183 protein-coding genes, 5 tRNA genes and 13 pseudogenes (1 of these 201 cut by a window edge) are annotated in these 230,686 nt (G+C 70.3%); 70 read left to right on the top strand and 131 right to left on the bottom strand.

Annotated elements, in window-relative coordinates; all coding sequences use genetic code 11:
- Positions 1-63: 63 nt before the first annotated feature.
- Positions 64-1,422, top strand: coding sequence for an MFS transporter (locus tag ACGFSA_RS03750; protein WP_393299153.1), 1,359 nt, complete (start codon positions 64-66; stop codon positions 1,420-1,422).
- On the opposite strand, the gene ACGFSA_RS03745 is transcribed toward ACGFSA_RS03750, so the two are convergent.
- From ACGFSA_RS03745 to hrcA, 9 genes are all read right to left on the bottom strand, one after another.
- On the bottom strand, positions 1,386-2,378 hold the full coding sequence (locus ACGFSA_RS03745; protein ID WP_393299472.1) for an adenosine deaminase: 993 nt from the start codon (positions 2,376-2,378) through the stop codon (positions 1,386-1,388). The genes ACGFSA_RS03750 and ACGFSA_RS03745 overlap by 37 nt on opposite strands.
- 49 nt (positions 2,379-2,427) lie before the next feature.
- Positions 2,428-3,345, bottom strand: coding sequence for a ribonuclease Z (locus tag ACGFSA_RS03740; RefSeq protein ID WP_393299150.1), 918 nt, complete (start codon positions 3,343-3,345; stop codon positions 2,428-2,430).
- 34 nt (positions 3,346-3,379) lie between these two features.
- Positions 3,380-3,739 (bottom strand): histidine triad nucleotide-binding protein, encoded by a 360-nt coding sequence (locus ACGFSA_RS03735; protein WP_358859004.1) that lies wholly within the window; start codon positions 3,737-3,739, stop codon positions 3,380-3,382.
- A 219-nt stretch (positions 3,740-3,958) separates the two neighbouring features.
- Entirely contained in the window at positions 3,959-7,207 is a 3,249-nt protein-coding gene (locus ACGFSA_RS03730) for a S41 family peptidase (RefSeq protein WP_393299147.1), read from the bottom strand.
- Between the two features lie 79 nt (positions 7,208-7,286).
- Positions 7,287-7,826 (bottom strand): hypothetical protein, encoded by a 540-nt coding sequence (locus ACGFSA_RS03725; RefSeq protein ID WP_393299144.1) that lies wholly within the window; start codon positions 7,824-7,826, stop codon positions 7,287-7,289.
- Positions 7,827-7,920: 94 nt separating this feature from the next.
- Positions 7,921-8,667: a 16S rRNA (uracil(1498)-N(3))-methyltransferase gene (locus ACGFSA_RS03720; protein WP_393299141.1), complete on the bottom strand. Its 747-nt coding sequence runs from the start codon at positions 8,665-8,667 to the stop codon at positions 7,921-7,923.
- Positions 8,664-9,737, bottom strand: coding sequence for a nitronate monooxygenase (locus ACGFSA_RS03715; protein ID WP_393299138.1), 1,074 nt, complete (start codon positions 9,735-9,737; stop codon positions 8,664-8,666). Before ACGFSA_RS03715 ends, ACGFSA_RS03720 begins: the two co-directional genes overlap by 4 nt.
- Positions 9,738-9,880: 143 nt before the next feature.
- Positions 9,881-11,017 carry a molecular chaperone DnaJ gene (dnaJ, locus tag ACGFSA_RS03710; RefSeq protein ID WP_393299135.1) on the bottom strand — a complete coding sequence of 379 codons (1,137 nt, stop codon included), beginning with the start codon at positions 11,015-11,017 and terminating at the stop codon, positions 9,881-9,883.
- Entirely contained in the window at positions 11,018-12,034 is a 1,017-nt protein-coding gene (hrcA, locus tag ACGFSA_RS03705) for a heat-inducible transcriptional repressor HrcA (RefSeq protein ID WP_393299132.1), read from the bottom strand.
- Between the two features lie 182 nt (positions 12,035-12,216).
- Here hrcA and ACGFSA_RS03700 point away from each other — a divergent pair, with 182 nt between their 5' ends.
- Together ACGFSA_RS03700 and ACGFSA_RS03695 are read left to right on the top strand one after the other, a co-directional pair.
- A complete protein-coding gene (locus tag ACGFSA_RS03700; RefSeq protein WP_393299129.1) occupies positions 12,217-12,939 on the top strand; it encodes an MBL fold metallo-hydrolase in 723 nt (240 codons plus the stop codon).
- Between the two features lie 25 nt (positions 12,940-12,964).
- A complete protein-coding gene (locus ACGFSA_RS03695) occupies positions 12,965-13,783 on the top strand; it encodes a DUF3097 domain-containing protein (RefSeq protein ID WP_393299126.1) in 819 nt (272 codons plus the stop codon).
- 389 nt (positions 13,784-14,172) lie between these two features.
- Here the strand turns inward: ACGFSA_RS03695 and hemW are convergent, their stop codons facing one another.
- From hemW to lepA, 4 genes are all read right to left on the bottom strand, one after another.
- The gene (gene hemW, locus ACGFSA_RS03690) at positions 14,173-15,405 is read right to left on the bottom strand and encodes a radical SAM family heme chaperone HemW (protein ID WP_393299123.1); all 1,233 of its coding nucleotides are present in this window, start codon (positions 15,403-15,405) and stop codon (positions 14,173-14,175) included.
- Between the two features lie 28 nt (positions 15,406-15,433).
- A complete protein-coding gene (locus tag ACGFSA_RS03685) occupies positions 15,434-17,371 on the bottom strand; it encodes a SpoIIE family protein phosphatase (protein WP_393299120.1) in 1,938 nt (645 codons plus the stop codon).
- A 217-nt stretch (positions 17,372-17,588) separates the two neighbouring features.
- Positions 17,589-19,478 (bottom strand): AMP-dependent synthetase/ligase, encoded by a 1,890-nt coding sequence (locus tag ACGFSA_RS03680; protein ID WP_393299117.1) that lies wholly within the window; start codon positions 19,476-19,478, stop codon positions 17,589-17,591.
- Between the two features lie 328 nt (positions 19,479-19,806).
- Complete coding sequence (gene lepA / locus ACGFSA_RS03675; protein WP_393299114.1) at positions 19,807-21,681, bottom strand: translation elongation factor 4; 1,875 nt, start codon at positions 21,679-21,681, stop codon at positions 19,807-19,809.
- A gap of 215 nt (positions 21,682-21,896) precedes the next feature.
- Between lepA and rpsT the strand changes: the two genes are divergently transcribed.
- On the top strand, positions 21,897-22,163 hold the full coding sequence (rpsT, locus tag ACGFSA_RS03670) for a 30S ribosomal protein S20 (protein WP_030921110.1): 267 nt from the start codon (positions 21,897-21,899) through the stop codon (positions 22,161-22,163).
- Positions 22,164-22,445: 282 nt separating this feature from the next.
- On the opposite strand, the gene holA is transcribed toward rpsT, so the two are convergent.
- The gene (gene holA / locus ACGFSA_RS03665) at positions 22,446-23,435 is read right to left on the bottom strand and encodes a DNA polymerase III subunit delta (protein WP_393299109.1); all 990 of its coding nucleotides are present in this window, start codon (positions 23,433-23,435) and stop codon (positions 22,446-22,448) included.
- Positions 23,436-23,518: 83 nt separating this feature from the next.
- On the opposite strand from holA, the gene ACGFSA_RS03660 reads away from it, so the two are divergent.
- Positions 23,519-23,764 (top strand): hypothetical protein, encoded by a 246-nt coding sequence (locus ACGFSA_RS03660; protein ID WP_393299106.1) that lies wholly within the window; start codon positions 23,519-23,521, stop codon positions 23,762-23,764.
- A gap of 63 nt (positions 23,765-23,827) precedes the next feature.
- Here the strand turns inward: ACGFSA_RS03660 and ACGFSA_RS03655 are convergent, their stop codons facing one another.
- The 6 genes from ACGFSA_RS03655 to leuS form a co-directional block, all read right to left on the bottom strand.
- The gene (locus tag ACGFSA_RS03655) at positions 23,828-24,712 is read right to left on the bottom strand and encodes a YceI family protein (RefSeq protein ID WP_393299469.1); all 885 of its coding nucleotides are present in this window, start codon (positions 24,710-24,712) and stop codon (positions 23,828-23,830) included.
- Between the two features lie 364 nt (positions 24,713-25,076).
- Positions 25,077-27,629 carry a ComEC/Rec2 family competence protein gene (locus ACGFSA_RS03650; protein ID WP_393299103.1) on the bottom strand — a complete coding sequence of 851 codons (2,553 nt, stop codon included), beginning with the start codon at positions 27,627-27,629 and terminating at the stop codon, positions 25,077-25,079.
- Positions 27,626-28,330 (bottom strand): helix-hairpin-helix domain-containing protein, encoded by a 705-nt coding sequence (locus ACGFSA_RS03645; protein WP_393299100.1) that lies wholly within the window; start codon positions 28,328-28,330, stop codon positions 27,626-27,628. The genes ACGFSA_RS03650 and ACGFSA_RS03645 overlap by 4 nt, the downstream gene beginning before the upstream one ends.
- Before the next feature lie 474 nt (positions 28,331-28,804).
- Positions 28,805-29,650 (bottom strand): DegV family protein, encoded by an 846-nt coding sequence (locus ACGFSA_RS03640; protein WP_393299097.1) that lies wholly within the window; start codon positions 29,648-29,650, stop codon positions 28,805-28,807.
- Positions 29,651-29,860: 210 nt separating this feature from the next.
- On the bottom strand, positions 29,861-30,610 hold the full coding sequence (locus ACGFSA_RS03635; RefSeq protein WP_393299094.1) for a hypothetical protein: 750 nt from the start codon (positions 30,608-30,610) through the stop codon (positions 29,861-29,863).
- Positions 30,611-30,767: 157 nt separating this feature from the next.
- Complete coding sequence (gene leuS / locus ACGFSA_RS03630; protein WP_393299091.1) at positions 30,768-33,641, bottom strand: leucine--tRNA ligase; 2,874 nt, start codon at positions 33,639-33,641, stop codon at positions 30,768-30,770.
- A 308-nt stretch (positions 33,642-33,949) separates the two neighbouring features.
- Between leuS and ACGFSA_RS03625 the strand changes: the two are divergent.
- Positions 33,950-34,357: pseudogene (locus ACGFSA_RS03625) on the top strand (oxidoreductase); the annotation flags it as partial.
- A 68-nt stretch (positions 34,358-34,425) separates the two neighbouring features.
- Here the strand turns inward: ACGFSA_RS03625 and ACGFSA_RS03620 are convergent.
- From ACGFSA_RS03620 to ACGFSA_RS03575, 10 genes are all read right to left on the bottom strand, one after another.
- A tRNA-Ala gene (locus ACGFSA_RS03620) sits at positions 34,426-34,498 on the bottom strand.
- 126 nt (positions 34,499-34,624) lie between these two features.
- The gene (locus ACGFSA_RS03615) at positions 34,625-34,858 is read right to left on the bottom strand and encodes a hypothetical protein (RefSeq protein ID WP_018487125.1); all 234 of its coding nucleotides are present in this window, start codon (positions 34,856-34,858) and stop codon (positions 34,625-34,627) included.
- Positions 34,859-35,069: 211 nt separating this feature from the next.
- Complete coding sequence (locus tag ACGFSA_RS03610) at positions 35,070-35,354, bottom strand: hypothetical protein (protein WP_393299088.1); 285 nt, start codon at positions 35,352-35,354, stop codon at positions 35,070-35,072.
- Positions 35,355-35,860: 506 nt separating this feature from the next.
- Positions 35,861-35,933 (bottom strand) — tRNA-Ala (locus tag ACGFSA_RS03605).
- A gap of 105 nt (positions 35,934-36,038) precedes the next feature.
- Positions 36,039-36,692: a histidine phosphatase family protein gene (locus ACGFSA_RS03600; protein ID WP_393299466.1), complete on the bottom strand. Its 654-nt coding sequence runs from the start codon at positions 36,690-36,692 to the stop codon at positions 36,039-36,041.
- The gene (rsfS, locus tag ACGFSA_RS03595; RefSeq protein ID WP_393299085.1) at positions 36,689-37,120 is read right to left on the bottom strand and encodes a ribosome silencing factor; all 432 of its coding nucleotides are present in this window, start codon (positions 37,118-37,120) and stop codon (positions 36,689-36,691) included. Before rsfS ends, ACGFSA_RS03600 begins: the two co-directional genes overlap by 4 nt.
- Before the next feature lie 115 nt (positions 37,121-37,235).
- Entirely contained in the window at positions 37,236-38,930 is a 1,695-nt protein-coding gene (locus ACGFSA_RS03590; protein ID WP_393299082.1) for an LCP family protein, read from the bottom strand.
- Between the two features lie 19 nt (positions 38,931-38,949).
- Positions 38,950-39,567 (bottom strand): nicotinate-nucleotide adenylyltransferase, encoded by a 618-nt coding sequence (gene nadD, locus ACGFSA_RS03585; protein ID WP_393299079.1) that lies wholly within the window; start codon positions 39,565-39,567, stop codon positions 38,950-38,952.
- 38 nt (positions 39,568-39,605) lie between these two features.
- On the bottom strand, positions 39,606-39,770 hold the full coding sequence (locus ACGFSA_RS03580) for a hypothetical protein (RefSeq protein ID WP_358859065.1): 165 nt from the start codon (positions 39,768-39,770) through the stop codon (positions 39,606-39,608).
- 84 nt (positions 39,771-39,854) lie between these two features.
- On the bottom strand, positions 39,855-40,007 hold the full coding sequence (locus ACGFSA_RS03575) for a hypothetical protein (RefSeq protein ID WP_393299075.1): 153 nt from the start codon (positions 40,005-40,007) through the stop codon (positions 39,855-39,857).
- 109 nt (positions 40,008-40,116) lie between these two features.
- On the opposite strand from ACGFSA_RS03575, the gene ACGFSA_RS03570 reads away from it, so the two are divergent.
- Positions 40,117-41,226: a M48 family metallopeptidase gene (locus ACGFSA_RS03570; protein WP_393299072.1), complete on the top strand. Its 1,110-nt coding sequence runs from the start codon at positions 40,117-40,119 to the stop codon at positions 41,224-41,226.
- On the opposite strand, the gene ACGFSA_RS03565 is transcribed toward ACGFSA_RS03570, so the two are convergent.
- The 5 genes from ACGFSA_RS03565 to proB form a co-directional block, all read right to left on the bottom strand.
- Positions 41,171-42,310, bottom strand: a complete 1,140-nt coding sequence (locus ACGFSA_RS03565; RefSeq protein ID WP_393299069.1) for a hypothetical protein — start codon at positions 42,308-42,310, stop codon at positions 41,171-41,173. The genes ACGFSA_RS03570 and ACGFSA_RS03565 overlap by 56 nt on opposite strands.
- 228 nt (positions 42,311-42,538) lie before the next feature.
- Positions 42,539-43,138, bottom strand: coding sequence for a hypothetical protein (locus tag ACGFSA_RS03560; RefSeq protein ID WP_393299066.1), 600 nt, complete (start codon positions 43,136-43,138; stop codon positions 42,539-42,541).
- Positions 43,139-43,203: 65 nt separating this feature from the next.
- The gene (locus ACGFSA_RS03555; RefSeq protein WP_393299063.1) at positions 43,204-44,487 is read right to left on the bottom strand and encodes a glutamate-5-semialdehyde dehydrogenase; all 1,284 of its coding nucleotides are present in this window, start codon (positions 44,485-44,487) and stop codon (positions 43,204-43,206) included.
- Between the two features lie 79 nt (positions 44,488-44,566).
- Positions 44,567-45,079: a hypothetical protein gene (locus tag ACGFSA_RS03550; protein WP_393299060.1), complete on the bottom strand. Its 513-nt coding sequence runs from the start codon at positions 45,077-45,079 to the stop codon at positions 44,567-44,569.
- Positions 45,080-45,222: 143 nt separating this feature from the next.
- Positions 45,223-46,329: a glutamate 5-kinase gene (gene proB / locus ACGFSA_RS03545; protein WP_393299463.1), complete on the bottom strand. Its 1,107-nt coding sequence runs from the start codon at positions 46,327-46,329 to the stop codon at positions 45,223-45,225.
- A 371-nt stretch (positions 46,330-46,700) separates the two neighbouring features.
- Here proB and ACGFSA_RS03540 point away from each other — a divergent pair, with 371 nt between their 5' ends.
- A complete protein-coding gene (locus ACGFSA_RS03540; RefSeq protein WP_393299057.1) occupies positions 46,701-47,300 on the top strand; it encodes a dTDP-4-dehydrorhamnose 3,5-epimerase family protein in 600 nt (199 codons plus the stop codon).
- 68 nt (positions 47,301-47,368) lie between these two features.
- Here ACGFSA_RS03540 and rfbD read toward each other — a convergent pair whose 3' ends face one another.
- The 4 genes from rfbD to galE form a co-directional block, all read right to left on the bottom strand.
- Positions 47,369-48,265 (bottom strand): dTDP-4-dehydrorhamnose reductase, encoded by an 897-nt coding sequence (gene rfbD / locus ACGFSA_RS03535; RefSeq protein WP_393299054.1) that lies wholly within the window; start codon positions 48,263-48,265, stop codon positions 47,369-47,371.
- Positions 48,262-49,248: a dTDP-glucose 4,6-dehydratase gene (gene rfbB / locus ACGFSA_RS03530; protein WP_393299051.1), complete on the bottom strand. Its 987-nt coding sequence runs from the start codon at positions 49,246-49,248 to the stop codon at positions 48,262-48,264. Before rfbB ends, rfbD begins: the two co-directional genes overlap by 4 nt.
- On the bottom strand, positions 49,245-50,315 hold the full coding sequence (locus ACGFSA_RS03525; protein WP_393299048.1) for a glucose-1-phosphate thymidylyltransferase: 1,071 nt from the start codon (positions 50,313-50,315) through the stop codon (positions 49,245-49,247). Before ACGFSA_RS03525 ends, rfbB begins: the two co-directional genes overlap by 4 nt.
- Positions 50,316-50,599: 284 nt before the next feature.
- Complete coding sequence (gene galE, locus ACGFSA_RS03520; RefSeq protein ID WP_393299045.1) at positions 50,600-51,571, bottom strand: UDP-glucose 4-epimerase GalE; 972 nt, start codon at positions 51,569-51,571, stop codon at positions 50,600-50,602.
- 282 nt (positions 51,572-51,853) lie between these two features.
- Here galE and ACGFSA_RS03515 point away from each other — a divergent pair, with 282 nt between their 5' ends.
- Together ACGFSA_RS03515 and ACGFSA_RS03510 are read left to right on the top strand one after the other, a co-directional pair.
- Positions 51,854-54,085 carry a CDP-glycerol glycerophosphotransferase family protein gene (locus tag ACGFSA_RS03515; RefSeq protein WP_393299042.1) on the top strand — a complete coding sequence of 744 codons (2,232 nt, stop codon included), beginning with the start codon at positions 51,854-51,856 and terminating at the stop codon, positions 54,083-54,085.
- Positions 54,086-54,107: 22 nt separating this feature from the next.
- Positions 54,108-57,683, top strand: a complete 3,576-nt coding sequence (locus ACGFSA_RS03510) for a CDP-glycerol glycerophosphotransferase family protein (RefSeq protein WP_393299039.1) — start codon at positions 54,108-54,110, stop codon at positions 57,681-57,683.
- An 81-nt stretch (positions 57,684-57,764) separates the two neighbouring features.
- On the opposite strand, the gene ACGFSA_RS03505 is transcribed toward ACGFSA_RS03510, so the two are convergent.
- From ACGFSA_RS03505 to ACGFSA_RS03410, 20 genes are all read right to left on the bottom strand, one after another.
- A complete protein-coding gene (locus ACGFSA_RS03505) occupies positions 57,765-59,747 on the bottom strand; it encodes a glycosyltransferase (protein ID WP_393299036.1) in 1,983 nt (660 codons plus the stop codon).
- 408 nt (positions 59,748-60,155) lie between these two features.
- Complete coding sequence (gene obgE, locus ACGFSA_RS03500) at positions 60,156-61,595, bottom strand: GTPase ObgE (RefSeq protein ID WP_393299033.1); 1,440 nt, start codon at positions 61,593-61,595, stop codon at positions 60,156-60,158.
- 142 nt (positions 61,596-61,737) lie between these two features.
- Positions 61,738-61,995 (bottom strand): 50S ribosomal protein L27, encoded by a 258-nt coding sequence (rpmA, locus tag ACGFSA_RS03495; protein ID WP_028813462.1) that lies wholly within the window; start codon positions 61,993-61,995, stop codon positions 61,738-61,740.
- 14 nt (positions 61,996-62,009) lie between these two features.
- Positions 62,010-62,330, bottom strand: coding sequence for a 50S ribosomal protein L21 (rplU, locus tag ACGFSA_RS03490; RefSeq protein WP_030921216.1), 321 nt, complete (start codon positions 62,328-62,330; stop codon positions 62,010-62,012).
- Between the two features lie 195 nt (positions 62,331-62,525).
- On the bottom strand, positions 62,526-63,587 hold the full coding sequence (locus ACGFSA_RS03485) for an iron-containing alcohol dehydrogenase family protein (RefSeq protein WP_393299028.1): 1,062 nt from the start codon (positions 63,585-63,587) through the stop codon (positions 62,526-62,528).
- Positions 63,575-64,327 (bottom strand): sugar phosphate nucleotidyltransferase, encoded by a 753-nt coding sequence (locus tag ACGFSA_RS03480; protein WP_393299025.1) that lies wholly within the window; start codon positions 64,325-64,327, stop codon positions 63,575-63,577. Before ACGFSA_RS03480 ends, ACGFSA_RS03485 begins: the two co-directional genes overlap by 13 nt.
- Before the next feature lie 264 nt (positions 64,328-64,591).
- Positions 64,592-68,635 (bottom strand): Rne/Rng family ribonuclease, encoded by a 4,044-nt coding sequence (locus tag ACGFSA_RS03475; RefSeq protein WP_393299022.1) that lies wholly within the window; start codon positions 68,633-68,635, stop codon positions 64,592-64,594.
- 232 nt (positions 68,636-68,867) lie between these two features.
- On the bottom strand, positions 68,868-69,650 hold the full coding sequence (locus ACGFSA_RS03470; RefSeq protein ID WP_393299019.1) for a TIGR03936 family radical SAM-associated protein: 783 nt from the start codon (positions 69,648-69,650) through the stop codon (positions 68,868-68,870).
- Positions 69,651-69,773: 123 nt separating this feature from the next.
- The gene (locus ACGFSA_RS03465; protein WP_393299016.1) at positions 69,774-71,003 is read right to left on the bottom strand and encodes a hypothetical protein; all 1,230 of its coding nucleotides are present in this window, start codon (positions 71,001-71,003) and stop codon (positions 69,774-69,776) included.
- 104 nt (positions 71,004-71,107) lie between these two features.
- A complete protein-coding gene (locus ACGFSA_RS03460; protein WP_393299013.1) occupies positions 71,108-73,033 on the bottom strand; it encodes a TIGR03960 family B12-binding radical SAM protein in 1,926 nt (641 codons plus the stop codon).
- A gap of 50 nt (positions 73,034-73,083) precedes the next feature.
- Positions 73,084-74,610: a CHAD domain-containing protein gene (locus ACGFSA_RS03455; RefSeq protein ID WP_393299010.1), complete on the bottom strand. Its 1,527-nt coding sequence runs from the start codon at positions 74,608-74,610 to the stop codon at positions 73,084-73,086.
- A 60-nt stretch (positions 74,611-74,670) separates the two neighbouring features.
- A complete protein-coding gene (rodA, locus tag ACGFSA_RS03450) occupies positions 74,671-75,861 on the bottom strand; it encodes a rod shape-determining protein RodA (protein WP_393299007.1) in 1,191 nt (396 codons plus the stop codon).
- Positions 75,861-78,035: a penicillin-binding protein 2 gene (gene mrdA, locus ACGFSA_RS03445; protein WP_393299004.1), complete on the bottom strand. Its 2,175-nt coding sequence runs from the start codon at positions 78,033-78,035 to the stop codon at positions 75,861-75,863. The genes rodA and mrdA overlap by 1 nt, the downstream gene beginning before the upstream one ends.
- A 58-nt stretch (positions 78,036-78,093) precedes the next feature.
- Positions 78,094-78,753 carry a rod shape-determining protein MreD gene (mreD, locus tag ACGFSA_RS03440; protein WP_393299001.1) on the bottom strand — a complete coding sequence of 220 codons (660 nt, stop codon included), beginning with the start codon at positions 78,751-78,753 and terminating at the stop codon, positions 78,094-78,096.
- Positions 78,754-78,764: 11 nt separating this feature from the next.
- On the bottom strand, positions 78,765-79,802 hold the full coding sequence (mreC, locus tag ACGFSA_RS03435; protein ID WP_393298998.1) for a rod shape-determining protein MreC: 1,038 nt from the start codon (positions 79,800-79,802) through the stop codon (positions 78,765-78,767).
- Positions 79,803-79,912: 110 nt separating this feature from the next.
- Positions 79,913-80,932 carry a rod shape-determining protein gene (locus ACGFSA_RS03430; protein ID WP_266361529.1) on the bottom strand — a complete coding sequence of 340 codons (1,020 nt, stop codon included), beginning with the start codon at positions 80,930-80,932 and terminating at the stop codon, positions 79,913-79,915.
- A gap of 290 nt (positions 80,933-81,222) precedes the next feature.
- A complete protein-coding gene (gene ndk / locus ACGFSA_RS03425) occupies positions 81,223-81,636 on the bottom strand; it encodes a nucleoside-diphosphate kinase (RefSeq protein ID WP_366690539.1) in 414 nt (137 codons plus the stop codon).
- A gap of 100 nt (positions 81,637-81,736) precedes the next feature.
- On the bottom strand, positions 81,737-82,093 hold the full coding sequence (locus ACGFSA_RS03420) for a DUF4233 domain-containing protein (protein WP_393298994.1): 357 nt from the start codon (positions 82,091-82,093) through the stop codon (positions 81,737-81,739).
- Positions 82,094-82,098: 5 nt separating this feature from the next.
- A complete protein-coding gene (locus ACGFSA_RS03415; RefSeq protein WP_393298991.1) occupies positions 82,099-83,622 on the bottom strand; it encodes a bifunctional folylpolyglutamate synthase/dihydrofolate synthase in 1,524 nt (507 codons plus the stop codon).
- A 307-nt stretch (positions 83,623-83,929) separates the two neighbouring features.
- Entirely contained in the window at positions 83,930-86,551 is a 2,622-nt protein-coding gene (locus tag ACGFSA_RS03410) for a valine--tRNA ligase (RefSeq protein ID WP_393298988.1), read from the bottom strand.
- Positions 86,552-86,691: 140 nt separating this feature from the next.
- On the opposite strand from ACGFSA_RS03410, the gene ACGFSA_RS03405 reads away from it, so the two are divergent.
- On the top strand, positions 86,692-87,726 hold the full coding sequence (locus ACGFSA_RS03405; protein WP_393298985.1) for a hypothetical protein: 1,035 nt from the start codon (positions 86,692-86,694) through the stop codon (positions 87,724-87,726).
- Between the two features lie 78 nt (positions 87,727-87,804).
- Here the strand turns inward: ACGFSA_RS03405 and clpX are convergent, their stop codons facing one another.
- The 5 genes from clpX to ACGFSA_RS03380 form a co-directional block, all read right to left on the bottom strand.
- Positions 87,805-89,103, bottom strand: a complete 1,299-nt coding sequence (gene clpX / locus ACGFSA_RS03400) for an ATP-dependent Clp protease ATP-binding subunit ClpX (protein ID WP_393298982.1) — start codon at positions 89,101-89,103, stop codon at positions 87,805-87,807.
- 157 nt (positions 89,104-89,260) lie between these two features.
- Positions 89,261-89,953, bottom strand: a complete 693-nt coding sequence (locus ACGFSA_RS03395; RefSeq protein ID WP_266985683.1) for an ATP-dependent Clp protease proteolytic subunit — start codon at positions 89,951-89,953, stop codon at positions 89,261-89,263.
- 51 nt (positions 89,954-90,004) lie between these two features.
- Positions 90,005-90,610 (bottom strand): ATP-dependent Clp protease proteolytic subunit, encoded by a 606-nt coding sequence (locus ACGFSA_RS03390; protein WP_393299460.1) that lies wholly within the window; start codon positions 90,608-90,610, stop codon positions 90,005-90,007.
- A 298-nt stretch (positions 90,611-90,908) separates the two neighbouring features.
- Positions 90,909-92,303, bottom strand: a complete 1,395-nt coding sequence (gene tig / locus ACGFSA_RS03385; protein WP_366694943.1) for a trigger factor — start codon at positions 92,301-92,303, stop codon at positions 90,909-90,911.
- Between the two features lie 150 nt (positions 92,304-92,453).
- Positions 92,454-92,530 (bottom strand) — tRNA-Pro (locus tag ACGFSA_RS03380).
- 165 nt (positions 92,531-92,695) lie between these two features.
- Between ACGFSA_RS03380 and ACGFSA_RS03375 the strand changes: the two genes are divergently transcribed.
- Positions 92,696-92,769, top strand: a tRNA-Gly gene (locus tag ACGFSA_RS03375).
- 87 nt (positions 92,770-92,856) lie between these two features.
- On the opposite strand, the gene ACGFSA_RS03370 is transcribed toward ACGFSA_RS03375, so the two are convergent.
- From ACGFSA_RS03370 to ACGFSA_RS03355, 4 genes are all read right to left on the bottom strand, one after another.
- The gene (locus ACGFSA_RS03370) at positions 92,857-93,051 is read right to left on the bottom strand and encodes a hypothetical protein (protein WP_037698756.1); all 195 of its coding nucleotides are present in this window, start codon (positions 93,049-93,051) and stop codon (positions 92,857-92,859) included.
- A 738-nt stretch (positions 93,052-93,789) separates the two neighbouring features.
- On the bottom strand, positions 93,790-94,296 hold the full coding sequence (locus ACGFSA_RS03365) for an HD domain-containing protein (RefSeq protein WP_393298978.1): 507 nt from the start codon (positions 94,294-94,296) through the stop codon (positions 93,790-93,792).
- 9 nt (positions 94,297-94,305) lie between these two features.
- Positions 94,306-96,786: an ABC transporter permease gene (locus ACGFSA_RS03360; protein WP_393298975.1), complete on the bottom strand. Its 2,481-nt coding sequence runs from the start codon at positions 96,784-96,786 to the stop codon at positions 94,306-94,308.
- The gene (locus ACGFSA_RS03355) at positions 96,786-97,622 is read right to left on the bottom strand and encodes an ABC transporter ATP-binding protein (protein ID WP_393298972.1); all 837 of its coding nucleotides are present in this window, start codon (positions 97,620-97,622) and stop codon (positions 96,786-96,788) included. The genes ACGFSA_RS03360 and ACGFSA_RS03355 overlap by 1 nt, the downstream gene beginning before the upstream one ends.
- 135 nt (positions 97,623-97,757) lie before the next feature.
- Here ACGFSA_RS03355 and ACGFSA_RS03350 point away from each other — a divergent pair.
- Positions 97,758-97,964: pseudogene (locus ACGFSA_RS03350) on the top strand (cation/H(+) antiporter); the annotation flags it as partial.
- A gap of 27 nt (positions 97,965-97,991) precedes the next feature.
- Here the strand turns inward: ACGFSA_RS03350 and ACGFSA_RS03345 are convergent.
- Positions 97,992-99,137 (bottom strand): PP2C family protein-serine/threonine phosphatase, encoded by a 1,146-nt coding sequence (locus ACGFSA_RS03345; RefSeq protein ID WP_393298968.1) that lies wholly within the window; start codon positions 99,135-99,137, stop codon positions 97,992-97,994.
- A gap of 105 nt (positions 99,138-99,242) precedes the next feature.
- Between ACGFSA_RS03345 and ACGFSA_RS03340 the strand changes: the two genes are divergently transcribed.
- Entirely contained in the window at positions 99,243-100,475 is a 1,233-nt protein-coding gene (locus tag ACGFSA_RS03340) for a GNAT family N-acetyltransferase (RefSeq protein WP_393298965.1), read from the top strand.
- A 108-nt stretch (positions 100,476-100,583) separates the two neighbouring features.
- On the opposite strand, the gene ACGFSA_RS03335 is transcribed toward ACGFSA_RS03340, so the two are convergent.
- Positions 100,584-101,393 (bottom strand): Fpg/Nei family DNA glycosylase, encoded by an 810-nt coding sequence (locus tag ACGFSA_RS03335; protein ID WP_393298962.1) that lies wholly within the window; start codon positions 101,391-101,393, stop codon positions 100,584-100,586.
- A gap of 78 nt (positions 101,394-101,471) precedes the next feature.
- A complete protein-coding gene (locus ACGFSA_RS03330; protein WP_366692298.1) occupies positions 101,472-101,960 on the bottom strand; it encodes a ribose-5-phosphate isomerase in 489 nt (162 codons plus the stop codon).
- 248 nt (positions 101,961-102,208) lie between these two features.
- Between ACGFSA_RS03330 and ACGFSA_RS03325 the strand changes: the two genes are divergently transcribed.
- Positions 102,209-103,672, top strand: a complete 1,464-nt coding sequence (locus ACGFSA_RS03325) for an amino acid permease (protein WP_393298958.1) — start codon at positions 102,209-102,211, stop codon at positions 103,670-103,672.
- A gap of 109 nt (positions 103,673-103,781) precedes the next feature.
- Positions 103,782-104,149: pseudogene (locus tag ACGFSA_RS03320) on the top strand (FAD-binding protein); the annotation flags it as partial.
- A 103-nt stretch (positions 104,150-104,252) separates the two neighbouring features.
- Here ACGFSA_RS03320 and ACGFSA_RS03315 read toward each other — a convergent pair.
- Positions 104,253-104,849 carry a biotin transporter BioY gene (locus ACGFSA_RS03315; RefSeq protein ID WP_366132476.1) on the bottom strand — a complete coding sequence of 199 codons (597 nt, stop codon included), beginning with the start codon at positions 104,847-104,849 and terminating at the stop codon, positions 104,253-104,255.
- A 296-nt stretch (positions 104,850-105,145) separates the two neighbouring features.
- Here ACGFSA_RS03315 and ACGFSA_RS03310 point away from each other — a divergent pair, with 296 nt between their 5' ends.
- The gene (locus ACGFSA_RS03310) at positions 105,146-106,555 is read left to right on the top strand and encodes an amino acid permease (RefSeq protein WP_393298954.1); all 1,410 of its coding nucleotides are present in this window, start codon (positions 105,146-105,148) and stop codon (positions 106,553-106,555) included.
- A gap of 63 nt (positions 106,556-106,618) precedes the next feature.
- A pseudogene (locus tag ACGFSA_RS03305) lies at positions 106,619-106,894 on the top strand (amino acid transporter); the annotation flags it as partial.
- Here the strand turns inward: ACGFSA_RS03305 and ACGFSA_RS03300 are convergent.
- The gene (locus tag ACGFSA_RS03300; RefSeq protein WP_393298951.1) at positions 106,884-107,516 is read right to left on the bottom strand and encodes a histidine phosphatase family protein; all 633 of its coding nucleotides are present in this window, start codon (positions 107,514-107,516) and stop codon (positions 106,884-106,886) included. The pseudogene ACGFSA_RS03305 and the gene ACGFSA_RS03300 overlap by 11 nt on opposite strands.
- Positions 107,517-107,772: 256 nt before the next feature.
- Here ACGFSA_RS03300 and ACGFSA_RS03295 point away from each other — a divergent pair, with 256 nt between their 5' ends.
- Entirely contained in the window at positions 107,773-108,414 is a 642-nt protein-coding gene (locus ACGFSA_RS03295; RefSeq protein WP_393298948.1) for a superoxide dismutase, read from the top strand.
- A 131-nt stretch (positions 108,415-108,545) separates the two neighbouring features.
- Here the strand turns inward: ACGFSA_RS03295 and ACGFSA_RS03290 are convergent, their stop codons facing one another.
- Together ACGFSA_RS03290 and ACGFSA_RS03285 are read right to left on the bottom strand one after the other, a co-directional pair.
- A complete protein-coding gene (locus tag ACGFSA_RS03290; protein ID WP_393298945.1) occupies positions 108,546-109,418 on the bottom strand; it encodes an alpha/beta fold hydrolase in 873 nt (290 codons plus the stop codon).
- 59 nt (positions 109,419-109,477) lie between these two features.
- Positions 109,478-109,708 (bottom strand): annotated as a pseudogene (locus ACGFSA_RS03285) (methyltransferase); the annotation flags it as partial.
- Positions 109,709-109,764: 56 nt separating this feature from the next.
- On the opposite strand from ACGFSA_RS03285, the gene ACGFSA_RS03280 reads away from it, so the two are divergent.
- The 5 genes from ACGFSA_RS03280 (at position 109,765) to ACGFSA_RS03260 (ending at position 112,815) form a co-directional block, all read left to right on the top strand.
- Positions 109,765-110,415 (top strand): CatB-related O-acetyltransferase, encoded by a 651-nt coding sequence (locus ACGFSA_RS03280; protein ID WP_393298942.1) that lies wholly within the window; start codon positions 109,765-109,767, stop codon positions 110,413-110,415.
- The gene (locus ACGFSA_RS03275; protein WP_393298939.1) at positions 110,412-111,251 is read left to right on the top strand and encodes an MOSC domain-containing protein; all 840 of its coding nucleotides are present in this window, start codon (positions 110,412-110,414) and stop codon (positions 111,249-111,251) included. The genes ACGFSA_RS03280 and ACGFSA_RS03275 overlap by 4 nt, the downstream gene beginning before the upstream one ends.
- 26 nt (positions 111,252-111,277) lie before the next feature.
- A complete protein-coding gene (locus tag ACGFSA_RS03270; RefSeq protein ID WP_393298936.1) occupies positions 111,278-111,487 on the top strand; it encodes a hypothetical protein in 210 nt (69 codons plus the stop codon).
- A gap of 249 nt (positions 111,488-111,736) precedes the next feature.
- The gene (locus ACGFSA_RS03265) at positions 111,737-111,973 is read left to right on the top strand and encodes a tectonin domain-containing protein (protein ID WP_393298934.1); all 237 of its coding nucleotides are present in this window, start codon (positions 111,737-111,739) and stop codon (positions 111,971-111,973) included.
- Between the two features lie 188 nt (positions 111,974-112,161).
- Positions 112,162-112,815, top strand: a complete 654-nt coding sequence (locus tag ACGFSA_RS03260; RefSeq protein ID WP_393298931.1) for a TOPRIM nucleotidyl transferase/hydrolase domain-containing protein — start codon at positions 112,162-112,164, stop codon at positions 112,813-112,815.
- A gap of 28 nt (positions 112,816-112,843) precedes the next feature.
- Here the strand turns inward: ACGFSA_RS03260 and ACGFSA_RS03255 are convergent, their stop codons facing one another.
- Both ACGFSA_RS03255 and ACGFSA_RS03250 read right to left on the bottom strand, forming a co-directional pair.
- Positions 112,844-113,053, bottom strand: coding sequence for a DUF397 domain-containing protein (locus ACGFSA_RS03255; protein WP_393298929.1), 210 nt, complete (start codon positions 113,051-113,053; stop codon positions 112,844-112,846).
- Positions 113,050-113,907, bottom strand: coding sequence for a helix-turn-helix domain-containing protein (locus ACGFSA_RS03250; RefSeq protein ID WP_393298926.1), 858 nt, complete (start codon positions 113,905-113,907; stop codon positions 113,050-113,052). Before ACGFSA_RS03250 ends, ACGFSA_RS03255 begins: the two co-directional genes overlap by 4 nt.
- A 235-nt stretch (positions 113,908-114,142) precedes the next feature.
- Between ACGFSA_RS03250 and ACGFSA_RS03245 the strand changes: the two genes are divergently transcribed.
- Both ACGFSA_RS03245 and ACGFSA_RS03240 read left to right on the top strand, forming a co-directional pair.
- Positions 114,143-114,547, top strand: a complete 405-nt coding sequence (locus tag ACGFSA_RS03245) for an ATP-binding protein (RefSeq protein ID WP_393298923.1) — start codon at positions 114,143-114,145, stop codon at positions 114,545-114,547.
- The gene (locus tag ACGFSA_RS03240; RefSeq protein WP_393298920.1) at positions 114,544-114,888 is read left to right on the top strand and encodes a hypothetical protein; all 345 of its coding nucleotides are present in this window, start codon (positions 114,544-114,546) and stop codon (positions 114,886-114,888) included. The genes ACGFSA_RS03245 and ACGFSA_RS03240 overlap by 4 nt, the downstream gene beginning before the upstream one ends.
- 30 nt (positions 114,889-114,918) lie before the next feature.
- On the opposite strand, the gene ACGFSA_RS03235 is transcribed toward ACGFSA_RS03240, so the two are convergent.
- On the bottom strand, positions 114,919-115,230 hold the full coding sequence (locus ACGFSA_RS03235; RefSeq protein WP_393298917.1) for a hypothetical protein: 312 nt from the start codon (positions 115,228-115,230) through the stop codon (positions 114,919-114,921).
- An 83-nt stretch (positions 115,231-115,313) separates the two neighbouring features.
- Positions 115,314-115,406: pseudogene (locus ACGFSA_RS03230) on the bottom strand (dehydrogenase); the annotation flags it as partial.
- 139 nt (positions 115,407-115,545) lie between these two features.
- Between ACGFSA_RS03230 and ACGFSA_RS03225 the strand changes: the two are divergent.
- Positions 115,546-116,973, top strand: a complete 1,428-nt coding sequence (locus ACGFSA_RS03225; RefSeq protein WP_393298914.1) for an erythromycin esterase family protein — start codon at positions 115,546-115,548, stop codon at positions 116,971-116,973.
- Positions 116,974-117,026: 53 nt separating this feature from the next.
- Here ACGFSA_RS03225 and ACGFSA_RS03220 read toward each other — a convergent pair whose 3' ends face one another.
- On the bottom strand, positions 117,027-117,155 hold the full coding sequence (locus tag ACGFSA_RS03220; RefSeq protein WP_393298911.1) for a hypothetical protein: 129 nt from the start codon (positions 117,153-117,155) through the stop codon (positions 117,027-117,029).
- A gap of 12 nt (positions 117,156-117,167) precedes the next feature.
- The gene (locus ACGFSA_RS03215; protein ID WP_393298908.1) at positions 117,168-118,145 is read right to left on the bottom strand and encodes an ArsR/SmtB family transcription factor; all 978 of its coding nucleotides are present in this window, start codon (positions 118,143-118,145) and stop codon (positions 117,168-117,170) included.
- A 61-nt stretch (positions 118,146-118,206) separates the two neighbouring features.
- Here ACGFSA_RS03215 and ACGFSA_RS03210 point away from each other — a divergent pair, with 61 nt between their 5' ends.
- The gene (locus ACGFSA_RS03210) at positions 118,207-119,466 is read left to right on the top strand and encodes an MFS transporter (protein ID WP_393298905.1); all 1,260 of its coding nucleotides are present in this window, start codon (positions 118,207-118,209) and stop codon (positions 119,464-119,466) included.
- On the opposite strand, the gene ACGFSA_RS03205 is transcribed toward ACGFSA_RS03210, so the two are convergent.
- Positions 119,429-120,076, bottom strand: coding sequence for a DsbA family protein (locus ACGFSA_RS03205; RefSeq protein WP_393298902.1), 648 nt, complete (start codon positions 120,074-120,076; stop codon positions 119,429-119,431). The genes ACGFSA_RS03210 and ACGFSA_RS03205 overlap by 38 nt on opposite strands.
- A 131-nt stretch (positions 120,077-120,207) precedes the next feature.
- Here ACGFSA_RS03205 and pepN (ACGFSA_RS03200) point away from each other — a divergent pair, with 131 nt between their 5' ends.
- The 3 genes from pepN (ACGFSA_RS03200) (at position 120,208) to ACGFSA_RS03190 (ending at position 127,856) form a co-directional block, all read left to right on the top strand.
- Positions 120,208-122,817: an aminopeptidase N gene (gene pepN / locus ACGFSA_RS03200; protein WP_393298899.1), complete on the top strand. Its 2,610-nt coding sequence runs from the start codon at positions 120,208-120,210 to the stop codon at positions 122,815-122,817.
- A gap of 493 nt (positions 122,818-123,310) precedes the next feature.
- Positions 123,311-126,610 (top strand): S8 family serine peptidase, encoded by a 3,300-nt coding sequence (locus ACGFSA_RS03195; protein WP_393298896.1) that lies wholly within the window; start codon positions 123,311-123,313, stop codon positions 126,608-126,610.
- A 217-nt stretch (positions 126,611-126,827) separates the two neighbouring features.
- Positions 126,828-127,856 (top strand): aspartate-semialdehyde dehydrogenase, encoded by a 1,029-nt coding sequence (locus tag ACGFSA_RS03190; RefSeq protein WP_393298893.1) that lies wholly within the window; start codon positions 126,828-126,830, stop codon positions 127,854-127,856.
- A gap of 82 nt (positions 127,857-127,938) precedes the next feature.
- Here the strand turns inward: ACGFSA_RS03190 and ACGFSA_RS03185 are convergent, their stop codons facing one another.
- On the bottom strand, positions 127,939-128,445 hold the full coding sequence (locus ACGFSA_RS03185; RefSeq protein WP_393298890.1) for a DUF1203 domain-containing protein: 507 nt from the start codon (positions 128,443-128,445) through the stop codon (positions 127,939-127,941).
- Positions 128,446-128,560: 115 nt separating this feature from the next.
- Here ACGFSA_RS03185 and pepN (ACGFSA_RS03180) point away from each other — a divergent pair, with 115 nt between their 5' ends.
- Complete coding sequence (gene pepN / locus ACGFSA_RS03180; RefSeq protein ID WP_393298887.1) at positions 128,561-131,137, top strand: aminopeptidase N; 2,577 nt, start codon at positions 128,561-128,563, stop codon at positions 131,135-131,137.
- Positions 131,138-131,256: 119 nt separating this feature from the next.
- On the opposite strand, the gene alc is transcribed toward pepN (ACGFSA_RS03180), so the two are convergent.
- The 5 genes from alc to ACGFSA_RS03155 all read right to left on the bottom strand — a co-directional run bounded on the left by alc (position 131,257) and on the right by ACGFSA_RS03155 (position 136,222).
- Complete coding sequence (gene alc, locus ACGFSA_RS03175; RefSeq protein WP_393298884.1) at positions 131,257-132,402, bottom strand: allantoicase; 1,146 nt, start codon at positions 132,400-132,402, stop codon at positions 131,257-131,259.
- Between the two features lie 65 nt (positions 132,403-132,467).
- The gene (locus ACGFSA_RS03170; RefSeq protein ID WP_393298881.1) at positions 132,468-133,388 is read right to left on the bottom strand and encodes a LysR substrate-binding domain-containing protein; all 921 of its coding nucleotides are present in this window, start codon (positions 133,386-133,388) and stop codon (positions 132,468-132,470) included.
- A gap of 195 nt (positions 133,389-133,583) precedes the next feature.
- Entirely contained in the window at positions 133,584-133,814 is a 231-nt protein-coding gene (locus ACGFSA_RS03165; RefSeq protein WP_393298878.1) for a hypothetical protein, read from the bottom strand.
- Positions 133,815-133,834: 20 nt separating this feature from the next.
- Positions 133,835-135,991 carry a 4-alpha-glucanotransferase gene (gene malQ, locus ACGFSA_RS03160; protein WP_393298875.1) on the bottom strand — a complete coding sequence of 719 codons (2,157 nt, stop codon included), beginning with the start codon at positions 135,989-135,991 and terminating at the stop codon, positions 133,835-133,837.
- A complete protein-coding gene (locus ACGFSA_RS03155) occupies positions 135,992-136,222 on the bottom strand; it encodes a hypothetical protein (RefSeq protein WP_393298872.1) in 231 nt (76 codons plus the stop codon).
- A gap of 321 nt (positions 136,223-136,543) precedes the next feature.
- On the opposite strand from ACGFSA_RS03155, the gene ACGFSA_RS03150 reads away from it, so the two are divergent.
- The 3 genes from ACGFSA_RS03150 to ACGFSA_RS03140 are packed head-to-tail and all read left to right on the top strand — an operon-like array spanning position 136,544 to position 141,490.
- Positions 136,544-139,531 (top strand): beta-N-acetylglucosaminidase domain-containing protein, encoded by a 2,988-nt coding sequence (locus ACGFSA_RS03150; protein WP_393298869.1) that lies wholly within the window; start codon positions 136,544-136,546, stop codon positions 139,529-139,531.
- Positions 139,498-140,157 carry an ABC transporter ATP-binding protein gene (locus tag ACGFSA_RS03145; RefSeq protein WP_393299457.1) on the top strand — a complete coding sequence of 220 codons (660 nt, stop codon included), beginning with the start codon at positions 139,498-139,500 and terminating at the stop codon, positions 140,155-140,157. Before ACGFSA_RS03150 ends, ACGFSA_RS03145 begins: the two co-directional genes overlap by 34 nt.
- Positions 140,147-141,490: an FtsX-like permease family protein gene (locus ACGFSA_RS03140; RefSeq protein ID WP_393298866.1), complete on the top strand. Its 1,344-nt coding sequence runs from the start codon at positions 140,147-140,149 to the stop codon at positions 141,488-141,490. Before ACGFSA_RS03145 ends, ACGFSA_RS03140 begins: the two co-directional genes overlap by 11 nt.
- A gap of 53 nt (positions 141,491-141,543) precedes the next feature.
- Here the strand turns inward: ACGFSA_RS03140 and ACGFSA_RS03135 are convergent, their stop codons facing one another.
- On the bottom strand, positions 141,544-142,080 hold the full coding sequence (locus tag ACGFSA_RS03135; RefSeq protein WP_393298863.1) for an HNH endonuclease: 537 nt from the start codon (positions 142,078-142,080) through the stop codon (positions 141,544-141,546).
- 362 nt (positions 142,081-142,442) lie between these two features.
- Here ACGFSA_RS03135 and ACGFSA_RS03130 point away from each other — a divergent pair, with 362 nt between their 5' ends.
- The 14 genes from ACGFSA_RS03130 to ACGFSA_RS03065 all read left to right on the top strand — a co-directional run bounded on the left by ACGFSA_RS03130 (position 142,443) and on the right by ACGFSA_RS03065 (position 161,491).
- Positions 142,443-143,507, top strand: coding sequence for a mechanosensitive ion channel family protein (locus ACGFSA_RS03130; protein ID WP_393298860.1), 1,065 nt, complete (start codon positions 142,443-142,445; stop codon positions 143,505-143,507).
- A gap of 221 nt (positions 143,508-143,728) precedes the next feature.
- Positions 143,729-144,952 carry an ROK family protein gene (locus ACGFSA_RS03125; protein WP_393298857.1) on the top strand — a complete coding sequence of 408 codons (1,224 nt, stop codon included), beginning with the start codon at positions 143,729-143,731 and terminating at the stop codon, positions 144,950-144,952.
- 62 nt (positions 144,953-145,014) lie between these two features.
- Positions 145,015-146,352, top strand: a complete 1,338-nt coding sequence (locus ACGFSA_RS03120) for an ABC transporter substrate-binding protein (protein ID WP_393298854.1) — start codon at positions 145,015-145,017, stop codon at positions 146,350-146,352.
- A 7-nt stretch (positions 146,353-146,359) separates the two neighbouring features.
- Positions 146,360-147,313 carry a carbohydrate ABC transporter permease gene (locus ACGFSA_RS03115; protein ID WP_393298851.1) on the top strand — a complete coding sequence of 318 codons (954 nt, stop codon included), beginning with the start codon at positions 146,360-146,362 and terminating at the stop codon, positions 147,311-147,313.
- Between the two features lies 1 nt (position 147,314).
- Positions 147,315-148,217, top strand: coding sequence for a carbohydrate ABC transporter permease (locus ACGFSA_RS03110; RefSeq protein ID WP_393298848.1), 903 nt, complete (start codon positions 147,315-147,317; stop codon positions 148,215-148,217).
- A gap of 2 nt (positions 148,218-148,219) precedes the next feature.
- Positions 148,220-149,506 carry a 6-phospho-beta-glucosidase gene (locus ACGFSA_RS03105; RefSeq protein WP_393298845.1) on the top strand — a complete coding sequence of 429 codons (1,287 nt, stop codon included), beginning with the start codon at positions 148,220-148,222 and terminating at the stop codon, positions 149,504-149,506.
- Positions 149,497-150,480: an N-acetylglucosamine kinase gene (locus ACGFSA_RS03100; RefSeq protein WP_393298842.1), complete on the top strand. Its 984-nt coding sequence runs from the start codon at positions 149,497-149,499 to the stop codon at positions 150,478-150,480. The genes ACGFSA_RS03105 and ACGFSA_RS03100 overlap by 10 nt, the downstream gene beginning before the upstream one ends.
- 313 nt (positions 150,481-150,793) lie before the next feature.
- Positions 150,794-152,182, top strand: coding sequence for a hypothetical protein (locus ACGFSA_RS03095; RefSeq protein ID WP_393298839.1), 1,389 nt, complete (start codon positions 150,794-150,796; stop codon positions 152,180-152,182).
- 11 nt (positions 152,183-152,193) lie between these two features.
- The gene (locus tag ACGFSA_RS03090; RefSeq protein WP_393298836.1) at positions 152,194-153,225 is read left to right on the top strand and encodes a glutamate ABC transporter substrate-binding protein; all 1,032 of its coding nucleotides are present in this window, start codon (positions 152,194-152,196) and stop codon (positions 153,223-153,225) included.
- A 49-nt stretch (positions 153,226-153,274) separates the two neighbouring features.
- Complete coding sequence (locus tag ACGFSA_RS03085) at positions 153,275-154,600, top strand: hypothetical protein (RefSeq protein ID WP_393298834.1); 1,326 nt, start codon at positions 153,275-153,277, stop codon at positions 154,598-154,600.
- Between the two features lie 67 nt (positions 154,601-154,667).
- A complete protein-coding gene (locus tag ACGFSA_RS03080; RefSeq protein ID WP_393298832.1) occupies positions 154,668-157,448 on the top strand; it encodes a tetratricopeptide repeat protein in 2,781 nt (926 codons plus the stop codon).
- Positions 157,449-157,450: 2 nt separating this feature from the next.
- Positions 157,451-158,800: a PP2C family serine/threonine-protein phosphatase gene (locus ACGFSA_RS03075; RefSeq protein ID WP_393298829.1), complete on the top strand. Its 1,350-nt coding sequence runs from the start codon at positions 157,451-157,453 to the stop codon at positions 158,798-158,800.
- Between the two features lie 81 nt (positions 158,801-158,881).
- On the top strand, positions 158,882-160,243 hold the full coding sequence (locus tag ACGFSA_RS03070; RefSeq protein ID WP_393298826.1) for a VWA domain-containing protein: 1,362 nt from the start codon (positions 158,882-158,884) through the stop codon (positions 160,241-160,243).
- 87 nt (positions 160,244-160,330) lie between these two features.
- Positions 160,331-161,491, top strand: coding sequence for an FHA domain-containing protein (locus tag ACGFSA_RS03065; protein ID WP_393298823.1), 1,161 nt, complete (start codon positions 160,331-160,333; stop codon positions 161,489-161,491).
- Positions 161,492-161,501: 10 nt separating this feature from the next.
- Here ACGFSA_RS03065 and ACGFSA_RS03060 read toward each other — a convergent pair whose 3' ends face one another.
- Entirely contained in the window at positions 161,502-162,488 is a 987-nt protein-coding gene (locus tag ACGFSA_RS03060; RefSeq protein ID WP_393298820.1) for a methyltransferase domain-containing protein, read from the bottom strand.
- 265 nt (positions 162,489-162,753) lie between these two features.
- On the opposite strand from ACGFSA_RS03060, the gene ACGFSA_RS03055 reads away from it, so the two are divergent.
- The gene (locus ACGFSA_RS03055) at positions 162,754-163,158 is read left to right on the top strand and encodes a globin (protein WP_393298817.1); all 405 of its coding nucleotides are present in this window, start codon (positions 162,754-162,756) and stop codon (positions 163,156-163,158) included.
- A pseudogene (locus ACGFSA_RS03050) lies at positions 163,159-163,317 on the top strand (ABC transporter ATP-binding protein); the annotation flags it as partial. It lies immediately after the preceding gene.
- Between the two features lie 29 nt (positions 163,318-163,346).
- Here the strand turns inward: ACGFSA_RS03050 and ACGFSA_RS03045 are convergent.
- From ACGFSA_RS03045 to ACGFSA_RS03015, 7 genes are all read right to left on the bottom strand, one after another.
- Complete coding sequence (locus ACGFSA_RS03045; RefSeq protein ID WP_393298814.1) at positions 163,347-164,033, bottom strand: hypothetical protein; 687 nt, start codon at positions 164,031-164,033, stop codon at positions 163,347-163,349.
- Positions 164,030-164,452: an acyl-CoA thioesterase gene (locus tag ACGFSA_RS03040; RefSeq protein ID WP_393298811.1), complete on the bottom strand. Its 423-nt coding sequence runs from the start codon at positions 164,450-164,452 to the stop codon at positions 164,030-164,032. The genes ACGFSA_RS03045 and ACGFSA_RS03040 overlap by 4 nt, the downstream gene beginning before the upstream one ends.
- Before the next feature lie 5 nt (positions 164,453-164,457).
- The gene (gene ettA / locus ACGFSA_RS03035) at positions 164,458-166,122 is read right to left on the bottom strand and encodes an energy-dependent translational throttle protein EttA (RefSeq protein WP_393298808.1); all 1,665 of its coding nucleotides are present in this window, start codon (positions 166,120-166,122) and stop codon (positions 164,458-164,460) included.
- A gap of 193 nt (positions 166,123-166,315) precedes the next feature.
- Entirely contained in the window at positions 166,316-167,764 is a 1,449-nt protein-coding gene (locus tag ACGFSA_RS03030) for an LAETG motif-containing sortase-dependent surface protein (protein WP_393298805.1), read from the bottom strand.
- A 216-nt stretch (positions 167,765-167,980) separates the two neighbouring features.
- The gene (locus ACGFSA_RS03025; RefSeq protein ID WP_393298802.1) at positions 167,981-168,541 is read right to left on the bottom strand and encodes a single-stranded DNA-binding protein; all 561 of its coding nucleotides are present in this window, start codon (positions 168,539-168,541) and stop codon (positions 167,981-167,983) included.
- A 92-nt stretch (positions 168,542-168,633) separates the two neighbouring features.
- Complete coding sequence (locus tag ACGFSA_RS03020; RefSeq protein WP_393298799.1) at positions 168,634-170,568, bottom strand: GTP-binding protein; 1,935 nt, start codon at positions 170,566-170,568, stop codon at positions 168,634-168,636.
- Entirely contained in the window at positions 170,565-172,202 is a 1,638-nt protein-coding gene (locus ACGFSA_RS03015) for an ATP-binding protein (protein WP_393298796.1), read from the bottom strand. Before ACGFSA_RS03015 ends, ACGFSA_RS03020 begins: the two co-directional genes overlap by 4 nt.
- Before the next feature lie 318 nt (positions 172,203-172,520).
- On the opposite strand from ACGFSA_RS03015, the gene ACGFSA_RS03010 reads away from it, so the two are divergent.
- Positions 172,521-172,593: transfer RNA gene (locus ACGFSA_RS03010), tRNA-Arg, on the top strand.
- A 565-nt stretch (positions 172,594-173,158) separates the two neighbouring features.
- Here ACGFSA_RS03010 and ACGFSA_RS03005 read toward each other — a convergent pair.
- From ACGFSA_RS03005 to ACGFSA_RS02985, 5 genes are all read right to left on the bottom strand, one after another.
- On the bottom strand, positions 173,159-174,412 hold the full coding sequence (locus ACGFSA_RS03005) for an alpha/beta fold hydrolase (RefSeq protein ID WP_393298793.1): 1,254 nt from the start codon (positions 174,410-174,412) through the stop codon (positions 173,159-173,161).
- A gap of 150 nt (positions 174,413-174,562) precedes the next feature.
- Positions 174,563-175,219 carry a response regulator gene (locus tag ACGFSA_RS03000; protein WP_393299454.1) on the bottom strand — a complete coding sequence of 219 codons (657 nt, stop codon included), beginning with the start codon at positions 175,217-175,219 and terminating at the stop codon, positions 174,563-174,565.
- Positions 175,204-177,312, bottom strand: a complete 2,109-nt coding sequence (locus ACGFSA_RS02995) for a histidine kinase (RefSeq protein WP_393298790.1) — start codon at positions 177,310-177,312, stop codon at positions 175,204-175,206. Before ACGFSA_RS02995 ends, ACGFSA_RS03000 begins: the two co-directional genes overlap by 16 nt.
- 166 nt (positions 177,313-177,478) lie before the next feature.
- Entirely contained in the window at positions 177,479-178,429 is a 951-nt protein-coding gene (locus ACGFSA_RS02990) for an NAD-dependent epimerase/dehydratase family protein (protein WP_393298787.1), read from the bottom strand.
- Positions 178,426-179,412, bottom strand: a complete 987-nt coding sequence (locus ACGFSA_RS02985) for a ScbA/BarX family gamma-butyrolactone biosynthesis protein (protein WP_393298784.1) — start codon at positions 179,410-179,412, stop codon at positions 178,426-178,428. Before ACGFSA_RS02985 ends, ACGFSA_RS02990 begins: the two co-directional genes overlap by 4 nt.
- Positions 179,413-179,545: 133 nt before the next feature.
- On the opposite strand from ACGFSA_RS02985, the gene ACGFSA_RS02980 reads away from it, so the two are divergent.
- Complete coding sequence (locus tag ACGFSA_RS02980) at positions 179,546-180,214, top strand: ScbR family autoregulator-binding transcription factor (protein ID WP_393298781.1); 669 nt, start codon at positions 179,546-179,548, stop codon at positions 180,212-180,214.
- Between the two features lie 189 nt (positions 180,215-180,403).
- Here ACGFSA_RS02980 and ACGFSA_RS02975 read toward each other — a convergent pair whose 3' ends face one another.
- From ACGFSA_RS02975 to ACGFSA_RS02945, 7 genes and pseudogenes are all read right to left on the bottom strand, one after another.
- Positions 180,404-183,436, bottom strand: a complete 3,033-nt coding sequence (locus tag ACGFSA_RS02975) for a SpoIIE family protein phosphatase (RefSeq protein ID WP_393298778.1) — start codon at positions 183,434-183,436, stop codon at positions 180,404-180,406.
- A 121-nt stretch (positions 183,437-183,557) separates the two neighbouring features.
- Positions 183,558-183,956 (bottom strand): annotated as a pseudogene (locus ACGFSA_RS02970) (phospholipase); the annotation flags it as partial.
- A gap of 31 nt (positions 183,957-183,987) precedes the next feature.
- Positions 183,988-184,407 (bottom strand): annotated as a pseudogene (locus tag ACGFSA_RS02965) (response regulator transcription factor); the annotation flags it as partial.
- Between the two features lie 61 nt (positions 184,408-184,468).
- Positions 184,469-184,927, bottom strand: a complete 459-nt coding sequence (locus ACGFSA_RS02960; RefSeq protein ID WP_393298775.1) for a DUF1772 domain-containing protein — start codon at positions 184,925-184,927, stop codon at positions 184,469-184,471.
- Between the two features lie 124 nt (positions 184,928-185,051).
- A pseudogene (locus ACGFSA_RS02955) lies at positions 185,052-185,741 on the bottom strand (YfbK domain-containing protein); the annotation flags it as partial.
- Positions 185,742-185,752: 11 nt separating this feature from the next.
- Complete coding sequence (locus ACGFSA_RS02950; protein ID WP_393298772.1) at positions 185,753-186,628, bottom strand: ABC transporter permease; 876 nt, start codon at positions 186,626-186,628, stop codon at positions 185,753-185,755.
- Positions 186,625-189,393: an alpha/beta fold hydrolase gene (locus ACGFSA_RS02945; protein ID WP_393298769.1), complete on the bottom strand. Its 2,769-nt coding sequence runs from the start codon at positions 189,391-189,393 to the stop codon at positions 186,625-186,627. Before ACGFSA_RS02945 ends, ACGFSA_RS02950 begins: the two co-directional genes overlap by 4 nt.
- Positions 189,394-189,943: 550 nt before the next feature.
- Here ACGFSA_RS02945 and ACGFSA_RS02940 point away from each other — a divergent pair.
- Complete coding sequence (locus ACGFSA_RS02940) at positions 189,944-191,329, top strand: sporulation protein (protein WP_393298766.1); 1,386 nt, start codon at positions 189,944-189,946, stop codon at positions 191,327-191,329.
- Between the two features lie 5 nt (positions 191,330-191,334).
- Here ACGFSA_RS02940 and ACGFSA_RS02935 read toward each other — a convergent pair.
- The 4 genes and pseudogenes from ACGFSA_RS02935 to ACGFSA_RS02920 all read right to left on the bottom strand — a co-directional run.
- Positions 191,335-191,953: pseudogene (locus ACGFSA_RS02935) on the bottom strand (DUF4291 domain-containing protein).
- A 51-nt stretch (positions 191,954-192,004) separates the two neighbouring features.
- Entirely contained in the window at positions 192,005-192,823 is an 819-nt protein-coding gene (locus ACGFSA_RS02930) for a maleylpyruvate isomerase family mycothiol-dependent enzyme (protein ID WP_393298763.1), read from the bottom strand.
- 412 nt (positions 192,824-193,235) lie between these two features.
- Positions 193,236-193,670 carry a hypothetical protein gene (locus ACGFSA_RS02925; protein ID WP_037694139.1) on the bottom strand — a complete coding sequence of 145 codons (435 nt, stop codon included), beginning with the start codon at positions 193,668-193,670 and terminating at the stop codon, positions 193,236-193,238.
- A gap of 325 nt (positions 193,671-193,995) precedes the next feature.
- Positions 193,996-194,268: pseudogene (locus ACGFSA_RS02920) on the bottom strand (DUF4291 family protein); the annotation flags it as partial.
- A gap of 472 nt (positions 194,269-194,740) precedes the next feature.
- On the opposite strand from ACGFSA_RS02920, the gene ACGFSA_RS02915 reads away from it, so the two are divergent.
- Positions 194,741-196,522: a TerD family protein gene (locus tag ACGFSA_RS02915; protein ID WP_393299451.1), complete on the top strand. Its 1,782-nt coding sequence runs from the start codon at positions 194,741-194,743 to the stop codon at positions 196,520-196,522.
- 138 nt (positions 196,523-196,660) lie between these two features.
- On the opposite strand, the gene ACGFSA_RS02910 is transcribed toward ACGFSA_RS02915, so the two are convergent.
- Positions 196,661-196,954, bottom strand: a complete 294-nt coding sequence (locus tag ACGFSA_RS02910; RefSeq protein WP_393298760.1) for a hypothetical protein — start codon at positions 196,952-196,954, stop codon at positions 196,661-196,663.
- Positions 196,955-197,384: 430 nt separating this feature from the next.
- Here ACGFSA_RS02910 and ACGFSA_RS02905 point away from each other — a divergent pair, with 430 nt between their 5' ends.
- Positions 197,385-197,807 carry a hypothetical protein gene (locus ACGFSA_RS02905; RefSeq protein WP_393298757.1) on the top strand — a complete coding sequence of 141 codons (423 nt, stop codon included), beginning with the start codon at positions 197,385-197,387 and terminating at the stop codon, positions 197,805-197,807.
- 115 nt (positions 197,808-197,922) lie between these two features.
- Here ACGFSA_RS02905 and mmsA read toward each other — a convergent pair whose 3' ends face one another.
- The 5 genes from mmsA to iolC are packed head-to-tail and all read right to left on the bottom strand — an operon-like array spanning position 197,923 to position 204,249.
- The gene (mmsA, locus tag ACGFSA_RS02900) at positions 197,923-199,422 is read right to left on the bottom strand and encodes a CoA-acylating methylmalonate-semialdehyde dehydrogenase (protein ID WP_393298754.1); all 1,500 of its coding nucleotides are present in this window, start codon (positions 199,420-199,422) and stop codon (positions 197,923-197,925) included.
- 20 nt (positions 199,423-199,442) lie between these two features.
- Positions 199,443-201,323, bottom strand: coding sequence for a 3D-(3,5/4)-trihydroxycyclohexane-1,2-dione acylhydrolase (decyclizing) (gene iolD / locus ACGFSA_RS02895; RefSeq protein ID WP_393298751.1), 1,881 nt, complete (start codon positions 201,321-201,323; stop codon positions 199,443-199,445).
- Positions 201,320-202,264, bottom strand: coding sequence for a 5-deoxy-glucuronate isomerase (gene iolB, locus ACGFSA_RS02890; protein ID WP_393298748.1), 945 nt, complete (start codon positions 202,262-202,264; stop codon positions 201,320-201,322). The genes iolD and iolB overlap by 4 nt, the downstream gene beginning before the upstream one ends.
- A gap of 30 nt (positions 202,265-202,294) precedes the next feature.
- Entirely contained in the window at positions 202,295-203,182 is an 888-nt protein-coding gene (locus tag ACGFSA_RS02885) for a deoxyribose-phosphate aldolase (protein WP_393298745.1), read from the bottom strand.
- Complete coding sequence (gene iolC / locus ACGFSA_RS02880; protein ID WP_393298742.1) at positions 203,179-204,249, bottom strand: 5-dehydro-2-deoxygluconokinase; 1,071 nt, start codon at positions 204,247-204,249, stop codon at positions 203,179-203,181. The genes ACGFSA_RS02885 and iolC overlap by 4 nt, the downstream gene beginning before the upstream one ends.
- Positions 204,250-204,382: 133 nt before the next feature.
- Between iolC and ACGFSA_RS02875 the strand changes: the two genes are divergently transcribed.
- From ACGFSA_RS02875 to ACGFSA_RS02865, 3 genes are all read left to right on the top strand, one after another.
- Positions 204,383-205,345: a sugar phosphate isomerase/epimerase family protein gene (locus ACGFSA_RS02875; RefSeq protein ID WP_393298739.1), complete on the top strand. Its 963-nt coding sequence runs from the start codon at positions 204,383-204,385 to the stop codon at positions 205,343-205,345.
- An 86-nt stretch (positions 205,346-205,431) separates the two neighbouring features.
- Entirely contained in the window at positions 205,432-205,809 is a 378-nt protein-coding gene (locus tag ACGFSA_RS02870) for a peptidoglycan-binding protein (RefSeq protein WP_393298736.1), read from the top strand.
- 237 nt (positions 205,810-206,046) lie between these two features.
- Positions 206,047-206,244 carry an AlpA family transcriptional regulator gene (locus ACGFSA_RS02865; RefSeq protein WP_037694159.1) on the top strand — a complete coding sequence of 66 codons (198 nt, stop codon included), beginning with the start codon at positions 206,047-206,049 and terminating at the stop codon, positions 206,242-206,244.
- 142 nt (positions 206,245-206,386) lie between these two features.
- Here the strand turns inward: ACGFSA_RS02865 and ACGFSA_RS02860 are convergent, their stop codons facing one another.
- Positions 206,387-207,496: a sulfite oxidase gene (locus tag ACGFSA_RS02860; RefSeq protein ID WP_393298732.1), complete on the bottom strand. Its 1,110-nt coding sequence runs from the start codon at positions 207,494-207,496 to the stop codon at positions 206,387-206,389.
- A gap of 294 nt (positions 207,497-207,790) precedes the next feature.
- Between ACGFSA_RS02860 and ACGFSA_RS02855 the strand changes: the two genes are divergently transcribed.
- Together ACGFSA_RS02855 and ACGFSA_RS02850 are read left to right on the top strand one after the other, a co-directional pair.
- Entirely contained in the window at positions 207,791-208,099 is a 309-nt protein-coding gene (locus tag ACGFSA_RS02855; RefSeq protein ID WP_393298729.1) for a heavy-metal-associated domain-containing protein, read from the top strand.
- Between the two features lie 146 nt (positions 208,100-208,245).
- Positions 208,246-210,672 (top strand): heavy metal translocating P-type ATPase, encoded by a 2,427-nt coding sequence (locus ACGFSA_RS02850; RefSeq protein ID WP_393298726.1) that lies wholly within the window; start codon positions 208,246-208,248, stop codon positions 210,670-210,672.
- A gap of 484 nt (positions 210,673-211,156) precedes the next feature.
- Here the strand turns inward: ACGFSA_RS02850 and ACGFSA_RS02845 are convergent, their stop codons facing one another.
- Both ACGFSA_RS02845 and ACGFSA_RS02840 read right to left on the bottom strand, forming a co-directional pair.
- Positions 211,157-212,446 carry a citrate synthase gene (locus ACGFSA_RS02845; protein WP_327246261.1) on the bottom strand — a complete coding sequence of 430 codons (1,290 nt, stop codon included), beginning with the start codon at positions 212,444-212,446 and terminating at the stop codon, positions 211,157-211,159.
- Between the two features lie 102 nt (positions 212,447-212,548).
- Positions 212,549-214,876: an ATP-dependent RecD-like DNA helicase gene (locus ACGFSA_RS02840; protein WP_393298722.1), complete on the bottom strand. Its 2,328-nt coding sequence runs from the start codon at positions 214,874-214,876 to the stop codon at positions 212,549-212,551.
- 199 nt (positions 214,877-215,075) lie between these two features.
- Here ACGFSA_RS02840 and ACGFSA_RS02835 point away from each other — a divergent pair, with 199 nt between their 5' ends.
- A complete protein-coding gene (locus tag ACGFSA_RS02835; protein WP_393298719.1) occupies positions 215,076-215,582 on the top strand; it encodes a DUF6584 family protein in 507 nt (168 codons plus the stop codon).
- Between the two features lie 35 nt (positions 215,583-215,617).
- Here the strand turns inward: ACGFSA_RS02835 and ACGFSA_RS02830 are convergent, their stop codons facing one another.
- The gene (locus ACGFSA_RS02830; RefSeq protein WP_393298716.1) at positions 215,618-215,947 is read right to left on the bottom strand and encodes a hypothetical protein; all 330 of its coding nucleotides are present in this window, start codon (positions 215,945-215,947) and stop codon (positions 215,618-215,620) included.
- A gap of 21 nt (positions 215,948-215,968) precedes the next feature.
- On the opposite strand from ACGFSA_RS02830, the gene ACGFSA_RS02825 reads away from it, so the two are divergent.
- Positions 215,969-216,109 (top strand): DUF397 domain-containing protein, encoded by a 141-nt coding sequence (locus ACGFSA_RS02825; protein ID WP_393298713.1) that lies wholly within the window; start codon positions 215,969-215,971, stop codon positions 216,107-216,109.
- Between the two features lie 501 nt (positions 216,110-216,610).
- Here the strand turns inward: ACGFSA_RS02825 and ACGFSA_RS02820 are convergent.
- Positions 216,611-217,486, bottom strand: a complete 876-nt coding sequence (locus ACGFSA_RS02820) for a hypothetical protein (protein ID WP_393298710.1) — start codon at positions 217,484-217,486, stop codon at positions 216,611-216,613.
- A 391-nt stretch (positions 217,487-217,877) separates the two neighbouring features.
- On the opposite strand from ACGFSA_RS02820, the gene ACGFSA_RS02815 reads away from it, so the two are divergent.
- On the top strand, positions 217,878-218,345 hold the full coding sequence (locus ACGFSA_RS02815; protein ID WP_393298707.1) for a transglycosylase SLT domain-containing protein: 468 nt from the start codon (positions 217,878-217,880) through the stop codon (positions 218,343-218,345).
- A 150-nt stretch (positions 218,346-218,495) separates the two neighbouring features.
- On the opposite strand, the pseudogene ACGFSA_RS02810 reads toward ACGFSA_RS02815, so the two are convergent.
- From ACGFSA_RS02810 to ACGFSA_RS02800, 3 genes and pseudogenes are all read right to left on the bottom strand, one after another.
- Positions 218,496-218,939 (bottom strand): annotated as a pseudogene (locus tag ACGFSA_RS02810) (IS630 family transposase); the annotation flags it as partial.
- Between the two features lie 2 nt (positions 218,940-218,941).
- Positions 218,942-219,736 (bottom strand): SDR family NAD(P)-dependent oxidoreductase, encoded by a 795-nt coding sequence (locus ACGFSA_RS02805; protein WP_393298704.1) that lies wholly within the window; start codon positions 219,734-219,736, stop codon positions 218,942-218,944.
- An 89-nt stretch (positions 219,737-219,825) separates the two neighbouring features.
- Positions 219,826-220,443, bottom strand: a complete 618-nt coding sequence (locus ACGFSA_RS02800; protein WP_393298701.1) for a TetR family transcriptional regulator — start codon at positions 220,441-220,443, stop codon at positions 219,826-219,828.
- Between the two features lie 177 nt (positions 220,444-220,620).
- Here ACGFSA_RS02800 and ACGFSA_RS02795 point away from each other — a divergent pair, with 177 nt between their 5' ends.
- Positions 220,621-220,752, top strand: coding sequence for a hypothetical protein (locus ACGFSA_RS02795; RefSeq protein WP_393298699.1), 132 nt, complete (start codon positions 220,621-220,623; stop codon positions 220,750-220,752).
- Positions 220,753-221,139: 387 nt separating this feature from the next.
- Here ACGFSA_RS02795 and ACGFSA_RS02790 read toward each other — a convergent pair whose 3' ends face one another.
- Genes ACGFSA_RS02790 through ACGFSA_RS02780 form a run of 3 tightly spaced genes read right to left on the bottom strand, consistent with a single transcriptional unit; the run spans position 221,140 to position 224,260 of the window.
- On the bottom strand, positions 221,140-221,970 hold the full coding sequence (locus ACGFSA_RS02790; protein ID WP_393298696.1) for a sugar phosphate isomerase/epimerase family protein: 831 nt from the start codon (positions 221,968-221,970) through the stop codon (positions 221,140-221,142).
- The gene (locus ACGFSA_RS02785; RefSeq protein ID WP_393298693.1) at positions 221,967-223,112 is read right to left on the bottom strand and encodes a dihydrodipicolinate synthase family protein; all 1,146 of its coding nucleotides are present in this window, start codon (positions 223,110-223,112) and stop codon (positions 221,967-221,969) included. The genes ACGFSA_RS02790 and ACGFSA_RS02785 overlap by 4 nt, the downstream gene beginning before the upstream one ends.
- A complete protein-coding gene (locus tag ACGFSA_RS02780) occupies positions 223,109-224,260 on the bottom strand; it encodes a Gfo/Idh/MocA family protein (protein ID WP_393298690.1) in 1,152 nt (383 codons plus the stop codon). Before ACGFSA_RS02780 ends, ACGFSA_RS02785 begins: the two co-directional genes overlap by 4 nt.
- Before the next feature lie 108 nt (positions 224,261-224,368).
- Here ACGFSA_RS02780 and ACGFSA_RS02775 point away from each other — a divergent pair, with 108 nt between their 5' ends.
- From ACGFSA_RS02775 to ACGFSA_RS02765, 3 genes are all read left to right on the top strand, one after another.
- On the top strand, positions 224,369-225,472 hold the full coding sequence (locus ACGFSA_RS02775; protein WP_393298687.1) for a LacI family DNA-binding transcriptional regulator: 1,104 nt from the start codon (positions 224,369-224,371) through the stop codon (positions 225,470-225,472).
- 42 nt (positions 225,473-225,514) lie between these two features.
- Positions 225,515-226,084, top strand: a complete 570-nt coding sequence (locus ACGFSA_RS02770) for a Uma2 family endonuclease (protein ID WP_393298684.1) — start codon at positions 225,515-225,517, stop codon at positions 226,082-226,084.
- A 111-nt stretch (positions 226,085-226,195) separates the two neighbouring features.
- The gene (locus ACGFSA_RS02765) at positions 226,196-226,984 is read left to right on the top strand and encodes a sugar phosphate isomerase/epimerase family protein (RefSeq protein WP_393298681.1); all 789 of its coding nucleotides are present in this window, start codon (positions 226,196-226,198) and stop codon (positions 226,982-226,984) included.
- A 33-nt stretch (positions 226,985-227,017) separates the two neighbouring features.
- Here the strand turns inward: ACGFSA_RS02765 and ACGFSA_RS02760 are convergent, their stop codons facing one another.
- Positions 227,018-227,926, bottom strand: a complete 909-nt coding sequence (locus tag ACGFSA_RS02760; protein WP_393298678.1) for an EamA family transporter — start codon at positions 227,924-227,926, stop codon at positions 227,018-227,020.
- A 100-nt stretch (positions 227,927-228,026) separates the two neighbouring features.
- On the opposite strand from ACGFSA_RS02760, the gene ACGFSA_RS02755 reads away from it, so the two are divergent.
- Positions 228,027-228,935, top strand: coding sequence for a LysR family transcriptional regulator (locus ACGFSA_RS02755; RefSeq protein ID WP_393298675.1), 909 nt, complete (start codon positions 228,027-228,029; stop codon positions 228,933-228,935).
- Positions 228,936-229,123: 188 nt separating this feature from the next.
- Positions 229,124-230,686: the 5' portion of a glycoside hydrolase family 3 protein gene (locus tag ACGFSA_RS02750; protein WP_393298672.1), read on the top strand. The gene runs 264 nt beyond the window's last position; the window shows 1,563 of its 1,827 coding nt (coding positions 1-1,563); its start codon is at positions 229,124-229,126; the stop codon falls past the right edge of the window.

Here is a 230,686-nt window from a genome sequence, read left to right as displayed (position 1 = left end):
TGTCCCCCCGCTGCACCCCTCCCCGCCTTCCCTGCCTCCTCCGGCATGTCTTCAGGAACGCCCATGTCCCCGCGCCCTCGCGCCGCGTGGCCCCTGGTCGCCGTGTTCACCGCCGGTTACCTCGCCGCCTATCTGCTCCCCACCATCGTCGGCCGGCTCTCCACCCATCTGGGCCTCAGCGCGGCCCAGGCGGGTCTGGTCGGCAGCGCGCTCCTGCTGAGTTCGGCCACCGCCGGGTTCACACTGGCGGGCCGGGTCGAGCGGTACGGGTCGCGGAGACCGGCCCGGGCCGGACTGGCGCTGGCCGTGGTGGGCTACGGCTGCGCCGCGCTGGCCGGTTCCGTGCCCCTCGTGGTCATGGGCGCGGTGATCGGCGGGCTCGGCTCGGGTACGGCGACGGCAGTGGCCGCGGCCGGTATCGCCGCGCAGCGCGACCCGCACCGGACCTCGTCCCTGGGCCTGCTGAGCGTCTCCGCGACCGCGGGCGCCCTCTATCTGACGATCCCTCACCTGGGTGGCGGCCACCGGGTGCCGTTCGCCTCGATCGCCCTGGTCGCCCTGCTCGTCTGGCCCGCCACCGCGCGGCTCGGCGGCTCGGCGCCCACCGGTTCGACGGCACCGGTGGGCGGGCGGCTGCCGCACCGCCGCTCCGGTCTGGTGCTGGCGGGCGGCATGCTCGTCTGGTCGATGGCGCAGAACGCCCTGTGGGGGGTCAGCAGCCGGATCGGAGTGTCCCAGGCCGGACTCTCCGAGGTCACCATCGGCGCGGTGTTCGCCGCCGCGCTCGGCGCCGGCCTGCTCGGCGTGATGGGCGCCGGAGTGCTGGGCGCCAGACTCGGCCGGGCCGTCCCGATCGGTCTCGGCACCGTGGTCATCGCGGGCAGCATCGTGCTCAGCTCGTCGGCCGCCGGGCTCGGCTCGTTCGCCACCGGTGAGATCACGTGGAACACCGTCTATCCGGTGGTCCTGTCGTACCTGATCGGTCTGGCCGCGTCACTGGATGTACGGGGCCGCTGGGCGGTCCTCGCGGGCTCCGCGTCGTCCGTCGGCGTGGCCTGCGGCCCGGTCCTCGGCAGTGTGCTGTCCGAGACGGCGGGCTACCCGGTGATGGGCCTGATCCTGGGCGCCGTGACCCTGGTGGTCGCCGCCCCGGTCACGGCCGTCGCGCTGCACACCGGGGGCCGTCCGCTGGTGCCCGGCTCCGTCCGCCGCCGGGGCGGCGCCCCCGCGGCGCTGCTCGCCGCGACCACCGGCACGCTGTCCGGCGCGGTGCCCAGGATGGGCGCGCCGGAACAGGCCGTCACGGAGATCAGCATGCCCGCGCTGCGCCGCAGGCGCCTCGGCAGGAACGCGTTCCGGACGGCCGGTCCGTCGGGCGCGGACGGTCAGTCGAACGCGTACGCCTCGACCTCCGACAGGTAGCGCGACCTGCGCTCCTCGTCGTGGTCGAGGAAGGCCGCCTCGAAGGAGTGCCGGGCCAGGGTGCGCAGCTGCTCACGCTCGAGCCCGAGCGCCTCCTGGACGGCTTGGAAGGTGTCTCCGACGTATCCGCCGAAGTACGCGGGGTCGTCGGAGTTCACCGTGCAGAGCAGCCCGGCGTCCAGCATCGCCCGCAGCGGGTGCTGCTCCAGGGTGTCGATGGCGCGCAGCCGTACGTTGGACAGCGGGCAGAGGGTGAGCGGCACCCGGTCGGCTGCGAGCCGCTTCACCAGGTCCGGGTCCTCCATGCAGCGCAGCCCGTGGTCGATGCGCTCGACCCCGAGGACGTCGAGCGCCTCCCGGATGTACTCCGGCGGACCTTCCTCCCCGGCGTGTGCGACCTTCCGCAGCCCGAGCGCCCCGGCCGCCTCGTACACCTCACGGAACTTCGCGGGCGGATGCCCCACCTCCGCCGAGTCCAGACCGACGGCGCTGATCCGGTGCAGGTACGGCTTCGCGGCGTCGAGGGTCTCCAGGGCCGATTCGGCGGACTGGTCGCGCAGGAAACACATGATCAGCTGGGTGGAGATGCCATGGGTCTCCTCGCTGCGGTCGAGCGCCCGGCCGAGTCCTTCGACGACGGTGCCGATCGGGACGCCACGGGCGGTGTGCGCCTGCGGGTCGAAGAAGATCTCCGCGTGGCGGACGCCCTGGGCGGCCGCGCGCGTGAGGTAGGCGTCGGCGAGCTGCTCGAAGTCCTCCTCGGTGCGCAGGACGGCCATCAGCGCGTAATAGAGGTCCAGGAAGGACTGCAGGTCGTCGAAGAGGTAGGCGGTGCGCAGCTCTTCGGTGTTCGCGTAGGGCAGCTCCACGCCACCCCGTTCGGCGAGGGCGAAGGCCAGCTCGGGTTCGAGGGTTCCTTCGATGTGGAGGTGGAGTTCTGCCTTGGGGAGATGCACGGGTTGCTCGCTCATTCTTGCTGCTGCCGGTTACCGCTGCTGCTGCTGGTTACCGCTGCTGTTGATGCCGGCTCGGGACGGGAACGCTGATCAGGTCCTGGGCGATGGTCAGTTCGCCCTCGAACCCGGCGGCGCGGGCCTGGGTGGCGAAGACACCCGGATCTCCGTACCGCTGCGAGAAGTGCGTCAGCACGAGATGCCGTACGCCCGCCTCCCGGGCCACCCGGGCCGCCTGTCCGGCGGTGAGATGACCGTGGTCGGCGGCGAGCCGTTCGTCCTCGTCGAGGAAGGTCGACTCGATGACCAGCAGGTCGCACCCCTCGGCGAGCGTGTACACGCCGTCGCAGAGCCTCGTGTCCATGATGAACGCGAAGCGCTGGCCGCGCCTGCGCTCGGAGACCTCGTCGAGGCCGACGCCGCCCAGCGAGCCCTCGCGCTGGATCCGTCCGACGTCCGGTCCCCTGATCCCGTGCTCGGCGAGCCGGTCGGGCAGCATGCGCAGCCGGTCGGGCTCGACGAGGCGGTAGCCGTACGACTCGACGGGGTGGGAGAGCCGGTGGGCGTGCAGGGTGTACGCGGCGGTCTCGGCGAGGACCCCGTCGGCCGTGACCGGGGCCTCGGTCAGCTCGACGGATTCGTGGTAGGCGGTCGCGTACCGCAGCCGCTCGAAGAAGCGCTGCCCGCTCGCCGGGTAGTGCGCGCTCACAGGGTGCGGGACCTGGTCGAGATTGATGCGCTGGATCACCCCGGCAAGGCCGAGGGAGTGGTCCCCGTGGAAGTGCGTGACGCAGATCCGGTTGATGTCGTGCGCGGCGACACCGGCGCGCAGCATCTGGCGCTGGGTGCCCTCACCGGGGTCGAAGAGGATGCCCTCGCCGTCCCAGCGCAGCAGATAGCCGTTGTGGTTGCGGTGCCGGGTGGGAACCTGGCTGGCGGTGCCGAGAACGACGAGTTCGCGTACGGACATAGGTGCGGCGGCCTGCGATTCGGGTGGTTCGGCGTTATCCGGGCGGCCACTGCATTCCGCGGCCACCCAGGACGTGGGCGTGCGCGTGGAAGACGGTCTGCCCGGCACCGGTGCCGGTGTTGAAGACGACCCGGTAACCGGTGTCGGTGATCTTCTCGTCGGCGGCGACGTTCGCGGCCTCGAGCAGTATGTCGGCGGCGATCTGCGGCTCGGCGGCGGCGAGGGTGGCGGCGTCGCGGTGGTGGACGCGGGGGATGACGAGGATGTGGGTGGGGGCCTGGGGGTTGATGTCGCGGAAGGCGACGGTCGTCTCGGTCTCGCGGACGATGGTTGCCGGGACGTCTCCCGAGACGATCTTGCAGAACAGGCAGTCGGGCTGCGGTTCTCCCGCCATGGCCGGGCTCCTCGGTCGCGTGGTTGATCCGTACACGGGCATGCTATCGGGCGCGGTTGCCCCGTTCCCGAAACCGGGGGCGGAACCCCGGTCCCGGGAACGGGCGGGCAGGGGAACGAGGGCCTTTCCACCGGGTCAGGCCGGATCCGGAGGAAAGGCCCCAGCCCCTGACGGCCTCCCCCGCGACAGGGAGTGGGCTCCCTGTCGCGGGGGAGGCCGTTATCCCGGCAGACCCGGTGCCGACTTCGCCGGGCTCTCCGCGAGCCCCTCCAGCGCGATCCGGATCGCGGCGTCCAGCTGCGGATCCCGTCCCGCCGCATGGTCCTGCGGCGCCATCACGACCTCCACGTCCGGGTCCACCCCGTGGTTCTCCACTCCCCAGCCGTACCCCTCGAGCCAGAACGCGTACTTGGGCTGCGTGACCAGCGTGCCGTCGACCAGCCGGTACCGGCTGTCGATGCCGACCACGCCGCCCCACGTCCGCGTACCGACCACCGGCCCGATCCCGAGCGCCTTGATCGCCGCGTTCACGATGTCGCCGTCCGAGCCGGAGAACTCGTTCGCCACGGCCACCACCGGACCGCGCGGCGCGTCCAAGGGGTAGCTGTACGGCTGCATGCCGCGCGGCAGGTCCCAGCCGACGATGCGGCGGGCCAGCTTCTCCACGACCAGCTGCGACGTGTGACCGCCGCGGTTCTCCCGTACGTCCACCACCAGCCCCTCACGGGCCACTTCGACCCGCAGGTCCCGGTGGAGCTGCGCCCAGCCGGAGCCGACCATGTCGGGGACGTGGAGGTAGCCGAGGCGTCCGCCGGACCGCTCGTGCACGTACGCCCGCCGGTCCGCCACCCACGCGTGGTACCGCAGCGCCTCCTCGTCCGCGGTCGGCACGACGACGACATGACGCAGGTTGCCGCCGTCCGCCGGCGAGACGGTCAGCTCGACCGGCTTGCCCGCCGAGCCGGTGAGCAGCGGCCCGGGCCCGGTCAGGGGGTCGATCTCCTGCCCGTCGACGGCGAGGATCGCGTCCCCGGCGCGGACCGCGACGCCGGGCGCGGCGAGCGGCGAGCGGGCTGCCGGGTCGGACGTCTCGGACGGCAGGATCCGGTCGATACGCCAATGGCCTTCGTCCGTGCGGGAGATGTCGACCCCGAGCAGCCCCTGCCGGCTCGCGTCGTCGTTCCGGCCGCCCGGCGGCGTCACATACGCGTGCGAGGTGCCGAGCTCCCCCTGCACCTCCCAGAGCAGGTCGACGAGGTCGTCATGGGTGGCGACGCGCGCCAGCACCGGCCGGTAGCGGTCGAGGACGCCGTCCCAGTCGACGCCGCCCATGTCGGGCCGCCAGAAGTTGTCGCGCATGATGCGGCCGGCCTCGTCGTACATCTGGCGCCATTCGGCGGCCGGTTCGACGGTCCGGCGGATCCGGGAGAGGTCGACGGTGACGCTGTTGTCGCTGCTGTCGTGGTCGTCGTCGGAGCCTGCCGGGACACGGCTGTCGGCGGGTACGACGCGCAGCTTGCCCCGGGTGTGCAGGATCAGCCGCTTGCCGTCGCCGCTGACGGCGAACCAGCTGACGTCGGAGGCGAGTTCGTCGCTGTGCAGCTTCTCCAGGTCGTACCGCTCCAGGACGGTCTCCGGTCCCCGGGAGTCCGTCGTCGCCCCTGCCGTACCGAGCACGCCCGTCACCGGGTGCCGCAGCCACAGCAGTCCGTCCTTCGCCGCGCGCAGCGAGGAGTAGCGGGCGGCCTCGACGGGCAGCGGCACGATCCGGTCGGCGAGCCCGTCGAGGTCGATCCGGGTGACGGGCAGCGCGGTGGGGTTGTCCTGGTCGCCGTCGCCGGAGCTCTTCTCCTTCTCGGCCGGGCGGCCGTGGCGCTGCGGCCCGAACGGGGAGGGTGTGGTGGCGGCGAGCGTCAACAGGTGCGGGCGGCAGGCGCCGACGAAGGCCAGGTCGAAGACGTGCGCGTCGTAGACCGGGTCGAAGGCCCGTTCGGAGAGGAAGGCGAGGTGCTTGCCGTCGACGGTGAACGCGGGGGCGTAGTCCCGGAAGCGGAGCGGCGTGGCCTCGGCGACCGACAGATCGGCGAGGTGCGCGAGCTTGAGCTGGCTCAGCGGCTCGGGCCCGGGGTGGGACCAGGCGAGCCATGCCGAGTCCGGTGAGAAGACGAGTCCGGAGGCGTCGCCGTGTTCGCTGCGGTCGACCTCGTGGACCTCGCCGCTCTCCCGCTCGACGATCAGGATCCGGCCGTCGTGCGAGGCGACGGCGAACCGGCTGCCGTCGGCGGCCGTCGCCAGGTCGAGCACCCTGCCGAGCCGGCCGGCGGCCAGCCGGCGCGGTGCGGTGCCCGGAGCGGTTCCGGTGGCGGGTGCGCACTCCAGGGCGTCGTCGCCCTCCGCGTCGGTGACCCAGACGACGTGCTGATCGCCGTCGGCCTGGAAGGTGCGGGGCAGTCTGGCCCGCACCCCGGGTTCGACGGCCAGTGCGCGGGCCGGGCCCTCGCGGTGGGTGACCCAGTGGACGGCGCCGCGCGTCCCGACGGCACTGCCGCGGCCGGTACGGTCCGGGGACGCCGCGTCGAGGTGGCTCCCGGCGTGCACGGAGTGCGGCTGGAGGTCGGCGCGCTGGCCGCCGAGTCGGATGTCGAGACGCCGGGGTCCGGTGCCTTCCAGGTCGTCGAGCAGCCACAGCTCACCGGCCGAGGCGTAGCTGACGCGGGTGCCGTCGGTCGTCGCGTGGCGGGCGTAGAAGCCCTCGGCCTCGGTGTGCCGACGCAGGTCGGAGCCGTCGGGGAGCGAGGAGTAGAGCGCGCCGACGCCTTCGTGGTCGGAGAGGAAGGCGAGCCGGTCGCCGACCCACATCGGGCATTCGATGTTGCCGTCGAGGCCCTCGTGGATCCGTACGAAGTCCGCGACGCCGTCAGGACCCTGGCCTTCCCCTGGCGCTTGCGCGAGCCACAACTTGCCCGCCGTGCCGCCCCGGTAGCGCTTCCAGGTGGCGGCCTCGCGCCCCATGGCGGCGGAGAGCAGCAGGACCCGTCCGCCGGGTCCGTACGCGAGGGAGCCGACCGGTCCGTACGGCAGGGTCCGCGCCGGCCCGCCGTCGACCGGGACGGCCCGGGCCCAGCTGCGGCGCAGCGACACCTGCCCCTGGGTGCTGGTCACCAGGACGTCGCCCTCGGGGGTCCAGCCGCGTACGGTGGTCCGCGCGTCGCCCCAGTAGGTCAGCCGCTTCGAAGGGCCTCCGTCGACGGGGGCGAGGTGCACCTCGGGGGCGCCGTCCCGGGTGGACGTCCAGGCGACGTGGGTGCCGTCGGGCGATATGTGTGGCTGGCGGACGGGCCGGTTGTCGGCGCTGACCCGCCAGGCCCGGCCACCGTCGAGCGGCGCCAGCCAGACATCGTCCTCGGCGGTGAAGGCGATCAAGTCGCCCTGGACATGGGGGTACCGGAGATAGGCAGGCTGTGTCACATCGATCACCCTAGGCTGCGGTCGTGCTCCGGGGAACGGGGTTGGCCGGAGTCCGCCCCCGCCCGTGTGCCGGACCCACTCACTTGCCCTGCGGATGCCCGGTCACCGTGACGGTCACGGTGACGGTCGGCCGGGCACGGCCGCCACCGTCGTTTCCGCCGCCCGTCGGCGGTGTCACGCGGCCGGTCGAGGGGGCGGCGCGACAGTTGCCGAGCACATCGGCCCGCAGGACGGTCCTGCCGCCGACCTTCCCGGTCAAGTCCCCCCGTACACAAAGCCCGTTGACCTCCTTCGTGACCTTGCCGACGAGTGTGATGTCCTTGCCGCCCGTGGTCCGGCCGCGGCAGTCGACGTGCGCCACCTGCCGCACGGACGCGGAGGGCCGGGTCGAGGACGGCGTCTTACCGCCGCCCTCGACCTGGGCCGTGCAGTTCAGCCACTGCACATCGACCCCTTTGCGCTCCAGCGCCGCGGTGCCGGTCCGGTCGGTGGTCAGGGCGACGGACGCGGAGTTCAGCCCGTAGATCGGCTCGCAGGCGACGGCCCCCGCAACCGCCGCACCGACGAGGCACAGTACGGCCGGAATGTGATGGGTCCGGCCGCGACCCCATGGACTCAATGCCCTCAATGTCCCCATACGTGGCAGGGTCCCACCACTCCCCCGCAGTGCGGTAGACCGCTTGCAGCCACACCGGACGTGTTGTATACGGCGGTTACGCCCAGCGGCCGGTGCGCCCCAGCAGCAGTGCCGTCGCCGCGGTGCCCGCCGTCGAGGTGCGCAGGACGCTCCGGCCGAGCCGGCAGGTCCGGGCGCCCGCCTCGGAGAAGGCCGCCAGTTCCTCGGGCGACACACCGCCCTCGGGGCCCACGACCAGGACGATCTCGCCCCCTGCGGGCAGTCCGACGGTGGCCAGCGGCTCGCTGTCGTACCCCCGGTCCTCGTGCAGGACGGCCGCGAAGTCGGCTGTGGCCAGAAGTGCGGCAACCTGTTTGGTCGTCAGTGCGTCCGTCACCTCCGGGAATCGCACCCGGCGCGACTGCTTGCCCGCCTCGCGGGCCGTGTTCCGCCACTTCGCGAGGGCCTTGAGACCGCGGTCGCCCTTCCACTGGGTGATGCAGCGCGAAGCCTGCCACGGCACGATCGCGTCGACGCCCGTCTCCGTCATCGTCTCGACGGCGACCTCGCCGCGGTCACCCTTGGGGAGCGCCTGGACCACGGTGATGCGGGGCGTGGGACGGGGCTCCTCGTGGACCGTGCAGAGGTCCGTCACCACCAGCCGGTCCTTGCCCTCGGCGGCCCGCACGATCCCTTCCGTCCACCGGCCGTGCCCGTCCGTCAGGACGACGTCCTCACCGGCCCGCAGCCGCTTGACCGAAACGGCGTGCCGCCCCTCGGGGCCGTCCAGGACGAACTCGGGCCCGGCGGGGACCTGTTCGACGACGAAGACCGGTGCGGTCACTGCGTGCTCCTTGTGCTCGGTGCCGCGTGTGCGGCGTCCAGTTCTTCGGCGAGCAGCTCGACCAGCCGGCCGGCCGGCAACTCGCGTGCCATGCGGTGGCCCTGGCCCGCCCACAGGGCCATGCCCTGCGCGTCCCCGGCCCTGGCCGCGGCCTTGCGCAGCCCACTGGTGACATGGTGCACCTGTGGGTAGGCGGCGGGAGCGTACGGACCGTGCTCGCGCACGAAGCGGTTGACGAGGCCGCGGGCGGGGCGTCCGGAGAACGCCCGGGTCAGGGCCGTCCGTACGAACAGCGGGTTGGTCAGCGCCTGCTTGTGCAGCAGATGGGCGCCGGACTCGGGGCAGACCAGGAATGCCGTGCCGAGCTGCGCCGCCTCCGCGCCCGCCGCGAGGACCGCCGCGATCTGGGAGCCGCGCATGATGCCGCCGGACGCGATGAGCGGCAGCTGGACGGTCTCACGGACCTGGGCCACCAGGGAGAGCAGCCCGATGCCGGCGTCGTCGGTCTGCGGGTCGTCGCGGTGGGTGGACCGATGGCCGCCCGCCTCGACGCCCTGGACACAGATCGCGTCGGCGCCCGCCCACTGGGCGGCCTGGGCCTCCTCGGGCGAGGTGACCGTCACGACGGTGTACGTACCGACTCCGGCGAGCGCGTCGAGGGCGTCGCGGGTGGGGCAGCCGAACGTGAAGGAGACCACCGGAACGGGGTCCTCCAGGAGAATCGCGAGCTTGGCCTCGTAGCCGTCGTCACCGCTGGAGTCCGGGTCACCGAGCGGGGTCTCGTACCAGGCGGCCTCACCGGCGAGCTGGTGCCGGTACACCTCGACGGCGCTCGGGTCCGCGAGGTTCGGCTGCGGCATGAAGAGGTTGACGCCGAACGGCTGACCAGTCATTCCGCGCAGCTGTTTGATCTCGTTGTACATGCCGTCCGCCGTCTTGTACCCGGCGGCCAGGAAGCCGAGCCCACCGGCTTCGGCAACGGCCGACACGAGCTGCGGACAGGACACACCGCCCGCCATCGGGGCCTGCACGACCGGATACCGGCAGAGATCGGTCAACGCGGATGACATGACCGCATCGTGTCACGTCCGGTGCACCCTGCCGAATCAGCCACGGCACGGCCGGAGCGGTATCCGCGGAACGCCGTAGCGCCCGCCGGTCCGGGGACGGGCGGGCGCTACGGCGCAAGGGAACAGCGGGGTGCGGACGGTCCTCAGCGGCCGTTGAACGCATCCTTCAGGCGGGAGAAGAGTCCCTGTTGCCCTGGCTGGAACTGACCGGTGGGCCGCTCCTCGCCACGCAGCTTCGCGAGCTCCCGCAGCAGTCGCTCCTGCTCCGGGTCCAGCTTCGACGGGGTCGTCACCTCGACGTGCACGATCAGGTCGCCGCGCCCGCCGCCCCGCAGATGCGTGATGCCGCGGCCGTGCAGCGGGACCGACTGGCCGGACTGGGTGCCCGGCCGGATGTCGACCTCCTCCAAGCCGTCGAGCGTCTCCAGCGGCACCTTCGTGCCGAGTGCGCCCGCCGTCATGGGGATGGTGACCGTGCAGTGCAGATCGTCGCCGCGTCGCTGGAACACCGGGTGCGGCAGCTCATGGATCTCGACGTACAGGTCGCCGGCCGGGCCGCCGCCGGGGCCGACCTCGCCCTCGCCCGCGAGCTGGATGCGGGTGCCGTTGTCGACACCGGCGGGGATCTTCACGGTGAGCGTGCGCCGCGAACGGATGCGGCCGTCACCGGCGCACTCCGGGCACGGGGTCGGCACGACCGTACCGAAGCCCTGGCACTGCGGGCAGGGCCGCGAGGTCATGACCTGGCCGAGGAACGACCGGGTGACCTGGGAGACCTCGCCGCGGCCACGGCACATGTCACAGGTCTGGGCGGAGGTGCCGGGTGCGGCGCCCTCGCCGCTGCAGGTCGTACAGACGACGGCCGTGTCGACCTGGATGTCCTTGGTGGTACCGAACGCCGCCTCGGCGAGATCGATCTCCAGCCGGATCATCGCGTCCTGGCCGCGCCGGGTGCGCGACCGCGGTCCGCGCTGCGACGCCGTGCCGAAGAACGCGTCCATGATGTCGGAGAAGTTGCCGAAGCCACCCTGTCCGAATCCGCCCGCGCCGCCGCCGCCGGAGGCGGACAGCGGGTCACCGCCGAGGTCGTAGACCTGCTTCTTCTGCGGGTCCGACAACACCTCGTAGGCGGCGTTGATCTCCTTGAACCGCTCCTGGGTCTTCGGATCGGGGTTGACGTCCGGATGCAGCTCGCGTGCGAGCCGCCGGAAGGCCTTCTTGATCTCGTCCTGAGGTGCGTCGCGGCGCACGCCGAGAACGGCGTAGTAGTCGGTGGCCACTTACGACTCCGCCAGGATCTGTCCGACGTAACGTGCCACTGCGCGTACCGCTCCCATCGTTCCGGGGTAGTCCATGCGGGTCGGTCCGACCACGCCGAGTTTGGCGACTGCCTCGTCGCCCGAACCGTAGCCGACCGCGACGACGGACGTGGAGTTGAGCCCCTCATGGGCGTTCTCGTGCCCGATACGTACGGTCATGCCCGAGTCCTTGGCCTCGCCGAGCAGCTTCAGCAGCACGACCTGCTCCTCCAGTGCCTCCAGCACCGGCCGGATCATCAGAGGGAAGTCGTGCCCGAAGCGGGTGAGGTTGGAGGTGCCGCCGATCATCAGCCGCTCCTCCGTCTCCTCGACGAGGGTTTCGAGCAGGGTGGAGAGCACGGTGGACACGGTTCCCCGGTCCTCGCCCTCGAAGGATTCCGGCAGGTCCTGCACCAGCTGCGGGACGTCCGAGAACCGGCGCCCCACGACCCGGCTGTTGAGCCGGGCCCGCAGATCGGCGAGAGAGGTCTCACCGAACGGCGCGGGACAGTCGATCATGCGCTGTTCGACCCGGCCGGTGTCCGTGATCAGCACGAGCATCAGCCGGGCGGGCGCCAGCGACAGCAGTTCCACATGCCGCACCGTGGACCGGGTCAGCGAGGGGTACTGCACGACGGCGACCTGCCGGGTCAACTGCGCGAGCAGCCGTACGGTGCGGCCCACGACATCGTCGAGGTCGACCGCGCCGTCGAGGAAGTTCTGGATGGCCCTGCGCTCCGGCGACGACAGGGGCTTGACCCCGGCGAGCTTGTCGACGAAGAGCCGGTAGCCCTTGTCCGTCGGGATGCGGCCCGCGCTGGTGTGGGGCTGGGCGATGAAACCCTCGTCCTCCAGCACCGCCATGTCGTTGCGGACGGTGGCCGGGGAGACCCCCAGCTTGTGCCGCTCGGTGAGCGCCTTGGAGCCGACGGGCTCCTCGGTGCCGACATAGTCCTGGACGATGGCGCGCAGCACCTCGAGTCTGCGTTCGCTGAGCATGGCGCACACCTCCAGCTGTGTTCCCTCGGTGGTTCTGGTCGATCTCCGGTGATTCCTGGCACTCGATGCGTACGAGTGCCAGCGATCCCCCGCCAGTGTACGGCGATCGGGTGGGGCCCTAGCAAGGGCGACCGGCCACGCTACCCCGAGACTGTGCAGGTCGTTGCCGATACCGTCTCCGCATGAACACGTCTTGGGAAGAGTTCGGCTGGGAGCGACTGGGCGACGGTGTGGGCCGCCGGAGGCTCCCCGGGTGGGATGCCACGGTCGCACTGGTGGTCGGAGCGGAGGCTGCCCTGCTCTTCGACACGGGATCGACGCTGCGCGAAGGTGTGGAGATACGGACCCAGGTGCAGGCGATGACCGGCCGGAGGGTGACGCATATCGCACTCAGTCACCCTCATTTCGACCATGTGCTCGGCACCGCGGCATTCGCCGGGGCGGAGGTGTACGGCGCGATCGGTACGGCCGCTCTCCTCGCCGGCAGTGCGGACGAGCTGTACGCCGACGCGGTACGCCAGGGGGTGTCCGAGGAGGACGCGGCGCAGGCGGCGGACGTCCTGGTGGCGCCGCACCACCAGGTGTGCGGCGAATGGACGCTGGACCTGGGCGGCGGCCGTCAGGTGCTGCTGGCGAACGTGGGCCCCGCCCACAGCGGCCACGACCTCGTCGCCCTCGTGCCCGACTCCCCGGCCGTGGTCCTCTGCGGCGACCTGGTCGAGGAATCGGGCGAACCGCAGGCGGGCCCGGACGCGATCCCGTCGCGCTGGCCGGCCGCGCTGGACCGGCTGCTGGCGCTGGGCGGCGAGGACGCGGTGTATGTGCCGGGGCACGGGGCCGTCGTGGACGCGGCGTTCGTCCGGGCACAACGTGACCGGCTGTCCGCCGCCTTCGGCGTGTCGTGACCGGTTCCCGTCCTATCGTCGTCCGATGCGCAGCTACCACCCGGACCTGACCCCGCCCTGGAAGAAGTCCGCTCCCGTCCCGGAAGTCCCCGCCGAGCCCGATCTGGTCGTGGAGGAGGTCTCCACCGGCTTCTGCGGTGCGGTGATCCGCTGCGAGAAGACGGCGCAGGGCCCGACGGTGACCCTGGAGGACCGTTTCGGCAAGCACCGGGTGTTCCCGATGCAACCGCGCGGCTTCCTCCTGGAGGGCCGCGTCATCACTCTCGTACGCCCCTCGGCCACCGGCCCGGCCCGGCCCGCCCGCACGGCCTCCGGTTCCGTGGCGGTCCCCGGGGCGCGGGCCCGGGTGGCGCGGGCGGGCCGGATCTATGTGGAGGGCCGGCACGACGCGGAGTTGGTCGAACGGGTCTGGGGCGACGACCTGCGCATCGAGGGTGTGGTGGTGGAGTACCTGGAAGGCATCGACGACCTCCCGTCCATCGTCCGCTCGTTCGCCCCCGGCCCGGATGCGCGACTGGGCGTCCTGGTCGACCACCTGGTCCCCGGCTCCAAGGAGTCGAGAATCGCGGCCGAGGTCACCGACGCGAACGTGCTGGTGGTGGGCCACCCGTACATCGACATCTGGGAGGCGGTGAAGCCGGCGTCAGTGGGCATCGGCGCCTGGCCGGTGGTGCCCCGCGGCCTGGACTGGAAGACGGGCGTGTGCCGGTCACTGGGCTGGCCGGAGAACACGGGCGCGGCGTGGCAGCGCATCCTGTCGACGGTCCGCTCGTACAAGGATGTGGAGCCGGCGCTGCTGGGCTCGGTGGAACACCTGATCGACTTCGTGACGGCGCCGGCCTAGGAGGGTGCTGAGATCTTGGCCGGATCAGCGAGCGGCGTCTGGTGCGTACAGCTGCAAGGCGCCGAAGCGGCCTCATGGCGGAGCTATCAGGCCGTTTTGGCAACGCCGCAGATGTGCGTGCAAGACGCCGGGAGCCCGGCCAAGGTCTTCAGTGCCCTCCTAGTGCCGTGACCGGCAGTGTTTGCCCCATGAGGAGCGTCGTCCGGAGCGTGCGTGCCGGGCGGCGCGACGGGGCAAAGCCTGCCGGTCGCGGCACCAGTCCCTCGTTCAGCCCGTCCGGCGACCGAGGTCCAGGGGCCGGGGTTCCGAGGGCCCTCAGGTGGAGCCTCCGGTTCCGGGAAAGGGGGGCGGGCAGGGGAACAAGCCCGCCGCCGGCGCCCCCGCGCCCCTCAGTCCACCAGGTCCCTGACCACCGCATCCGCGAGCAACCGCCCCCGCAGAGTCAGCACCGCCCGCCCCTGCGCATAAGGCGCCGTCTCCAGCAGCCCGTCCTCCACCGCGCGCCCCGCCGCTGCCAGTCCGGCGGGCGCCAGCAGCGACAGCGGACACCCGTCGACCAGCCGCAGCTCCAGCAGAATCCGCTCGACCCGCCGGTCCTCCGCCGACAGGATCTCCCGTCCCGCGCCCGGTGACCGCCCCTCCGCGAGCGCCTGCGCGTACGCGCCGGGATGCTTCACGTTCCACCAGCGCACCCCGCCCACATGGCTGTGCGCCCCCGGCCCGGCCCCCCACCAGTCGGCGCCTCGCCAGTACAGCTCGTTGTGCAGGCACCGCCCGTCCACCGTCCGGGCCCAGTTCGACACCTCGTACCAGGAGAAGCCCGCCGCGGCCATGGCCTCGTCGGCGATCAGATACCGGTCGGCGTGGACGTCGTCGTCCGTCATCGGAACCTCGCCGCGCCGGATCCGCCGCGCCAGCTGCGTGCCCTCCTCGACGATCAGCGCGTACGCGGACACATGGTCCGGCCCCGCTCCGATCGCCGCGTCCAGTGAGGCCCGCCAGTCGTCGTCGGACTCCCCGGGCGTGCCGTAGATCAGGTCGAGATTGACGTGCTCGAAGCCCGCCTCCCGGGCCTCGGCGACACACGCCTCGGGCCGCCCCGGCGTATGCGTACGGTCGAGGATCTTCAGCACGTGCCGGCGGGCACTCTGCATCCCGAACGAGATCCGGTTGAAGCCGCCTTCGCGCAGCTCCGCCAGATACGCCGGGTCGACCGACTCCGGATTGGCCTCGGTGGTGATCTCGGCGTCGTCGGCGAGCCCGAACTCGTCACGGATCGCCGCCAGCATCCGTACGAGGTCCCCGGCGGGCAGCAGCGTGGGCGTACCGCCGCCGACGAACACCGTACGGACCGGTCGCGGGTCGTCGCCGAGCACCTTGCGGGCCTGGCGGACCTCGCCGATCAGATGGGCGGCGTAGTTGTCCCGGGAGGCCAGCGCACCGCCCGACCCCCGCAGCTCGGTCGCCGTGTACGTGTTGAAGTCGCAGTACCCGCAGCGCGTGGCGCAGTACGGCACATGCAGGTAGAAGCCGAGCGGCCGGTCGGCGGCGCCTTCCAGGGCATGGCGGGGCAGCGCCCCGTCGTCGGGCACGGGCTCACCATCGGGCAGTACGGAAGGCATACCGTCCATTGTCACTCGTCGCCGGTCGTTACCCGCCCGCGCTTACGGCCTGCAGGACCACCAGCGCCAGATCGTCGTCCGGCGGGCGCTCGGCGAACTCGTGAACGGCGCGTTTGATCCGGTCCGCGATCCCCTCCGCGGTCAGCCCGGCGCACCCGGCCAGTGCCCGGGCGAGCCCGTCCCCGTCGTCGAACATCGCCGGCCCGGAGCGCCGCTCCGTGACCCCGTCCGTGACGCAGAGCAGACTGTCCCCCGGCGCCAGGTCGAAGCTCTGGCTCTCGTACGCGACGTCCTCGACGACCCCGAGCAGCACCTGCGGCTCGGCGGCGGCCCGCACGGTGCCGTCGGGCCGCAGCAGCAGCGGCAGCGGATGGCCCGCGCTGGCGAGCGTGCAGCGCACTCCCCCACCGGGCAGCGGCACCATCTCCCCGTACAGCAGGGAGAGGAACCGGGGCTGCCCGCCGTCCGGCAGCTGCGGACCGTCCTCCCGCAGATGCTGGCCGCCCTCCGCCAGCTGCTGCCCGCCCGCGGCCGCGACCATGAGCGCGGCGGCCTCGGCGGTCTCCATCGCGTCGTCGAGGAGCAGCCGGTTGAGCCGGTCCAGCACCTCGCCGACGCGGAAACCCTCCCGGGCCAGCAGCCGCAGCCAGGGCCGGGCGAGACCGGTGACGACGGCGGCCTCGGGGCCGCTGCCCTGCACATCGCCGAGGACGAAGCACCAGCGGTCGCCGGGGCACGGAAAAATGTCGTAGAAGTCACCTCCGACGACACCGTCGTCGGAGGGCTCGTACACCAGCGAGCTGCTGACGCCGGGTATCTCCGCGACCTTGCTGGGCAGCAGACCGCGCTGCAGGACGCGGCTGATGGTGGCCTGCCGGGTGTACGCGCGAGCGGCGCCTACGGCGAGGCCGACGCGGCGTACGAAATCCTTCACCAGGGCGGTCACTTCGTGCGGCACACGGGCGGCGCCCTCCCGGCCGAGCAGAACGGCGCCGAGCGTGCGGTCCCCCGACGTCATCCGAAACCCCAGGGCTGTCCCCTCGTCCTCCCCCTCGCTCAGGGGCCACGGAACCGGAACCGGCCCGGTGCCGGCCTCGTCGGACAGCAGGAGCGGCTCCTCCTCCAGGACCGTGCGCAGCTGCTCCGTGCCGTCCTCGTCGGCGTGCCAGACCCGCACCAGCCGTGGCGCGGCCGAGGGCCCGCCGCCTTCGCCCTGCAGCCAGATCGCGCACCAGTCGCCGAGCCGGGGCACCAGCAGCTGCCCGGCGAGCGCCGCCACGATGTCCTCGTCGAGCTGCCCCGCAAGCAGATCCGATGCCTCGGCGAGGAACGAGAGCGCACCGCGCCCGGCCCAGTCCGCGTCGTCGCGGACGGCGCGGCGGACGCTGGGGGCGAGCAGCTCGGCGGCGTGCAGTTCGGGCTCGGCTGCCGGATCGGGCGCGTCGGTCCAGTCGTCGACGGGCAGTCGGGCCCAGACGGTCTTCAGGCCGGTGCGGTACGTGATGCCCCAGCGCTCGGCGAGCGTGGCCACGACCTGCAGCCCGCGCCCGCACTCGGCCGGTCCGTCCCGGTCCGCGGCCGATAACGGGCCGGGGCGTTCGCTGCGCACGGAACGGGCGGGGTGATGATCGGCGACCTCCAGCACCAGGGCGGCGGCCTCGTCCCCGGCCGCCTCCTCCAGCCGGAAGAGCAGCTCGACGGTGGTCCCGGCGTGCACGACGGCATTGGTGACGAGCTCATCGACGACAACCACCGCGTCGTCCGCAAACCGGTCGCTGAACCCCACGGCCGCGGGCAGCCCCAGTCCGCTCCACTCGGCCAGCGCGGCCCGGACGAACCGGCGGGCGGCGGCGGGCGCGAGGAGATTCCCGGGCAGACTCGTCCGGGCGACCGGCTGCGCTTCCGCCCGGCCGACGTACGTACCGGGACGCTGAACGGTGTCCCGCTGCAAGGGAATGGGCCCCATGGCGCAGCTCCTGACCTGTTCTCGCACGGCCTGTCTCTTGCCGTGTGCCGCTGACGACACCGACAGAGTGACAGACCGGCCCTGTCCATAAGCACCGAGTTACCGAAGTGAACAGAGAATGACGCAGGACCGTTTGCCAGGAACGGCGACGCGAAACGACGGTGCGGACGGGGCGGCTCACCCCGTCCGCACCGCGCGCGCTTCGTGACGCCTCGCGTTACGCCTCGCGGGCCCCCACGTACATCTCGTCGATGAGGCTCTTGTACGCGCGCTCGACGACCGGCCGCTTGAGCTTGAGGCTCGGCGTGAGCTCGCCGTGCTCGACGTCGAGGTCGCGCGGCAGCAGCCGGAACTGCTTGATGGTCTGCCAGCGCTGCAGCCTCTCGTTGAGCCGCTTCACATAACCGTCGATGAGCTCCACGGTCTGCGGGGACGCGACCACGTCGGCGTACGGCTTGCCCGCCAGACCGTTCTCGGCGGCCCAGCCGAGGATGCTCGGCCCGTCGAGGGTGATCAGGGCGGTGCAGTAGTTACGGTCCGCGCCGTGCACCAGGATGTTGGAGACGAACGGACACACCGCCTTGAACTGTCCCTCGACCTCCGCCGGGGCGACGTACTTGCCGCCCGACGTCTTGATCAGGTCCTTCTTGCGGTCGGTGATCCGCAGGTAGCCGTCCACCGAGAGCTCGCCGATGTCACCGCTGTGCAGCCAGCCGTCGGGCTCCAGCACCTCGGCGGTCTTCTCCGGCTGGCGGTGGTAGCCCTCCATGATGCCGGGGCCGCGCAGCATGATCTCGCCGTCGTCCGCGATCCGTACCTCGGTGCCGGGGAGCGGCTTGCCGACCGTACCCGTGCGGTAGGCCTCGCCCGGGTTGACGAAGGAGGCGGCGCTGGACTCGGTGAGCCCGTAGCCCTCCAGGATGTGGATGCCGGCGCCGGCGAAGAAGTAGCCGATCTCGGGGGCGAGCGCTGCGGAGCCGGAAACACAGGCGCGGAGCCGGCCGCCGAAGGCCTCGCGGATCTTGGCGAAGACGAGCGCGTCGGCGACCTTGTGCTTGGCGCCGAGTGCGAACGGCACGGAGGCCCTGCCGGTGCGCCGGAAGTTGTCCTGGGACACCTTGGCGTACTCGCGGGCGACCCCGGCCGCCCACTGGAAGATCTTGTACTTGGCGGCGCCGCCGGCCCGCGCCTTGGACGCGACCCCGTTGTAGACCTTCTCGAAGATCCGGGGCACGGAGGCCATGTACGTCGGCTGGACGACCGGCAGGTTCTCGATGATCTTGTCGATCCGGCCGTCGACCGCGGTCACGTGACCGACCTCGATCTGGCCGGAGGTGAGGACCTTGCCGAAGACGTGCGCGAGCGGTAGCCAGAGGTACTGGACGTCGTCCTCGGTGATCAGGCCGGTCGCCACGGTGGCCTTGGCCATGTACGACCAGTTGTCGTGCGGCAGTCGCACACCCTTGGGGCGGCCGGTGGTGCCCGAGGTGTAGATCAGGGTGGCCAGCTGGTCGGCGGAGATCGCGCCGACCCGGTCCTGGACCACCGACGGGTTCTTCGTCAGGAGCTCGGCGCCGCGGGCCTCCAGGTCGGCCAGCGAGAGCACCCAGCCCTCGGGGTCGGCCGCGTCGGGCTCGACGCCCTGCGGGTCGATGACGACGACATGGGCCAGCTCCGGCAGGTCGGCGCGGCGCTCACGGGCCTTGGCCAGCTGGCCGGCGTCCTCCGCGATCAGCACCCGGCTCTCCGAGTCGGCGAGGATGAACGCCGACTCCTCGGCGTTCGTCGACGGGTAGATCGTGGTCGTCGCGGCGCCCGCGCACATCACACCGAGGTCGGCGAAGATCCACTCGATGCGGGTGGCGGAGGACAGCGCGATCCGCTGCTCCGGCTCCACACCCAGACCGATGAGCCCGGCGGCGATCGCGTACACACGTTCCGCGGCCTGTGCCCAGCTCACCGACTTCCACTCATCGGGGCCCTGGCCGGTGGCCGACGGGACCGGGAAGCGGTAGGCCTCCCCGTCCGGAGTGGCCGCCACGCGGTCGATGAAGACGCCCGCCACGGAGGGCGGTCGGTTATCGATCATGGTCTGTGTGTCGCTCACGACATCCTCCGGGCCTGCGGCAGTGCTTCACGACCGATTGGTGGTTGCTGCGTGCTGCTGCTTGTTCCTGCTTGGGTACGTCCGTCTGTGTGCTTGTCCTGCGTACGTGTCCGCGCGGATGGTTCCGCTTGCTTAACTGGCGAGTAACTACGAAGCCGTGATCAGGGTAGAGCGCCCGCGTCCGCCGCGTAAGAGGCAGTCGGACGCCGCTTCATAACGAACGGGCCCCCACGCCGCAGCGTGCTGCGGTACAGGGGCCCGTTGGGCTACCACCCAGTAGCGGGTACGGAAGCCGGAGCCTGCTCGGAGGCGGGAATCCCGCCGGGAACTACTTCTTGCCCTTGCCCTCGCCGCCCGACTCGTCCGTCGACAGCACGGCGATGAAGGCCTCCTGAGGCACCTCCACATTGCCGACCATCTTCATCCGCTTCTTGCCTTCCTTCTGCTTCTCCAGCAGCTTCCGCTTACGGGAGATGTCACCGCCGTAGCACTTGGCGAGGACGTCCTTGCGGATGGCGCGGACGGTCTCACGGGCAATGACCCGGGAGCCGATGGCGGCCTGGATCGGCACCTCGAAGTTCTGCCGCGGGATGAGCTCGCGCAGCTTGGCGACGAGCCGCACGCCGTACGCGTACGCCTTGTCCTTGTGCGTGACCGCGGAGAACGCGTCGACCTTGTCGCCGTGCAGCAGGATGTCGACCTTGACGAGCTGGGCGGTCTGCTCGCCGGTGGGCTCGTAGTCGAGCGAGGCGTACCCGCGGGTCTTGGACTTCAGCTGGTCGAAGAAGTCGAAGACGATCTCGGCGAGCGGCAGGGTGTAGCGGATCTCGACCCGGTCCTCGGAGAGGTAGTCCATGCCGAGCAGGGTGCCGCGCCGGTTCTGGCAGAGCTCCATGATCGCGCCGATGAACTCGCTGGGGGCGAGGACGGTGGCACGCACGACCGGCTCGTGCACCTTGTCGATCTTGCCCTCGGGGAACTCGCTCGGGTTGGTGACGATGTGCTCGCTGCCGTCCTCCATGTCCACGCGGTAGACCACGTTGGGGGCGGTGGCGATGAGCTCCAGACCGAACTCGCGCTCCAGGCGCTCGCGGATCACGTCGAGGTGCAGCAGACCGAGGAAGCCGACACGGAAGCCGAAGCCGAGGGCCGCGGAGGTCTCCGGCTCGTACACCAGGGCGGCGTCGTTGAGCTGGAGTTTGTCGAGGGCCTCGCGCAGGTCGGGATAGTCCGAGCCGTCCAGCGGGTACAGCCCCGAGAACACCATCGGCTTGGGGTCCTTGTAGCCGCCCAGCGCCTCGGTCGCACCCTTGTTCAGGGAGGTGATCGTGTCACCGACCTTGGACTGCCGGACATCCTTCACACCGGTGATGATGTAGCCCACTTCGCCCACACCGAGACCGTCGGCCGGGGTCATCTCCGGGGAGGAGACACCGATCTCCAGCAGCTCGTGGGTGGCGCCGGTGGACATCATCCTGATGCGCTCGCGCTTGTTGAGCTGGCCGTCGACGACACGGACGTACGTGACGACGCCGCGGTACGAGTCGTAGACCGAGTCGAAGATCATCGCGCGGGCCGGTGCGTCGGCCTTGCCGACGGGCGCCGGGACGTCCCTGACCACCCGGTCCAGCAGGGCGTCCACACCGATGCCGGTCTTCGCGGAGACCTTGAGGACGTCCTCGGGCTGGCAGCCGATGAGGTTGGCCAGTTCCTCGGAGAACTTCTCCGGCTGCGCGGCCGGCAGGTCGATCTTGTTGAGCACCGGAACGATGGTGAGGTCGTTCTCCATCGCCAGGTAGAGGTTGGCCAGCGTCTGAGCCTCGATGCCCTGCGCGGCGTCGACCAGCAGGACCGTGCCCTCGCAGGCGGCGAGCGAGCGGGAGACCTCGTACGTGAAGTCCACGTGGCCCGGCGTGTCGATCATGTTGAGGACATGGGTGCTGCCCTGGCCCTCGCCCGTGGTGGGCGCCCAGGGCAGACGTACCGCCTGGGACTTGATGGTGATGCCGCGCTCGCGCTCGATGTCCATCCGGTCGAGGTACTGAGCGCGCATCTGCCGCTGGTCGACCACACCCGTCAGCTGAAGCATCCGGTCGGCAAGGGTCGACTTGCCGTGGTCGATGTGCGCGATGATGCAGAAGTTGCGGATCAGCGCCGGGTCGGTACGGCTCGGCTCGGGCACGTGGATAGGAGTCGCGGGCACGCAGGGTCCTGATTCTTGAGACGCCGAACGCCGTGTCTCGGGTCGATGTCGGGTCGGTCGGATCGATACGTAGCTTCCATCGTCCCACGCCCGCGGGGCAGAGGCCGGTTTGGGCCGGTCGGAGCGCGACTGGTACCGTTGACAGCTGTGCTTCGTGGCCCTTTCGGGCGGCGGGGCGCACATCGAAGATCCAACGAACCTGAAAAGGCTCTTTCGTGGCGAACATCAAGTCCCAGATCAAGCGGAACAAGACGAACGAGAAGGCGCGCCTGCGCAACAAGGCCGTCAAGTCCTCGCTCAAGACCGCGATCCGCAAGGCCCGTGAGGCTGCCGCTGCGGGCGACGTCGAGAAGGCCACCACGGCCGTTCGCGACGCTTCGCGCGCGCTCGACAAGGCTGTCTCGAAGGGCGTCATCCACAAGAACGCCGCCGCCAACAAGAAGTCGGCGCTGGCCTCCAAGGTTGCCGCCCTCCAGGGCTGAGCTTTCTGATGTAACCGCCGGAACGGACCAGCGGGCCCTCTCTCCCGCCCCTGCCCGGCCCCCGCGCCGCACACCGAACCTGCGTTCGCCACGCGGGTGCGGCGCACCGAGCGTGAAACCGAGGCCCCGGCCATCGTTCTCCCCAGAGCGACAGCCGGGGCCTTCGGCATGCCCGGACATGCCGGTCCCGTCAAGCCCGCCCGTCGATCACCACCGCGGACACACCGCACTCAAGGGCCAACCACCCGCCGGCCGCGTCCACAACCTCACGGGTCGGTACAACTAGTGCCGCCCGGCCCGCGCCGCCCGCGCAACAGCGACCACGGCCTTCTCCAGGGCGTACTCGGGGTCGTCCCCACCGCCCTTCACGCCCGCATCCGCATCCGCGACCGCCCGCAGAGCCGCCGCCACCCCGTCCGGCGTCCACCCCCGCATCTGCTGCCGCACCCGGTCGATCTTCCACGGCGGCATGCCCAGTTCGCGCGCAAGATCCGCAGGCCGGCCCCCGCGCGCCGAGGACAGCTTGCCGATCGCCCGCACGCCCTGCGCCAGCGCACTGGTGATCAGCACCGGCGCCACCCCGGTCGACAGCGACCAGCGCAATGCCTCCAGCGCCTCCGCCGCCCGCCCTTCCACCGCCCGGTCGGCGACCGCGAAGCTGGACGCCTCCGCACGACCGGTGTAGTAGCGCCCGACGACCGCCTCGTCGATCGTGCCCTCAACATCCGCGACCAGCTGGGACACCGCGCTCGCCAGCTCACGCAGATCGCTGCCGATGGAGTCGACGAGCGCCTGGCACGCCTCGGGGCTCGCGGAACGCCCCAGCGCCCGGAACTCCGAGCGGACGAACGAGAGCCGCTCGGCAGGCTTCGTGGTCTTCGGGCAGGCGACCTCCCGCGCACCCGCCTTGCGCGCAGCGTCCAGCAGCCCCTTGCCCTTGGCACCGCCCGCGTGCAGCAGGACGAGCGTGATCTCCTCGGCCGGTGCGTCGAGGTACGCCTTGACGTCCTTGATCGTGTCGGCGGAGAGATCCTGCGCATTCCGCACGATCACCACCTTGCGCTCGGCGAAGAGCGACGGGCTCGTGAGCTCGGCAAGGGTGCCCGGCTGGAGCTGGTCGGAGGTGAGGTCGCGGACGTCCGTGTCGGCGTCGGACGCGCGGGCTGCCGCCACCACCTGCTGCACCGCACGGTCGAGGAGGAGGTCCTCCTGGCCCACGGCGAGCGTGAGGGGGGCGAGCGGATCGTCGGTGGAATTCCTTCTGGTGGCCATCGCCGTCCAGCATCCCACGCCCCTCTGACAGCCCCGCTTCGACGCCTCTCCCCGCACCCGTCGCCGTACCGGAGAATGGGCAGGTGAGCGATGTGAGACATGTACTGGTGCTGCCCGACCGCGATGCCGCGGAGGAGGTGGCCGGGGAGCTCGCCGACCGTTTCGGGGTCGCCGAGGAACCTCAACTCGTACGCGACGCGCTGGCCGGTGAGGACGACGCGGAGGACGCCCAGTGGCTGGTGGTCGTGGAGGACACGGACGGCCGGCTCGACCCATCCGCACTCGACGCGCTGGCGACGGAGTACGAGGGCTGGCTGGAGGCGCCCTAGGACTGTCCGACCCTGATCGGACACCACCCAGCCTCGGCGGCCTCGGCGGCAGCGCCCCGGGGCTCAGCCCCTGGGGACGATCTGGATGTCCATGTCGATGGCGATGCTGGAGCCGACGGCGGCGATACCGCGGGCCAGCATGGTCTGCCAGGTGAGGGTGAAGTCCTCACGGTGCAGCTCGGTGGTGGCCCGGCAGGCCGCCCTGGTCTCGCCCTCCACACCGCTGCCGACGCCGAGGTACTGGGTGTCCAGCATCACGGTACGGCTGACGCCGTGAAGAGTGAGCGCGCCGCTCACGCCCCAGCGGCTGCCGCCCCGGTGAACGAAACGGTCGCTGTAGAACTCCATCGTCGGATAGCGCCCGACATCGAAGAAGTCGCTGGACCGCAGATGGTCGTCGCGCATCTGCACGTTGGTATCGATCGACGAGGCGTCGATGATCACGTGCATGGCGGAGTCCTCCATGCGGTCGGCGATCCGTATCGCACCAGCGAATGTGTTGAATCGGCCATGGATACGGGCCAGCCCGATGTGGCGGGCCGTGAAGCCGATCTGCGAGTGGTTCGGCTCGATCTCCCACTCACCGGGGTCGGGCAGCTGTGGGGGCGCGGCCACCTGGAGCATGACGTCCCCGAGACCCGCGTGGCCGCTCTCGGAGACCGTGGCCGAACCGTGGAACGGGGTGAAGCCCTCGGCCGTGACAGCCAGCCGGTAGTCACCTGCCGGTACGGCGGCGAGCACGTTCCCGAAGGGGTCCGTCTCACCGCCGACAACCTTGCGGCCCGCACGGTCCGTGACGACGAACTCGGCCTGCTGAACAGCCTCGTTGACCGGATCAAGGACGCGGCAGCTCAGGACTCCCGCGGTGCGCGGCACCGCGAGTCCCGCGAGCGGGTTGCCCTGCGCCGCACTCGTTGCGTTCTTGCTTCCCAGCCAACGGCCGAACATCTTCACGTACCCCCGGGGGAGATTCACCTTGGGGCCGTACGGCTGGACGTCATTGTCGGAGCAGCGGCCCGCCGACGAGCATGCATTCGATCACTCTTGGGGCGTTCGAGGCAAACGGAGGGACTGGAAGGGGCTTGGGTGGAGGTGTTGCCGAAGGTCCGAATTGAACGTTCCGCATATGTGCATCAGCTGTTGCGTCCGAGAATCTCAACCTGACGGACCGTGGGCAGCCGGTGGATCGAGATCCCCGGCACCGGCTCCGGCGGCGCTCGCGGCGCTTGCCGCGGCGTCGTCGCGGGTACGGCCGAACAGGGCGCGGTCGGCCACGACACGGTTGCGCTGGGCGCGGTCGGCCGGATGGTGGTCATGAGCGCCCGACCGCCCGCAGCCGCGACCCGGCACCCGTCACCGCGATCGCGCCGTCCAGGTCCGTGCGCAGCACTTCCGCTCCCTGGGCCCTCAGCGCCTCGACGGTCCGGGCCGCCGGGTGCCCGTACGGGTTGTCCCTGCCCACACTCACCAGGGCGAGCCGGGGACGCGCGCTGCGCAGCAACGCCGGGTCCTGGTGGGCGGATCCGTGATGGGCGACCTTGAGGACGTCCACCCGCGGAAGCGCCGGGTACTGGCGCAACAGCCTTTGCTGGGCTGCGGGTTCGAGATCACCGAGGAGCAACAGGCTCAGTCCGCCGGTCCGGACGAACAGCGCGACACTGGCGTCGTTGGGCTCCTCCGGCAAAGGACCTGCCGTCGCGCCTCCCGCCGGCCACAGGACTCGCCAGTCGAGCGTGCCGATGCGGCGGCGCTCTCCCGCTGTCGCCCGTACCAGGGGGACCCGCGCCGCGGCGGCAGTTCTGCGTACGAACGCCGCCTGGTCCGGTGGTTCGTCCAGACTCGTCGTCTGGATCACGCCGACCGCTCTGCCCCGCAACACGCCGAGCAGACCCCGGACATGATCGGCGTGAAAGTGTGTGAGCAGCAGGAGCGGTACCCGAGTGATGCCCAGGTCACGCAGGCAGCGGTCGGCCAGACGTGGATCGGGCCCGGTGTCGATCACCACGCCCTCGCCGTCCCCCGACGCAAGCACCATGGCGTCGCCCTGACCCACATCGCACATCACGAACGCCCAGCCCGGCGGTGGCCATCCCGTCAGCACCCGGGTGAGCGGCACCGGGCGCAGCACCGCGAGGACCAGCAGCAGCGCGGCAGCCGAACAGACCCATGGGCGACGCGCGATACGGCGGGCGGAGAGCGCCGCCAGGGCCGTGAGGGCGGCCAGCAGGAGCGCTCCCCGCCAGCCATCGGGCCAGTCGATCTCCGCCCCAGGAAGAGCCGCCCCGGTGCGGGCCACGGAGGCGATCCACCCGGTCGGCCAGCCCGCGATCCGGGCGAGCAGCTCGGCCACGGGCATGGCCACCGGTGCCGCGGCAAGCGCGGCGAACCCGAGGACCGTGGCGGGTGCCACCGCGAACTCGGCCAGCAGGTTGCACGGAATCGCCACCAGACTGACCCGCGAGGCGAGCAGCACGACGACGGGCGCGCACACCGCCTGCGCCGCGGCGGCCGCACCCAGCGCCTCCGCGAGCCGGGGCGGCACCCGCCTCCGTTGCAGCGCGGCACTCCATCGCGGGGCGACCGTGAGCAGGGCGCCGGTCGCCAGCACGGAGAGGACGAAGCCGTAACTGCGCGTCAGCCACGGGTCGTACAGCACGAGCAGCAGAACGGCGGCGGCGAGTGCGGGAATCAGCGAGCGGCGGCGGCCCGTACCGATCGCGAGCAGTGTGATCAGTCCGCAGACCGCGGCGCGCAGCACGCTCGGCTCCGGTCGGCACACGAGGACGAAGGCGAGCGTGAGTCCGCCGCCGAGCAGCGCGGTCATCCGCAGCGGGATGCCCAACCGGGCTGCCAGACCACGGCGTTCGGCCCGGAGCGCGGCGCCGGGCGGTCCGATGAACAACACGAGCAGGATCGCCAGGTTGGCACCGGAGACCGCCATCAGGTGCGTGAGGTCGGCTGCTTGGAAGGCCTCGTGGAGTTCGGGGGTGACCCTGGATGTGTCGCCGACGACCAGCCCCGGGAGCAGCGCCCGCGCATCGGGATCCAGCCCGTCCGTCGCGCGTCGCAGGCCCGCGCGCAGTTCGCCCGCCGTGCGCTGGAGAGGAGTCGGCGGCCCGGTGACGCGAGGCGGACCCTTGCCGTCCGGACGCAGGACCGCGGCATTGCGTTGCCCGCTGTGCAGCGGGGGTGCGAGTCGGCCGCTCACGTGCAGCCTCGTGGACGGCAGCAGCCGCTCCCATCGCGCCGTCGAACCGGAGGGCGACACGATCAGCAGCACCGGGGTGCGGAGACGGGTGGTGGCACCGTCGGGTGCCGTGAGCCCGGTGATCTCGGCGTCCAGGAGGAGAGCGGCCGGGGTGCTGTGGTCGCCCTGGACCCGGGGGCGGGTCCGGCGTGCGTCGGACGTGACCGTCACCTCTGCCTCGACCCTCTCGAAACGGTCGGCCAGACCGGGAACGGGCCCCCGTCGTGCGTCCGCGCCGTGCAGGCCCGCCGCCGTCGCTCCGGCCGCCGCGCAGAGCAGCACCGCGGCCGCCGCGGTGGCATGGAACCTGTGCCGGTTCCGTCCGGCGCTGCTCTCACCGCCCTCGCACTCCCGGTGGTCGGCGGCCCGAGCGCGCGCTGCGCGGGTCGTCGAGGCCCGTGAGAGGCCGAGAAGCACCAGGGCGGCGACGAGGCAGAGCGCCGTCCCCGCGGCCGTCCAGCGCCACGGCGCACTTACGGCGAGCGCCGCGGCGGCCCAGGCCGCGAGGGCCGGCGGGACCAGTCGCAGATCGACCGGGCCCTCCTGTCGCGGGTCGGAGGCGCCGAGCCGTCGGCCCGACGCCGTATGGACGTCCGGTGGGACGTGCGGGCGGGTCATGGCCGTACCAACGGTTGGAGATCGGCGAACCGGCGGTCGCCGATCCCGTTGACCTCACGGAGTTCGTCGACGGAACGGAAGCCGCCGTGCTGCGTGCGGTAGTCGAGGATGTGCTGGGCAAGGACCGGACCGACGCCGGGCAGGGTGTCCAGCTGTTCCACGGTCGCGCTGTTGAGGCTGACCGGCCCGGCCGCCGCGCCACCAGGGCCGCCCGTGCCGGCGCCGCCTGTGGCACCGGAGACGGGTGCGCCGGGTGGCGCGCCGACCACGACCTGTTCCCCGTCCAGCAGCACCCGTGCCCGGTTGAGCCCGGTGATGTCCACGCCCGGCCGGACCCCGCCCGCCGCCCGTAGCGCGTCGGCAACCCGCGCTCCGGACGGCAAGGGGTAGACACCCGGCTGCCGCACCTTGCCGCTGACGTCGACGACGATCCGCCCGTCCGGTCCCGGGGTGGCCGGTGGTCCGGGGGACGGTTCGGGGGTATGGACGGGATCCGCCATCGGGTCCGATGTCGGGGCGTGCGCACGCTCGCTGACCGGATCGGGCGCGCGTACGGACTGGGGCCGTGCGGACCAGAAGTGAACCGCTGCGAAGACTGCGGCAGCGACCAGCACGACGGTGAGCGCGGCAAGGGTTCTCGGCTCCAGACCGCACCTGAGCCGCAACCACATCGGGAGCCGCTCCCGCACCGCGGGCACCATCCGCTCCCACCGCCCCGGCGCAGCCGGAGCCGGGTCGACCACCCGCACCGGCTCGTCGGACGGCGCGGCACTCCCCGGACGAGGAACTGCCGGGGCCGGTGCGGGGGCCGTGTCCGGGGTCGGGGCCGACCCCGTCACCGACCGGTCCGCACGTCCTCCGTACGCCCCCGCCATGAGCGCGTCCGCACGCCGCCGCGAAGCGGCAGCGACCACGGCGGCGCGCCCGCGCGAAGGCCGTCGCCGCCCGGGGCCAGTACCGGGCCCAGGATCAACGCCTTGGCCCGCGCCGGGCCTGCGTCGGTCCCGCACGTCCGAGGCCGCAGCGCGGCCGGGTCCACTTCCGCTGCTTGCACGATGTGATCGGGGAGCCATGCCTCACGACGCTAGGCACATCTGCTCGAACCCGCTGAGCAGGCCCATATCCGGTGGACAACCGACCGGTTGTGGATATCTCGCTCACTCCCAGGAATGAGATCAACGCGGCGAAACCACTGCTCCCAGCAGACCCGGGCCGGTGTGCGCACCGATCACGGCACCCACCTCGCTGACATGCAGTTCAACCAGTCCCGGGACTCGCACGCGCAGCCTCTCGGCCAGTCGCTCGGCGCGCTCGGGCGCTGCCAAGTGGTGCACGGCGATGTCCACCCGGCCCGTGCCCGCCCGCTCGACGACGATCTCCTCCAGCCGTGCGATCGCCTTCGAGGCCGTCCGTACCTTCTCCAGCAGCTCGATGCGGCCGCCGTCCAGCTGCAGCAGCGGCTTCACCGCGAGCGCCGACCCCAGCAGGGCCTGGGCCGCGCCGATGCGTCCACCGCGGCGGAGATAGTCCAGCGTGTCGACGTAGAAGTAGGCGGAGGTGCCCGCGGCCCGCTTCTCGGCGGCCGCGACCGCCTCGTCCAGGCTGCCGCCCCCCTCCGCCGTCTCCGCCGCCGCCAGTGCGCAGAATCCCAGGGCCATGGCCACCATCCCGGTGTCGACGACCCGCACCGGCACCGGAGCGTCCTTCGCGGCGAGCATGGCGGCATCGTACGTACCCGAGAGTTCGGCCGAGAGGTGCAGCGAGACGATGCCGGTTGCGCCCGCCTCGGCTGCCGCCCGGTACGCCGCGGCGAAGACCTCGGGGCTGGGCCGGGATGTCGTCACGGGTCGGCGCTTCTGGAGCGCCAGCGCGAGGGAGCGGGCCGAGATCTCGGTGCCCTCCTCCAGCGCCTGATCGCCGAGGACGACGGTCAGGGGCACCGCGGTGATGCCATGCCGCTCCATCGTCTGGGGCGGCAGGTGGGCCGTGGAATCGGTGACGATCGCGACATGGCGGGACATGAGCGGGAGGTTACCTGCCGGGGCGGTGGCCCGGCAGTCCGCCCCCGAGCGAGTGATCACATCCGGTCGCTTCAGGGCGCATCCTGCCACCACCAGTCACGTCGGTTCGAGCCTGACCCGACGGCCACACGCGTGCGTACCGTGCCCGGAGCCGCCCGCAGCCGCCCCTGCGCGCGACCGAAGTCCCCCGGTCGGGTCCGCCCCGCCGCCTCAGTTCATCGTCTCGGGCCGCACGGCCTTCTGCCACGGATACTCCGTCTGCCCCCGAGGATCCCGAGCCGTGAGCGCCTCCGGCCCCTCCTCGCCGACCGGCGCACTCCACGCCCGTCCGTCCCCACTCGGGCGTGCCCCCGCACCGGCGCCGGCCCGCCCTTCGGCACGGGCGTCCGCCCCCGCCGAAGGCTCCACAGGTTCCTCCACCGTCCAGTGCCGCAGCGCCCCCGCCTCCACGTCGATCTGCGTGTTCAGCGCCGCCAGATCGTCGTCGGCGAACTTCCGTGCCCGGTCGCGCGCGGCCCACCGCAGCGACTCCGCGGAGTGCGTGATCCGCTGCGTGCGCTGCTTCAGCCCGGGCAGCAGCGAGACGACCGTCGCCCGGTCGGGCTCGCGCTCCAGCCTCTTCAGCTCCTCGTCGAGCTCCCGCCCGTGGACACTCAGCCGCTGGAACAGCCCCAGCGACTCCGACAGCGAGGCATCCTCGGCCACCCCTGTCTGCAGCGCCTCCTGCGTGGCCCGCATCGACGTACGCAGCGCGAGCCGGAGCTGCGCCAGCTCACCGGCCACGCCCGGCTGGCCATAGCTCTTCGCCCGCAGCGTGGTGTCCTCGACGGTGCGGCGCGCCTGCGTGATCGTGCGGTCGACGCCGCGCTTCGCCGCGCCGATGACCCTGACGCTCACATAGACGCCCAGGGCCATGAGCGCGACAAAGAGCAGCCCCAGGATCAGGATCACGGCTTCCATGACGCCCCTCGATGTCGGTTCGGCTGCCGAGTACCGGCCCCTCAACCGTAAACGGAACGGGCAGGCTGAGGGTTCCGTCGGAACCCCCAACCTGCCCGTAGGGGAAAGCCCTCACACCGCCGTACGACAACCGGCGGTCAGTCTCGGCCCCGGACCGTCACGCGGGGACGATGTTGACCAGCTTCGGCGCCCGCACGATCACCTTGCGGATCCCGGCCCCGTCCAGGGCCGCGACCACCGCCGGGTCGGCCAGGGCCAGCGCCTCCAGATCCTCGTCCGAGATCGACGGGGAGATCTCCAGCCGCGCCTTGACCTTGCCCTTGACCTGCACCACACAGGTCACGGTCTCGTCCACGACGTACGCCGGGTCGGCGACCGGGAAGTCCTGGTGCACGACCGACTCGGTGTGGCCCAGCCGGCGCCACAGCTCCTCGGCGATGTGCGGCGCCAGCGGTGCGACCAGCAGCACCAGCCGCTCGGCGACGGACCGCGACAGCGGGCCGCCCACCTTGGTCAGGTGGTTGTTCAGCTCGGTGACCTTGGCGATGGCGGTGTTGAAGCGCATCCCGGCCATGTCCTGGCCGACGCCGTCGATGGCCTTGTGCAGCGCGCGCAGCGTGTCCTCGCCGGGCTCGGTGTCCACGACGGTGACCTCACCGGTCTCCTCGTCGACGATGTTGCGCCACAACCGCTGCAGCAGCCGGTACTGGCCGACGACGGCGCGCGTGTCCCACGGACGCGACACGTCCAGCGGGCCCATCGCCATCTCGTACAGACGCAGCGTGTCCGCCCCGTACTCGGCGCAGATCTCGTCGGGCGTGACGGCGTTCTTCAGGGACTTCCCCATCTTGCCCAGGACGCGGCTGACCTTCTCGCCCTGGTGGTAGAACGTGCCGTCGCGCTCCTCGACCTCGGCCGCCGGGACCGCGATACCGCGGCTGTCCCGGTAGACGAAGGCCTGGATCATGCCCTGGTTGTACAGCTTGTGGAACGGCTCCGCCGACGAGATGTGCCCCAGGTCGTGCAGGACCTTCGACCAGAAGCGCGCGTACAGCAGGTGCAGTACGGCGTGCTCGGCGCCGCCCACGTACAGGTCGACACCACCGGTCGGCCGGCCCTCGCGCGGCCCCATCCAGTACTGCTCGATCGCCGGGTCGACCAGCTTCCGGTCGTTGTTCGGATCCAGGTAGCGCAGCTCGTACCAGCAGGAACCGGCCCAGTTGGGCATGGTGTTGGTCTCGCGGCGGTACTTCTTCGGGCCGTTGCCGTCGCCCAGGTCCAGCGTGACGTTGACCCAGTCGGCGTTCCGGGACAGCGGAGTCTCGGGCTGGGTGTCGGCGTCCTCCGGGTCGAAGGTGCGCGGCGAGTAGTCGTCGACCTCCGGCAGCTCCAGCGGCAGCATCGACTCGGGCAGCGGGTGGGCGATGCCGTCCTCGTCGTAGACGATCGGGAAGGGCTCGCCCCAGTAGCGCTGGCGGCTGAACAGCCAGTCGCGCAGCCGGAAGTTGACAGTCCCCTCGCCCAGGCCCTTCGCCTTCAGCCACTCGGTGATCTTCGCCTTGGCGTCGACGACACCCAGGCCGTCCAGCGAGATCTCGTCGTTGGCGGAGTTGACCAGCTTCGCGTCGTACGAGGCGAACGCGTCGTCCCACGTGGAGGTGTCCGTACCGCGGTCGTCCGACGGCTCGACAACGCAGCGCATCGGCAGCTCGAAGGCGCGGGCGAACGCGAAGTCGCGCGCGTCGTGCGCCGGTACGGCCATGATCGCGCCGGTGCCGTAGCCCATCAGGACGTAGTCGGCGATGAAGACGGGCACCTTCTCGCCGCTCACCGGGTTGGTCGCGTACGCACCGGTGAAGACACCGGTCTTGTCCTTGGCCTCGGCCTGGCGCTCCACATCGGACTTGGCGGCGGCCAGCTTGCGGTAGGCGGTGACAGCCTCGGCCGGGGACGCGTGTCCGCCGGTCCACACCGGGTGGGTGCCCTCGGGCCAGGCGGCCGGAATGATCCGCTCCACCAGCTCGTGCTCAGGCGCCAGCACCATGTACGTGGCGCCGAACAGGGTGTCCTGGCGGGTGGTGAAGACGGTGATGTCACCGGCGCCGTCGACGGGGAAGTCGACGCGCGCGCCTTCGGAACGCCCGATCCAGTTGCGCTGCTGCAGCTTGATCGCCTCGGGCCAGTCCAGCCCGTCCAGGTCGTTCAGCAGCCGGTCGGCGTAGGCGGTGATGCGCATGTTCCACTGGCGCAGCTTGGCCTTGAAGACGGGGAAGTTCCCGCGCTCGGAACGGCCGTCGGCCGTCACCTCTTCATTGGCCAGTACGGTGCCCAGCCCCGGCGACCAGTTGACGGGGGCGTCGGAGGCGTACGCCAGGCGGTACTCGCCCAGGACATCGGCGCGCTCGACGGCGCTCAGCGCGCTCCAGTCGCGGCCGTCCGGGGTCGGGCGCTCACCGTTCTCGAACTGCGCGACCAGGTCGGCGATCGGCCGGGCCCGGTCCGCCTCCGTGTCGTACCAGGAGTTGAAGATCTGCAGGAAGATCCACTGGGTCCACTTGTAGTACTCCGCCTCGATCGTCGCGAACGAGCGGCGCCTGTCGTGGCCCAGGCCCAGCCGGCGCAGTTGGGACTTCATGTTGACCATGTTTGCCTCGGTGGAGGCGCGCGGATGCGTACCGGTCTGTACGGCGTACTGCTCCGCCGGCAGGCCGAAGGCGTCGAAGCCCAGGGTGTGCAGCACGTTGTGCCCGGTCATGCGCTGGTGGCGGGCGAAGACATCGGTGGCGATGTAGCCCAGCGGGTGACCGACGTGCAGGCCCGCACCCGAGGGGTACGGGAACATGTCCATGATGAACTTCTTCGGTTTGGCGGCCAGCTCCGCGTCGCCCGCCAGATCGCCCGTCGGGTTCGGCGCCTCGTACGTGCCGTGGGCGTCCCAGAAGTCCTGCCAGCGTGCCTCGATGTCGGCGGCCATCGCCGCCGTATAGCGGTGCGGCGCAGCCACGTCGACTGCGGAATTCGTCTCGCTCATGATCCTCAAAGCTCCATCGATCGTCATCTGCCAGCGCTTACGGAAACGAAAAAGCCCCTCGCACAGGAGGGGACGCCGCGCCGATTCCAACCAGGCATTCACACCGGTCGGGACTGATCAGCGCGGCTCGCTAAGCAGAAGGCGTACGGCACGCATGGCGTCAGGGTACCGCACGGGCCCGGAGCGCAGCCGGGCGATTCCGCTCCGTGGACGACGGCGGACGGCCGGAGGACCGGCGAGGCGGCGGCGGAGCACGCACCGGGTCACGGCGGAACGTCCGGGAAGCTGGGGTTACTCCGCGTAATGCGCTCGCCATCGCGGCCCGGACAGGTGCCGGCCGCTACGGGCACACCAGCCTGCCCGACGAGCCCGGCACGGTGCTGCTCACCCTCTCCGGCGCCGTCTCGCGCCCGATGGTCATCGAGGTGCCCACAGGTGCGCCCCTGCGGTACGTGCTGGAGCCGGCCGGCGCACCACCACTGCCCCAGGGCGTGCTGACCGGCGGCTACCACGGCACCTGGATCGACGCGATGGCCGCGCGCGACGCCGTCGTCTCCCGGGCGCCCCTGGCGGCGGCGGGCGGCGCGCCGGGCGCGGGCGCGATCCTGCCGATCGGGCCCGCGACCTGCCCGATCGGGGAATCGCCGCGGATCGCGAACTGGCTGGCCGCCGAGACAGCGGGCCAGTGCGGCCCCTGCAAGCTGGGGCCGCCGGCCGTAATTGACCTGCACAGACAGGAAGCGGGCCATCCGATTCGGATGACCCGCTTCCTGTTACTTCCCTGTGGAGCTAAGGAGAATTGAACTCCTGACCTCCTGCATGCCATGCAGGCGCTCTACCAACTGAGCTATAGCCCCGTGTTGCGTTCCGCCCGGTCTCCCTGGCGACATCGAGAACATTACACGGTCACCCCGGCCCACCACCAAATCGATTCCCCCAGGAACCGATTTGCCCCAGTTCGGGAAGGTTGTGCGACACGATGCTCAGGCGGTCGCGAAGGAGTAGAAACGCTTCAGGGTGCAGTGCTCCTCCAACAGCCGTCCGTAGATCGGCTCCCCCTCCAGCTCCCGGTACGTCTCGATCGGGTCGCCTTTTATGATCAGCGCGCGCGCACACTCCTCGCACCAGTACTGGTACTCGGCATTGATCGGATCCATGTCCCGGACAATGGGCGTACCGCTGCCGCACCAGTCGCACTTCCGCCTGTGTGCACCCATGGGTCAGCTCCGGCCGTGGCCGCGGGCCGTGCACATGCGGGAGGTTCCGCCGTTCTCTGCGGGAACGCCGGGAACTTCAGGAACTCCGGGAACTCCGGGACCAAGGGGCAGGTCCGCGACCTCGTGGCGGCTCGCAGGCATCGCGCGCTCCCTCCCGTTCGGTCCGTCTCCCCCTCCGGCGGTCCGATTCTGCCATGACCCCGCAAGGGGGTCAGCCCTGCTGGGAATCGACCCGTTGCCGACGCCTTACGAGACCGACCGACACGCCCACGATCGCGGCCGCCGGCAGCGCGAGGGCGCACACCCGCAGCGCATGGCCGGACCCGTGCGCCCCTGACGCATCAAGGCGGTTGAGGTACAGCGCGCCGAACGTCGCGACACCGATGAGCTGACCCAGCTGAGTGACGGTCACCAGCACACCACTCGCGTCGGCGGCGACCTCGGGCCGCACGTTGGCCAGTGCGCGGGTAAGAAGGGGACTGAATGCCAGCGACATGCCCGCCCCCCATGACGACCAAAGCCGCATACAGCATGAATCCGCCGTCCCCGCCGGCGTGCCGCTGGATCGGGCTGAGCACCTGCGGAATCATCACCGCCGCACCCATCCCCTGGATCAGCCGGAAGGCGATCAACTGTCCGGTGTCCGCAGCCACTCCGCAGGCGAGTGAGACGGCGGTGAAGAGCGCGAAGCGCCGCATTGCGCCGCTAGGGTTTTAACGTCCGTCAGCGATAACCAAGTTGACGATACTTGGCAGGTCATTGACCCGCCCGGCGGCCCGGAGGATCGCCGTACGGACGGACGGCGGCGCCTTCGCCGGTCACAGTGCCCACAAGACATCGCGAATCCCCGCCGCCGCACGGTGGCCGACCAGGAGAGCGGGCAGCAGATGGCGGCGCTGCGCCGACGCCAGGAGGGGTGAACGGCTCGGCGAATGACGGGGGCGCTGGAGGCGCCGGGGAACGCAAGGATCCCGCCCCCTGCCGGGGACGGGATCCTGATTGTGGAGCTAAGGAGAATTGAACTCCTGACCTCCTGCATGCCATGCAGGCGCTCTACCAACTGAGCTATAGCCCCGCTGTTCGCTGTGTTTCCCTGCGTTTCCGCGCTGCGAACAAGAAGAACTCTAGCCTGTGACCAGCCAGAAAGTGAAATCCGGCCGACGCCGCCCGGAGAGACGTCTCAGGCGTCGTCGCCGAGCACGGGCTCGGGCAGGGTGCCTGCGTTGTGCTCCAGCAGGCGCCAGCCGCGCGCGCCCTCGCCCAGCACCGACCAGCAGCAGTTGGAGAGCCCGCCCAGCCCTTCCCAGTGGCGCGCTTCCAGGCCGAGCAGCCGCCCAATGGTGGTGCGGATGGTGCCACCGTGGCTGACCACGACGAGCGTGCCGCCGTCGGGCAGCTTGTCGGCGTGATCGAGCACGACGGGGGCGGCCCGGTCGGCGACCTCGGTCTCCAGTTCGCCGCCGCCGCGCCGCACGGGCTCGCCCCGCTTCCACGCGGCGTACTGCTCGTCGTACCGCTCGACGATCTCTTCGTGGGTGAGGCCCTGCCAGGCACCCGCGTAGGTCTCGCGCAGTCCCGCGTCATGGGTGATGTCGAGCCCGGTGATCGCAGCGAGCTCGGCGGCCGTGGCCGCCGCCCGCCGCAGATCCGAGGCGACGATGGCATCCGGCTTCAGCGAGGCGAGCAGCCGGGCGGCCCGGTGGGCCTGCCCGACGCCGGTCTCGGTGAGCTCGATGTCCGTGGATCCCTGGAATCGGCGCTCCAGGTTCCACGTCGTCTGCCCGTGTCGCCAGAGGACGATCCTGCGGCCCCTGCCGCCACTGCTGCCGTTCAGCTCTGGTCACCTTCCATGCCGCCGGTGAGCTGGGCGTGCTCCTCGGCCTTCCCTCGGGTCTTGACGGCGTCCTCGGGCAGAGCGATCTCGGGGCAGTCCTTCCACAGGCGCTCCAGCGCGTAGAAGACGCGCTCCTCGCTGTGCTGGACGTGGATCACGATGTCGACGTAGTCGAGGAGGATCCAGCGGGCGTCGCGGTCACCCTCACGGCGCACCGGCTTGACCCCGAGCTCCTTCTGAAGCCGCTCCTCGATCTCGTCGACGATCGACTTGACCTGGCGGTCGTTGGGGGCCGAGGCCAGCAGGAAGGCGTCTGTGATCGACAGCACGTCGCTGACGTCGTACGCAATGATGTCGTGCGCGAGCCGGTCGGCGGCCGCCTGAGCGGCGGCGTTGATGAGCTCGATGGAGCGGTCCGTGGCGGTCACAAGCAGGCTTTCGTCGGCGGTCAGATCAACCTCTAGGGTCTCACGGACCGCCGACAGCCCACGCAGCGATCTTCCGGAGATCGTTCCTGGAGATCGTCCAGGAGGTGGAGCCCAACTATTTGATCTTGTAGTCCTGGCCGAGGACGACGGACACATCCGCGTTCGCGGCAGGCTTGCCCCGCTTCACCGCGCTCAGCGGCAGGCCCAGGGTCTTGGCGACCTGGGTCGCCTTCTCCTTGTCGGCCGCATCGCGGTAGAGGACCTCGGACAACGCCTCGGTGCCGGTGTTCCCGCCGCCGACGAAGGCATAGCCACCGTTGACCAGCTCGATCCGGGCGGACTCCGTACCGCCCGCGTTCCCGGTGCCGTTCCTGACCCCGACCCGCACGGCCGCGTCCTGGTCCGGTGCCTTCACCGTGCCGCCGAGGACGTCCTTGACGACACTCTCGGTGGCCGCGTCGGTCAGGGTTCCGTCGGCCTGCACCGGCAGCAGCGCGGTCCTGTAGTCGCCGATCTTGGCGTGTTCGGCGAGTTTCGCCAGGGACGCGCCGAGGTCCTTCTCCGGCAGCGACGGGTCGAGGATCTGCGCCAGCGTCTGCACAGTGACCGTGGCGGCCTTCGGATCGTCCGAGATCTTCCGCAGCACGCCGCGCATGACCTGCCCGAACCGCGTCAGCTGCTTCGCCTCGGCCTCACCGGGGCCCCGGTAGGTGGCGTACGCGACGGCCATCTGCCCGCTCAGGGTCTGCGCCTCTCCCTTCTTCACGAGGGGGGACACGTCCTTCTTGGTGTCGGGTACATCGGTGTCGGTGTCGACCTCGATGTTGCCGACCAGGTCGACGAGGTTCTCCAGGTACGGGGTGTCCAGCCGCCACGTACCGGAGATCCTGGTGCCGAGCAACGTGTCGATCGACTCGCGGGTGCCGGTCGAACCGTCGTCGTCGACGGATTTGCCGAGGGTGGTCGTGTTGCCCTCGTCGTCGGAGACGGCGAGCGAGTTGGGGAGCAGGACCGTGGTCCCCTGTTTGGTGGTGACGTTGTCGACGAGCAGCGCCGTGGAGGTGCCGCCCTTCTTGGTGTTGTGCAAATGGACCACGATGACATCGCGCTGCTGCGGACCCGTCGTCGCGGTGTTCTTCTTCTCCGAGCCGCCGAGGCCCGGGAGTTTGCCCGCGGACCAGAGGTAGCCGACACCGCCGACGACGACGAGGGCCACCACGACGACGAGCGCGACCATCCGGCTGCGGCCGCGTCGCCGTGCCTCCTCGCGCCGCTCGCTGCGGCTCTCGGTGAACTTCAGCCAGTCGATGACGTCTTCGGAGTCCTCGTCGGGCTCCTCGATGAAGGAGAACTGCCCGGTACCGTGCTCACGGTCCGCGCGGCGCTGCTCCGGAACGGCCGGCTCGGGCTCGGAGTCGAACCCGGACCGCGGTTCAGGCTGTTGCGGGGCTGATACGGGCGCGGGCGCCTGTTGCGGGATGCTCCACTGCGCGGTGGCGTCGACCGCGGCCGGCTGCCGACCGGTGTCGTAGCCGTACCCCTCGTAGCCATAGCCCTGCTGCTGGGAGGCATACGGGTCGTACTGCTGCGGCTGCTGCTGCGGCTGGCCGTACTGGTCGTATCCGTACCCCTGCTGCCCCGGCTGCCCCGGCTGCCCCGGCTGCCCCTGCTGCGCGTACGGGTCGTACTGCTGCGGCTGCTGTTCCTGCTGCTGCCCGGGCTGTTGATACACCGGCTGCCCGTACTCGTCGTAGCCGACGATCTGCGGCTGCTGGTAGTACGGGTCGTACGGGTTCTGTCGGTCGTTCACCAGTCCCCCTCTCCGTGGCTCATTCGCCGCGGTACAGCTGGCGCTTGTCGATGTATCGGACCACGCCGTCCGGCACCAGGTACCAGACGGGATCCCCGTGCGCGACCCGCTCACGGCAGTCCGTGGACGAGATCGCGAGCGCGGGGACCTCCACGAGGGAGACACCGCCCTCCGGCAGCCCGTCGTCCGTGAGCACATGCCCCGGCCGCGTCACACCGATGAAGTGGGACAGCGAGAACAGCTCCTCGGCGTCCCGCCAAGTGAGGATCTGGGAGAGCGCGTCGGCGCCGGTGATGAAGAAGAGGTCCGCGTCGCCGTGGATGGCGCGAAGGTCCCGCAGCGTATCGATCGTGTACGTCGGTCCGCCACGATCGATGTCGCTGCGGCTGACCGAGAACTGCGGGTTGGACGCCGTCGCGATGACTGTCATCAGATAGCGGTCCTCGGCCGGGGACACATTCTTGTGGCTCTTCTGCCACGGCTGCCCGGTCGGCACGAAGACCACCTCGTCGAGGTGGAACCGGGCGGCCACCTCGCTGGCCGCCACCAGGTGTCCGTGATGAATCGGGTCAAACGTCCCGCCCATCACGCCGATTCGGCGTCTTGCGGCACCGGTGGGCACTTCCTGCTCTCCCATGCGTGCAGAGCCTACTGGCACAGCTGTACGCCTCGGCCTCAGCGGTCGCGGTTGAAGCGGGTGGTGATCCACAGCAGGAGCAGCAGCACGACGAACGCACCGCCACCGGTCAGATACGGGTTGAGGCTTTCGTGGTTACCACCGTGCTCGCCGCCCTCGGAGGCGAGAGTGACCAGCTGGTGCGCGGTGCTTGTGAGGCTCATCTTCGGCAGGACCTATCGATCGGGAGTCGGAAGGAAGACGTCGCGGACATCGTATGCGGGCGCCCCGGGCACGCTCACGCCGACTCAGTCGTTGTCGTCGTCGTTGCGGTATCCGCGGAGCAGGAACCACGCGAGCAGCGCCGCGCCGATGAGCGAGGCGAGCAGCACGATCCGGATGGTGTTGCCTGGGCCCTGGTCATCGGATGTGGCGGCGAGCAGAGCAACGGTGTGCGGCATGTTGGGCGTCTCCTCAGTTGTCCACAGCCCCCCGCACACCGTAGCCCCAGCACCTACGCTGGGATCTGTCAGGGGGCGAGCGACGTCTCGTACGAACAGGGGGCCAACCATGACCGACAGCAGCCACACGAGTCACGAGAACGTGCCGAGCAGGCAGCGCAAGCGTTTCGCAGGCATCTCGTCCCGGGCGTACGAACACCCGGCGGACCGCTCGGCCCTGGTGGCCCTGCGCAAGCTGAGCGGGTTCGACACCGTGTTCAAGGCTCTCAGCGGTCTGCTCCCCGAGCGCAGTCTGCGGCTGCTCTTCCTCTCCGACTCCGTCCGGGTGAGCGACGCCCAGTTCGTCCATCTCAACGACATGCTGCGCGACGCCTGTTACATCCTGGACCTGGAGAAGGTCCCGCCGATGTATGTCACCCAGGACCCGAAGCCCGATGCCATGTGTATCGGTCTCGACGAGCCGATCATCGTGCTGACGACGGGGCTGGTGGAGCTGCTCGACGAGGAGGAGATGCGGGCGGTCGTCGGCCACGAGGTGGGACACGCCCTCTCCGGCCACGCCGTGTACCGCACGATTCTGCTGTTCCTCACCAATCTTGCGCTGAAGGTCGCCTGGATTCCGCTCGGCAATGTCGCGATCATGGCGATCGTGACGGCGCTGCGCGAGTGGTTCCGCAAGTCGGAGCTTTCCTCGGACCGGGCGGGACTGCTGGTCGGCCAGGATCTGCAGGCGTCGATGCGCGGCCTGATGAAGCTTGCCGGTGGCAACCATCTGCACGAGATGAACGTGGACGCCTTCCTCGCCCAGGCGGACGAGTACGAGAAGGGCGGCGACCTGCGCGACTCCGTGCTCAAGATCCTCAATATGCTGCCCCGCTCCCACCCGTTCACCACGGTGCGCGCGGCCGAGCTGAGGAAGTGGTCCGAGAGCCGCGACTACCAGCGGATCATGGATGGCCACTACCCGCGGCGTGACGAGGACAAGGACGCCTCGGTGACGGACTCGTTCCGGGAGTCCGCCGCGCATTACGCCGATTCGGTGCGCACCAGCAAGGATCCGCTGATGAAGCTCGTCGGCGACATAGCGGGCGGCGCCGGGGACCTGGGCGGCAAGCTCCGCGACAAGTTCACCGGCGGCGGTGGCTCGGCCGGCAAGGGCGGCGCTACGGGTGGCTCCGAAGAGACCCGGCAGTCGGGGCCGGAAGACCCGGAGAGCTAGAGCTCACAGGAGCCCGGGACGGGTGGGCGCTGAGCTCCAGCGTCCCGCAGAGCGCCCCAGCGGGCCTGCCCGTGGCGTACGGGTCGGTGCCCGCCGGTCCGCGGGATACCGCCCGCTGGCCGGCGAGCAGCGGACGCAGTGCGCCGGTCGTGTCGGCCGAGCAGGCCTGCGGTCCGGCCTGGACGTAGCTGGTCTGCAGCTCCAGCCGGTGCAGCCGCAGGTCCTCCCGGTCGAAGCGGAAGTGCAGCTCGCGCCGGACGGTGAACAGGGAGACGCCGCCTGCCTGTTGGGGGCCGGAGACGGCCGGGCGCAGGGCGTACGTGAAGGTGTGGTCCGTCACCACCTCCAGGGTGTCGGCCCCCTCCTCCGAGTAGGCCAGGGTGCCCTGGACCCGAATGCCCGGGTCGGCCAGTGCCACCTTCGCCGGGTCGAACCGCACCAGCCAGCCGGCCACGGCGTGCTGTCCGTCGTCGTCCGGCCGGCTCATGCTCCGGTCGAACTGACTCACCTGGTCCGGGTCGAGCAGCAGCTTCACCGGCCGTGTCGCGCCGCCGGTGAGGACGGCGGGGTCGAGGGAGGACGCGACCAGGTAGTCCTTGACCGTGGTCAGGGCGGTGAACACCTGACCGTCCGAGAAGTTGTCCGTCCGCCGGACCACCGGGAAGTTGATGCCTGAGGCACCTGTCTGGAACTGTGCGGCGGGGCTGGTGGCGAAGAGACGGGCGGCCGTGCCGCCGGGCACGGCGCCGCGGGGTGCCAGGGGTATGACGGTCGAGCGGAGCGCCTCGGCCCGTCGGCCGACGGGCGCCTGGTACGGATGCCGGAAGCCTATGTAGACGGCCGCGGCGAAGGCCAGGGCTATCAGGACGACGAGGGCCAGGACGGCCCGGGATGTGCGCAGGTGCCGGGCGGGGAGGCTGCGTACGGCGCGGGCGTGCTCGCCCATGCGTTCCTGGGCGGAGAATTCCTGGAGCCGGGCAGCGCGGATGAACGACTCGTCGAAGACGACGGATCGGTACTCGTCCTCGCCGCCACCGGCTGCGTTCCCGGATGCTCCTTCTGGCGGTTCTTCACGGCCTGCCATGACTTCTCCCGACTCCACGTCACCGGCCGAGGCCGACACGCTACGCTCTGCTTCGGCCGATAGGCCTCGGGCAGGGCCTGTCCGTCACGAGTTCGCCTGTGCGGACGAGTGAGAAGCCCCCTCCGGGGGGAGGGGTCACACCTTCAGAGTAGGTCGATTGCCAAGAAGGTAAACGCCCTGGCGGGTGAGAACTCGGGCCGGGTTCTCATGCGCCGGGGCGACTTCGCTTCAGGGCGTGCGCGGCACCATGGAGACCGCAGGCCGGGAATATCCGGAGGGGGCGGACGGGGCGGCATCGACACCCGGTGCGCTGTCCACGCCGGTCGAGGCGGGCGGCGGCACCTGGTCCTGCCGGTTGGCGGAGGCGCCCCGGTAGACCGCGGCGAAGGCCAGCGCGACCATGCCGATGCCCATCAGCAGCGCGAGCAGCCAGGCCACCGGCCGGTGCCAGCGTGCGGCACCCCGGTAGGGGCGCAGGGCGCCGCCGTGGCGCCCGTAGGGGCCGTTGTCGTAGTCACCCAGCTCGTCGGGGTCCATCGGGTCGCCGTAGGGGCTTCCCCGGCCGTAGCCGCCGCCCGGGCCGTACCCGTCGTCGAAGAACTCGTCGTCGCCGGGGCCACCGCCCGCGCGGGCTCGGGCCGCCTCGGCAGCGGCACGCGCCTCGGCAGCGGCCAACAGTCGCTCCACCGCGGTGGGTTCATGGAACTCGGCGGCCCGGACGAAGTCCTCGTCGAACACCACGGAGGCGAAGTCCTCGTCCGCGCCCCCGCGGTCGTCGTCGGGCTCCCAGCCGTCCGGGAACGGCCTGCCCCCCACGTCGTCCGGCACAGCTTCAGCGTAGCCCCGGCGGGTCGATTTGGGCAGGGAGAGCGCAAAATCGCCGGGGCCGGAGATCACCGAACGTGACCGTCACCCGTCACGATGTACTTCGTCGAGGTCAGCTCCGGCAGCCCCATCGGGCCCCTGGCATGCAGCTTCTGCGTGGAGATCCCGATTTCCGCACCGAACCCGAACTGCCCGCCGTCGGTGAACCGGGTGGACGCATTTACGGCGACCGTCGTGGAATCCACCAGTTGGGTGAACCGGCGGGCGGCGGCCTGCGAGGTGGTGACGATCGCCTCGGTGTGACCCGAGGACCAGAGCCGGATGTGTGCCACCGCAGCGTCCAGCGATTCGACGACGGCTGCCGCGATGTCGTACGAGAGGTACTCGGTCTCCCAGTCCTCGGGTGTCGCCGCCACGACGGTGGCCTTGGACCCGTCGGCGTACTCCAGCACCCGCTCGTCAGCGTGGACCGTCACCCCTGCGTCGGCCAGCGCGTCCAGGGCCCGGGGCAGGAACTCCGCGGCGATGTCCTTGTGGACCAGCAGCGTCTCGGCGGAGTTGCAGACGCTCGGGCGCTGGGCCTTGGAGTTGATCAGGATGTCGACGGCCATGTCGAGGTCGGTCCGGGCGTCCACGTACACGTGGCAGTTGCCGGTTCCGGTCTCGATGACCGGAACCGTCGATTCCTCCACGACCGTACGGATCAGCGAGGCGCCGCCGCGCGGGATCAGTACGTCGACGAGACCGCGGGCCCGCATCAGTTCACGTACCGAGTCGCGGCTCTCGCCCGGGACCAGCTGCACCGCGTCGGCCGGCAGCCCGGAACCTCCGACCGCGTCGCGCAGCACCCGGACGAGCGCGGTGCTGGAGGCGTACGCGGACGACGAGCCGCGCAGCAGGACGGCGTTGCCGGACTTCAGGCAGAGCGCCGCGGCGTCCACCGTCACATTGGGCCGGGCCTCGTAGATGATCCCGACGACGCCGAGCGGCACCCGGACCTGGCGCAGGTCGATGCCGTTGGGCAGGGTCGAGCCGCGCACCACTTCGCCGACCGGGTCGGGCAGGGCCGCCACGTGCCGCACATCGGCGGCGATGGCCCGGATCCGCTCGGGGGTGAGGGTGAGCCGGTCGACGATCGACTCGCTCGCGCCGGCCTCGCGGGCGCGGGCGACGTCCTCGGCGTTGGCCTCGACGATCTCGCTCGTCCGCACTTCCAGCGCGTCCGCGATCGCCAGCAGCGCGTCGTCCTTGGCCGCACGCGGCAGTGGCGCGATGTCGGCGGCGGCAGAGCGTGCCCGGTAGGCGGCCTGGGTGACCGGGGACATGTTGTCGTACGGCGAAAGCGTGGTCATGCCCGCAGGGTAGTGCGCACACTGCGGGCATCCCTCACGTATCCCGTCATGCGAGACGACCGTCCCAGGACGGGCCGGTTCAGTACGGGTGGACGCCGACCGGTGCAGCCGGCGGCGGCCCGTATCCCTCGGCGATCCGCTGGTGGTACGTCTCCCGGTCGATGACCTCCAGGCCGACGATCTCCCAGGGCGGCAGTTTGGCGCTGGAGCGGTGCTCACCCCACAGCCGCAGCGCGACCGCCGCCGCGTCGTGCAGATCGCGGGCCTCCTCCCAGTAGCGGATCTCCGCGTGGTCGTTGGCGTACCGGCTGGTCAGCAAGAAGGGGTGGTCGTGCGCGAGCTGTTCGAGACCGCGCCTGACCTCCTTCAGCGGTGTCTCGGTACCCGAGACGCTGAGCGTGATGTGCCACAGCTTCGACTGGGTGCGTTCCTCCCTCACCCCCACCGGCTCGGGGCCGGTGGTTCCGTCGGTGGCCCCGTCGACGGTCCTGTCCGCGGGCCGGTTCCCGTCGAGGCCGGCACCTGCTCCGACGCTGGTCAGGGCACGGCCACCCGTTCCTCGGGGCGGCGCCCCCGGGCGCGCTCGTCTCACCGGCGGCCTCCTGTGAATGCGTTGCTGTGCTGTACCCCGCTGTGTCCCCGTGACAAAGTTGACCAGCCCGGGGCCCGGCGTGGGGCGGTTTTCACGAAGGTCTCTGCCCGAAGTCCGGACTTTCAGCCGTTTCAGGGGGCCGGTCAGTGGTGCAGGAGGACCAGATCGTCCCTGTGTACGACCTCGCGCTCGTACGCCGGCCCGAGCTCGCGTGCCAGGTCACGGGTGGAGCGCCCGAGCAGCTGCGGAATCTCCTTGGCGTCGAAGTTGACGAGCCCGCGGGCCACGGGGCGGCCCTGGAGGTCGCGCAGCTCCACCGGGTCCCCCGCGGTGAACTCGCCCTCGACCGCGGCGATCCCGGCCGGCAGGAGCGAGCTGTGACGCTCGACGACGGCCCGTACGGCCCCGTCGTCCAGGGTCAGCCATCCCTGCGGGGTGGAGGCGTGGGCCAGCCAGAGCAACCGGTCGGCCGAGCGCCGTCCGGTGCGGTGGAAGTACGTACCGGTGTCGCGGCCCGCGAGGGCGTCGGCGGCGCGGCTCGCGGAGGTCAGGACGACCGGCACTCCGGCGGCCGTGGCGATCCGGGCGGCTTCGACCTTGGTGACCATGCCGCCGGTGCCGACGCCCGCCTTTCCCGCGCTGCCGATGGTGACGCCCGCCAGGTCGGCGGGGCCGGTCACTTCGGCGATGCGTGAGGTACCGGGGGTGCCGGGGTCGCCGTCGTAGAGGCCGTCCACGTCGGAGAGGAGGACCAGCAGGTCGGCGCGGACGAGATGGGCGACGAGTGCGGCGAGCCGGTCGTTGTCGCCGAACCGGATCTCGTCGGTGGCCACGGTGTCGTTCTCGTTGACGATCGGGAGCGCACCCATGTCCAGGAGCTGGTCCAGGGTGCGGTAGGCGTTGCGGTAGTGGGCGCGGCGGCTGGTGTCATTGCTGGTCAGCAGCACCTGGCCGACCCGTACGCCGTACCGCGCGAAGGAGGCGGTGTAGCGGGCGACGAGCAGCCCCTGGCCCACGCTGGCCGCGGCCTGCTGCCTGGCCAGGTCCTTGGGCCGACGCACCAGGCCGAGAGGGGCGAGTCCGGCCGCGATGGCACCGGAGGAGACGAGGACGATCTCCTTCTCCCCGCCGCTCCTGACCTTGGCGAGCACGTCGACGAGTGCGTCGACCCGGTCGGCGTCGAGGCCCCCGGCCGCGGTGGTGAGGGACGAGGACCCGACCTTGACCACGATCCTGCGCGCCTCGGTCACGCTCTGCCTTGTCCCTGCCACGTGCACGTTCCTGCCCTCGTCGTCTTCATCGGCTGTGTCTGCCCGGCCGTCAGGGTACGCGAGCGGGGTGGATCGCCGGACCGAACAGACGTTCCCGACAATCGGACTCCCGTTTTCCGTCTTCCGGCCGCGGAGTAACGACCGCACAGCCGATGAGTGGCGCGACAACGAAAGTCACATCAAATTATTCACATATTCCGTACCGCTGTAGACAGTCTCCATCATCGTGCGTCAATCCAATTGACCCTCGGGACATCTCATTCACCGTGGCCATGAACGGCGGCAATTCCCGTTAAATTGGCTGTCGCCATTCCCGTCCGTCACAAGCGCCGGAACAAGGATGTGATCGCATGCGGCAGCTCTCCTTCCCAGGGGCCTGGGTGCATGAGCCCAAGCTCTTCCCGGACAGCCGCGGCAGCTTCCACGAGTGGTTCAAGAGGTCCGACCTCAACGATGCCGCCGGACACGGTCTGCAGCTGGCGCAGGCCAACTTCTCGATCTCCAGCCGGGGCACCCTGCGCGGCATCCACTTCGCCGATGTGCCGCCGAGCCAGGCCAAGTACGTCACATGTGTACGGGGCGTGGTGCTCGACGTCATCGTGGACATCCGGGTCGGTTCCCCCACGTACAGGCAGTGGGAAGCCGTACGCCTCGATGACGTGGTTCATCACGCCGTCTACGTCGCCGAGGGGCTCGGCCACTCCTTCATGGCGCTGACCGACGACACAGCGGTCGTCTACCTCTGTTCCGAGGGCTACGCGCCCGGTCGTGAACGCGGCATCAATCCGCTCGACCCCGAGCTGGGCATCGAATGGCCCGAGGGCATCACGCCGCTGCTCTCCGACAAGGATGCCGCCGCACCCTCGCTGGCCGAGGCCGAGGAGCAGGGATTACTGCCGTCGTACGACGCCTGTCAGGCGTACTACGCGGAGCTGCGCGCCCGAGGCTGAACCGACCGGGACAGCGCGGGAAGTGCGGTCGCCCCCCGGCGCGAGTCAGCGGAGCTCAGAGGCCGAGGTCACTGCTGCGCGCTGCGCCGTTCCGCTGCGAGCAGGTCCGGGAACGCTTCTTCCAGCGCCGCCCGCCAGTCACGGATCGACCCCATTCCGGCAGCCGCCCAGCGGTCGTGGCCGAGCACGCTGAACGCGGGTCGGGGAGCCGGCCGGACGAAGGCGTCGCTGGTGGTGGGGCGGACGCGCGCCGGGTCGGCCCCGAGCAGCCGGAAGATCTCCCGGGTGAAGCCGAACCAGCTCGTCTCCCCGCCGCTGGTGCCGTGGTAGATGCCCGCGGGGGCAGTGCCGGCCAGCGCTGCCTGTCCGAGCCGGACGAGCCGGTCGGCCAGATCGGCAGTCCACGTGGGCTGCCCGCGCTGGTCGTCGACCACATCGAGGGTGTCCTTGACGCCCTCGAGTTTGATCATCGTACGGACGAAGTTGGGTCCGCCCGCTCCGTACAGCCAGGCGGTACGGACCACGTACCCGGTGTCCGGAAGGGTGTCCGACACCGCGCGTTCCCCGGCCAGCTTGGTCCGACCGTAGGCGCTGCGCGGCCCGGCGGCGGCGTCCTCCGGGTACGGCTTCCCGGCGTCCCCGGCAAAGACATAGTCGGTGGAGACGTGAAGGAGCACGGCGCCGTGCTCACGGCAGGCCGCGGCGAGGATCTCGGGGCCCGTGCCGTTGACCCGCAGTGCCGCCTCCTCCTGGGACTCGGCGGCGTCGACGGCGGTCCAGGCGGCGCAGTTCACCACGACGGCCGGGTGGTGGAACTCGAAGGCCGCGTGCACCGAGGCGGGGTCCGCGATGTCGAGGGCCACGCGGTTCGCGGCGACCACGGTGACGGACTCGCCGACGAGCCGGGCCAGGACGTCCCGGCCGAGCATCCCGGCAGCTCCGGTGACCAGCCAGACGGGGCTCACAGCGCGGCCCTCTCCTTCAGCGGCTCCCACCAGGGGCGGTTGTCCCGGTACCACTGCACGGTCTCGGCGAGACCGGTACGGAAGTCCTTGCGGGGCTCGTAGCCGAGCGTCTTGCGGATCTTCGTGCAGTCGACGGAGTAGCGGCGGTCGTGGCCCTTGCGGTCCTCCACCTGGATGACGCCGGTCTCCCAGTCGGCGCCGCAGGCGTCCAGCAGCAGGGCGGTGAGCTCCTTGTTGGAGAGTTCGGTGCCGCCGCCGATGTTGTAGACCTCTCCGGCGCGGCCCTTCGTGCGGACCAGTTCGATGCCCTGCACATGGTCGTCGATGTGCAGCCAGTCGCGGACGTTGGCACCGTCGCCGTACAGCGGGACCGGCTTGCCGTCCAGCAGGTTCGTGACGAACAGCGGGATGACCTTCTCGGGGAAGTGGTGGTGCCCGTAGTTGTTGGAGCAGCGGGTCACGCGCACGTCGAGTCGGTGGGTGCGGTGGTACGAGAGGGCGATCAGGTCGCTGGACGCCTTGGCCGCGGAGTACGGCGAGTTGGGTGCCAGCGGGTCGGTCTCGGGCCAGGAGCCCACGTCGATCGAGCCGTAGACCTCGTCGGTGGAGATGTGCGCGAAGGTCTCGATGCCGGCCAGATGCGCGGCGTGGACCAACGTGTGGGTGCCCACCACATTCGTACGGACGAACTCGGCGCCGCCGTCGATGGAGCGGTCCACGTGGGACTCGGCGGCGAAGTGCACCACCTGGTCGTGCTCGGCCATCAGCTCGGCGACCAGCTCCGCATCGCAGATGTCCCCCTGCACGAAGGCGAAGCCGGGGTGGTCGCGGACCTCGTCGAGGTTGGCGGGGTTGCCCGCGTAGGTGAGCTTGTCGAGCACCGTGACAGCGACATGTCCGGGCCCCTGCGGGCCGAGCACCGTACGGACGTAGTGCGAGCCGATGAAGCCGGCCCCGCCGGTCACCAGGATGCGGGTGGTCATGAGGAGATCTGCACCTTGCTGTGGTCACCGAGCACGAGTCGGTGGGCGGACGGGGAACGGGGCGCGGGGGTCACTTCGACGTCATGACCGATGAGCGACGCCTCGACGCGGCGGACACCGTCGATCGAGGCGCCCCGCAGGACGATGGAGTACTCGATCTCGCTGTCCTCGATCCGGCAGTCCTCCGAGACCGAGGTGAACGGACCGACATACGCGCCACTGATCACCGAACGGGCTCCGATGATCGCGGGACCCACGATCCGGCTGCCGCTCACCTTGGCGCCCGCCTCGATCCGGACCCGGCCGATGATCTCGCTCTCGTCGTCGACATCGGCGCCTTCGACCGAGGGCTCGACGGTCTCCAGCACCGTCCGGTTGACCTCCAGCATGTCGGTGACGTTGCCGGTGTCCTTCCAGTACCCGCGGATCGTGGTGGAACGGACGTCGCGCTGCTGGTCGATCAGCCACTGGATGGCGTGCGTGATCTCCAGTTCGCCCCGCCAGGAGGGTGCGATGGAGCGCACGGCCTCATGGATGACGGAGGTGAAGAGGTAGACGCCGACCAGCGCCAGATCGCTCTTCGGCTCCTTCGGTTTCTCCTCCAGCGCCGCCACTCGGCCGTCGCCGTCGAGTTCGGCGACACCGAAGGCGCTCGGGTCGGGCACCCGGGTCAACAGGATCTGCGCATCGGGCCGGTCGACACGGAATTCCTCGACCAGACCGGCGATCCCGCCGACGATGAAGTTGTCACCGAGGTACATGACGAAGTCGTCGTCCCCCAGGAAGCGCTGGGCGATCAGCACCGCGTGCGCCAGCCCGAGCGGCTCGTCCTGCGGAATGTACGTGACCTCGATGCCGAACCGGGAACCGTCACCGACGGCCGCGCGAATCTCTGCGGCGGTGTCGCCCACAATGATGCCGACCTCGGTGATGCCCGCTTCCGCGATGGCTTCCAGGCCGTAGAACAGCACCGGCTTGTTCGCCACCGGTACCAGCTGTTTGGCAGAGGTGTGCGTAATGGGACGGAGCCGGGTGCCGGCCCCACCGGAAAGTACGAGAGCTTTCATTTTCCCTGCCCGATGGTGAGACTCCGGCCATGTCGCGGCCGCGACCTTCGGGGCGATTTTACTGAGATTCTTTGTCCGATCTGCCGCGAATGGACCCACGGAATCGAGATGCGCTCGATTGACACCAGGAAACATTTTCCCGTATCGCACATTTCTTCCCCTGCGACAGATAATCGACACGACGTGAAGGGGCCCGCAGGAATGCGGGCCCCTTCACCGTCGCTGTTCGTCACGGGTGGTGGAGCCTACGAGTGGCGGACCCCACGGGTGGCGGCGGAGCGGCGTTACGGGTGGTGATGGAGCCAGCCCTGCCACGCGGAGTCGATCATCTCGTCCACTCCGTACACGGCCGACCAGCCCAGCTCCGTCCGGATCCGGTCGGCCCCGGCGACCACGCGCGCCGGGTCGCCGGGACGGCGGGCCGTCACCTCCGGGGTGAGCTCGCCCCGGCCGGTCACCTTGAGGATCCGGTCGACCATCTCCTTCACGGAGCTGCCCTCACCGCGGCCGATATTGAGCGTGAGGTCAGTACCGCGCTCGGCCTCGTCGAGCCGGCGCACAGCCGCAAGGTGCGCGGAGGCGATGTCCTCCACATGGATGTAGTCGCGGATGCACGTGCCGTCGGGCGTCTCGTAGTCGTCGCCGAAGATCCTCGGGCCCTCACCGGCCTCCAGTCGCTCGAAGACCATCGGGATGAGATTGAACACCCCGGTGTCGGCGAGCTCGGGGGAGGCGGCACCCGCGACATTGAAGTAACGGAGCGAGGCGCAGCGCAGCCCGTGGGCCCGAGCGGCCGCATGGATCAGCCATTCGCCGACGAGCTTCGTCTCGCCGTACGGGCTCATCGGCAGACACGGGGTGTCCTCCGTGACGAGTTCCACATCCGGCATGCCGTAGACGGCGGCCGAAGATGAGAACACCAGCCGGTCGACGCCCGCCGCGACCATGCTCTCCAGAAGAGTCTCGAGCCCGGTCACGTTCTCCCGGTAGTAGTGGAGCGGCCGCTCGACGGACTCTCCCACCTGCTTCTTTGCCGCGACGTGCACCACGCCTGTCACACCGTGGTCACGGATCGCCGCGTCGAGCTGCTGCCGGTCGAGTACGCTGCCGATCACCAGGGGCACCCCGGCGGGCACTTTCCCGGCGCTTCCCGTCGACAGATCGTCGTACACGACGACCGACTGACCGCCCGCGAGCATCGCACGCACGACGTGCGCGCCGATGTATCCCGCCCCACCTGTAACCATCCAGGCCATTTGCGCGTCTCCCTGTGCGAGGTCAAACCGTCGGCTTCACTCTACGTGTGGGAAAAATGGAGTCGAGCAAATAGAACAGATCAGCACTATCGTTCAATACGCCCCCTCATGGGGGAGATGCCAGGACGAACACTGCCGGGTGACGTCCGGACCAACACAGGGCCACGGCGAGACGACGACGATCAATTAGGCTGTCCGGGTGCTCCGGGGCCGTCCCGCCGTCCGGCGGCACGAATCGGTGCCACCGCGTGGACCCCTCGACAGCTCTCTGGACGGTGAAGGATGCCTCGACTGACGCTCATCGTGCCTGCATACAATGTGCGGGGATACATCCGGGAGTGCATCGACTCCGTACTCCAGCAGGACTTCACCGACTTCGAGATCGTTGCTGTCGACGACTGCTCGCCGGACGGTTCGGGCGAGATCATGGACGAGTTCGCCCGTCGCGACTCCCGCGTGCGCGTCCTGCACCTCGCCGAGAATGTGGGCCTCGGCCGCGCCCGCAACGTCGGCATCGAACAGGCGACCGGTGACTACCTGTTGTTCCTGGACAGCGACGACACCCTTGCGCCCGGCTCCCTGAGCGCCATCGCGCGGCGGCTCGACGCGACGGACGACCCCGACGTCCTGATCTTCGACTACACGCGCGCCTACTGGGACGGCCGGCTCCTCCCGAACCAGCGCGCCGACCTGCTCACCGAGACCGGCCCCGCGGTCTTCTCGTTGGCGGACCGGCCGGAACTGCTGGACCTGTTGCAGATCGTATGGAACAAGGCATACCGGCGCGATTTCGTCACCCGGCACGGCTTCCAGTTCCCGCCCGGTTATTACGAGGACGCCCCCTGGACGTACTCGACGCTGATAACAGCGGACCGGATGGCGGTGCTCGACCGCACGTGCGTCCTCTACCGGCAGCGCCGCGAGGGCGGCAACATCCTCCGTACGGTCAGCCGCAAGCACTTCGATGTGTTCGACCAGTACGACCGCGTTTTTTCCTATCTGGACGCACGCCCCGAGCTCGACCAGTGGCGGCCGACGCTCTTCCGAAAAATGACCGACCACTATCTGACCATCATGGAAAAGCCGGGCCGGCTCCCGCGGAACGCACGGTCCGAGTTCTTCCACCGCGCGTCCGCGGACTACAAGCGCAGGCTGCCGGAAGGCTTCGTACGCCCCCCGGGCGGCCGTGGCCACAAATACGCGCTGCTCGGCATGGGCTCCTATCCGGTGCTGGCCACCGCCACCCGGGCCCGTCGGCTGCGCAACCAGTCCCGCCTGCGCACCATCGAGCACGTCGGCCGTGCCAAGCGCGCCGCCATGCGGATGTTCTACCAGTCCCAGCTGAGGCTGGGGATCGACGAGAACCTGGCGGTGTTCTCCGCGTACTGGAGCCGCGGTTACTCCTGCAACCCCGCGGCCATCGACGCCGAACTGGCCCGGCTGGCCCCGCACATCCGCCGGGTCTGGGCGGTCAGGGCCGACCAGGTCGGCCGCGTGCCCAAGGGTGTCGAGGTGGTGGTCGTGGGCTCCCGTTCGTACTGGACGGCAGTGGCCCGCGCCAAATACCTGGTCAACAACGTGAACTTCGCCAACGCGGTGGTCAAGCGCGAGGGTCAGATCCATCTGCAGACCCATCACGGCACCCCGTTGAAGATCATGGGGCTCGATCAGATGAACTTCCCGGCCTCCACGAACATGGACTTCGAGGACCTGCTCAAGCGCTGCGACCGCTGGGACTACAGCCTCTCGGCCAACCGCTTCTCGACCACCGTGTGGGAGCGGGTGTACCCGTGCCGGTACACCTCCCTGGAGACCGGTTATCCGCGTAATGACGTCCTGGTCAACGCCACCGCCTCGGATGTGACCCGGGCCCGCCGCGAGCTCGGGCTGAAGGACGGCGCCAGGGTCTTCCTGTACATGCCGACCCACCGCGAGTACCAGAAGGACTTCACCCCGCGGCTCGACCTTCCACAGCTGGCCGACGATCTGGGCGAGGACGTCACCCTCCTGGTGCGCGGCCACTACTTCTACAAGCCGAGCGGCCGGCTGGCCGATCTCCAGACCAGCGGCCGCATCATCGATGTGTCGGCGCACCAGCGCGTCGAGGACCTTTACCTCGCCTCGGACGCCCTGATCACCGACTACTCGTCAGCGATGTTCGACTATGCGAATCTTGACCGACCAATTGTAATTTTCGCCGACGACTGGGACACCTACAAGGTGGTCCGCGGTACGTACTTCGATCTGATGGCCGAGCCCCCCGGCGTCGTTGCGACCAGCCAGGCGCAGCTCACGGAGACGCTCCGGTCCGGCGAGTGGCGCAGCGAGAGCGCCGCCGCCCTCCGCAGCGCGTTCCGCGATCGCTTCTGCGACTACGACGACGGACACGCGTCGGAGCGTGTCGTCCGCAAAGTCTTCCTGGGCGAGGAAAATCTCCTTCCCGTCATGCCGCTTGCCGACCGCAAGCCGGTACCCACCCCAGTCCAGGCGCTCGAACCGGTCGAGCGGGTCTGACCCGAAAGGAATCCTGAAAGACATGGCCCCTCGGCTCAGTGTCATCGTCCCCATCTACAACGTGGAGCGCTATCTCCCGGCCTGCCTCGCCTCGCTGGCGTCGCAGACGCTGCGTGAGATCGAAGTCCTGATGGTGGACGACGGGTCCCCGGACAACTCCGCGGCGATAGCCGCCGAATACGCGGCCCGCGACCCTCGGTTCACCCTCATACGCAAGGAGAACGGCGGTCTCGGCGCGGCCCGCAACACGGGCATCGCGCACATATCGCCCGACGCGGAGTTCCTGACCTTCGTCGACAGCGACGACATCATCCCGCCGGACGCCTACCGGATGATGACCGCGAGCCTCGACGAAAGCGGCTCCGACTTCGCCACCGGGAACGTCTTCCACCTCAAGGGCGAGAAGTCCTGGCAGACGCCGCTGCTCAAGATGCTGGCGGGCGAGGCCCGCAAGCGGACGCACATCTCGAAGGACCCCAAGCTCGTCGCCGACCGCATCGCCTGCAACAAGGTGTTCCGGCGCACCTTCTGGGAGAAGCACGGGTTCGCCTTCCCCGAGGGCATCCTGCACGAGGACATCCCCGTCGTCCTGCCGGCCCATTACCAGGCCGAAGCGGTCGACATCATCGGTGAGCCGACCTACTTCTGGCGGCTGCGCGAGGGCGAGTCCGCCCCGTCGATCACCCAACGCCGCCGGGAGCCCCAGGCGATCAGGGACCGGGTCACCGCGGTGAGCCTGGTCAGCGACTTCCTCTCCCAGCAGCAGGGCCCCGAGTTCGCCGAGTACAAGCGGCAGTACGACGACCGCGTACTCCGTGACGACCTGCGGCTGTTCCTGCGGGTGCTGCCCGACGCGACCGCAGAGTTCCACGAGGCGTTCCTCGAGGCCACCAACCGCTACCTCGACACGATCGACCCGCAGATCGTCATGGCCCTGCCCGCGGACCTGCGGGTGCAGTGGCTCCTCGTGCGCAAGCACGCCATGCCTGAGCTGATCGCGCTGCTGGCCTCGCAGCGCCGCAAGGAGCCTGTCGAGGTCTCCGGCGGCTTCCGCAAGTACGCGAGCTTCGCACCGCTGGAGTCGAGCTCCGTCGAGCTGCCCAAGTCCGCGCTGCGCATCGACCGGGACCTGGACCTGCGCGCGCCGCTGCGCTCGGTCGAGTGGAAGGACGGCCGGCTGGTACTGTCCGGCGACGCCTGGATCGACAAGATCGACATGCCGTCGAAGCGCAGCAGTATCAAGGTCGTCCAGCTCAAGCGGGACAACTCGCGGCGCCGGCTGTTCCTGCCCGCGAAGAACATCCACCGCCCCGAGTGCACCACCGGCTCCGGCCAGAAGCGCTACAACTACGACTGGGCCGGCTGGGAGCTCGAACTCGACCCCGCCAAGTTCCGTAGGGGCAGCACCTGGCAGGAGGGTCTGTGGCACGTCGGCATCAACGTCTACTCCTCGGGCCTGGTGCGTCGCAGCGGTGTGTGGGCGCGCGGCGGGTCTGCGGCCAACTTCCCGCCCTACCAGTGGCTCGACAAGGACTTCCGGCTGCTGCCGAGCGTCGAGCGCAGCGCGCTCAAGCTCCGCATCGAGAAGGTCCGCGCCCTCGTCACCGACCGCCGGCTGGACGGCGACCAGCTGGAGATCCGGGGCGAGCTGCGGGTCACGCTGAAGCAGAGCGAGACGCTCGACCTGCGGCTGACCAACCCCAAGAGCGGTGAGATCAAGAAGTTCCCGGCAGCCGTGGAGCGGACCGGCGACACCGCCACGTTCCACGTGCGCGTACCCGTCGCCGAGGTGGCCCTGCTCGCCACCGAGGCGGTGGACGAGCAGGCCCGTCCCGAGCGCCGGCTGTGGAGCACGGCCCTCCTCGCCACGGACTCCGACGGCACGGAGCGCCAGTTCAGCAGCGTCGTCCGGGAGGGCCTGGCCGACCTCCGCCTCGACCTGCCGGAGAGCTTCGGCGACGAGGGCGCCCATCAGGAGCTGGCCCTGGTCTCGGGCCACAACGGCTATCTGAAGATCATCGGCCGGGCGCGGCGTGTCGTGATCACCGACGTCGCCGAGCGCGACGGCCGAATCGTCGTCAGTGGCCACACGAGCCCCCGGCTCGTCGGCACCGATCTGGTCCTCAAGGCCCACAACCGTTTCGACGAGCGAGTGACAGCCGTCCAGTGGGCCGCGGCCGGGACCTTCACCACCTCCTTCGACCCGTCGGTCATGGGCGGCTCCGGCCAGGTTCCGCTCAAGGCGGGACGGTGGAACCTCTTCCTGAGGTCCGGGCAGGAGGACGTCCCGGACGCGGCCTTCGTCATCGACCGGCTCGCCGTCGCCCAGTTCCCGCTGCACACCGAACTGGGCGGCCGCCGCTACTGGTTCGAGCACCGCTGGGGCGACTTCCCACAGCTCAACTGCCGTTCCGAGCTGAGCGACATGGAGCTCGGCCCGTACCGGCAGCTGCAGTTGCGCCGCGAGGTGTACGAGCCCGGCCGCGAGAAGCCGCTGCTCGACCAGGTCTTCTACCTGAGCTACAACGGCAAGCAGTACTCCGACAGCCCCCGTGCCATCCACGAGGAGCTGCTGCGCCGCGGCAGTGACCTCAAGCACCTGTGGGCCGTCCGCGACGGGCAGGTCGTCCTGCCACCGGCCACGGAGAAGGTCCGCATGTGGGGCCGCGAGTGGTTCGAGGCCCTGTCCAGATCCCGGTACATCGTCACGAACGGGCACCTGCCCGAGTGGCTGGTGCGCCGCCCCGGCCAGGTGATCGTGCAGACCTGGCACGGCACGATGCTGAAGAAGATCGGCCATGACATCGAGACGCTCTACTTCGACCGCGAGTACCAGAACCGGCTGGCGCTCGAGGCGAACAACTGGAGCCTGCTCGTCTCGTCCAACCGGTTCAGCACGCCCATCCTGAAGCGCGCCTTCTCGTACAACGGCGAAATCCTCGAGGCCGGCTACCCGCGCAACGACTATCTCTACTCCCCCGACCGGGAGAAGATCGTCGAGCGGGTCAAGGAGAAGCTCGGTCTGCCCGCCGGAAAGAAGGTCGTCCTCTACGCGCCGACCTGGCGCGACGACCAGTCGCACAGCGCCGGCCAGTACCTGTTCGACCTGCGACTGGACCTGGACGACGCGCGCCGCCGTCTCGGGGACGACCACGTCCTGCTGATCCGCCGCCACTCCAACGTGGTCGACGCCGTGCCGGGGGCCGGGAACGGCTTCGTCTGGGACGTCTCCGAGTACCCGGACATCGCCGATCTGTATCTGGCCTCCGACATCATGATCACCGACTACTCGTCCGTGATGTTCGACTACGCCCACCTCAAGCGGCCGATGCTCTTCTTCACGTACGACCTGGAGCACTACCGCGACACCCTGCGCGGGTTCTACTTCGACTTCGAGGAGGACTCCCCCGGCCCGCTGGTCCGCACCTCGACCGAACTGATCGACTCGATCCGGGACATCGACACTGTCTGGCCCCGGTACAGCGAGCGCTTCGACCGCTTCCACCACCTGTTCTGCGACCTGGACGACGGCTCGGCGTCCCAGCGGGTCATCGACCACATGCTGCAGCAGGCCACCGAGCTCACCGACAAGAAGTAACCGCGCGCGAAGCGAGGAACGAGAGAAAGGGGCGGGCCCCGGAGGAATCTCCGGGGCCCGCCCCTTTGCCGTGTCCGACCGCTACGGCAGTACGTCCACCGTCTTGAAGGCGAGCTGCGAACGCGCCGTGAAATACGGTCTGATCTCGATCCCGGCCACCGGGCGCGGCTCGGGCTCGGCACCGTGCAGCGTACGGTTCACCCGGCGGCTCAGCTTGGCCAGCAGCGTGGCCTTCGGCTCGGGCACCTGGATCACCGGCCGGGGAAAGGTGAACACCCCAATCGGCTCCAGTACATCGGTGGCCAGCTTGCCGACCTCGGTGCGCTCGGCGCCTTCCGCGGGCCGCAGCCACATGTCCCAGATCAGCTCCGGGCCTTCGTGCTCGGCGACCAGCAGATCGCAGTCGATCCGCGCGGTGATCCGAGTGCCCTCCACGGCCGCCACCGGGAACGACAGCACCCGCTTCTTGTTCCTGCGGTGCACAGCTTCCAGCACGGCGCCCCGGCCGAGCTCACCGCCCCAGTAGCCCGCCTCGACCTCGATGGTCTCGGTGGAGACCATCAGGGTGTCGACCTCCACATGGGAGTCGCGCACCACGCTGCGGATCCGAAGGCGGTCGTTCCCGCCCCGGTGCGGCAGGAGCAGCTCCATGGCGGGGGCGCCGTTCTCACGCGGCAACGGCACATTGAGCAGATCTCTCACGTCCACGCCGTAACCATCCGTGCGGAGCGGGACCTCGTGGCCCACAGCCGTACGGATGGACAGCTCCCAGGTCCCGGCCGGAAGCCCGCCGCGCCACGGGATCACCGTGGTGCCCCCGGGCGTCAGGGCAAAACATTCCTCCTGGTCCAGCTTCCCGACCTGGTTGCAGACCACATCGGCCTGGTGCACGCCCTCGGGCAGCGCACCGACCTCGATGTGGACCGAGCCCTCGGCGTCCACCCGCGCGGTGGCGTGCGTGGGCAGCGCCCGGCGGGCGAACGCCTCGTGCAGGATCGCCTCGAAGCGCTCGCAGCTCGCGGGCTCATGGAAGCTCACCGCTCCGCGTACGGCGGCCTCGCCCATGCGCTTGCGGCGCTCGTCGTCCTCGACCAGGTCGAGGATTGCCTCGGCCATGGCGTCGGTGTCGCCGCGCGGGACGACGAAGCCGTCCTCGCCGTGCGTGATGATGTTGCGCGGCCCGTGGTGAGCGTCGAAGCTGACCACGGGCAGGCCCGCGGCCATCGCCTCGACGATCACATTGCCGAACGCCTCCCGCTTGGACGGGAGTACGAAGATCGAGCCCTTGCTGAACTCCGGGGAGACCGGGGCGGCGGGGCCCATCAGCGTCACGGTGTTGTGGAGGCCGAGCTTCTCGATCTGCCGCCGCAGATTGGCCTTCTCCGTACCGCCGCCGTAGATGCGCAGTCGCCAGTCGGGGCGCTTGCGGACCACGGTGGCGAAGGCGTCCACGACCGCCGCGAAGTTCTTGTTCTCCTTGAGGAGACCCGCGGCGATGATGACCTTGTTGCTGCTCTTGGACTGCACTGGGGCGGCGGGCACACAGTTCGGCATGACCGCGAGCCGGTTGCGTACACCGGGCACCTGCTTCCCGATGCTCTCGACCTCCTCGGGCGTGAGAGCGGTGAGCGCGTCCAGCGAGTGATACGCCTCGAACAGCCGGCCCTGGTAGTACTTCGCGTAGATCGAGGGCATCGAGTGCTCCTGCGTGACCCGCAGATAGTCACCCTTGGCGTACGACAGCATGATCGTGTTCCGCGGGCTGGAGCTCACCACGACATCCGCGTCGGTGGTGGCCAGAAATTCCAGGAGCCGCAGCTCGGCGAGCCGGCTGACCACGGGCTTCTTCTCCGCCGGGTCGACCGGATAGACCTTCGGGAACACCTCGACCAGCGGGTTGTCCAGGTCGGAGACCGGGGAGTGCGGACGCAGATCGGTGAGGGCGCGTACGGAGACCCTGGGGTCGAGCGGGAAGTAGGACTCGTCCCGTACCTTGCGCAGGGCAACGATCTCGACCTGGTGTCGTGCAGCGAGTGCGCCCGCGAGGTTCTGCGTGGCGCTCACGACTCCGCCCATGTGGCACAGGTCTCGTACCAGAAAAGAAATCTTCACTAGCGTCTTTCGGCAGGGCCGCGACTCGCGGCGATCCCCGGGCAGCGTCGTGCGCGTCTCCGCGCTCCCACTCGCCCCTGGCTGAGGACGCGCCCGCGCACCCCTCGCCTGGCATGACTCGCGGAAGCATCACAGGGTTGCACCCCATGCAGATCTTTACTCAATATTTCCGTAAAGCACGGCGATCATACAGTCACATCTTCCCGGTGAGCAGCATGAGCCACCCGGAGGCCGAGCCCCTGCGGGAGCAGTCGGAACGGCCGATCCCGGCCACCTGGGTCAGGGGCCGGGATCGGGGACGTACAGAAGCGGGACGGGGCTCCGGGCTCCGGGCTCCGGGCTCCGGGCTCCGGGGGTCTTCTATCCGAACGGGTCGAACTCCTCGTACGCCTTGCCCACCTCGTCGCGCTCCGTCTCGCGGTCGCGACGGCGCTGAGCAGCCGGACGCGGGGCTTCGAGACGGTGGTCCTCGCCACGCCGGCCGAGCATCTCCGCGCCCGCCGCCATGGTCGGCTCCCAGTCGAAGACGACCGCGTTGTCCTCGGCACCGATGGCCACACCGTCGCCCGCACGGGCACCGGCCTTCATCAGCTCGTCCTCGACACCGAGACGGTTGAGCCGGTCCGCGAGATAGCCGACGGCCTCGTCATTGTTGAAGTCGGTCTGGCGCACCCAGCGCTCCGGCTTCTCGCCGCGCACCCGGTAGATGCCGTCCTCCTCCAGCGTGACGGTGAAGCCCGCGTCGTCCACGGCCTTCGGGCGGATGACGATGCGGGTCGCCTCCTCCACGGGCTTGGCGGCACGCGCCTCGGCGATCACACCGGCGAGCGCGTAGGAGAGCTCCTTGAGGCCGGTACGGGCGACGGCGGACACCTCGAAGACGCGGTAGCCGCGCTCCTCCAGTTCCGGTCGGATCATGTCGGCGAGGTCCTGGCCGTCCGGGATGTCGATCTTGTTGAGAACGACGATCCGGGGCCGCTCGTCCAGACCGCCGTACTGCTTCAGCTCCTCCTCGATCATGCCGAGGTCGGAGACCGGGTCTCGGTCGGACTCCAGAGTCGCCGTGTCCAGCACGTGTACGAGGACCGCGCAGCGCTCGACGTGCCGCAGGAACTCCAGACCGAGGCCCTTGCCCTGGCTGGCGCCCGGGATCAGGCCCGGGACGTCGGCGATGGTGTAGACGGTGCTGCCCGCGGTGACCACGCCCAGGTTCGGGACGAGCGTGGTGAACGGGTAGTCGGCGATCTTCGGCTTGGCCGCGGACAGAACCGAGATCAGCGAGGACTTGCCGGCGCTCGGGTAGCCCACCAGAGCCACGTCGGCGACGGTCTTGAGCTCCAGAACGATGTCCCGGGACTCGCCCGGCTCGCCGAGCAGCGCGAAGCCGGGGGCCTTGCGACGGGCGGAGGCGAGTGCCGCGTTGCCGAGGCCGCCGCGGCCGCCCTGGCCGGCCACGAACGTGGTGCCCTGACCGACCAGGTCGGCCAGCACGTTGCCGTTCCTGTCGAGCACGACCGTGCCGTCGGGAACGGGCAGGACGAGGTCCTGGCCCTCCTTGCCGGAGCGGTTGTCACCCGCGCCGGGCTGGCCGTTGGTGGCCTTGCGGTGCGGACTGTGGTGATAGTCGAGGAGCGTGGTGATGTCCTGGTCGACGACCAGGGTCACATCGCCGCCACGGCCGCCGTTGCCGCCGTCCGGGCCGCCGAGCGGCTTGAACTTCTCACGGTGAACGGAGGCACAGCCGTGGCCTCCGTTACCCGCGGCGACATGCAGCTCGACGCGGTCCACGAAGGTGGTCATGGTGGAAACCTCCAGTTACATACATGCAGAAATATTTCAAGCTCATGCTGTCTCTCCTAGGAGAAACACACGAAAGGCGGACCCGCTTCCCATACGGGAAGTGAGGTCCGCCTCCGCAGAAACCGCTCGACGAGCGCCGAAATTACTCGGCGATCGGAACGATGTTCACGACCTTGCGGCCACGGTGGGTGCCGAACTCGACCGCACCAGCGGCGAGCGCGAACAGCGTGTCGTCGCCGCCACGGCCAACGCCCGTGCCCGGGTGGAAGTGGGTGCCGCGCTGGCGGACCAGGATCTCACCGGCGTTGACGGCCTGGCCGCCGAAGCGCTTGACGCCGAGCCGCTGAGCGTTGGAATCGCGCCCGTTCCGGGTGGACGATGCGCCCTTCTTGTGTGCCATCTCTCCTCAGTCCCTTACTTCGCAGCCGCGGGGATACCGGTGACCTTGATCGCCGTGTACTGCTGGCGGTGACCCTGGCGACGGCGGTAGCCGGTCTTGTTCTTGTAGCGAAGGATGTCGATCTTCGCACCCTTGTGGTGGTCCACGACCTCGGCCTGGACCTTGATCCCGGCCAGCACCCACGGGTCGCTGGTCACGGCGTCGCCGTCGACCACGAGCAGGGTCGAGAGCTCGACCGTGTCGCCAACCTGGGCAGTGGAAATCTTGTCAACCTCAACGATGTCACCGACAGCAACCTTGTGCTGGCGGCCACCGCTGCGCACGATGGCGTACACGCGGATCTCACTCTCGCTCGGAACGGAATCCCCTGATGCCAGCCGCTCACACGGGCCCGAAGACCCGTGACGATCCGGATTGGACGAGCGGCCTCTCCCGTACGAGCGGGAGGCCAGTGCTCAGAGGTGTGGCGAACAAACGCCGACGGTCCAGGCTACGGGGCCTTGGACAGCCGGTCAAACCGGGCCTCTCGTTCAGGCCCCGACGGCCTTCACGTATTCGGCGTAGGCATCCCGGATCCCGTCTGCGGACAGGTTCAGGTGCTCCAGGATCGTGTAGCGCCCGGGTCTGGTCCGGGGAGCGAATTCAACCACCGAGACGAACTCGTCCGCGGTGAAGCCGATCTCCTCGGCCAGCACGGGCAGGCCGTGGATCCGCAGCGTCCGGGCCATCTGTACAGACTCCTCGCGGGCACCGCGCAGATGCATCGCGAACGCCGCACCCAGACCGCACTGCTCGCCGTGGCTGGCGGCACGCTGCGGGAAGAGGAGATCGAAGGCGTGGTTGATCTCGTGGCAGGCGCCGGAAGCCGGACGGCTGTCGCCCGCGACCGACATCGAGATACCGGTCATCACCAGCCCCTCGGCCAGCACCTGCAGGAAGCTGTCGTCCCCGATGCCGCCGGGGTGGCGCAGCACCGCCTCACCGGCCTGGCGGGCCATCGCGGCAGCGAGGCCGTCGATGTCCTCGCCCTTGACCTGATGCGCCAGTTCCCAGTCCGCGACCGCGGAGATGTTGGACAGCGCGTCGCCGATCCCGGAGCGCACGAAACGAGCCGGGGCCTCGCGGATGATGTCGAGGTCGATCAGGACCGCGATCGGGTTCGGGACACCGTACGAGCCACGGCCCGCGTCGTTGTCCAGGGTGGCGACCGGCGAGCAGAGACCGTCGTGGGAGAGGTTCGTCGCCACCGCGACCAGCGGCAGCCCGATGCGCGCCGCGGCGAACTTCGCACAGTCGATGATCTTGCCGCCGCCGAGACCGACCACGGCGTCGTAGCGCCCGGACTTCATGGCCTCGGCGAGCCTGACCGCGTCCCCGAGGGAGCCGCCGCCCACCTCGAACCAGGAAGCGCTCGGCAGGCTCGGCGACAGCCGCTCGCGCAGCGCCTGACCGGACCCTGCGCTGATCGCCACCGCCAGCTTGCCCGAGCTGGAGATCCTCTGGTCCGCGAGGACGTTCGCGAGGTCGGCCAGGGCACCCGCACGGATATCGACGACGATCGGCGCCGGTATGAGGCGGGTCAGTACTGGCACGCGATCTTCCTGCCCTTGGCGAGGTCCTCGTGGTTGTCGATCTCGACCCACTGGATGTCGCCGATCGGAGCCACGTCGACCTTGAAGCCGCGGTTGACGAGCTCCTGGTAGCCGTCCTCGTAGTACAGGTCCGGGTCGCGTTCGAAGGTCGTCCGCAGCGCGTCCGCGAGTTCGTCGGCCGCGTCGCCCTCGATCAGGGTGACACCGATGTACTCGCCCGTTGCGTCCGCCGGGTCCATCAGCTTGGTGATCCGCTGGACACCCTTCTCGGCGTCCACGACGACCTTCATCTCCTCGTCGGCGAGCTGCTTCACCGTGTCGAGGGCAAGGATGATCTTCTTGCCGTCACCACGGGCGGCCAGCAGCGTCTTCTCGACGGAGACCGGGTGCACGGTGTCGCCGTTGGCGAGGATCACGCCCTGCTTGATCGAGTCGCGGCCGCACCAGAGGGAGTACGCGTTGTTCCACTCCTCGGCCTTGTCGTTGTCGATGAGCGTGATCGTGACGCCGTACTTCGCCTCAAGAGCCGCCTTGCGGGCGTACACGGCCTCCTTGCGGTAACCCACGATGATCGCGACCTCGGTCAGCCCCACCTCGGCGAAGTTGCCCAACGTCAGGTCGATGACGGTGAGGCTCTCCTCGTCACCCTCGGGGCCCACCGGCACCAGGGCCTTCGGGAGGGTGTCGGTGTACGGGCGCAGACGCCGTCCCGCGCCGGCTGCGAGTATCAGGCCGATCATGAAGGTTCTCCTTGCTTCCTGGTTCTCGTGCTCTACGAGTTCGTTGTCCGGTCGCGGCGCGTCCACCGACGCCCGAGGAAAGTTGCCTCGGTCACTTGAGCGAAGCCGCCCCGGCCGGGCCCGGATCCGCGCAGTCTCGGAGGACCGGGCCGGGTGCGGCGGGTGCGCCTGACGCACGCCGACCGGCCGGTGGGGCCGGTCCGGGTGCGTCGGCTGCTGCGGAGGCCGGGCCCGCCAGGCCCGGCCTCCGGAAAGCTGCGGCGACTACTGCTCCGCCGCCGCCGTCTTCTTCACTGCCGCCTTCTTGGCCGTCGTCTTCTTCGCGACGGTCTTCTTGGCAGCCGTCTTCTTGGTGGCTGCCTTCTTGGCGGTGGCCTTCTTGACGGCCTTGCGGGCCGTCTTCTTCGCCGGGGCTTCGGTGTCCGCGGCTTCCGGGGCAACGGCGGTGGCGTCGGCCGGGGCCGGTTCGGCCTCGGGCTTCGGCTCGGTGGAGCCCGTCACCACGACAACCTCCGCACCGTCCGTACCCGCGGGCGAGCCCGCAGGGGCGGTGACCTTGCGGGTCACCCGGCGACGGGCACGCGGCGGGGCGGCCGGAGCGGCCACCTCCTCCGGTGCGGCCTCCGGCTGCGGCGCCTCGGCCACCACGTCCGCGATGGACAGCGGCGCTTCGACCGGCGCGACCTGCTCGGCCGGGGCCGGCGATCCCACCGGAGCAGTGGCCTTACGGGTCGCCCGGCGGCGCGTACGGCCCTGCGGCGCCTCGGCCACGGGGGCCTCGACAGCCACCGGGACCTCGACGACCGGCTCGGGCTCGACGACCGGCTCGGGCTCGACGACCGGCTCCGGCTCCACGACCGGAGCGGGCGCGGGTGCGGACTTCGGGGCGCCGGCCGGGGCCGATGCCTTACGGGTCGCACGCCGGCGGCCACGGCCACGCGAGGCAGCCGCCTCGGCCTCGGCCGGGCTGCTGTACAGCTCCTCGTCCGGTACGAACTCCGGCTCGGGGAGCGCCAGCGGGGCTGCGACCTCCGCAGCCACCTCGGCCTCGGACTCCACCTCGGCCTCTACGTACTCGTGCTCGTGCTCGACGAGAGCCTCGGGCTGCTCACCGGCACCACCGCGGCCGCGCTTCTTGGCCCGCTTGCCGTTGCCGCCGCCACCGATCGAGCTCGGCTGCTCCATGTGCACGATCACGCCGCGCCCATTGCAGTGGACGCAGGTTTCGGAGAACGACTCCAGCAGCCCCTGGCCCACCCGCTTGCGGGTCATCTGGACCAGGCCCAGCGAGGTGACCTCGGCGACCTGGTGCTTCGTACGGTCGCGTCCCAGGCACTCCAGCAGGCGTCGCAGCACCAGGTCGCGGTTGGACTCCAGGACCATGTCGATGAAGTCGATGACGACGATGCCACCGAGGTCGCGCAGCCGCAGCTGACGCACGATCTCCTCGGCCGCCTCCAGGTTGTTCCTGGTGACGGTCTCCTCGAGGTTGCCGCCCTGACCGGTGAACTTGCCGGTGTTGACGTCGACGACGACCATCGCCTCGGTCTTGTCGATCACCAGCGAACCGCCGCTGGGCAGCCAGACCTTCCGGTCCAGCGCCTTCATCAGCTGCTCGTCGATCCGGTACGTCGCGAAGATGTCGACCTCGGAGGTCCACCTCGACAACCGGTCCGTCAGGTCGGGGGCGACGTGCGCGACGTAACCGTGGATGGTCTGCCACGCGTCGTCACCGCTGACGATGACCTTCGAGAAGTCCTCGTTGAAGATGTCGCGGACGACCCTGACGGTCATGTCCGGCTCGCCGTAGAGCAGCGTCGGCGCGTTGGCGCTGCCGTTGCTCTTCGACTTCTTCTGGATGTCCTCCCACTGCTGCTGCAGCCGCTCGACATCACGGCGCAGCTCGTCCTCGCTCGCGCCCTCGGCCGCGGTACGGACGATGACGCCCGCGTCCTCGGGGACGATCTTCTTGAGGATGGTCTTCAGCCGGGCGCGCTCGGTGTCGGGCAGCTTGCGGCTGATGCCGGTCATGGAGCCCTCGGGCACATAGACCAGGTAGCGGCCGGGCAGCGAGACCTGACTGGTCAGGCGGGCACCCTTGTGGCCGATCGGGTCCTTCGTCACCTGGACGAGGACGGACTGGCCGGACTTCAGCGCGGTCTCGATCCGGCGCGGCCCGTGGGCCATGCCGAGCGCCTCGAAGTTGACCTCACCGGCGTACAGGACGGCGTTGCGCCCCTTGCCGATGTCGACGAAGGCGGCCTCCATGGACGGCAGTACGTTCTGCACCTTGCCCAGGTAGACGTTGCCGACGTAGCTGGTGGCCTGCTCCTTGTTGACGTAGTGCTCGACGAGCACGTTGTCCTCGAGGACACCGATCTGGGTGCGGTCGCCGTTCTGGCGGACGACCATCACGCGATCGACGGCCTCACGGCGGGCCAGGAACTCCGCCTCGGTGATGATCGGGACGCGACGGCGGCCCTGCTCACGGCCCTCGCGGCGACGCTGCTTCTTCGCCTCCATACGGGTCGAGCCCTTGATGGACTGGACCTCGTCGAAGCCGGTGCCGGGCTCGCGCTCGGCCGCTTCCTTCGCACGCCGTTCCCGCGGCTCGCGGACCTTGACGACCGTACGCTCCGGGTCGTCCGTACCGGCTTCGGCCTCGGGCGAGGCGTCACCGCTGCGACGACGGCGACGACGCCGACGACGGCTGCTGCTGGAGCCGGAAGCGGACGGCTCGTGGTCCTCTTCCTCTTCCTCCTCCTCGTCGGCCTCGTGGGCGCGCTCGTCCTCGTCCTCGGACGTGTCGGCGGCGTGCTGCTCCGCGGCTTCCTCCGCCTCGGTCGACTCACCGCGGCGACGGCGACGGCCACCGCGACGGCGACGGCGCGAAGGACGGTCCCCGTACTCGTCCGACTCGTCGCCCTCGTGCTCGGCTTCGCCCTCGGCCTCCGCCTCGAACTCGTCCTCGGCGTGCTCCTCCACCGGGGCGGCAGGGGCGGCCGCCCGGTCGGCGACCGGCTCGGCCTCGACGGCCTCGCCACGACGGCGGCGACGGCGCCGGGAACCGCCCTGCGGTGCGGCCTCGGCGGCCGGAGCCGCCTCTTCGGCCGACGGGGTCTCCTCGGCCGTCTCGATCTCTTCCTCGGCCTCGTCGTAGTGCGAGGCGCGACCGGCGGCCGCGGCGGCGGCAGCGGCGGTCTCCGGGGTCTGGAACATCGGCTCGGCGAAGACCGGCGCCTGGAAGACGGCCACGGCGGGACGCGTCGCCCGACGGCTCTTGCGAGCGGGCTCCTCGACCTTGCCGGTGAACTCCGGCCGGCCTGCGGGGGCGGTGGCCCGGCGGCGCTGACGGCCACGCGGCGCGGCGGCCTCGGGCTCCTCCTCCGGCTCGGCGACCGGCTCCTCGGCGGCCTCGGTCTCGACCACGGCCTCCACCGGTGCGACGGGCTCGACGATCTCGGCGGCCTGCGGGGCACCCGCGGGCGAGGTGGCCTTGCGGGAGGCCCGACGACGGCCGCGCGGGGCAGCCGGCTCGGCAACCTCTGCGGTCTCTGGGGTCTCGGTGACCTGTACGGCCTCCGCCGCCACGGGCTCGACGATCTCGGCGCTCGTGGTGTCGCCCGACACGGGCTGCGGGGCACCCGCCGGAGCGGACGCCCGGCGGCGGGTACGGCCACGCGGGGCGGCGGTCTCGACGGGCTCGGCGGCGGGCGCGGCGGTCTCGACGACCGGCGCCGCCTCGACGACCTCAGCGGCCTGCGGGGCACCGGCCGGAGCAGTGGCCTTGCGCGTCGCGCGGCGACGCGCACGCGGCGCCGGAGCGGCCTCAGTGGGTTCTGCGGCCTCAGCGGGCACAGCAGCCTCGGGGGCTTCCTCGGCCTTCGGTGCACCCGCGGGAGCGGTTGCCTTGCGGGTCACCCGACGACGCGCACGGGGCGCCTCGGCGGTCTCGGCGGGAACAGCGGCTTCGGCAGGCTTCTCCACCTCGACGGCCTCGACGGGCTCGACGACCTCGGCGGCCTGCGGGGCGCCCGCGGGGGCGGTCGCCTTGCGGACCGCGCGGCGGCGGGTACGCGCCGGCGGCGCGGCCTCCGCCTCGGCGGCAGCGGTGTCGGACGCTTCGGCGTCAGCGGCCGGTATGGCCGGCGCGACTGCCTCGGCGGCTTCCGCGCCCGTGGCACCCGCCGACGGCGGGCCTGCCGGGCGGGACGCTGCACGGCGCCTACGGCGCGGCGGCAGCTTGTCGCCGGGGGTGTTGTTCTCTTCGGCGTTCCCGGTCGTACCGGGTTCGATCGGTTCGAGCATGCGGGCGGTTCTCCCGTCGCGCTCCCGGGCGCCGCGCCTGATTCCGGTCCGACACGGTCCGCATACAAAACGCGGTACCGCCGTCCGGGGCGCGGGCGCCGCACGGGAGCTGAATGTCTGGCTCGCCGGTTCCGTCCGCGATGTACGTACGGCCTGGCGAAAGTCTTATGGGTCAGCGCGCGGCCCGGCCCAGGTGGCTCCCGAGCCCGAGGGCTGCGCTACAACGACCGCCTTACGCGGAACCTGCACCTTCCGGCGCCGTCGCGACAGCGGTCCCGGTGGCCGTGGGTAGCACGGCCGGGGCTGCCTCGCGGTCGGGCGCGAGCGGGTCGGTCACCGTGCCGGACCCCTCGTCGAAGAGCCCCTGCGCCAGCCTGGTCACCGCTGCGGGGACCGGCGGCGCCAGGTCGGCCACAACGCGGAGACCGGACAGGACGTCGTCAGGTCGCACGGCAGGTGTCACGTGCCGAACAACCAGCCGCAGTATCGCACAGGGCTTGTCCCCCGGCCTATCAGCGCCGGGATCGACGGCCTCGAGACCAGCGACGGCCGCGCGGGCGTCGAAGGTCCGCATGCCGTTCTTCGTACGGCGCTGAACCTCGACGGTCTCGGCGCCGAGGAATCCGGCAACGGCCTTCTCGGCGTCCTCGAAGGGGACCCCGTCGAGCCGCATCTCCCACACGGAGGCGGTCAGCCGGTCGGCGAGACCCGAGGTGCGGGCCTCCACCGCGTCGGTGATGTCGAGTCCGTCCGGGAGCGACGCGTCGAGCAGTGCGCGCAACGTGTCGGGGTCCCGCGGCTCGGTGAGGGCGATCTCCAGGAACTCGGCCTCGCTGCCCGTGCCGGTGGGTGCGGCATTGGCGTACGAAACCTTGGGGTGCGGGGTGAAGCCCGCCGAGTAGGCCATGGGCACCTCGGCGCGCCGCAGCGCCCGCTCGAAAGCGCGCTGGAAGTCGCGGTGGCTGGTGAACCGGAGGCGGCCGCGCTTGGTGTAGCGCAGTCGGATGCGCTGCACTGCCGGTGCGGGCGGCGGGCCTTCGGGCTGTCGCTTGCCCAGTGGTTCTTCTCCTCGGTGCGGAGCGGACGCGGTGGCACGCCGCCCTCGAAATACGGGTGGCCCGGGGGTGTCCGGTCCGGCTCACCCCTGCTTGCGCAGGGAGATCTCGGGTTCGGGCGCCGCGCTGGGCACAGTCGTTGTACTACCCAGAGTACGCGCAAGGCGGCCCACCGGTTCCCGGGGCTCAGGGACCGGGCCCCCTCCGACCAGTGCGCGCCATGCGTCGCGGCGGGCCTGCCGCACGGTCTCGCGTGCGGTGCGCAGCGCACTGCGGGCCGCACGCCCCGCCTCGACCGCGGCGCGCTTGGCGGGGGCCCAGACCGCGTCGCGCACGACATGGCCGACCGGGGTGCACACCGTGCGGTACACCCAGGTCGCCGGGGCGCCGATGAGATGCCACGCCAGCCAGGCAAGGCCGCGGCCGACGGCCCGCGAGAGGTAGCCGGCGATACGCCAGGCGACGCCGATCGCGGCGGCGATCTCGCGGCCGACCGGGGCGAGGACCCGCCGGTACAGCCAGGCGACGGGGGCGACGAGCAGCGTCCTGACCAGCCAGGCGACGGCCGCCACCAGCCCCCGCGCGGCTGCGACGACGCCGCTCGCCACCACGTCGGCCAGCCAGGCGATGCCGCGGCCGAGCGGGGTGAGCAGCGCCCGGTACGTCCACGCCAGCGGCGCCACGACCAGGTGCTCCACCAGCCAGGTGACGGCGGTCGCGAGCGGCACCAGGAGGTAGCGCCACACCCCGACCACCGGCCACACGAAGACAGCGGTGAGCACCCAGCCGATGCCGGTGGCGAGGCCCCGCCCGGCGGGGGCGAGCACCATGCGATACACCCACCGCAGCCCGTGCCCGACCGGGGTGAGCACCCACTTGTACAGCCAGACCATCGGCGCCACGATCCCGTACCGGACCACGGGCACGAACACATACCGCCACAGCGCCACCCACGGCCACACGAAGACGGCCGCGCCCAGCCACAGCAGCCCCTGCCCGACCACGTCGGCCAGCCACCGCAGCCCGTGCCCGAGCGGGGTGAGGACCGACTCGTACAGCCAGACCGACGGGATCACCACGAGCACACGGCCAAGCCAGGACATCGCCCGCCCCAGGGGCCGCAGCAGGACCCGGTCGGCGGCGCGTGCGGTGGCGACGAGTACGTCCCAGACCATGCGTACGGGCAGGACGATCACAAGCACCACGATCCGTACCGGAATCCTGATGAGCGTGGTCAGGCAGCCGTCGCCGGTTTCGTAGTGCGCGGGTGCCTGATGCCTGCCGTGCACGCGGGGCTGCTTCTCCTGGTCCATGGGAGACAGGACGCGAAAGGCCCGGCCCAGGGTTTCCCGGGCCGGGCCTTCGTCATCGAGCTGTCACCCGAACGGTGACGTCCTGTGTGACGTGATGTCCGGTGTTACTTGACGACCGTGAGTGGAAGCAGCTTCTTGCCGGTCGGACCGATCTGAATGTCCAGGCCGAGCTGAGGGCACACGCCGCAGTCGAAGCACGGGGTCCAGCGGCAGTCCTCGACCTCGGTCTCGTCGAGCGAGTCCTGCCAGTCCTCCCAGAGCCAGTCCTTGTCGAGACCGGAGTCCAGGTGGTCCCAGGGCAGGACCTCCTCGTACGTCCGCTCGCGAGTGGTGTACCAGTCGACGTCCACGCCGAATTCGGGAAGCGTCTTCTCGGCGGACGCCATCCAGCGGTCGTACGAGAAGTGCTCGCGCCAGCCGTCGAAGCGGCCGCCGGACTCGTAGACGGCGCGGATGACCGAGCCGACGCGGCGGTCGCCGCGCGAGAGCAGGCCCTCGACGATGCCGGGCTTGCCGTCGTGGTAGCGGAAGCCGATCGAGCGGCCGTACTTCTTGTCGCCGCGGATCTTGTCGCGCAGCTTCTCCAGCCGGGCGTCGGTCTCCTCGGCGCTCAGCTGCGGGGCCCACTGGAACGGGGTGTGCGGCTTGGGTACGAAGCCGCCGATGGAGACGGTGCAGCGGATGTCGTTCTGACCGGAGACCTCGCGGCCCTTGGCGATCACATTGACCGCCATGTCGCCGATCTGGAGGACGTCCTCGTCGGTCTCGGTGGGCAGGCCGCACATGAAGTACAGCTTCACCTGGCGCCAGCCGTTGCCGTACGCGGTGGCAACCGTCCGGATGAGGTCCTCCTCCGAGACCATCTTGTTGATGACCTTGCGCATGCGCTCGGAGCCGCCCTCCGGGGCGAACGTGAGACCTGAACGGCGGCCGTTGCGGGTCAGCTCGTTGGCCAGGTCGACGTTGAACGCGTCGACGCGGGTGGAGGGCAGTGAGAGGCCGATCTTGTCCTCGGTGTACCGGTCCGCGAGCCCCTTGGCGATGTCGCCGATCTCACTGTGGTCCGCGGAGGAGAGCGAGAGCAGGCCGACCTCTTCGAAGCCGGTCGCCTTGAGACCCTTCTCGACCATGTCGCCGATGCCGGTGATGCTTCGCTCCCGCACGGGGCGCGTGATCATGCCGGCCTGGCAGAAACGGCAGCCGCGGGTGCAGCCGCGGAAGATCTCGACGGACATCCGCTCATGGACGGTCTCGGCGAGGGGGACGAGGGGCTGCTTCGGGTACGGCCACTCGTCGAGGTCCATGACGGTGTGCTTGGACACGCGCCACGGCACGCCCGACTTGTTCGGCACGACGCGGCCGATACGGCCGTCCGGAAGGTACTCGACGTCGTAGAACCGCGGGACGTAGACGCCACCGGTCCGCGCGAGGCGGAACAGTACCTCCTCGCGCCCGCCGGGCCGGCCTTCGGCCTTCCAGGCGCGGATGATCTCGGTGATCTCCAGGACCGCCTGCTCGCCGTCGCCGATGACCGCGCAGTCGATGAACTCCGCGATCGGCTCGGGGTTGAACGCGGCGTGGCCACCGGCGAGGACGATCGGGTCGTCGAGACCGCGGTCCTTGGCATCCAGCGGGATGCCTGCGAGGTCGAGGGCGGTGAGCATGTTGGTGTAGCCGAGCTCGGTGGAGAAGCTCAGCCCGAAGACGTCGAACGCCTTCACCGGGCGATGGCTGTCCACGGTGAACTGCGGCACCTTGTGCTCGCGCATCAGCTCTTCGAGGTCCGGCCACACGCTGTACGTGCGCTCGGCCATGACGCCCTGGCGCTCGTTGAGCACCTCGTACAGGATCATGACGCCCTGGTTGGGCAGCCCGACCTCGTACGCGTCCGGGTACATGAGCGCCCAGCGGACGTCGCATTCGTCCCACGGCTTGACGGTGGAGTTGAGCTCACCGCCGACGTACTGGATGGGCTTCTGCACATGCGGGAGCAGAGCTTCGAGCTGTGGGAAGACCGAATCGACAGACATCGCGAACTTTCGAGAGCCGGCAGAGGTGACCATCCAGCGTACCCCGGCGCTCAGCTTGTCGGCTCCGACCGCAATCTCGGCCGGGAGGCCCGCTCCCACACCCCGGGCAGTTCCCGTTCGAGGGCGGCCGCGGCCGCCTCCTCTCGCCCGTACAGCAGACCCCAGGTGAAGGTGGACTCCCCCGCCGCGTGCGCCTGGGCGGCCACGGTGCGCAGGGCTTCGCGGGCGACGACGCTGTCCTGGTGGTCGCCGAGCACGGTCTGCACGGCCTTCATCCGCTTGGCGAATTTCTCGGCGGGCCTGTCCAGCGCGGGGATGGCCGCCTCCCCCGCGTACCTGGCCCGCTTGGCTGCCTTGCGGGCCTCGTGCATCGCCACGTCCCGGCTCTGGCCCGCGGGGAGGTCCAAGGCGTGGCCGATCCGGGTGGCCAGGCGCGCGTAGTCCTTCAGGACGGCGTTCGGCAGGGCGTCCCGCGGGCCGCGGTCCGCGGCGGGCAGCAGCGGCGGGTCGGCGAGGAACGCGTCGAGTGTGTCGAGAAGCGCCAGATACCGCTTCCCGTCGAGTACGCCGACGGTCCGGCGCCGGGAACCTGAGCGGCGGGCGGTGGACCAGATGCGCAGGCGGCTGCGGACGGGTCCGAGGACGAGGGTGCGGGGCAGGTCCGCGATCCGGGTGCTGAGCCGTTCGTCGAGGACCTCCTGGTCCCGGTCGACGCCGAGCTCCGCGGCCAGCCACTGCAGCTCGTCACCGATCGGATCGGTGACCGTCCGGTCCAGGATCTTCCGGTACGTCCTGAAGGCGCTGCGCAGCCTGCGTGTGGCGACCCGCATCTGGTGCACGGAGTCGGGCAGGTCGCGGCGTACGGCGGGGTCGAGGGCGACGATCGCCGTGATCTGGTCGCGTGCGTACGCCAGGACGTGGTCGCCCGCCGTCCGGGTCCGCGGCTTGCCGTCCCTCTTCGGGCGCTGCTCCCGCTTCGGGGCTGTCTCGTCGAGGGCCCTGGCCAGTTTGGACGACGATGCGGAGGGGCGTACGCCGCCCTTGCGCAGCCGGCGTTCGACGGCGTCGAGGAAGGCGGGGTCCTGGTCATCGGCGAGTTCGACCTCGATCTCGGTCCAGGCGGCGGTGCCGCTGCCGCCCGTGAGCCGCTCGGCCCGGACCTCGTCGACGCTGAGTTCGGCGAGCAGCGTGCCGTCGGCGTCGAGCAGGTGGTGGACGTCCCGGCTGGAGAGCAGCCGGACGACGGGGACGAGCTCCGTCTCGCGGACCCGGGAGCGCAGCAGCCCTGCGAGGCTGTTCGGAAGGGTGTCGGAGAGCGGGGCCTGGATCTCGTCGCGGATCCCGGAGGCGACCGGGAATTTGAGGTGCCAGCCGGCGTCGGCGCCGCCGGTGCGGCGGCGCAGGGTGAGTGCGTCGGCCGCGAGCCGGTGGTCCTCGGTGTCGTAGTAGACGGCGTCCAGCTCCGTGACGCCGCGGTGGTCCACGGCCGCGACGCCGGCCACCCGGGTCAGATCGGGAAGCCGGGTATCGACGGTAGCTTCGTACTTTCGCTCGATTTCACGCTTCGAGTCCGCCATGCAATGAATCTAGACGCGTTTGCGCCCGCCCGGCAGGGGGCCGGGCGGATCCTCACCTGCTCACGCCGACATCGGCCGCTGCACCCGAATCGACTGGAGCAGTCCGATGGCCACCCAGACGGCGAACATCGATGACCCTCCGTACGACACGAACGGCAGCGGGAGTCCGGCGACCGGCATGATGCCGAGCGTCATCCCGATGTTCTCGAACGCCTGGAAGGCGAACCAGGCGATGATTCCGGCAGCGACGATCGTGCCGTACAGCTCGGTGGTCTCGCGGGCGATCCGGCAGGCGCGCCACAGGACGACGCCGAGGAGGACGAGGATCAGTCCTGCGCCGAGGAAGCCGAGTTCCTCGCCCGCGACGGTGAAGACGAAGTCGGTCTGCTGCTCGGGAACGAACTGGCCGGTGGTCTGGGTGCCGTGGAAGAGGCCGGTGCCGGTGAGTCCGCCGGAGCCGATGGCGATGCGGGCCTGGTTGGTGTTGTAGCCGACGCCCGCCGGGTCGAGCGCCGGGTTGGCAAAGGCGGCGAAACGGGCGATCTGGTAGTCGTCGAGCAGACCGAGCTGCCAGACGGCGACGGCTCCGGCCGCGCCGGCGCCGAGGAGTCCGAAGACCCAGCGGTTCGACGCGCCGGAGGCCAGGAGCACGCCGAGCACGATGACGACCATGACCATCACGGAGCCGAGGTCCGGCATCCCCATGACGATCACCATCGGGACGAGCGCGAGACCGAGTGCCTTGGCGACGGTCCGGTGGTCGGGGTGCAGCTGGTCGCCCGCGTCGACGCGGGCGGCGAGGATCATCGCCATCACCAGGATGATGGTGATCTTGGTGAACTCGGACGGCTGCAGGGAGAAGCCGCCGCCGATGATGATCCAGGCGTGGGCTCCGTTGACGGTGGCGCCGAGCGGGGTGAGGACCGCGAGGACCAGGAGTACCGAGAGGCCGTAGAGGATCGGGACGGCGCCACGCAGGGTGCGGTGGCCGAGCCAGATCGTGCCGACCATCAGGGCGAAGCCGATGCCGGTGTTGAGGGCGTGCCGCAGCAGGAAGTAGTACGGGTCGCCGTGGTTGAGGGAGTCCCGGCCGCGGGTCGCCGAGTAGATCAGGGCCGCGCCGATGAAGGAGAGCGCGACCGCGGAGCCGAGCATCGGCCAGTCGAGCCGGCGCACGACGGAGTCGCGGGCGGTGAGTCTGCCCCAGACGCCGCGGTCGGGGGCGTACCGGGAGACGGAGAAGCCGGCCATCAGTCGCGCCTCCCGAGCACCGCGGCGAGTGTCTGCTCCTCCGGGGTCTTCTGCGAGTTCGGGTCGTAGGGCTTGATCGTCGGGGCGTCGATCGTGCCGTCGTGCTGGATCTTGGGCAGGGCCTTCTGCGGGGTGGGCAGCAGCGCCTTCTTGAGGTCCTGCTTGCCGGAGTCGTCGAGCCCGTAGAGCGCGTCGTAGATGTTGCGGACGGCGGGCCCGGAGGCGCCTGAGCCCGTACCACCCTGGGAAATCGTCATGACGACCGAGTAGTCCTTGGTGTACGTGGCGAACCAGGAGGTCGTCTGCTTGCCGTAGACCTCGGCCGTGCCCGTCTTGGCGTGCATCGGGATCTTGTCCTGCGGCCAGCCGCCGAATCGCCAGGCGGCGGTACCGCGGGTCGCGACGCCCGCCAGCGCCCCCTCCATCTGTTTCAGGGTCTTGGCGCTGGCCGGCAGCTTGCCGTGCGAATGGGGCTCGATCATGCGGACGTTCTTGCCGTCGGGGCTGACGATCGCCTTGCCGACGGTCGGGTCGTAGAGCGTGCCGCCGTTGCTGATCGCGGCGTAGATGGTCGCCATCTGGATCGGGGTGACGAGGGTGTCGCCCTGGCCGATGGAGTAGTTGATCGCGTCATAGGCGTGCAGCTTCATGCCCTCGAGGCAGTTCTCGTGGGCGAGCACGGTGACGAAGTCCTTCTGCTTGGGCCATTTCTTGCCCTGTTCGCACCAGGTGTCCTTGTTGGCCTTCCAGAAGTTCTTCTTCCACTGGCGGTCGGGGATCCGGCCGGTGACCTCGTTGGGGAGGTCGATGCCGGTCTCCTTGCCGAGGCCGAACTGGTGGGCGGTCTTGAAGAACCAGTCCTTGGCGTTCTTCTTGGGCTTCAGCCCGCCGTCCTTCTGCCACTGCTGGTGGCCGAGGGCGTAGAAGACGGTGTCGCAGGAGACCTCGAGCGCCTGGCCCAGGGTGATCGCGCCGTGGCTCTGCGATTCGAAGTTCTTGTAGACCTGGCCGTCGGCGCTGTACGAGCTGCCGCAGGTGTAGCGGCCGTCGAACGGGTAGCCCGCATTGACGGAGGCCGCGGTCGAGACGACCTTGAAGATCGAGCCCGGTGCGGCCTGGCCCTGGATGGCCCGGTTGAGCAGCGGATAGTTGGACTTCTTGCTGGTCATCCGGGCGTAGTCCTTGCCCGAGATGCCGCCGACCCAGGCGTTGGGGTCGTAGTCGGGGTTGGAGGCCATCGCGACGACGCGGCCGGTCTTGGCCTCCATGACGACGACGGCGCCCGCGTCGGCCTTGTAGTTCTGGTCGGTGTTCTTGTCGAAGGACTTACGGGCCGTCTTCATGGCCTCGTTGAGCTCGTACTCCGCGACGGCCTGGACCCGGGCGTCGATGGAGGTGACGACGCTCGATCCGGGCTCCGCCTTGTCGTTCTTCGCCTGGCCGATGACCCGGCCGAGGTTGTCGACCTCGTAGCGGGTGACACCGGCCTTGCCGCGCAACTCCTTGTCGTACGTGCGCTCCAGGCCGGAGCGGCCGACCTGGTCGGAGCGGAGGTACGGCGAGTCGGTGTGCTGGGCCTTGGTGATCTCTTCGTCGGTGACGGGCGAGAGGTAGCCGAGGACCTGGGCGGTGTTGGCCTTGCCGGGCGAGGCGTAGCGGCGTACGGCGGTGGGTTCGGCGGTGATGCCGGGGAAGTCCTCGGCGCGTTCGCGGATCGTCAGGGCCTGCTGGGTGGTGGCCTCGTCGGTGACCGGGATCGGCTGGTACGGCGAGCCGTTCCAGCAGGGCTGCGGGGTCTTCGCGTCGCAGAGCCGGACCTTGTCGAGGACGTCCTTCGGCTTCATGTCGAGCACATCGGCGAGCCGGGTCAGAACGCCCTTGCCGTCGTCGTCCATCTTCAGCAGCTCGGTGCGGCTGGCGGAGACCACGAGACGGGTCTCGTTGTCGGCGAGGGGCACGCCGCGGGCGTCGAGGATGGAGCCGCGGACGGCGGGCTGGACGACCTGCTGGACGTGGTTGCTCCTCGCCTCGTCGGTGTATTCCCGGCCGTTGCGGATCTGGAGGTACCAGAGGCGGCCGCCGAGTGTCAGCAGCAGGGAGAAGACGAGGACTTGGATGACGATGAGCCTGATCTGGACCCGCTGGGTCCGGCCCGTCTCCGGAATGTTGCTCACGGGGCGCCCCCGGTGGTCGGGCCGGGTGTCCGGGGGATGCCCCCCGGGAGATACAGCCTCACAGTCGCTTGACTCCCTTGATCCGTCCGGCCCGTGCCGACCGGTTGCGGGCGACCTTCACACGCCGCCCGCCGCGCTGGCTGCCGATCCTGAGTCCGGTGCCGGAGGAGAGCCAGCCCGAGGCCACGTCGCCACCGGAGGGCTCGGAGAGCAAGTCGTTCTCGGTGCGTCTGGCAAGCGCCATGATCAGTGGAACGGTGAACGGCGCGAGAAGCAGATCGTAGACAGCCGCAGTGAACAGCAGGCCGCCGAGACCGACATGACGGGCGGCGGTGTCCCCGACGAGGGCGCCGACGAGGGCGTACAGCAGCGTGGATCCGATCGCGGCGGCCACGACCACGGTCATCGGGACGAACGCGGACTTGAGCCGGCCGTTCTCCGGCCGGGCGAGTCCGGCGAGGTAGCCGATGATGCACAGGACCATGGCGTAGCGCCCGGCGGCGTGGTCCGCGGGCGGCACCAGGTCGGCGAGGAGCCCCGCGCCGAAGCCGATCAGGACGCCGGCCACATGTCCGTACACCAGGGAAAGGCCGACGACGACGAGGAGCAGCAGGTCGGGGACTGCGCCGGGGAGTTGGAGGCGTGCGAGTACGGAGACCTGGACGACCAGGGCGATCACGACCAGAGCGGTGGAGAGCAGAGTCCGGTTGAAGCGCATGGGGATCAGCTCTACCTCTGCTCGTTGACCGCGTTGCCGGTGGTTCCGGTGGGGCTGGGACTCCCACTGGGACTGCCGCTCGGGGTCTCGTTGACGTTCCCCACGACCTTTCCGTTGGTGTCGACAATGTCACCGTTGGGCGAGATGGTGACGGTGACCGTCGGGGTGGGGGTGGGTTTCGGTTTGGCGGGCTGTTTCGGCAGGACCATGTCGCGCGGGTCCTCGCGCGGTGCCTGGACGACGACGCCGACGATGTCGAGTCGGGTGAAGCCGACGTACGGGCGGACATAGACGGTACGGGTGAGGTCGCCGCCGGACGGGTCGACGCGGACCACCTCGCCGACCGGGACTCCGGGCACGAACGGCTTGTTCCTGCTGGAGCCGAAGGTGACCAGCCGGTCGCCCTTCTTCACCTTGGCTTTGCCGTTGAGGAATTGAACGGAGAGCGGGCGGTCGCCCTGGCCGGTGGCGAAGCCGAGTTCGTCGGTCTTCTCCATCCGGGTGCCGACGGTGAAGTCGGGATCGTTGGCGAGGAGCACCGTCGCGGTGTCCGGGCCGACGGTGGTGACGCGGCCGACGAGTCCGTCGCCGTTGATGACGGTCATGTCGCGCTTGAGGCCGTCGTTGGAGCCCGCGTCGATGGTGACGGTCCAGGAGAAGCCCTGGGCCGCTCCTATGGCGATGACCTCGGCGGCCTTGATGCCGTACTGCCCGGCGGCGGACTTCTTCAGCATCTTGTCGAGTTCGCGCACCCGGTTGCGGTTTTGGTCATCGCTGCCGAGCTTCGTCTTCAGCGCGGCATTCTGCTGTTCCAGAGCGGCGATCCGGTTGTGCCGTTCACCGGAGTCGCGGATCGCCCCTATGGCGTTGCCCACCGGATCGACGGCTGCCGCAACGCCGTTCTCGACCGGCCCGAAGGCCGCTGCGGCGGCCCGCCGGGCGCCGTCCACCGGTGACTCCTCGCCGCCGCGGATGTCCACCGTAATCAGTGCGAATGCGATGGCGATCAGCAGCACCAGGAGCAGCCGGCTCTCTCGTGTGTCCCTCACGTGCGGCGGCCGTGCCTTCCTCGTCGGAATGTTCGTGCCTGTATATCAACGATCCGCCGTATGGGGCGGCAGCGCCCGTACGGCGGACCGCTGTGTTGTCGTTCCCGGTGCTACCTGCGGGGCTGGGCGTCCAGCACCTGCTGGAGCGCCTCGAACTCCTCGACACACTTACCGGATCCGAGTGCCACCGAGTCCAGCGGGTCCTCGGCGATGTGGATCGGCATGCCGGTCTCACGGCGCAGCCGCTCGTCCAGTCCGCGCAGCAGCGCGCCGCCGCCGGTGAGGACGATGCCGCGGTCCATGACGTCGCCGGACAGCTCCGGCGGGCACTTGTCGAGCGTGGTCTTCACCGCGTCGACGATCGCGTTGACCGGTTCCTCGATGGCCTTGCGGACCTCCGCGGCGGAGACGACGACCGTCTTGGGCAGTCCGGAGACCAGGTCGCGGCCGCGGATCTCGGTGTGCTCGTCCTTGTCCAGGTCGTACGCCGAGCCGATCGTGATCTTGATCTGTTCGGCGGTGCGCTCACCGAGGAGGAGCGAGTACTCCTTCTTGATGTGCTGGATGATCGCGTTGTCCAGCTCATCACCGGCGACCCGGATCGACTGGGCAGTGACGATTCCGCCGAGCGAGATCACGGCGACCTCGGTGGTGCCGCCACCGATGTCGACCACCATGTTGCCGGTCGCCTCGTGGACCGGCAGCCCGGAGCCGATGGCCGCGGCCATCGGCTCCTCGATGATGTGCACCTGCCGCGCCCCGGCCTGCGTCGACGCCTCGATGACGGCGCGTCGCTCGACCCCGGTGATGCCCGAGGGCACGCAGACGACGACCCGCGGGCGGGCCAGGTAGCGGCGCTTGTGGATCTTCAGGATGAAGTAGCGGAGCATCCGCTCCGTGATCTCGAAGTCGGCGATCACGCCGTCCTTCAGGGGCCGTACGGCAACGATGTTGCCCGGTGTACGCCCGATCATCTTCTTGGCCTCGGAACCGACCGCCAGGATGCCGCCGGTGTTGGTGTTGATGGCCACGACGGACGGCTCGTTCAGAACGATGCCGCGCCCCCTGACGTACACCAGCGTGTTGGCAGTCCCTAGGTCGATAGCCATGTCACGGCCGATGAACGACATTGAGTTCCCCTTGTTCCCCATGAGGATGCGTCGGGCCTTCCCAAGAAGCGGTTATGGCTTGTTTTGGTAGGCGAGGTGAGCGCTGCGGGCGTGGAAGATTCCATCGTAGTGCCGTGTTCACGGACACCGCGCGAGGGTCCTTCGCCATTGTGGGCGGAACGGGTGGCCGTTCCACTCATGGTGACGTTACGTCGGAGGGATGCGTTCCCGCGATCGGGGACCCTATGCCGAAGGGCGACCGAATTACTTCGGTCGCCCCGGGTCATGAGCGCTGTTCGGCTGATTCGAGGTCAGGAAAGTCCCGGAAAGAACAGCTTCAGTTCTCGCTCTGCGGACTCCTCGGAGTCCGAGGCGTGGATAAGGTTCTCGCGGGTGATCGTGCCGAAGTCGCCACGGATGGAGCCGGGCGCGGCGGCGATCGGGTCGGTCGGGCCGGCCAGGGCACGGACGCCCTCGATGACCCGCTCGCCCTCGGCGACCAGGACGACGACGGGGCCGGACTGCATGAACTCGACGAGCGGCTCGTAGAACGGGCGGCCGACGTGCTCGGCGTAGTGCTGCTCCAGGGTCGCACGGTCGAGCGTGCGCAGCTCCAGCGCGGTGACCTGCCAGCCGGCCTTGCGCTCGATCCGGCCGACGATCTCGCCGATCAGCCCACGCCTGACAGCGTCGGGCTTCAGAATGACGAGGGTGCGCTGAGTCATGTGCGGCTCCTTGAGGACATGCGGGTGCGGTGAGGCGAGGCTACAGGGGCACGGAGACGGGCCGGCGGCCGGGTTTGCCCGACGTGCCCGGCTTCAGGTCTCAGCCGCCGGCCGGGGCTTCGGTCGCCGCCTGCGCCGCCCAGCGTGCCTTCGCCTCGTCGATCTTGCGACCGTAGTGCACCGAGGCCCACCACAGTCCGCCGAAGACCAGCCCCAGGATGAACATCATCGGAACGACGAACCCGCTGGCGACCAGTGCCACCTGGAGCGCCCAGCCGAGCGCTGTGCCGCCGGGGCGGGTGATCATCCCGCAGAGCAGGACGGAGAGCAGCATGCCGATGCCGCAGACCGTCCAGACGGTGGTGTTCGACAGGTCGTCGGACTTCATCGCGACGAGTCCGGCGAAACCGATCACGAAGAATTCGCCGATCAGCGTCGACGCGCAGAGCGTACGCACAGGGGTCAGTGCCTTCCCAGAAGCAGCCGGGCCTCGCCGACCGTGATCACGGAGCCGGTCACCAGGACGCCGGCGCCCGCGTACTCGTCCTCCTCCTCGGCGAGGGTGATCGCCGCCTCCAGCGCGTCGTCGAGGCGCGGCTCGACCTGAACGCGGTCGCCGCCGAAGACTTCGACCGCGACGGCGGCCAGTTCGTCGGCGTCCATCGCGCGGCCGCTGGAGTTCTGGGTGACGACAACCTCGGCGAAGATCGGCTCGAAGGCTTCGAGGAGCCCCCGGACGTCCTTGTCGTCGCTCGCGCCGACCACGCCGATCAGCCGGGAGAAGCCGAACGCCTCGGACAGCCCGTCGGCGGTGGCGCGGGCGCCCGCCGGGTTGTGGGCCGCGTCCAGGACGACGGTCGGGCTGCTCCGGACGACTTCGAGGCGGCCCGGCGAGCGGACCGAGGCGAAGGCCCGGCGGATCGTGTCGATGTCGAGCGAGCCGGACTGCTCGGCGCCGATACCGAAGAACGCCTCGACCGCGGCGAGCGCCACCGCCGCGTTGTGCGCCTGGTGGGCGCCGTACAGCGGGAGGAAGACCTCCTCGTACTCGCCCCCGAGGCCGCGCAGCGTCAGAAGCTGGCCGCCGACCGCGATCTCGCGGGAGACGACGCCGAACTCCATGCCCTCGCGAGCGACCGTGGCGTCGACCTCGACGGCCTTCTTCAGCATGACCTGCGCGGCGTCGACCGGCTGCTGGGCCAGGATGACGGTGGCGTCCTGCTTGATGATCCCGGACTTCTCACCGGCGATCTCGGCGGGTGTGGAGCCGAGCCGGTCGGTGTGGTCCAGCGAGATGGGGGTGACGACGGCGACCGAGGAGTCGATCACGTTCGTCGCGTCCCAGCTGCCGCCCATGCCGACCTCGACGACCGCGACGTCGACCGGCGCGTCGGCGAAGGCCGCGTACGCCATGCCGGTCAGCACCTCGAAGAAGGAGAGCCGGTAGGGCTGCTGGGCGTCGACCATCTCGACATACGGCTTGATGTCGTTGTACGTGTCGATGAACCGCTCCGGGTCCATCGGCGAACCGTCCAGGCTGATCCGCTCGGTGATCGACTGGACGTGCGGCGAGGTGTAGCGGCCGGTGCGCAGCTCGAAGGCGCCGAGCAGGGCCTCGATCATGCGGGCGGTGCTGGTCTTGCCGTTGGTGCCGGTGATGTGGATCGACGGGTACGCGTGCTGCGGTTCGCCGAGCACGTCCATCAGCGCCGCGATCCGCGACACGGACGGTTCGAGCTTCGTCTCGCCCCAGCGGCCGGCGAGCTCCTGCTCCACCGCGCGCAGCGCCTTGTCCACCTCCGGGTCGGCGGGTCGGGCGGGGACCTCGTCACCCGGGACCGGTCCCGAGGCCGTGCGCAGGGTGCGGCTGCCGGCCTCGATCACCGCCAGGTCGGGGTCGCGTTGGGTCGCTTCGTCGACGATCTCCGCGAAGGTGTCGTCGGACTCGGACGCGTCGTGCCGGTCTGAAGGGCGGGGCTCACTCACGGGTCCCAGTCTACGGATCGGGACGGACATCCGGCGCGGGGCCCGGCAACGGTCACGAATCGCCCGCCCGGGCCGCTGACGGCACAACGCGCCCAGGGGGCACATGGTGGTCCCTGCCCTGTGAGCCCGACTGCGACGCCCGAGCGGCGCGCGCCCCGGAGTCCGGGCGGACGACTGCCCTGCACCGGACACGCCGTACGAGCTGTACGAGCTGCGGACCCGGCCGCGGCGCGGGCGCCGGAACGGGTACGGCGAAGCCCCCGTGTCCCTGGTCGGTCAGGGACACGGGGGCTTCGCGCTCAGATCATCAGCCCTGCGGCAGGTTCGCCAGCTGAGCGGTGATCCGCGCGATGTCCGCGTCGGCCTTGGCGAGCCGGGTACGGATCTTGTCGACCACGTTGTCCGGCGCCTTGGCCAGGAACGCCTCGTTGCCGAGCTTGGCGTTGGCCTGGGCCTTCTCCTTCTCGGCAGCGCCCAGGTCCTTCGTCAGGCGCTTGCGCTCGGCCTCGACGTCGATGGTGCCGGACAGGTCGAGGGCGACCGTGGCCCCAGCGACCGGCAGCGACGCGGTGGCGTGGAAGCCGTCACCGGCGGGCTGCAGGCGCAGCAGCTGGCGGATGGCCGCCTCGTGCGGGGCGAGCGCCGTGCCGGTCAGGGTGAGCTCGGCCGGGACCTTCTGGCCGGGCTGCAGGCCCTGGTCGGAGCGGAACCGGCGGACCTCGGTGACGACCTGCTGGACGAGCTCGATCTCCTGCTCGGCGGCCGCGTCGCGGAAGCCGGAGTCCTTCGGCCAGTCTGCGATGACGAGGGACTCGCGGCCGGTCAGCGTGGTCCAGAGCGTCTCGGTGACGAACGGGACGACCGGGTGCAGGAGCCGCAGCATCACGTCGAGGACCTCGCCGAGGACCCGGCCGGAGACCTTCGCCTGCTCGCCGCCCGCGAAGAACGTGGTCTTCGACAGCTCGACGTACCAGTCGAAGACCTCGTCCCACGCGAAGTGGAAGAGCGCCTCGCTGAGCTTGGAGAACTGGAAGTCGTCGTAGAACGCGTCGACTTCGGCGACGGTCTTGTTGAGCTTCGACAGGATCCAGCGGTCCGTCGCGGACATCTGCGACGGGTCGGGCAGCTCGCCCTCGATCGTGGCGCCGTTCATCAGCGCGAAGCGCGTGGCGTTCCAGATCTTGTTGGCGAAGTTGCGGGAGCCCTGGACCCAGTCCTCGCCGATCGGGACGTCGACGCCCGGGTTGGCACCGCGCGCCAGGGTGAACCGCAGGGCGTCCGAGCCGTACTTGTCCATCCAGTCGAGCGGGTTGACGACGTTGCCGAACGACTTCGACATCTTCTTGCCGAACTCGTCGCGGACCATGCCGTGCAGGACGATGGTCTCGAACGGCGGGGTGCCGTCGTTGACGTACAGGCCGAACATCATCATCCGGGCGACCCAGAAGAAGAGGATGTCGTAGCCGGTGACGAGGACGGAGTTCGGGTAGAACTTCGCGAGGCTGTCGGTCTGCTCCGGCCAGCCGAGCGTGGAGAACGGCCAGAGGCCGGAGGAGAACCAGGTGTCCAGGACGTCGCTGTCCTGCGTCCAGCCCTCGCCCGTGGGGGCCTCGTCGTCCGGTCCGACGCAGACGACCTCGCCGTTCGGGCCGTACCAGACGGGGATGCGGTGACCCCACCAGAGCTGGCGCGAGATCGTCCAGTCGTGGAGGTTGTCGACCCAGTCGAAGTACCGCTTCTCCATCTCCTGCGGGTGGATCTTGACCTTGCCGTCGCGGACGGCGTCACCGGCCGCCTTGGCGAGCGGGGCGACCTTGACCCACCACTGGAGGGACAGCCGGGGCTCGATGGTGGTCTTGCAGCGCGAGCAGTGGCCGACCGAGTGGAGGTACGGGCGCTTCTCGGCGACGATCCGGCCCTCGGCGCGCAGCGCGCCGACGATGGCGGAGCGGGCCTCCAGGCGGTCGAGTCCCTCGAAGGGACCGGGGACCGTGATGACGGCGCGCTCGTCCATGACCGTGAGGAACGGCAGGTCGTGGCGCTTGCCGATCTCGAAGTCGTTCGGGTCGTGCGCGGGCGTCACCTTGACGGCGCCCGTGCCGAACTCCGGGTCGACGTGGTGGTCGGCGACGACGGGGATCGTACGGTCGGTGAGCGGCAGCTTGATGCGCGTGCCGACGAGGTGCTTGTAGCGCTCGTCGTCGGGATGGACGGCGACGGCGGTGTCACCGAGCATCGTCTCGGCGCGGGTGGTCGCGACGACGATGGTCGCGTCACCGTCGCCGTACTTCATGGAGACGAGCTCGCCGTCGTCGTCCTGGTACTCGACCTCGATGTCGGAGATCGCGGTCAGACACCGGGGGCACCAGTTGATGATGCGTTCGGCGCGGTAGATCAGCCCGTCGTCGTACATCTTCTTGAAGACGGTCTGGACGGCGGTGGAGAGACCCTCGTCCATGGTGAAGCGCTCACGGGACCAGGCGACGCCCTCGCCGAGGCGGCGCATCTGTCCGGAGATCTGGCCACCGGACTCGTTCTTCCACTGCCAGACGCGCTCGACGAAGGCCTCGCGGCCCAGGTCGTGGCGGGACTTGCCCTCCTTGCCGAGCTCGCGCTCGACGACGTTCTGGGTGGCGATGCCGGCGTGGTCCATGCCGGGCTGGTACAGCGCCTCGAAGCCCTGCATGCGCTTGCGCCGGACAAGGGCGTCGATCAGCGTGTGCTCGAAGGCATGCCCCAGGTGCAGGCTGCCCGTGACGTTCGGCGGCGGGATGACGATGGAGTACGGCGGCTTCTCGCTGTGCTCGTCGGCTTCGAAGTAACCACGTTCTACCCAGCGCTCATACAGCTTCCCCTCTACCTCGGCCGGTGCGTACTGGGTCGGCAGTTCGGGGTTGCTGGCTGGCGTCTGCTGAGTGTTCTCGGTCACGAGGGACAGTTTAGGGCCGTCACAGTCATGTACTGAAACCGGTTTGTCGAGTAACGGTGTGCCTCCCGTTGCTCCATGCGGGTGGACCTTCCGTCAGGATGTTCGGAACGCATAAGCATGACGAACAGGGGACACCACAGATGAGCTACAACCAGCCGGGCCCGTACGGCGGCCAGCCTCCGCAGGGCCAGCCCGGACCGTACGGTGGCCAGCCGCCGCAGGGTCAGCCCGGCCCGTACGGCCAGCAGCCGGGCCCGTACGGTGGCCAGCCGCCGCAGGGCGGCCAGCCGGGTTACGGGTACCCGCAGCAGGCCCCCCAGGGTGTTCCGCAGCAGCCTCAGCCGGGCTACGGCTACCCACAGGCCCAGCAGCCGGGCCCGTACGGCCAGCAGCCGCAGACTCCTTACGGACAGCCGCCCCAGGGTCCCTACGGCCAGGCCCCCTACGGCGGCCAGGTCCCGATGCCGCCGGCCGCTCCGAAGAAGAAGACCGGCCTGATCATCGGCGGCGTCGTCGTGGCGCTGGTGGTCATCGCGGGCGGGGCGTACCTCCTGACGTCGGGCGGTGCCAGCAACAGCGACGTCGCGGACAGCACCAAGGGCTACAAGCTGACGCCGGCCGCCACGCTGGACGGCTACAAGAAGAGCCCCACTGCTCCGACAGAGTCGGGGCCGGTGACCGGCACCGACAAGACCAAGCTCGAAAGCCTGGGGATCAAGGATCCCCAGCGGGCAGGCGCGTCGTACCAGGCCGGCTCCAAGGACAATCTGCTCGCCGCCAAGTCCGTGATCCTTTCGGGTATCTGGGGCGATGTCACCGACCCGGCGAAGGTCATCGACAACTCCTTCAACAACGCGGAGTCGGACTTCAAGAAGGGCGCCGACGGCATGGACGTCAAGCTTGTCGGCAGCCCCAACGCCGTCACACCGGCTGGGTTCGATGGCGCGCTGATGAAGTGCCAGAACATGAAGGTGATCAACAAGGACGGCGACGGTACCGCCGCGAAGGGTCCCAAGGAGTTCGAGGTCCCCATCTGCGTCTGGGCCGACTACAGCACGGTCGGCGTCGTCACTGGCGTCGACGTGGCGCTCTCCATGGCGGGCAAGGGCATGTCCCAGGACGACGCGGCCGCTCTGACCGCCAAGCTCTACAACACGTCCCGCACCAAGCTCTGATCACGCGGTGTCACGGAAGGGGCGCCCGGCCAGTCACTGGCCGGGCGCCCCTTCGTGTACGTCGTGCTACCGCAACCGCTACGCGGACTTCTCGTGCCGGCCACCGTCGTTGTTCCCGATCGTCCGCGGCTCGCGCGGGACCAGCGTCGGGTTGACGTTGTTGCGGACCACGTCCGCCGTGATGACAACGCGGGCCACGTCCTTCCGGGACGGCACCTCGTACATCACGGACTGGAGAACCTCTTCCATGATGGCGCGCAGACCGCGCGCGCCGGTGCCGCGCAGGATCGCCTGGTCGGCGATGGCCTCCAGCGCCGGGCGGTCGAAGTCCAGCTCCACACCGTCGAGTTCGAACAGTCGTTGATACTGCTTCACCAGCGCGTTGCGCGGCTCGACGAGGATCTGCAGCAGCGCCTCACGGTCCAGGTTGTGGACCGAGGTGAGGACAGGCAGACGGCCGATGAACTCCGGGATCATCCCGAACTTCACCAGATCCTCTGGCATGACCTCCTGGAACTGGTCGCTCGCCTCGATCTCCCGCTTGGAGCGGATCGTCGCGCCGAAGCCGATGCCCTTGGCGCCCGCCCGCGACTCGATGATCCTCTCCAGACCGGAGAAGGCACCGCCCACGATGAACAGCACGTTCGTCGTGTCGATCTGGATGAACTCCTGGTGCGGGTGCTTCCGGCCGCCCTGCGGCGGTACGGAGGCGGTGGTGCCCTCCAGGATCTTCAGCAGCGCCTGCTGGACGCCCTCGCCGGAGACATCGCGGGTGATCGACGGGTTCTCGCTCTTGCGGGCGACCTTGTCGATCTCGTCGATGTAGATGATCCCGGTCTCGGCCTTCTTGACGTCGTAGTCCGCGGCCTGGATCAGCTTCAGCAGGATGTTCTCGACGTCCTCGCCGACATAGCCGGCCTCCGTCAGCGCCGTCGCGTCGGCGATGGCGAACGGGACGTTGAGCATGCGGGCCAGCGTCTGCGCGAGGAGCGTCTTGCCGGAGCCCGTGGGGCCCAGCAGCAGGATGTTGGACTTGGCCAGCTCGATGCCGTCGTCCCGGCCCTGCGCACCGCCGTTCTCGCCCGCCTGGACCCGCTTGTAGTGGTTGTACACAGCGACCGAGAGGGCCTTCTTCGCGGGTTCCTGACCCACGACGTACCCCTCGAGGAACTCGTAGATCTCGCGCGGCTTGGGGAGTTCCTCCCACCGCACCTCGGAGGTCTCCGCGAGCTCCTCCTCGATGATCTCGTTGCAGAGATCGATGCACTCGTCGCAGATGTACACACCGGGTCCCGCGATGAGCTTCTTCACCTGCTTCTGGCTCTTTCCGCAGAACGAGCACTTGAGCAGGTCGCCGCCATCACCGATGCGTGCCACGAGGTGCTTCCCCTTCGCCTGGGAGCAGCTTGGTTCAGCGGCTCCTGGTGCCTCTGTCCGACGGTACCTTGCCTGGCCCCTCGTTCGGGCCCCCCTTGGCGCGGTTCACACGGCCGCGACCGTGCAAAACCACCGCGCCAAGGGGAAAAGTCCGATGTCAGGCCATCGCTCCGGCCGCGCTCTTGCGGGTCGAGACGATCTGGTCGACGAGACCGTAGGCGAGGGCATCCTCGGCGGTCAGGATCTTGTCGCGCTCGATGTCGTCGCGGATCTTCTCCAGCGGCGTGGTGGAGTGCTTGGCCAGCATCTCCTCCAGCTGGGTACGCATCCGCAGGATCTCGTTTGCGGCGATCTCCAGGTCGGAGAGCTGCTCGCGGCCGGTCTGCGAGGACGGCTGGTGGATCAGCACACGGGCGTTGGGGAGCGCCATGCGCTTGCCGGGCGTGCCGGCGGCGAGCAGGACCGCGGCGGCGGAGGCCGCCTGGCCCATGCAGACCGTCTGGATGTCCGGCTTCACGAACTGCATCGTGTCGTAGATCGCGGTGAGCGCGGTGAACGAGCCGCCGGGGCTGTTGATGTAGATCGAGATGTCACGGTCCGGGTCCATCGACTCCAGGCACAGCAGCTGTGCCATGACGTCGTTGGCGGACGCGTCGTCGATCTGCACGCCGAGGAAGATCACGCGCTCCTCGAAGAGCTTCGCGTACGGGTCGTACTCCCGCACACCCTGCGAGGTGCGCTCCACGAAGCGCGGAACGATGTAGCGGTTGTCCACCTGCGGGCCGGTGTAGAGGCCGCTGGCGGAGGCGCCGGGGAGGCCGGGGTAGTTGCTCATGTCGGTGTTCACCATCCTGGTGGCGTTCTGAGGGCTGTGGGCTGCGGGCTGGGCGGGCACAGGGGCTCAGGCCCCGGTGCCGCCGCCGCCCGGAACGCCCGATGCGGCGGAGATGATCTCGTCGATCAGCCCGTACTCCACGGCCTCCTCCGCCGTGTACCAGCGGTCGCGGTCGCCGTCGCGGATGATCGTCTCCACGGTCTGGCCGGAGTGACGGGCGGTGATCTCCGCCATCCGCTGCTTCGTACGGAGCAGGTACTGCGCCTGGATCTTGATGTCCGAGGCGGTACCGCCGATGCCGGCCGAACCCTGGTGCATGAGGATGTCGGTGTTCGGGAGCGCGAAGCGCTTGCCCGCAGTGCCACCGGTCAGCAGGAACTGGCCCATCGAGGCCGCCATGCCCATACCGATGGTGACCACGTCGTTCGGGATGTACTGCATGGTGTCGTAGACCGCCATGCCTGCCGTCACCGAGCCGCCGGGGCTGTTGATGTAGAGGTAGATGTCCTTGTCGGGTTCGGCGGCAAGGAGAAGCAGCTGCGCCGTGATCTTGTTGGCGATGTCATCGTCGACCTGCTGACCGAGGAAGATGATGCGCTCGCCGAGCAGTCGGCTGTAGACCTGGTCGCCGAGGCCACCACCGAGGGACGGCTCTCCGGCGCGGTAAGGCATCAGATTCGTCACGTATCCACCTGCTCGTCTCTGACGGCTCCGGCCGTCTCAGCGTCTTCGTACCGGGCGGGCGGGGGCTCCCCTGCCCTTCCTATTCATGGACCCTAACGCGCAGGTAGGACAACGCCATCCCGCTTCCGCGACTGTTCGCTGGGAGCGCAAGCTGGGCAGTGCGCACAAGGGTTCTGCGGCACCGGGCGGGGAGCTCGGGGCCGGCTGCGCGGGACTCTGCCGCGAGACGACGACGGGCTCCGGACGCTGAGCGTCCGGAGCCCGTCGCACGGGTTCAGCGCGAGGCTCAGGCCTCGTTCTTCTCCTCGGCAGCGGCCTCGGTGGTGCCCTCGGCGGCCTCGACCGTCTCGATGGCCTCCTCGAGCTCCTCCTCGTCCTCCAGCTCGACGACCTCACCGTTGGTGTCGACGACCTTGGCGGCCTCGACGACCACAGCCAGCGCCTTGCCGCGGGCGACCTCGCCGACGAGCATCGGCACCTGGCCGCCCTCGACGACGGCCTGGGCGAACTGGTCGGGGCTCATGCCGGAGGAAGCAGCGCGCCGCATGAGGTGCTCGGTGAGCTCCTCCTGGTTGACGTTCAGCTTCTCCTTGTTGACGAGCTCGTCAAGGATGAACTGGGTCTTGATGCCCTTGATGGCCTGCTCGGAGGTCTCGGCGTCGAACTCCTCGACCGTCTTGCCCTGGATCTCCAGGTACTTCTCCAGGGTCAGACCCATCTGGCCGAGCTGGTGGTGCTCCAGGTTGTGCTTGCGGGTCTGGACCTCGTCCGCGAGCAGCTTCTCGGGGATCGGGACCTCGGCGAGCTTCAGCAGCTCCTCGAGGACGCGCTCCTGGGCCTGGGTGGCCTGGTCGTACTGCTTGGTGTTCTCCAGGCGCGTACGGCTGTCCGCCTTGAGCTCGTCGAGCGTGTCGAACTCGCTCGCCATCTGGGCGAACTCGTCGTCCAGCTCCGGGAGCTCACGGGCGGCGACCGCGGTGACCTTGACGGTGACCTCGGCCTCCTTGCCCTCGGCCGAGCCGCCCTTCAGCTCGGAGGTGAAGGTGGCCTCGCCACCCGCCTCCAGGCCCGTGACAGCGGCGTCGATGCCGTCGAGGAGCTCACCGGAACCGATGGTGTACGAGACACCCTCGGCCACGCCGTCCTCCAGGACCTCGCCGTCGACCTTGGCCTGCAGGTCGATCGTGACGACGTCGCCCTCGGCGGCGGCGCGCTCGACCGGGTTGGTGGAGGCGAAGCGCTCGCGGAGCTGCTCCACGGCCTTCTCGACCTCTTCGTCGGTGACCTCGAGGGCGTCCACGGTGACCTCGATGCCGGAGTAGTCCGGGATCTCGATCACGGGGCGCACGTCGACCTCGGCGGTGAAGGCCAGCAGCTCGCCGTCCTTCAGCTCGGTGATGTCGACCTCGGGCTGGCCCAGGACGTTGAGCTCACCCTCGTTGACAGCCTCGGTGTAGAACTTCGGGAGGGCGTCGTTGACGGCCTCCTCCAGCACAGCACCACGGCCGAACCGCTGGTCGATGACCCGGTTGGGGATCTTGCCCTTACGGAAGCCCTTCACCGTGACCTGCTGGTTGATCTTCTTGTACGCCGCGTCGAGGCTGTCCTTGAGCTCCTCGAAGGGCACCTCGATGCTGAGCCGAACCCGAGTCGGGTTCAGGGTCTCCACGGCGCTCTTCACGGTTCGGTCTCCTTGGTGGCTGACTTCTTGGGGTTCTGCTCGGCCACCGGACAGCGGCTCCGCGGATCGAGCCCGGTACATCAGACACACGGGCACGCATTTTGCATAGTAACGGCAAGGGGGATGACTCCCACAATGCGATCTTGCTGGTGGTCGGGGTGGCCGGATTCGAACCGACGACCTTCCGCTCCCAAAGCGGACGCGCTACCAAGCTGCGCCACACCCCGTTGGTGCGACACGTAGGGTACATGCCGAAAGGCGGTGCACAGACCGCTTTCCGGGGGCGGCGCGGAACGCGGCACCCCGTGCCGCGACCATGTGTGCGCAGACCGTCCGCGACCCGCTACGATGCTCTTCGTGCCGCGGTCCTCGTGACCTGCGGTGCGGTGCTTGCGGGCGTAGCTCAATGGTAGAGCCCTAGTCTTCCAAACTAGCTACGCGGGTTCGATTCCCGTCGCCCGCTCCATGCCACTCAGGGCCAGGCCGGAGGACATCCTCCGACCTGGCCCTGATGCGTTCGACGACCCTCCCCACGAGGCCGGCCGACGGCGCGTCAGAAGGAGATGTTGCTGATCGTCTCCGCTATCGAGTTCATAAACCTGTTGATCGACGGCGCCATACCGGTCGATGCCAGGAAGAAGCCGAAGAGCACCGCGACGACCGCGGGTCCGGCCTTGATGGAGCCGCTGCGGATCAGGACCACCAGGATGATCGCCAACATCAGCACCACAGACAGTGAAATGGCCACGACTGATCACACCCTTGGTCGGTCCGCCTTGCCGGCCCGGAGGCACGCATCCCGGCACTCCTCCGTTACGCCCATCGTGCCACCAACTCCCCCATGGATGCTGCCGGGTGACGCATCACACTGTCCGGATCTCGCCATCCTCGCGCCCCGCGTGCACGAGGGGCGCACCACCCTTCCGGCGCGTCCGCCTGCGCACCGCCGGAACCGCCCCGGGTCGGCGCAGGGGCCGTTCGGGGCCTGCATCACATGACGTGCGACTGCGATGATTCCCATATCCACACACATCATTCACATGCATTTCGTCGACCTTGATGCGATGAAATTCGCTCCCTCCAACTGCCTGACGATATGCACCGTTTAAGGCGGATCAATCAGGTCATAGCGGTCATTTTTCGGTGGTTTCACTTTCGAATCGGCGGGAGCACGCGATACCCGATGGCTGTTTTACGAATTGCGTTCGAGACGCCTGAGGTGCTTGAGATGTTCCACGCTCCGAACGCATTTCAGAGGGACCCGATCTCCCCGGCGACCCGGAAGCCGGAGCCCAGACCGGACGGAGGCAGGACCACCACCGCGACAGCCCCCGCACCGGTGGCGAACAAGCCTCCTGCGGCCGAGCCCGCGAAGCGGCGCGACGCCTACTGTGTACGCCACCCGTACGGCGGGTGCTGCGTTTCGCGACCGAACCGGACATGCACTGGCGCCTTCCGGCGGGACGCCGCCAGGCTCTGAGTGGATTCAGTCGCCCGCGGTGTTGGCCGGATCCGGCCGGTCGGCGGGCGGTTCGACGGCAGTGAGCCCGAGCAGCGCGCGTACCTGCGCATATTTCGCGGTCAGCCGGATACGCGTCGCCGGGTCCAGTACCGCGAGGCGGTCCGGATCGGCGTTGTGCGCGAGGTCGGACTCCTTGATCAGCAGGGCGCCCGGGGTGGCGAGGATGCGCCGGGTGTACGAGGCGAGGTCCTCGCCGTCCCGTTTGGTGACGGCGAGGACCATGTCCTTGACCTGTTGCGGCAGGGCCGCGCGGGCCAGCCACTCCTCGGACAGCACCTCGTCCTCGACGGCGTCGTGCAGCCAGGCCGCCGCGATCTGTTCGTCGCTGCCACCCCTGGCCCGTACGCCCTCCGCGACGGCGGCGAGGTGTTCGGCGTACGGGCGTCCGGCCTTGTCCTTCTGATCCGCGTGGGCCGTACGGGCGATCGCCTCGACTTCGGCCAGGGTCGGATTGCTGCGGGGTGCGGGCATGGGCCGACTCTACGGACGTGCGGCCGTCCGGCGCAGGGCGGCACGGGCCGGAAGCGTGGTGGCGGCGAGGCCGAGGCCGACGGTCGCGGCGACGAACGACCCGTACAGCGCCAGTGGGATGTACGGGGCTTCGCCGGTCAGGCCCTTCATCATCGGAATGAGCGTGGCCAGCGCGATGCCCGTACCGATCGCGATTCCGGCCACCGTGACGAGCAGCGCCTCCCAGCGGATCATGCCCATGACCTGGCGGCGGGTGGAACCGACGAGGCGGAGCACGCCGAGTTCGCGGCGGCGGTCGAGGACGGTCATGACCAGCGTGTTGACGGCGGCGACGGCGGCGAATCCGCCGAGGACCGCCGCCATGGTGGTGTTGGCCCAGGCGTTGAGCTCACGGTCCTGGCTCCGCGCGGCGGCGTAGCCGGACGCGTCGGTGACGGTGCCGAGCGCGGTGAGCTTCCGCGCGGCGGCCGGGGTGGACCGTACGAGGACATCGGAGGCGTACGGCGAGGTGACATGGGTCCGCAGGCCGGCGGCGGGCAAGGTGACGAGGCTTGTGCCCAGGCCGCGGCCGTAAACGGCGACGATCTTCGGTGAGGCCTTGGTGCCGTCCGGGAGGCGCAGGGCCAGCCGGTCGCCCGTGCCGAGCTTCGTGGAGCCGGCGAGGGTGGTGTCGATGGCGACGGTGCCGGGCCGCAGGCCGGTGAGCGATCCGGTCCGGACGTCGAGGTCCTGGACCTTGGCGAGGTCGCCGCCGGAGCCGACGACCCCCTGGGCGGAGGTGTTCTGGAGCCTCCGGTCCCCGCCCGATCCGATGGGCACCAGGACGGAGCCGCGGAGCAGGCCGACGGCGGTGGAGACACCGGGGGTGGCGGCGGCCCGTTCGGTCGCGTCGGAGGCGAGTCCACCCGGGGCGGAGACGATGTGGTCGGCGGTGATGGCGTCGCGCTGCTGGTGTGCGATCACCCGTTCCTCGCTGGTGTGCATGAAGACGAGCGTCGAGGAAAAGGCCATAGCGAGCACGATCGGCGTGATCGCAGAGGCCAGCCGACGGGAGTTCGTCCGGGAGTTGGCGGCGGCCAGCGAGCCCGACGCGCCGGCGGCGCGCAGCGGGAGGCCGATGACGGCGGCGCAGATCCGGGCGATCAGCGGGCCGAGCAGGCCGACCGCGAGCATGAAGAACATGACGACGCCGAGTGCCGCGTTCGCCGCGTCCTCGCCGCTCGTGGAGGCGGCGACGCCCGCGAAGACTCCGCCACCGATCAGGGCGGTGATACCGAGTGGGGTGCGGATCCAGCCGAACGGGGGGCGTTCCACCGCGGACTGCGCGAGAGCCAGCCCCGGCTTGGTCTTCGACGGCTTGCGGGCGGAGAGGTATCCGGCGCCCAGCGCGGTGAGCAGCGTGGTGGCCATGGTGATGGTCAACGGCAACCAGGACACGTGCAGATGGATGGGCCCGGGGATGGCTCCCTTGTCCTGGAGCTGCCCGAACCACCAGTGGGCCAGGGCGATTCCGGGCAGGCAGCCGAGGACTCCGGCGAGCGGGGCGACCAGCAGCGACTCGGTGGCGATGGTGCGGCGCAGTTGGCGCGGGGTGGCGCCGATGGCGCGCAGCAGGGCGAACTCGCGGCTGCGCTGGCCGACGGAGAGGGCGACGGTACCCGCTGCGGTGAACACGGCGACCATGGTTGCGACCCCGCCGAAGGAGCCGCCGAGTCCGGTGAGGAGTTCCTCGGCGCCCGCGACATCCGCGTCCTCGACGCCGCCCCGGTCGTCGCCGGTGTGGACCTGGGCGTGGGCGGTATGGCCGACGGCCTTGCGCACCTGGTCGGCGAGGGCGTCGGTGGTGGTGCCCCGGGCGGCGAGCACGGCGATCGCGTCGACCCGGCCGGGGTGGCCGGAGAGCTGTACGGCCTGCCGGTCGGCGAACCAGACGGTGCCGTCGGCGGTGGTGGTACCCGCGATGCGGAACTCCAGAGCTCCCGCGGGTGTGTCGAGGGTGATGTTCTCGCCGGTCCGGTCCTTGGCGCCTGCGGGGACGACGACTTCACCGGCCCGGGGCGCTTCGCCGGTGAGCAGCCGCGTGCCGGTGAGGGCGGCGGAGCCCCAGCCGTGAGCGGTGAGGGAGGTGCCGTCCTGCTGGACGGGGTAGCTGACGTCCCCGATCGCGGCTGCGGCGCCGGGGGCGGAGGCTGCCTTGCCCACCAGGGATTCGGGGAGCCGTGCGGTGTCCGGTACGGGGGTGGCGGCGTCGTACTCGCCCTCGCCGCTGCCGACCGTCATGTGGACCCGCTGGTCGGCGGCGACGACCACGGGCGCCGTGGCGTAGCGCTCCGCCGGTACGGAGGCACGGATTCCGGTCTCCAGGAGGATGCCACAGGCGGAGACGATCGCCGCCGCCATCAGGAGCGCGACGAAGGTCCCCACGAACGAGGAGGGCTTGAAGCGGACGGCCGCGCGGGCGAGACCGTTCGGGACGTGCGGAGTGAACATCAGGCTGCTGCTCCCACGTGGGCGGGGGCCGTCAGTGCGGTCATCCGGGCGGCGATCTGCTCGGCGCGGGCACGCGGCAGGCTGTCCGCGATCGAACCGTCGGCGAGGAACAGCACACAGTCGGCGTAGGCGGCGGCCGCGGGGTCGTGGGTGACCATCACGACGGTCGCGCCGAGGCTGTCCACCGCGTGTCGCAGCAGGACGAGAATCTCGGCCGCGGTCGTGGTGTCCAGCGCGCCGGTCGGTTCGTCGGCGAAGACCACGTCGGGGCGGGTGACCAGGGCGCGGGCGATGGCGACACGCTGCTGCTGACCGCCGGAGAGCTGGCCGGGGCGGCGGTTCCCCTTGTCGCCGAGCCCGACCCGGCCGAGCATCTCGGCGGCTTCGCGGCGGCTGCGGGCGGAGCCGGTGCGCTGCCCGGCGAGCCTCATCGGCAGGACGACGTTCTGCTCGACGGTCAGCGACGGGAGCAGGTTGAACGCCTGGAAGACGAAGCCGAGGCGGGTACGGCGCAGCTCGGTGAGCTTGTTCTCGCTCATGCCGGTGATCTCGGTGCCGCCGAGGCGTACGGAACCCTCGGTGGGGCGGTCGAGCCCGGCCGCGCACTGCAGGAAGGTCGACTTGCCGGAGCCGGAGGGGCCCATCACGGCGGTGAACGTGGCGCGCGGCAGGGCGAGGTCGATGCCGCGCAGGGCGTGGACGGCGGATGCGCCGCGCCCGTACTGCCGCCGGACACCGCGCAGTTCGACGGCCATCTCCGAGAACCCGTGCCCCTCGTCGGTGTGCGCCGTGTGCTGCCCGTCCTGCGCGCCCTGCCTGGTGCGTCGCAGTCCCATGGTGTCCGCCTTCCGTAGCCCTTCGCGAGCGGGTGTCGCCCGGTGTCTCCGAACCTACGGATCACGGGTGGGCCAAAACCATGGCGGCTGCTGGCGGATCGGGGGTGGGGCAAACCCCACCGGGGTGCTCCGGTCCCGCCGAAGTCGGCGAACATCTCCATCACGCTGCCGGCCCGCGGCGAGTTCGCGCTCATCCTCGCCACGATGGCCGCGGGCGCGGGGCTGGACGAACGGCTCTCCCCGTTCATCGCCGGCTGTGTCCTGGTCCTCACCGTCCTCGCACCACTGGCCGCCGGGCGGTCCCGCTGGCCGGCCCGGGTCCTGCCGGGGTCCTTACGGCCTGTCGCGGGGGAGGCCGTGAGAAACGGTTCAGTGGCGGCGGGACAGGAGCAGCAACGCCCGGTCGTCGTTGACGTCCTTCGCACACGCCTCGATCAGATGCCAGGCCGCGCCCTCGAAGCCGGTGACGACATAGCGGTCCGCCTCACCGGTCAGCCGGTCGATACCATCCGCGATGTCCCGGTCGGACGCCTCCACCAAGCCGTCCGTGAACAGCATCAGGACATCACCGGGGGCCAGCGAGCCCTTCACCGCGTCGAACTGCGCCCCGTCGTACACCCCGAGCAGCGGGCCCTCCGCGGCCATCTCCTCCCAGTGACCGCTTCCCGCGTGCAGCTGCAGGGCGGGCGGGTGGCCCGCGGAGAGGAGCTCGTAGTCACCCGATTCGAGGTCCAGCACCAGGTGGATCGAGGTGGCGAAGCCCTCGTCCCAGTCCTGACGGAGCAGATAGCCGTTGGCCGCGGGCAGGAAGCCGTGCGGCGGCAGTGAGCCGAGGAGACCGCCGAAGGCACCGGACAGCAGCAGGGCGCGGGAGCCCGCGTCCATGCCCTTGCCGGACACGTCGGTGAGGACGACCTCCAGGGTGCGGCCGCCGTTGGTGCGGGCCGCGACGACGAAGTCGCCGGAGAACGACTGGCCACCCGCGGGGCGCAGCGCCATTTCCCGGTGCCAGCCCTGCGGCAGGCGTGGCAGGGCGCTCTGCACCCGGATGCGTTCGCGCAGGTCGAAGAGCATGGTGCCGCCGCGTCGCCAGGGGACTCCGACCCTGGCCCGGAACTGGGCGAGGATCAGACCGAGGAAGCCGCAGGCCGCGACAACCAGGACGGTGCCGGGGGTGACATGGGCCGCCCCCTGTCCGTACGGGCCGAGCGCGATGGACTCCACGATCAGGGCCGCGGCAGCGGTCGCGTACAGCCCCAGCAGACTGGCCGGCCGCAGCAGCAGACCGCCCGCGACGATCGGCAGCACGAGCGCGGCCGGGGCGCACCACACCGCGTTCAGCAGCGTGCCGCAGGTGATCGTCGGGATGGTGAGCAGCAGTCCGGCCAGAGCGATCCAGTCGGAGCCGTCACCACGGAAGTAGTCCACCCCGGATTTGCGCAGCGCGATGCGTGCCCGGTGCGCCGATTTCCGCAATCGGGCCGGGTACGAGTCTGCTCTTGCGCGACGGGCCATTGCTCGGACCTTATCCACCCGGGCGCCTCCGGTGCAGGGGGACCCCTGTGACAATGCGTTCGAAAACGGGTCGCCCGTCTGCTGTACCCCTGGTAGGCATGGCATATGACTACTGAGTTGCGGGTGCTGCGTCCGTCCGAATGGAACGAGTGGTTCGAGAGTCTGGAACTCGCCTTCGGCGGAGTCGCCGAGGCTCCGGAGGAACGCGAACTCTGGAACGCGCTGACCGAGCACGAGCGGTCGATCGGTATCTGGGACGGCTCGGACGTGGTCGGTACGGCGGGTGCGTTCAGCTTCCGGCTGGCCGTACCGGGCGGGGCGCTGGTGCCTGCGGCAGGGGTGACGATGGTGAGCGTCGCGGCCACGCACCGCAGGCGCGGACTACTGACCTCGATGATGCGGCGCCAGCTCGACGACGTGCGGGCCCTGGGTGAACCGCTCGCCGTGCTGGCGGCTTCGGAGCCCGCGATCTACGGCCGGTTCGGGTACGGAGCGGCCACGAAGCAGATGTCGCTGGAGATCGACACGGACCGGGTAGGGCTGACGGTGCCGGACGGCACGGACGGGATCCGCCTGCGGTACGCGAAGCCGGACGAGGCGCTCGCCACGATCGAGGGCGTGTACGAGCAGCTGGTGGCAGGGCGGCCGGGCGCACCGGCGCGCGGTCCCGGCTGGGAGCGGCAGGCGACGCTCGACCCGGAGAGTGCGCGGCAGGGGGCGTCGCCGCTGCAGTGCGTGCTGGCGGAACGGGACGGTGGGGTGGTCGGGTACGCGACCTTCCGTAACAAGCCGGCCTGGGACGGTGGGGTCCCCAGGGGCCGGATCGTGGCGGAGGATGTGTCGGCCCTCGACCCGGCGGCGTACGCGGCGCTCTGGCGGTTCCTCTTCGAGATCGACCTGACGTCGACGGTCGAGGCACGGAACCGGCCGGTCGACGATGCCCTCCTGCATCTCGTCTCGGACGTCCGGCGGTGCAACATCAAGGTGCGCGACGGGCTGTACGTACGGCTGGTGGAACTGGGCGCGGCGCTGGAGGCGCGGGCGTACCGGGCACCGGTGGACGTGGTGTTCGAGGTGACGGACGCGTTCTGCCCCTGGAACGAGGGGCGTTGGCGACTGGCGGCCGACGCGAAGGGGGGAGCGTCGTGCAAGCGGACGGACGACCCCGCGGATCTGGCGCTTTCGGTGCGGGAGTTGGGGGCGGCGTACCTGGGCGGCACATCGGTGGTCTCGCTGGCGCGGGCGGGCCGGGTACGGGAGTTGCGGGCGGGGGCGGTCGACGAGGCCTCGCTGGCGTTCTCCTCGGCGGTGGAGCCGTGGCTGCCGCGGGGGTTCTAGCGGCGCGGCCGGCAATGTTTGCCCCGTGAGGAGCGTCGTCCAGTGCGAGCCGGCGTGCTGGGCGGTGCGACGGGGCAGAGCGTGCCGGGAGGGGCGCCAGGACAGGACCTAGTGCGGCTGGCAGGCGGGGCACCAGAAGAGGTTGCGGGCTGCCAGGTCCGCCGTGCGGACCTCCGTGCCGCAGATGTGGCACGGCTGGTGCGTCCGGCGGTACACGTACACCTCGCCCCCGTGGTCGTCCACCCGCGGCGCGCGGCCCATCGCCTCGGGAAGGTGCTCGGGGCGGACCGTGTCGATGCGGTTGTTCCGCACACCCTCGCGCATCAGCATCACCAGGTCGTCCCACATCGCGTCCCACTCCGCACGGGTGAGGTCCTTGCCCGGCCGGTACGGGTCGATGCCGTGGCGGAAGAGGACCTCGGCGCGGTAGACGTTGCCGACGCCCGCGATGACCTTCTGGTCCATCAGCAGGGCGGCGACGGTGATGCGGCTGCGCGAGATCCGCTGCCAGGCGCGTTCACCGTCCTCGTCGGTCCGTAGCGGGTCCGGGCCCAGCCGGTCGTGTATCGCGCGCTTCTCGGGTTCTGTGATCAGGGCGCAGGTGGCCGGACCGCGCAGATCCGCGTGGTGTTCGTCGTTGGCCAGGCGCAGGCGGACCGTGTCGGTGGGCGGCGGTACCGGTGCCGTACCGAAGTGGAGCTTGCCGAACAGTCCCAGGTGGATGTGGACCCAGCCGAAGTCCTCGAAACCGAGGAACAGGTGCTTGCCGTGCGCGTCGACGCCGGTGAACGCACGGCCGTCGAGGAGCGCCGCGCTGTCCGAGAACCTGCCCTGCGGGCTGCTCACCCGCACCGGCCCGCCCACGAACCGGTCGCGATGGTCCGCGGCCAGGCGGTGGATCGTGTGTCCCTCGGGCACGGCGGTGGCTCTCCTCGGTCGGGTGGGGACATGGCTGTGCCGCCGGGCGGGCCGGCGGCACAGGGGGTTGTGGGGCGGTCAGCCCTGCTGCGGGTGGTGGGCGGGGATCGGGGGAAGCTCGCCCGTCGTCTCGTACGCCGTCAGCATCTCAATGCGACGGGTGTGACGCTCCTCACCGGAATACGGCGTGGCGAGGAAGATCTCGACGAACTTCGTCGACTCCTCCACCGTGTGCATCCGGCCACCGATGGCCACCACGTTGGCGTTGTTGTGCTCGCGGCCGAGCGCGGCGGTCTGCTCGCTCCAGGCGAGTGCGGCGCGTACGCCCTTCACCTTGTTGGCGGCGATCTGCTCACCGTTGCCGGAGCCGCCGATCACGATGCCGAGGCTGCCCGCGTCCGCGGCCGTCCTCTCGGCGGCGCGGAGGCAGAACGGCGGGTAGTCGTCCTGGGCGTCGTAGATGTGGGGGCCACAGTCGACGGCTTCGTGGCCCTGGGCCGTGAGCCACTCGACGAGGTGGTTCTTGAGTTCGAAGCCGGCATGGTCTGAGCCGAGGTACACGCGCATGTTCCGAGTGTGGCATGGGCGGCGCCGGGTAGCCGTCATCGGGGTCAGGACCCTCCGGGCCCGCCGGAGCTGCGGAGTCCTTGTGCGGGGTGCGTGGGCAATCTCACTCAACAATCCGGCCACCAATCCGGAAGAGGGGGTTCCGCTTCCGAGGTTCCACGGGCTTCAATGCTGAGACTCCCTCCACACCACCGTGCAGCGGCACAGCCACGGAACTGAGTGATATCCAAAACGTAAGGATTCGATCCATGACCCAGACGACTCTGGCAGGGCCGGGCCACCAGCCCGGCGAGCCGGACCGGGCGGACAAGCCGGGCTCCTCCGACGGGCTCCAGGCCGGTCTCAAGAATCGGCACCTCTCGATGATCGCCATCGGCGGGGTGATCGGCGCCGGCCTCTTCGTGGGCTCCGGCGCAGGTATCGCCGCCGCGGGACCCGCCATCCTCCTGTCGTACGCGCTGGTCGGCCTCATGGTCGTCTTCGTGATGCGGATGCTCGGCGAGATGGCCGCGGCCCGTCCGAGCTCGGGCTCCTTCTCCGCATACGCCGACCAGGCCCTCGGCCGCTGGGCCGGCTTCTCGATCGGCTGGCTGTACTGGTTCTTCTGGGTCGTGGTGCTCGCCGTCGAAGCCACGGCGGGTGCCAAGATCCTGGAGGGCTGGGTGCCGGGCGTCCCGCAGTGGGCGTGGGCGCTGATCGTGATGGTCGTGCTCACCGCGACGAACCTGGTCTCGGTCGCTTCGTACGGAGAGTTCGAGTTCTGGTTCGCCGGGATCAAGGTCGTGGCGATCGGCGCGTTCGTCGTCGTCGGGCTGCTCGCCGTCTTCGGGGTGCTGCCCGGTTCGGACAACCCTGGCGCGGGGCTCGCGCATCTCACGGACAGCGGCGGGTTCTTCCCCAAGGGGCCGGGCGCCGTTCTCACCGGTGTGCTGATGGTCGTCTTCTCGTTCATGGGCAGCGAGATCGTGACGCTGGCGGCCGGCGAGTCGGAGAACCCGCAGCGCGCCGTCCAGAAGGCCACCAACAGCGTGATCTGGCGGATCGCCGTCTTCTACCTGGGCTCGATCTTCATCGTGCTGACGCTGCTGCCGTGGAACGACGCGTCGATCCTCAAGGACGGCAGCTATGTCGCCGCACTGAACTCGATCGGTATCCCGCACGCCGGCCAGGTGATGGACGTCATCGTGCTGACGGCCGTGCTGTCCTGCCTCAACTCCGGCCTCTACACGGCCTCGCGGATGGCGTTCTCGCTCGGCGGCCGCGGTGACGCGCCGAAGGCGTTCGCCCGGACGAACAAGCGGGGCGTGCCGCAGACGGCCATCCTGTCCTCCGTCGTCTTCGGCTTCGTCGCCGTGTTCTTCAACTACCAGTGGCCGGACACGGTCTTCCAGTTCCTGCTGAACTCGTCCGGTGCGGTCGCCCTGTTCGTCTGGCTGGTCATCTGCTTCACCCAGCTGCGCATGCGGGGCATCATCCTGCGCGAGTCGCCGGAGAAGCTGGTCGTACGGATGTGGCTCTTCCCGTATCTGACCTGGGCGACCATCGCGATGATCTCGTTCGTGCTGGTCTACATGCTCACCGACGACAGCGGCCGTCAGCAGGTGCTGCTCTCGCTGCTCGTCGCAGCGGTCGTGGTGGCGATCTCGCTGGTACGTGAGGTCCGGCAGCGCAGGAGCGGAGCGGTCACGGCGGCCGCGTCCGCCGACGCCTGACCGACCCGTCCCTACCTGACGGCCGATGTCAGGTATACCGGGGAGGCTCTCACCGGGGGATCGGAGAGCCTCCCCATGAACGACCAGTTGCCCGCCCAGCCCTTTCCGCCCCGGCAACCCCGGATACCCGGAGGAACCGGCGCGGCTTCCAGACCGGTTTCACGCTCCGGCCCGGACCTCGTCGGCGCCACCGATGCCGACGAGGTCCGGGCCGCTGTCGTGTACGCCGCCGCCCGCGGACTGCCTGCCGCCGTCCAGGCCACCGGGCACGGTCTGGCCGGCGCCGCCGAAGGCGGGGCGCTGATCAGTACACGCCGGATGGACGACGTACGCGTCCACGCCGCCGCCGGGACCGCCCGGATCGGGGCGGGGGCGCGCTGGGGCCAGATCGTCGAGGCCGCCGCCGCGCACGGCCTCGCCCCGCTGAACGGCTCCGCGCCGAGCGTCGGCACCGTCTCGTACACGCTGGGCGGCGGCGGGATTCCACGACGAGCGGACGCGGAAGAGGCTCGCCGGTGTGGTGGTCGCAGTACGACCCGGCGAGCCTCTTCGGAGGGGTTTACGAGGGCGAGCAGCCCGGTCAGCCGCGGCGGCCGACGAGCTTCCAGGCAGCGGGCAGCGCGCCCATCGCCAGGGCCGCCTTCAGCGCGTCACCGAGCAGGAACGGCACCAGGCCCGCCGCGATCGCGGCGCTCGCCGACATCCCCGTGGAGAGTGCCAGGTACGGGACACCGACCGCGTAGATGATCGCGGAGCCGAGCACCATCGTGCCCGCCGTGCGCAGCACCGAGCGGTCGCCGCCGCGGCGGGCGAGGCCGCCGACCACGGTGGCGGCGAGCAGCATGCCGAGGACGTAACCGAACGAGGCACCGCCCGCGCCGGAGCTGCCGCCCGCGAACCACGGCATGCCCGCCATGCCGACGAGCGCGTACACGGCCAGGGAGAGGAAGCCGCGGCGGGCGCCGAGGGCGGTGCCGACGAGGAGCGCGGCGAAGGTCTGGCCGGTGACGGGGACCGGGGAGCCGGGGACCGGGACGGCGATCTGGGCGGCGATGCCGGTGAGTGCGGCGCCGCCGACCACCAGGGCCGTGTCGACGGCGTAGCGGTGCCGGGCTGCGGGCAGCAGGTCGGCGAGGACCGCTCCGGTACGGACGGGGGCGGCGGCAGCAGTGCTCATCGGGACTCCGCGGTGGTGAGGGCAGGTGGGGACAGACTGAGGCTGACGTTAGCCCACGGGTTAACGCTCGATCACCATCAGCCGCCCACAAAGCGGCGCTTGGCGGTTTGGTGGGGTTCGCACAAAGGCCGATGAGCAATCACGCGACGGCGTGATGCTTGTCACTGAGGTGAGGGCGGCGGAGGGGACTGTCCGCCGGGCGGGGTCTTGCAGCATGAGACTGTAGGTTCCCCATAAGAGGGTCCCCCCCCCCAGCTACCGGACCCGCTGAATGATCCGAGAGTGATCCGCACCCCATGCACGACGCCCCTCCCCCCACGGAGCCCAGGCAGCCGGAACCGCTGGCGCACGGGCTGAAACAGCGCCATCTGACGATGCTCGGACTGGGCGGGGTGATCGGCGCCGGGCTCTTCGTGGGTTCGGGCGCCGGGATCGCCGTGGCGGGCCCGGCCATCGTCGTGTCGTATCTGATCGCGGGCACCCTCGCGATGCTGGTGATGCGGATGCTCGGCGAGATGTCGGCCGCGATGCCCGCCTCCGGTTCGTTCTCCGTCCATGCGGAGCGGGCGCTCGGCCGGTGGGCCGGGTTCAGTGTGGGCTGGCTCTACTGGTTCCTGCTGGTGATCGTCCTCGCCGTGGAGGCGACCGCTGCCGCGACGATCGCCCATGGCTGGGTGCCGGCCGTGGCCCAGTGGGCCTGGGTGCTGGTGTTCATGGTGGTGTTCACCCTCGCCAATCTGACCGCGGTGAAGAACTTCGGCGAGTTCGAGTTCTGGTTCGCCGCGCTCAAGGTCGCCGCGATCGTGATCTTCCTCGTGCTCGGGCTGCTGGCCATTTTCGGTCTGCTCCCGGACACGGATCCGGTCGGACTGACCAACCTGACCGGCCAGGGCGGTTTCCTGCCGAACGGCTGGGCCGGGGTCGTGTCCGGTGTCCTGACCGTCGTCTTCGCGTTCGGCGGACTGGAGGTCCTGACGATCGCGGCGGCCGAGACCGACGATCCGGCGCGCGCGGTGGGACGCGCCGTGCGCAGCGCGGTCGTGCGCATCCTCTTCTTCTACGTCGGGTCGATGCTGGTGATCGTGACGGTGCTGCCGTGGACCGCGCAGCAGGCCGGGCTGAGCCCGTACGTCAAGGTCCTGGACGCGATCGGGGTGCCGTCGGCCGGGCAGATCATGAACATCGTGGTGTTCGTGGCGCTGCTCTCCGCGCTGAACGCCAATCTCTACGGCTCGTCCCGGATGATCTTCTCGCTGGCCGAGCGCGGCGAGGGGCCGCGCGGGCTGCTCAAGGTGTCGGGCGGCCAAGGCGGCGACGGCGAGGGCGGAGTGCCCCGGCGGGCGGTGCTCGCCTCGGTCGCCTTCGGCTTCGTCTCCGTACTCCTCAATCTGAAGTGGCCCGACTCCGTCTTCCTCTATCTGCTCAACTCGGTCGGCGCGGTGCTGCTGTTCGTATGGGGGCTGATCGCCGCGTCCCAACTGCGGCTGCGCCGCCGTATCGAACGTGAGGCGCCCGAGGCCCTGACGCTGCGGATGTGGTTCTTCCCCTGGCTGACCTGGCTGACCCTGGTCGCGCTGGTGGCCGTGCTCGTGCTGATGCTGACCGATGACGTGGCGCGGCCGCAGGTGCTGTGGTCGGCGGGGGCGACCGGCCTGATGCTGCTCGTGGCGCTGGCGCGGGAGGTGCGGGACCGGCGCCGGGGCTGACAGGACGGAGCCGTCGCGGGTACGTACGCGCGTGTGCACCATGGGTGAGCCCGGTGCCCGTACGGCGCGGTGATCCTGGTCGTCTGGATCTTCATCGCGGCCTCGCAGCTGGTGCTGCGCACCCGGCTGGAGCGCGAGGCGCCCGAGAAGCTGGTGGTACGGATGTGGCTGTTCCCGGTGGGGACGGTGCTGGCGCTGCTGGCCATGGCCGGCATCTTCCTGCTGATGCTGGGCCGGCCCGAAACGCGTGACCAGCTGCTGGCGACCGGTCTGCTGACCGCCGTACTCATCGTGATCGGTGTCGTACGACAGCGGCGGGCCGCGGCCGTCAAGGGCTGACGTCCGGTGCGCACGGCACATTGAGAGAGAGCAGCGCGCCGCCCTCCTCCCCCAGCCGCACCTCGCTCACCGCCGCGTTCCGCAGCTGCGGAAAGACGCGGCGGTAGGCGCCGAGCGGGATCGACAGCAGTTCGCACAGCACCAGCCGCAGCAGCGTGTTGTGCGCGACGACGAGGACCCGCTGCCCCGGATGGCCGCCCGCGATCCGGCGCAGCGCCATCGTTCCCCGGGCCGCCGCCACGCGCGGGTCCTCGGCCCCGGGAAAGGCGTTGACCACCGGGTCGGCCCGGAACGCCTCCGCCCGTTCCGGGTCCTCGGCGGCGAACTCGGCGAGGGTGCGCCCCTCCACCGTCCCGAAGTCGCACTCCCGCAGATCGGGTTCGCGTCCGGGTACGAGGTCGAGCGCCCAGCAGGCGGGTTCGGCGGTCTCGATGGCACGGGTGGCGGTCGACGTCCAGATCGCGTCGACCCGGTGGCGGAACGCCCACTGCGCCAGCTGTTCGGCCTGGTCGCGCCCCTCGTCGGTGAGGGCGACGTCACTGACCCCGGCGTAGCGGTTCTCGGCATGCCACACGGTCTGTCCATGCCGGGCGAGGAACAAGGCGGTCGGGCTGGTGGTCATCGGCTCTCCGTTCGCGACCGGGTGTGGGCTGCGAGCCCTCCGGACAGCCGGCCCCGCCGTTCCGGTTCGTCCACCAGCTTGAGGTAGGGCTCCGTGTGGCGGGCGGTGCGCGCCGCGTCGGGGCGCAGGACCTGCCGGATTCCGACCATGTGGCCCGCGGGTGGCGTCCCCGCACCGCACACCCCCTTCCTCCTGCTAGCCTGCATTTGCATATAGGTTGCAATAACAACAGGAAAGCAGCTGGAGGGTTCGCCCCATGGCCACGTACACGCTCCCGGAACTCCCGTACGACTACGCGGCGCTCGAACCGGTCATCAACCCGCAGATCATCGAGCTCCACCACGACAAGCACCACGCCGCCTACGTCAAGGGCGCCAACGACACCCTGGAGCAGCTGGAGGAGGCGCGCGCCAAGGAGGCCTGGGGGGCGATCAACGGCCTGCAGAAGAACCTTGCGTTCCACCTCTCCGGCCACATCCTGCACTCGATCTACTGGCACAACATGAGCGGTGACGGCGGCGGCGAGCCCCTCGCGGCGGACGGTGTCGGTGACCTCGCGGACGCGATCACGGAGTCGTTCGGGTCTTTCGCCGGCTTCAAGTCCCAGCTGACGAAGGCTTCGGCCACCACGCAGGGCTCCGGCTGGGGCGTCCTCGCGTACGAGCCGGTCAGCGGAAAGCTGATCGTCGAGCAGATTTACGACCACCAGGGCAATGTCGGCCAGGGCTCCGTCCCGATCCTGGCCTTCGACGCCTGGGAGCACGCCTTCTACTTGCAGTACAAGAACCAGAAGGTCGACTTCATCGAGGCCATGTGGCGTGTCGTCAACTGGCAGGACGTGGCGAAGCGTTACGCGGCCGCCAAGGAGCGCGCCGACGTGCTGCTGCTCGCCCCCTGACGGAGAGGCGCATGAACGTCCTCCCTCGTGATCGTCTTCTCAACCTTCACCGGGCAGGCGGATGAAGGGGGACCCTCGCCTGGACGTGACAGGTGAGGGTCCTTCTGCTTGTTGCGCGCGAGGGAGAGGAGTCAAGAGACGGGGGCATGCCTCAGCAGAGTGCTCAGTACCAGCTCGGCATGCGTCCAGAGCACCGCCCCGCCCGCATCCGGCACCAGATGCCGGACCGCGCCCGGGATGCGCGAGGCCAGTTCGGCGCCCTGGTCGGGCGAGTGACCGGTGTCCTTCTCCCCGTACCAGAGGTCCACCGGTACGCCGATGTCCGACAGTTCGATCCCCCAGTGGCCCATGGCCAGGACGGTGTCCCGGGCATAGCCGTCGCCACCCTGCGCGAAGGCTTCGCCGAGCGCTCGCCGGTAAGCGGCCACGAACGCGGGCTGCTGATAGACGGCGAGGTCGCACTCGGGACTGCCGGACATGACCATGTCCCACATCGCCTGCGCGGTGAACCCGGCGAAGACCTTCTCGGCGGCGGCCGGGTCGGACACCGCCAGGTCGACGAGGCGCCGCAGTTCACCCGGCAGCGCGTCGGCGAAACACGGCGCGGCGATCTCGTCCGCGCCGGACACCACCGCGAGCGCGCCGACCACACCGGCAGCGGCGCATCCGAGGGCGAAGGGCGCCCCCTGCGAGTTGCCGACCATCAGGGGCCGGCCCAGGCCGCGCAGGGCGGCGAACGCGCGGATGTCGTCGGCGAAGTCCCTGAAGGTACGGCCGGGCCGGGGCGAGGAGGCACCCAGTCCCGGGCGGTCGAGCGAGATCAACCGCACGCCGAGGCCGTCCACCGTCTCGCCGCCGAACCCGAGATGCCTGCTGGTGGCCGCCCCCGGCGACAGCAGCACCGGCACCCCGTCCACCGGCCCCCACTCGGCCCAGCCCAGCCGCCTCCCTCCCGACAGCCGTTCCGTACCGATACGAACCGGGTCAGTCACGTGCAAACTCATGCGCCTCATCCTGACGGGTCCCGTCACCCGCGTCGAAGGAGTTTTCGCCCGCCCCTCGACTACCGGCCGCCGGTGACGAGCGCAATCATCAGCCCGTCGTATCCCTTGCTGCCGACGGTCTGCAAAGCGGTCGCGGTCAACGTCGGCTCGGCTGCGACGAGTTCGGTGAAGCGGCGTACCCCCTGCACTTTCGGGTCGCCGCTGGCACCGTCGACCACGTCTCCGTCGCGTACGACGTTGTCGGCGGCGATCAGGCTGCCGGGCCGGGTCAGCTTCAGCGACCAAGCCAGAAGTAAGTTCCCAAAAGGAACTCACATCATGTGAGGTGAGTGCGATGATGGGCGCCATGACTTCCGTTCCCGCCGACCCCACCGTTCTGCACCCGATGCCCGGCCAGCCCCGGGTCGTCCAACTGAAGCCCCTGGTGAAGTCCGAACTGATCGAGGTCGGGGACTACTCGTACTACGACGACCCCGACGACGCGACCGCGTTCGAGACCCGCAACGTGCTGTACCACTACGGCCCGGAGAAGCTCGTCATCGGGAAGTTCTGCGCGCTGGGAACGGGGGTGCGGTTCATCATGAACGGCGCCAACCACCGGATGGACGGCCCGTCCACGTTCCCTTTCCCCACCATGGGCGGCTCCTGGGCCGAGCACTTCGACCTGCTGACCGGCCTGCCGGGCCGGGGCGACACGGTCGTCGGCAACGACGTCTGGTTCGGCTACAACTCCATGGTGATGCCGGGCGTACGGATCGGGCACGGCGCGATCATCGGCGCCGGAGCGGTCGTCACCGGTGACGTACCCGACTACGGCATCGTCGGCGGCAATCCGGCCCAGCTGATCCGCACCCGGTACGACGAGGAGACCATCGCCCGGCTCCTGGCCGTCGCCTGGTGGGACTGGCCCACCGAGCACCTCACCCGACACATCCGCACCATCATGTCCGGCAGCGTCGACGACCTCGAAGCGGCTGCCCCGGAGGGGACATCGTGACGATCGCCGTTCGAGAACTCACTTACTACCCGGTCAAGGGCTGCGCCGGTACCACGGTCGATTCCGCACAGGTCCTCGGGACCGGCCTCGAACACGACCGGACGTTCATGGTGGTGGACGCGGCGGACGGCGCCTTCCGTAGCCAGCGCACGCATTCCTCGATGGCCGCGATCAGGGTCGAAGTCCTGGAAGCCGGGGCGGCGTTGGCGCTGTCCGCCGAGGGCGTCGAACCGCTCCGCCTGAAGGTCGACCGGGACGGCCCGCGCCGCGAGGTCAGTATGTTCGACCGCCCGCTCGGCGCGGCCGCCGACCAGGGGGACGAGGTCGCGGAATGGTTCTCCGACGCGCTCGGAGCGAAGTCCCGCCTGGTACGGGTGGCGCCCGGCTTCGACCGGGACGGCTGGGGCGAGACCCCTGGCAAGGTCAACTTCGCCGACGCCCACGCGGTGCTGGTCGCCTCGACGGCCTCCCTGGACGGCCTCAACGCCCGCATCGCCACCCGGGGCGACGCCGCGCCCGTCCCGATGGACCGCTTCCGCGCCAACATCGTCCTGACCGGCAACGACGAACCGCACTTCGAGGACCGGGTACGCCGGATGATCCTCGGTTCCGTGGAACTCGCCTATTCGGTACGGGCGATGCGGTGCAACGTCCCGCTCGTCGACCAGCGCACGGGCCGCCGCGCGGGTCCGGAACCGGTCCGGACCCTTGCGACGTACCGGCGCGAGCCGGAGTACAAGAACAAGGTGAGCTTCGGCGCGAAGAACGCCGTGGTCTGCGAGGGCACGGTGAACGTCGGGGACGTGGTCGAGGTCGCCGAGTGGCTCGGCGCGTGAGGCCCCGGACGTCACCGCACCGCGCGATGGCCGTCCGGCACGACCGGGTGATCACCTCGGCCGGGGTCTCCTCCGGCATCGACATGGCCGTCCGGCTGGCCGCCCTGCTCACCGGCGACGTGACCGCCCAGGCGATCCAGCTCTACACCGAGTACGACCCGCAACCTCCCTTCGACACCGGCTCGGTGGCCAAGGCCCCGGCCGAGGTCCTCGAACGGGCCCGCGCCCTGTGCTGAGTCGTTTCGTTCGGATCATCCGGCGGACCGGAGTCCGGGCGCCGTTCCTGTTCCCTTGTGGGTTACAGCGGATTCGGCCTCTTCGTAGTGAGAGGAGTGGGCCACCCGTCCCAGCAGACAGAGGGACGAAGAAAGCCAAACGGCGATTTTTGGTTTATCTCTGTAGCCAATCGACATATCAGCCTGTTTGGGTGACCCCTCCGAGCAGCAAGATTCCCCTCGCAAGGTTCGAGGTAAGGGGACAGGAAAATGGCTGACTGGAAGAACGTCTCCGGTGGTCTCACTTCGATCTCGGTCGGGTCCAGGACTCACGTCTGGGGTGTGAACTCCCTGGGCCAGATGTACCGGTACACGGGCCACGACTCCAACCCGTGGGTAGGCATCCCCGGCAACGCCGTCGACATCGGCGTGGCAGCGGACGGCACCGTATGGCACGTCAACTCAGCAGGCGGAATCTACCGGTACACCGGAGACCAGCCGAGCTGATCCGGAAGCCGACGGAGGTGGGCCCACGCGTGGTGCGCGTGGGCCCGCTCTCGTTCCCGCTGGGGACTGTCGCCCGGTGATCGGGTTGGCGGTCACCAACCGAGCGGCCCCGGGACGCCATGGGCCGGGAAAACGTGTATGCGTACGGGTTCCGCGCCGTGCAGGATGGCGTCGGAAAGCGAGGTGTCGTGGACGAGTTGGGGCGGTTCAGTCAGGCAGCGGTCGTATGGGCGGCCGGCGGAGCGGGGGCGGACGCGGCAGCCGCGGAGGCGCGGGAACTGGCCGGTGGTCTGCGTACGGTCGTGCTCGTCGAGGGAGGCAGCGACCAGGTCGCGATCGAAGCCCTGGCCACACGCCACGGCCGCGACCTGGGAGCGGAGGGCGTCGCGGTGGTACCGCTCGGCGGCGCGACGAGCATCGGGCGCTTCCTGGACGTGTGCGGCCCGCCGGGGCTCGGCCTCCCGCTGGCGGGTCTCTGCGACATCGGCGAGGAGCGGCACTTCCGGCGCCATCTGGAGCGGGTCGGGCTCGGGTCCGGTCTCACACACGCCGGGCTGGAGGCACTCGGGTTCCAGGTGTGCGTGGCCGACCTGGAGGACGAGCTGATCCGCGCGCTCGGCGCCGAGGGCGTACAGCAGGTCATCGAGGCCCAGGGCGAGATACGCCCCTTCCATACGTTCCAGGGCCAGCCGGCACAGCGGGAACGCCCCGTGGAACACCAGCTGCGCCGGTTCATGGGCACGCACAGCGGCCGCAAGGCGCTGTACGCGCAGGCGCTGGTCGCGCACCTGGACCTCAAGCGCGTCCCCCGGCCACTGGAGCGCCTCCTCACGGACGTCTAGCGCAGCCCGCCCGGCTCGCCGGGGTGCGTCAGCCCCCGAAGGCCCCGCCCTTCACCCCGTCGAGGAACGCGGCCCAGCCCTCGGGGGCGTAGAACTGGAGCCCGCCGCCAGGGTTCTTGCTGTCCCGGACGGCACGGCCGCCGTCGGCGGTGTGGGCTACCTCGACGCACTCGTTGGCCGACCCGCCGCCGGAGAACGACGACTTCACGAATGGGCTGACAACTTCCTGACTGCTCACGATTCCTCGTTCTCCGTGATGATGCCGTTCATGGTCTTCCGGATGAAGGTGAGACTCCGATCCGGCGTGAGAGCTGCGGACCGGAGCGCGTCGAAGGCGTGGACGTACCCCGCCATGTCTTCATGATCTTCCAGAATGACGCTGTTGACCAGCGTGTCCTGCACGATGGCCTCCGGCGAGGCTTCATGCGCGTAGGACAGTGCGACAAAGGCCGGCGCGACGCGTGCTGCCGCCCACTCGGTGTGGGGCAGCACCTGGAGCGTCACATTCGGCTGCTTGGCCATCCTGATGAGATGGGCAAGTTGATCGCGATGAACGTTCGCCGAGGGCATCGGGCCGGATATGGCCGGCTCCCAGATGACTGCGGCAAACCGCGCACCCGACTCCTCGAAGACCCGACGCCGCTCCTGCCGCACTTTCACGATCTCATCGGCCGCTTCGCTGCTGAGCACTTCGGGGTTGGCCTCGGTCAATGCCCGGGTGTAGTCCGGCGTCTGGAGCAGGCCGGGAATGAAGACCGGTTGCCAGGCACGGATGTACGTGGCGTCCGTCTCCAGTGAGAGGAAGTCGCCCAGTCGGTCGAGTGCGGGCGACTGGAACGGGAAGTTCAACCACCAACCACGCTTGTTGCTGTCACGGGCCAGCTTCTCCAGCCTCTTGCGCTCTGCCGCGTCCTCGACCTCGTACAGGTCGAGCAGCACACGCACATCGCCCACACGCGCACTGACCGTCCCGGACTCGATACGACTGATCTTGGCCGTTGAGCACGCCACCGCCTCGGCAGCATGTTCCTGGTCCAGGAGCGCGTTCAAGCGCAGGCGCTTCAGCGCCGCCCCCAACCGGCGGCTGCGCACCGTGGGCTTCCCACCTGCGGGCATACGTCCCCCTCACTCTCCAAGCCAGTGTGCCTACTAACTGTTCGCAGACGCTAGCGACTTGACCCTCACGAGTGAATGCAAGCTTGCATCTACGACTCGCTTGCCTTTCGTCAGAACTCACCTCTAGCGTGGCTTGCGTCACACCGCGTCGCGAAATGGGCGCACTCCGTGACCGCTAATCCGCCTGCCCACCCACGACCTTGGGGGACCCATGTCCGGGCGCACGCACATCAAGAGATTCCGGGCCCGCAGGGACTCCGTCCCCGCCGCCCGACGCCACGTCGAGAGCATCCTGACCGAGTGGAGACTCGGCGGGCTCATCGACGAAACAACCCTCCTCGCCAGCGAGTTGAGCACCAATGTGGTCAACCACGCCAAGGGCACCGGCGACTACTTCGAGCTGGGCTTACGCCGTCGCAACGGAACGCTCGTACTGGAGGTCTCCGACTCGTACCAGTGGCGGATGCCCGAACTCCGCACCCCCACCCTCGACGACCTCTCCGGCCGGGGCCTGGTCATCGTGGACGCGGTCGCGGCGAAGTGGGGCGTACGGCCGCGCGACCCCGGCAAAACCGTCTGGGTCCATCTGACCATCGGTCAAACGGAGTTGACGTGAGGCGGCCCCTCAGGACCGCCTGGCGGTGCGAGGTCACCGCCGACGGACTGCTCGTACGGGCCGAGCACACCGCCACTCCCCCGCAGGCGCTGATCTGGATGCGGGTCTCCGTAAGGACCCTGCTCTCCGCGTTCGACGCGGAGGACCACGACCGTACCTTCCGCTGGCTCGACCACGGGCAGTGGGAGGCCGTCATACGGCTCAGGGCCGGCGAGCCGTACGCCTACACCGCTCGCGCGGGCGAACGCGTCGTCGACTGGTCCGCGCGCCCCGTGTCGGTCCTGCCCGTGGCCACGGTCATCGCGGTTCCGCGTCGATGGACTCCGCGATGTGGGACATGACGGACCAGATGATCGCCTTCCGGCAGTTGCTCAGGCCCTTGTCCTCGATGTACAGGGTGTTGTCCATGCCGACCCGTAGTTCTCCCGGCGGCCGTCCGCCTTGAGTTTGAGGCCCTCCATGCGACGTCGCAGGTGGGGAACGGTGATGGCGACACTGTTGGCGTCCACGGTCAGGCGGGTGACCTCGTCCCACGGGATCTCGTCGGCGGCGCCCTTGACGTACAGGTACGTATCGCCGAGCTCGAAGTGGTCGTACTGCACCTTGCCGCCCTCGGTGGCCAGTTCGCGCACGTCGTGCCGCACACGCGCCTCGACGACGCGGTCGATGATGCCCGCGAACACCGGTGTCAGGTTTCCCGGGGAGCGCAAGAACGTACGCAGGAGGCCCGCGCCGACGTCGGTCAGGAAGTAGTTGCCGGACAGTTCGCGGCACCGGTGGAGCGCAGCATGTCGGTGCGAACGCCCTGGGGGCAGACCGCGCGCACCCGGATGCCGCGGTGCCGGTAGGTGATCGACAGCTACTGGCACGGAGGACGTCACGCGCACGGCAAGCAGCGGGGTGGGGCTGCCTCCACCCCCCTGGTGGACCTAGCCCCACCTCGGATCCGGGAGTGGGGCGGATGGATCACCACCGGGCCGCTCGCCATGCTGGAAGCCATGACACGACCAACGCGAAAGCAGAACAGGCTCCTGGTCTCCGCGGCCCTGTGCACCAGCGCACTGGTGGTGGCCGCCGCCCCGGTCCAGGCGATGGGGCCGGCACCGACGCACGCCCCCGCCACCACCTCCGTGGCTCACCTCCGCGGCCCGGCCACCCTCGGCGATCCGCAGGAGAAGGACGCGGTGCACGCCATCGAGCGCGCCGCGCATCCGCTGCTGTCCACCGAACCCACCGGCGGCTTCCGCGATCTGCGCCCGTTCGGGCGGATGGTGGGGAACGCCACCATCGTGGGCATCGGCGAGGCCACCCACAGTTCACACGAGTTCTTCTCCTTCAAGCACCGCGCGTTCCGCTATCTGGTCCAGGAGAAGGGCTTCCGCACCTTCGCGCTGGAGGCGCCCTGGAGCACCGGTCAGCGACTCAACGACTATGTGCGGTACGGCAAGGGCGACCCGCGGCAGATCATGCGGGACGAGTTCCGCAACTCCTACCAGGTCTGGCAGAACCAGGAATACCTGCGGCTGATCGAGTGGATGCGCTCGTGGAACGTGGCGCACCCCGGCGACCCGGTGCAGTTCATGGGCAATGACTTCGGCTACGCCGGGCCCGACCTGTACGACCGGGTGACCTCGTACGTCGGACAGCGCTTCCCCGCACTACTGCCCCGGTTCACCGCTCTGTACCAGGGGCTGCGCCCGACCACCGACGTGGACACCTATGTCCACGCCTATCTGGCCAAGCCGATCGCCGAGCGGAAGGAGATGGCGCAGCGCACCGGGCAGGCGCTGGCACTGTTGCAGGTCCAACGGCCGGGAGGCGGGAAGGCCGAGCAGGAGGCGTACACCTGGGCGGTGCAGCGTGCTCGGGCCATCGACCAGACCGCCACCGGGTACAGCTACGACTTCACCAAGCCCACCCAGGGCGCCGCGGCCATGCGCTACCGCGACCAGGTGATGGCGGACAACACGGTGTGGTGGCAGCGGCACACCGGGGACCGGGTGCTGCTCTCCGCGCACAACGCCCATGTCGCCTGCGACACCTACTCCCCGAAGGAGTACCCGAGGATGCAGGGCGCGTTCATCCGCGACGAGATCGGCTCGTCCTATCTGAGCGTGGGGTTCACCTTCGACCAGGGCTCGTTCAACGCCGACGGGCCGAACGGCGCGCTGACCCGGTACACCGTCGGTCCCGCCGAGCGGGGCAGCAACGAGCGCACCCTGGACGCGGTGCGCTACCGGGACTACATGGTGGACCTGCGCACCGCGCCGGCAGCGGCCCGCAACTGGCTGGCGGTCGCCCGGCCGACCCGCAGCATCGGCACCTCGTACCCGGATCACGCGGTGTACCCCGTCTCGCTGCTGCCCTCGCACGATGTGCTCATCCATCTGCACCGGATCAACGCGGCCAGTCCGCTGGACCACTGAGCTCGGCGCTCTGGTGGCGGGCGTGCTCGCGGCGCAGGCCGCCCAGAGCAGATTCAAACGTGGTGATGGATATGCGCCGTATCGACATCGACGACCTGGACGTCGACATGGACGGCGCTCAGCGAGTGCTCTACCGAGGAGAACTCTTCACCGGGGAAGTGGCCGAATACCAGGGCGAACACCTGATCAGCCCCTCAACCGCCCTGCTGCGCCGCCACCAGCACGTCGCCCGCCTCCGTGCGGAAGTACAGGACGGACCGGCCGGCTCTGCGGCGGTCTGCCAGGCCCGCGTCGAGGAGGATCTTGAGGTGGCGGCCTACCGAGCCGAGGGCCTGGTCGGTCAGGGCCACCAGTTGGGTGGTGCTCTTCGGGGCGGCGAGGAGGACGAGGACGGCTGCTCGTGCGGGGCCGAGGAGGCGGGACAGGCTGTCCGGGACCCGGGCTCGGTCCGCGTCGGCCAGGGCGCCGGAGCAGGGGTAGACGAGTGCGTAGCGCCCGGCTGCGTCGTCCCAGGAGGCCCAGCCCGAGCGCTGGGTGACCGGGACGAACAGCAGCCGTACGCCGGAGAGTTGCTTCGGGGGATAGTCGTGCGCGTTGATCTGGAGCCGGCTCCCGCCCAGCCACCGCATCCCCGGGCACAGACCGCCCAGGGCGGCCGCCCAGCCGCCCTGGCTCAGCTGGCCGGTCCGCGCGACGATGTCCGCCTCGATGATCCGGCGGCGGCGCGGCCAGTCCGTCAGGACCGTGTGCAGCCAGACCCATTGCAGGACGTCTGCGGCCCGCCGGGCCAGGTCGTCGCGGTCCAGGAGCGGCGGTAGGGGGCCGCCGCCGAGCGCGACCGTCAGGTCCGCCCGGGCGCGCTCGGAGGTGGCCGCCCGGACGGGGGCCAGCTCCTCCTCGAAGGTCGGGGCGCCCTCGCCCGTCGGCGTCGGGGTGATGAAGTCCGCGCTCCAGCTGCCGCCGAGCCCCGCCGGTACGAGAAGGGCCGCGACCGGGTCGGCGGCCTGCCGGGCGCGGTAGGCGGGCAGATGGGCGTCGAGCCAGGCCCGTTCACCGGGGTGCTCGGGCCGGCCCCGCTCCAGGGAGTTCAGGGCGGAGACGGTCTCGGCGAGGGGTGAGACGACGAACCGGCTCCCCGCGAGCGTGTCCGTGTCGATCTGCCACATGCCCATGACGTTTCGCCTCCGCGCGAAACTGTAACGGCCGCCCCGGACCGCCGCCGAGACTCCCCGGATGCGCACCTACCGGGACCTCTTCCGTACGCCACAGTTCGGTCCGCTCTTCGCGACCAGCGCCGTCCAGGTCGCCGCGTCGACGACGAGCGGGCTGGCCCTCGGCACCCTCGTCTACGCCGCGACCGACTCGCCGCTGCTCGCCGCCCTGTCCATGTTCGGCTCCTCGCTCGCCCAGATGATCGGGGCGACCCTGCTGATGTCGGCGGCGGACCGGCTGCCGCCCCGGGCCGCGACGACCGGTCTGGCGCTCGCCTTCGGACTGGCCACCGCCGTCCTCGCCGTCCCCGGGCTCCCGCTGCCGGTGGTCTTCGCGATCATCCTGGCCCAGGGGGTGGTCGCGGCCGTGGGCGGCGGTGTGCGGTACGGGCTGCTCAACGAGGTGCTGCCCAAGGACGGTTATCTGCTGGGGCGTTCCGTACTGAACATGTGCTCGGGCCTGATGCAGATCGGCGGGTTCGCGCTCGGCGGGCTCCTGGTGGCGACGCTCTCCGCGCGCGGCACGCTGCTGGTCGCCGCCGCCCTGTACCTGACAGGTGCGGCCGTCGCCCGGTTCGGGCTGGTGCGCAGGGCGCCGCGCGCCTCCGGGCGGCCGTCGGCCGCCGAGACCTGGCGGGTCAACGCCCTGCTGTGGTCCTCGGGCCCGCGCCGCCGGGTCTATCTCGCGCTCTGGGTGCCGAACGGGCTGATCGTCGGCTGCGAGTCGCTCTTCGTCCCGTACGCCCCCGAGCAGGCCGGGCTCCTCTTCGCCTTCGCCGCGCTGGGGATGCTCATCGGGGACACCGTGGCGGGCCGGTTCTTCGCGCGGCAGTGGCGGGGGCGGCTGGCCACTCCCCTGCAACTGCTCCTGGCCGCCCCGTATCTGCTCTTCGCCACGCACCCGGCGCTTCCCCTGGCGCTCGCCCTGACGGTGCTCGCCTCGGTCGGGTTCTCGGCGAGTCTGCTGTTCCAGGAGCAGCTGATGGCCCTGGTCCCGGACGAGTTCACCGGCCAGGCGCTCGGCCTGCACTCCTCCGGGATGCTCACCATGCAGGGCGTCGCGGCGGCGCTGGCCGGCACCGTCGCCCAGTGGACCTCCCCCACGACGGCGATGACCGTGATGGCGGCGGCCTCGATCGCGGTCACCCTGGCCCTGACCGCGGCCGGGCACCGGGCCGCGGGAGCGGTGGACGAGGACGGTGCGGGGCCGGACGGCTGCCCGGACCCGCACCGCACCCGGCAGGTCAGTCGAAGATCGGGCCCTGGGTCCGCGTCCGCTTGATCTCGTAGAAGCCGGGGATCGACGCCACCATCAGCGTGCCGTCCCACAGCTTCGCCGCCTCCTCGCCCTTCGGGGCGGGGGTGACGACCGGGCCGAAGAAGGCGATCTGCTCGCCGTCCGAGCCCGGGACGGCGATGACCGGGGTGCCGACGTCCTGGCCGACCTTGTCGATGCCCTCCTTGTGGGAGGCGCGCAGCTCGGCGTCGTACGCGTCCGAGTCCGCGAAGTCCGCCAGCTCGGCCGGCAGGCCGACGTCCCCCAGCGCTCCCACGATCGCCTCACGGGTGGGATCCTCGCCCTGGTTGTGGAAGCGGGTGCCGAGCGCGGTGTACAGCGGGCCGACGATGTCGTCACCGTGCTTCTGCTGGGCGGCGATGACGACGCGGACCGGGCCCCACGCCTTCTCCAGCAGGTCGCGGTACTCCTCCGGCAGCTCGTCGAGCTTGTCCTCGTTGAGGACGGCAAGGCTCATCACGTGCCAGCGGACCTCGACGTCGCGAACCTTCTCCACTTCCAGCATCCAGCGGGAGGTCATCCAGGCCCAGGGGCAGAGCGGGTCGAACCAGAAATCGGCGGGGGTCCTGCCGTTCACCGGGCTGTTCTCAGACATGTCTCTCCTCAAGAGGCAATCGCACCTGTGCCCGAGAACGCGGCAGAACGTCCCCGTCATTCCCGGCCACCGGGGCCGGAACGCGCGTGGGAGGATCAAAGCATTCGAACGTGACACAAAGGAGTGCACCTGTGCCCGGTCAGAACCTGTCCCGTGACGAGGCCCACGAGCGGGCCGAACTGCTGACCGTCGACGGATACGACGTCGTGCTCGACGTGCGTTCCGCGATCGACGAGCCCGGCGACAACGACGGGGAGCAGTCGGCCGATCCACGGACCTTCCGCTCGGTGACCACGATCCGGTTCCGCACCGCGCGGGCGGGGGCGTCGACCTTCGCCGACCTGCTGGCGCCGAGCGTGACGTCGGTGACACTGAACGGGCAGGCACTCGACCCCGCCGTCGTCTTCGACGGGACTCGGGTGGCGCTGAACGATCTGCCGGAGGGCGAGAACGTCCTGGTGGTCGACGCGCAGTGCGCGTACAGCCGGACCGGCGAGGGGATGCACCGGTTCGTCGACCCGGAGGACGGCGAGGTCTACCTCTACACGCAGTACGAGCCGGCCGACGCGCGGCGCGTCTTCGCGAACTTCGAGCAGCCCGACCTGAAGGCACCCTTCCGCTTCGAGGTGACGGCGCCCGAGGCCTGGACGGTCTGGAGCAACGGGTCGGAGGAGTCCCGGGACGGCGGGGTCTGGCGGTTCGCCGAGACGAAGCCGATCTCCACGTACATCACGGCGGTAGTCGCCGGCCCGTACCACTATGTGACGGACTCCTACAGCCGTACGTTCGACGACGGCACGACGCTGGACATCCCGCTCGGCGCCCTCTGCCGCAAGGGGCTCGCCCGGCACTTCGACGCGGACGACATCTTCCTCGTCACCAAGCAGGGCCTGGACTTCTTCCACGACAACTTCGACTACCCGTACCCGTTCGGCAAGTACGACCAGGCGTTCGTGCCCGAGTACAACCTCGGCGCGATGGAGAACCCGGGCTGTGTCACGTTCCGCGAGGAGTACATCTTCCGCGGCAAGGTGACGCAGGCGTCGTACGAGAGCCGGGCCAACGTCATCCTGCACGAGATGGCGCACATGTGGTTCGGCGACCTCGTCACCATGCAGTGGTGGGACGACCTGTGGCTGAAGGAGTCGTTCGCCGACTTCATGGGCGCGTTCTCCATGGTGGAGTCGACCCGCTTCAAGAACGGCTGGATCACCTTCGCCAACAACCGCAAGTCCTGGGCGTACCGGGCCGACCAGCTTCCGTCCACGCACCCGATCACGGCGGACATCCGTGACCTGGAGGACGCCAAGCTGAACTTCGACGGCATCACGTACGCCAAGGGTGCCTCCGTGCTGAAGCAGCTGGTGGCGTACGCCGGGCGGGACGCGTTCCTGGAGGGCGCCCGGCGCTACTTCAAGAAGCACGCGTACGGGAACACGCAGCTGGGCGACCTGCTGTCGGTGCTGGCCGAGACGTCCGGGCGGGACATGGTCACCTGGTCACGGTCGTGGCTGCAGACGGCGGGCGTGAACTCGCTGACGCCGGTGGTGACGTACGACGCGGCGGACCGGATCACTGAGCTGGCCGTGCTCCAGGAGGCGGTCGAGTCGCACCCGGAGCTGCGGCCGCACCGGGTCGCGGTCGGCCTGTACCGGCGCAGGTCGAACGGCGACCTGGTGCGGTACGCGCGCGCCGAGGTCGACGTGGCGGGTGCGCGCACGGCGGTCGGGGCACTGGCCGGGGCCGAGCGGCCCGACCTGATCCTCGTCAACGACGACGACCTCACGTACTGCAAGGTCCGCTTCGACGAGGCGTCCCTCGACACGCTGCGCGCGCACCTCGGTGACATCACCGACCCGCTGGCGCGGGCGCTGTGCTGGTCCGCGCTGTGGAACCTGACGCGGGACGGGCTGATGCCGGCCCGCGACTTCATCTCGCTCGTGCTGGACTTCTCCGGCCAGGAGTCCGACATCGGCGTCCTGCAGATGCTGCACGCCTGGACCCGGACCGCGCTCGTCCACTATGCCGCTCCCGGGTGGCGCGAGGAGGGCGGCCGGGCGCTGGCCGAAGGCGCGCTGCGGGAGCTGCGGATCGCCGCGCCGGGGAGCGAGCACCAGCTGGCGTGGGCGCGGTTCTTCGCGGCGGTCGCGGACTCGGACGCGGACTTCCAGCTGCTGTCCTCGCTGCTGGGGGAGTCCGCGCGGATCGACGGTCTTGAGGTCGACCAGGAGCTGCGGTGGGCGTTCCTGTCCCCGCTGGCTGCGCACGGGGTCGCCGACGAGTCGGTGATCAATGCCGAACTGGCCCGGGACGACACGGCGTCCGGCAAGCGGCACCAGGTGCGGTGCCTGGCCTCCCGGCCGTCGGCGGCGGTCAAGGCACAGGCGTGGGCGGCGGTGGTCGAGTCGGACGCGCTGTCCAACGCGCTGGTGGAGGCGACGATCACAGGGTTCGAGCAGCCGTCGCAGCGGGAGTTGCTGGCGCCCTTCACGGATCGGTACTTCGAGGCGATCGAGCGGGTGTGGGCCGAGCGGTCGATCCAGATCGGGATGGCTGTGGTGAAGGGGCTGTTCCCGGCGCTGGAGGACGACGAGCCGACGCTGGCGGCCACGGATGCGTGGCTGGAGGCGCACGCGGACGCGGCGCCCGCGCTGCGGCGGCTGGTGCTGGAGGCCCGGGACGATCTGGCTCGGGCGTTGCGGGCACAGGCGTGCGACGCGGGGGCCGGCGGCCGGTTCTGAGCGTGCGCGGGGCCGGACGGAGGCGGGGACGGGGACGTCAGGGGCGGGATCGTGCCTTTTCGGTTGTCGAACTCCCGTCCTTCGGGGCGGGCTTGTCCTGAATCGTCGACGGGCCTGTAACAGGGGGTATGCCGCACGTCGGCGTGCGGCATACCCCGGAACATGACGGCCGAGCCGCCCAGCCCGGTCCGGCTCGCCGGGCTGCCGGTGGCCCCCGTGGCGCGGGCGCTCGCGGACGCGGTCGCCGGGATCGGGGACGCCTACGCCGCGCACCGGTTGCTCACCGAGGCGGTCCGCGGCCGGCTTTGCGATCCGGCCGCGGTGGTACGGGAGTTATCGCCGGGTTCGTCCCTCGTGGCGCATCAGCCCCCTTGGCGGAAGTACGCCACAGCGGAAACTCGGACCCGCCAACCCTCCACAAACCCCTGTCATTTGCGAAAGGCTGAGCGGTCATCCGGTACCGAATTCCGGACTTTCTCTTTCACATACAGGGATGCTGATGACCTCCGAATCCCCCAGTTCCATATCCGGGGCGAGACGCGTGGCCCGAGTCGCGGCCGCTGCCGGTCTGGTGGCCGCGCTGGCCGCCTCCGGTGCCGCCCCGGTCTTCGCCGCCGACGACCCGGCCACCGCCCCCGTCAAGGCAGCCGCCGACACCGACAAGCTCGGTGCGACCGATGCCGATGTTCTGACCAAGGCGCAGGCCAAGGGCGAGAAGAACATCACCATGATGGTCGCCACCGCGCCCGGTGCGACCGAGCAGGTCACCAAGCAGCTGGACGCCGTCAAGGGGTCCGTGGTGGAGCGTACGTACGACAAGCTCGGCTACGTCCGCGCGACCGTACCGACCGCAACCGCCGAGGCGACCATCAAGGCGGCCTCGAAGCTGACGTCCGTTCACGGCATCGATCTCAAGCAGGAGATCATGCTCGACGACCCGACGCCCTCGGGCGACCGGGCCGCCGGGGCGAAGACGGCGTCCACGGGCACCTACCCGGCGCCCAGCAGCGAAACGCCGGCGAAGAACCCGTACAACCCGTCCTTCGAGACGGGTGCGGTCGACTTCGTGAAGCAGCACCCGAAGGCCGACGGCCGCGGCGTGACCATCGGCATCCTGGACTCGGGTGTCGACCTCGGTCACCCGGCGCTCCAGAAGACCAGCACCGGCGAGCGCAAGATCGTCGACTGGGTGACGGCCACCGACCCGGTCAGGGACAAAGACGGCACCTGGTTGCAGATGACGGACGCCGTGTCCGGCCCGACGTTCACCTACAAGGGCCGTACGTACTCGGCGCCCGAGGGCTCGTACAAGATCAAGGTGTTCGCCGAGTCCGCCACCCTCGGTGGCGACATGAAGGGCGACCTCAACCGTGACGGTGACACCACCGACACCTGGGCCGTGCTCTACGACCCGGTCACCGGCAGCACCCGCGTCGACCTGAACAACGACGCCGACTTCACGAACGACGCCGTCCTTATGCCGTACAAGGAGAAGCACCAGGTCTCCTACTTCGGCACGGACGACCCGCGGACCGATGTCGTCGAGCGCATCCCGTTCGTCGTCGAGACCCGCAAGAACGTGGTCTACAACGCGGCCGGCGACACGTCCGACTACGTCAACATCGGTGTCATCGAGAGCGAGCACGGCACCCACGTCGCCGGCATCACCTCCGCCAACGGGTTGTTCGGCGGCAAGATGAACGGCGCCGCGCCCGGCGCGAAGATCGTCTCCTCGCGCGCCTGCACCTGGTCCGGCGGCTGCACCAACATCGCGCTCACCGAGGGCATGATCGACCTCGTCGTGAACCGCGGTGTCGATGTCGTCAACATGTCGATCGGTGGCCTGCCGGCGCTCAACGACGGCAGCAACGCCCGCGCGGAGACGTACAAGCGGCTCATCGACACCTACGGCGTCCAGCTGGTCATCTCGGCCGGCAACGACGGCCCGGGTGTGAACACCATCGGTGACCCCGGCCTCGCCGACCACGTCATCTCCGTCGGCGCGTCCATCTCCAAGGAGACCTGGGCCGCCAACTACGGCTCCCAGGTCACCAAGAAGTACGACATGCTGCCGTTCTCGTCCCGTGGTCCGCGTGAGGACGGCGGCTTCGCGCCGATCCTGACCGCGCCCGGCGCCTCCATCAACTCCACCCAGACCTGGCTGCCCGGTGGCCCGGTCAAGGAGTCGGGCTACTCGCTCCCGGCCGGATACTCCATGCTGCAGGGCACCTCGATGGCCTCGCCGCAGGCCGCCGGTGCGACCGCGCTGCTGCTGTCCGCCGCGAAGCAGAAGCACATCGAGCTGCCCCCGGCCGACCTGCGCACCGCACTGACCAGCAGCGCCACGCACATCGAGGGAGTGCCCGCGCACGCCCAGGGTGCCGGCCTGATCAACATCATCGACGCCTGGAAGCTGATCGAGAAGCAGGGCGCCCCGGCGCACGAGTACTCCGTGAAGGCCCCGGTCGACACGGCGCTCGACTTCGCGCTGAAGACCCCCGGCTTCGGTACCGGCCTGTACGACCGCGAGGGCGGCCTGAAGGCCGGCCAGAAGAAGTCGTACGACGTCACGATCACCCGCACCACGGGCCCGGACAAGGCCGTCGCGCACCAGCTGTCCTGGAAGAACAACGACGGCACCTTCACGCTCACCGGCAGCAGCACCGTCTCGCTGCCGCTGGGCAAGCCGGTGACCGTCAACGTCCAGGCGAAGCCGGGCAGCGCGGGCGTGCACAGCGCGATCCTGCAGGTCGATGACGCGAAGACCTCCGGCGTGGACCAGCAGATCCTCGCCACGGTCATCGTCGCCAAGGACCTGGTGAAGCCCGCCTACGCGTTCACGGCGTCCGGCTCGGTGCAGCGCAACAGCACCACGTCGTACTTCGTGAACGTGCCGGAGGGCGCCAAGACCCTTGAGGTCGCGATGAGCGCCCTGCGCTCGGGCAGCCAGACCCGGTTCATCTCCATCCACCCGTACGGGGTGCAGATGGAGGACAGCGGAACGCCGTTCTGCTACCCGAACTACGACAACCCGAACAACACCTGCCGCCCCGACGTGCGCTCGTACGCCGACCCGCGGGCCGGTGTCTGGGAGATCGAGGTCGAGGCACGGCGGACGTCGCCGCTGCTGGACAACCCGTACAAGCTCGATGTCTCCCTGCTCGGCGCGTCCTTCGACCCGGCCGTGCAGACGCTGCCCGAGGCGAAGATCGGCACGCCGACCGCGGTGAACTGGACCGTCACCAACGGTGCGGGCGACCTGGAGGGCAAGCTCAAGGGCGGCTCGCTGGGCTCGGCCAAGGTCGCCACCCCGTCGATCAAGACGCGTGACCAGCAGGTCACCACGGTCACCATCGGTTCGGGCGTCGAGAAGCTGGACGTCGCCATCGGCGGCACCTCGGACGCCAACGCCGACCTGGACCTGTACGTCTACGACGCGACCGGCAAGCAGGTCGGCGCCTCCACGACCGCGGGCTCGGAAGAAGCGGTCAGCCTGGCGAAGCCCGCCGCGGGTACGTACACGATCCGTGTCGACGGCTACTCCGTCCCGGCCGGGACCACCACGTACAGCTACCGCGACGTGTACTACACGCCGTCGCTCGGCACGCTCAAGGTCGACGAGTCGAAGGCCGTCAACCTGGCCAGCGGCGCTTCGACGACGGTCGGCGCCGACGTCGTGGTCGCCGGTGCGGCTCCCGAGGGACGTCAGTTCTTCGGCGAGGTCCAGCTGGTGAACAGCCGCGGCACCGCGGCGGGCACCGGCAGCGTCGTGATCGAGAAGGTCACGCCGTAGCGGTTGCTGTGCAGTGATACCGAGAGGGGGCGGGCGCCCGCAGGGGCGCCCGCCTTTCCCGTTCCCGGCCGTGTTTCCCCGCTGCCGCCGGGGCGCCGCGAAACGTTCGATCCGCGCCCCCTGTCCGTCTGCCGGACAATGGATTGGACAAGGAAGCCGTCGACATACGCATCATGGAACGGCAACCGCGCCAGTTCGTACGTTTGAAGGAGTCCCTGTGAAGGTCGGAATCGTCGGCGCCACCGGTCAGGTCGGCACAGTCATGCGCAGGATCCTGGCCGAGCGGAAGTTCCCGACCGACGAGCTGCGGCTCTTCGCCTCCGCACGCTCCGCAGGTTCCACGATCGGGTGGGAAGGCCAGGAGATCACGGTCGAGGACGCCTCCACCGCGGACTACACGGGTCTGGACATCGTGCTGTTCTCCGCCGGTGGCGCGACGTCCAAGGCGCTCGCCGAGAAGGTCGCCTCCCAGGGCGCCGTCGTGATCGACAACTCCTCCGCGTGGCGCAAGGACCCCGAGGTCCCGCTCGTCGTCTCCGAGGTCAACCCGCACGCGATCAAGAACCGTCCCAAGGGCATCATCGCGAACCCGAACTGCACCACGATGGCCGCGATGCCCGTGCTGCGCCCGCTGCACGACGAGGCCGGTCTCGACGCACTGGTCGTCACCAGCTACCAGGCGGTCTCCGGCTCCGGTCTGGCCGGCGTCGCCGAGCTGCACGGGCAGGCGTCCAAGGTGATCGCCGACGCCGACAAGCTCACCCACGACGGCGGAGCCGTCGAGTTCCCCGAGCCGGCCGTCTACAAGCGGCCCATCGCCTTCAACGTGCTGCCGCTGGCCGGCGCGATCGTCGACGACGGCTCGTTCGAGACCGACGAGGAGCAGAAGCTCCGCAACGAGTCCCGCAAGATCCTGGAGATCCCGGAGCTCAAGGTGTCCGGCACCTGCGTCCGGGTCCCGGTCTTCTCCGGCCACTCCCTCCAGATCAACGCCCGCTTCGCCCGCCCGATCAGCGTCGAGCGCGCCTACGAGCTGCTGAACGACGCCGAGGGCGTCGAGCTCTCGGAGATCCCGACCCCGCTCCAGGCGGCCGGCCAGGACGTGTCGTACGTGGGCCGTATCCGGGTCGACGAGACCGTGGAGAACGGGCTGGCGCTCTTCGTCTCCGGTGACAACCTGCGCAAGGGCGCGGCGCTGAACGCGGTGCAGATCGCGGAGCTCGTCGCGGCGGAGCTGAACGGCTGACGCGTCGCACGGACAAAGGGATCGGCGGGCACCGTGCCGGGTGCCCGCCGATCCCTTTGTCCGTCCCCCTCTCCCTCCCCCGTCAGCCCTGCGGCCTGCGGACCTCGAACTGGAAGCAGCCGTACTCGACGGCCCTGACGTGCACCAGCGCCACCTCCGGGTCGGCGAACGCCTCCGCGAACGCCTCGTCGAAGCCGCGCGACGGGTCGGCGGGCATCTCCAGCAGACGGCCGCCGACGATGTGGCCGTCCGCGTTGTAGCGGCGGACCGTGCGCAGCGCGCCGACCCGGGCGAACGGATAGCCGTCCCCGTCCGCCGCCGGGCCCTCGCACTCCTCGGCGTGGATGTAGACGGGGCCCTGCTCGTCGTACGCCCCGGGCCTGGCCCAGGTCGCGGCCGCCCAGCGGCGCAGCGGCGCGTACGAGACGAGGGCGATCCGCTCCCCCGGCTCGACGCCCCGCAGACAGCAGCGCAGCGGACTGCCGCCTTCCCGCTCGGTGTACGGGACGCAGGGACGGCCCGCGTCGTCGGTGTCGCGGAGCTCCTTGAGGGCAGCAGGTTCGATGGGTCGTGCTTCGTAACCGGTCATGATTCGAGCGTCGCGCGTGGCACCGCCGGGGTCCGGCGGAAAACGGACATAGCGTTGCGTGCGTTCCGCGTGGAAGGATGGCCGGGGAAACATCACATATCAAGGAGATGACCGGGTGCCTGGCACGAATCTGACCCGCGAAGAGGCACAGGAGCGGGCGCGCCTGCTGACCGTGGACGCGTACGAGATCGATCTCGACCTCTCCGGCGCACAGGAGGGCGGCACCTACCGGTCCGTCACCACCGTGCGCTTCGACTCCGCCGAAGCCGGTGCGGAGACCTTCATCGACCTGGTCGCCCCGGCCGTGCACGAGGTCGAGCTGAACGGCAAGGCCCTCGACGTGGCCGCCGTCTTCCGCGACTCGCGGATCGCACTGCCACACCTGCAGGCGGGCTCCAACGAGCTGCGGGTCGTCGCGGACTGCGCGTACACCAACACCGGCGAGGGCCTGCACCGCTTCGTCGACCCGGTCGACCAGCAGGCGTACCTGTACACGCAGTTCGAGGTGCCGGACGCCCGCCGGGTGTTCGCGAGCTTCGAGCAGCCCGACCTGAAGGCGACCTTCCAGTTCACCGTGAAGGCGCCGACGGGCTGGAAGGTCATCTCGAACTCCGCCACCCCGGAGCCCAAGGACGACGTCTGGGTCTTCGAGCCGACGCCGCGCATCTCGACGTACATCACGGCCCTGATCGTCGGTCCGTACCACGCGGTGCACAGCAGCTACGAGAAGGACGGCCAGTCCGTTCCGCTCGGCATCTACTGCCGTCCCTCGCTCGCCGAGTTCCTCGACGCGGACGCGATCTTCGACGTCACGCGGCAGGGCTTCGACTGGTTCCAGGAGAAGTTCGACTACGACTACCCGTTCGCCAAGTACGACCAGCTGTTCGTCCCGGAGTTCAACGCGGGCGCGATGGAGAACGCGGGTGCGGTCACCATCCGCGACCAGTACGTGTTCCGCTCGAAGGTGACGGACGCGGCGTACGAGCGGCGCGCGGAGACCATCCTGCACGAGCTGGCGCACATGTGGTTCGGCGACCTCGTCACCATGGAGTGGTGGAACGACCTGTGGCTGAACGAGTCGTTCGCCACGTACACCTCGGTCGCCTGCCAGGCGTACGCGGAGGGCACGAAGTGGCCGAACTCCTGGACCACGTTCGCCAACTCCGAGAAGACCTGGGCCTACCGCCAGGACCAGCTGCCGTCCACGCACCCGATCATGGCGGACATCCGTGACCTGGACGACGTGCTGGTCAACTTCGACGGGATCACGTACGCCAAGGGCGCCTCGGTCCTGAAGCAGCTGGTGGCGTACGTCGGCATGGACGAGTTCTTCAAGGGCGTCCAGGCCTACTTCAAGGCGCACGCGTTCGGCAACACCCGCCTGTCCGACCTGCTGGGGGCGCTGGAGGAGACCTCCGGCCGCGACCTGAAGACCTGGTCGAAGGCGTGGCTGGAGACGGCGGGGATCAACATCCTGCGCCCGGAGGTCACCACCGACGAGAACGGTCACGTCACGTCGTTCACCGTCCTTCAGGAGGCCCCGGCGCTGCCCGCCGGCGCCAAGGGCGAGCCGACGCTGCGCCCGCACCGGATCGCGATCGGCTGCTACGACCTCGACGGTTCCGGCAAGCTGGTCCGTACGAACCGGATCGAGCTGGACGTCGACGGCGAACGCACCACCGTCCCGTTCCCGGCGAACACCGCCCGTCCGGCGGTCATCCTCCTCAACGACGACGACCTGTCGTACGCGAAGGTCCGCCTCGACGAGGAGTCCCTGCGGGTCGTCACCGAGCACCTCGGCGACTTCACCGAGTCGCTGCCGCGCGCCCTGTGCTGGGCCTCCGCCTGGGACATGACCCGTGACGGCGAACTCGCCACGCGCGACTACCTTTCGCTCGTCCTGTCCGGCATCGGCAAGGAGTCGGACATCGGCGTCGTCCAGTCGCTGCACCGCCAGGTGAAGCTGGCCCTGGACCTGTACGCGGCGCCGGAGTCCCGCGAGGCGGCACTGGCGCACTGGACGGAGGCGACGCTCGCCCACCTGCGCGCCGCGGAGCCCGGCAGCGACCACCAGCTCGCCTGGGCCCACGCACTCGCGGCATCGGCCCGCAACCCGCAGCAGCTCGACCTGCTCCAGGCGCTGCTCAACGGCACGGAGACGGTCGAGGGCCTCGTCGTCGACACCGAACTGCGCTGGGCGTTCGTCGAGCGACTTGCCGCGGTCGGCCTGCTCGACGAGGACGAGATCGCCGCCGAGTACGAGCGCGACAGGACGGCCGCCGGCGAACGCCACGCGGCGACCGCCCGCGCGGGACGCCCCACGGCCGAGGCGAAGGCGGAGGCATGGGCCTCGATCGTCGAGTCGGACAAGCTTCCGAACGCCGTCCAGGAGGCGGTCATCGGCGGCTTCGTCCAGACCGACCAGCGTGAGCTGCTGGCCCCGTACTCCGAGAAGTTCTTCGCAGCGGTGAAGGACGTCTGGGACTCGCGCAGCCACGAGATGGCCCAGCAGATCGCCGTCGGCCTCTACCCGTCCCTCCAGGTCTCGCAGGAGACCCTGGACGCGACGGACGCCTGGCTGGACTCGACGGAGCCGAGCGCGGCACTGCGCCGGCTGATCTCCGAGTCGCGGGCAGGCGTGGAGCGCGCACTGAAGGCCCAGGCCGCGGACGCGGCGGCGGCGACCGCCTAGCAGTAACAGCAGCAGCTGAGCAGTGGGGGCGCTTCCTTCGGGGAGCGCCCCCTTTGCGTGCCTCTTTCGCGTCCCCCGGGAGCCCACTCCCTGTCGCGGGGGAGGCCGTAAGGGTGGGGCTACGCGCCCGCGGCCTCGTAGCGGGCGGCCAGGTCCGCTGCGCCCGATTCCGTGAGCGTGCCGTGCAGGCGCATGCGGGCCACGCCGCCGTCCGGGAACGCGTCGAGGCGGACGTGAGTGACCACGGCCTGGGCGCGCAGGGGAAAGCGGTGGAGGGTGTCGGGCTGGAGCCTGGTACGGGGGATGATGTCGAACCATTCGCCCGTCTCGCCGTTGCGGCCCTGGAGGGCGATCCAGCCGGCCGCGTTGCCCTTGAGGCAGGCCGTATCGATCTCGACCGCGCGGACCGCGCCCTGGGCGACCAGGCGGAAGCGGACCCAGTCGTTCGTGTCGCGTACGCGGCGGCGGCGGTTCTCCCAGCCGTCGTCCATCTTGCGGGAGGTGCCGGGCAGGATGATCTGGGTCGGTGAGGAGTAGAAGCGGTCCGAGGCGTCCTCGTACGCACCGCCGTTGACCACCGCGATCAGGTCGATCGTGCCGAGGGTCGCCAGCCACGCGGGGTCGGGGAGGACCTCGCCATGGACGCGGAGGCGGGCTATGCCCCCGTCGGGGTGCTGGCAGAGGCGGATGTGGGTGTAGCGGCGGCCGCCGGTGATCTCGAACCCGTTGGCGGCGTGGCCGCGTACGGGGGTCGGCGGGACGATCTCCTCCCATTTCACGTCGCCGGCGAGGAGTTCGGAGGGGCTGGGTGAGCCCTCGACCGACGTCGCCTGGATCGAGACGCGCTGCGGGTAGTTGCCACGGAAGTGGGCGGTGTCGACGACGATGCCGCGGATGATGCCGGGGGCGCCGAGGCGGACGAGGGCCCAGTCGTGGTCCTCGGGCGCCGGGAAGGGGTGTGCGGCGTCGGTGCCGCGGCGGCGGCGGGTCTCCCAGCCGTCCATGATCTTGCCCTTGTGCCCGAAGTGCTCGGGGTCGAACACGGCGCGCTCGCGGATCAGCAGGTTCTCGCGCTCGGCGAAGAACTCGTCGTTCGCGGCGATCACGCCCGCACCGAGGCGGCGGTCGGCGAGGTCCACCAGTTCGGTGAAGGGGAAGTCGCCGGCGCGGTAGTCGGCGTAGGGGTCGCCTCCGCCGTACGGGGCCGCGTCGTTGGCGTGGGGGTCGTTGTCCGAGGCCGTGGTCTCGTTCGCGTCGAAAGTCATGTGCGTAACTGTCGCGCCGGATGAACCATCAGGTCCATCGAAAGTTTTCGCACAATTCCTTCAGGTCAGCTGAATGTATTCGCGCGGGCCGCGCTGACCTGCTTGAGCGTGGCCAGGACCCGGGCCACCGCCGGGCCCTCCTCCGCCCCCTGCCGTACCGCCGCCACCACATGGCGCCTGGGCAGGTCCGCCCCCAGAACGCGCATCACCACACCCTTGCGGCGTTCCGCCGATGCCATCCGGGGGATCAGCGCGACGCCCATGCCCGCCTCGACCATGGCGAGGATCGCGGTCCACCCGGAGGCGCTGTGCGCCTGCTCCGGCACGAACCCGGCCGCCTCGCACGCGGCCGTGGTGATCTCCGACCAGGGGCCCGAGCCGCCGAAGATCCACGGTTCGGCGGCGAGGTCGGCCAGCCGGAGCCCTGGGGCGTCCGCGAGCCGGTGACCGGCGGGGAGGGCGACGTCGAGCGGGTCGGTCAGCAGGGGGAGAAGGGTGAAGCGGGGGTCGTGGGCGGTCGGTGCGTGCGCGGCGAGGGAGAGCGCGAGGTCGACGTCGCCGGCCGACAGGAGTTCGTACGCCTCCGCGGCCTCCGCCTCCCGTACGCGTACCGACGGTCCCGGCCGGTCGTCGGCGCGCAGGAGCCGGACCGCCGGTACGACGAGCGCGGGCACCGCCGTCGAGAAGGCGCCGACCCGCACCTCCCCCGCCTCGCCCCGCAGGTAGCCGGTCAACTCGGCGTCGGCGCGCTCCAGCTGGGCGAAGACCGCTTCGGCGTGGCGGAGTACGAGGTGTGCGGCGTCGGTGAGCCGGACGCGTCGGCCCTGTGCTTCCAGTAGGGGTACGCCCAGCTGCCTGGCCAGGTTGGAGAGCTGCTGGGACACCGCGGAGGGGGTCATCAGCAGCGCCTCGGCCGTCGCCGTGACGGTCCCGCGCTCGCTCAGCGTGCGCAGAATCCGGAGCTTCTTGATGTCCCACTCGGTCATGTCCGCACATTATCCGCCGCCGCGGACCCGGCCCGCTCCTTCTCCCACCCCCCATTTGCCGGTCGGTCTTAATGATGAGGAAGTGTGCTCCGCCGGAACGCACAACAGGGCGCCTCGACGTGCCTTACGCACGTCGAGGCGCCCTGGGACAGCACTCGTGGGGCTACGCAGTTCTGGCGCCGCGCAACCGAAAGGTCAGGCCTGCTTCTTGGACTTGTCCAGGAGCATGACCAGGCCCGCGATGATCACGAACAGAGCGATGGGGGCCACGACGTACAGGCCGATCGTCTGGATCGCGCTCAGGCCGGGGCCCGGGTCGTCACCGTCGTCACGCGTCAGCGCAAGCGCGGGGGACGACATGAGCAGCATCATCAGCGTCGTACCGGCCGCCACGGCGCCGGTGCGCATTGCGTTCTTCTTGTCCACGCTACAAACGTAGCGAACGCCTAGGAGCGGCGCGCGCCCGGGGGTGCCGTACGGGGACGTGGGTGACTGTTCTCGGGGTCGAGGACCTCCATCAGGCGGTGCAGGCGAGGGGATGCGGCGAGTTCCTCCAGGGTGACCGGGTGGCCCTCCGCGTCGGCGATGGGCAGCCGCCAGTTGGGGTACTGGTCCCAGGTGCCCGGCAGGTTCTGCGGGCGGCGGTCGCCGACCGTGTCCGGGAGCCAGATGCCGGCCATGCGGGCGGGGGTGCGCAGCAGAAAGCGGTGGACGGCCCGGACCGCGCCCTCCTCGTCGCCCTCACCCTCCGGGAACAGTCCGAGTCGGGCGAGCAGGGCGAGCCACTCGGCGGTGTCGGCGGCGTCCTCGGCCTGTTCCTGCTCCAGGGTGCGGGTGAGCAGGCCGAGGCGGTGGCGGAGCGTCACATGGTCGCCGGTCAGCCGGGCGGCGGTGGACGGCAGGTCGTGGGTGGTGGCGGTGGCGAGGCATCCCTCGCGCCAGTCCTGCGGGGGCAGCGGGCGGCCGGTGCCCGCCCAGTCGCGCTCGAACCACAGCACGGACGTGCCGAGCACTCCGCGCCGGGCGAGTGTTTCGCGTACGCCGGGTTCGACCGTGCCGAGGTCCTCCCCTATGACGACCGCGCCGGCCAGGTGCGCTTCCAGGGCGAGGACGGCGAGCATCGCCTCGGCGTCATGACTGACGTATGTGCCCTCGGTCGGCGGCTTTCCCTCGGGAACCCACCAGAGCCTGAACAGACCCATGACGTGGTCGATGCGGAGGGCGCCCGCGTGGGCGAGGAGACCGCGGAGCAGTCCGCGGTACGGGGCGTAGCCGGACGCGGCGAGGACGTCGGGGCGCCACGGAGGCAGCCCCCAGTCCTGGCCGCGCGCGTTGAACGCGTCCGGGGGCGCGCCGACCGACATGCCGTGCGCGAAGGCGTCCTGCTGCGCCCAGGCGTCGGCGCCGCCGGGGTGTACGCCGACGGCGAGGTCGTGGACGATGCCGACCGCCATCCCGGCGTCCCGCGCGGCCCTCTGTGCGGCGCCGAGTTGGGTGTCGGTGAGCCAGGCGAGCCGGCAGTGGAAGTCGACCCGGTCGAGGAGCTCGCCGCGGGCGCGGGCGGTCCGCGGGGAGCGGGGGTCGCGCAGCCCGGGCGGCCAGGCGTGCCAGTCGGAGCCGTGCACCTCGGCGAGGGCGCACCACAGGGCGTGGTCCTCCAGGGCCTGTCCCTGCTCGGCGAGGAAGTCGCAGTAGGCGGCGCGGCGGCCGGGGGTCAGCGGGACCTCCGATACGAGTTCGAGAGCCTGGCGCTTGAGTTCCCAGACGGCGTCCCGGTCGATCAGGGCGCCCTTGTTCAGGACCGCTTCGCTGAGGGCTTCGGCACTTTGCCGCAGGTCGTCGAGGGCGGCCCGGTCCCGCACGTGCCCGTACTCCGGGATCGACTCGATGTGCAGATGGACGGGGTCGGGGAAGCGGCGCGAGGAGGGGCGGTACGGGGACGGGTCGGTGGGTCTGCCCGGTACAGCGGCGTGCAACGGGTTGACCTGGACGAACCCGGCACCGAGGGTCCGGCCCGACCAGGCGGCGAGGTCGGCGAGGTCGCCGAGGTCGCCCATGCCCCAGGAGCGGCCGGAGAGCAGGGAGTAGAGCTGGACGAGGAAGCCATGGGTGCGCCGGGGCGGCTGGGGCACCCGGACGGGGGCGACGATCAGAGTGGTGGTGGCGGACCGGCCGTGCTGGGTGCGCACGGTCAACCGGTGCACGCCGAGCGGGGGTTCGGCCCACCAGGCGGGGGTGGCAGCGCTCACCGCGGAAACGGCCGGATCCGGCTGTCCGCCCGGCACCCTCATCCGTGGCGGCCGGGGCGATGCGGCCGCTCCCTCGGGCTCGATGTCCAGTGTGGTGCCGGGGCGCAGTGCGGTCAGGGCGGGCGGCAGGGGCTCCCCGGTCCACACCACGAGCGTCGGCGGAAGCAGCCGGGAGGCGGCCGCCGACTCGGCGGCGGCGAGTGATTCCCGTACCGCTTCGGGTGTGGCGGCGTCCACGCCCAGCGCGGCGAGCACGGTGATCACCGTGTCGTCGGGGACGGTCACCGTGACATCCGCGGACGGGGAGTAGGAGGTGGCGACACCGTGCAGTGCGGCGAGCCGGGACAGGCCCATTCAGACTCCTGGGGACTCCGTGCCCCCCGCGGTGCCGGGGGCGGTCGGCTCGCTGGTCAGCGGGGCGGCGACGGCGAGCGGCGGCTCGCTCGTCAAAGGGGTGGCTGCGGCGAGCGGCGGCTCGCTGGTGAGGGGTATGGCGTCGGCGTACGCGGGTTCGCCGGTGAGCGGGCCGGGACCCGGCACCTGTTCGGTCAGGGCGGAGAGCAGAAGCTGCGCGGCAGCGGGCATGGCGGCCTCCTGGCCGTGGACAAGTGGACACAGCAGTGGACACAGCAGGCCTACCCAGCGGGCGCGACCGCAGACATAGGCGCTCCAACAACGACTCCAACGTGCCCTGGGTCACATTCCGTTCCTCGGGGGCCGGTTACCCGTAAACCGTCCGCCGTTTTCGGCCATTCGGCGCCATCTCTGCTGTGGTCCGCCGATCATTGACCGCACCTCACCCCAACCGCCACATCGGGCATATACGGCACAACGGTCACACGCATTGACACCCTCGCGCCCGGGTGGTGGGCTCGGAGCCCATCGACGGGAGCGAGGGAGTACGGCATGCAGCTCAGGCGCAGAAAGCAGGCGGCGGCCGTCGCGGCCGCCGTGCTCGGCGGACTGCTCTCCACGGGCTCCCCGGCCGCCTTCGCCGCACCCTCGGCCCCCGGCTCTCCCGCCCTTTCGGCAGCCGACCGTACGGACGACGGCGCGCTGCCCACCGTGTGGCCGCGCCCGCAGACCATCAAGGCGTCGGGAGCCGCCGTACCGCTCTCCACCGAGGTGACCCTCCTCGCCGGTGCTGGCACCGATCCGTACGCCCTCGACGCGGCCCGGCAGGTGCTGCGCGACGCGGGCGCACGGACCGTCCACGAGGCGCTGCCGGGCCGCGGGCCGGTCATCCGGCTCGGCGGCGACGACGCCCAGGACGCCCTTCGGGCCCTGCGCGCCCCGGAGCGCGCCGATCTGCCGTCCGGCGGCTACCGGATCGCGGTCGGTACGGTCGCGGGCCGCCCCACCGTCGCCCTGGACGGCCTCGGCGACGACGGTCTCTTCCACGCCGTGCAGACGCTGCGTCAGCTGATCCGGAACGGAAGCGTCGCCGGGGTCACCGTGCGGGACTGGCCGGGCACCGCCGTACGCGGCGTGACCGAGGGGTTCTACGGGCATCCGTGGACGCGCGCGGAACGGCTCGCGCAGATCGACTTCATGGGCCGGACGAAGCAGAACCGGTACCTCTACGCGGCGGGCGACGACCCGTACCGGCAGGCCCGCTGGCGCGATCCGTACCCCGCCGAACGGCGCGCCGACTTCCGGGCACTGGCCGAACGGGCCCGCGCCCAGCATGTGACGCTCGGCTGGGCGGTCTCCCCCGGCCAGGCCATGTGCATGTCCTCGGACAGCGATGTGAAGGCGCTGACGCGGAAGATCGACGCCATGTGGGCGCTCGGCGTGCGCGTCTTCCAGTTGCAGTTCCAGGACGTCAGCTACAGCGAATGGCACTGCGACGACGACCCGGACACCTTCGGCAGCGGACCCGAGGCGGCGGCCAGGGCCCAGGCGCGGGTCGCGGACAAGGTGGCGCAGCATCTCGCGGACCGGTACCCGGATGCGGAGCCGTTGTCGGTGATGCCGACGGAGTTCTACCAGGACGGGGTCACCGACTACCGCGCGGCTCTCGCAAAGGAGCTGGACGACCGCGTGCAGATCGCCTGGACCGGCGTCGGGGTGGTGCCGAGGACCATCACCGGTGGGGAACTGGCCGGTGCGCGCGCCACGTTCCGGCATCCGCTCGTCACGATGGACAACTACCCGGTCAATGACTACGCACAGGACCGCATCTTCCTCGGCCCGTACACCGGCCGGGACCCGGCGGTCGCGATCGGCTCGGCGGCGCTGCTCGCCAACGCGATGGAGCAGCCGTCCGCGTCCCGCATCCCGCTGTTCACCGCCGCCGACTTCGCCTGGAATCCGAAGGGCTACCGGGCGCAGGAGTCCTGGCAGGCGGCCATCGACGATCTGGCGGGCGGCGACGCCCGCACCCGGGACGCGCTGCGGGCGCTGGCCGGGAACAGCGCGACGTCCGTGCTGGGCGGCGACGAGTCGGCGTATCTGCAGCCGTTGTTCGCCGCGTTCTGGAACTCCCGTACGACGGCGGACGCCACGGCGCGGGCCGACGCGGCACGCGAGCTGCGGGCCGCTTTCACCGTGATGCGGGAGGCCCCGCAGCGGCTGAAGGGCCCGGCGGACGGGCGGCTCGACGACGAAGTGCGGCCCTGGACGGAGCAGTTGGCCCGGTACGGGCAGGCGGGCGAGCTCGCCGTCGATCTGCTGCAGGCCCAGGCACGCGGCGACGGCGCGGCCGCGTGGAAGGTGTCGCTGGCCCTGGAGCCGCTGCGCACGGCGGTCAGGGCGAGCGGGGCGACGGTCGGCAAGGGGGTGCTCGACCCCTTCCTGGACCGGGTGCGCAAGGAGGCCGACACCTGGACCGGCGCGGACCGGGACACCGGGACGGTGACCGGGACCCCGGGCAGCTACACGGTCCGGCTGAACCGGGCCCGCCCGCTGGAGGCCGTGACCGCGATGACGGTGTCCGGCGCCGAGGCGGACGCGACGCTGCAGGCGCATGTGCCGGGCGAGGGCTGGCGCAGTCTCGGCCCGGTCTCGGGGACCGGCTGGACCCAGAGATCGACCAAGGGGCTGCGCGCCGACGCGATCCGGGTCATCTGGCCCACTGCCTCCCTGGCGACGGGCACGAACGCGGGCGTGCTGCCGCCGATCGTCTCCGGAACCGCCCCCACCGCCGAACCCCTCCAGGTGCGCGCCCTCGTGCCGTGGTTCGGTGACGAACCCGCCGCCCGGCTCGATCTCGTACGCGGTGAGACCGACGCCGAGATCGGCGGCGGCCCGCAGCGAGTGCAGGCACGGCTCGCCGCCCGCCGCCCCGCCGAGGTGCGGGGGGCGCTCATCGCGAAGGCGCCCAAGGGCATCAAGGTGTCCGTCCCCGAGCAGACGACGGTGCCGCGCGGGTCCCGTACCGAAGTCCCTGTGGAGATCACCGTCCCGGCGGACACCCCGGCGGGCGAGTACGAGGTGCCGTTCCACTTCGCCGGCGGGGAGAGCACCCTCACCGTCCGGGCCTACCCGCGCACCGCCGGCCCGGATCTGGCCCGTACGGCCACCGTCTCCTCGTCCGGCGACGAGACCCCGGACTTCCCGGCGGCCGCCGCGTCGGACGGCGATCCGGCAACCCGCTGGTCGTCCCCGGCGGAGGACGGCGCCTGGTGGCAGGCGGAACTGGCGGAGCCCGCCAGGATCGGGCAGGTGGTGCTGCGGTGGCAGGACGCGTACGCCTCCCGCTACCGCGTACAGGTCTCCGCGGACGGCCGCAGTTGGCGTACGGCGGCGACCGTCCGGGACGGCAAGGGCGGCCTGGAGTCCGTCCGGATGGACGCGCCGGACACCCGCTTCGTCAGGATCCAGGGTGACGGCCGGGGCACCGAGTTCGGCTACTCGCTCTGGTCGGTGGAGGCGTACGCCGTCGCCCGGTAGCCGCACGCGGTCACGCCGCCCTGCGAACCAGGGGCGGTTCACCACCCGACCGGCAATCGCTGCTGCACTGCCTGGCGGGGATCGTCCGCCCCGACGAGGGTTCGGTCTCGTACGGACAGGAGCGGCTCGACCGGCTTTCCGAGGCCCGGCTCGGCGAACTGCGGCGCACCGACTTCGGCGTGGTGTTCCAGTTCGGGCAGTTGATCCCCGAACTCACCGTGCTCGACAACGTGGCACTGCCGCTGTTGCTCGCAGGGACGTCCCGCGCCGCGGCACAGGCACGGGCGGGCGAATGGCTGGAACGCTTCGGGGTGCGCGGCCACGCCGGTCTGCGGCCCGGCGAGCTGAGTGGCGGCCAGAGCCAGCGCGTAGCACTGGCACGCGCGTTGGTGACCGGTCCGAAGGCGGTCTTCGCGGACGAGCCGACCGGGGCACTCGACTCGCTCGCCGGGGAGCAGGTGATGACGGCCCTGGTGCACGCCACCCGCGAGACCGGCACCGCGGTGTTGCTGATCACCCATGACGCGCAGGTCGCCGCGTACGCGGACCGCGAAGTGTGGCTGCGGGACGGGGCCGTCCACGCTGCGCCGGTCACCGTCCGGGAGGCCGCCCGCCATGAAGGCTGACGCCCGCATCGCATGGATCCTGACGCGCGGCTCGCACCGCCGCGAGTGGTGGCGGATCTCGCTCACCGCGGTGGGCGCGCTGGTCGCCACGGGCTTCGCCCTCGCGGCGGTCACGGTCGCCGCCGTCGCCGGGCAGGTGTCGATCCCCTACGCACACGGCCTGCTGAACCAGCCGGGCGAGCGCGCCGGTGTGGTGGTCACGCTGCTGCTCCTGCTCGTCCCCGTGCTCGGCTTCCTCGGTCAGTGCGCCCGCATCGGCGCCGTGCACCGCGACCGGCGGATGGCCGGGCTGCGGCTCGCGGGGGCGTCGCCCGCGCAGGTACGGCGCATCTCGGCGCTGGAGTCCGCGTTCGCGTGCCTGGCGGGATCGGCCGGCGCGCTGGCCGTCTTCGCCGCGGTCCTCGCCGCCGTCGGTCACATGCCGCCGCCGGTGGCATGGGTGGCCTTCGTGCTGGTTGTCCTCGCCGTGCCGGTCGTGGCCGCGCTGGTGAGCGCACTCGCCCTGCGGCGGGTGGTCGCCTCGCCGCTCGGCTGGGTGCGCCGTGTCCGGCCGGACAACGGGAACCGGACGCTGCTCGCGCTCCTGGTCCCGACGGCGCTGATCGCCGTGGCGCTCTTCCTCCTTGCCGACCGCAACGGCCATCCCGGCGACGTGACTGTCCCGTTCACGGTGTTCGCCATGGTGCTTGTCATCGGAGCGGGTGCGGTCTGGCTGGCCGGAGCGACGGCTTCCTTCATGGGCCGCTGGCTGACCCTCCGCGCGAAGAGCGCCGCGGTGCTGATCGCCGCGGGGCGGCTCAAGGACGACCCGTGGGCCGCCGCGCGCACCCATGCCGCTCTGCTGCTGGTGACCGTCGTCGGGGTGGGTTTCGTCGGCGTACGGCAGGTGCTGCTCGACGAGTTGCACCGGCGCGGCGGCTACACGGCGGAGGACCTCGGCTTCTACACCACGGGGATCGATCTCGCCGGGACCGCCGTCCTGGTGGCTCTCGTCATCAGCCTCTTCGGCCTCGCGGTGGGCACAGCCGAATCCGTCGCCACCCGCCGCAGGGGACTCGCCGCCCAGACCGCGGCCGGAGTACCGCGGACGGTTCTGGCCCGGACCCTCCTCCTGGAAACGGCGCTCCCGCTGGCCCCCGCGGTCCTGCTCGCCGGCATCGGAGGCATGGCGGTGCACCTCTCGTACGCCCTGCTGGTGGCTCCCAGGGCCGTCCCGTCGATGCTTCCGCTGCTCGTACCCGTGGTGGTGTACGCCGCCTGTCTGCTGGCCGCGTCGGCCTCGCTGCCGCTGCTGCGGCGGGCGGTGCACCCCGCGGAGCTGCGGTTCACGTAGCGCGCGGCACTGCGCGAAGCCGCATCTCCCCGGATACGCGAAAGCCCGGATCGTCAGGCTGAAATGCCATCGATCCGGGCCATGGCGTCGTCCGCGCCGAAGGGTTGCAGGTACGGCAGCCAGCGCGGGTCCCGGTGTCCCGTCCCGATGATCCGCCAGGCGAGTCCCGTCGGCGGGGCGGGCTGCTGGTGCAGCCGCCAGCCGAGCTCCGGCAGATGCCGGTCCGCCTTGAAGTGGTTGCAGCGGCGGCAGGCCGCCACCACGTTGTCCCAGGCGTGCTGTCCGCCTCGGCTGCGGGGGATGACATGGTCGACGCTGGTCGCGGCGGCACCGCAGTACATGCAGCGCCCGCCGTCCCTGGCGAAGAGCGCCCGGCGGGTCAGTGGAACGGGCCCCCGGTAGGGAACCCGTACGAACCGTTTCAGACGGACGACGCTCGGGGCTGGGATGGCGCGGCTGGCGCTGTGCATGAGGGCGCCTGACTCCTCAAGGCAGATGGCCTTGTTCTCCAGGACGAGGACGAGCGCGCGGCGGAGCGGTACGACGCCGAGCGGCTCGTACGACGCGTTGAGAACCAGGACATGCGGCACGGTGGATGCCTCCTTGTACGCCGGCGGCGCGTGGCTCGCGCCGGGACGATCCGATCTCAGTCTCTCCTCATGCCTGGTCAATCCGCCACCACGTGCGGGTAACGGGCCGGAAGGATTTTCCCGGGTCCCTGCCGTCCGGACGGCCCGCAAGCGCCGGAACAGGCGCTCAGGAGGCCGTTGCCGGAGCGGTCCCGGGATCGATGTGCGATCGGCCACACCCGGCCTCGCAACCCGTTCCGGAACCGGCTGCCCCTTCCATATCCCCGGGTGAGACGTGCCTCTCCCCTCCGTCACTGCAACGGAGCACTCCCGATGCCCCGTTAGTGTGGTTGGGCAGCCCACATCCATCTGGAGGTTCCGTCGTGTCCCTGTCCGCCCTGTTGGCCGCAGCCCCGTCACCCGAGCCCGGCGGCTCGTTGGACGAAGCCGCCAAGCAGGCCGGCCACGCCGCGGGCTGGGTGGAGGAGAACTGGTCCACCTGGCTGAACACCGGTCTGCGCATCGTCCTCATCGCGGTCATCGCGGTCATGTTGCGCAGCGCGATCCGCCGTGCTCTCACCAAGCTCATCGAGCGGATGAACCGCAGCGCCCAAGCCGTCGAGGGCACCGCTCTCGGCGGCCTGCTGGTCAATGCGGAACGCCGCCGTCAGCGCTCCGAGGCCATCGGGTCCGTACTCCGTTCGGTCGCGTCGTTCCTGATCCTCGGTACGGCCGCCCTGATGATCCTGGGCGCCTTCCAGATCGATCTGGCGCCGCTGCTGGCCTCCGCCGGTGTCGCCGGTGTGGCGCTCGGTTTCGGTGCGCGCAACCTCGTCACCGACTTCCTCTCCGGTGTCTTCATGATCCTTGAGGACCAGTACGGCGTCGGGGACACCATCGACGCGGGCGTCGCCTCCGGTGAAGTCATCGAGGTCGGTCTGCGGGTCACCAAGCTGCGCGGTGACCACGGTGAGATCTGGTACGTCCGCAACGGCGAGGTGAAGCGGATAGGCAACCTCAGCCAGGGCTGGTCGACCGCCGGGGTGGATGTGCAGGTACGCCCCACGGAGGACCTCGGCCGGGTACGTACGGTGATCACCGAGGCCGCCGGGCTGATGGCCAAGGAGGACCCGTGGAACGAGCGCCTGTGGGGTCCGGTGGAGATCCTCGGGCTGGACTCCGTACTCCTGGACTCGATGACGGTCCGGGTGACGGCGAAGACGATGCCGGGCAAGGCGCTGGGCGTGGAGCGCGAGCTGCGCTGGCGGATCAAACTGGCCTTCGACGAGGCGGGCATCCGGATGGTCGGTGGCGTGCCGGCCCAACCGGACGAGCCCTCGTCGGCCGACCCGACCGCCGGGATGGCTGCCCCGTCCGCGTACGCGTCGACGACATCCCCGCAGTCGCTGGCCACGACGCCCATCCCGCCGTCGAACCTGGCCAAGTAGCGCCGCGGAACCACGGGCGCCCTTCGGCGTCAAAACGGGGTCGAGCAGCAGTGGTGCAGCAGTTGACGCCGGAAAGCGCCTGAGGGCTGTCCCGTGATCCGCTCCCCGGATAACGCTTTGGTTGCCACCGGCGCTCTGCCCATTGACGCGTCGGTGACGTGCGCCCTACCGTCCTCTCACCAAATAGGAAACTTTCCTAACAGAGGGCGGGTGCAGCACGCATGGCCGGAACGACACCGGGAACCCCCCGCGTCCTGCGGGCCATGAACGACCGGGCCGCCCTCGATCTGCTGGTGGAACACGGCCCCCTCTCCCGGACCAGGATCGGGAAGCTGACGGGCCTCTCCAAGCCCACCGCCTCGCAGCTGCTGGCCCGCCTGGAGGCGGCCGGTCTGGTCGTCGCCACCGGCACCGTCGCGGGACGGCCCGGCCCCAATGCCCAGCTGTACGCGGTGAACGCCCGTGCCGCCCATGTCGCCGGTCTCGATGTGAACGCCCACCGGATCGTCGCCGCCGTCGCCGATGTGACCGGCGAGACGGTCGGCGAGTTCGAGCTGCGCACCCCCGGGCGGCGCGCCGACAGTGTGGTGCGGCAGGTGGCGGACGCGCTGGACGGCGCGGTCAAGGATGCCGGGCTGACCCGCTCCGATGTGCACCGTGTCGTCATCGGTACGCCGGGTGCCTTCGACCCCGGTACCGGGCGGCTGCGGTACGCCTCCCACCTGCCCGGCTGGCACTCCCCCACCCTGCTCGACGAGCTGGCCGCCTTCCTGCCGATGCCGGTCGAGTACGAGAACGACGTGAACCTCGTCGCGGTGGCCGAGCAGCGGCTCGGCGCGGCCCGCGGCCACGACGACTTCGTCCTGCTGTGGAACGAGGAGGGGCTCGGCGCCGCCCTCGTCATCGGCGGACGGCTGCACCGCGGCTTCACCGGCGGCGCCGGTGAGGTCGGTTTCCTGCCGGTGCCCGGTGTCCCGCTGGTCCGTCAGGTCACCAAGGCGAACTCGGGCGGCTTCCAGGAGCTGGCGGGCGCCCAGGTGCTGTCCCGGCTGGCCCGGAAGCTCGGCATCGACGACGAGCTGACCCGCGCCACCGGTACCCATCACGAGGCCGCGGCCGGCCTGATCACCCGGGCCGCCGCGGCGGTGGAGCAGGGCGAGGACGGCCCGTATGCCCGGCTCCTCGATCTGTTCGCCACCGGCCTCGCGACCGGTCTGGCCTCCATGGTCGCCGTTCTCGACCCCGAACTCGTGGTGCTCTCCGGCGAGCTGATCGCCTCCGGCGGGGAACCGCTGCGCGCCCGGGTACAGGGGGAGCTCGCCGAACTGGCGGCCTCCCGGCCCCGGCTGATCATCGGTGGCGTCACGCGTCGGCCCGTACTGCGCGGGGCGCTGGAGAGCGCCCTCGCCACCACCCGCGACGAAGTCTTCGACACGTCGCGCTGACCCGCCCGCCCTTCGCACGTCCGTCCCTTCCCCGCCCCAACCCTTCATCGGGAGACTCCGCCATGTCCGGAAACCGCCGGAAGACGGCCGCCGCGCTCGCCGCGACCGCCGCGATATCCCTTCTCGCCTCCGCCTGTACCGGTCAGAGCGACTCCGGTGCCCACGATGACGCGTCCAAGGAGACGACCATCACCTTCTGGCACGGCTGGAGTGCCCCGAACGAGGTCAAGGGAATTCAGGCCAACGTCGACGCCTTCGAGAAGGCGCACCCCAACATCCATGTGAAGGTCGTCGGCAACATGACCGACGACAAGATCAACCAGGCGCTGCGGGCCGGCGGTTCCAAGGCCCCGGACGTGGTCTCCTCGTTCACCACGAACAATGTGGGCAAGTTCTGCTCGTCCAAGGCGTTCGTCGACCTGAATTCCTTCCTGAAGAAGGACGGGATCGACGCGGACAGGACGTTCCCGAAGGCGATGAACGAGTACACCCAGTTCAACGGGGTCCGCTGCACGCTGCCGCTGCTCGGGGACGCTTACGGGCTGTACTACAACAAGGACGCCTTCAAGGCCGCGGGTATCGCTTCCCCGCCGAAGACCTGGTCGGAACTTGCCGCGGACGCAAAGAAGCTGACGAAGACCAAGGGCGACTCGTACGAGCAGCTCGGCTTCATGCCGAACTACCACGGTTACGAGTCGACGACCGAGCACTACCTCGGCGGCTGGAACCCGACGTACTTCGACGGCGACGGCACGTCGAACATCGCCAAGGACCCGGCGTTCGCGTCGATGCTGACCACGCAGAAGAAGCTGGTCGACGACCTGGGCGGCTACGAGAAGCTGGAGAAGTACCGTACGGCGCTCGGTGACGAGTGGGGCGCCAAGCACCCGTTCCACACCGGCCAGGTGGCCATGCAGCTGGACGGCGAGTGGCGGCTCGGGATGGCCGAGGAGACCAAGCCGGAGTTCGAGATCGGGGTGGCCCCGATGCCCGTCGCCGACGACGAGGCCGACACCTACGGCAAGGGCTATCTGACCGGCACCATCGCCGGTATCGCCGCCACCTCGAAGAAGCAGAACGCGGCCTGGGCGCTGGTGAAGTTCATGACGACCGACACCGACGCGGTGGTCGACTTCGCCAACGCCATTCACAACGTTCCGTCCACGCTGGCGGCACTGAAGTCGCCGAAGCTGAAGTACGACCCGCGGTTCAAGACCTTCCTGGACATCGCCGCGAACCCGAAGAGCACCACCACCCCGCCCTCGGTGAACGGCGGCGCGTACCTGGTGTCCCTGCAGAACCTCGGATTCGACATCGAGAAGGGCAAGCAGACGGACATCAAGGCGGGTCTGGAGAAGACCGCCAAGGAAATCGACGCGGCGATCGCACAGGCGAAGTAGAACCGCGATGAGCACACGTACGGGCACGTACACGCTGCGCTCGAAGCGCCGCCGCGCGGCGCTTCGAACGGCGGCCTTCCTGTCGCCGTGGCTGATCGGGTTCTGCGTCTTCTTCGCCTACCCGCTGCTCTCCACGGTCTATTTCTCCTTCACCCAGTACGACGGCTTCGCGCCCCCGAAGTTCGACGGGCTGAAGAACTGGTCGTACGTCTTCAACGAGTACACGTTGTTCTGGCCCGCCCTGCGGAACACGCTGTGGCTGGTCGTGGTCATGGTCAGCTGCCGGGTCGTCTTCGGCCTCGGCATCGGTCTGCTGATCACCAAAATCAAGACCGGTACGGGCGTCTTTCGGACCCTGTTCTACCTGCCGTACCTGGCGCCACCGGTCGCGGCGACCCTGGGCTTCGTCTTCCTGCTCAACCCGGGTACGGGGCCGGTCAATTCACTCCTCGGCGATCTGGGGCTGCCCACGCCGGGCTGGTTCACCGACGCCACCTGGTCCAAGCCGGCCCTGACCGCGCTCGCGGTCTGGGGTGTGGGCGACCTGATGGTGATCTTCATGGCCGCGCTGCTCGACGTACCCAAGGAGCAGTACGAAGCGGCGGAGCTGGACGGGGCGACCGCGTACCAGCGGTTCCGCTTCGTCACGCTGCCGAACATCTCGCCGATCGTGATGTTCGCCGTGGTCACCGGGATCATCCAGACGATGCAGTACTACACCCAGCCGCTCGTGGCCGGGAAGGTCGCCTCGGGGGTGATGGGCGGCTCCGGGCAGCAGTTCGAACCGGGCTATCCCGACAAGTCGACACTGACGCTTCCGCAGCTCGTCTACAACCTCGGCTTCCAGCGTTTCGACTACGGCTCCGCCTGTGTGGTCGCGCTCGTTCTCTTCGTACTCGCCATGGCGTTCACCGCACTGCTGATGCGGCGCCGCAGCGGGCTGATCCAGGCAGGTGAGTGACGTGGCGCAGGCTCTCGACACCCTCAAGGCCGCCGGCCCGTCGGCCGGACCGGTCACCCCGGCCGAGCGCGTCGCACGCCGCAAGGCGCTGCTGAACTGGATCGCCGTGCACGCGCTCGGCGTCGCGGCCGCGCTCTTCTTCGTGCTGCCGTTCGTCTTCCTGTTCCTCACCTCTCTGATGAGCGACCAGCAGGCGCTGACCCGCGATCTGTGGCCGCACCCCTTCGAGTGGAGCAACTACCGCAAGGTGTTCGACACCCCGGGCTTCCTGACGTGGTGGAAGAACACCCTGCTGTACGCGGGACTCGGCACCGTCCTCACGGTCGTGTCGTCGCTGCCCGTGGCGTACGCGCTCGCCAAGTTCCGCTTCCGCGGCCGACAGCTGTCGCTGATGCTCGTCATCTCGATGATGATGCTGCCGCCGCAGGTCGTCGTCATCCCGATGTATCTGTTCTGGGCGAAGCAGCTGGACCTGTCCGGCACGCTCTGGCCGCTGATCATCCCGATGGCCTTCGGTGACGCCTTCTCCATCTTCCTGCTGCGGCAGTTTCTGCTGACCATCCCGAACGAGTACCTCGACGCGGCGAAGGTCGACGGCTGCGGCGAACTGCGCACCCTGCTCAAGGTGGTGCTGCCGATGGCCAGGCCGGGCATCGCGGCCGTCGCACTGTTCCAGTTCTTCTACGCCTGGAACGACTACTTCGGTCCGCAGATCTACGTTTCCGAGAACCCGGCCGCCTGGACGCTCAGTTACGGCCTGGAATCCTTCAAGGGGGCGCACCACACCGACTGGAACCTGACCATGGCCGCGACCGTACTGGTCATGGCCCCCGTGATCCTCGTCTTCTTCTTCGCTCAAAAGGCTTTTGTCGAGGGCGTCACACTGACCGGAGTAAAAGGCTGACTATGAAGCTCGCAGTAGTTGGTGGCGGGTCCACCTACACACCTGAACTGATCGACGGCTTCGCCCGGCTGCGGGACACGCTGCCCATCGAGGAGCTCGTGCTCGTCGACCCGGCGGCCGACCGTCTCGACCTCGTCGGCGGCCTCGCCCGGCGGATCTTCGCCAAGCAGGGCCACCCGGGGCGGATCGTCACCACCGCGGACCTCGACGCGGGCGTCGCCGGCGCCGACGCGGTCCTGCTCCAGCTGCGCGTGGGCGGCCAGGCCGCCCGCAACCAGGACGAGACCTGGCCGCTGGAGTGCGGCTGCATCGGCCAGGAGACCACCGGGGCCGGCGGCCTCGCCAAGGCGCTGCGCACCGTCCCCGTCGTCCTCGACATCGCCGAGCGGGTCCGCCGCACCAACCCCGACGCCTGGATCATCGACTTCACCAACCCGGTCGGTATCGTGACCCGGGCGCTGCTCCAGGCCGGTCACAAGGCCGTCGGTCTGTGCAACGTGGCCATCGGCTTCCAGCGGAAATTCGCCAGGCTGCTCGACGTCACCCCCGGTGAGGTGCACCTCGACCATGTCGGGCTCAACCACCTGACGTGGGAGCTCGGGGTGCGGCTCGGCGGCCCTGACGGCGAGAACGTCCTGCCGAAACTGCTCGCCGAGCACGGCGCCGCGATCGCCGGCGATCTGCGCATGCCCCGGGCGGTCGTCGACCGGCTCGGCGTCGTCCCCTCGTACTATCTGCGGTACTTCTACGCCCACGACGAGGTCGTGCGGGAGCTCGGCACCAAGCCGTCCCGGGCGGCGGAGGTCGCCGCGATGGAGAAGGAACTCCTCTCCATGTACGGCGACCCGGCGCTGGACGAGAAGCCCGCGCTGCTCGCCAAGCGCGGCGGCGCGTTCTACTCGGAGGCGGCCGTGGACCTGGCGTCCTCGCTGCTGGGCTCGGGCGGTTCGGCGGTGCAGGTCGTCAATACGTACAACAAGGGGACGCTGCCGTTCCTGCCGGACGACGCGGTGATCGAGGTGCAGGCCCGGGTCGACGGCACGGGGGCGACGCCGCTCGCCGTGCCGGAGCTGGACCCGCTGTACGCGGGGCTGATCGCCAACGTGACGGCGTACGAGGACCTCGCCCTGGAAGCGGCGCTGCTCGGCGACCGAGCCACGCGGGCGGGTGGGAGAGACGCAGTGTTCAAGGCGCTGCTCGCCCACCCTCTGATCGGCCAGTTCGAGTACGCCGAGGCGCTCACCGACAAGCTGATCGCGCACAACCGGGAGCACCTCGCGTGGGCGTGAACGCTGCGGTCCTCGCCATCGACGCGGGGAACAGCAAGACCGATGTGGCCCTGATCGGACCGGACGGAACGCTGCTGAGCTCGGTGCGCGGAGGCGGCTTCCAGCCGCCGACCGTCGGCATCGATGTGGCCGTGGACGTCCTGGCCTCGGCGATCGGCGAGGCGCTGGCGAAAGCGCGGGCGTACAGCGAGCCGGTGGACTCCGTCGCGCATGTGTCGGCGTGTCTGGCCAATGCCGATCTCCCGGTCGAGGAGCAGGCGCTCGCCGCGGCGCTGCGGGCCCGTGACTGGGGTCGCACGGTGGAGGTCCGCAACGACACGTTCGCGATACTGCGTGCCGGGGTGGACGAGCCCCGGGGCGTGGCCGTCGTCTGCGGTGCGGGGATCAACTGTGTCGGCATGGTGCCCGACGGGCGGACCGCGCGCTTCCCCGCCATCGGCCGGATCTCCGGTGACTGGGGCGGCGGTTCGGGCCTCGCCGAGGAGGCCATGTGGTTCGCCTCGCGGGCCGAGGACGGGCGCGGCGAACCGACCGAGCTGGCGCGCACCCTGCCCGCGCACTTCGGGCTCGACTCGATGTACGCGCTGATCGAGGCGCTGCATCTGGGGCACATCGGGTTCGAGCGGCGGCACGAGCTGACGCCGGTGCTGTTCGCGACCGGTGCGGCCGGGGACCCGGTGGCGCGCGGTCTCGTGCACCGGCTGGCGGAGGAGGTCGTCGCGATGGCGTCGGTCGCGCTGACCCGCCTCGGGCTGCTGGACGAGGAGGCACCGGTGGTCCTGGGCGGCAGCGTGCTGGCGGCGCGCCACCCGCAGCTGGACGACCGGATCGCCGAACTCCTCGCGGCACGGGCCCCGAAGGCGGTGGTCCGGGTGGTGCGGGAGCCGCCGGTGCTGGGTGCCGGACTGCTGGGGCTCGACCACACGGGGGCTGCGCCGGAGGTGCACAGCAGGCTGCGTGCGCAGTACGGCTGACATCTCGGCAGACAGCGTGTGAGGGCGTCCTGCGGCGATCACGCCGCAGGACGCCCCTTGCGTAAGGGAACCGATCAGTTGTCCCGAACGTGTTCATGAGTGGGGAGATCGGTCCGCTTCGGGGATTGCTCCGCCGATTCGTCTTGATCGGCGGCGCCTGCCTTGATCGAATGCGTGGTGCATCCGTGGGCCGATGCACGATCCAGGCGTTCCTGGTGTGGATGTCGGTCCCTGCGGCCATACTTCTGGCCGGGTGCCAGTCCCCTGATCGGCCGGGGGAACGGCCACCGTCAGCGACCGAGGGGGAGGTCACGTGACATACCCGCCGAATGTGCGCACGGCGCCGGACCAGGTGCCGGCCCAGCCGCCCGCGCCCGCTTCCGTGCCCGCGCCGCGGCGCGGCGCGTGGTCCGAGCCGGCAGCGCGGCTGCGCTCCGCGGCGACGACCGAACCGGGCAGGCTCCAGATCATCGGGGCCTTGCTGGCGGCGCTCGTCGTCGCGTTCGGGGCCGTGACGGCGATCGAGGTCTCCGACCGGGCGGCCGCCGCAGACGACGTGGTGAGCCGCAGTCAGCCGCTGACCGCCGAGGCGGCGAACATCTACCGCTCCCTGGCCGATGCGGACACCGCGGCGGCCAGCGGATTCCTGGCGGGGGCGCAGGAACCGCGCGATGTCAGCGAACGGTACGAGAAGGACATCAAGGACGCGTCCCGGCTGCTGGTGAAGGCGGCGTCCACCTCGGACGCCGCGTCGCCGTCCGGCCAGGAGATCGCCACGCTCAACCAGGAACTGCCCCGGTACACCGGCCTGATCGAGCGGGCCCGCGCCAACAACCGGCAGGGGCTGCCGCTCGGCGGCGCCTACCTCCGGTACGCGAACCAGAAGATGTCCAAGGAGCTCCTCCCCGCCGCCGAGCGGCTGTACACGGCGGAGACCGGACGGCTCGACCAGGACTACGACTCCGCCCGGGCCTGGCCGTTCTTCTCACTGGGTCTCGGTATCGTCGCGGTGGGCGGGCTGTTCTGGGCGCAGCGGCGCAACTACCGCAGGACGAACCGGGTCTTCAATCACGGGCTGCTCGCCGCGACCGCCGCGTCCACCGTGCTGGTGCTGTGGCTGGCCGTGGGACACACGGTCGCACGCACCGAACTGCGGGACGCCGATGTGCACGGGCAGCAGTCGCTCGATGTGCTCAACCAGGCACGGATCAACTCGCTGAAGGCACGCGCCAATGAGCTCCTGACCGTGGTCGCCCGCGGCGCGGTGCTCACCGCCGACGGCAGGAACGACAAGTACGAGACCGACTACACCACGGGCATGAAGGCCCTCGGCGATGAGCTGGGGACGGCCAGGAAGCTCGCCGACGACTCCCAGGGGAGCGGGCCGGTGGCGAACGCCATCAGCGGTGTCTCCGAGTGGCAGACCCGCCACCGGACCGCCCGCAAGACCGACGACAACGGCGACTACGAGGGCGCGCTGAAGCAGATCATCGGGGCGAAGGAGTCCACCGGGGAGTCCTTCAACCGGGTGGACGACGCGCTGGAGCAGGCACTCGCCCATGAGCAGGGCGAGTTCACCCGGGCCGCGAAGGACGGGCGCGGGGCGCTCGGCGGGCTGCCGGTCGGGGCGGCGGCTCTCGCCGCGCTGGCCGCGGTCGCCGCGATCATCGGGGTCAACCGCAGGCTGTCGGAGTACCGGTGAGAGGGGGAGCGATGACCAGGACTGGTTCCGCCCGGGCCGGACTGCGCGGCTGGGGCGGGGTGACGGGGATGGCCGTGGCCTGCGCGGTGACGGCCTCGCTCACCCTGCTGCCGCTCTCGCACGGCGACGCCGACTCCTTCGGTGCCGGTGTCTCCGGGCCGGGTACGGCGACGGCGGTGCCCGCCCGGGCCGGCGACTGCAAGGACCCCGAGGCGAGCCTGCAGCCGTCGAGCGCCGACGGACCGGGCATCGCGAAGATCAAGGCGCGCGGCAAGCTGATCGCGGGGGTCGACCAGAACAGCTTCCGCTGGGGCTACCGCAACCGGGAGACGGGCAGACTCGAAGGCTTCGACATCGATCTGGTGCGGGCCATCGCGCAGGACATCCTGGGCGACCCCGACAAGGTGATCTTCCGGGCGATCCCCACCAACCAGCGCATCGCCGCCCTGGAGAACGACAAGGTCGACGTCGTCGTGCGAACGATGACGATCAACTGCAGCCGGCTCGACCAGGTTTCCTTCTCCACCGCCTACTTCCAGGCCGGGCAGCAGGTCCTCGCACCGAAGGACTCACCGATCACGGGATACGACAAGTCCCTGGCCGGCAAGCGGGTCTGCACCGCAGAGGGCTCCACGGCCTACGAGGCGCTGGAGAAGCAGTCCTTCGGCGCGGTCTTCAAGGACGAGCACGACGGCACGGAGGCGGACGAGGACCGGCTCACCGTCCCCAACCAGCTGGACTGCCTGGTCCGGCTGCAGCTGGGCGAGGTCGACGCGGTGGTCACGGACAACGCGCTGGCGGCGGGCCAGGCCGCCCAGGATCCGGCTGTCGTCCTCAAGGGCGACAAGCCGTTCACCACCGAGTACTACGGCGTGGCCACGAAGCACGGCGCGAACGACCTGGTGGCCCGGGTCAACCAGGTGCTGGTCGACTACCGCAAGGGTGGTGCGGACAGCCCCTGGATGGTGTCGTACCGGAAGTGGCTGGCGACCGGGCTGCCCGGCATAACGGCGCCGCCTGTGCCCAAGTACCGGAGCAATTAGTCCTTGATCCCGCCGGGTCCGCCCGGCGGGGAGAGCGAAGAGGTGATCGATGGGCGTCGCGGGCCCCTTCCCCGGCTATGCGGGGAGGCCCCCCGGCCCGGTCATGGACCGGGACGAGGCGGACCGTGCGCTGGCCCGGCTCGGCGCGGAGCACGAGGCGATCGAGACCTCGCTCCTCGCCCTGCAGGACCATGCGGGCCGCCGGCTCCTGGAGGGCGCCGATCTGACCGGTGTCACCAAGGAGCGCTGGGCCGCCACCGAGCAGTCGATCACGCTGCTGTGGGGGTATTTCGACGCCTACGCCGGGGCGATCGAAGCGGCACGTGAGATACGGGCCAGGCGTCGCTTCCCCAACCGTGACGACCTGCTGGCGCTGACCGAACTTCTGCGCGGCCAGGGCGTCACGGTGGCGTCCACCGCCACCCGGCCCGATCCGTCGATCACCGGTCCGGCCAGGCTCTCCGAGCGGTTCACGCTGGAGGAGCTGGTCGCCCGGATGAACGAGCTGTACGCGCGCTCGCTGGACATGGTCGTCGCCTCCGACTCCGTATGGTCCGCGCTGCCCGCCCGGATAGATCTGCTCGCCGCCGAGCTGCACCGGACGCGTTCGCTGGCACACTCCGTCGGCGTGCGTCCCGGGGAGCACCCGGCCGGCGACGACCTGGAGTCGATCACGCAGGAGCTGGCCACGCTGCGGGTCCGGGTGATCTCCGACCCGCTGGCGTTCTGGCTGCCGGGCCCCGGCAGCGCGGCGCCCGGCGGCGGACGTCCGGACACGACGCGCTACGACCGGGCGGCCCGCGCGCTGGACGACGTACGGCGGGAGATCGAGGCGGTGCTCGCGGTCCGCCAGGACGCCGAGCAGCGCCTGGTCCACCTGCGCGACGTGCTCTCCCGCGCGGACCGCACCCTGGCCGAGGCCCGGTCGGCGCGCGGCGAGGTGCTGGCGAAGATCGCCGCGTCCGAGGTGCCCGCGGTCAGCGGTCCTCCGACCGCGCTGCAGGAGCGGCTGGCCGCCGCGTCGGAGTACCGCAGGCACGCCCAGTGGCACCGGCTCTCCCCGCTGCTGGAGTCGCTGGAGCGGGAGACGGAGGACGAACTGCTGCGGGCCCGCGAGTCGCTGTCGGCGGTCACCGCGCCGCTGGCGGTCCGGGCGGAGTTGCGTGGCCGGCTGGACGCGTACAAGGCGAAGGTCGCCCGGCACGGACTGGCGGAGGACCCGGTGCTGATCGAGCGGTACGACGCGGCGCGCCGGATGCTGTGGAGCGCCCCGTGCGATCTGCGGGTCGCGGGGCAGGCGGTGCTGCGCTATCAGGAGGCGGTGGCGGAACTGCTGGACGTCCGCCGGTCGTCCGCGCCGAAGGACCGGCGATGAGTACGCGTAGGCGTGCGCGCAAGGTGAACGGGCCGCTGCGGCGGCGGGGCGAACAAGGGGACCGATCATGAGTACGCAGTGCCAGCGTCCCGCGTGCGAAGGCAATTACGAGGACATGGGCGGCGGTGAGCTGTACTGCGACACCTGCGGTCTGGCCCCGGTCGTCTCGCCGAACCGGATGCTGAGTTCGCCGCCCACCGGTATCGCGGTCGGCAAGGGGGGCAACAGCAGTTCGGCGCGGAGCAGCTCACGGGCATCGTCCCGGGCGTCGTCGCGCTCCTCGTCCCGCTCGTCCACCTCGCGGCGTTCGGTCTCGGGGCGGCTCTCCCGGTCCCTGTCGGGTATCTCCACGGCCCGCTCGGTGTCGGTGCGTTCCTCCGGCGCGTCGTCGGGCGCTTCCGGGCGCAACCGGCTGGGCGCAGGCCTGGTGCAGGTGCCGGACGTGCCGCGGCCCGACCCGCGTTCCGCCGTGATGGAGAACCCGGAGGTGCCGGAGCGGAAGCGGTTCTGTTCGCGCTCCGACTGCGGGGCCCCGGTGGGACGGTCGCGCGGCGAACAGCCGGGACGGACCGAGGGGTTCTGCACCAAGTGCGGCCACCCGTACTCCTTCGTACCGAAGCTGCGGGGTGGCGACATCGTGCACGGCCAGTACGAGGTGGCGGGCTGTCTGGCGCACGGCGGGCTCGGCTGGGTCTATCTCGCGGTGGACCGTGCGGTCTCGGACCGCTGGGTGGTCCTCAAGGGGCTGCTGGACACCGGCGACCAGGACGCCATGGCGGCCGCGATCTCGGAGCGCCGCTTCCTCGCCGAGATCGAGCACTCCAACATCGTCCGGATCTACAACTTCGTCGAGCACCTCGACCAGCGGACCGGTTCGCTCGACGGCTACATCGTGATGGAGTACGTGGGCGGCAAGGCGCTCAAGGAGATCGCGAACGAGCGCCGTACCCCGGCCGGGAAGCGGGATCCGCTGCCCGTCGAGCAGGCGTGCGCGTACGGCATCGAGGCGCTGGAGGCGCTCGGTCATCTGCACAGCCGCAATCTGCTGTACTGCGACTTCAAGGTCGACAACGCGATCCAGACCGAGGATCAGCTGAAGCTGATCGACATGGGCGCGGTGCGCAGGATGGACGACGAGGAGTCGGCCATCTACGGCACGGTGGGGTATCAGGCGCCGGAGGTCGCGGAGGTCGGACCGTCGGTCGCCTCCGATCTGTACACGGTGGCGCGGACGCTCGCGGTGCTCACCTTCGACTTCCAGGGGTATACGAACGTCTTCGTGGACTCGCTGCCGGACCCGGACAACATTGAGGTGTTCCGGACGTACGAGTCGTTCTACCGGCTCCTGGTCCGGGCCACGGACCCGGATCCGGCGCGGCGGTTCGCCTCGGCCTCGGAGATGGCGGAGCAGCTGACGGGGGTGTTGCGGGAGGTCGTGGCGTTGCAGACGGGGCGTCCGCGGCCGGCCCTGTCGACGCTGTTCGGCACGGAACTGCGGGTCACGGACACGCAGTTGTTCGCCGAGCTGACGGGCGATGTGTCGCGGCTCGGGGTACGGGCGGAGCCCGCCGGGCGGCGGAAGGGGAAGGGGGCAGGGGCGGGTGGATCCGGGGTTGCTGTCGCAGCGGCTCCGGCCGCCGGGGCTCCGGCCGCCGGGGCTCCGGCCGCCGGGGCTCCGGCCGCGCCGGGGGCGGTGGGGCACGCGGTGCCGGGTGTGCCGGGGCAGCGGGCTCCGGGGGCTGCCCTGCTGTCGGCGCCTCCCACGCATGTCCGGGGCGGTGACGGCACTGCGGCCCCTCGCCCGTACGCGCCGACCCGGCCGGCCGTTCCGGCGCAGCGGCCGGCGCCCGCCGGCCCGGGCGCGTACGCCGCGGCCGGCCCCCGGCTGGCCGGGCTCGACGCACGGGCCACCTCGCTCGCGCTGCCCGTCCCCCGGGTCGACGCGAGCGACCCCAACGCGGGATTCCTCGCCGGTGTGATGACGTCCGCACCCTCCGAACTGATCGCCGCACTGCAGGCGGTTCCCGCCGCCTCGCTGGAGACCCGGCTGCGCGAGCTGCGCGCCCGCCTGGAGCTGAACGAACCCGGTGCCGCCGTCCAGACGCTGACGGGTCTGGACGCGCTGCACGCGGACGACTGGCGGGTCGTCTGGTACCGCGGGATCACCTCGCTGGTGACCGGGGACAACGCGACTGCGGCGCTGTCGTTCGACGCGGTCTACGACGCGTTCCCCGGTGAACCCGCGCCCAAGCTGGCGCTGGGCATCTGCGCGGAGGTCCTCGGCCAGCTGGACAACGCCGCCGAGTACTACCACCTGGTGTGGGCGACCGATCCGAGCTTCGTCAGCGCGGCATTCGGTCTGGCCCGGGTGCAGATCGCCGCCGGGGACCGGGCCGGGGCCGTGCGGACGCTGGAGTCCGTGCCCGAGGCGTCGATCCACTACACGGCGGCCCGGGTCGCCGCCGTGCGGGCCCGGCTGCGCGAGCGCGCCCCGAACGAGCCGCTGATCGCCGATCTGACGGCGTCCGCCGACCAGGTGGCCGGGCTGCAGAGTTTCGGGCTGGACGCGGTGCGCCGCGAGCAGTTGTCGACGGAGGTGCTGGGAACGGCGTTGGACTGGGTACTCTCCGGGAGTCCCACGGCCCAGCCGCCGGCTCCGCAGTCGCCGTCGCGGTCGCATGGGCCTGCCGGGCCGGGAATGCTGCTCGGCAGTGAGTTGGACGAACGCGGCCTGCGTTTCGGCCTGGAGCGTTCGTACCGGATGCTCGCCCGGCTTGCACAGCGCGGCGACGAGAGGATCGAGCTGGTGGAGCGGGCCAACCGTTTCCGCCCCCGGACGTGGGTGTGAAGATGTCGCGGATGCACCAGGAGACCGCCTTGTCGAGGTGTCCCAACTGCGAGGAGCCGCTGGAATCGGGCGACCTGTTCTGCGGCGCGTGCGGGTACGACCTGTCGGTCGTACCCGCACCGCCGGAGGACCGCCCGACCATCGCGATCACCGTGCCGGTGACCGGTGCGCCCATGACCGGTGCGCAAGAGACCGGTGCGCCGGTGGCCGGTCCGGGCGGGCACACCGCGGCGGCCTCCGGTTCGGTGGAGTGGACGGCCGCGTCCGCCGCCGACCGGTCCGAGCCGCCCGCCCCGGCCGGTCCTCCCGCCGGAGTCCGTTTCGACCGGCGGAGCGGGTCGGGCGACTTCGAACTGGCCACGCCCGCGGCACCCGTCGCTCCCGATCCCCGTACCACCGGCGCCGCCCCGGAGCAGGAACGCACGGCGGGAACCAAACTGTGCGTGGCCTGCCGCGCCGGTCATGTCGACACCGACGGCTACTGCGAGAACTGCGGCCATGCCCAGCCCCGCGAGCGCGACCACATGGAGCAGGAGCTCGGTTCGGTGGCAGCCGTCAGCGATCGCGGCCTGCGCCATCACCGCAACGAGGACTCGTTCGCGGTGTCGACGACCGCCCTGCCGGACGGCTCCCCGGCCGTCGTCGCGATCGTCTGCGACGGCGTCTCCTCGGCGAGCCGCCCCGACGAGGCCTCGGCCGCCGCCGCGACGGCGGCCAACGAGGCGCTGCTGGAGTCGCTGCCGCGCGGCGCCCACCCGCAGCAGGCGATGCACGACGCGATCGTCGTGGCGGCCGAGGCGGTCAACTCACTGGCCCACGACGACGGCCGGGCCAGGGAGCACGATCCGCACCACCACACGAACGCCCCGGCGTGCACCCTCGTCGGCGCGATCAGCGCCGGTGGACTCCTGGTCGTCGGCTGGGTCGGCGACAGCCGCGTCTACTGGGTGCCGGACGACCGCACTCACCCGCCCGCACGCCTCACCGAGGACGACTCCTGGGCCGCGCAGATGGTGGCGGCGGGCCTGATGAACGAGGCGGAGGCGTACGCGGACGAGCGTGCCCACGCCATCACGGGCTGGCTCGGCGCCGATGCGTACGAACTGGAGCCGCACACCGCGTCGTTCAAACCGGACCGGCCGGGTCTGGTCGTGGTGTGCACGGACGGGCTGTGGAACTACGCGGAATCGGCGGCCGAGATGGCCGCCGCGGTACCCGCCGATGCGCACGAACGACCGCTGCACGGCGCCCGGGTCCTGGTGGGTCACGCGCTGGACGGTGGGGGCCACGACAACGTAACAGTGGCTCTGCTGCCGTTCGCCGTGCCGTCACCAGGGGCAGGATCGGCGTAAAGGCCCCACGTCCGGCACTGCCCGCTCTCTTGTCCGCTGCGACCCTTGCCAGCTCTGCCACCTCTGCCAGGAGCCGATCAGATGGCCAACTTCTCCAAGTCCCACGTGCCGCAGTTCTCCGTCGAGGTGTATCAGAACGAATATCTGCCGGAGGGCGGCCGCGAGGTCAACGCGATCGTCACGGTCACCTCGACCGGCGGCGGCACCACCGGTGGCGTCCCGCTGACCGGTGCGACTCTCTCGCCCGCGCAGGTGCCGGGCCAGGGGCCGAGAGCCGCCGTGGTGATCATGGTGGACTGCTCCGGTTCGATGGACTACCCGCCGACGAAGATGCGCAACGCCCGTGATGCGACGGCAGCGGCCATCGAAACCCTGCGCGACGGCACCTCGTTCGCCGTGGTCGGCGGTACGCACATCGCCAAGGAGGTCTATCCCGGCAACGGCCGCCTCGCCGTGGCCGACGCGCAGACCCGCACCCAGGCGAAGGAGGCGCTGCGCCGGCTCAGCGCGGGCGGCGGTACGGCGATCGGCACCTGGCTGCGGCTCACCGACCGGCTGCTCGGCGCCGCCGACGTGGACATCCGGCACGGCATCCTCCTCACCGACGGCCGCAACGAGCACGAGTCGCCGGAGGATCTGCGGGCCGCGCTCGACGCGTGTGCGGGCCGCTTCACCTGTGACGCCCGTGGTGTCGGAACCGACTGGGAAGTGAAAGAGGTCACAGCCATAGCCTCGGCGCTTCTCGGCACAGCCGACATCGTCGCCGATCCGGCGGGGCTCGCCGCGGACTTCACGCAGATGATGGAGAACGCGATGGGCAAGGAGGTCGCGGACGTGGCGCTGCGCCTGTGGACGCCCGTCGGGGTCGAGATCAAGTTCGTGAAGCAGGTCGCGCCGACGGTCGCCGAACTGACCGACCGCCGCACCGGGGCGAGCCCGCGCGCCGGGGACTACCCAACCGGTTCCTGGGGTGACGAGTCCCGCGACTACCACGTGTGCGTACGGGTGCCGGAGGCCGGGATCGGGCAGGAGATGCTCGCGGCCCGCGTCTCGCTGATCCTCCCAGACCCGTCGGGCGCGGCGGCCCCGCAGGTCCTCTCGCAGGGGCTGGTACGGGCGGTGTGGACGGACGACATGGTGGCGTCCACCTCGATCAATCCGCAGGTCGCGCACTACACCGGCCAGGCGGAACTGGCACAAGTCATCCAGCAGGGGCTCGATGCGCGCAAGTCGGGAGACTTCGACGGAGCGACGGCGAAACTCGGCCGTGCGGTGCAGCTGGCATCGGCGTCCGGGAACGAGGACACTGCGAAACTGCTTTCGAAGGTGGTCGACGTCGTCGATGCGGCGACCGGTACTGTGCGACTGAAGGCGAAGGTCGCGGAGGCCGACGAGATGACCCTCGAAACGCGCTCCACCAAGACCGTCCGCGTGAAGAAATAATACGAGGGCCGCGTAGCTCAGCGACGTGGCGAAGCGACAAGAAATGACGGCCCCCGGGGCCGGACGAGGAGAGGGGGAAGCGCCGACATGCCGACATGCCCGAACGGACACCAGTCGGGTTCCGAGGACTGGTGCGAGGTCTGCGGCCATCGCATGGCCGGGGCCGGCGCGCCTGCGGGTGCAGTCCCCCCGCCGCCTCCACCGCCGCCCGCGCCCGGATACGGCTACCCGCAGGGCCCCGGCGCCGATGCCACCCAGCAGGCAGAGCTCTGCCCGCAGTGCCGCACCCCGCGTGAGGCGATGGCGCCGTTCTGCGAGGAGTGCCGCTGGAACTTCCTCACCAACACGGCGACGTCGTACACCCCGCTGGCCCCGCAGCACGGCGGTCCTGGCGGGCCCGGCCCCGGCGCTCCGGTGCCCGGTCTGAACCTGCCGCCCGGCTTCCAGGCGCAGCAGGGGCCGCCCGCGCCGCCGCAGCAGCGCGATCCGTACGAGTACCAGAGCTCGCGGCCCTCGCAGGTGAACCGCCCGGCCGAGCCGATCACCTCCGGGCCCACGGCGCCGGGCCCGCAGCAGCCGCCGCACCCGTTCCAGCGGCAGGGCCCGCCGCCCCCGTCCTTCCAGCAGCAGGGCCCGCCTCCCGCGCCGTCGTTCCAGCGGCAGGGTCCGCCGCCTCCGCCGTCGTTCCAGCGGCAGAGCGCGCCGCCCTCGTTCGAACAGCCCGGCCCGCCGGCGCCGCCGCAGGCCACGGATGACGACTGGATGCTGCCACCGCCCTCGCAGCAGCAGGTGCCGACGCAACAGCCGTTCCAGAACCAGGGACCGGATCAGAACGAGGCACCCGCGGGCTGGACGGCGGTCATCGCCCCGGACCGTGAGTACTTCCTGGCGATGATGCAGCGCAGCGGCCCCGAGGCGACCGGGCTCAACCTGCCCGCGTATTCCCCGGAGCAGCGCCTGCCGCTCACCGGCAACCAGGTCACCATCGGCCGTCGCCGGCACAGCACCGGCGAGTCCCCCGACGTCGATCTGTCCGTGCCGCCGGAGGATCCGGGCGTCTCGCACCAGCACGCGGTGCTGGTGCAGCAGCCCGACGGCAGCTGGGCCGTGGTCGACCAGAACTCCACCAACGGCACCACGCTGAACGGCGCCGAGGACCCGATCCAGCCCTACGTCCCCGTACCGCTCCAGGACGGCGACCAGGTGCATGTCGGGGCGTGGACGACGATCACCATCCACCGCGACTGACCGGGTTTTCTCAGCCGGCGATCAGTGGCCAGGCGTACGGCCCCTCGGGGTCGTCCAGCCAGGCCCACTGCCGCCCGTCCCGGACGGTGATGCCGAACCTCTCCCGCTCGGGATGCTTCTCGCGCTGCCAGAGGGAGAGTGCCTCACGCGGGTCGAGGGTGGTGCCGGTCAGCGTCAGCAGGAACCGGAACAACTCGTTCTCGGCCACCCGCCTCGGCACTCCGCCGGTGTGCGGGTGGCGCACCGGCGGCGGCACCGCCCCGCGCAGGGGCACGAAGTACGCGGGTGTGTGCAGGAACCGCCCCTCGGCATACGGGCCGTGCGGTGACGGGCGTACCCGCAGCAGGATCAGCCCGGTCGCGAACGGTGCCAGGATCCGCGCCTGAGGCCTGCACTGCGCCAGCCAGGCCTCCGGTACGGACGGCAGGGTGCAGGTCACGATGATCCGGTCGTACGGGCCCCGCTCGGGGCAGCCCCGCGCCCCGTCCCCGGTGATCACCGCCGGGTGACAGCCCGCCGCCGACAGATGGTTGCGGGCCGACTCCGTGATCTCCGGGTCGAGGTCCATCGTGGTCACCGCGTCGTCGCCGAGGCGGTGGGTGAGCAGCGCGGCGTTGTAGCCGGTGCCCGCGCCGATCTCCAGAACGGTGTGGCCGTCCCGTATGTCCAGCTCTTCCAGCATCCGGGCCATCAGCGACGGCTGGCTGCTCGACGAGACGAGTTCGCCGTCCCTGATCCGGGTGGCCAGCGCCCCGTCGGCGTATGCGCCGTGCAGCCACTGGGCCCGCCGGGCCGGGTCGGGGTCCTCGCACCAGAGCCGTTGGGGCCCGCTGGTCCCGGTCACGTAGTAGTACGGCACGAACAGATGGCGGGGCACCGTCTCGAACGCGGCACGCCAGGCGGGGTCCTCCAGCGCCCCGCCCTCGGCGATCCCCCGCACCATCGCCCACCGGGCCTCGGCGCCGGCCTCCGCGAACTGATCCAGGTGTGGGCCCATACCTCCACTCTCCCGCTCGCGCCCCCCGGAAGCGACGAGGCGGACGGCGGGCCGGACCTCGGGGGTGCGGTTCCCGGTGGGGATTGGGTGCGCCGACGGCCTGTGCGGTCGTGTTGAGCGGTGGTGCGGCGACGTTCGCCGGCGGGCTGCTTTCCCGGCGGTACCGGCACAGGCGAGTGCCCCGGGGGGACTGAGCCGTCCGGGTCTGCCGGGTCCGGGTCCTAGGACCCGGGTCCTCGGCCGGTGCGTCTGCGACCATGGACGGGTGACAGAGAATCCGCACGGCACGCTTCAGGAGCAGACTTTCTACGAGCAGGTCGGCGGCGAGGAGACTTTCCGGCGCCTGGTCCACCGCTTCTACCAGGGGGTGGCCGAGGACCCGCTGCTGCGGCCGATGTATCCGGAGGAGGACCTGGGGCCGGCCGAGGAGCGGTTCGCCCTGTTCCTGATCCAGTACTGGGGTGGCCCCCGGACGTACAGCGAGCAGCGCGGTCACCCCCGGCTGCGGATGCGGCACGTCCCGTTCCAGGTGGACCGGGCCGCGCACGATGCCTGGCTGGGCCGGATGCGGGTGGCTCTCGACGAACTCGGGCTGTCCCCGGAGCACGAGCGGCAACTGTGGGACTACCTCACGTACGCCGCCGCCTCGATGGTGAACACCGAGGGCTGACGGCACGTCACGCTACCCATGCAGCTGCGCGGCCGCGCCCGGAACCGCGAACGTGCCGGGCGCGCCGAGTCGCTGCCGCAGATGCTGGGGGTCGCAGACTGCCGCGACCGGCGGCCCCCGCAGATGTCCGGCGGCCGGCAGCAGCGGGTGACGATCGCCCCTCCCGCGGGTCCGCACCGGTCTCGGCGTCAGCGGGCGCCGACCGTCACCGCGAGGTTGCCGAGTCCGCTGTCCGCGCCGCGCACGGCGATCGAGCCGAACGGGGTACGCAGCCGCAGCCACGGTCCCGAGGCGAACAGTGCGACCGGGAAGTCCGGGGCCGGGCGGAGGAAGCCGAGGGACTGTGCCGCGTGGACGGCGCGCAGCGGGAGTCCCGTGCCGCCGACCGTGCGCGACCATATCTCGCGGCCGATCAGGTCCCGCTGCGCCCTGGTACGGCGGTCCTCGGGCAACGCCTCGTCGCGGGAGCGGAACTCCGCCACCGCGGCGGTGACGGCGCTACGCAGGGAGACGGGGTCGGGCAGCCCCGGCCGTTCCTGCCAGCCGGTGCGCGGCGGGAGCATCCCCGTCCACGGCGGCCCGGTGACGGGCGCGGGCAGCCCGCCACGGGAATCACCCGTCTCGACGTCGAGCGATTCGAGGAGTTCACCGGCGGACACGGTGATGTCGAAGTCGATCGGGCCGGCCAGCCGCGCCGTCCGGATCGCGAGGACCTCGAACGACGGCGGCCTGCCGAACACGGCCAGTGCGCCGCCGCCCGCCTGCAACCGGACGGCGGCCGCCCGGTCGTAATGCAGCAGGCGGCCGAGGAAGGCGGCGAGATCCGCCGCCTCCCTCGCGTCGGCGAAGTGCAGCGACTGCACGGGCACCGTCATACGGTGGCGGGCTCCTCGGCCAGGTACTCCTGGAGGAAGAGCTTCTCCTCCGCGGAGATCCGCCGGGGTCGCTCCTCGGCCAGGTCGTAGGGCACGACGACGGTCGAGGCCCGTACGTACACCTGGTCCGGGTCCTTGATCTCGTACGAGATCGTCAGGGACGCGGCACCTATTTTCGTGACCCAGGACTCGACGGTCACCGGCGCGTGCCGGTGGACCAGCGGACGCACGTAGTCGATCTCGTGCCGGGCCACGACGGACCCGCCGGCGAAGGACGGCGAGCCGTCCCCCGGCGCCAGCCGGAACATGAAGTCGATGCGCGCCTCCTCCAGGTAGCGGAGGAAGACCACGTTGTTGACGTGGCCGAAGGCATCCATGTCCGACCAGCGCAGCGGGCAGCTGTAGATGTGACGAGCCAAGACGATCAGCCTCGCGTGAGCTTCTTGTACGTGGCGCGGTGCGGGCGGGCCGCGTCCGCGCCGAGGCGCTCGACCTTGTTCTTCTCGTACGACTCGAAGTTGCCCTCGAACCAGTACCACTTGGAGTCGCCCTCGTACGCCAGGATGTGCGTGGCGACGCGGTCCAGGAACCAGCGGTCGTGGGAGATGACCACGGCCGCACCCGGGAACTCCAGGAGCGCGTTCTCGAGCGAGGACAGGGTCTCGACGTCAAGGTCGTTGGTGGGCTCGTCGAGGAGCAGCAGGTTGCCGCCCTCCTTGAGCGTCAGCGCCAGGTTGAGGCGGTTGCGCTCACCACCGGAGAGCACACCGGCCGGCTTCTGCTGGTCCGGGCCCTTGAAGCCGAACGCGGAGACGTACGCCCGCGACGGCATCTCGACCTGGCCGACGTTGATGTAGTCGAGCTCGTCCGACACGACCGCCCAGAGGGTCTTCTTGGGGTCGATGTTGGCGCGGCTCTGGTCGACGTAGGAGATCTTGACTGTGTCGCCGATCTTGATGCCACCGGAGTCCGGCGTCTCCAGGCCCTGGAGCATCTTGAACAGCGTGGTCTTGCCCGCGCCGTTCGGACCGATGACGCCGACGATGCCGTTGCGCGGCAGCGTGAACGACAGGCCGTCGATGAGGACCTTGTCGCCGAAGGCCTTCGAGAGGTTCTCGACCTCGACGACGATGGAACCGAGCCGCGGGCCCGGCGGAATCTGGATCTCCTCGAAGTCCAGCTTCCGCATCTTGTCCGCCTCGGCCGCCATCTCCTCGTACCGGGCGAGACGCGCCTTGGACTTGGTCTGCCGGCCCTTGGCGTTGGAGCGGACCCACTCCAGCTCTTCCTTGAGCCGCTTGGCGCGCTTCTCGTCCTTGCGGCCCTCGACCTTGAGGCGGGAGGCCTTCTTGTCGAGGTACGTGGAGTAGTTGCCCTCGTACGGGATGGCTCGGCCGCGGTCCAGCTCGAGGATCCACTCGGCGACGTTGTTCAGGAAGTACCGGTCGTGCGTGACGGCGACGACGGCGCCCGCGTACTTCGAGAGGTGCTGCTCCAGCCAGTTCACCGACTCGGCGTCGAGGTGGTTGGTGGGCTCGTCGAGGAGGAGCAGGTCCGGGGCCTCGATCAGCAGCTTGCAGAGCGCGACGCGGCGCTTCTCGCCACCGGAGAGGTTGACGACCGGCCAGTCACCGGGCGGGCAGCCCAGCGCGTCCATGGCCTGCTCCAGCTGCGCGTCCAGGTCCCACGCGTTGGCGTGGTCCAGGTCCTCCTGGAGCTTGCCCATCTCGTCCATGAGCGCGTCCGAGTAGTCGGTCGCCATGAGCTCGGCGACCTCGTTGAAGCGCGTGAGCTTGCCCATGATCTCGGCGGCGCCGTCCTGGACGTTCTCCAGGACGGTCTTCGACTCGTCGAGCAGCGGCTCCTGCATGAGGATGCCGACGCTGAACCCGGGCGACAGGAACGCGTCACCGTTGGACGGCTGCTCCAGGCCGGCCATGATCTTCAGCACCGTGGACTTACCGGCACCGTTCGGGCCCACCACACCGATCTTGGCGCCGGGCAGGAAGCTCAGCGTGACGTCGTCAAGGATCACCTTGTCGCCGTGCGCCTTGCGCGTCTTGCGCATCGTGTAGATGTACTCAGCCAAGAGAAACCGTCCGGCAATCGATGTGTGGGCAGATACACCCCATCTTGCCTGACGTCCATCCCAGGACGGAAACCCGTCCGGCCGGCGGTACGCCCCATGGGTGCCTTCCGGTACGCGACAGCCCCGGTACGCGTGGGCGTACCGGGGCTGTCATCAGCGCATCGTGACGGCGTGGCGCCGATGCGTCACTCGTTTACTCCGCGGTGGTCTGCGTCTTCCGCTTCCGGAGGAGGAAGACCGCGCCGCCGCCGACGACGACCAGGGCGATGGCGATGCCCGCGATGACCGGGGTGGCGCTCGAGCCACCGGTCTCGGCGAGGTCGCCCCCGGTCCCGGTCCCGGTCGAGCTGCCGCCCGCGGTTGCCGGGGCGGGCTGGTCGACGGTCTGGGTGTCGGGGCCGCCGGTGGAGCTGCCGCTGGTCTTGCAGTCCAGGACGCCCTTGAACGTCTTGGTGAACCCGCCGGGACCGGTGATCGTGAAGTCGTACGCCTGGTCCTCGGCGACCGGGACGGTCACCGTCTCCGACGCGCCGGCCTCGACGGTGTGCTTGATGCCGGCCAGCTCGAAGGTGAATGCCTCGTCGCCTTCGTTGCTCGCGGTGACGTCCACACCACCCTTGGCGCAGTTCTTCTCCGCGGTGACCGCGGGGATCGCGCCCTTCTTGGCCCAGGTCGCGGTGGCGGTCGCGGAGACCGTGGACTCGCTGGAGCCGGCCAGGATCTGCGTCTGGCTCTTGGTCACGCCGGCGAAGGCCCGGCCGACCGGCACCGAGGTGGTGGCCTGGACGGTCAGCGAGGCGGTGCCGTCGGCGGCGCCCGCCGAAACGTCGAAGTAGAGCTCGGCGCCGTTGGCGGCGGCGGTGACGGGCTTGCCGCTCTTGTCGGTGACCTTGACGCCGCTGGCGGAGTCGGCGGGCGGGGTTACCGAGACCTGGCCGGCGTTGGTGTGGACGGTGACCGGTCCGAGCCGCTCACCGGACCGGCCGGAGACCGCGGCCGGGTCCAGGGCGAGGGACGCCTTGGGCTCGGCGACGTCCTCGGCGTGCTCCTCCAGCCAGTCGGCGAGCTTCTCGGCCTGCTTGTCGGCGGCCTCGACGTCGGCGTCGTCCGAGTAACGCCAGATGGCGACCTGGGTGCCCGCCGCCGCGGTCCGCTCGGTGAGCGGCCCGGTGCCGGCCTGCTCGGCGAGCGCCGCGAGGTCGTCGATCTGCGGGTAGGAGTGCTCCAGGATCCAGCGGATCCGGCCCGCGTTCTTGTTGGCACCGAGCGACGTCTGGTTCCAGGGGGTCTCCAGGTACTTCGCCTGGTCCTGGGTGGGGTTATGGATGTCGATGCAGTACGTCTTGAGCTTGCCGCCGCCGTCGACGGTCATCTCGAAGAGCCCGGCGGGCAGTTCCTGCTTCTTCCCGTTCGTGGTGAGCACGGCCCGGTCGTAGGTCTTCAACCCGTCCAGGACTGCGCTGGCACCGCCCTGGTGCTGCGGCGCCTCGTCGGCGGTCGCAGTGCCCGCGCCGACGAGGGCCCCGGCTATGACGAGTCCGGATGCCACCACCGATGCGGCCAGCCGGGCAATGCCCCGGCCCCGTGGCGGATTCGCCCCCGCGTTGGACGATGAAAAGGTCGCTGAAGAAGCAGAAAACACAGATGTCCCCTCTGGGCGGGGCCCTCCGCGCCTGATGCGCGTGTGGGGATTGCCCCGCCAGTCGGCTCAAGTACCCCGTGAGTACTGGGGAATCCTAAGGAAGCGACGAAGCACAATCCCCCGTCATACCGTCGTACAACCATTCCGACTCGGAATCGTTATCGCCGGAGCTGTTTACCACCCATCGTCGCCTCCGCTCCCTCGCCCCGGGCGGAGTCACGGCGCCGACGCCAGTTCGGGGATCGGCTCCTGACGCATCATCATCCCCACCGGTGCCCGCGCCGGTGTCCTCGCCCCCTCCCCCGCTGCGGCTACCGCCCGCCGCCGCCCCTGCTCGGCAGCCTCCCCCCTTCCCCGCACATCTCCCGCCCCGTCCGGCCCGTCCCTCCTGCCCGGCCGTGCCGTCAGTGTCGGGTCACCTCGCAGCACCCGCCGGAAGGCCGCCGTCCCCCGTGTCAGATCGTGTCCGACCGCCACCGCCTCGATGTCCACGAACGTCCGGCGCTGTCCGTCCCGCTCCTCCTCGCGCACCTTCAACCGGCCATGCACGAGCAGCGGTTCTCCGACGGAGACCGAGCCCGCGAGATTCGCCGCCAGTGTGCGCCACGCCCACACGGTGTAGAAGCTGGTGTGCCCGTCCGTCCAGAGCTGTTTCTCGCGGTCCCAGCGGCGGGCCGTCACGGCGAACCGGAATCGCGCCATTCCCCCGGTCGCGGTCTCCCGGAACTCCACCCCGGTCGCCGCATTGCCCACCAGTGTCACCACGGTCTCGTTCATGCCTCCGCCTCCCCTTCGGCTCCGTGACCGCTGCCACGCGGTCACTGATCTCATGCTGAAGGGGAGGCGGGGATCCTGCTGAGGGCTGTGCACTACCGACCGGTTGTGGAAAACTCCGTCACCGTCACGTACCGCTCGCGCACCTCCCGGTACCGCACCAGTTCGGCCGCCACCGGATCGAGCACCCTCGCCCGGCCGACGGCCGCCGCCGCCTCGCGCAGGCACCTCTCGGCCTCCTGCCCGTACCGCCGGGCGGGCCCCCGCGCTGCCGCCGCACACGACCACTCGACCAGTGGCCCGCCGATCACGCCCGCCAGCATCACCAGCGCGGGCGTGAGCAGTCCCGGTTCGACCACGCCGATGATCTGGCCGACCAGCCAGAGCCCGCCGAAGATCTGCAGCAGCGTCATGGACGCCTGCGCCAGCACGGCGGCGGGCCACCACGCGGGCCTCGGCGGCTTGCCCCCCACCCGCCCGCTGTGCGCCACACCCGATGCACCGGCCGCACCGGTGGCCACCACGCCCCCACCGCCGACTGCGGCCGCGGTACCGCGCCCCGCGTCGTCGCCCGCGCCCCCGGCCCGCCCGTGCCCCACCGTTCCGGCCTTCTCGGCCAGCTCGTCCAGAGCCTCCGGCAGCCCCGTCGCCCCCTGCGCCGCGGCCTCGCGGACCGCCTGCGCCCAGGGACCCGGCAGCCCGTCCGCGGCGGCGTCCGCCACCGTCCGTACCGCCTGCTCGACGCGTTGCCGGGCGGTGAGCTGTTCCTCCGCCGGTGCGGGCATGGCCGCCGCCCGGTCCGGACTTCCCGGCCGCCGGGTGGACTCGTACCACCGCCACAGCCGCAGCCACGGCGTCCCGCAGGCGCGTCCGGCGTTCCTGCGCCACTCACGTTCGGCGGTCTGACCGGCCGCGGCCGCGCCCACCGCCTCCCCCAACCGGTCGGCGAACTCCTCGCGGGCCCGTTCCCCGAGTCCCGGCCGCCCCTCGGCGACGTACACCGGACGCAGCTTCGCCGCCGCGGCGTCCACATCGGCCGAGAGCCGGCGCGCCGCTGCTGTGCGCTCCTGCACGAACCGCCCGAGCAGCTCACGCAGTTCATCGACACCTTCGCCGGTGAGCGCGGACAGCGACAGGACGGTGGCGCCCGGTTCGCCGTGTTCGCCGAGCGCCATGCCGTCCTCGTCGAGGAGCCTGCGCAGATCGTCGAGGACCTGGTCGGCGGCGTCCCCGGGCAGCCGGTCCACCTGGTTGAGGACGACGAACGTGACCTCCGCGTGGCCGGCCAGCGGTCGCAGATAGCACTCGTGCAGGGCGGCGTCCGCGTACTTCTCGGGATCGACGACCCAGATCACCGCGTCGACCAGTGCCAGCACCCGGTCGACCTGCTCACGGTGCCCGGCCGCAGCGGAGTCGTGGTCGGGCAGATCGACGAGGACAAGCCCCTGGAGCGCCTCGTCCGCCTCCGTACCGCCCTGCTGCGGCCTGCGCCTGAGGCGTCCCGGAATGGCCAGCCGGTCCAGCAGTCCGGCGGCGCCGTCGGTCCAGGAGCAGGCAAGGGGCGCGGCGGTGGTCGGCCGACGCAATCCGGTCTCGGAGATCTGTGCGCCCGCCAGGGAGTTGAAGAGCGTCGACTTGCCGCTGCCGGACGCCCCGGCGATGGCGACGACGGTGTGCCGTGAGGAGAGCCGCTGTCGTGCGGCGGCCTCGTCGAGTACGCGCCCCGCCTCGGCGAGCGTGGTCCCGTCGAGGCGGGCCCGGGACAGTCCGACGAGTTCGCGCAGCGCGTCGAGCCGCGGCCGGAGCGGGCCGCCGGAGGGTACGTACGCCTCGACCTGGGGACGTACGTCGTCGGGGGCGGCCTCGGACTCGGGATCCTCGGCGTCCTCGGCGAGGGCCGCTGCGCGCCGGGCGATGAGCCCGTCGTCCCACCGGCCCTCGGTCGCGGGGACATGCCGGCCCTGGCATACGACGACACCACCGGCCTCGCCCTGTTCCTGGCCGTGATCCTGGTCAGTGACGGCAGTCAATGCTGCCACCTCTCCTTCTGCAGTACGGACAGCGCGGCAATCAGTTCGGCCTGCGGCTCCGGGGCCACGTCGAGCGCGTCGAGCGGTGCCAGCCGCCGGTCGCGCTCGCTGCCCAGCACCCGGTCGAGACAGCTGGTCAGCAGCGCCCCGCCCTTGTCGCGCAGCCGCAGCGCGCCCCGGGCTCCGATACGTTCGGCGAGCTGCTCCCCGGCGCTGCGGGCACGACGGCCGCCGAGCAGCGCGGCGGCCAGCAGCGCGGCCGCCGTCTCGGCGTCGGGTGCGGCGCCGCGTTCCAGCCGGCGCACCTCTTCCTCGGCCAGCTCCTCCAGGACCCGCCGCCACCGCCGTACGGCCATGGCGACCCGGCCCCGGACGTCCTCGGCGGGCCCCCATGCCTCGGCTTCCCGGCCCGCGTTCCCGAACCCGAACACACCGGCTGCGGGTTCGCGCTGCCAGGCGGTACGGATCTGCTCGTCGGCGGCGGCCACGGCGCACTGCAGCAGCGCGGCGAGGCTGTCCACCAGCGCTTCGAGGAGTTCCTCGGACGTGCTGTAGTGCGGGTATCCGCGCCATCGGGTACGGGCGTCCCCGGAGAGCACGCCACCGTTCTCCACCCGCCGCCGGACCCGTGCACCCTCCTTCTGGTAGGCGTTCTCGACCACACCGGTGAGCCGCACGGCCGCGGCGTGCTGTGCGGCGACGGCGCCGGCCAGCTCCGGCATCCGTACGTCCATCGAGTCGATGACCCCGGCCGCCGTACGCCCCACCGCCTGCTGACGGGCCGCCGGATCGTGTACGCGGTGGCTGAGCCAGGCGCGCAGTGGGGCAACCGCGGTGGTGGGCAGCAGCCCGCTGCCACCGCCCGCCGACTCGGGCAGTTCCGGGATGGTGAACCGTGGCACCTCACCGAGTCCCGCCTTGGTGAGGAGCGCCCCGTACTGCCGCGAGACCTCGCCGATCACCTGGTGCGGTACCCGGTCGAGCACGGTGACGAGCGAGGCGTCGTACTCCTTCGCGGTACGCAGCAGATGCCACGGCACCGCGTCGGCGTACCGGGAGGCGGTGGTCACCATGACCCAGACGTCGGCGGCACAGATGAGTTCGGCGGCCAGTACCCGGTTCCGTACGACGAGCGAGTCGATGTCGGGGGCGTCGAGCAGCGCGAGCCCACGAGGCAGACTCGCGGCGGTCTCGACCCGCAGTGTGGTCCCGTCGTCGAGCCCGTCGAGCTCGTCGCAGAGGCCGGGGTCCGCGGACTCCCCCGGCGGCAGCCAGACCCGGGTCAGCTGCGGCAGCACCCTGCCCCCGGCGAACCAGCGATGATCATCCGGATGGCAGACAAGGACGGGAATCCGGGTGGTCGGCCTCAGTACCCCGGCCTCACTGACCCGCCGCCCCACCAGCGAATTGACGAGCGTCGACTTCCCGGCGCCGGTGGATCCGCCGATGACCGCGAGCACGGGCGCTTCGGGATCCTTGAGCCGGGGAAGCAGGTAGTCGTCGAGCTGTGCGAGCAGCTCGACCCTGGTCTGTCGGGCGCGTGTCACCCCGGGGAGCGGGAGTGGGAGACGCACGGCGGCGACACGGTCGCGCAGGGCGGAAAGTGCGTCGATGAGCTGAGGCCGTACGTCCATGGTCACCACATGCGAAGAATGCCCAATTTTGGCGCCTTTTTGAAGCGTATAGCCCCCTCTGCGCGCCGATTGCGCCGTCGGGACAGAGGGGGCGAGTGGGACGCAGGCATAACGAGTGCACAACACCCGGGGCGCGAGGCGTCAAAAGCGATGCGCGAGCCGTGCCTACCTGCGATTATCGGTTCGCTTCACCGAACCTACACATCGTGCCACGCAGGTGAAGCAACCGGGTCGAGGCGATCGGAGCCCTATCCTTGTCCCGGCAAGGTCGCGGACCGGCCCGGCCCCAGGGCTCCAGGCCGCCGAGGCCACCACCCGGCCCCCGTAGCTCAGTGGATAGAGCAGGCGCCTTCTAAGCGCTTGGCCGCAGGTTCGAGTCCTGCCGGGGGCGCTCTGCCCGTACCACCATGAGGCCCTCCGACCAGGAGGGCCTTTTCGCTGGCCGGAGGCACGTTAGCGAGCGCGGCGTAGTGGCGGCGTAAGTCTTGACGGAAACCCTGGCGGGGCTGGCGACAGTCCGGCTGGGGGCGGTTTCTCACGGCTTCTGGCGGCTGTTCTTCCCGAAAACTTCCCGAAGTCCCAGGGCGAGACGCCCTTGCTTCATCCCACGGTGGAGCAAGGCCCGCTGGAGGAGGCGACTCCGAGGGCTCGACCAGCAAGATCGTCCCGCCGCGTCCGGTGGCCGCCCGTCACCTACCGCGCCTCGATGCGCGCCTGGGCCGAGATCAGTGCAGAGGCCATCGCCGTCGGCAAGGTGGCGCCGGGCACCTCGGGGGGATCCGCAAGCACGGGATGCCGACGATCGCGGACCGGATCGTTCAGGCAACACCGGAACTGGTGGGACATCAGCCGGATCTTCGCTGCCCTCGGCGCCGGCGACGGTGTCGCAGGCCACTTTCTCGGCCTGCGACACGGGGCTGGGCGGCCAGGGCCGACCGGGCCCGTCGCTCGATCGCTCAGGATGCCGTCGCGGGCAACGGCCTGCCCAGCAGGAAGCTCCGCAGCAGCGCTGTGTAGAGGCGTGGCCGGTCGCGGGAGATGGCGTGACCGGCGCCTTTGACGGTCACGAGTCGGGAGTCCGGGAGGGTGCGCCGGTACTCGTCGGTGACCGCGGGTTTGATGAAGTCGCACTCGCCCCGCAGGACGAGCGAGGGGACGTCCGCCGTGCGCAGGTTCGGCCGGGGGTCGGGGATCCGTTCGAAGTCCTCGCGAAGGATCTGGTTGCCGTAGAAGCCCTGGGGGTTGTGATGTGCCGCGGTGGATGGCGCGCCCTGGCACGAGGTGCTGTCCTTGCCCGTCAGAGCGACCTCGTGCATCCAGTGATCGACCTCGGGGTCACCGACCAGGGCGTGCGCGGCGCCGGGGTTGACGGCCAGCAGCAGGCTCGCGGCGAGCATCCGGGGCATGCTGTTCAGGTTTTCGAGCCGGGCCTGCTGGGCCGGGGTGAGCCGGTTCCAGGGTTCGCCGGCCGTGGAGCCGGGGTATTCGTGGCCCCACAGCGCGCCCGGCGAAGTGAACACCGCCTTGGCCACATGCCGGCTGTGGGCCGCCAGGTACTGGGCCGCGAGCGACCCTCCCCACGACTGGCCGACTATGACGATCCGGTCGGCGCCGAGCGTACGGCGGATCGCTTCGAGGTCGGCGACCTGGCGGGCCACCGTGTATCCAGTGATGTCCCGCAGCCTGGTGGAGCGGCCCGCTCCGAGCTGATCGTAGGAGTAGACATCGAAGCCGTCCGCCGCGAGTTCCCGGCCGCCGGTGGGAATTCCCTCGGCGGGTGTGCCGGGCCCGCCGTGCAGGAAGATCACCGGCGTCGGCCTGGCCGTGCCGGCGGCGGGGGCGTGGACGTATGCGATGCGCGAGCCGGTCGGCAGCTTCCAGAACCCGACGCCGGGCGGGATGGGCACCGACGCGGAGGTTGGCATCGGACGGAACACGGTGACGGCGGCGAGTAATGCCACGGCGACCGTCAGCCCGCCCGCGAAGAGGACAGCTGCCCGCCGGCCCGCGCCGAGCAGGGCGACCCCCGCGCGACCCAGCAGCCAGCCGGCCAGGGCGCCTGACGCGAGCCCGGCGAAGGCGAACACCGGGACGCTCGTGGTGACGAACGCCGTGACGAGGAAACCGGCCGCCGCGGCGACGGGCGCCAGCGGCAGTGCGAGCAGGAGAAGAGCGCCGCCGAAGATGCGGCGGGGAAGTGTGTGTGCCATACGGACGAGGCTAGGAACGCAGTGCGCGCATTCCTTCCCGCTGCGGGACGATCCGAGAGCGGCAGGTCACCGCCGTGCGGCGGGGCGCGCACCCCGCCGCACGGCGGGGTCGGCAACGGCGGACGGGCCGTGGGCGCCTGTGGCGGCAGTTCAGCGCAGGCCGGGACGGATCAGACCGGCCTCGTACGCGGCGATCGTCGCCTGGACCCGGTCCCGGACGCCGAGTTTGCCGAGGATCACGGAGACGTGGTCCTTCACGGTGGCCGGGCTGATGCCCAGCGTTGCCGCGATCTCCGTGTTGGACAGCCCCCGCGCGACCTGACGGAGCACCTCGGTCTCGCGCGGGGTGAGCCGGTCGAGCCGGGTCGTGCCGAACGGGTCGGGCGCTTCGGCGAACTGGTCGATCAGCCTCCTGGTCACCGTCGGATCGAGCAGCGCGGCCCCGGCCTCGATCACCCGTACCGCGTCGATGACCCGCTCCGGTTCGGCGTCCTTCAGAAGGAAACCGGCGGCTCCGGCGCGCAGAGCGGCGAACAGGTACTCGTCGAGGTCGAATGTGGTGAGCACGAGGACGCGGGTCGCCGGATTGCGCGCCGTGATCGCGGCGGTCGCCGCCAAGCCGCCGGCGCCCGGCATCCGGATGTCCATCAGTGCGACATCCGGCCGCAGCGACAGCGCGAGTTCGACGGCGGCCTCGCCGTCCGCGGCCTGCCCGACAACGCAAAGGTCGGGTTCCGCGTCGATGATCGCCGCAATCCCGGCACGTACGACGGCCTGGTCGTCCGCGATGGTCACCCTGATCGCGATGGGAACACCTCCGGCAGCCAGACCCGTACCACACCGCGGCCGGTCGTCGAGAGAGTACCGCCGGTGGCATCGGCCATCGCGCGCAACCGCCGCCGCACGCCCGGGTCGGCGGGTGCGGGACCGGAGAGCTCGACCCCGCCGTCGAGGCTGTGCACGGTGAGTGTCACCCCTGCGGCCATCAGCGCCGCGGCGATCCGGTACGCGGAGACCTCCACGACGGCGGGTGCTGGGCGGCGCGGGCCGGTGTAGCGGACAGCGGTGCCGTACCGGGTGGCCAGCGCCGCGATCCCGGCCACAGTGGGCGGCGGGGTGTCCACAGCGTCCCGGCCCCGCAGTTCGGTGAGCAGTTCCCGCAGTGCGGTGAGACCGGCACGCGCCTCGGTCCGTACGGTCTCCAAATGACCGGCCTCAGCGGCGGTGACCACCGCCCGTGCGTGCCGGTGCGCCGTGCGCCGCAGCTGTGCGGCGATCCGCCGGCGCTGGTCGCGCACCGCGGCGTCGGCGTCCCGGTCGAGCAGTTCCCGCCGCTGGGCGGCAGCGGCCCGCAGCCGGTCCCGGCGACGGGCCGCGAACCGCCCGAGCGACCAGACGGCGAACGCGGGAAAGGCCAGCATGCCGGTCAGCACCGCCCAGGCCGCCGCCCGGTTGCCGGTGATGCCGCTGCCACCGGCGAGCGCGAGACCGCCCACGGCGGCCACCGCGAGGGGCGCGAGCCGGCTGCGACGGCCGGGCAGATAAGCTCCGACGCTGTACGTAAGCGTCAGCTCCACCCACCAGTACACCAGGAAGATGTCGCTGACCGGGGGCTGCGTCCAGCCCGCCAGATCGCAGGCCAGCCACAGCACCAGAGCCAGCAGAACCGCCGCAAGCCCGCGTCCGGGCGCGCGCGAACGCCACCCCAACGGCAGGGCGTGCAACCCCGACAGCAGGACCGTCGGCACCGCGGGCAGGAAGCCGCGGAAGGAGTCCGGTACGTCGGCCGACAGCAGGCTCGCGCCGAGCGAGAGTGCGATCGCGAGGACCGCCAACGCCCAGTCGAGCGCGGTCGGCCCGCGCCAACGGGACCACCGGCGTACGGCAGGTGACGCGGCCGACGGCAGCTGTGCCCGTACGGTCCAGCCAGAGCCTCCTGGTCCCGCAGACAGCGTTCCGCCCGCCGCGCCGACCACGGCTCGCAATCCCGCGAGGCCGTGCCCGGTGCCGAGACCGGGCTCGGCGACCGTACCGCCGTCGTCGGTGACGGTGACGGTCAGCCCGGGACCGCTGTCGGATCGGCCGGCCCCTTCGGTCCCGTCGCCCTTTCCGGCCCTGGCCACGCGTACGCGCACCGCCGCCCCGTGGGCGTACCGGGCCGCATTGGTCAGTGCTTCGCGGACCACGCGGTACGCCGCCTCCGTGCTGCTCGCGGGTGCCTCGTCCACCGTGCGCAGGTAGTCCGCCCCGTGTTCGGCTGCCAGCGCGTCGATGTCGGTGAGGGCGGCCACCTCGGCGCGCTCGCCCAGTCCCGCGAGACGATCCAGTTCGAGCACGGCCTGCCGGCCCGTGTCGATCGCGTGCCGGAGCGCCTCCTCAGTCCGCTCCTGGTCGGCGAGCCGAAGCGCGGCGCCGGCGAAGACCACGATCCCGGTCAGCCGGTGCGCGGCCACGTCGTGCAGTTCCGCCGCCAGCCGGTCCCGCTCGGTGAGCGCCGCGAACCGGGGCACCACGGGGGTGCCGGCCCGGTACGCGACCAGCGCAGACCGGGCGGCCCGCCTGCGTCGGCGGGACCGGCCCGTCGCCCAGGCGACCGCCGCGCCACCGCCCGCTACCAGCGCGACGCCCACCACGTAGTGCGGTGGCTCGCCAAGCATGGCGGCGGTACCGGCGGCGACCAGTGTGACCGTGGCCGCTCCCGCGAGTGCGGGACCGGCGGTCCAGTGCAGGGCCCACATGTGGAGCACGACGAGCACGGCGACCGGCACGACCGCCGCACCCACAACCGCGGCCGTAAGGAAGGGCACGGCCACCAGCGTCGAGGCCAGGACGAGCCCAGGCAGAACGAGATCGCGCCATCCGGACGCAGCGTCCGTCACCGACCACGTAAACCGTGTCATCGCCGGAACGTACCTTCTGCACACCGTCTTTCGGTAGCGGCGATGAGTCCGGCCGGAGCCCGCGCCGGAAAGGTGGTGACGGACCGCTGTAGGCGGCGGAGGCACAGCGCCTGGGCGAACATCGCTCGCTACCGGTGGGCTGCTGTCGGCGCACCGTCCGGCCCGGTCATCCCTGCCCGCCGGGCATCAGAACGCTTCTGTACCAGTCGGCATGGAGCGGGAAGTCCGCCTTGAAGCCATCACCGGGATCACAGTCGAGGAGCTCCCAGACCCGGTCATCGGTGAACCAGTGCTCCACGGTGAGCAATTGGAGAGCATGCAGAAGACGCGGTGACGCGGCGAGCCGTGCCCGGGCCTCGTCCAGCGCGATGTCCGCGGCAGCCCACTCCAGTCCGAGCGCGGCGGAGACCGCCGCGACGAGGTCGGAACAGGCCACCGGGTCAGGGTGGTTGACGTGGTGGACACCGGCGGTCTCCCGGGGCGAGAGCGCCGCGGCCAGCAGAGCCCGGCCCAGCACCCGCACATCGATCATGGAGTGCCGGGCGGCGCACCCGGCCAGGCCGGACGACAGTTCCCGGACCAGCGCTACCAGACCGGGGATCACCCAGCGGTCCCCCTCGCCGTGGACGAGGTGGGGGCGCAGCACGGTCCCGCCGGCAGCCAGCACATGGCGCTCCGCGGCGGCACGCGTGACGCTGGTGAGCGAGACCGGGGCGAGCGGCGCCCGGCCGGGGGCCAGGTCCGTGAACGGCCCGCGCCCGTACACGGCTGCCGTGCTCAGATAGACGATGCGGGCGACGCCTGCGCGCTCCGCCTCCTCCACCAGTGCCCGGGTCCCGAGGTCGTTCACGGACCGGAGCGTTCGTTCGTCCCCGTTGATCTGCGAGGCGCAGTGAATCACCGCGTCGACCCCGTCGCAGACGCCGCGCAACGACGCGATGGCGGCGAGGTCCCCGTGCACGGTTTCGATGTCGGAGCCTGCGCAGGACGCAGGGACGTCCACGGGTGCCCGGTGTTCCATCAGACGCAGCCGGACGCCGGGGACGGCATCGGCAGCCGCCACCACATGCCTGCCGACGAAGCCGCTCGCCCCGGTGATGAGGATGTGCGTGGTCACAATCGGTCGTCCCCATGTGTGTGAGTGAGTTCGCTGGTGAATACCGGCTCGCCGTCCTGTTGTCCGCATACCCGCACCACGGTGCGGGCACTGTCGCCGGAGGGAATCAACTCGGCTTCCACCCAGCACGGGCTGTCGAGTTCGGCGTATGTGTGGAAAGCGATCTCCACCGACGTCGGGAGAAATGCGTGCCCCGGAGCGACAGCGACGGCTGCCTGGCGGGCCGCCTCCAGTAGCACGATGCCCGGAACATGGTCGTTCGGGCGCCTGAACAGGGTCGGGTGGGTGGTGTCCAGCCGCAACCGCCAGCGGTTCGGCCGAGGTGTCGGCGTCAGTACGACGTCCGACTCCGCCGTCCGGCCCACCTCGTACGGCTCCGCACCGGGCGACAGCGGTACGGGACGGCCCATCATGTCCAGACTGTCCTGGCGGAGGCGGCGGTAGGCCCGCGCCGATGTGCAACTGATCCGTCCCGAGCCGGTCGCCAGTACGGTGCCGCCGCGACAGAAACGCAGGTCGACCCGCATACCGGCGATGCTCTTGCCCCGCTTCCGCACATCCGAGCAGGTCAGATCGATCAGGACCTTTCCGGACGCGACCTCCAGGGAAAAACCCGGAACGACGGTGTCGTACGCCAGGTCCCACATCACGAACTGGTCGTCGACCGGAACTCCCAACTCCGCGTGGGCCAGCATCATCGTCGCCTGCCGCATGGTCTCGGCTATCAGCAGGGGATCCTGGTGGTGGCCCGATGCGACGGCGAAGAAGTGGTGCGGGCGCGGCCATTGGGCCGATACGGAGAACTCCGTATCGCTCAGCCTGCACCAGGCGGTGGGAAAGATGTCCCTGGGGTCGGACCGGTGAACGATTTCATGCGAGACATCAGTTCTCCAGCCTCTCTGCGGCGGGATCGCCAGCCCGTGGAGACCGGTTGGTTCGGTCTCGGTGAGGGTGACAATGTCGGGCGATTCGATGTGAACCATGGAAATACCCCCAACTCATCCGTGGGGGAGTGCCTCGCTCCCCCACGGTAAGATACCGACGGCCCTGGTTCTTCCGCAGTCCGGCTGGCGTATACGAGATCACATCGCCACGAGAGGCAGGAACGCACAGCTGATGGCCCAACAAGCTCGAGCGATCCAGACCCGGCAGTCGATCCTGCTGGCTGCCGCCACTGTCTTCGACGAGCGCGGCTATGGAAGCGCCACCATCAGCGAGATTCTCGCACGGGCAGGCGTGACCAAAGGGGCCCTCTACTTCCACTTCGCCTCGAAGGAGGAGCTGGCCCTCGGAGTGATGGAGGCGCAGCTGGAAGTCGGTTCGCTGCCGACGCAGTTGACGAGGCTCCAGGAGTTGGTCGACCAGGGCCTGGTGCTGGCCCACCGGCTCCGCCACGAGCCGCTGGTGCGCGCGAGCGTGGGGCTGGCGATGGAGCAGGGGGGCGGCGAACTGAACCGCGGCCTGCCGTTCCACTCCTGGATCGCCCGGCTCGAAACCCTGCTGATCGAGGCGAAGCAGCAGGGCGAGGTCCTGTCCCACGTCAATCCCGCGGAGGCCGCCCAGCTCCTGGCCGGCGCTTTCTCCGGAATCCAGGAGATGTCCCAAGTCCTCTGCGAACGAAAGGACTTGGAGCAACGGATCTCGATGCTGCTGCGCTATGTACTGCCGAGCATCGCACTGCCGGCCGTACTCGCCGTGCTGGAGATCACCGAGACCCGAGCCGAACAGCTGCTGGCCACGGTCAGAGACCCGGACATGCCCGAGGGCGGGCGCGAAGAGGAGTAGGTCCCCGTCCCTGGACTCCGGCGGGGGCGAATTTCCATACCGCACGTCCGGAAACAGCGACAGAACCTGCGTAACGGGAGTAGGTACGCGCTCGGCTCACCGCCCCTTCACGCAGGCGGTACCCCACGCCCCGGCGCCATTGATCCGACCGCGCCGTCCGCCCGTTCGCGCGGACCCGCCGCACGGCGGTCAGGTCACCGGCTGTTCGGTCCAGATGCACTTGCCGGTGGGGGTGTAGCGAGCACCCCAGCGGTGGGCGAGGGCGGCGACCAGTTGCAGACCGCGGCCGCCCTCGTCGGTCTCCGCCGCATTGCGGATGCGGGGTGTGGACAGGCTGCCGTCGGAGACCTCGCAGATCAGCCCCTCGGCGCGGAGCAGGCGGAGGGCGATGGGGCTTTTGCCGTACCGGACGGCGTTCCCGACCAGCTCGCTGACCAGGAGCTCGGCGGTCATGGCGAGCTCGTCGAGCTCCCAGCCCTCCAGCTGGTCCCGGACATGGTGACGTGCCTCGCTCGCGGCGATCGGACCGTCGGGAAGTGTCCAACTGGCAATGGATTCGGCCGGTATCGCAGAGGTGCGGGCGACGAGCAGTGCGGCGTCGTCCATGAGCTGGGTGCCCGGCAGCAGCTCGGCCACCACGTCGTCGCACAGCCGCTCCAGCCCGAGCGAACTGCCCGCGGCATCGTCCTCCCGTGCGGCGGCCGCCGCACTCGACAGCGCCTTGGTCAGGTGGAGCATGCCCCGGTCGATGTCGCGGGTGACGGATTCGATCAGTCCGTCCGTGTAGAGCACCAGCAGGCTGCCCCGGGGGAGAACGACCTCGGTGGTCTCGAACGGCGGGCGTGCGGTGCCCAGCGGCGGATCCGGCCGGTGGGCGAGGAACTCGGTGCTGCCGTCCGGGTACACGACAGCCGGCGGCGGGTGCCCGGCGGAGCCGAACCTGCAGGCGCAGGTGACAGGGTCGTACACCGCATACAGGCAGGTGGCGTAGAAGTCGTCGCCGAGGTCGTTCACCACCTGGTTGAGGCGGGTGAGGAGTTCGGAAGGCGGGAACTCCAGATCGGCGAGCGTGTGCACGGCCGTCCGCAGCCGCCCCATGGTGGCCGCCTCGGACAAGCCGTGTCCCATCACATCGCCGACGACCAGCGCCACCCGGGCGCCGGACAACGGAATCACGTCGTACCAGTCGCCCCCGACCTCGATGCCCTCGTTGGCAGGCACATAGCGGGCGGCGGTACTGACCGCGCACAGCGTCGGAAGCTCGCTCGGCAGCAGTCCCCGCTGGAGCTCCTGGGCCCTCATGTGCTCGGCGTCGAACAGCCGGGCGCGCTCGATGGCCTGCGCCATCAGCCCGCTGAGTGTGATGAGCAGAGCCCTTTCCTCTCCGCCGAGACGCCGCGGCTCGGTGAAGGAGACGACGCAGCAGCCGACGGCGCGGCCGGAGGCGATCAGTGGCAGGAACGCCCAGGATGCCTTCCGGGACGCGGCCGGGCGGTCTGCCATCCGGGGGTAACGCTCGACGTACTCCTCCACCGAGTCGATGAAGGTGGCCGTTCGCGTGCGGTACACCTCGTCGAGCGGGGACATGTCGCCGACCTGCATTCCTTCGATGTCGCGGAGGAACGTCTCCGGGTACCCGACCTGCCCGGCGACGGGCAGCGTCTCCCCTTCGACGAGATGGACGACGAGACCGGAGGCACCGAACGGCGCCATGATCCGCTCGGCGGCGGCGTTCACGACGTCCTGCACCGTGAGGGCCTCGGCGAGGGCGCCGGCCAGTGCGGTGATGCGGGCGTTGCGGTTGGCCGTGACGCGTTCCGCGGCGACGGACTCGGCCTCACGCGACCGCGTCTCGGTGACATCGGTGGCGTGCACCGTCAGGCCGTCCGGTACCGGGACCAGCCGCATCTGGTACTGACGCCGGTTGGTGGGCCACCGCACCGTGAAGCCGACCGGGGTGCCGCGGTCGACGGCCCGCTGGTACGACGCATGCAGGCCGAGTCCCACGGCGTCGATGCCGGTCTCGGCGAAGACGTCCCACAGGTTCTGGCCGAGGAGTTCCTGCGAGGCGCCGAGGAGCCGCTCCGCTTCCATGTTGAGGAAGGTGATCCGCCACTCGCTGTCGACCGCGAAGAACGCATCGCTCATGTGCCGCAGCGCGCGGCTGACCGAGTCCCGGGCGATCCGGTTCTCGGTGGTGTCCCACATGGTGCCGACCATGCGGCCGGGCCGGCCGTCCTCCCCCGGCAGGACCCTGCACCGCGCGCTGACCCATCGCGTGGTCCCGTCCGGGCAGCGGATCCGGTACTCCACGACGGACACCCCGTGGTTACGGATCGCCTGCTCGATCTCGACCAGGAGCCACGGCAGGTCATCGGGGTGGACCAGCCCGCTCCAGGTGTCGAAGCGCTGGTTCGTGGACTGCCCGGCCATACCGAGGATGGCGAGCGTCGACTCGTCCCACAGCTGCTCCCCGGTGGCCAGGTCCCATTCCCAGGAACCGACCTTGATCGCTTCCAGCGCCTGGCGGAGCCTGGTGACGGGTGGCTCCTTCCCCAGCCGCCCGGGGTCGGTCCTGGCCCAGCCCATCGAGGGCTCCCGCAGCCGCAGGGCGGCCCAGGCGGCGAGCGTCTCGACGGCGGACCGCTGCTGCGGCGTGGGCCGCCCCTCGCCGACGGTGAGCACGGACAGCGCGCCCACGACTCCGTCCGGCGTGAGGAGCGGAACGGCCAGCAGCCCGCTGCCTGTGGGCAGCGCGGAGGGCGCCGACCAGGGGGCTGCGTGGGGGTGGTGGCCGGGGGGGCTGTCGGGGCCCCGGCCGCCGTGCCGTGCGCCGCCGCCCGTACCGCCGTCTCCGGTGCGTTCTGTGCCGCCCCCTGTGCTGCGCTCGGCCACGGAGGCATGGGGGAGGCTCTGCCCGCCCGGAGCGGACATCCATACCGAGGCGCCACCGGCCACCGCGCGCGCCGGCGCGGTGTCGCCGTCCACCGCGATCTCTTCCCAGTCCTGGGCCACGGTGCGGACGATCCCGCTGGCCGCCATCAGCAGCAGCCGGCCCCCGGGGCCCCTCACATGGACCATTCCGCCCAGTCCGTCGGCCTCCGTCACCGCGTGGTCCAGGGTGAAACCGAGCAGATCGACTCCTCCCAGCCCACCCCCCGCTTCGATGATCATCCGAAGCCTTGCCGCACCGGCCTCGTCCATCAGGAGCCGCTCAGCCATCGCTCGCTCCCTTCCGCGAGCCCGCGCAGAACACAGGGCACCCGGAATGAGTGATATTGCCCTTTTAAGTGTACGTACGGGTGTGGAAGAGCGAATATGCAGGCGCCTGCCGCGGGACTTGCTACGCGGCGTCCACCACTGCCGTGCAGCCGAGCTTGTCGACCGCCTGGCCGTAGGTGCAGGCCGTCGCGTCGCAGGAGACCTTCTCGGCGCCCGAACATGCCGCGCAGACCCTCTTCAGGTCGGCGTAAAAAGCGCTGGCGATACGGGCCTTGTCGGCGCTGAAGGTGCCGGCCGCTTTGTCGTTCCGGTAGCCGAGGTCGTGGCGGACACAGGAGTTGACGAAGGGGAAGCCGAAGAGGTTGTCCGGCGAGCTGGGGCAGTAGTCGGTCGACCAGTCGGATCCGTACGCACTCCATGCGCTCTGGTTGCCTCTGGCCGCGAAGAACGCGTTGTAGCTGCTTGCGCTCGTCTGGGTCCAGTTGCTGAGGACCTGGGGTTTGTCGGCGGGCGCGGCGGCGGTGACGCATGAATGACCACGGGGCGCGGAGTTACGCGCGAAGGAACGCCAGCACCGCCAGCACCCTGCGGTGTGTCTCGTCGGCTGGCGGCAGGTCCAGCTTGGCGAGGATGTTGCCGATGTGCTTGCCGACCGCGGCTTCGGAGACCACCAGGTCGCGGGCGATCGCGCCGTTCGACCTGCCCTGGGCGACCAGGGCGAGCACTACCCGTTCGCGGGCGGTGAGCCGCTCCAGCGGATCGCGGCGGCGGCGCAGGAGTTGGCGTACGACCTCCGGGTCGACGACGGTGCCGCCGTCGGCGACCTCCCGCAGGGCGTCGATGAACTCCTCGATCTAGCCAACCCGGTCCTTGAGCAGACAGCCGACACCGGATCCGTCGCCGGAGTCGAGGAGTTCGGCCGCGTACGTCCGCTGCACGTCCTGGCTGAGCACCAGGACCGGCAAAGTTGGCTACCTCTCGCGGAGCACGGCGTCGGGAGCCCACTCCCTGTCGTGGGGCAGGCCGTAAGGGCTACACCGCGGCAGCGACCAGCAGCGCGAATGCCGCGGCCGAGAGCACGGTGCGGATCCGGTGGAGGGCGGTCCAGCGGGGCTCGAATGCCTGGCGGGCCGCGCTGTCGTCGCCGCCCTCGGCCGCCGCGAGCGCCGAGTTGAGCGGGATGTTGCCGCTCACGGTGACAAGGTGGCTGAGCGCCGCGCAGACCAGCCCGCCTGCGACGAGTGCCCGCTCGGCGGAGGTCCGGCCGTCGACGGGGACAACGAGCGCGGCGACCGGGAAGGCGATTACCCCGAGGAAGAGGACGAGGAACACCGGCCCCGGCACCTTCTCGTTGAACCGGCGCATCGCGGCGGTGAACTGGTCGTCCGGCAACAGCTTCAGGCCGGGCATGATCCCGGTCGTGAAGGACACCAGGAAGCCGGCGTAGAGACCGGTGGTGACGGCGGCGAGCGCAAGCAGAAGAGAGGCCATGGCGCACATCATGGCTCGGCCGGGCGGGCCGCGCTGCACCATTTCACCAAGGCGCCGCTGCCCGGCCCGCCCCGTCCCCGTCCGCTCCTGCTTCACTTGACCGAATCCGGTGCCCCTGGCCGGGTCAGCCCATCTCGCCCTCCTGCTCGCCCCCGCCGCCGGGGCCCCTGTCGTCGCCCCGGAGCCGGTCGGCCTGAGCGATCGCCGTCGCCAGCTTCCGTACCGAAGTGTCCTCCGTGCCGGCCGCCAACGCCGCCGCCCGGGTGGAGAGTTCACCGAGCCCCGGCTTACCCGGCAGGGTGCCGCCGCGCAGTTCCTCCGCGAAGTACGCCGCCACCGCGGCCACCTGGAGCCGCTTGTTGCCGTCGTCGCCCCACAGGCTGCCGTCGATCGCGCCGGTCTCGACCGTGCCCGACTGCTCGTGCGGCGCCCGTGTCTTCGGGTCCAGCCAGCGCACCGTCGCGGTCGCCACATGTCCGGCGGCGCCGTCCCGGAGCCGTACGGCATAGAGCGCGGTCACCGTGTGTCCGGGGCCGACCTCGCCACCGTCCACGCTGTCGTCGCGGAAGTCGTCGTCGGCGACCTTGCGGTTCTCGTACCCGATGAGCTTGAACTGCTTGACGTTCTTCGGGTCGAAGGCGACCTGCGCCTTGGCGTCGCGGGCCCGCAGTTCGATGTGGGCGGGAAGCTGGTCGACGAAGACCTTGCGGGCCTGGGTCTCGTCGCCGATGTAGGTGGTGTGGCCGTCGCCCCTGTCGGTGAGGCGTTCCATCAGCGCGTCCCCGTAGTCGCTGCCGACGCCGACGCCGAAGAGGAACATCAACGTCAGGACACGATGTCCTTACGACTGAACCCGCGGAACGCGCAAGCGAAAAGGATCAGGGCGTACGTCACCGAGATCGCCGCCCCCTTCGCCATGCCACCCCACTCCAGGTTCGGCTGGAGCGCGTCCGCCCAGGCGAACTGCCAGTGCGCGGGCAGGAAGTCGCGCCAGGAGCCGAGCGCGGTGACGGCGTCCAGCACATTGCCGACGATGGTCAGCCCGACCGCGCCGCCGACCGCGCCCAGCGGGGCGTCGGTCTTCGTCGACAGCCAGAACGCCAGCCCGGCGGTGACCAGTTGGGAGACGAAGATGAAGGCGACGACGAGGGCGAGCCGCGGCACGGTGTCGCCGGTCGCGAGCGCACCACCGGTGGGGAGTTCGAGCGGCCCCCAGCCGTATGCCGCCGCTCCAGCGGCCAGTGCGACGAGCGGCAGCAGAACCATCGCGGCCAGGCTGAAGCCGAGTGCCACGACGAGTTTGCTCCACAGCAGCCTGGCCCGGGGCACGGGCGCGGCGAGCAGGTAGCGCAGCGAGGACCAGCCGGCCTCCGAGGCGACGGTGTCCCCGCAGAACAGTGCCACCGGCACCACGAGCAGGAATCCGGCCGAGACGAACAGGCAGGTCGCGGCGAAGTTCGCGGCGGACGCGGTCGCGGTGTCCATCAGGGTGATCCGGTCGCCGCCGCCCCGGGAGCTCGGGGTGCCGCCGATCGCGAAGGCGGTGATCAGGATGAACGGCAGCGCCGCCAGCACCCCGCCCATCAGCAGAGTGCGCCGCCTGCGCAGCTGCCGAACCGCCTCGACACGCAGCGGCAGGGTGCGCCGGGCCAGGTAGCCGGGCGCCTCGGCGGCGTGGGTGACATCGACTGCGGCACTCATGCGGAGCCTCCGGAGATCAGAGTGAGGAACGCGTCCTCCAGGCGACGGTGCGGCCCGACACCCGTCAACGGCACGTCCAGCCGGACCAGTTCGGCGATCAGCCGGGAGGAGTTCGCGCCGTCGAGCCGGACGAGCAGGCCCAGCCCGTCGTCCGTACGGACGGCCGAGCCGATCCCGGGAAGCGCGGCGATCTTCTCCACCAGCGGTTCGGCGATCTCCTCGGCGGTGGCGACGAGCAGCATGTCGCCCGAGCCGGTGATCTCGGCGACCGGTCCGGCCTGGACGAGCCGGCCGCGGTCCATGACCACCAGGTGGGTGCAGGACTGCTCGACCTCGGAGAGGAGATGGCTGGAGACGATGACGGTCCGGCCCCCGGCCGCGTAACGGATCATCACATCCCGCATCTCGCGGATCTGGGGCGGGTCGAGCCCGTTGGTCGGCTCGTCGAGGATGAGCAGGTCCGGCATGCCGAGCATGGCCTGGGCGATCGCGAGCCGCTGTCGCATGCCCTGGGAGTACGTACGCACGGCGCGGGCCAGCGCGTCACCGAGCCCGGCGATCTCCAGGGCCTCCTCGATGTGCGAGTCCCCGGCGGGGCGTCCGGTGGCCTGCCAGTACAGCTCCAGGTTGGCGCGCCCGGACAGGTGCGGCAGGAATCCGGCGCCCTCGACGAACGAGCCGACCCGGGACAGTACGGGCGCGCCCGGCCGGATGGCATTCCCGAAGACGCGGATCTCGCCGTCGTCGGGCGTGATGAGCCCCATCAGCATGCGGAGCGTGGTGGTCTTGCCCGCGCCGTTGGGCCCGAGGAGTCCGAGGACCTGGCCCTTCTCCACGCGGAAGGAGAGGTCCTGCACGGCGAATGGGGTCTCCCCTGCTCGAACGAAGTTGAGAGCTCGGGGAAGGCCGGCGGACTTGGCGTACTTCTTCGACAGTCCGGTGATCTGGAGGGGGACCTCGGCGAGCACCGGGTCGGGGGCGGGGGTCGCGGTACGCCGCCGTGCGGTGAGCAGCAGTGCGAGAGCGATGACGGCGGCCGCCGCCGGGAGCCCCCAGGTCCACCACGGCAGGGCGGCCGATGCCGTCTTCACCGCGGGGGCGGTGGGGACGGTCAGCGGGCCGTCGAGGGAGACGCTGTACGTGGTCGGCTCGGCCGGTGAGGCGTAGCCGAGGTCCGTGGCGGAGAGGACGAGCCGGAGCCGGTGTCCGGCGTCGATTGCGTGGTCGACGGCGGGCAGGGTCAGCTCGACGGTCTTGTTCTGCCGCTCCGGTGTGATCCGGTAGGGGGCGACGAGCTGGGCGGGCAGCACCTGCTGCTTCCCGTCCGGCGAGACGTCGTACACCTTGCCGAACAGGACCGCGTCGCCCTGCCCGGCCGTCACCTTCACCCGGACGGTGGGCGATCCGGTGACGCGCATCGAGGTGTCGAGCGGTGCGGAGTCGAAGCGGGCGTACTGGCCGGGGACGTCGATCGACAGACCGACGCCCAGGGACGAGAGCTGGGCGATGCCGCCGCCGACGCCCGGGACGGCGGAGATGGCGGGCGGGTTGGCACCGGCAGGGTTGTGGAAGGTCTGCGTCCGACGGTCCGCGGATCCGCCGCTCCGCCCGCCACTCGCCGGTGTAACTGCGCCCGCGCCCATGATGCCCGGCCCGCCGCTCGCCGCGGTCAGCGCGATCTCCCGGTCGCCGCTGGACAGCCCGGGATACGTGTCGCTGCTCGCCCCGCGCCGGAGCACCGCTCCGTCCGTGGAGTCGATGCCGCCGGTACGGGTGACGCGGAAGGCGGGTCCGGTGTCGGCTCCCTTGTCCTCCTTCAGATAGCGGTCGAACCAGGCCCCGATCCGGTTCTCGACCCGCCCGCTCTCCATGTCCCCGCCGTCGTGACCGCCCGCGATCCAGTCGACGGCGACGGGTGCGCCGTTCCCGCTGATGGTCCGCGCCATGGCATCGGCCTGGCCGAGCGGGAAGAGGGAGTCGGTCTGCCCCTGCACGATGAGCGCGGGCACCTTGATGCGGTCGCCGACGGCGCTCGGCGACCGCTCGCTGAGCAGCGCACGCGCGGCGGCGTCCGGCTTCCCGGAGACGGCGACCCGTTCGTACATGGCACAGAGCTGCTTCTCGAACTTCTCGCAACCACCGCCCGAGGTGACGAAGATCCCGGCCCAGAGCTTCTTGAAGACCCCGTCGGGGAAGAGTGCGTCAGCGAGGTTCCAGTACGTGATCACCGGCGCGATGGCATCGACACGCCGGTCGTACCCGGCGGCGAGGAGCGAGACCGCGCCACCGTACGAGGCGCCCGTGACGCCGACCCGCGGGTCGCCCTTCGCGTCCAGCTGCACCTCGGGCCGCCGGGCCAGCCAGTCGATCAGCCCGGACACGTCCTTGACCTCGCGGTCGGGCGCGTTGAGCGAGATCTCCCCGCCGGACTTCCCGAATCCGCGGGCCGACCAGGTCATGACGGCGTACCCGGCGCCGGCCAGCTCCTCCGCCTGCGCCCGCACATCGTCCTTGGAACCGCCGAAGCCGTGCCCGATCAACACGGCGGGCCGTCGCTCCGAACCGCCGGACGTGAAGTACGAGGTGGCGAGTGACACCCCGTCGATCCGCATCGTCCGGTCCTCGCGGTGCACGGCGGGCGCACGGTCGTCGGCCACCGCGGTCCAGGTACCGGCACCCGCGAGCACGACGAGCGCGGCCAGGGCCGCCGCCCACCGGCCGCGCTCACGGGTCCACCGGCGCCATCGGGAGTCAGGGGTCTGCATGTGTCGACCCTAAGCGCACGGCCCTCGCGCCCGGGCTGCCGCGAGGGGGAAGTGTCCGGCATTCTTCCGGCGTACGGCGCTCCCCCGCCTACTCCGTACGCGGTACACCCGCCCGACTCGCCCCCGCCCGGCCCCTTCCCCCCATTTCCTTCTTGGTTGGCCCCGCAGCGGGGCTCCCGAACCCGCGGCCCCGGTCGACGCCCCGTACCGCCGCCCCGGCATCGGCCGCGCCCCGACCGAGGCGCTGGCCGCCGTCGCCCGTCCGCTACCGGCGGCGCGCCCACGAGAAGATCGCATAAAGGGCGGCACCGGCCGGAATATGAAACTCCAGCGTTGCCTCCGGGGTCAGGACCACTGACAATTCGATCAGATTGAACATTCCTGGATCACCACCTTTATGGATTTTCCGATGTTCCGCGACTGCGGAATTCCCACTCCCCATGGGAGCCCGATGCGGCGGAACCCAGAAGGGCTCACAGGGGGGCTCACAACTCGCGCACTGGGCCCAACTAGCCCTGGAGCTCGGTATGCTGAGGTCCAGGGAGGCGGCATGGCGGAGACCCAGGACGTGATGCAGCGCGGAAATCCATGGCTGGAAAAGCTTGTGGCGGAATCAGGAATGAGCCACAAACGCCTCGCTCACCGGGTGAATGAGCTGTGCCTCGTCGACGGGAGGCCCAGCCACTACACGCACACCTCGGTGGCGAACTGGTGCCGGCGCGGAATGGTGCCGAAGTGGCCGATACCCCGGCTCATCTGTATGTCGCTTTCCGAGGCGCTGGGCAGGCCGATGACCCTGCAGGACATCGGCATGCAGGGCGCGGAGGGTGACGCCTCTCAGTTGGGCCTGGAGTTCGCCCGTCGCCAGGACGACGCGGTGACCGAAGCAGCATCGTATTGGAGTGCAGTGAACCGCCGTCAGTTTCTCGCGAGCCAGACGTTCGCACTGTCCGCCTTCGCCACCCCGGTCACCCGGTGGCTGATCGACCCGGCGGAGGAGACCCGGTCGCGCAGCCAGGGGCCCGTGGTGGTCGGTGAGCACATCAAGGAACTGCGGGAGGCGGCCGATGCCGCCCGGGTGTGGGACTCACGCTTCGGCGGTGCCAACTGGAAGTCCCGCTCACTCACCGAGTATCTGTACGAGCGGGTCGTCCCACTGCTCAAGGGCAGCTACTCGGAGAAGGTCGGCCAGGACCTCTTCGGGGTGACCGCGGAGATGGCCCGGCTGGCGGGCTGGACCGCGTTCGACGCCGGTCAGCAGCATCTCGCCCAACGCCACTTCATCCAGGCGCTGCGCCTCGCCCGCGCCGGGGGCGACGCCGACCTGGGCTCGTACATCCTCAGCACGATGGCGATGCAGACCCTGATGCGCGGCTTCACCTCCGAGGCGATCGACATGGCCCAGGGCGCGTTTCAGCGCGGCCGCGCGCTGGAGCCACGGGTGGCGGGGTTCGCCAAGCTGATCGAGGCCAGGGCCCATGCCCGCGCGGGCGACGCCCCGGCCGCGAGCGCCTGCCTCGCCCGCGCCCAGCAACTCCAGGAATGCGGCGCCGACGGCGAGGGTCCGGCCTGGATCGGCTTCTTCACCCAGTCCAGGATCATCACCGACGCCACCGAGATCTTCCGTGACCTCGGCAACCCCCGCGCCACCTTCGCCTGGCACGCCACCGGCGGCATGCCGGGCGACGCCTTCCTCCGCTCCCGCAGCGTCCGCCTCTCCGTCCTGGCATCCGCCCATGCCCAGCAGGGCGACCTGGACCAGAGCCTGCACCTGGGCCGTGAATCCCTCTCCCTGTTCACCCGGCTGGGCAGCGTCCGCGGCATGGAGTACCTGCAGGTCTACAGCCGCTCCCTGGCCCCCTGGCGCAGGGACCCGCAGGTGGTGGACTTCATGGCGGAGATCCGCAGATCGACCCGGTCACTGACGGCGGCCTGAGCACGTCACGGCCGGCCCTCCGGCCCGACCCGCATCGGCACGGGCACAGTGCCCGTCGGATACGGCGACTCGCACGGCAGAAGCGCCGTTGCCGCGTCGGTCCTCCCGGCGCGGACCAGTTCGTGGACCTGCCGGGCCAGCGGTGTGACGTCACGGATCGAAACCGTCCACTCATCGGCGTACCGCCGCGCCGCCTCGCCCGTGAGACCGAGTTGCAGGGAGCGGTGCGGGAGCGGATTGAGGTGGAGGTCGCGTTCGGGGTCCCACTGGACGCGGGCCGGGGACCGGCGCAGACTGCGCTGCCAGCTCGCACGGTCCGGGTGGACTCCCCTGACGTAGTAGGAGAGTTCGGCGTTGTCCAGCGCCCAGTCGAATGCCTTCGCGGCTGATCTCGACGGCCAGGACGGTCTCCTGGCCCTCCTTCGTGGCCCAGCCGCAGCGGTACATCATCCACAGGAAACTCGGCTTGATCCATGTCATGCGGTCGCGCTTCCAGGCGGTGGGGAAGCGTCCGTCACGGGCGGCGGGGAGGCCGATGAAGCGTGAGTAGGCCTGGTAGACGGTGATGGTGGTGTCCGTGTGCTGGGCGCGGATCTGGTGCTGCGGGGCGGCCGGTGCTGTCATGGCGTCATCACAGCACCGGCCGGTCCGGTTCGGCGAGCGGGTTTCCGTGGCTCAGGGCGCCGTGAACAGGGCCGGGAAGCGGGGTGCGAGCCAGGGCTTGCGGCCCCATGTCAGCACCCGGCCGCGGGCCATCGCCCCCCATGGATCGCACCGGCCGAGGGCGATCAGCAGGAAGGTGACCGGCTCGATGGAAATGGTGCAGTCGGGGCGGCGGAGCGGCTCGCGGCTGACGGCAACCGCACCGTCGGTGACGGCCACCCCGAAGCTGGAGCCGCCGCGCAGCCGGATCGTGTAGCGGGCGGTCAGGCCGGCGGCGACAGCGGAGACGACCCGCGGCATGACCGTGAGCATGAAGGGCATCGACAGCTCGACCCGGGTGCGGTCGAGCATGTGCGGACGGCCGAGCGCGCGGGCGAGATCGTAGCCGTGGCCGAGCATGTGGGTGAGCAGGTACGAGCCGAGCTCGGCGAGGTCCATCGAGCCCAGCGGCGTCTCCACCGGCTCGTCCGGTGCCCGCCATTCCGCGGCCCGGAGAAAGGCGGCCGCCTGCGCCGCGATCATTGCGGCCAGCGGATCCGCCCCACGCTCCTCGAATCCGGCGAGGGCGCGCTCGTTGGCCGCCGCCAGGCTCTGCGGCGTGCCGTCGCCGTAACCGCGCTCGTGGCCCGCGGCGACCTCCGCCATCAGCGCGTTGGCCTGCGCCAGATGGGCTGCTGCCTCACCGAGCGTCCACTCGGATCCGGGGACGGGCACGCTCGTGTCCGTGCGGCCGCGCAGCAGCGCCGCTATCTCCTCGGCGGTGTCGCGTATCGCCTCGGCGAGCCCTTCGGGAAGCGTGTCGTGCCGCTCCCGGGCAGGCGTGGGTTCCACGACTGTCTCCCCTCGTCCCTCTCCCCTGACCAGTCTCCGTGTTCGGGGCCCGGCGGACACGTGCAGAATGCCAGGTCGCGCGGGTCAGGTCAGCCCCTGGGCGGCATCGTGTCCGTCCCGTACGGCAACTCGGTCGGCAGCAGTGCCCTCGCGTCGTCGAGCCGGCCCGCCCGCACATGGCCGTGGATCTCCCGGGGCAGCCCGGAATGACATCGGCGCGCCTCGATCTGCGTGGGAACTCAGCCTTGGCGTCGCTTCACCGCCCTGAACACGGCGGACGGACGTGTGTGGCTCACTTCTGCTCGGCGTCGGGAGCCTGAGTGAGCCTCGTGCGGCACGACGCCCTGGCCAGGTCGACGAGCTGGCCGGCCAAACGTCCGGCCCGCCGAGGCTCCTGCCCGGTCCGAGGCATTCAGTCGGCCAGAGGCAAGGCGGCCGATATCTCGTTCCGCTCCTTGCGGCTGATCAGCGGGAAGATGATCTTCAGGCCTTGCTCTCTGTCCATCGAGGAGATGACGAAGGATGAGTTGAGCACCCGCTCCTTGATCTTCGAACGGACGAGACCGGCGCGCGGGATCGTCATCAGGTGTTCTTCTGGCCGGGCGAACGTCGGGTTCGCGCGGAAGATGAAGATGCGGCGGTCGGTCATCGCCAAGTACATGGGGGTCGGCGTCGGGATCACGGCCATTGCGCCGCCGCTCAGGATCGCGGAGGCTGCCGCGAATGCCGCCGTCCGCCGCACGGTGACGGAACTCAGGCCCACGATGGCCGTCACCTCAACCTGCTCCCCAGGCTCGAGCATGGGGTCGACGGCGGCCAAGAGGAGCCGACGGCGCTTTCTGTTCACGGGAGTACTCCTGAAAAGTCGGGCGTGAGCCGTACGGGACTGTCCCGTGTGGCTTGCGGCTGTCCGGCACCGCAGGGTCCCCGTGCCCGGAAAACGGCCGGGCCTCGGTCCCGCACGGTGCCCGGCCGGCGTGAGTCGTCGGCATACCTTGCCATACATGGTCAGGGATCCATGGACATGCCCCGAACACATGCCTGAAAGGGGTGGTGAACGTGGTGGTCGAGTGCGGCACGTCGCCCGGCAGCGCCTCGCGCCGCCGCCGACCGAGGTGTTCCCCTTCCTGCCTCCGAGGGGGAGTGGCACGAGTGAGAACATTCGGGTGAACGTACGGGCGTTCCTGCGGCAGCAGTCGGGCGGCGGAGCCCATGTCGCCACCGCTGACGAGGGCATGGATCTCGCGGGCGAGCGGGGTCACGACGCGGATGGCGGCCGTCCACTCGTCCGCGTAGCGTCGTACGGCCTCGCCAGAGAGGCCGAGTTGCAGGGAGCGGTACGGCAGGGGCTGCAGGCGCAGGTCTCGCTCGGGGTCCCACTGCACACGAGCGGGCGCCCGCTTCAACTGACGCTGCCAGGCGGCTCGGTCGGGGTGTACGCTGCGCGCCACGGCCAGCGCGGACGGCTCGGCGCTGGTTAAACCCGAACTCTCAGCAGCCATCGTGTGGGAGATCGCTACGACCACTCGGAGAGCTGGTGTCCAGAAGCGCAGGGCCGGCTGAGCGTGAGCAGAGGCGAGCCACGTGCTCTGGACGGGTGCTTAGAAAGCGCTCGGTTGCTGGGGGCGAGGTGGTCTCTGACCTGCGCATCTCGGCGTTGACGTTCTCTGCTCTCGCGAGCTTCGACATGTATTCGACAGGCCAAGTGATGACCACTTGCACCATCTGTACGTGAGCTGGCCCCGCACAAGACTGCTCGCCAGCGGGCGAGTTCTGTTTTCGTAAGACGAATATCGCAACCCGGGAACTAAGGTTCACTTCGCACAGCGGGATGTGCTGTAAAGATTTCATGACGCGCCGGGCTGCCCTGGGGAGGGCTCAGCACCGGCCGGTGCGCTGGGGGGCGACATGCTGGAAATGGTCAAGGGAGCCAACGTCGGGCTTGCTTCTCTGAGCGAGGACGTCGGCTCCGTCGTCCTGAGCCTTGCCTGGTGTAGTGCGACGGGGGACGGGGACGCAGATGTTTCCGTGCTGCTGTTGGACGCCGACGGGAAGGTGCGCAGCGACGCGGACTTCTTCTCCTACAACAACCCGGCCGCAGCTGATGGCAGTGTGCAGCTCCTGGGCAAGACACCGACCGCCGATGGGAGCGAGGATCGAATCAGCCTCGACCTGACTGCAATGCCGTCGGGCGTGGAGCGCGTTGTTGTGGCAGCGAGCCGTTACGACGATGCACGGTTCGGTGATCTGGACGATCTACGGATAGCGATCGCCGACCGTACGGGTGAGGCTCTCCTCGGGTTCTCCATCACCGGTGCCGGGGTGGAGAGTGCGTTCATCTTCGGGGAGCTGTACCGACGGGGCAAGGAATGGAAATTCCGCGCTGTCGGTCAGGGGTACGAAACCGGGCTGGCAGGTCTGGCTACGGACTTCGGTATCGATGTGGACAACGCCTCCGAGGAAGAGCCGGAGGAGCCCGTGGGGGGCACGGAGCCGTCCGCGGTGGTTGTCGAGGCTCCGGCCGAAAGTCCGGTGACCGTACCAGCACAGCCGACGGCGACTGAGGCGGCTGCCGCGAGGACCGAAGCTCCGATTGACGCTGTCGACGCCGGCGGCGACGACGGTGCCGACCGGGAGGTTGTCGAGCAAGAGCGGGCCGAGCTACGGAAGTTCATCAAGGGGCTGAGCCCGGACGATATCAAGTCGGGCGGCTGGTTCACCAAGCTCAGCGCTCAGGCCCTGAGCTCCTACACCGACAAGGTCGACTGGCAGTACTTCCAGGAGCGGTACGAGGGCGTACCCGCGGATGCCATCGTCGATCAGCGGATCAAGATGGCGGCTCGGTACGCCGCGCTCGAAGGCGGACTCTCCGCCGGGGCCTACACGGCGACCGTCGTCGCCACCCTCGGGAGCGCTGGTGGTGCCTCGCCGGCGACCGTCCCGGCCGCCGTCACGACCATGATGGTCGACGTCGCGTTCATCACCCGGCTCCAGCTCCGCCTGGCCTACGACGTCGCAGTCCTCTATCGGGTCCCGCTCGACCTGTCCGACCCCGAGGACATGTGGAAGCTCATCCGAGTGGCCTTCACGATCAAGAGCGGGGAAACGGTCCAGAAAGGTGTGACCAAGGCGGTCCCGGCCATCGTGCGGCCGCTGATCAAGCGCTTCTACTCCGGAGAGGTACTCACCGCCGCGAGGGCGCTCCCGGTCGTCGGGAAGCACCTCCTGCAGAAGAACGTCATCAAGATCGGTATCCCTCTGGTCGGCGTTCCCCTTGCGGTGGTGTTGAACCGCTATACGACGCTGCTCGCGGGGCGGCACGCGCAAGCCGTCTTCCGGAACGAGGCGCGGGTGATCGAAATCGCCGAGGATATGAGCAAGCGGAGTCAGCACCCGCAGTTGATGCTGTGGGTCGCGTGGCTCGTCATTAAGGCGAACCATAAGATTGTCGACGATGAAGCGCTGTTGATTCGGCACCTGGTGAGGCTGGTCCGGGATCAGCATCAGGTGGTCGATAGACAGCTCGCTCACCTTGTTGATATCGACCGCGCCGAGGTGTGGCGACGCCTAGACGCCGAGCCAGGGGATCTGAGCGACATCCTCGACGTGGCCAACCGGGTGGCCACTGTGGACGGTGCCGTCAACGCGCTCGAGAGAGCCGTCATCTCCGAGCTTCGAGATCGCTGCCGCCGAGGCTGACGCCGTCATGCGCTACCTCCCACAATGGCGAAGATCTGACGCGTGAGTCGTGGCCTGCTGGCAGTCCCGCGGCTTGATTCGGAGGTTCGCACATGTGCAACGAGCCGAGCAGATAGGCCGTCAGGCGGTCGTCTACGGCTACCTAGAACCTTCGCTATCTTCGAACGTGCTGGTCGGAGGGGCTCGCGTGACGCTCGGGTCGGTGCGGAGCTTGGTGAGGACGCGCCACGCCTTCAGGTTCGCGAAGCCGTGTTCGACGGGGGCTCGTCCGGCGGCCAGGACGCGGTTGGCCTGCTTCTGACCCGGGGTGAGCTTGCGGGCGCGGGTGGCCTTGAAGCCGGTGACGTTCTTGGTCTCTGGCCCAGTGGGCGCCGTTCCGATGGAGCGGATGATCGCCGAGGCGGTCGGTTCCGGGAGAACCGCAGTCGGCACGCGATGACAGGGTGAGGCCGAAGAGGGAGCCGCTGGTGCGGCTCCCTCTTTCCGTTGGGGCGGGCCGGACCCGGCCCGCCCCATGAGCGCGCACCGGCAACCACCGGTCCCTGAACCGGTGGTCAGCCCCGGATTCCGCCGGGCGACGATTACCTGCGAGGTAATTGAGGCGGTCGTGTGCCGGTCATTACCGTCCCCGTAGGGGCCTTCCCGCTGCGGCCGCGCGGGTGAATGCCCCGGCACCCTCTTCTCCGATCTCCCCTCCGGTCCGCCGAGCGGCATCGCGCTCGAATCGTTCCCGCCGGCGAACACCGGGACCCGGGTCCCGCCCGGTTCGCCCACGCCGGCGTTCCCCGATGCCGGGGGCACCTCCGGCCCCACCCGGCACACAGCTAACGGATCAGCAACACGTTAAGGAAAGGAAGACCTCATGATGTCGTCCCAGAACGCGGGTACGGTCACGGCGGCAGGCGCCACCCGCTCCGACAGCCTGCTCCGGTTCGCCCTCCTGGCGGACGTCGCCCTCACCGGTGCGAACGGCATCGGATACCTCGTACTCGCCACGGTCCTGGACTCGTTCCTCGGCGTGCACCTCTCGGTGCAGTACCCGGTGGGCGTGTTCCTCACCGTGTACGCCCTGTGGGTGCTGGTCGTCTCCCGCCAGGAGAACATCAGCCGCGGCTCGGTCGCCGTCATCATCACCCTGAATATGGCCTGGGCCGTGGCGAGCATCGCGACGGTCGCCGTGGACGCGCTGAGCGCGACGGGGATCGGCAACGGGTGGATCGTGTTCCAGGGCCTGGTGGTGGCGGCCATGGGTGCGCTCCAGTACGTGGGCCTGCGGCGCTTGTGAGAGCACGCCGGACGACCGTGGCGGCCGGACACGGATTCCGTGCATGCCGACGGCCCGTACGGAAGCAGCTTCCGTACGGGCCGTCGGCGGGGAAGATCAGCGGAACCAGTGGCGATCAGTGGTTGCGCGGGAAGCCCAGGTCCACGCCCGCCGGGGCGTCCGCCGGGTCCGGCCAGCGGGTGGTGACGACCTTGCCGCGGGTGTAGAAGTGCACGCCGTCGTTGCCGTAGATGTGGTGGTCGCCGAAGAGCGAGTCCTTCCAGCCACCGAAGGAGTGGTAGCCCACCGGCACCGGGATCGGCACGTTGACGCCCACCATGCCGGCCTCGATCTCCAGCTGGAAGCGGCGGGCGGCGCCGCCGTCGCGGGTGAAGATCGCGGTGCCGTTGCCGAACGGCGAGGCGTTCATGAGGGCGACGCCCTCCTCGTACGTCTCGGTGCGCAGGACACAGAGCACCGGGCCGAAGATCTCGTCCTTGTACGCGTCCGAGTCGGTGGACACGTGGTCGAGGAGGGAGAGGCCGATCCAGTGGCCGCCCTCGAAGCCGTCGACGGTGTGGCCGGTGCCGTCGAGGACGACCTCGGCGCCCTGGGCCGCCGCGCCGGTGACGTACGAAGCGACCTTGTCGCGGTGGGCCGCGGTGATCAGCGGACCCATCTCGGACGTCGGGTCGTTGCCGGGGCCGATCTTGATCTTCTCGGCCCGCTCCTTGATCTTGGCGACGAGCTCGTCACCGATGGCGCCTACCGCGACGACCGCGGAGATCGCCATGCAGCGCTCACCGGCGGAGCCGTACGCGGCGGAGACCGCGGCGTCGGCGGCGGCGTCGAGGTCCGCGTCCGGCAGGACCAGCATGTGGTTCTTCGCACCGCCGAGCGCCTGGACGCGCTTGCCGTTGGCGGAGGCGGTGGTGTGGATGTAGCGGGCGATCGGGGTCGAGCCGACGAAGGAGACCGCGGCGACGTCCGGGTGGTTCAGCAGCCCGTCGACCGCGACCTTGTCGCCGTGCAGGACGTTCAGCACACCGTCCGGCAGACCGGCCTCGGCGGCCAGCTCGGCCAGCAGGATGGCGGCCGACGGGTCCTTCTCGCTGGGCTTGAGGACGAACGTGTTGCCGCACGCGATGGCCAGCGGGAACATCCACATCGGCACCATGGCCGGGAAGTTGAACGGCGTGATGCCCGCGACGACACCGAGCGACTGACGGATCGAGGAGACGTCGACCCGGCTGGAGACCTGGGTGGACAGCTCGCCCTTGAGCTGGGTCGTGATGCCGCAGGCCAGCTCGACGATCTCCAGACCGCGGGCGACCTCGCCGAGCGCGTCGGAGTGCACCTTGCCGTGCTCGGCGGTGATCAGCGCGGCGATGTCGTCGCGGTGGGCGTCGAGCAGCGCGCGGTAGCGGAAGAGGACGGCGGTGCGGGCGGCCAGCGAGGACGTGCCCCACGTGGCGTACGCGTCCTTCGCTGCGGCGACCGCGGCGTCGACCTCTTCGAGGGAGGCGAGCGCGACCTGGGTCGTGACGGCGCCGGTGGCCGGGTCGGTGACCGGGCCGTAGTTGCCCGACGTGCCCTCGACGGTCTTGCCACCGATCCAGTGGTTGACGGTCTTCATTACGAAACTCCTTCAGGCCTTCAGAGGTGGCGGCGTCGGGCTGCGACTCGCCGGTCGTAGTCTTCCCGGGCTTTTACCGCCGACGGGCGGGTGGCCGTTTCGGCTACAGGAACATCCCACCACGCCTGCGCCGGAGGGGGGCCCGACACTGTGTCTGCCGTTTCGGTCTCGACGTAGACACAAGTGGGGCGGTCCGCGCTCCGCGCCTCAGAGAGGGCTTCGCGCAGGTCATGGACGGTCTTCGCACGCAGCACCCGCATTCCGAGGGAGGCCGCGTTGGCGGCGAGATCGACGGGCAGCGGGGGGCCGGTGAAACTCCCGTCGGCGCTCCGGTGCCGGTAGGCCGTGCCGAAGCGTTCGCCGCCGACCGTCTCGGAGAGCCCGCCGATGGAGGCGTAGCCGTGGTTCTGCAGGACAACGACCTTGATCGGGAGGTTCTCCTGCACGGCGGTGACGATCTCTGTGGGGTTCATCAGGTACGTGCCGTCGCCGACGAGCGCCCAGACGGGACGGCCGGGGGCGGCCAGCTGTACGCCGATCGCGGCCGGGATCTCGTATCCCATGCAGGAGTAGCCGTATTCCACGTGGTACTGGCGTCGGGAGCGGGTCCGCCACAGCTTGTGCAGGTCGCCGGGGAGCGAACCCGCGGCGTTGATCAGGATGTCGTCGTCGGTGACCAGGGTGTCGAGCAGGCCGAGGACCTGGGCCTGGGTGGGCCGGGCGTGGGGGTCGTCGGCGGCGAACGCGGCGTCGACACGTTGCTCCCAGCGCTCCTTCGCCTCGGTGTACTCGGTCTCGTACGCCGGGTCGACGCGGTAGTTGCGCCCGTTCAGTGCCCCGGTCAGCGCTTCGAGGGCGGTGCGGGCGTCGGCGACGAGCGGGAGCGCGGCGAGCTTGTGGGCGTCGAAGCCGGTGATGTTGAGGCCCAGGAAGCGGACCGCCGGGTTGGAGAAGAGCGTGGCAGAGGCGGTGGTGAAGTCGGAGTAGCGGGTGCCGATGCCGATGACCAGGTCGGCGGTGCGAGCCAGCTCGTCGGCGGCCGCGGTGCCGGTCGGGCCGATGCCGCCGACATCGGCGGGGTGGTCGTGGCGCAGCGAGCCCTTGCCCGCCTGGGTGGAGGCGACCGGGATCCGGGTGGCGGCGGCGAACGCGGCGAGAGTCTCCTCGGCGGCGCTGTGGTGGACGCCGCCGCCTGCGACGATCAGCGGCCGGCGGGCGGTGCGCACGGCCCGTACCGCCTGCTCCAGCTCATGGGCGTCGGGCGCGGGCCGGCGTACGTACCAGATGCGCTCGGCGAAGAACTCCGCCGGCCAGTCGTACGCCTCCGCCTGTACGTCCTGCGGCAGCGCGAGTGTGACGGCACCGGTCTCCGCAGGGTCGGCGAGGATCCGCATCGCCTGGAGGGCGGCCGGGACGAGCGCCTCGGGGCGGGTGATCCGGTCGAAGTAGCGGGAGACGGGGCGCAGACAGTCGTTGACGGAGACATCGCCGGCGGACGGGACTTCGAGCTGTTGCAGGACAGGGTCGGCGGGGCGGGTCGCGAAGGTGTCGCCGGGGAGGAGCAGGACGGGGAGGTGATTGATCGTGGCGAGGGCGGCACCGGTGACGAGGTTGGTGGCGCCGGGGCCGATGGACGTGGTGACGGCGTGTGCGGAGAGCCGGCCGGACTGGCGGGCGTACCCCACGGCAGCGTGCACCATGGACTGCTCGTTGCGGCCCTGGAGGTAGGGCATGGAGGGCCCGGTCTCCAGCAGCGCCTGGCCGATTCCGGCGACGTTGCCGTGGCCGAAGATGCCCCAGGTGGCGCTGATCAGACGCTGCCGACGGCCGTCGCGTTCGGTGTACTGGCGGGCGAGGAAGGAGACCAGGGCCTGGGCGGTGGTGAGCCTGCGGGTGCTCATCGGGATGCCTCCTGACCGGCGATTCCGGAGGGGCCGGAGGGGCCGTGGAGCGGGAGCCGGGGGTCGACCGGCTGCGCCGGCCAGGTGTCGCGGATCCAGCCGTGATCGGGGTGGTCGCTGATCAGCCACTCCCGCTGCTCCCCCGGGCCGGCCATCACATTGAGGTAGTACATGGTGTGGCCGGGGGCGGCGATGGACGGGCCGTGCCAGCCGTCGGGGATCAGGACCGCGTCGCCGCTGCGGACCTCGGCGAGGACATCCGTGCCGCCGGGCCGGGACGGGGAGACACGGTGATAGCCGAACCCGGCCGTGCCGCCCCGCTCCTCGATCTCGAAGTAGTAGATCTCTTCGAGGACCGACTCGGCTCCGGGGCGGTGCTCGTCATGTTTGTGCGGCGGATACGAGGACCAGTTGCCGCCCGGGGTGAGGACCTCGACGGCGATCAGCCGGTCGCACTCGAACGTGTCGGCGGCGGCGAAGTTGTTGACCTGGCGCGAGCAGGTCCCGGAGCCGCGCAGCTCCACGGGTACCTCCGGCGCGGGGCCGTAGCGAGCGGGGAGTCGTCGCTCGCACTTCGCTCCTGCCAGGGCGAAGCGGCCTCCTGCGCCGGAGGCGATCTGCGCGTGGGCGTCACGTGGTACGTAGGCGAAGTCGGACACCCCGCTGAACACGCTTTCCCGGCCCAGCAGTTCAACGATCTCACCTGAGGTGTGCACCGTACAGCCACCGGTCAACGGCAGGACGATCCACTCACTCTCCCCGGTGACAAGTGTGTGAACACCACCGGGCCGCAGCTCCACCACACGCAGGCTCGACCGGTCCCAGCCGGCCCGCTTCGGATCGATGTCCAGGGCGTACGGTCCCTCCGCCGCGCTGCCCGCGGGCAGATGCCACCGGTGCCCCGGCCGTTCCCGTACGCGTTCCTCATGGTCCGTCGTCATGCCTTCTCCCTACCCGTCCCTGTCCACTCGCTACAGCAGTGCCACGGCCGTATCAACGGCACCGGCCACGTCCCCGTCGACCGGATAGAGCAGCGACCTTCCCACCACCAGCCCCTGAACGGTGGGAAGTCGCAGCGCGTCACGCCATTTCTCGTACGCGCCCTCCTGGTCGCCGCCCACCTCGCCGCCCAGCAGCACGGCAGGCAGCGTCGATGTCTCCATCACGCGCGCCATGTGGTCGGGGTTCTCGGTGACGGGGACCTTGAGCCAGGTGTACGCGGAGGTGCCCGCAAGCCCCGAGGCGATGGCGATCGACGTGGTCACCGCGGCCGCGCCGAGGTCGTTGCGGACCTTGCCGTCGACCCGGCGGCAGAGGAACGGCTCGACGAAGACCGGCAGCCGGTGCGCGGCCATGGCGTCGATGGCGCGGGCGGTGGCGTGCATGGTGTCGAGGGAGCCGGGGTCGCCGTAGTCGATGCGGAGCAGCAGCTTGCCCGCGTCGAAGCCGAGCCGGGCGAGGTCGTCGGGGCGGTGGCCGGTGAAGCGGTCGTCGAGTTCGAAGGAGGCGCCCGCGAGTCCGCCGCGGTTCATCGAGCCGATGACGACCTTGTCCTCCAACGCGCCGAGGAGCAGCAGGTCGTCGAGGATGTCGGCGGTACCGAGGACGCCGTCGACGCCGGGGCGGGAGAGGGCGAGGCAGAGCCGCTCCAGGAGCTCGAACCGGTTGGCCATGGCCAGTTCGTGCCCGCCGACGGCGAAGGAGCCGCGGGCCGGATGGTCCGCCGCGATGATCATCAGGCGCCCGCTGTCACCGACGAGAGGCCGTCTGCGGCGGCGGGCGGCGGCCTCGGCGACGGCTTCGGGGTGGCGCACGCGCAGCCGTACGAGGTCGGCCACGGAGGAGGCCGCGGGTGTCATGAGACCGCCCCGGGCCCGGGTTCGGGTTCGGGATCGCCGGTGGTGACGGCGCCGCGGACGAGTGCCTCTTCCACCTCGTGGGGGAAGGGCATGGCGGGTGAACAGGCGAGCCGGGAGGCGACGATGGCACCGGCCGCGTTGGCGTACCGCATGATGCGCTCGGTCTCCCAGCCGGCGAGCAGCCCGTGGCAGAGCGCCCCGCCGAAGGCGTCTCCGGCACCGAGACCGTTGACGACGTCCACGGGCAGGGGCGGGACGTCGGCGACGGTGCCGTCCCGGTGGACGGCGAGGACACCCTTGGGGCCCTGCTTGACGACGGCGAGCTCGACCCCGGCGGCGAGCAGGGCGCGGGCGGCCGCATACGGCTCGCGTTCCCCGGTGGCGATCCGGCACTCGTCGAGATTGCCGACGGCGACAGTGGCGTGGGCGAGGGCCTCGCGGTAGCGCGCGGTGGCCGTGGGGTCGACGAGGTGGTCCGCGCCGGGGTGATCGGGCTCGTCGGTCCAGAACATCGGGCGCCAGTCCAGGTCGAAGACCGTGCAGCAACCTGGCACAGGGCCTCGCTCGTTGCCGGACTCCGCCCGCGCCTCGCTCCTGGCGCGCAGCGCCGCCAGCGTCGCCGTGCGGCTGGGTTCCGCGCACAGTCCGGTGCCGGTCATCCAGAAGACCCGGGCCGCCCGGATCGCGTCCAGGTCGAGTTCCGCTTCGTGGATCTCCAGGTCGGGCGCCTTGGGCAGGCGGTAGAAGTAGAGCGGGAAGTCGTCCGGCGGAAAGATCTCGCAGAAGGTCACCGGCGTCGGATACGCGTCGACAGACGTCACCCATCGGTCGTCCACCCCGAACTCCCGCAACTGCTGGTGAAGATAGTCCCCGAACGCGTCCCGGCCGGTGCGTGTCACCACCGCCGTCCGCCTGCCGAGCCGGGCGGCCGCAACAGCCACATTGGCCGGTGAGCCGCCGAGGAACTTCCCGAACGTGTCGACCTGAGCCAGCGGGCGTCCGGTCTGCAGGGGGTAGAGGTCCACCCCGATCCGCCCCATGGTGATCACGTCGTACATCTCAGGCATACGCGTCCCTTCGACCGGCGACCGGAGCGGCTGCCCCCAGGTCTAGCCCTCTCTCCGGAACCCTGTCAACATTTTGTCCGGACATAAGGACGTACTCTTGACAGTCGTCTTCCGGCGCCGAATTCTTGGCCGCATGACCTCCTCCGCTTCCGCTCCGGCCCGCATCCGTATCGGCTCGGCACCCGACTCGTGGGGGGTCTGGTTCCCCGACGATCCCCGCCAAGTGCCGTGGCAGCGCTTCCTCGACGAGGTGTCCGAGGCGGGTTACGAGTGGATCGAGCTGGGCCCGTACGGTTATCTCCCGACCGATCCGGCCCGCCTCGCCGAGGAGACCGGCCGCCGCGGACTGACCGTCTCCGCGGGCACCGTTTTCACCGGATTGCACCACGGCCCGGACGTCTGGGAACGGACCTGGGCGCATGTCGCCGACATCGCGGCACTCACCCGGGCGATGGGCGCCGGGCATCTGGTGGTCATTCCGTCGTTCTGGCGCGACGACAAGACCGGCGAGATCCTTGAGGACCGCACCCTCACCGCGCAGCAGTGGCGCCACCTCACCACGCAGACGGAGCGGCTGGGCCGCGAGGTACGGGACCGCTTCGGACTGCGGATCGTCGTCCATCCGCATGCCGACACCCATATCGACAGCGAGGAGAACGTCAACCGGTTCCTCGACGCCACCGATCCCGACCTGGTCTCGCTCTGTCTCGACACCGGCCACTACGCCTACTGCGGCGGGGACAGCGTCAAGCTGATCGAGACCTACGGCGAGCGGATCGGCTATCTGCATCTCAAGCAGGTCGACCCGGACGTCCTGGCCGAAGTCGTGGCGGACGAGGTGCCGTTCGGGCCGGCCGTGGCACGGGGCGTCATGTGCGAACCGCCGAACGGCGTACCCGCCCTGGGTCCCGTGCTGGACGCGGCCCGACGGCTGGACGTCGATCTGTTCGCGATCGTCGAGCAGGACATGTATCCGTGCCCGCCCGACAGGCCCCTGCCGATCGCCCGTCGCACCCGCGCCTTCCTCCGCTCCTGCGGCACACCGGCGCAGACACCCGCGCCCGAGCAGGACACACCGAACCGGGCACGGATGTGACGTCCCGGCGGTGTGCGGTGTTGTGCTCACAGAGAAGCGGGTGCGGTCCCTTCCGCACCCCGTGACCGCACGAGGAGCAACTCACCGTGATCCGAAAGACGTCTCTCTCCGCGAGGACGGCAGGGGCCTCGGTCCTGGCCGCACTCGCCCTGGCCGCCGCCCTCACCACCGCCCCCGGCGCCTGGGCCGCCGGGCACGCCCCGGAGCAGCCGCTCCCCTCGCCCGGCGCGGCCTGCGTGTTCTACGACGGCGATCAGCTGACCTTCTTCGGCGAGCAGGGCGAACGGGTCTCCGAGGTGCAGTGCCTTCTGGCCAACCGCCGCTATCTGCCGTGGAGTGCCGTTGACGGCACCTTCGGGACGACGACCCTCGCCGCTGTTCAGCGCTTCCAGGCGGACCACCCGCCACTCGTCCCGGACGGCCTGGTCGGTCCGCAGACCTGGTTCGCGCTCTGGCACGCCTAGGAGGGCACTGAAGATCTTGGCCGACTCCGGCCCGAATGCACGCCTTCTGTCACAGATATCACTCCCTTGTCACACATGTCCGCGTGGCGCGGGTCTTCCGTCACAGGCATTCGACAGCCCCTCCCCGCTCGTCGCCCCGTGTCGTTCACCGGACACAGGCTGAGTGATCGTCAGCGTCCGTGCCGCGGCTCCTCCGCCGGCCCCCGGCTGCCGCTGCGGCGCAGAGAGGTGTCACTTATGACGGACAGAAGGCTCTGGTCCTACAAGGACATTGCCGCGCACATCCGGGTGCAGCCGGAGACCGTTCGCTCGTACCGCAAGCACGGTCTCCTTCCCGCACCCGACCATGTGGAAAGCGGTAAGCCCTACTGGTACGCGGACACCGTCCGCGCCTGGGTCGCTGCCCGCCCGAGCAACCGGGGCCGCAAGGGCTGACGCCCTCGCCCCTTCCTCCGTCCGTTCCAGGCCCCGTACGGCGACCGGCCCCGACCCGGCGCCGCACGGGGCCTCCGTCCATGCCTGGTTCCCGTCGCGCGCCCCGGGGGGCTATCTGCGAACCTCGTCCGGCTCGTCCGGTTCAGTGAGAGCATGTGACGTGCAGGCGGGCCCAGGAGTTGTTGGCGTACCCCCTGGGATTCCAGACGGTTGCTGGCGATTCGGGCTGTACGGCCGCAGTGTCGTCCCAGGCGCGGGCGACGAGTTCCGTCTCGCCTGGGGGCAGGGTGAGTGTGGTGTGCCAGTGCTGCCACGTCCAGGGATTTTCCGCTGTGTCCAGATCGGCGTGGATCCACAGGTTGCCGCCGTCAGGGGATACATCCACCCGCGCCACGGTTCGGTCATCCCCGGCGAAGGCAAAGCCGGTGACCTTGGTCGGCCCGGAAGGTAGCTGGGCGTCTTTTCCGGGCTGCAGGATGGCACAGTGGATGGCGATCGGGCCAAGGGTGATGCCGTCCCCCGGTCCGGCCGTGCGAGGGTCAGCTTCGGGGGGCAGGATGCTGTATTCGGCTTGGAAGTAGTTGTCGGTCGGTTCGGCTTGTGCGGTGATGCGCTGGAGCCATTTGACGCTGCGGGCACCGATCCAGCCCGGGACGACCACGCGCAGTGGGGCCCCGTGCGCGGTGGGCAGTGCCTGGTCGTTCATCGCCCAGGCCAGGAGCACTTCGCCGGCGGTGGCTTTCGCCGCCGGGATGGAGGCGCCGAAGGGCTGTGGTGGGTCGGTGTCCTGTGACACGTCGGCGCCGGTGAAGGCGATGTGGGTCGCTTGCGCCTGCAGCCCGGCCTCGGCCAGCACGTCTGCCAGGCCCGCTCCGCCCCAGCATGCGGTGGAGATGGCTGCGGGGCCCCAGGGGACTTGGCCAGGTATGTCGTGGAACAACATCAGGTCGGCGCGGCGGTTGCCCGCGCACTGCAGTGTCGCCACCAGGTTCCGCTCGGGGAAGCGGCGCTGCAGTTCGTCCAGGGACAGCTCCAGGGGGTTCTCGACCAGGCCGTCTACTCGCAGCCGCCAGCTTGCCTTGTCTATGAGGGGGAACGGTCCGTGATTGCGGCCGTAGAAAGTGTCCAGAGGGGTGACCTGGCCCACGAGGGCGCCAGGAGGTGGCTCGGCGTTGTACGGCTCTGCCTGGTGAACGATCATATCTGCCCGTTTGTCACATATGCCCATATTGGATCTATGCTCGAATTCCACCCAAGCGACACATCAGGTGGTGTCCGCCGCGGGGCGGTCCCAGTCGAGGCGCAGGTGTCGCACTGACCAGCACTCGCACGCCGGCCCGCGCCGGCCACCCCCCGGACTCTCCGAGCCCCCTCGTCCGCCCCGGCCACTGCTCCGCCGAATGGCCGACAGCGCGCGAAGCGACATCGCCCCCCTCTCGCATTCATACCCCCTAGGGGTATATAGTTCTGCGCGTTGGGGCGCACCGGCCTTCCCGGGGCTCCCTGGCGCCACATTGAAGCTGTACGCGTCGAAGAGGAGAACACCATGACCGCCGAGACCCAGCTCCCCCAGGCCACCGGCTCCTGCTGCTCGCCCGGCGGCTCCTGCCACAACGGTGCTGGCACCGAAGCAACGGCGGGTGCGATCACCACCGTCTACCGGGTGACGGGCATGACCTGCGGGCACTGCGAAGGCGCCGTCTCCGAGGAGATCTCCGGCATCGAGGGCGTCACCTCGGTGAAGGCCGTGGCCTCCACCGGAGAGGTGACCGTCGTCTCCGAGGCGCCGCTGTCCGAGGACGCCGTCCGCGCCGCGGTCGACGAGGCGGGTTACGAGCTCGCCGGCCAGGCCTGAACGCCGTCCGGGCCCACCCGGACACCCCACGAACCCGCCCCACCAGCATCACCCGGATCATCTGCACCACCCCTTGCGCCACCGGGCCGGACCGACCAGCAGATACTGGTGGGGCACGGCCCGGTCGGCATTTCAGGAGTTCGGACATGCACAGCGCAACAGAGGCCGAAGCCCCGGCGGTCACGAGTTCGGAAGCGGAACTCACGATCGGCGGGATGACCTGCGCCTCGTGCGCGGCCCGCGTCGAGAAGAAGCTCAACCGGATGGACGGCGTCACCGCGTCCGTGAACTACGCGACCGAGAAGGCGCGCGTCGCGTTCGGTGCCGGGACCCGGCTGGCCGACCTGATCGCCACGGTCGAGAAGACCGGATACACCGCACAGCCGGTACAACGGCCCGCGCCGGCGCCGCCCCCGCCGCCCGCCGAAACGCTCTCGCCGCCCGAGGCCACCGGCCCCGCCGAGGTCGAGCGGACCGAAGAGGCCCGACGGACCCGGGAAATCGAAGAGGCTGCGGACACCGGCACCGCGCCGGAGGAGACCGAAGCCGAGCGCAGCGCGGCCGACGCCCTCTCCGCCCTGCGGCAGCGGCTGATCGTCTCGGCCGCCCTCGCCGCCCCCGTCGTGCTCCTGGCCATGGTCCCGTCCCTCCAGTTCGACAACTGGCAGTGGCTCTCCCTCACGCTCGCCGCCCCCGTGGTCGTCTGGGGCGGACTGCCCTTCCACCGCGCCACCTGGACCAACCTCCGGCACGGCGCGGCCACCATGGACACCCTCGTCTCCGTCGGCACGCTCGCGGCGTTCGACTGGTCGCTCTGGGCGCTGTTCTTCGGGGACGCGGGCATGACCGGGATGCGGCACGGCTTCGACTTCTCGGTCTCACGCGCAGTGGGGTCTCCCCTGCTCGAGCGGAGCCGAGAGCTCGGGGAAAGCTCCTCCACCATCTATCTGGAAGTGGCCGCCGGGGTCATCACCTTCATCCTGCTGGGCCGCTATCTGGAGGCGAAGTCCAAGCGCAAGGCCGGTTCCGCGCTGCGTGCGCTGATGCACCTGGGCGCGAAGGACGTCTCCGTCCTCAGGGACGGCACCGAAGTACGCGTCCCCGTCGCCCGGCTCGCCGTCGGCGACCACTTCGTGGTCCGTCCCGGCGAGAAGATCGCCACCGACGGCACCGTCACCGAGGGCACCTCCGCCGTGGACGCGTCGATGCTCACCGGCGAGTCCGTTCCGGTCGATGTGAACGTCGGGGACTCCGTCACCGGCGCCACCGTCAATGTCTCGGGCCGCCTCGTCGTGCGCGCCACCCGGGTCGGCGCCGACACCCAGCTGTCCCGGATGGCCAGGCTCGTCGAGGACGCCCAGAACGGAAAGGCCGAGGTACAGCGTCTCGCCGACCGGATCTCCGCGGTCTTCGTCCCGGTCGTCCTGCTGCTCGCGCTGGTCACCCTGGTCGTCTGGCTGCTGTTCACGGACGACGTGACCGCCTCGTTCACCGCCGCCGTCGCCGTACTGATCATCGCCTGCCCGTGCGCGCTCGGCCTCGCCACTCCCACCGCGCTCATGGTGGGGACCGGGCGCGGCGCGCAGCTCGGCATCCTGATCAAGGGCCCGGAGGTCCTGGAGACCACCCGGCGTATCGACACGATCGTCCTGGACAAGACCGGCACGGTCACCACCGGCCGGATGACTCTCCAGGACGTCCACCCGGCGCCCGGCACCGACGCGACGCAGGTACTGCGGCTGGCCGGCGCCCTGGAGCACGCCTCCGAGCACCCGATCGCCCAGGCCGTCGCCACCGGTGCCGCCGAACGCACCGGGGCCGCGCTCCCCGCCGTACAGTCCTTCGCCAACGTCCCGGGGCTCGGGGTACGCGGCACCGTCGACGGGCACCAGGTGCTCGTCGGACGCCCCCAGCTGCTCACCGACGCAGGGATCGCCGTCCCCGAGGCGCTGTCCGGCTCCCTCACGGACGCGGCGGCCCAGGGCCGTACGTCCATCGCGGTCGCCTGGGACGGCGAGGCGCGTGGCGTTCTCGGGGTCGCCGACGCGATCAAGGACTCCAGTGCGACAGCCGTCGCCGAGCTGCGCGCCCTCGGCCTCAGGCCGGTGCTGCTGACCGGCGACAACCGGGCCGTGGCGGACGCCGTCGCCCGTGCCGTCGGCATCGACGAGGTCTACGCCGAGGTGCTCCCCGAGGAGAAGGTGCACGTCATCGAGCGGCTCCGAGCGGAGGGCCGTTCGGTCGCGATGGTCGGGGACGGCGTCAACGACGCGGCGGCCCTCGCCACCGCCGACCTCGGGCTGGCCATGGGCACCGGCACGGACGCCGCGATCGAGGCGAGCGATCTCACCCTCGTTCGTGGAGATCTCAAGGTGGCCGCCGATGCCATCCGGCTCTCCCGGCGCACCCTGACCACGATCAAGGGCAACCTTTTCTGGGCATTTGGTTACAACGTTGCCGCCCTACCCCTTGCGGCGTTTGGCCTGCTCAACCCTATGATTGCCGGAGCGGCAATGGCCTGCTCATCGGTCTTCGTCGTGACGAACAGCCTGCGGTTGCGCGCCTTCACGTGATTTCCACAAAGAGATCTAGATCACATCAGTTTGAGGGTAACCATCCGATGGGTTCGCGAGTCTAAGAGTGCGATGCCAGGGATGTCTTGGGGGACGTCCGACGAAGCATCTTGGGGGATGCTTCAGGCAAGCGTTGGCCGGGGCACGTGCACCGGGGAGCTTTGAGCGGCCCTCCCGAAGGTACGTACCCCGGCAGACCGCGAGACGTGCAACCGCAGTGACGTAGTGCAGCAGCACCGAGGAATACCCAGGAGCTTCGGCTCCCGCAGACGCCCGGCCGGATCCCGTGGGGGGAATCCGCTCCGGGATATGGGAAGCGCCTCGCTGTCGGCCCGTGGGGGGATCGGCGGCGGGGCGCTTCTCGCTACATGCGGGCCGGGTACGCGAATCGCCCCGGACACCGCGCTCTGTGCGAAAGCGCGGTACGCGGGGCGAAGGCAGCCCGGCCGCAGCGGCCGGGGTGGTGCAGGGGGTGCTACGAGAGTCAGCGGCCCTCGACCGGGACGAAGTCACGCAGGACCTCGCCGGTGTAGATCTGGCGCGGGCGGCCGATGCGGGATCCCGGCTCCTTGATCATCTCGTGCCACTGGGCGATCCAGCCGGGGAGCCGGCCGAGCGCGAAGAGCACGGTGAACATCTCGGTCGGGAAGCCCATGGCCCGGTAGATCAGACCCGTGTAGAAGTCCACGTTGGGGTAGAGGTTGCGCGAGACGAAGTACTCGTCGGAGAGCGCGTGCTCCTCCAGCTTCAGCGCGATGTCGAGCAGCTCGTCGGACTTGCCGAGCGCGGACAGCACGTCGTGGGCCGCAGCCTTGATGATCTTGGCGCGCGGGTCGAAGGACTTGTAGACGCGGTGGCCGAAGCCCATCAGCCGGACGCCGTCCTCCTTGTTCTTCACCTTGCGGATGAAGGAGTCGACATCGCCGCCGTTGGCCTGGATGCCCTCGAGCATCTCCAGCACCGACTGGTTGGCGCCACCGTGCAGCGGGCCCCACAGCGCCGAGATACCGGCGGAGATCGAGGCGAACATGTTCGCCTGCGAGGAGCCGACCAGACGCACGGTGGAGGTCGAACAGTTCTGCTCGTGGTCCGCGTGCAGGATGAGCAGCTTGTCGAGCGCGGAGACGACGACCGGGTCCAGCTCGTACTCCTGGGCGGGGACCGAGAAGGTCATGCGCAGGAAGTTCTCGACGTACCCGAGGTCGTTGCGCGGGTAGACGAAGGGGTGACCGATCGACTTCTTGTACGCGTACGCGGCGATCGTCGGCAGCTTGGCCAGCAGGCGGATCGTCGAGAGGTGGCGCTGCTCCTCGTCGAACGGGTTGTGGCTGTCCTGGTAGAACGTGGACAGCGCGCTGACGACCGACGACAGCATGGCCATCGGGTGGGCGTCGCGCGGGAAGCCGTCGAAGAACCGCTTGACGTCCTCGTGCAGCAGTGTGTGCTGGGTGATCTCGTTCTTGAAGGTCGACAGCTCGTCGACCTTGGGAAGCTCACCGTTGATGAGCGTGTACGCGACTTCCAGGAACGTCGAGCGCTCGGCGAGCTGCTCGATGGGATAGCCGCGGTACCGCAGGATGCCCTGCTCGCCGTCGAGGTAGGTGATGGCGGATTTATATGCGGCGGTGTTGCCGTATCCGCTGTCCAGCGTCACCAGGCCGGTATTGGCCCGGAGCTTCCCGATGTCGAAGCCCTTGTCGCCGACGGTGCTGTCGATCACCGGGTAGGTGTACTCGTCATCGCCGTACCGCAGTACTACAGAGTTGTCGCTCACGTCATCCCTCACCGACGTAGTGCCTCTACTTCGAGATTCCCTGACTGTCTCCACCCTCCTCCATTTGGCTCAGGAGAGTGCACTCGGGGTCGTCCATTGGACCTACTGACGGCACTGAGTGCCGCCAAGATACTCATCCTGCCCCCTTGACTCCGGTTCCGGAAGGGCTCCGTGATGTTTGCCACCGATTTGATCGATCATTTTTTCCGCTGATCCTCCGCCCGCTCCTCCACGCAGCCGGTAATCCAGCGCCGTACAGCGTCTGCCGGCGGAAACCGTGCGGACCGCCTGGCCGATCGCCTGCCGGGAGCCGACCAGCACGACGAGCTTCTTCGCCCTCGTCACAGCCGTGTACAGCAGGTTCCGCTGGAGCATCATCCAGGCGCTCTTGGTGACGGGGATGACGACGGCCGGGTACTCGCTGCCCTGGGAGCGGTGGATCGTCATGGCGTACGCGTGGGCCAGCTCGTCCAGCTCGTCGAAGTCGTACGGGATCTCCTCGTCCTCGTCGGTGAGGACCGTAAGCCGCTGTTCATCGAGGTCGAGCGAGGTGACGACGCCGACCGTGCCGTTGAAGACGCCGTTCTCCCCCTTGTCGTAGTTGTTTCGGATCTGGGTGACCTTGTCGCCGACCCGGAAGACCCGGCCCCCCATCCGCTTCTCGGGCAGGTCGGGGCGGGCCGGGGTGATGGCCTGCTGCAGGAGTCCGTTGAGCGTGCCCGCGCCGGCCGGACCGCGGTGCATGGGGGCGAGGACCTGGACGTCACGCCTCGGGTCGAGGCCGAATTTGGCCGGAATGCGACGGGCGGCGACGTCCACCGCGAGGACGCCCGCCTCCTCCGTCTCGTCCTCGACGAAGAGGAAGAAGTCGTTCAGGCCCTGAGTGAGCGGCGGCGTCCCGGAGTTGATCCGGTGGGCGTTGGTGACGACACCGGACTGCTGGGCCTGGCGGAAGATCGTCGTCAGCCGGACCGCGGGAACGGGTCCGCCCTCGGCGAGCAGATCGCGCAGCACCTCCCCCGCGCCGACCGACGGCAGCTGGTCGACATCCCCGACAAGCAGCAGATGGGCACCGGGTGCCACGGCCTTGAACAGCTTGTTGGCGAGCAGCAGATCGAGCATCGACGCCTCGTCGACGACGACGAGATCGGCGTCCAGCGGACGGTCCCGGTCGTAGGCCGCGTCCCCGCCCGGCTTCAGCTCCAGCAGCCGGTGCACGGTGGACGCCTCGGCGCCGGTCAGCTCGGACAGCCGTTTGGCGGCCCGCCCGGTGGGTGCGGCCAGAACGACCTTTGCGCGCTTGGCGCGGGCCAGCTCGACGATGGAGCGGACCGTGAACGACTTGCCGCAGCCGGGTCCGCCGGTCAGCACGGCGACCTTCCGGCTGAGCGCGAGCCGTACGGCCGCCTCCTGCTCGGGGGCGAGCGTCGCCCCGGTACGACCGGCGAGCCACGTCAACGCCTTGTCCCAGTCCACGTCCTGGAAGGCCGGCAGCCGGTCCTCGGGGGTCCGCAGCAGCCGCTGCACCTGCGCGGCGAGAGCGACCTCGGCGCGGTGAAACGGTACGAGGTAGATCGCGGTGATCAGCTCGCCTCCCTCGGGCGACGGCACCTTCTCCCGTACGACGCCCTCCGGTTCCTCGGCCAGTTCGGCGAGGCACTCGATGACCAGCCCCGTATCGACCTGGAGCAGTTTGACCGCATCGGCGATCAGCCGCTCCTCCGGGAGGAAGCAGTGCCCCTGGTCGGTGGATTGCGACAGCGCGTACTGCAACCCCGCCTTGACCCGCTCCGGACTGTCGTGCGGGATGCCGACCGCCTGCGCGATCTTGTCGGCAGTCAGAAAACCGATGCCCCAGACGTCTGCGGCCAGCCGGTAGGGCTGGTTCTTCACGACGGAGATCGACGCGTCCTCGTACTTCTTGTAGATACGGACGGCGATCGAGGTGGAGACGCCCACACCCTGGAGGAAGACCATCACCTCCTTGATCGCCTTCTGCTCCTCCCAGGCGGCGGCGATCATCTTCGTCCGCTTCGGCCCGAGCCCGGGGACCTCGACGAGCCGCTTCGGCTGCTGCTCGATGATGTCGAGCGTGTCGACGCCGAAATGCGTCGTGATCCGGTCGGCCATCACCGGCCCGATGCCCTTGATCAGTCCGGAGCCGAGATAGCGACGGATGCCCTGGATGGTGGCGGGCAGCACGGTCGTGTAGTTCTCCACCGTGAACTGCTTGCCGTACTGGGAGTGCGAGCTCCAGCGCCCCTCCATCCGCAGCGACTCGCCGACCTGCGCACCCAGCAGCGAACCGACGACGGTCAGCAGATCACCCGCGCCCCGCCCCGTGTCGACGCGGGCGACCGTGTACCCGTTCTCCTCGTTCGCGTACGTGATGCGCTCAAGCACACCTTCGAGGACGGCCATGTTGGACATGTACCGACGCTACCCGGTCCCACTGACGGCCGGTCCGGCCCCATGGACAACCCCCCCGGGAACCGGACCGCAGGTGAGCCCCCTCCCCCATACGGCCGTCGATGCGCTCGCATTCACAGGAGCCGGAACCGGGCGGCTTCCGGAGCACCTCGAAATAATTCGCTCACGTACACCGGCAGCCAGAACCGATGATGTGCACATGGCACTGAATGAGACGTTGGCGCGCGTCGATGCGGACCTCGCCGCAGGGCGCATACCCATGGCGCGCCAGCGACTGCGGGGACTGGTCTCGTCGTACCCCCACTACCCCGGTCTGCGTCTGCGCCTCGCAGACATCTATCGGCTCTACGGTGATCCGGCCGAGGCCGGCCGTTGGACGTACCTCGAAGACGACCGGGATTCCGACGAGGTCGCGGCGTTCGAGGAGAGGTACAGCGACCCGGTGCGCCGGATGAGAGCCCTGGCCTGGAAGGGCCCGGAATCGGAAGCCCATTCCCTCTTCGCCGTACAGCAGTTGGCCGCCGTACGGACCGCAGCCTCCAAGGCCCTCGGACGCTCGGTCGACTGGGACACCCTCGCGGAGGTACGCGGCGACTCGCCGGAGAAGCGGTCGTTCCTCCAGGCCATGGCGCCCGTGGGCTGCGGACTTCTCGTGATCGCGTTCTTCGCGTTGTGGGTGAGGGGACTCCTCGACCTCTTCGACTGATCCGCCGCCCCGGCCGTGCCATCGACCGGCATGCCTTACCGGTGCCCTCCGCCGTGCCCGGCGCACGGCTCGACCCGGCTCGGCCGGTGTGTCCGGCTGTCGGCGATTCGCTTCACGTCCCTCAGGGATTCGGTGAGCAGGCCGGCAAGGAAGTGGAGTTCGGTGTTCTCAGCCTTGCAGTCCGCCAGGAGTTCGACTGCGTGGCCCAGCAGCTCCTCCGCCATGCCGAGCTGGACGCGCTCGACGGTGTCCGCGACCCGCGACACCTGACCGTGCCCGTCGGTCAGGACGTAACAGGGCTCGCCCTGCTCACCCGTCCACGGCAGAAGCCGGAAATATCCTGGCTCGCTCTCCCCCGCGCTCATGCCGCCGCCCCCGTCCCGCGCATGTGCCTTGAGGTCGCACGCGGCTACGCCCACGTGCCCGTCCGGGACAGCGAGGCCGCCAACGGCCCCGCGCTCGTCTTCTCCACGGGCGGCTGGTCGGCTTTCGTCACCGCGGTCAAGCAGGGCGAGTTCTCCGCCTGAGGCGTTCACGGCAGCACAGCAGCCCCGTTACGGTCACCGACCTGACGGGGCCGCTGTCATGTCACCGCGACGGCCCCGCCGGCAGACACAGCGAGAGCCCCGGCAGAAATGACCAAGACAGCCAGATTGGGCAGGACATTGCCGGAATCACCAGGCTTGCGAACTTGGGCCAGGTGGTCTCCAACCTCGGCCCGGCCGCCACATGATCATGTGATGTTACGCTGACGGCCATCCGGCAGATGGACGGCCCCAGGCCCGGTTCCAGCTCGGTGTCCAGGCCAGCCGCCAGGGCTGGCTTTGAACCGCCCTTTGAACCGTCGCCCAGGCCGGAGACCGCGACCTCGCCCGCATACCCGCAAGTCTGCTCCTTCCTGCGCCCTCGTGCCGGCGACATCGCCCACACGTGACGGGCGCGTGGGGCGGGCCGGCAGGGGGATCCGGCCCGCCCCATGCGGATCTTCGGTCGCTCGAGGGAGCGCGTCCTGCGGTCGAACTGCAGCGTCAGCCGGCGTCCGGCTTGACCAGGTCGGAAAGCTTGGCCTCGAACTGCCCGGCGAACTTGAGCGACGGCAGGATGTGGCCCTGCTTCGCCGCGTCGTTGGCCACGCTCGCCGCCCAACTGGACGCGGCGAGCCGCTGGTTCGGCGTGCCGTGGTGGCCCGGGTTGTCGAAGCCGCAGTCGCCCACCTCGTAGAACGACTGCTCAGAGCCCAGAACACGCTTGGTGTTCAGCGCCTCGCCGCGGGCGTGGGCCAGGTAGTACGTCCCGAACGCGTCGGCCATGAGCTCAGTGCGGCGGGTGGCCTCAGGAGCGGGCAGGTCGCTCACGAACAGGTCGTTCGCGTACTGCACGTGGTGGCCGAACTCGTGGGCCTCGATCGCCCGCGGCGCGACATCGCCCAGACCCACGGCTGACATGCCCTGCAGGATGCCGTCCCCCATGATGATCCTGTCGGAGACGCCTGTCGGTTCCGGGTCACGCTTCTCGCTGTAGGCGAAGGCGTTGAAGGAGAAGATCGGGTTGGCGCCGCCCTTCAGGATCGGTTCCATGTCGACGAGCTCGACGAACATCTCGGCCAAGTCGAGCTGGGACTCCGGCGTCCCGCCGTACAGCACCGAGAGCGTGCGAGCAACCCGCTCGGGGCTGGAGAAGACATCGGCCCCGTGCAGGGGTACCAGCTGGATGTCCGCCGAGTTGATGTCCCAGAACCGCTTGAGGTTCTTCATCTCGGAGGTGAGCTTCTGGGTGTACTCACCGTTGACACCGAACTTGTTGGACTTCGACTCCGTGCCGAAGATCAGCGCGTCGTAGGTCGGGAGGTTGAAGCCATCGAAGATCGAGAGCATGAAGATGACGAAGGGGTCCTCGGCGCCCATGAGAAGAGAGCGGGCCCAGGTCTTGAGCCCGGTCGACGGGCTCCGCGGGCTCCCCCAGGCCGCTTTTCGAATGGGCCGGCCGCGCTCTCATTACACCGTGCATTTCATTCATCACACGGGTCGAATAGAGGGTTTTTCGTTTGGCGCAGGCAATATACGCATGTCCGTTTTGTGATGATTCAATGCTTTTGTCGTGTGGCGTGGGCGATATGGCGTGCGTCACTATGATACGACTTAGTAGGACAAAGAGGCCGCACCGCCGCCCGTTTGCGGCCATTTCGGACACCGTTGCCCATTCCCTGTACGTATCTCGATAGTAATGAGTGTCATTGACCGGGACTTAAACCCCGTTTAAAAATTCTTGGCATCCCGACGGAAGAGGTAATTTCCGATGCAGATCTCCGCGATGTCCAAGAAGTTCGCTCACATGACCCAGACCAAGAAGGTCTCGCTGGGCATGGCCGCCGCCGGCGCCGCAGTCGTCGCCGGTTCTCTCGTCGGCGCTCCAGCCGCCTCGGCCGCCACCCCCGCCCAGTCCGGCGGCACTGTCAGCACCTGGATCAACCAGTCACTGGAGATCATGCGGGCGCAGGGCATCCCGGGCTCCTACGAGGGGATCCACCGCAACCTGATGCGCGAGTCGAGCGGCAACCCGAACGCCATCAACAACTGGGACTCGAATGCCGCCAAGGGCATCCCGTCCAAGGGTCTGCTCCAGGTCATAGACCCGACCTTCAAGGCCTACCACGTCCCCGGCACCTCGTGGAACATCTACGACCCGGTCGCCAACATCACCGCCGCCTGCAACTACGCGGCCGACCGCTACGGCTCGATCGACAACGTCAACTCGGCCTACTGATCAGCCGGCGGCAGCACCGATCTCGACGGCCACCGGCCTCGAACACCCCTTCCGCGCAGTGAACCGCACGCCGTTCCCCCGGCACCTCAGATCTCGGGCGTTGACACCTCAAGATCTGCACGGGGGACGGCATGTACTGCGTCAGGCGCTGACGATCGCGATCCGGACCTCTCGCGGGTAGAGCGTCCGCAGGTAGCGGCAGAACTCCAGGAACTGCGTCCGCTTCTTGACCGGCTTGATGTGGCCGTAGAGCTTGTCCTTGGCCAGGGCCAGGGCGGCGAACAGGTGCCGCACTCCGTCGTAGCGGTTGTAGGTCGCCCAGCGTCGTCGACGGGGCTCACGGCCGGGGGCCTTGTGCTTGCCTCCGCGTTCGGCCCACTGCCGGCCCGGATGCGGCATCAGATTGAGGGGCCCGAACTCGTCCAGGCAGAAGATGACTGTGGGTTCACCGTCCTCTGGTACGACCTCACCGTCGGCGATTGCGTAGAGGTGCTCGACGCGGGCCTTCTTGGCCGCGTAGTCCGGGTCGCGGGAGGTCTTCCAGGTTTTCAGGCGTTGAAAGGAGACGCCTTCCTCGCGGAACTGGATGCGCAGGCTCACGCGCTCGGGCGAACGCTCCGTTCGGCGATGCGGATCAGGGGGCGCTCCGGTGCCAGGCGGCTGACGACGCGTGACACCAGGGCATTGCCGGCGCCGTCGACGACGGTCGCCTTGCGTCCGCCGAGCGCCGCGAGTGCTGTGGCGACGACCTGCTGCGGTGTGCGCCGGGTGCCGACCGACGCGTTGTCACCGGCCACGTCGAAGAACGGGGTGTCGGTGGCGCCCGGGCAGATCCCGAGGACGGTCACACCGGTGCCGCGGGTCTCGCCCCAGAGGGAACGCGTGAAGGACAGGACAAATGCCTTCGTCGCGGAGTACACCGCCATGTGTGGCACCGCCTGGAATCCGGCCGTGCTGGCGACGTTGATGATGGTGCCGCGCCCGCGCTCGACCATGCCGGGCAGGAGCCGGGTGGTGTTGCCGACGAGCGTGCCGACGTTCAGCTGCACCTGGGAGGCCATGTGGTCGGGGTCGGCCTCAGCGAGGTCGCCGTGGGAAGCGAAGCCGGCGTTGTTGACGAGGATGTCCACAGCGACGCCCTGCTTGTCGAGCATGCGCGCGAGGGTCTCGGAGGAGTCGGGCCGGGAGAGGTCGAGGGTAATCGGCGTGACGGTCACGCCGTGCTTGGTCCGCAAGGTCGAGGCGAGCTCCTCCAGCTTGTCTTTCGAACGGGCGACGAGGACCAGGTCCACACCGTGGGCGGCCAGTTGCTGGGCGAACTCGGCGCCGATCCCTGACGAAGCGCCGGTGACGACAGCCAGCTGGGAGGTGAGGGTGTCCGAGTAGTTCATATCTGTCTCCATACCGACTCAAAGGTTTTTTTCTTCGTGATGAGGAGGCCGAGGTGGCCGACGTGCGTGGTGTCCGGCCCGCCCGGCGTTCAGTGGGCTTCGATGGTCGCCTCAATGACTTCGGTGAGAACGGCCGCTGCACGGTGCAGCTCTTCGGGGGTGGCGCGTCCCGTGGCCTCGAGGACGCCCTTCAAGCCATCGAACGCGCCCACGAATACGGTCGCCAGCGTGTGGGCGTCTGCCGAAAGATGCAGGTCGCCTGCGTGGGCGCCTGCGAGGAGGAGTTCTTCGACCAGGCCGACCCACTCCGCGAGAACGGACGCCTCGGCATGGTCCTGCGGCGACTCAGTGGTGAGCTCGCGGTCGAGCCGTACGACGGACCATCCCGCGGGTTCGGCGATGACGAGGTCCACGAGGATGGGGACGAGTCCGCGCACCTGTGCGGCCGGCCCTCCGAGCCCCTCGAGCTGCCTGCGCACATGCGCAAGCATCCCCTGCTTCTGATCGTCGACGACCGCATGGGCCAGGGCGGCCTTGCTCTTGAAGTGGAAGTACACGGCGCCCTTGGTGAGGCCGGTCTCGCTCACCACGTCGTCCATCCGGGCCAGGGCGTACCCCTTGGCGTCGAAGACACGGGCGGCGGCGCGCAGAATGTCCCGGCGCGTCGCCGCGCCCTTCGGTGTCAGTTGGTCCACTGGCCTTCCCATACCCCCGATAGTAAATACCTTCGAGTCGGTTTTTCAAGTTGATCAGGAGCCACATTGCCCGAAGGGCCGTAGAAGGAATACAAGCCGGCCCGCATCACGTGGACGACCAAGCCGGTCACGAAGAGGGAGTGCACCACGTCCCGGAGCAACGGCAAGACCAAGAAGTCGTGCCGCACGGTGCGGACCGGTACCCACCGTGTCTCGCACCGGCGTCCGGCGCGCTGGCAGATCGAGCTGGACGACGACGCGCACGAGCTGTGCATATCCAAGAGCCGGTGGCACAAGGTGCGTGTCGGCGACCGGTGGTGACCCGCTGAGACCGGTGCAGGGGTGCCGTTTCGGTCCCGCCCGGCGTCCCTGGTGAACCGGGCGCGGACGGCGGCGATGCCGAGGGGCACCCTCGCACCGTCGCCCACGCGGGCGGAAGGATCAAGGCCACAGGGGCGAGGGGCGGGCCGGGACTCCGTGCGGCCGGTCCGTGGGGGCCGCGGCCCCGCAGGTGCGTCCCGGGAGACGAAATGGGGCCCGGTCGGAAGACCGGACCCCCCTCGCTTTCCCCCTCCATCAGGGCTTCCCGATCCCCCCGGATCCCTCCCGGAAGCGCCCGACGCAAGATACGACCCGGCAGGGTGCAGAAGGGTTGTACCCCTTTGCGATCTCTTTGCCCAGCCGATTCGAACCCGCGCGAACCCGCTCTCAGCAGGCGTGCTCGATGTACCGCGCCGCGACCTCCGCGAGGACTTCGGCGCCGTCGCGCGCCCACAGGTCCTCGTTGAAGATCTCCACCTCGATCGGTCCGTCGAAGCCGGTGGCCTCGACCGTCTCGCGGAATGCGCGGAAGTCGACGCTCCCGTCGCCGAGTTGGCCCCGTCCGACGAGTACGCCCGCCGGGAGCGGGGTGATCCAGTCCGCCAGCTGGAACGAGTGGATACGGCCGCCCTCCCCCGCCCTCGCGATCTGTGCGGCCGCCTGGTCGTCCCACCAGATGTGGTACGTGTCGACGACCACGCCGACCTGCTCCGCCGGGAATCGCTCCGCGATGTCCAGGGCCTGGGACAGAGTGGAGACGACGCAGCGGTCCGAGGCGAACATCGGGTGCAGCGGTTCGATCGCCAGGCGTACGCCGCGTTCCCGCGCGTACGGTCCCAGCTCGGCAAGCGCTTCCGCGACGCGTTCGCGGGCGCCGTGGAGATCGCGGCTGCCGGGCGGGAGACCGCCGGAGACCAGGACCAGGGTGTCGGTGGACAGGGCCGCCGCCTCGTCGACCGCGGCGCGGTTGTCGTCCAGGGCGCGGGCCCGTTCGGCCGGGTCGAGCGCGGTGAAGAAGCCGCCCCGGCAGAGGCTGGTGGCAGTCAGACCCGCGTCCTTCAGGAGCTGCGCGGTGCACTCGACTCCGTACTCCTGGACAGGTGCCCGCCACAGGCCGACCTTGGCGATGCCCGCCTTGACGCAGCCCTCGGCGAGCTCGGGCAGCGACCACTGCTTGATGGTCTCCTGGTTGATGCTCAGACGCGACAGGTCCGTCACCGGACACCTCCACCCACCGTGAGCAGGGCGCGCATCCGGGATTCGGCCAGCTCCGGGTCGGGGAACAGGCCCAGCCGGTCGGCGAGTTCGTACGCCTTCGCCAGGTGGGGCAGTGAGCGGGCTGACTGGAGGCCGCCGACCATCGTGAAGTGGTCCTGGTGGCCGGCCAGCCAGGCGAGTAAGACCACGCCCGTCTTGTAGAAGCGGGTGGGAGCCCGGAAGAGGTGCCGGGACAGCTCGACCGTGGGGTCGAGGAGTTCGCGGAAGCCCTTCACGTCCCCGGTGTCCAGGACGCGTACAGCGTGGGCGGCCAATGGGCCGAGCGGGTCGAAGATGCCGAGCAGGGCGTGGCTGAAGCCCCGGTCGTCGCCCGCGATCAGCTTCGGGTAGTTGAAGTCGTCGCCGGTGTAGCAGCGGACCCCGCAGGGAAGGCGGCGGCGTACGTCGATCTCGCGCTCGGCGTCGAGGAGCGAGATCTTGACGCCGTCGACCTTGTCAGGGTGTTCGGCGATGACCTTCAGGAAGGTTTCGGTGGCGGCGTCGAGGTCCGACGAGCCCCAGTAGCCCTCCAGCGCGGGGTCGAACATCGGGCCGAGCCAGTGCAGGACGACCGGCTCCGAGGCCTGGCGCAGCAGGTGTGCGTACGTCTCCAGGTAGTCCTCGGGGCCGTTCGCCGCGGCGGCGAGGGCGCGGGACGCCATCAGGATGGCCTGGGCGCCGCTCTCCTCGACGAGGGTGAGCTGCTCCTCGTACGCGGCCTTCACCTCGGCGAGCGTGGCGGACCCTGCGGGGAGCTGGTCGGTGCCGACACCGCACGCGATCCGGCCGCCGACCGCCTTTGCCTCGGCGGCGGAGCGGCGGATGAGCTCGGCGGCGCCGGTCCAGTCCAGGCCCATGCCGCGCTGGGCGGTGTCCATGGCTTCGGCGACGCCGAGGCCGTGCGACCACAGGTGACGGCGGAAGGCGAGGGTGGCGTCCCAGTCGACGGCCGCGGGGTCGTCGGGGCTGATGTCGGCGTACGGGTCGGCGACGACATGGGCGGCGGAGAAGACAGTACGGGAGGCGAGCGGAGCCCCGGCCGGTGCGAGGTCGAGCGGGGTGGTGCGGGGTTCGTACGGGCCCTGCGGGAGATGGATCGTCACCGCGTCAACTCCGGCACGTCCAGGCGTCGGCCCTCGGCGGAGGACTTGAGCCCGAGCTCGGCGAGCTGGACACCGCGGGCTCCGGCCATCAGGTCCCAGGTGTACGGCTCGTCGAGCACGATGTGGCGCAGGAAGAGCTCCCACTGGGCCTTGAAGCCGTTGTCGAAGGCGGCGTTGTCGGGGACTTCCTGCCACTGGTCGCGGAACGACCCGGCGACCGGGAGGTCGGGGTTCCAGACCGGCTTGGGGGTGGCCGAGCGGTGCTGGACGCGGCAGTTGCGCAGCCCGGCGACGGCGGAGCCGTGCGTTCCGTCGACCTGGAACTCGACGAGTTCGTCGCGGTTGACGCGGACGGTCCAGGAGGAGTTGATCTGGGCGACGGCGCCACCGGCCAGCTGGAAGATGCCGTAGGCGGCGTCGTCGGCGGTGGCGGCGTACGGCTTGCCCTGCTCGTCCCAGCGCTGCGGGATGTGCGTCCGGACGTGTGCCTGAACGGTCTTGACCTGGCCGAACAGCTCGTGGAGCACGTACTCCCAGTGCGGGAACATGTCGACGACGATGCCGCCGCCGTCCTCGGCACGGTAGTTCCAGGAGGGGCGCTGGGCCTCCTGCCAGTCGCCTTCGAAGACCCAGTAGCCGAACTCGCCGCGCACGGAGAGGATCTCGCCGAAGAAGCCGCCGTCGATGAGGCGCTTCAGCTTCAGCAGGCCCGGCAGGAAGATCTTGTCCTGGACGACGCCGTGCTTGATCCCGGCATCCTTGGCGAGGCGGGCCAGCTCCAGGGCGGCCTCGACGTCCGTGGCGGTGGGCTTCTCGGTGTAGACGTGCTTGCCCGCGGCGATCGCCTTCTTGATCGCTTCGACGCGGGCCGAGGTGACCTGGGCGTCGAAGTAGATGTCGATGCGCTCGTCCGCGAGGACCGCGTCGAGGTCGGTCGACCACTCGGTCAGACCGTGCCGGTCGGCGAGTTCCTCCAGCGCGTGGGCGCGGCGGCCGACGAGGACGGGCTCGGGCCACAGCACCTCGCCGTCGCCGAGGTCGAGGCCGCCCTGCTCGCGGATCGCGAGGATCGAGCGCACCAAGTGCTGCCGGTATCCCATGCGACCTGTGACGCCGTTCATGGCGATGCGCACTGTCCTGCGTGTCACGACGTTTCCTCCATACAGCCGTAGCAAGCGCTTTCTATGCGGTATGACGCTAGCCTGCCGACAGCGGCCCGGACAAGAGGGCTCCGTCCAAAACCCTCGGAGGAAGCGATGACAGTCACCCTCGCGGACGTGGCGGCTCGCGCCCGGGTGTCGCCCGCCACCGTGTCGCGTGTGCTCAACGGCAACTACCCGGTGGCGGCGTCCACCCGGGAGCGGGTGCTGCGCGCGGTGGACGACCTGGACTACGTGCTCAACGGACCGGCCAGCTCGCTCGCCGCCGCCACGTCCGACCTGGTCGGCATCCTGGTCAACGACATCGCCGACCCGTTCTTCGGGATCATGGCCGGGGCGGCGCAGACCGAGATCGGCGGGCCGGGCGACGGATCCGGGCGGGCCGGGGGCGAGAAGCTCGCCGTCGTCTGCAACACCGGCGGCTCCCCCGCACGCGAACTCACCTACCTCACCCTGCTCCAGCGTCAGCGCGCCGCGGCCGTCATCCTCACCGGCGGCGCGGTGGAGGACCCGGCGCACCAGGCGGCGATGGCGGCGAAGCTGGCGAAACTCGCGGACGCCGGGACCAGGGTGGTGCTGTGCGGGCGGCCCCCGCTGCCCGAGGGCGAAGCGGTCGTGGCGGCGCTCGCCTTCGACAACCGGGGCGGCGGCCGGCGCCTCACCGAGCATCTGCTGACGCTCGGCCACCGGTGGATCGGCTATGTCGCGGGCCCGGAGGAGCGGACGACGACGCGCCACCGGCTGGAAGGGCACCGCGACGCGATGGCGGCGGCGGGCCTGTACGGGGACGACACGACCACGGAAGGGCACCTCGCACATGCCCGGGACGAGGATCGTCTCACCGTGCACGGCCCGTACGACCGCCGGTCAGGTTACGACGCGACGCTCGAACTCCTGCGCCGCGAACCGGAGGTGACGGCGATCGTCGCCGCCAACGACACCGTGGCCCTGGGCGCGAGCGCGGCTATCCGGGACCGCGGTCTGCGTATCCCCGAGGACATCTCCGTGGCCGGTTTCGACGACCTGCCGTTCTCGGTGGACGCGGTCCCGGCCCTGACGACCGTACGGCTGCCGCTGTTCGAGGCGGGGGCGCGGGCCGGCCGGCTGGCGATGGGCAGGGAGACGCCGCCGCCCGGAGGCATCGCGACGATCGCGGCGGAGCTGATGGTGCGGGGGTCGACGGCGCCGCCGCGGAAGTGACCTCCGCGATATCGTGAAATAACCGGCATTCGGGAGGCCCGCATGACGACCACGCCCATGGACACCGCCAGCGCCTGGGACGCGCTGGACGGCGTCGACCTGCCCCGCGGCTACCGCGTCGAGATCACGGACGGGAAGATCACCATGACGCCGCAGGGCGAGAGCCAGTGGAAGGTCATTCTCAAGGGGGCGCCGCAGATCGAGCGGCAGCTCGCCGATCACGGCGACATCCTCTCGGACGTGATGATCGACTTCCCGTCCAGTCTGTACGGCTACGCACCCGACCTCGCGATCATCGCCCCGGGCTCCGAGCGCAACAGTCGCGGCCGGTACGAATGGCACAGTCTGGAAGCGGTGCTGGAGGTCGTGTCCAAGAGCAATCAGGACAACGACTTCAGCAAGAGGTTCCGGATGTATGCCGAGTGCAGCATCCCTGTCTACGTGATCATCGACCCCTCGGCAGGTTCCTGCACCGTCTACCAGCACCCGACGCGCACCGGCACGTACCGCGACGACGATGTGGTGCCCTTCGGTCAAGATCTCGTCCTGCCGCTCGAAGGCCGGGAGATCGTGGTCAGGACCGACGGCTTCCCCGTCGACGACGCCCGCTGATTCCGCCACCGGGTCGGGGGTACCCCTACCGCGTGCCATGGGCCGATGATGTGCGGGCCGCTGTCCGGTCCGTACGGCGCAGGGGCCGGTACCGACGGAAGGAACACGCCCGTGAAGCTCGCTTTCTCGACCCTCGGAGTACCGGGGATGCCGATCGCCGACGTCATCCGGCTCGCCGTCGACCACGGCTACCAGGGGGTGGAGCTGCGCGCCCACCCCGAGGAGCCGGTGCACCCGGGGCTCTCCTCGGCCGAACGCACCGCCGTGGCCGAGGAGTTCAAGAAGGGCGGCGTCGAGATCCTGACCGTCGCCGGGTACGTCCGGGTCGCCGCCGACGGGGACGACCAGCCGGTGCTGGACGAGCTCGCCGGGCTGGTGGAGCTGGCCCGGGATCTGGGCGCGTCCCACGTCCGGGTCTTCCCCGGTGGCGGCGGGCTGGACCCGGAGGTGGCCGATGCGAACGCCGCCCGCCGGCTGGGCGCCGCCGCCCCCTACGCCGCCGACCTGGGCGTACGGATCCTGCTGGAGACCCATGACTCGCACCGGGCCGGTGCCGATGTGGCCCGGATCGCCGGGACGGTCGGGCACCGGCAGGTCGGTGCGCTGTGGGACATCATGCACACCTGGCTGGCGGGCGAGGAGCCGGTCGCGAGCCATGCGGTGCTCGCCCCGCACCTGGGATACGTACAGGTCAAGGACATCGCATCGGCGGAGGACACCGAACCGTTGGCGCTCGGGGCCGGGGTGCTGCCGCTGGGTGCCTGCCTGGACACGCTGGACGCGGACAGCTGGGTCTGCTGGGAGTACGAGAAGCGCTGGCACCCGGACGCGGCCGAGCTGCCGGGACTGCTGAGCGCGGGGCGCGAGCACCTGCTCCGCCTGGGCGCGCCCAGGCCGTAACGACCGGGGGAGGCCGTAAGGGCCGGCCCGGGTTCAGGCGCGCGCGGGGTGAGGTTCCGGCGTCTCCGTCGCCGCGGCCCGCGCCCGCCGCGCCCCCGCCAGTGACGTGAGCGCCACCCCGCCCACCAGCAGCGCCGCGGCGCACCACCGCAGCGGGCTCACCGACTCGCCGAGGAACAGCGCGGCCGAGGACATCCCGAAGACCGGGACGAGCAGGGTGAACGGGGCCACGGACGACGCCGGGTGGTGGCGCAGCAGGAAACCCCACGCCCCGAAGCCGAAGACCGTGGTGATCCAGGCGACGTAGACGATGATGCCGACGCCGCTCCAGTCCAGTGCGGCCAGCGCGTCGGCGTCGCGGTCCCAGCCCTCGAAGAGGAGGGAGAGACCGAGCAGCGGCAGGACGGGCACGGTCGAGACCCACACCATGAAGTTGAGGGAGTCGGGCGGGGCGGCCTTGCGGGTCAGGACGTTCGACACGCCCCAGCAGGCTGCCGCCACGATCACCAGCACGAAGGCGAGCACAGGGCCGCTCGCGCCCTCGTCCACCGCCGCGACCCCGATACCGGCCAGCGCGATCCCCATCCCCAGCACTCTTACCCGGCCCGGCCGTTCGCCGAGTGCCACGGCCGCGAAGAGGGCCGTGAAGACCGCCTGGACCTGGAGCACCAGGGAGGAGAGACCCGCGGGCATTCCGCGGTCCATGCCGATGAACAGCAGACCGAACTTCGCCACGCCCAGGACCAGCCCGACGCCCACGATCCACTTCCACGCGACCTTGGGCCGCCCGACGAAGAAGACCGCGGGCAGCGCCGCGACCAGGAAGCGGAGGGCGGAGAAGAGCAGCGGCGGGAAGTGCCCGAGACCGACCTCGATGACGACGAAATTGACACCCCAGACGGCAGCCACCAGGGCGGCCAGGGCGATGTGAAGGGGACGCATGGAGCGAGGATCGCCTGCCGGAACCATGTAGCACCAGCGCGGATTTCTTCATGGTGGAATTGAGCATTGCTAATGAATCAGGAAGGTCCGGGAGGTTCCGGTGCTCGATCTGTCCCGGCTGCGCGCACTGCACGCCATCTCCGTCCACGGGTCCGTGGCGGGCGCCGCCGCCGCGCTCGGCTACACCCCGTCGGCGGTCTCCCAGCAGATCACGAAGCTGGAGCGGGAGACCCGTACGACGCTGCTGGAGCGGCGCGGGCGTGGTGTCGCGCTCACCGAGGAGGCGCTCCATCTCGCCGCCACCGCCCAGCAGTTGCTGGCGATCGTGGAGCGCGCCGAGACGACGCTGGAGGAGCGCCGGGGGCTGCCGACGGGCCGGCTGTCGATCGGCGCCTTCGCGTCCGCGGCGCGCGGTCTGCTGCCCGGCGTGCTGGCCGAGCTGGACCGGGACCACCCCGCCCTGGACGTGCGGCTGACCGAGGTCGACCCTCATCTGTCGGTCGATCTGGTGGCCAAGGGCGTGATCGATCTCGCCGTCGCGCACGACTGGGACATCGCACCGCTGCCCGCCCCCGAGGGCATCGCGCAGGCGGTGATCGGTGACGACCGGTGCGATCTGCTGGTGCCGGAGGGGCATCGCCTCGCCGGGCGGGACGCGGTGCGGCGCGAGGAGCTGGCGAAGGAGCGGTGGATCTGCCAGCCGCCGGGGACGGTCTGTCACGACTGGCTCGTACGGACGCTGCGGGCGGCGGGCTACGAGCCGGACATCCGGCACCAGGCGGAGGAGAACCACACCCAACTGGCGCTGCTCGCCGCCGGTCTCGGGGTCGCGATGATCCCGCGGCTGGGGCGGGGACCGTTGCCGGCGGGAGTGGTGGCGGTGCCGCTGGACCCCGTACCGGTGCGGCGGCTGTACGCGTTGTGGCGCACGGAGGCGGCCCGGCGGCCCGCGATCACGGTGGCGGTGGAATCGCTTCAGGCGCGGGGGGCGGGGACGGGCTTGGCGTAACGGCCTCCCCCGGTGCGGCCTGCGGTCATGCACCCGTCTCGTTCACCGAACGAGGCGAGCCGGACCGCACGCCACCGAGCCGATTATCGGACCGCCCCCTTGACCGGAAGTTACTTTCTAGATATTCGTGCCCCTTGGAAGTTACTTTCACCGCCCCCTCTCCCCTGAGTACGGCCGAAGGAGCTCACGTGCACCACCGCACCTCCAGACGCACCCTCCTCACCGCCACCGCCGTGACCGCCGCAGCGGTCGCGACCGGCGCGGTCTCCGCCCCCGGGGCATTCGCCGCCTCCGCAGCCTCTTCCGCCTCCACCACGCGCCTCAAGCAGCTCATCTCCCGGATGAGCCTGGAGGAGAAGGTCGGCCAGCTCTTCGTGATGCGGGTGTACGGGCACTCCGCCACCGAGCCCGACCAGGCCGACATCAACGCGAACATGGCCGAGATCGGGGTCCGTACCGCCGCCGAGATGATCGCCAAGTACCACGTCGGCGGCATCATCTACTTCGCCTGGGCGCACAACACCCGCGACCCGCACCAGATCGCCGACCTCTCCAACGGCATCCAGCGCGCCGGTCTCGCCGGTCCCACGCCCCTGCCGCTCCTGATCTCCACCGACCAGGAGCACGGCATCGTCTGCCGCGTCGGCGAGCCCGCCACGCTGATGCCGGGTGCGATGGCGCTCGGTGCGGGCGGTTCGCGTTCCGACGCGCGCCGGGCCGGGCAGATCGCGGGCGCCGAGCTCGCCGCGATCGGCATCAACCAGAACTACGCCCCGGACTCCGACGTCAACGTCAACCCGGCCAACCCGGTGATCGGCGTACGGTCCTTCGGCGCCGATCCGCAGGCCGTGGCCGGTATGGTCGCCGCACAGGTGAAGGGGTATCAGAGCGCCGGGATCGCCTCGACGGCCAAGCACTTCCCGGGCCACGGCGACACCAACACCGACAGCCACTCCGGTCTGCCCTACATCCACCACTCCCGCGACCAGTGGGCCGAGCTGGACGCGCCGCCGTTCCGCGCCGCGATCGCCGCGGGCATCGACGCGATCATGACCGCGCACATCGTCGTCCCCGCGCTCGACCCCGCCGAGGACCCGGCGACCCTGTCCCGGCCGATCCTCACCGGCATCCTGCGCGAGGAGCTCGGTTTCGACGGTGTCGTGGTCACCGACTCGCTCGGCATGGAGGGGGTGCGCACGAAGTACGGCGACGACCGCGTGCCCGTCCTCGCCCTGCAGGCGGGTGTGGACCAGCTGCTGAACCCGCCGAGCCTCGACGTCTCCTGGAACGCCGTTCTGGCGGCCGTGAAGAGCGGCGAGATCAGCGAGGCCAGGATCGAGGAATCGATCCTGCGCATCCTGCGGCTGAAGGCGAAGCTGGGGCTGTTCGACGACCCGTTCGTCAGCCACAAGGGTGTGGACCGTGCCGTCGGCACCCGGTCGCACCTCGCCGCCGCCGACCGGATCGCCGAGCACACCACCACGCTGCTGACCAACACCGGTGCGGTGCTGCCGCTGTCCCGCCGCTCCCACAAGAACCTCCTCGTGGTCGGCGCCGATCCCGCCTCCCCGTCCGGCACCACCGGACCGCCGACCACCACCCTCGCCGGCGCCTTCACCGAACTGGGGTACGCGGCGACCGCGCTGTCCACCGGCACCGCGCCCACCCAGGCGAAGATCGCCGAGGCGGTGGCGGCCGCGCAGGGCAAGGACGCGGTGATCGTGGGGACGTACAACGTATCGGCGACCAGC

Origin of the sequence: Streptomyces sp. NPDC048496 (assembly GCF_043200055.1) — a bacterium.
Classification (GTDB): Bacteria; Actinomycetota; Actinomycetes; order Streptomycetales; family Streptomycetaceae; genus Streptomyces.
The sequence above is the reverse complement of the archived record's forward strand: the minus strand, read 5'-3'. Positions and strand labels throughout refer to the sequence as shown.

Excerpts from the sequence above, each read along its gene's own strand:
- ACGFSA_RS03325 (WP_393298958.1), top strand. The coding sequence starts at position 102,209 with ATGACCCAGACGACTCTGGCAGGGCCGGGCCACCAGCCCGGCGAGCCG.
- ACGFSA_RS03085 (WP_393298834.1), top strand. The coding sequence starts at position 153,275 with ATGGGCGTCGCGGGCCCCTTCCCCGGCTATGCGGGGAGGCCCCCCGGC.
- ACGFSA_RS03475 (WP_393299022.1), bottom strand. The coding sequence starts at position 68,635 with ATGCTCGAACCGATCGAACCCGGTACGACCGGGAACGCCGAAGAGAAC.
- ACGFSA_RS03295 (WP_393298948.1), top strand. The coding sequence starts at position 107,773 with ATGGCCACGTACACGCTCCCGGAACTCCCGTACGACTACGCGGCGCTC.
- ACGFSA_RS03265 (WP_393298934.1), top strand. The coding sequence starts at position 111,737 with ATGGCTGACTGGAAGAACGTCTCCGGTGGTCTCACTTCGATCTCGGTC.
- ACGFSA_RS03390 (WP_393299460.1), bottom strand. The coding sequence starts at position 90,610 with ATGCCTTACCGCGCCGGAGAGCCGTCCCTCGGTGGTGGCCTCGGCGAC.
- ACGFSA_RS02875 (WP_393298739.1), top strand. The coding sequence starts at position 204,383 with ATGACCTCCTCCGCTTCCGCTCCGGCCCGCATCCGTATCGGCTCGGCA.
- ACGFSA_RS03025 (WP_393298802.1), bottom strand. The coding sequence starts at position 168,541 with ATGAACGAGACCGTGGTGACACTGGTGGGCAATGCGGCGACCGGGGTG.
- ACGFSA_RS03650 (WP_393299103.1), bottom strand. The coding sequence starts at position 27,629 with ATGACCCGCCCGCACGTCCCACCGGACGTCCATACGGCGTCGGGCCGA.
- ACGFSA_RS03355 (WP_393298972.1), bottom strand. The coding sequence starts at position 97,622 with ATGGGACTGCGACGCACCAGGCAGGGCGCGCAGGACGGGCAGCACACG.
- ACGFSA_RS02885 (WP_393298745.1), bottom strand. The coding sequence starts at position 203,182 with ATGACACCCGCGGCCTCCTCCGTGGCCGACCTCGTACGGCTGCGCGTG.
- ACGFSA_RS03640 (WP_393299097.1), bottom strand. The coding sequence starts at position 29,650 with ATGTCCCGCCATGTCGCGATCGTCACCGATTCCACGGCCCACCTGCCG.
- ACGFSA_RS02945 (WP_393298769.1), bottom strand. The coding sequence starts at position 189,393 with ATGCAGACCCCTGACTCCCGATGGCGCCGGTGGACCCGTGAGCGCGGC.
- ACGFSA_RS02815 (WP_393298707.1), top strand. The coding sequence starts at position 217,878 with ATGCAGATCTCCGCGATGTCCAAGAAGTTCGCTCACATGACCCAGACC.
- ACGFSA_RS03570 (WP_393299072.1), top strand. The coding sequence starts at position 40,117 with ATGACCGACAGCAGCCACACGAGTCACGAGAACGTGCCGAGCAGGCAG.
- mmsA (WP_393298754.1), bottom strand. The coding sequence starts at position 199,422 with ATGAAGACCGTCAACCACTGGATCGGTGGCAAGACCGTCGAGGGCACG.
- ACGFSA_RS03395 (WP_266985683.1), bottom strand. The coding sequence starts at position 89,953 with ATGGTGAACACCGACATGAGCAACTACCCCGGCCTCCCCGGCGCCTCC.
- ACGFSA_RS02800 (WP_393298701.1), bottom strand. The coding sequence starts at position 220,443 with ATGGGAAGGCCAGTGGACCAACTGACACCGAAGGGCGCGGCGACGCGC.
- ACGFSA_RS02915 (WP_393299451.1), top strand. The coding sequence starts at position 194,741 with ATGGTCAAGGGAGCCAACGTCGGGCTTGCTTCTCTGAGCGAGGACGTC.
- ACGFSA_RS02805 (WP_393298704.1), bottom strand. The coding sequence starts at position 219,736 with ATGAACTACTCGGACACCCTCACCTCCCAGCTGGCTGTCGTCACCGGC.
- ACGFSA_RS03700 (WP_393299129.1), top strand. The coding sequence starts at position 12,217 with ATGAACACGTCTTGGGAAGAGTTCGGCTGGGAGCGACTGGGCGACGGT.
- ACGFSA_RS03290 (WP_393298945.1), bottom strand. The coding sequence starts at position 109,418 with ATGAGTTTGCACGTGACTGACCCGGTTCGTATCGGTACGGAACGGCTG.
- ACGFSA_RS02995 (WP_393298790.1), bottom strand. The coding sequence starts at position 177,312 with ATGACACGGTTTACGTGGTCGGTGACGGACGCTGCGTCCGGATGGCGC.
- ACGFSA_RS03565 (WP_393299069.1), bottom strand. The coding sequence starts at position 42,310 with ATGGCAGGCCGTGAAGAACCGCCAGAAGGAGCATCCGGGAACGCAGCC.
- ACGFSA_RS02950 (WP_393298772.1), bottom strand. The coding sequence starts at position 186,628 with ATGAGTGCCGCAGTCGATGTCACCCACGCCGCCGAGGCGCCCGGCTAC.
- ACGFSA_RS03750 (WP_393299153.1), top strand. The coding sequence starts at position 64 with ATGTCCCCGCGCCCTCGCGCCGCGTGGCCCCTGGTCGCCGTGTTCACC.
- galE (WP_393299045.1), bottom strand. The coding sequence starts at position 51,571 with ATGGCCTGGATGGTTACAGGTGGGGCGGGATACATCGGCGCGCACGTC.
- ACGFSA_RS03635 (WP_393299094.1), bottom strand. The coding sequence starts at position 30,610 with ATGGAAGCCGTGATCCTGATCCTGGGGCTGCTCTTTGTCGCGCTCATG.
- ACGFSA_RS03105 (WP_393298845.1), top strand. The coding sequence starts at position 148,220 with ATGAAGCTCGCAGTAGTTGGTGGCGGGTCCACCTACACACCTGAACTG.
- ACGFSA_RS02905 (WP_393298757.1), top strand. The coding sequence starts at position 197,385 with ATGATGTCGTCCCAGAACGCGGGTACGGTCACGGCGGCAGGCGCCACC.
- ACGFSA_RS03215 (WP_393298908.1), bottom strand. The coding sequence starts at position 118,145 with ATGGGCATGTGGCAGATCGACACGGACACGCTCGCGGGGAGCCGGTTC.
- ACGFSA_RS02820 (WP_393298710.1), bottom strand. The coding sequence starts at position 217,486 with ATGGGCGCCGAGGACCCCTTCGTCATCTTCATGCTCTCGATCTTCGAT.
- ACGFSA_RS03070 (WP_393298826.1), top strand. The coding sequence starts at position 158,882 with ATGGCCAACTTCTCCAAGTCCCACGTGCCGCAGTTCTCCGTCGAGGTG.
- ACGFSA_RS03510 (WP_393299039.1), top strand. The coding sequence starts at position 54,108 with ATGGCCCCTCGGCTCAGTGTCATCGTCCCCATCTACAACGTGGAGCGC.
- ACGFSA_RS03075 (WP_393298829.1), top strand. The coding sequence starts at position 157,451 with ATGTCGCGGATGCACCAGGAGACCGCCTTGTCGAGGTGTCCCAACTGC.
- ACGFSA_RS03480 (WP_393299025.1), bottom strand. The coding sequence starts at position 64,327 with ATGATCGGCCTGATACTCGCAGCCGGCGCGGGACGGCGTCTGCGCCCG.
- ACGFSA_RS03245 (WP_393298923.1), top strand. The coding sequence starts at position 114,143 with ATGTCCGGGCGCACGCACATCAAGAGATTCCGGGCCCGCAGGGACTCC.
- ACGFSA_RS03610 (WP_393299088.1), bottom strand. The coding sequence starts at position 35,354 with ATGTCGCTGGCATTCAGTCCCCTTCTTACCCGCGCACTGGCCAACGTG.
- nadD (WP_393299079.1), bottom strand. The coding sequence starts at position 39,567 with ATGGGAGAGCAGGAAGTGCCCACCGGTGCCGCAAGACGCCGAATCGGC.
- ACGFSA_RS02770 (WP_393298684.1), top strand. The coding sequence starts at position 225,515 with ATGACGACCACGCCCATGGACACCGCCAGCGCCTGGGACGCGCTGGAC.
- ACGFSA_RS03345 (WP_393298968.1), bottom strand. The coding sequence starts at position 99,137 with ATGGCCCGTCGCGCAAGAGCAGACTCGTACCCGGCCCGATTGCGGAAA.
- ACGFSA_RS03280 (WP_393298942.1), top strand. The coding sequence starts at position 109,765 with ATGACTTCCGTTCCCGCCGACCCCACCGTTCTGCACCCGATGCCCGGC.
- ACGFSA_RS03655 (WP_393299469.1), bottom strand. The coding sequence starts at position 24,712 with ATGTTCGGCCGTTGGCTGGGAAGCAAGAACGCAACGAGTGCGGCGCAG.
- iolD (WP_393298751.1), bottom strand. The coding sequence starts at position 201,323 with ATGAGCACCCGCAGGCTCACCACCGCCCAGGCCCTGGTCTCCTTCCTC.
- ACGFSA_RS03525 (WP_393299048.1), bottom strand. The coding sequence starts at position 50,315 with ATGAAAGCTCTCGTACTTTCCGGTGGGGCCGGCACCCGGCTCCGTCCC.
- ACGFSA_RS03080 (WP_393298832.1), top strand. The coding sequence starts at position 154,668 with ATGAGTACGCAGTGCCAGCGTCCCGCGTGCGAAGGCAATTACGAGGAC.
- ACGFSA_RS03185 (WP_393298890.1), bottom strand. The coding sequence starts at position 128,445 with ATGACCGGTTACGAAGCACGACCCATCGAACCTGCTGCCCTCAAGGAG.
- ACGFSA_RS03225 (WP_393298914.1), top strand. The coding sequence starts at position 115,546 with ATGACACGACCAACGCGAAAGCAGAACAGGCTCCTGGTCTCCGCGGCC.
- ACGFSA_RS03140 (WP_393298866.1), top strand. The coding sequence starts at position 140,147 with ATGAAGGCTGACGCCCGCATCGCATGGATCCTGACGCGCGGCTCGCAC.
- ACGFSA_RS03740 (WP_393299150.1), bottom strand. The coding sequence starts at position 3,345 with ATGTCCGTACGCGAACTCGTCGTTCTCGGCACCGCCAGCCAGGTTCCC.
- ACGFSA_RS03065 (WP_393298823.1), top strand. The coding sequence starts at position 160,331 with ATGCCGACATGCCCGAACGGACACCAGTCGGGTTCCGAGGACTGGTGC.
- ACGFSA_RS03365 (WP_393298978.1), bottom strand. The coding sequence starts at position 94,296 with ATGCCCGCACCCCGCAGCAATCCGACCCTGGCCGAAGTCGAGGCGATC.
- ACGFSA_RS03405 (WP_393298985.1), top strand. The coding sequence starts at position 86,692 with ATGAGCTACAACCAGCCGGGCCCGTACGGCGGCCAGCCTCCGCAGGGC.
- obgE (WP_393299033.1), bottom strand. The coding sequence starts at position 61,595 with ATGACCACCTTCGTGGACCGCGTCGAGCTGCATGTCGCCGCGGGTAAC.
- ACGFSA_RS03330 (WP_366692298.1), bottom strand. The coding sequence starts at position 101,960 with ATGCGCGTGTACCTCGGCTCAGACCATGCCGGCTTCGAACTCAAGAAC.
- ACGFSA_RS03210 (WP_393298905.1), top strand. The coding sequence starts at position 118,207 with ATGCGCACCTACCGGGACCTCTTCCGTACGCCACAGTTCGGTCCGCTC.
- ACGFSA_RS03090 (WP_393298836.1), top strand. The coding sequence starts at position 152,194 with ATGACCAGGACTGGTTCCGCCCGGGCCGGACTGCGCGGCTGGGGCGGG.
- ACGFSA_RS03060 (WP_393298820.1), bottom strand. The coding sequence starts at position 162,488 with ATGGGCCCACACCTGGATCAGTTCGCGGAGGCCGGCGCCGAGGCCCGG.
- ACGFSA_RS02940 (WP_393298766.1), top strand. The coding sequence starts at position 189,944 with ATGGCGGAGACCCAGGACGTGATGCAGCGCGGAAATCCATGGCTGGAA.
- ACGFSA_RS03300 (WP_393298951.1), bottom strand. The coding sequence starts at position 107,516 with ATGACCACCAGCCCGACCGCCTTGTTCCTCGCCCGGCATGGACAGACC.
- ACGFSA_RS03170 (WP_393298881.1), bottom strand. The coding sequence starts at position 133,388 with ATGACCGAGTGGGACATCAAGAAGCTCCGGATTCTGCGCACGCTGAGC.
- holA (WP_393299109.1), bottom strand. The coding sequence starts at position 23,435 with ATGGCCACCAGAAGGAATTCCACCGACGATCCGCTCGCCCCCCTCACG.
- ACGFSA_RS03125 (WP_393298857.1), top strand. The coding sequence starts at position 143,729 with ATGGCCGGAACGACACCGGGAACCCCCCGCGTCCTGCGGGCCATGAAC.
- hrcA (WP_393299132.1), bottom strand. The coding sequence starts at position 12,034 with ATGCTCAGCGAACGCAGACTCGAGGTGCTGCGCGCCATCGTCCAGGAC.
- rpmA (WP_028813462.1), bottom strand. The coding sequence starts at position 61,995 with ATGGCACACAAGAAGGGCGCATCGTCCACCCGGAACGGGCGCGATTCC.
- malQ (WP_393298875.1), bottom strand. The coding sequence starts at position 135,991 with ATGGGCCTGTCCCGGCTCGCCGCACTGCACGGTGTCGCCACCTCCTAC.
- ACGFSA_RS03515 (WP_393299042.1), top strand. The coding sequence starts at position 51,854 with ATGCCTCGACTGACGCTCATCGTGCCTGCATACAATGTGCGGGGATAC.
- ACGFSA_RS03555 (WP_393299063.1), bottom strand. The coding sequence starts at position 44,487 with ATGACCACGCTTTCGCCGTACGACAACATGTCCCCGGTCACCCAGGCC.
- ACGFSA_RS03465 (WP_393299016.1), bottom strand. The coding sequence starts at position 71,003 with ATGGACCAGGAGAAGCAGCCCCGCGTGCACGGCAGGCATCAGGCACCC.
- ACGFSA_RS03310 (WP_393298954.1), top strand. The coding sequence starts at position 105,146 with ATGCACGACGCCCCTCCCCCCACGGAGCCCAGGCAGCCGGAACCGCTG.
- ACGFSA_RS02975 (WP_393298778.1), bottom strand. The coding sequence starts at position 183,436 with ATGGCTGAGCGGCTCCTGATGGACGAGGCCGGTGCGGCAAGGCTTCGG.
- rodA (WP_393299007.1), bottom strand. The coding sequence starts at position 75,861 with ATGGCCGGCTTCTCCGTCTCCCGGTACGCCCCCGACCGCGGCGTCTGG.
- ndk (WP_366690539.1), bottom strand. The coding sequence starts at position 81,636 with ATGACTCAGCGCACCCTCGTCATTCTGAAGCCCGACGCTGTCAGGCGT.
- ACGFSA_RS03430 (WP_266361529.1), bottom strand. The coding sequence starts at position 80,932 with ATGTCGTTCATCGGCCGTGACATGGCTATCGACCTAGGGACTGCCAAC.
- ACGFSA_RS03045 (WP_393298814.1), bottom strand. The coding sequence starts at position 164,033 with ATGACGGTGCCCGTGCAGTCGCTGCACTTCGCCGACGCGAGGGAGGCG.
- leuS (WP_393299091.1), bottom strand. The coding sequence starts at position 33,641 with ATGAGCGAGACGAATTCCGCAGTCGACGTGGCTGCGCCGCACCGCTAT.
- ACGFSA_RS03015 (WP_393298796.1), bottom strand. The coding sequence starts at position 172,202 with ATGGACGTACGGCCTCAGCTCATCGACGCACTTTCCGCCCTGCGCGAC.
- ACGFSA_RS03735 (WP_358859004.1), bottom strand. The coding sequence starts at position 3,739 with ATGGCGGGAGAACCGCAGCCCGACTGCCTGTTCTGCAAGATCGTCTCG.
- ACGFSA_RS02980 (WP_393298781.1), top strand. The coding sequence starts at position 179,546 with ATGGCCCAACAAGCTCGAGCGATCCAGACCCGGCAGTCGATCCTGCTG.
- ACGFSA_RS03205 (WP_393298902.1), bottom strand. The coding sequence starts at position 120,076 with ATGTCTGAGAACAGCCCGGTGAACGGCAGGACCCCCGCCGATTTCTGG.
- ACGFSA_RS02865 (WP_037694159.1), top strand. The coding sequence starts at position 206,047 with ATGACGGACAGAAGGCTCTGGTCCTACAAGGACATTGCCGCGCACATC.
- ACGFSA_RS03360 (WP_393298975.1), bottom strand. The coding sequence starts at position 96,786 with ATGTTCACTCCGCACGTCCCGAACGGTCTCGCCCGCGCGGCCGTCCGC.
- ACGFSA_RS03115 (WP_393298851.1), top strand. The coding sequence starts at position 146,360 with ATGAGCACACGTACGGGCACGTACACGCTGCGCTCGAAGCGCCGCCGC.
- ACGFSA_RS03315 (WP_366132476.1), bottom strand. The coding sequence starts at position 104,849 with ATGAGCACTGCTGCCGCCGCCCCCGTCCGTACCGGAGCGGTCCTCGCC.
- ACGFSA_RS03155 (WP_393298872.1), bottom strand. The coding sequence starts at position 136,222 with ATGCCCGCTGCCGCGCAGCTTCTGCTCTCCGCCCTGACCGAACAGGTG.
- ACGFSA_RS03685 (WP_393299120.1), bottom strand. The coding sequence starts at position 17,371 with ATGGGGCCCATTCCCTTGCAGCGGGACACCGTTCAGCGTCCCGGTACG.
- alc (WP_393298884.1), bottom strand. The coding sequence starts at position 132,402 with ATGACTTTCGACGCGAACGAGACCACGGCCTCGGACAACGACCCCCAC.
- ACGFSA_RS02855 (WP_393298729.1), top strand. The coding sequence starts at position 207,791 with ATGACCGCCGAGACCCAGCTCCCCCAGGCCACCGGCTCCTGCTGCTCG.
- ACGFSA_RS03005 (WP_393298793.1), bottom strand. The coding sequence starts at position 174,412 with ATGGCACACACACTTCCCCGCCGCATCTTCGGCGGCGCTCTTCTCCTG.
- ACGFSA_RS03120 (WP_393298854.1), top strand. The coding sequence starts at position 145,015 with ATGTCCGGAAACCGCCGGAAGACGGCCGCCGCGCTCGCCGCGACCGCC.
- ACGFSA_RS02830 (WP_393298716.1), bottom strand. The coding sequence starts at position 215,947 with ATGAGCGCGGGGGAGAGCGAGCCAGGATATTTCCGGCTTCTGCCGTGG.
- ACGFSA_RS03575 (WP_393299075.1), bottom strand. The coding sequence starts at position 40,007 with ATGCCGCACACCGTTGCTCTGCTCGCCGCCACATCCGATGACCAGGGC.
- ACGFSA_RS03615 (WP_018487125.1), bottom strand. The coding sequence starts at position 34,858 with ATGGGTGCACACAGGCGGAAGTGCGACTGGTGCGGCAGCGGTACGCCC.
- ACGFSA_RS02835 (WP_393298719.1), top strand. The coding sequence starts at position 215,076 with ATGGCACTGAATGAGACGTTGGCGCGCGTCGATGCGGACCTCGCCGCA.
- hemW (WP_393299123.1), bottom strand. The coding sequence starts at position 15,405 with ATGCCTTCCGTACTGCCCGATGGTGAGCCCGTGCCCGACGACGGGGCG.
- ACGFSA_RS02760 (WP_393298678.1), bottom strand. The coding sequence starts at position 227,926 with ATGCGTCCCCTTCACATCGCCCTGGCCGCCCTGGTGGCTGCCGTCTGG.
- ACGFSA_RS03150 (WP_393298869.1), top strand. The coding sequence starts at position 136,544 with ATGCAGCTCAGGCGCAGAAAGCAGGCGGCGGCCGTCGCGGCCGCCGTG.
- ACGFSA_RS02775 (WP_393298687.1), top strand. The coding sequence starts at position 224,369 with ATGACAGTCACCCTCGCGGACGTGGCGGCTCGCGCCCGGGTGTCGCCC.
- iolC (WP_393298742.1), bottom strand. The coding sequence starts at position 204,249 with ATGCCTGAGATGTACGACGTGATCACCATGGGGCGGATCGGGGTGGAC.
- ACGFSA_RS02840 (WP_393298722.1), bottom strand. The coding sequence starts at position 214,876 with ATGTCCAACATGGCCGTCCTCGAAGGTGTGCTTGAGCGCATCACGTAC.
- rfbB (WP_393299051.1), bottom strand. The coding sequence starts at position 49,248 with ATGACCACCCGCATCCTGGTGACCGGCGGGGCCGGCTTCATCGGCTCG.
- ACGFSA_RS03195 (WP_393298896.1), top strand. The coding sequence starts at position 123,311 with ATGCTGATGACCTCCGAATCCCCCAGTTCCATATCCGGGGCGAGACGC.
- ACGFSA_RS02960 (WP_393298775.1), bottom strand. The coding sequence starts at position 184,927 with ATGGCCTCTCTTCTGCTTGCGCTCGCCGCCGTCACCACCGGTCTCTAC.
- ACGFSA_RS03715 (WP_393299138.1), bottom strand. The coding sequence starts at position 9,737 with ATGTCATCCGCGTTGACCGATCTCTGCCGGTATCCGGTCGTGCAGGCC.
- ACGFSA_RS02825 (WP_393298713.1), top strand. The coding sequence starts at position 215,969 with ATGTGCCTTGAGGTCGCACGCGGCTACGCCCACGTGCCCGTCCGGGAC.
- ACGFSA_RS03460 (WP_393299013.1), bottom strand. The coding sequence starts at position 73,033 with ATGTCTGTCGATTCGGTCTTCCCACAGCTCGAAGCTCTGCTCCCGCAT.
- iolB (WP_393298748.1), bottom strand. The coding sequence starts at position 202,264 with ATGACGACGGACCATGAGGAACGCGTACGGGAACGGCCGGGGCACCGG.
- mreD (WP_393299001.1), bottom strand. The coding sequence starts at position 78,753 with ATGCGCTTCAACCGGACTCTGCTCTCCACCGCTCTGGTCGTGATCGCC.
- ACGFSA_RS03645 (WP_393299100.1), bottom strand. The coding sequence starts at position 28,330 with ATGGTGCCCGCGGTGCGGGAGCGGCTCCCGATGTGGTTGCGGCTCAGG.
- ACGFSA_RS02850 (WP_393298726.1), top strand. The coding sequence starts at position 208,246 with ATGCACAGCGCAACAGAGGCCGAAGCCCCGGCGGTCACGAGTTCGGAA.
- ACGFSA_RS03580 (WP_358859065.1), bottom strand. The coding sequence starts at position 39,770 with ATGAGCCTCACAAGCACCGCGCACCAGCTGGTCACTCTCGCCTCCGAG.
- ACGFSA_RS03695 (WP_393299126.1), top strand. The coding sequence starts at position 12,965 with ATGCGCAGCTACCACCCGGACCTGACCCCGCCCTGGAAGAAGTCCGCT.
- ACGFSA_RS03340 (WP_393298965.1), top strand. The coding sequence starts at position 99,243 with ATGACTACTGAGTTGCGGGTGCTGCGTCCGTCCGAATGGAACGAGTGG.
- ACGFSA_RS03455 (WP_393299010.1), bottom strand. The coding sequence starts at position 74,610 with ATGGCGGACTCGAAGCGTGAAATCGAGCGAAAGTACGAAGCTACCGTC.
- ACGFSA_RS03270 (WP_393298936.1), top strand. The coding sequence starts at position 111,278 with ATGGCCGTCCGGCACGACCGGGTGATCACCTCGGCCGGGGTCTCCTCC.
- ACGFSA_RS02985 (WP_393298784.1), bottom strand. The coding sequence starts at position 179,412 with ATGGTTCACATCGAATCGCCCGACATTGTCACCCTCACCGAGACCGAA.
- ACGFSA_RS03540 (WP_393299057.1), top strand. The coding sequence starts at position 46,701 with ATGCGGCAGCTCTCCTTCCCAGGGGCCTGGGTGCATGAGCCCAAGCTC.